This window comes from Duganella sp. BJB476 (assembly GCF_003416895.1).
Lineage (GTDB): Bacteria > Pseudomonadota > Gammaproteobacteria > Burkholderiales > Burkholderiaceae_D > Rugamonas.
Map to the genome: position 1 here is coordinate 1550516 of NZ_QVIO01000001.1, position 227699 is coordinate 1778214.

Annotated in this window: 216 protein-coding genes and 4 tRNA genes (2 of these 220 running past the window's edge); 105 read left to right on the forward strand and 115 right to left on the reverse strand. The window is 62.6% G+C overall.

Annotated features, from left to right (window positions below):
- Both D0T21_RS06790 and D0T21_RS06795 read left to right on the forward strand, forming a co-directional pair.
- On the forward strand, positions 1-1071 hold the 3' portion of the coding sequence (locus D0T21_RS06790; protein ID WP_116989279.1) for a thymidine phosphorylase family protein. It extends 474 nt beyond the left edge of the window; only the last 1071 of its 1545 coding nucleotides appear in the window; its start codon lies off the left edge, out of view; its stop codon occupies positions 1069-1071.
- Complete coding sequence (locus tag D0T21_RS06795; RefSeq protein WP_116989280.1) at positions 1071-1964, forward strand: ribose-phosphate pyrophosphokinase; 894 nt, start codon at positions 1071-1073, stop codon at positions 1962-1964. The genes D0T21_RS06790 and D0T21_RS06795 overlap by 1 nt, the downstream gene beginning before the upstream one ends.
- Here the strand turns inward: D0T21_RS06795 and D0T21_RS06800 are convergent.
- The 3 genes from D0T21_RS06800 to D0T21_RS06810 all read right to left on the reverse strand — a co-directional run bounded on the left by D0T21_RS06800 (position 1961) and on the right by D0T21_RS06810 (position 4908).
- Complete coding sequence (locus D0T21_RS06800) at positions 1961-2731, reverse strand: ABC transporter substrate-binding protein (protein ID WP_116989281.1); 771 nt, start codon at positions 2729-2731, stop codon at positions 1961-1963. The genes D0T21_RS06795 and D0T21_RS06800 overlap by 4 nt on opposite strands.
- A gap of 12 nt (positions 2732-2743) precedes the next feature.
- Positions 2744-3724 (reverse strand): porin, encoded by a 981-nt coding sequence (locus tag D0T21_RS06805; protein ID WP_116989282.1) that lies wholly within the window; start codon positions 3722-3724, stop codon positions 2744-2746.
- Positions 3725-3834: 110 nt separating this feature from the next.
- Positions 3835-4908 (reverse strand): ABC transporter substrate-binding protein, encoded by a 1074-nt coding sequence (locus tag D0T21_RS06810; protein ID WP_116989283.1) that lies wholly within the window; start codon positions 4906-4908, stop codon positions 3835-3837.
- A 108-nt stretch (positions 4909-5016) separates the two neighbouring features.
- Between D0T21_RS06810 and D0T21_RS06815 the strand changes: the two genes are divergently transcribed.
- The 5 genes from D0T21_RS06815 (at position 5017) to D0T21_RS06835 (ending at position 11959) form a co-directional block, all read left to right on the forward strand.
- Complete coding sequence (locus D0T21_RS06815) at positions 5017-6837, forward strand: glycoside hydrolase family 35 protein (RefSeq protein ID WP_158567969.1); 1821 nt, start codon at positions 5017-5019, stop codon at positions 6835-6837.
- A gap of 109 nt (positions 6838-6946) precedes the next feature.
- Positions 6947-7738, forward strand: a complete 792-nt coding sequence (locus D0T21_RS06820; RefSeq protein WP_116989285.1) for a hypothetical protein — start codon at positions 6947-6949, stop codon at positions 7736-7738.
- Positions 7731-11273 (forward strand): hypothetical protein, encoded by a 3543-nt coding sequence (locus tag D0T21_RS06825; RefSeq protein ID WP_147328033.1) that lies wholly within the window; start codon positions 7731-7733, stop codon positions 11271-11273. The genes D0T21_RS06820 and D0T21_RS06825 overlap by 8 nt, the downstream gene beginning before the upstream one ends.
- Positions 11274-11295: 22 nt before the next feature.
- A complete protein-coding gene (locus D0T21_RS06830; RefSeq protein ID WP_116989287.1) occupies positions 11296-11667 on the forward strand; it encodes a hypothetical protein in 372 nt (123 codons plus the stop codon).
- Positions 11657-11959: a hypothetical protein gene (locus tag D0T21_RS06835; RefSeq protein WP_116989288.1), complete on the forward strand. Its 303-nt coding sequence runs from the start codon at positions 11657-11659 to the stop codon at positions 11957-11959. The genes D0T21_RS06830 and D0T21_RS06835 overlap by 11 nt, the downstream gene beginning before the upstream one ends.
- A 78-nt stretch (positions 11960-12037) precedes the next feature.
- On the opposite strand, the gene D0T21_RS06840 is transcribed toward D0T21_RS06835, so the two are convergent.
- The gene (locus D0T21_RS06840; protein WP_116994290.1) at positions 12038-12352 is read right to left on the reverse strand and encodes a hypothetical protein; all 315 of its coding nucleotides are present in this window, start codon (positions 12350-12352) and stop codon (positions 12038-12040) included.
- A gap of 239 nt (positions 12353-12591) precedes the next feature.
- On the opposite strand from D0T21_RS06840, the gene D0T21_RS32705 reads away from it, so the two are divergent.
- The 23 genes from D0T21_RS32705 to D0T21_RS32715 all read left to right on the forward strand — a co-directional run bounded on the left by D0T21_RS32705 (position 12592) and on the right by D0T21_RS32715 (position 22843).
- The gene (locus D0T21_RS32705; protein WP_301546321.1) at positions 12592-12717 is read left to right on the forward strand and encodes a hypothetical protein; all 126 of its coding nucleotides are present in this window, start codon (positions 12592-12594) and stop codon (positions 12715-12717) included.
- A 2-nt stretch (positions 12718-12719) separates the two neighbouring features.
- Positions 12720-12896 carry a hypothetical protein gene (locus tag D0T21_RS31995; RefSeq protein WP_158567970.1) on the forward strand — a complete coding sequence of 59 codons (177 nt, stop codon included), beginning with the start codon at positions 12720-12722 and terminating at the stop codon, positions 12894-12896.
- A gap of 2 nt (positions 12897-12898) precedes the next feature.
- Complete coding sequence (locus tag D0T21_RS06845) at positions 12899-13165, forward strand: hypothetical protein (protein ID WP_116994291.1); 267 nt, start codon at positions 12899-12901, stop codon at positions 13163-13165.
- A gap of 1 nt (position 13166) precedes the next feature.
- Complete coding sequence (locus tag D0T21_RS06850; protein ID WP_116994292.1) at positions 13167-13457, forward strand: hypothetical protein; 291 nt, start codon at positions 13167-13169, stop codon at positions 13455-13457.
- Positions 13458-13570: 113 nt separating this feature from the next.
- Complete coding sequence (locus D0T21_RS06855) at positions 13571-15220, forward strand: replication endonuclease (protein ID WP_229211363.1); 1650 nt, start codon at positions 13571-13573, stop codon at positions 15218-15220.
- Entirely contained in the window at positions 15217-15387 is a 171-nt protein-coding gene (locus tag D0T21_RS32000; protein ID WP_158567971.1) for a hypothetical protein, read from the forward strand. The genes D0T21_RS06855 and D0T21_RS32000 overlap by 4 nt, the downstream gene beginning before the upstream one ends.
- Positions 15384-15695: a hypothetical protein gene (locus D0T21_RS06860; protein WP_116994294.1), complete on the forward strand. Its 312-nt coding sequence runs from the start codon at positions 15384-15386 to the stop codon at positions 15693-15695. Before D0T21_RS32000 ends, D0T21_RS06860 begins: the two co-directional genes overlap by 4 nt.
- Positions 15696-15750: 55 nt before the next feature.
- Positions 15751-16092, forward strand: a complete 342-nt coding sequence (locus tag D0T21_RS06865) for a hypothetical protein (protein WP_116994295.1) — start codon at positions 15751-15753, stop codon at positions 16090-16092.
- The gene (locus D0T21_RS06870) at positions 16089-16517 is read left to right on the forward strand and encodes a hypothetical protein (protein ID WP_116994296.1); all 429 of its coding nucleotides are present in this window, start codon (positions 16089-16091) and stop codon (positions 16515-16517) included. Before D0T21_RS06865 ends, D0T21_RS06870 begins: the two co-directional genes overlap by 4 nt.
- Entirely contained in the window at positions 16504-17214 is a 711-nt protein-coding gene (locus D0T21_RS06875; protein WP_229211364.1) for an ATP-binding protein, read from the forward strand. The genes D0T21_RS06870 and D0T21_RS06875 overlap by 14 nt, the downstream gene beginning before the upstream one ends.
- 80 nt (positions 17215-17294) lie before the next feature.
- On the forward strand, positions 17295-17426 hold the full coding sequence (locus D0T21_RS32710) for a hypothetical protein (RefSeq protein ID WP_301546322.1): 132 nt from the start codon (positions 17295-17297) through the stop codon (positions 17424-17426).
- A gap of 252 nt (positions 17427-17678) precedes the next feature.
- A complete protein-coding gene (locus D0T21_RS06880; protein WP_116994297.1) occupies positions 17679-18542 on the forward strand; it encodes a major capsid protein P2 in 864 nt (287 codons plus the stop codon).
- A 9-nt stretch (positions 18543-18551) separates the two neighbouring features.
- On the forward strand, positions 18552-18830 hold the full coding sequence (locus D0T21_RS06885) for a hypothetical protein (RefSeq protein ID WP_116994298.1): 279 nt from the start codon (positions 18552-18554) through the stop codon (positions 18828-18830).
- A gap of 77 nt (positions 18831-18907) precedes the next feature.
- Entirely contained in the window at positions 18908-19120 is a 213-nt protein-coding gene (locus tag D0T21_RS06890; protein WP_147328034.1) for a hypothetical protein, read from the forward strand.
- On the forward strand, positions 19117-19512 hold the full coding sequence (locus D0T21_RS06895; RefSeq protein WP_116994300.1) for a hypothetical protein: 396 nt from the start codon (positions 19117-19119) through the stop codon (positions 19510-19512). The genes D0T21_RS06890 and D0T21_RS06895 overlap by 4 nt, the downstream gene beginning before the upstream one ends.
- Entirely contained in the window at positions 19509-20258 is a 750-nt protein-coding gene (locus D0T21_RS06900) for a hypothetical protein (protein ID WP_116994301.1), read from the forward strand. The genes D0T21_RS06895 and D0T21_RS06900 overlap by 4 nt, the downstream gene beginning before the upstream one ends.
- Before the next feature lie 7 nt (positions 20259-20265).
- Complete coding sequence (locus tag D0T21_RS06905) at positions 20266-21072, forward strand: hypothetical protein (RefSeq protein ID WP_116994302.1); 807 nt, start codon at positions 20266-20268, stop codon at positions 21070-21072.
- On the forward strand, positions 21072-21635 hold the full coding sequence (locus tag D0T21_RS06910; RefSeq protein WP_116994303.1) for a lytic transglycosylase domain-containing protein: 564 nt from the start codon (positions 21072-21074) through the stop codon (positions 21633-21635). The genes D0T21_RS06905 and D0T21_RS06910 overlap by 1 nt, the downstream gene beginning before the upstream one ends.
- The gene (locus tag D0T21_RS06915) at positions 21632-21982 is read left to right on the forward strand and encodes a hypothetical protein (protein ID WP_116994304.1); all 351 of its coding nucleotides are present in this window, start codon (positions 21632-21634) and stop codon (positions 21980-21982) included. The genes D0T21_RS06910 and D0T21_RS06915 overlap by 4 nt, the downstream gene beginning before the upstream one ends.
- Complete coding sequence (locus D0T21_RS06920) at positions 21979-22293, forward strand: hypothetical protein (RefSeq protein WP_147328035.1); 315 nt, start codon at positions 21979-21981, stop codon at positions 22291-22293. Before D0T21_RS06915 ends, D0T21_RS06920 begins: the two co-directional genes overlap by 4 nt.
- Positions 22293-22523 (forward strand): hypothetical protein, encoded by a 231-nt coding sequence (locus D0T21_RS06925; RefSeq protein WP_116994306.1) that lies wholly within the window; start codon positions 22293-22295, stop codon positions 22521-22523. The genes D0T21_RS06920 and D0T21_RS06925 overlap by 1 nt, the downstream gene beginning before the upstream one ends.
- A 30-nt stretch (positions 22524-22553) precedes the next feature.
- Positions 22554-22712: a hypothetical protein gene (locus D0T21_RS32005; protein ID WP_158567972.1), complete on the forward strand. Its 159-nt coding sequence runs from the start codon at positions 22554-22556 to the stop codon at positions 22710-22712.
- A complete protein-coding gene (locus tag D0T21_RS32715) occupies positions 22712-22843 on the forward strand; it encodes a hypothetical protein (protein ID WP_301546323.1) in 132 nt (43 codons plus the stop codon). Before D0T21_RS32005 ends, D0T21_RS32715 begins: the two co-directional genes overlap by 1 nt.
- Before the next feature lie 85 nt (positions 22844-22928).
- Here the strand turns inward: D0T21_RS32715 and D0T21_RS06930 are convergent, their stop codons facing one another.
- Positions 22929-23264, reverse strand: coding sequence for a hypothetical protein (locus D0T21_RS06930; protein ID WP_116994307.1), 336 nt, complete (start codon positions 23262-23264; stop codon positions 22929-22931).
- 268 nt (positions 23265-23532) lie between these two features.
- Here D0T21_RS06930 and D0T21_RS32010 point away from each other — a divergent pair, with 268 nt between their 5' ends.
- Positions 23533-24318 (forward strand): hypothetical protein, encoded by a 786-nt coding sequence (locus D0T21_RS32010; protein WP_158567973.1) that lies wholly within the window; start codon positions 23533-23535, stop codon positions 24316-24318.
- On the forward strand, positions 24311-24862 hold the full coding sequence (locus D0T21_RS06935) for a DUF4123 domain-containing protein (protein WP_158567974.1): 552 nt from the start codon (positions 24311-24313) through the stop codon (positions 24860-24862). Before D0T21_RS32010 ends, D0T21_RS06935 begins: the two co-directional genes overlap by 8 nt.
- A gap of 19 nt (positions 24863-24881) precedes the next feature.
- On the opposite strand, the gene D0T21_RS06940 is transcribed toward D0T21_RS06935, so the two are convergent.
- A complete protein-coding gene (locus D0T21_RS06940) occupies positions 24882-27080 on the reverse strand; it encodes an OsmC domain/YcaO domain-containing protein (protein ID WP_116993919.1) in 2199 nt (732 codons plus the stop codon).
- Between the two features lie 258 nt (positions 27081-27338).
- On the opposite strand from D0T21_RS06940, the gene D0T21_RS06945 reads away from it, so the two are divergent.
- Positions 27339-28259, forward strand: coding sequence for a hypothetical protein (locus D0T21_RS06945; protein ID WP_158567975.1), 921 nt, complete (start codon positions 27339-27341; stop codon positions 28257-28259).
- 33 nt (positions 28260-28292) lie between these two features.
- The gene (locus D0T21_RS06950; RefSeq protein ID WP_116994308.1) at positions 28293-28784 is read left to right on the forward strand and encodes a hypothetical protein; all 492 of its coding nucleotides are present in this window, start codon (positions 28293-28295) and stop codon (positions 28782-28784) included.
- Positions 28785-28840: 56 nt separating this feature from the next.
- Here the strand turns inward: D0T21_RS06950 and D0T21_RS06955 are convergent, their stop codons facing one another.
- From D0T21_RS06955 to D0T21_RS06965, 3 genes are all read right to left on the reverse strand, one after another.
- Entirely contained in the window at positions 28841-29569 is a 729-nt protein-coding gene (locus tag D0T21_RS06955) for a hypothetical protein (protein ID WP_116993916.1), read from the reverse strand.
- A gap of 98 nt (positions 29570-29667) precedes the next feature.
- Positions 29668-30090, reverse strand: coding sequence for an SRPBCC domain-containing protein (locus D0T21_RS06960; RefSeq protein ID WP_116993915.1), 423 nt, complete (start codon positions 30088-30090; stop codon positions 29668-29670).
- Positions 30087-30410: a helix-turn-helix transcriptional regulator gene (locus tag D0T21_RS06965; RefSeq protein ID WP_116993914.1), complete on the reverse strand. Its 324-nt coding sequence runs from the start codon at positions 30408-30410 to the stop codon at positions 30087-30089. Before D0T21_RS06965 ends, D0T21_RS06960 begins: the two co-directional genes overlap by 4 nt.
- A gap of 181 nt (positions 30411-30591) precedes the next feature.
- Between D0T21_RS06965 and D0T21_RS06970 the strand changes: the two genes are divergently transcribed.
- Entirely contained in the window at positions 30592-31020 is a 429-nt protein-coding gene (locus D0T21_RS06970; protein ID WP_116993913.1) for a molybdopterin-binding protein, read from the forward strand.
- 15 nt (positions 31021-31035) lie between these two features.
- On the opposite strand, the gene D0T21_RS06975 is transcribed toward D0T21_RS06970, so the two are convergent.
- The 4 genes from D0T21_RS06975 to D0T21_RS06990 form a co-directional block, all read right to left on the reverse strand.
- On the reverse strand, positions 31036-32181 hold the full coding sequence (locus D0T21_RS06975) for an NAD(P)/FAD-dependent oxidoreductase (RefSeq protein ID WP_116993912.1): 1146 nt from the start codon (positions 32179-32181) through the stop codon (positions 31036-31038).
- 2 nt (positions 32182-32183) lie between these two features.
- Complete coding sequence (locus tag D0T21_RS06980; protein ID WP_116993911.1) at positions 32184-32369, reverse strand: rubredoxin; 186 nt, start codon at positions 32367-32369, stop codon at positions 32184-32186.
- 12 nt (positions 32370-32381) lie between these two features.
- Positions 32382-33428 carry an aromatic ring-hydroxylating dioxygenase subunit alpha gene (locus tag D0T21_RS06985; RefSeq protein ID WP_229211365.1) on the reverse strand — a complete coding sequence of 349 codons (1047 nt, stop codon included), beginning with the start codon at positions 33426-33428 and terminating at the stop codon, positions 32382-32384.
- Between the two features lie 100 nt (positions 33429-33528).
- On the reverse strand, positions 33529-34455 hold the full coding sequence (locus tag D0T21_RS06990) for a LysR family transcriptional regulator (protein ID WP_116994309.1): 927 nt from the start codon (positions 34453-34455) through the stop codon (positions 33529-33531).
- Positions 34456-34732: 277 nt separating this feature from the next.
- Here D0T21_RS06990 and D0T21_RS06995 point away from each other — a divergent pair, with 277 nt between their 5' ends.
- The 4 genes from D0T21_RS06995 to D0T21_RS07010 all read left to right on the forward strand — a co-directional run bounded on the left by D0T21_RS06995 (position 34733) and on the right by D0T21_RS07010 (position 40454).
- Complete coding sequence (locus D0T21_RS06995) at positions 34733-35086, forward strand: hypothetical protein (protein WP_147328036.1); 354 nt, start codon at positions 34733-34735, stop codon at positions 35084-35086.
- Between the two features lie 160 nt (positions 35087-35246).
- On the forward strand, positions 35247-35888 hold the full coding sequence (locus D0T21_RS07000; protein ID WP_158567976.1) for an iron-containing redox enzyme family protein: 642 nt from the start codon (positions 35247-35249) through the stop codon (positions 35886-35888).
- Between the two features lies 1 nt (position 35889).
- On the forward strand, positions 35890-36930 hold the full coding sequence (locus D0T21_RS07005) for a radical SAM protein (protein ID WP_116993906.1): 1041 nt from the start codon (positions 35890-35892) through the stop codon (positions 36928-36930).
- A gap of 329 nt (positions 36931-37259) precedes the next feature.
- Positions 37260-40454 (forward strand): di-heme oxidoredictase family protein, encoded by a 3195-nt coding sequence (locus tag D0T21_RS07010; RefSeq protein WP_116994310.1) that lies wholly within the window; start codon positions 37260-37262, stop codon positions 40452-40454.
- A gap of 55 nt (positions 40455-40509) precedes the next feature.
- On the opposite strand, the gene D0T21_RS07015 is transcribed toward D0T21_RS07010, so the two are convergent.
- Genes D0T21_RS07015 through D0T21_RS07030 form a run of 4 tightly spaced genes read right to left on the reverse strand, consistent with a single transcriptional unit; the run spans position 40510 to position 46728 of the window.
- Entirely contained in the window at positions 40510-40911 is a 402-nt protein-coding gene (locus D0T21_RS07015) for a hypothetical protein (protein WP_116993904.1), read from the reverse strand.
- Positions 40908-42452, reverse strand: a complete 1545-nt coding sequence (locus tag D0T21_RS07020) for an efflux transporter outer membrane subunit (RefSeq protein WP_229211366.1) — start codon at positions 42450-42452, stop codon at positions 40908-40910. Before D0T21_RS07020 ends, D0T21_RS07015 begins: the two co-directional genes overlap by 4 nt.
- Complete coding sequence (locus D0T21_RS07025; protein ID WP_116994311.1) at positions 42449-45562, reverse strand: efflux RND transporter permease subunit; 3114 nt, start codon at positions 45560-45562, stop codon at positions 42449-42451. The genes D0T21_RS07020 and D0T21_RS07025 overlap by 4 nt, the downstream gene beginning before the upstream one ends.
- Positions 45559-46728, reverse strand: coding sequence for an efflux RND transporter periplasmic adaptor subunit (locus D0T21_RS07030; protein WP_229211367.1), 1170 nt, complete (start codon positions 46726-46728; stop codon positions 45559-45561). Before D0T21_RS07030 ends, D0T21_RS07025 begins: the two co-directional genes overlap by 4 nt.
- Before the next feature lie 102 nt (positions 46729-46830).
- Here D0T21_RS07030 and D0T21_RS07035 point away from each other — a divergent pair, with 102 nt between their 5' ends.
- Together D0T21_RS07035 and D0T21_RS07040 are read left to right on the forward strand one after the other, a co-directional pair.
- On the forward strand, positions 46831-47508 hold the full coding sequence (locus D0T21_RS07035; RefSeq protein ID WP_116993902.1) for a response regulator transcription factor: 678 nt from the start codon (positions 46831-46833) through the stop codon (positions 47506-47508).
- Positions 47501-48886, forward strand: coding sequence for a sensor histidine kinase (locus D0T21_RS07040; protein WP_229211369.1), 1386 nt, complete (start codon positions 47501-47503; stop codon positions 48884-48886). The genes D0T21_RS07035 and D0T21_RS07040 overlap by 8 nt, the downstream gene beginning before the upstream one ends.
- A gap of 18 nt (positions 48887-48904) precedes the next feature.
- Here the strand turns inward: D0T21_RS07040 and D0T21_RS07045 are convergent, their stop codons facing one another.
- The 6 genes from D0T21_RS07045 to D0T21_RS07070 form a co-directional block, all read right to left on the reverse strand.
- Positions 48905-49804: a copper resistance D family protein gene (locus D0T21_RS07045; protein WP_116993901.1), complete on the reverse strand. Its 900-nt coding sequence runs from the start codon at positions 49802-49804 to the stop codon at positions 48905-48907.
- On the reverse strand, positions 49804-50187 hold the full coding sequence (locus D0T21_RS07050; protein ID WP_116993900.1) for a copper resistance protein CopC: 384 nt from the start codon (positions 50185-50187) through the stop codon (positions 49804-49806). The genes D0T21_RS07045 and D0T21_RS07050 overlap by 1 nt, the downstream gene beginning before the upstream one ends.
- A gap of 11 nt (positions 50188-50198) precedes the next feature.
- On the reverse strand, positions 50199-51590 hold the full coding sequence (locus tag D0T21_RS07055) for a multicopper oxidase family protein (RefSeq protein ID WP_116993899.1): 1392 nt from the start codon (positions 51588-51590) through the stop codon (positions 50199-50201).
- Positions 51587-52945 carry a TolC family protein gene (locus D0T21_RS07060; protein WP_116994312.1) on the reverse strand — a complete coding sequence of 453 codons (1359 nt, stop codon included), beginning with the start codon at positions 52943-52945 and terminating at the stop codon, positions 51587-51589. Before D0T21_RS07060 ends, D0T21_RS07055 begins: the two co-directional genes overlap by 4 nt.
- Before the next feature lie 53 nt (positions 52946-52998).
- Complete coding sequence (locus tag D0T21_RS07065; RefSeq protein ID WP_116993897.1) at positions 52999-53337, reverse strand: hypothetical protein; 339 nt, start codon at positions 53335-53337, stop codon at positions 52999-53001.
- Between the two features lie 83 nt (positions 53338-53420).
- A complete protein-coding gene (locus D0T21_RS07070) occupies positions 53421-54257 on the reverse strand; it encodes an endonuclease/exonuclease/phosphatase family protein (RefSeq protein ID WP_116993896.1) in 837 nt (278 codons plus the stop codon).
- A gap of 161 nt (positions 54258-54418) precedes the next feature.
- Here D0T21_RS07070 and D0T21_RS07075 point away from each other — a divergent pair, with 161 nt between their 5' ends.
- Positions 54419-56614: a patatin-like phospholipase family protein gene (locus D0T21_RS07075; RefSeq protein ID WP_116993895.1), complete on the forward strand. Its 2196-nt coding sequence runs from the start codon at positions 54419-54421 to the stop codon at positions 56612-56614.
- Here the strand turns inward: D0T21_RS07075 and D0T21_RS07080 are convergent.
- From D0T21_RS07080 to D0T21_RS07095, 4 genes are read right to left on the reverse strand one after another with little or no spacing between them, the layout of a single operon-like run.
- Complete coding sequence (locus D0T21_RS07080) at positions 56588-57061, reverse strand: GNAT family N-acetyltransferase (RefSeq protein WP_116993894.1); 474 nt, start codon at positions 57059-57061, stop codon at positions 56588-56590. The two genes, D0T21_RS07075 and D0T21_RS07080, sit on opposite strands and share 27 nt — an antisense overlap.
- A gap of 8 nt (positions 57062-57069) precedes the next feature.
- On the reverse strand, positions 57070-57846 hold the full coding sequence (fabI, locus tag D0T21_RS07085; protein ID WP_116993893.1) for an enoyl-ACP reductase FabI: 777 nt from the start codon (positions 57844-57846) through the stop codon (positions 57070-57072).
- Positions 57843-59036: an acetate/propionate family kinase gene (locus D0T21_RS07090; RefSeq protein WP_116993892.1), complete on the reverse strand. Its 1194-nt coding sequence runs from the start codon at positions 59034-59036 to the stop codon at positions 57843-57845. The genes fabI and D0T21_RS07090 overlap by 4 nt, the downstream gene beginning before the upstream one ends.
- Positions 59037-59040: 4 nt before the next feature.
- On the reverse strand, positions 59041-60021 hold the full coding sequence (locus D0T21_RS07095) for a phosphate acetyltransferase (protein ID WP_301546331.1): 981 nt from the start codon (positions 60019-60021) through the stop codon (positions 59041-59043).
- A gap of 106 nt (positions 60022-60127) precedes the next feature.
- Between D0T21_RS07095 and D0T21_RS07100 the strand changes: the two genes are divergently transcribed.
- The gene (locus tag D0T21_RS07100) at positions 60128-63043 is read left to right on the forward strand and encodes a VIT domain-containing protein (RefSeq protein ID WP_116993890.1); all 2916 of its coding nucleotides are present in this window, start codon (positions 60128-60130) and stop codon (positions 63041-63043) included.
- Here D0T21_RS07100 and D0T21_RS07105 read toward each other — a convergent pair.
- The 6 genes from D0T21_RS07105 to D0T21_RS07130 form a co-directional block, all read right to left on the reverse strand.
- The gene (locus tag D0T21_RS07105; protein WP_116993889.1) at positions 63036-63809 is read right to left on the reverse strand and encodes a hypothetical protein; all 774 of its coding nucleotides are present in this window, start codon (positions 63807-63809) and stop codon (positions 63036-63038) included. The genes D0T21_RS07100 and D0T21_RS07105 overlap by 8 nt on opposite strands.
- Positions 63806-64360, reverse strand: a complete 555-nt coding sequence (locus D0T21_RS07110; RefSeq protein ID WP_116993888.1) for a sigma-70 family RNA polymerase sigma factor — start codon at positions 64358-64360, stop codon at positions 63806-63808. Before D0T21_RS07110 ends, D0T21_RS07105 begins: the two co-directional genes overlap by 4 nt.
- A 107-nt stretch (positions 64361-64467) precedes the next feature.
- On the reverse strand, positions 64468-66330 hold the full coding sequence (locus tag D0T21_RS07115; protein WP_199538633.1) for a serine hydrolase: 1863 nt from the start codon (positions 66328-66330) through the stop codon (positions 64468-64470).
- Positions 66331-66425: 95 nt separating this feature from the next.
- A complete protein-coding gene (locus D0T21_RS07120) occupies positions 66426-67820 on the reverse strand; it encodes a DUF2799 domain-containing protein (RefSeq protein ID WP_116993886.1) in 1395 nt (464 codons plus the stop codon).
- A gap of 61 nt (positions 67821-67881) precedes the next feature.
- Positions 67882-69258, reverse strand: a complete 1377-nt coding sequence (locus D0T21_RS07125; RefSeq protein ID WP_116993885.1) for an ATP-binding protein — start codon at positions 69256-69258, stop codon at positions 67882-67884.
- Positions 69255-69911: a response regulator transcription factor gene (locus tag D0T21_RS07130; protein ID WP_116993884.1), complete on the reverse strand. Its 657-nt coding sequence runs from the start codon at positions 69909-69911 to the stop codon at positions 69255-69257. Before D0T21_RS07130 ends, D0T21_RS07125 begins: the two co-directional genes overlap by 4 nt.
- Positions 69912-70070: 159 nt before the next feature.
- Between D0T21_RS07130 and D0T21_RS07135 the strand changes: the two genes are divergently transcribed.
- From D0T21_RS07135 to D0T21_RS07160, 6 genes are all read left to right on the forward strand, one after another.
- On the forward strand, positions 70071-72812 hold the full coding sequence (locus tag D0T21_RS07135) for a TonB-dependent receptor (protein ID WP_116993883.1): 2742 nt from the start codon (positions 70071-70073) through the stop codon (positions 72810-72812).
- On the forward strand, positions 72799-73947 hold the full coding sequence (locus tag D0T21_RS07140; RefSeq protein WP_116993882.1) for a DUF5009 domain-containing protein: 1149 nt from the start codon (positions 72799-72801) through the stop codon (positions 73945-73947). Before D0T21_RS07135 ends, D0T21_RS07140 begins: the two co-directional genes overlap by 14 nt.
- Before the next feature lie 11 nt (positions 73948-73958).
- A complete protein-coding gene (locus tag D0T21_RS07145) occupies positions 73959-75020 on the forward strand; it encodes an acyltransferase family protein (protein ID WP_116993881.1) in 1062 nt (353 codons plus the stop codon).
- A 215-nt stretch (positions 75021-75235) separates the two neighbouring features.
- Positions 75236-75964, forward strand: a complete 729-nt coding sequence (locus D0T21_RS07150) for a PEPxxWA-CTERM sorting domain-containing protein (RefSeq protein ID WP_229211370.1) — start codon at positions 75236-75238, stop codon at positions 75962-75964.
- A 78-nt stretch (positions 75965-76042) separates the two neighbouring features.
- Complete coding sequence (locus D0T21_RS07155; RefSeq protein ID WP_116993934.1) at positions 76043-76852, forward strand: sterol desaturase family protein; 810 nt, start codon at positions 76043-76045, stop codon at positions 76850-76852.
- A 307-nt stretch (positions 76853-77159) separates the two neighbouring features.
- On the forward strand, positions 77160-77651 hold the full coding sequence (locus D0T21_RS07160; protein WP_116993879.1) for a hypothetical protein: 492 nt from the start codon (positions 77160-77162) through the stop codon (positions 77649-77651).
- Here the strand turns inward: D0T21_RS07160 and fusA are convergent, their stop codons facing one another.
- On the reverse strand, positions 77652-79763 hold the full coding sequence (gene fusA / locus D0T21_RS07165; protein ID WP_116993933.1) for an elongation factor G: 2112 nt from the start codon (positions 79761-79763) through the stop codon (positions 77652-77654).
- Positions 79764-79958: 195 nt separating this feature from the next.
- Here fusA and D0T21_RS07170 point away from each other — a divergent pair, with 195 nt between their 5' ends.
- Genes D0T21_RS07170 through D0T21_RS07185 form a run of 4 tightly spaced genes read left to right on the forward strand, consistent with a single transcriptional unit; the run spans position 79959 to position 82595 of the window.
- On the forward strand, positions 79959-81059 hold the full coding sequence (locus D0T21_RS07170) for a phospholipase A (protein ID WP_116993878.1): 1101 nt from the start codon (positions 79959-79961) through the stop codon (positions 81057-81059).
- A 50-nt stretch (positions 81060-81109) separates the two neighbouring features.
- Positions 81110-81466, forward strand: coding sequence for a helix-turn-helix transcriptional regulator (locus D0T21_RS07175; protein ID WP_116993877.1), 357 nt, complete (start codon positions 81110-81112; stop codon positions 81464-81466).
- Positions 81453-81911: an SRPBCC domain-containing protein gene (locus D0T21_RS07180; protein ID WP_116993876.1), complete on the forward strand. Its 459-nt coding sequence runs from the start codon at positions 81453-81455 to the stop codon at positions 81909-81911. The genes D0T21_RS07175 and D0T21_RS07180 overlap by 14 nt, the downstream gene beginning before the upstream one ends.
- A gap of 24 nt (positions 81912-81935) precedes the next feature.
- Complete coding sequence (locus D0T21_RS07185) at positions 81936-82595, forward strand: glutathione S-transferase family protein (RefSeq protein ID WP_116993875.1); 660 nt, start codon at positions 81936-81938, stop codon at positions 82593-82595.
- A gap of 12 nt (positions 82596-82607) precedes the next feature.
- On the opposite strand, the gene D0T21_RS07190 is transcribed toward D0T21_RS07185, so the two are convergent.
- From D0T21_RS07190 to D0T21_RS07210, 5 genes are all read right to left on the reverse strand, one after another.
- A complete protein-coding gene (locus D0T21_RS07190) occupies positions 82608-82808 on the reverse strand; it encodes a hypothetical protein (protein ID WP_020703231.1) in 201 nt (66 codons plus the stop codon).
- A 131-nt stretch (positions 82809-82939) separates the two neighbouring features.
- Positions 82940-83188: a hypothetical protein gene (locus D0T21_RS07195; RefSeq protein ID WP_116993874.1), complete on the reverse strand. Its 249-nt coding sequence runs from the start codon at positions 83186-83188 to the stop codon at positions 82940-82942.
- Positions 83189-83247: 59 nt separating this feature from the next.
- Complete coding sequence (locus tag D0T21_RS07200; protein WP_116993873.1) at positions 83248-84171, reverse strand: methyltransferase domain-containing protein; 924 nt, start codon at positions 84169-84171, stop codon at positions 83248-83250.
- A 135-nt stretch (positions 84172-84306) separates the two neighbouring features.
- Positions 84307-84978, reverse strand: coding sequence for an ankyrin repeat domain-containing protein (locus D0T21_RS07205; RefSeq protein WP_116993872.1), 672 nt, complete (start codon positions 84976-84978; stop codon positions 84307-84309).
- A 7-nt stretch (positions 84979-84985) separates the two neighbouring features.
- On the reverse strand, positions 84986-85765 hold the full coding sequence (locus D0T21_RS07210) for a TatD family hydrolase (RefSeq protein ID WP_116993871.1): 780 nt from the start codon (positions 85763-85765) through the stop codon (positions 84986-84988).
- A 68-nt stretch (positions 85766-85833) separates the two neighbouring features.
- Here D0T21_RS07210 and D0T21_RS07215 point away from each other — a divergent pair, with 68 nt between their 5' ends.
- Complete coding sequence (locus tag D0T21_RS07215) at positions 85834-86841, forward strand: alpha/beta hydrolase (RefSeq protein WP_116993870.1); 1008 nt, start codon at positions 85834-85836, stop codon at positions 86839-86841.
- 3 nt (positions 86842-86844) lie between these two features.
- Here D0T21_RS07215 and D0T21_RS07220 read toward each other — a convergent pair whose 3' ends face one another.
- From D0T21_RS07220 to mltG, 5 genes are read right to left on the reverse strand one after another with little or no spacing between them, the layout of a single operon-like run.
- The gene (locus D0T21_RS07220; protein ID WP_116993869.1) at positions 86845-87366 is read right to left on the reverse strand and encodes a GNAT family N-acetyltransferase; all 522 of its coding nucleotides are present in this window, start codon (positions 87364-87366) and stop codon (positions 86845-86847) included.
- A 19-nt stretch (positions 87367-87385) separates the two neighbouring features.
- A complete protein-coding gene (locus D0T21_RS07225) occupies positions 87386-87769 on the reverse strand; it encodes a PilZ domain-containing protein (protein ID WP_036622204.1) in 384 nt (127 codons plus the stop codon).
- 10 nt (positions 87770-87779) lie between these two features.
- Positions 87780-88814 (reverse strand): DNA polymerase III subunit delta', encoded by a 1035-nt coding sequence (locus D0T21_RS07230; protein ID WP_116993868.1) that lies wholly within the window; start codon positions 88812-88814, stop codon positions 87780-87782.
- Between the two features lie 42 nt (positions 88815-88856).
- Positions 88857-89480, reverse strand: coding sequence for a dTMP kinase (gene tmk / locus D0T21_RS07235; protein WP_116993867.1), 624 nt, complete (start codon positions 89478-89480; stop codon positions 88857-88859).
- Positions 89481-89485: 5 nt separating this feature from the next.
- Positions 89486-90475 carry an endolytic transglycosylase MltG gene (gene mltG, locus D0T21_RS07240; RefSeq protein ID WP_199538632.1) on the reverse strand — a complete coding sequence of 330 codons (990 nt, stop codon included), beginning with the start codon at positions 90473-90475 and terminating at the stop codon, positions 89486-89488.
- Positions 90476-90630: 155 nt separating this feature from the next.
- Between mltG and D0T21_RS07245 the strand changes: the two genes are divergently transcribed.
- The 5 genes from D0T21_RS07245 (at position 90631) to D0T21_RS07265 (ending at position 96591) form a co-directional block, all read left to right on the forward strand.
- On the forward strand, positions 90631-91647 hold the full coding sequence (locus tag D0T21_RS07245) for a folate-binding protein YgfZ (RefSeq protein ID WP_116993866.1): 1017 nt from the start codon (positions 90631-90633) through the stop codon (positions 91645-91647).
- Between the two features lies 1 nt (position 91648).
- Positions 91649-91936 (forward strand): DUF4936 family protein, encoded by a 288-nt coding sequence (locus D0T21_RS07250; protein ID WP_116993865.1) that lies wholly within the window; start codon positions 91649-91651, stop codon positions 91934-91936.
- Positions 91927-92670: an NRDE family protein gene (locus D0T21_RS07255; RefSeq protein WP_116993864.1), complete on the forward strand. Its 744-nt coding sequence runs from the start codon at positions 91927-91929 to the stop codon at positions 92668-92670. Before D0T21_RS07250 ends, D0T21_RS07255 begins: the two co-directional genes overlap by 10 nt.
- Before the next feature lie 64 nt (positions 92671-92734).
- A complete protein-coding gene (locus tag D0T21_RS07260) occupies positions 92735-93544 on the forward strand; it encodes a hypothetical protein (RefSeq protein ID WP_116993863.1) in 810 nt (269 codons plus the stop codon).
- A gap of 140 nt (positions 93545-93684) precedes the next feature.
- Entirely contained in the window at positions 93685-96591 is a 2907-nt protein-coding gene (locus D0T21_RS07265; protein WP_116993862.1) for a TonB-dependent receptor domain-containing protein, read from the forward strand.
- A gap of 287 nt (positions 96592-96878) precedes the next feature.
- Here the strand turns inward: D0T21_RS07265 and D0T21_RS07270 are convergent, their stop codons facing one another.
- The 7 genes from D0T21_RS07270 to D0T21_RS07290 all read right to left on the reverse strand — a co-directional run bounded on the left by D0T21_RS07270 (position 96879) and on the right by D0T21_RS07290 (position 101802).
- Positions 96879-97202 carry a hypothetical protein gene (locus D0T21_RS07270; RefSeq protein ID WP_116993861.1) on the reverse strand — a complete coding sequence of 108 codons (324 nt, stop codon included), beginning with the start codon at positions 97200-97202 and terminating at the stop codon, positions 96879-96881.
- Between the two features lie 271 nt (positions 97203-97473).
- Positions 97474-97890, reverse strand: a complete 417-nt coding sequence (locus tag D0T21_RS07275) for a hypothetical protein (protein WP_116994313.1) — start codon at positions 97888-97890, stop codon at positions 97474-97476.
- Between the two features lie 385 nt (positions 97891-98275).
- Entirely contained in the window at positions 98276-98632 is a 357-nt protein-coding gene (locus D0T21_RS31565; protein ID WP_147328037.1) for a hypothetical protein, read from the reverse strand.
- A gap of 985 nt (positions 98633-99617) precedes the next feature.
- Positions 99618-100061 (reverse strand): hypothetical protein, encoded by a 444-nt coding sequence (locus D0T21_RS07280; RefSeq protein ID WP_147328038.1) that lies wholly within the window; start codon positions 100059-100061, stop codon positions 99618-99620.
- 108 nt (positions 100062-100169) lie between these two features.
- Positions 100170-100694: a hypothetical protein gene (locus D0T21_RS31570; protein WP_147328039.1), complete on the reverse strand. Its 525-nt coding sequence runs from the start codon at positions 100692-100694 to the stop codon at positions 100170-100172.
- Between the two features lie 337 nt (positions 100695-101031).
- A complete protein-coding gene (locus D0T21_RS07285; RefSeq protein WP_199538631.1) occupies positions 101032-101361 on the reverse strand; it encodes a hypothetical protein in 330 nt (109 codons plus the stop codon).
- A 63-nt stretch (positions 101362-101424) separates the two neighbouring features.
- Positions 101425-101802: a DUF5071 domain-containing protein gene (locus D0T21_RS07290; RefSeq protein ID WP_116993858.1), complete on the reverse strand. Its 378-nt coding sequence runs from the start codon at positions 101800-101802 to the stop codon at positions 101425-101427.
- A gap of 192 nt (positions 101803-101994) precedes the next feature.
- Here D0T21_RS07290 and D0T21_RS07295 point away from each other — a divergent pair, with 192 nt between their 5' ends.
- On the forward strand, positions 101995-102420 hold the full coding sequence (locus D0T21_RS07295; protein ID WP_373995377.1) for a helix-turn-helix domain-containing protein: 426 nt from the start codon (positions 101995-101997) through the stop codon (positions 102418-102420).
- Here the strand turns inward: D0T21_RS07295 and D0T21_RS31575 are convergent.
- The 8 genes from D0T21_RS31575 to D0T21_RS07330 form a co-directional block, all read right to left on the reverse strand.
- Positions 102392-102943 (reverse strand): leucine-rich repeat domain-containing protein, encoded by a 552-nt coding sequence (locus tag D0T21_RS31575; RefSeq protein WP_147328040.1) that lies wholly within the window; start codon positions 102941-102943, stop codon positions 102392-102394. The two genes, D0T21_RS07295 and D0T21_RS31575, sit on opposite strands and share 29 nt — an antisense overlap.
- A 410-nt stretch (positions 102944-103353) precedes the next feature.
- A complete protein-coding gene (locus D0T21_RS32380; RefSeq protein WP_229211371.1) occupies positions 103354-103728 on the reverse strand; it encodes a hypothetical protein in 375 nt (124 codons plus the stop codon).
- A 799-nt stretch (positions 103729-104527) separates the two neighbouring features.
- The gene (locus D0T21_RS07310) at positions 104528-104716 is read right to left on the reverse strand and encodes a DUF1737 domain-containing protein (protein WP_116990685.1); all 189 of its coding nucleotides are present in this window, start codon (positions 104714-104716) and stop codon (positions 104528-104530) included.
- Between the two features lie 117 nt (positions 104717-104833).
- A complete protein-coding gene (locus D0T21_RS07315; protein WP_147328041.1) occupies positions 104834-105316 on the reverse strand; it encodes an STM3941 family protein in 483 nt (160 codons plus the stop codon).
- Positions 105317-105482: 166 nt separating this feature from the next.
- Positions 105483-105647, reverse strand: coding sequence for a hypothetical protein (locus D0T21_RS32015; protein WP_158567978.1), 165 nt, complete (start codon positions 105645-105647; stop codon positions 105483-105485).
- A gap of 86 nt (positions 105648-105733) precedes the next feature.
- Positions 105734-106216 (reverse strand): SRPBCC family protein, encoded by a 483-nt coding sequence (locus D0T21_RS07320; RefSeq protein WP_116990687.1) that lies wholly within the window; start codon positions 106214-106216, stop codon positions 105734-105736.
- Between the two features lie 11 nt (positions 106217-106227).
- Positions 106228-106662: a GNAT family N-acetyltransferase gene (locus D0T21_RS07325; protein WP_116990688.1), complete on the reverse strand. Its 435-nt coding sequence runs from the start codon at positions 106660-106662 to the stop codon at positions 106228-106230.
- 11 nt (positions 106663-106673) lie between these two features.
- Entirely contained in the window at positions 106674-107591 is a 918-nt protein-coding gene (locus tag D0T21_RS07330; RefSeq protein ID WP_116990689.1) for a LysR substrate-binding domain-containing protein, read from the reverse strand.
- Positions 107592-107672: 81 nt separating this feature from the next.
- Between D0T21_RS07330 and D0T21_RS07335 the strand changes: the two genes are divergently transcribed.
- A complete protein-coding gene (locus tag D0T21_RS07335) occupies positions 107673-108752 on the forward strand; it encodes a tartrate dehydrogenase (protein WP_116990690.1) in 1080 nt (359 codons plus the stop codon).
- On the opposite strand, the gene D0T21_RS07340 is transcribed toward D0T21_RS07335, so the two are convergent.
- The 7 genes from D0T21_RS07340 to D0T21_RS07370 form a co-directional block, all read right to left on the reverse strand.
- Positions 108739-109623, reverse strand: a complete 885-nt coding sequence (locus D0T21_RS07340; protein WP_116990691.1) for a hypothetical protein — start codon at positions 109621-109623, stop codon at positions 108739-108741. The genes D0T21_RS07335 and D0T21_RS07340 overlap by 14 nt on opposite strands.
- Before the next feature lie 72 nt (positions 109624-109695).
- Entirely contained in the window at positions 109696-110607 is a 912-nt protein-coding gene (locus D0T21_RS07345; RefSeq protein WP_116990692.1) for an SDR family oxidoreductase, read from the reverse strand.
- A gap of 2 nt (positions 110608-110609) precedes the next feature.
- Entirely contained in the window at positions 110610-111617 is a 1008-nt protein-coding gene (locus tag D0T21_RS07350; RefSeq protein WP_116990693.1) for an NADP-dependent oxidoreductase, read from the reverse strand.
- Between the two features lie 2 nt (positions 111618-111619).
- On the reverse strand, positions 111620-112402 hold the full coding sequence (locus tag D0T21_RS07355; protein WP_116990694.1) for an SDR family oxidoreductase: 783 nt from the start codon (positions 112400-112402) through the stop codon (positions 111620-111622).
- A 17-nt stretch (positions 112403-112419) separates the two neighbouring features.
- Positions 112420-112722 carry a Dabb family protein gene (locus D0T21_RS07360; protein WP_116990695.1) on the reverse strand — a complete coding sequence of 101 codons (303 nt, stop codon included), beginning with the start codon at positions 112720-112722 and terminating at the stop codon, positions 112420-112422.
- Positions 112723-112748: 26 nt separating this feature from the next.
- Complete coding sequence (locus D0T21_RS07365) at positions 112749-114641, reverse strand: acyl-CoA dehydrogenase (RefSeq protein WP_116990696.1); 1893 nt, start codon at positions 114639-114641, stop codon at positions 112749-112751.
- A 3-nt stretch (positions 114642-114644) separates the two neighbouring features.
- Positions 114645-115823 carry an acetyl-CoA C-acyltransferase gene (locus D0T21_RS07370; RefSeq protein ID WP_116990697.1) on the reverse strand — a complete coding sequence of 393 codons (1179 nt, stop codon included), beginning with the start codon at positions 115821-115823 and terminating at the stop codon, positions 114645-114647.
- A 198-nt stretch (positions 115824-116021) separates the two neighbouring features.
- Between D0T21_RS07370 and D0T21_RS07375 the strand changes: the two genes are divergently transcribed.
- Positions 116022-117719 (forward strand): MFS transporter, encoded by a 1698-nt coding sequence (locus tag D0T21_RS07375; protein ID WP_116990698.1) that lies wholly within the window; start codon positions 116022-116024, stop codon positions 117717-117719.
- A gap of 141 nt (positions 117720-117860) precedes the next feature.
- Positions 117861-119729 carry a LamG-like jellyroll fold domain-containing protein gene (locus D0T21_RS07380; protein WP_116990699.1) on the forward strand — a complete coding sequence of 623 codons (1869 nt, stop codon included), beginning with the start codon at positions 117861-117863 and terminating at the stop codon, positions 119727-119729.
- A 48-nt stretch (positions 119730-119777) separates the two neighbouring features.
- Here D0T21_RS07380 and D0T21_RS07385 read toward each other — a convergent pair whose 3' ends face one another.
- The 3 genes from D0T21_RS07385 to D0T21_RS07395 form a co-directional block, all read right to left on the reverse strand.
- Positions 119778-120047 (reverse strand): hypothetical protein, encoded by a 270-nt coding sequence (locus tag D0T21_RS07385; RefSeq protein ID WP_147328042.1) that lies wholly within the window; start codon positions 120045-120047, stop codon positions 119778-119780.
- Positions 120048-120210: 163 nt separating this feature from the next.
- Positions 120211-120861: a PEP-CTERM sorting domain-containing protein gene (locus D0T21_RS07390; RefSeq protein ID WP_116990701.1), complete on the reverse strand. Its 651-nt coding sequence runs from the start codon at positions 120859-120861 to the stop codon at positions 120211-120213.
- Between the two features lie 178 nt (positions 120862-121039).
- Positions 121040-123127 carry a 3-hydroxyacyl-CoA dehydrogenase NAD-binding domain-containing protein gene (locus tag D0T21_RS07395; protein ID WP_116990702.1) on the reverse strand — a complete coding sequence of 696 codons (2088 nt, stop codon included), beginning with the start codon at positions 123125-123127 and terminating at the stop codon, positions 121040-121042.
- Between the two features lie 365 nt (positions 123128-123492).
- Here D0T21_RS07395 and D0T21_RS07400 point away from each other — a divergent pair, with 365 nt between their 5' ends.
- The 7 genes from D0T21_RS07400 to D0T21_RS07430 all read left to right on the forward strand — a co-directional run bounded on the left by D0T21_RS07400 (position 123493) and on the right by D0T21_RS07430 (position 130796).
- Positions 123493-125190 carry a PAS domain-containing methyl-accepting chemotaxis protein gene (locus D0T21_RS07400; RefSeq protein ID WP_116990703.1) on the forward strand — a complete coding sequence of 566 codons (1698 nt, stop codon included), beginning with the start codon at positions 123493-123495 and terminating at the stop codon, positions 125188-125190.
- Between the two features lie 2 nt (positions 125191-125192).
- Entirely contained in the window at positions 125193-126008 is an 816-nt protein-coding gene (locus tag D0T21_RS07405) for a protein-glutamate O-methyltransferase CheR (RefSeq protein ID WP_116990704.1), read from the forward strand.
- Between the two features lies 1 nt (position 126009).
- Positions 126010-126546 (forward strand): chemotaxis protein CheD, encoded by a 537-nt coding sequence (locus tag D0T21_RS07410; protein WP_116990705.1) that lies wholly within the window; start codon positions 126010-126012, stop codon positions 126544-126546.
- Complete coding sequence (locus tag D0T21_RS07415) at positions 126533-128053, forward strand: chemotaxis protein CheW (protein ID WP_116990706.1); 1521 nt, start codon at positions 126533-126535, stop codon at positions 128051-128053. Before D0T21_RS07410 ends, D0T21_RS07415 begins: the two co-directional genes overlap by 14 nt.
- Positions 128054-128125: 72 nt before the next feature.
- Entirely contained in the window at positions 128126-128818 is a 693-nt protein-coding gene (locus tag D0T21_RS07420) for a DUF4197 domain-containing protein (RefSeq protein WP_199538499.1), read from the forward strand.
- A gap of 107 nt (positions 128819-128925) precedes the next feature.
- Entirely contained in the window at positions 128926-129375 is a 450-nt protein-coding gene (locus D0T21_RS07425; protein WP_116990708.1) for a MarR family winged helix-turn-helix transcriptional regulator, read from the forward strand.
- Positions 129372-130796, forward strand: a complete 1425-nt coding sequence (locus tag D0T21_RS07430; RefSeq protein ID WP_116990709.1) for an MDR family MFS transporter — start codon at positions 129372-129374, stop codon at positions 130794-130796. The genes D0T21_RS07425 and D0T21_RS07430 overlap by 4 nt, the downstream gene beginning before the upstream one ends.
- On the opposite strand, the gene D0T21_RS07435 is transcribed toward D0T21_RS07430, so the two are convergent.
- Positions 130775-132421, reverse strand: coding sequence for a 3-(methylthio)propionyl-CoA ligase (locus D0T21_RS07435; protein ID WP_116990710.1), 1647 nt, complete (start codon positions 132419-132421; stop codon positions 130775-130777). The two genes, D0T21_RS07430 and D0T21_RS07435, sit on opposite strands and share 22 nt — an antisense overlap.
- Positions 132422-132649: 228 nt before the next feature.
- On the opposite strand from D0T21_RS07435, the gene D0T21_RS07440 reads away from it, so the two are divergent.
- The 7 genes from D0T21_RS07440 (at position 132650) to D0T21_RS07470 (ending at position 137969) form a co-directional block, all read left to right on the forward strand.
- Positions 132650-134047 (forward strand): YdiU family protein, encoded by a 1398-nt coding sequence (locus D0T21_RS07440; RefSeq protein WP_373886677.1) that lies wholly within the window; start codon positions 132650-132652, stop codon positions 134045-134047.
- Between the two features lie 14 nt (positions 134048-134061).
- Positions 134062-134457, forward strand: coding sequence for a peptide-methionine (R)-S-oxide reductase MsrB (gene msrB / locus D0T21_RS07445; protein ID WP_116990711.1), 396 nt, complete (start codon positions 134062-134064; stop codon positions 134455-134457).
- Positions 134458-134470: 13 nt separating this feature from the next.
- Positions 134471-135100, forward strand: a complete 630-nt coding sequence (locus D0T21_RS07450) for a septation protein A (protein WP_116990712.1) — start codon at positions 134471-134473, stop codon at positions 135098-135100.
- Complete coding sequence (locus D0T21_RS07455) at positions 135097-135381, forward strand: BolA family transcriptional regulator (protein WP_116990713.1); 285 nt, start codon at positions 135097-135099, stop codon at positions 135379-135381. Before D0T21_RS07450 ends, D0T21_RS07455 begins: the two co-directional genes overlap by 4 nt.
- 122 nt (positions 135382-135503) lie before the next feature.
- The gene (locus D0T21_RS07460; protein ID WP_116990714.1) at positions 135504-136283 is read left to right on the forward strand and encodes a peptidyl-prolyl cis-trans isomerase; all 780 of its coding nucleotides are present in this window, start codon (positions 135504-135506) and stop codon (positions 136281-136283) included.
- A gap of 103 nt (positions 136284-136386) precedes the next feature.
- The gene (locus tag D0T21_RS07465; RefSeq protein WP_116990715.1) at positions 136387-137163 is read left to right on the forward strand and encodes a peptidylprolyl isomerase; all 777 of its coding nucleotides are present in this window, start codon (positions 136387-136389) and stop codon (positions 137161-137163) included.
- A 137-nt stretch (positions 137164-137300) separates the two neighbouring features.
- Entirely contained in the window at positions 137301-137969 is a 669-nt protein-coding gene (locus tag D0T21_RS07470) for a DNA alkylation repair protein (RefSeq protein ID WP_116990716.1), read from the forward strand.
- Here the strand turns inward: D0T21_RS07470 and D0T21_RS07475 are convergent.
- Positions 137922-138944: an AraC family transcriptional regulator gene (locus D0T21_RS07475; protein WP_147328043.1), complete on the reverse strand. Its 1023-nt coding sequence runs from the start codon at positions 138942-138944 to the stop codon at positions 137922-137924. The two genes, D0T21_RS07470 and D0T21_RS07475, sit on opposite strands and share 48 nt — an antisense overlap.
- A gap of 92 nt (positions 138945-139036) precedes the next feature.
- On the opposite strand from D0T21_RS07475, the gene D0T21_RS07480 reads away from it, so the two are divergent.
- A complete protein-coding gene (locus D0T21_RS07480) occupies positions 139037-139672 on the forward strand; it encodes a hypothetical protein (protein ID WP_116994316.1) in 636 nt (211 codons plus the stop codon).
- Between the two features lie 30 nt (positions 139673-139702).
- Here D0T21_RS07480 and purL read toward each other — a convergent pair whose 3' ends face one another.
- Entirely contained in the window at positions 139703-143752 is a 4050-nt protein-coding gene (purL, locus tag D0T21_RS07485) for a phosphoribosylformylglycinamidine synthase (RefSeq protein ID WP_116990719.1), read from the reverse strand.
- A 268-nt stretch (positions 143753-144020) separates the two neighbouring features.
- Between purL and D0T21_RS07490 the strand changes: the two genes are divergently transcribed.
- Positions 144021-145661 carry a tetratricopeptide repeat-containing response regulator gene (locus tag D0T21_RS07490; RefSeq protein ID WP_116990720.1) on the forward strand — a complete coding sequence of 547 codons (1641 nt, stop codon included), beginning with the start codon at positions 144021-144023 and terminating at the stop codon, positions 145659-145661.
- Here the strand turns inward: D0T21_RS07490 and D0T21_RS32180 are convergent, their stop codons facing one another.
- Together D0T21_RS32180 and D0T21_RS07500 are read right to left on the reverse strand one after the other, a co-directional pair.
- Positions 145662-145799, reverse strand: a complete 138-nt coding sequence (locus D0T21_RS32180) for a hypothetical protein (RefSeq protein ID WP_199538488.1) — start codon at positions 145797-145799, stop codon at positions 145662-145664. It lies immediately after the preceding gene.
- 214 nt (positions 145800-146013) lie between these two features.
- Positions 146014-149637 carry a hydantoinase B/oxoprolinase family protein gene (locus D0T21_RS07500; protein ID WP_116990721.1) on the reverse strand — a complete coding sequence of 1208 codons (3624 nt, stop codon included), beginning with the start codon at positions 149635-149637 and terminating at the stop codon, positions 146014-146016.
- Between the two features lie 97 nt (positions 149638-149734).
- On the opposite strand from D0T21_RS07500, the gene D0T21_RS07505 reads away from it, so the two are divergent.
- The gene (locus D0T21_RS07505) at positions 149735-151240 is read left to right on the forward strand and encodes an NAD(P)H-hydrate dehydratase (RefSeq protein ID WP_116990722.1); all 1506 of its coding nucleotides are present in this window, start codon (positions 149735-149737) and stop codon (positions 151238-151240) included.
- A 20-nt stretch (positions 151241-151260) separates the two neighbouring features.
- On the opposite strand, the gene D0T21_RS07510 is transcribed toward D0T21_RS07505, so the two are convergent.
- On the reverse strand, positions 151261-151980 hold the full coding sequence (locus D0T21_RS07510; protein WP_116990723.1) for an ABC transporter ATP-binding protein: 720 nt from the start codon (positions 151978-151980) through the stop codon (positions 151261-151263).
- Between the two features lie 31 nt (positions 151981-152011).
- Here D0T21_RS07510 and D0T21_RS07515 point away from each other — a divergent pair, with 31 nt between their 5' ends.
- Entirely contained in the window at positions 152012-152662 is a 651-nt protein-coding gene (locus D0T21_RS07515) for an arylesterase (protein ID WP_116990724.1), read from the forward strand.
- Positions 152659-153729, forward strand: a complete 1071-nt coding sequence (gene mnmH, locus D0T21_RS07520) for a tRNA 2-selenouridine(34) synthase MnmH (protein ID WP_116990725.1) — start codon at positions 152659-152661, stop codon at positions 153727-153729. The genes D0T21_RS07515 and mnmH overlap by 4 nt, the downstream gene beginning before the upstream one ends.
- Before the next feature lie 85 nt (positions 153730-153814).
- Here the strand turns inward: mnmH and D0T21_RS07525 are convergent, their stop codons facing one another.
- The 14 genes from D0T21_RS07525 to D0T21_RS07590 form a co-directional block, all read right to left on the reverse strand.
- Positions 153815-154324, reverse strand: coding sequence for an FxDxF family PEP-CTERM protein (locus D0T21_RS07525; RefSeq protein ID WP_116990726.1), 510 nt, complete (start codon positions 154322-154324; stop codon positions 153815-153817).
- A gap of 234 nt (positions 154325-154558) precedes the next feature.
- Positions 154559-156469: a SurA N-terminal domain-containing protein gene (locus D0T21_RS07530; protein ID WP_116990727.1), complete on the reverse strand. Its 1911-nt coding sequence runs from the start codon at positions 156467-156469 to the stop codon at positions 154559-154561.
- Between the two features lie 191 nt (positions 156470-156660).
- Positions 156661-157251 carry a PEP-CTERM sorting domain-containing protein gene (locus tag D0T21_RS07535; RefSeq protein WP_229211373.1) on the reverse strand — a complete coding sequence of 197 codons (591 nt, stop codon included), beginning with the start codon at positions 157249-157251 and terminating at the stop codon, positions 156661-156663.
- A 240-nt stretch (positions 157252-157491) separates the two neighbouring features.
- Positions 157492-157568 (reverse strand) — tRNA-Asp (locus tag D0T21_RS07540).
- A 25-nt stretch (positions 157569-157593) separates the two neighbouring features.
- A tRNA-Asp gene (locus D0T21_RS07545) sits at positions 157594-157670 on the reverse strand.
- A 40-nt stretch (positions 157671-157710) separates the two neighbouring features.
- A tRNA-Val gene (locus D0T21_RS07550) sits at positions 157711-157786 on the reverse strand.
- 49 nt (positions 157787-157835) lie between these two features.
- The gene (locus D0T21_RS07555) at positions 157836-158108 is read right to left on the reverse strand and encodes an HU family DNA-binding protein (protein ID WP_020703299.1); all 273 of its coding nucleotides are present in this window, start codon (positions 158106-158108) and stop codon (positions 157836-157838) included.
- A gap of 213 nt (positions 158109-158321) precedes the next feature.
- Positions 158322-160733, reverse strand: a complete 2412-nt coding sequence (lon, locus tag D0T21_RS07560) for an endopeptidase La (protein WP_116990728.1) — start codon at positions 160731-160733, stop codon at positions 158322-158324.
- 283 nt (positions 160734-161016) lie between these two features.
- On the reverse strand, positions 161017-162285 hold the full coding sequence (gene clpX, locus D0T21_RS07565) for an ATP-dependent Clp protease ATP-binding subunit ClpX (RefSeq protein WP_008448338.1): 1269 nt from the start codon (positions 162283-162285) through the stop codon (positions 161017-161019).
- Between the two features lie 173 nt (positions 162286-162458).
- A complete protein-coding gene (clpP, locus tag D0T21_RS07570) occupies positions 162459-163076 on the reverse strand; it encodes an ATP-dependent Clp endopeptidase proteolytic subunit ClpP (protein WP_020703301.1) in 618 nt (205 codons plus the stop codon).
- Positions 163077-163149: 73 nt separating this feature from the next.
- The gene (gene tig / locus D0T21_RS07575) at positions 163150-164490 is read right to left on the reverse strand and encodes a trigger factor (RefSeq protein WP_116991048.1); all 1341 of its coding nucleotides are present in this window, start codon (positions 164488-164490) and stop codon (positions 163150-163152) included.
- 32 nt (positions 164491-164522) lie between these two features.
- Positions 164523-164609: transfer RNA gene (locus tag D0T21_RS07580), tRNA-Leu, on the reverse strand.
- A gap of 162 nt (positions 164610-164771) precedes the next feature.
- On the reverse strand, positions 164772-167861 hold the full coding sequence (locus D0T21_RS07585; RefSeq protein ID WP_116990729.1) for an efflux RND transporter permease subunit: 3090 nt from the start codon (positions 167859-167861) through the stop codon (positions 164772-164774).
- On the reverse strand, positions 167858-169000 hold the full coding sequence (locus D0T21_RS07590; RefSeq protein ID WP_229211374.1) for an efflux RND transporter periplasmic adaptor subunit: 1143 nt from the start codon (positions 168998-169000) through the stop codon (positions 167858-167860). Before D0T21_RS07590 ends, D0T21_RS07585 begins: the two co-directional genes overlap by 4 nt.
- 156 nt (positions 169001-169156) lie before the next feature.
- Here D0T21_RS07590 and hpnC point away from each other — a divergent pair, with 156 nt between their 5' ends.
- Both hpnC and D0T21_RS32185 read left to right on the forward strand, forming a co-directional pair.
- Positions 169157-169999, forward strand: a complete 843-nt coding sequence (gene hpnC / locus D0T21_RS07595; RefSeq protein WP_116990730.1) for a squalene synthase HpnC — start codon at positions 169157-169159, stop codon at positions 169997-169999.
- A 149-nt stretch (positions 170000-170148) separates the two neighbouring features.
- Positions 170149-170313 (forward strand): hypothetical protein, encoded by a 165-nt coding sequence (locus D0T21_RS32185; RefSeq protein ID WP_229211375.1) that lies wholly within the window; start codon positions 170149-170151, stop codon positions 170311-170313.
- A 1-nt stretch (position 170314) separates the two neighbouring features.
- On the opposite strand, the gene D0T21_RS07600 is transcribed toward D0T21_RS32185, so the two are convergent.
- The gene (locus D0T21_RS07600; RefSeq protein ID WP_116990731.1) at positions 170315-170725 is read right to left on the reverse strand and encodes a VOC family protein; all 411 of its coding nucleotides are present in this window, start codon (positions 170723-170725) and stop codon (positions 170315-170317) included.
- A gap of 88 nt (positions 170726-170813) precedes the next feature.
- On the opposite strand from D0T21_RS07600, the gene hpnD reads away from it, so the two are divergent.
- The 5 genes from hpnD to D0T21_RS07620 all read left to right on the forward strand — a co-directional run bounded on the left by hpnD (position 170814) and on the right by D0T21_RS07620 (position 174927).
- On the forward strand, positions 170814-171647 hold the full coding sequence (hpnD, locus tag D0T21_RS07605; protein WP_116990732.1) for a presqualene diphosphate synthase HpnD: 834 nt from the start codon (positions 170814-170816) through the stop codon (positions 171645-171647).
- Complete coding sequence (gene hpnE, locus D0T21_RS07610) at positions 171640-173052, forward strand: hydroxysqualene dehydroxylase HpnE (protein WP_116990733.1); 1413 nt, start codon at positions 171640-171642, stop codon at positions 173050-173052. The genes hpnD and hpnE overlap by 8 nt, the downstream gene beginning before the upstream one ends.
- Before the next feature lie 116 nt (positions 173053-173168).
- Positions 173169-173306 (forward strand): hypothetical protein, encoded by a 138-nt coding sequence (locus D0T21_RS32020; protein ID WP_158567979.1) that lies wholly within the window; start codon positions 173169-173171, stop codon positions 173304-173306.
- Between the two features lie 4 nt (positions 173307-173310).
- Positions 173311-174108 carry a DUF1700 domain-containing protein gene (locus D0T21_RS07615; RefSeq protein ID WP_116990734.1) on the forward strand — a complete coding sequence of 266 codons (798 nt, stop codon included), beginning with the start codon at positions 173311-173313 and terminating at the stop codon, positions 174106-174108.
- A 12-nt stretch (positions 174109-174120) separates the two neighbouring features.
- Positions 174121-174927, forward strand: coding sequence for a head GIN domain-containing protein (locus D0T21_RS07620; RefSeq protein WP_116991050.1), 807 nt, complete (start codon positions 174121-174123; stop codon positions 174925-174927).
- A 4-nt stretch (positions 174928-174931) separates the two neighbouring features.
- On the opposite strand, the gene D0T21_RS07625 is transcribed toward D0T21_RS07620, so the two are convergent.
- Entirely contained in the window at positions 174932-176167 is a 1236-nt protein-coding gene (locus D0T21_RS07625) for a TIGR03862 family flavoprotein (RefSeq protein WP_116990735.1), read from the reverse strand.
- A gap of 38 nt (positions 176168-176205) precedes the next feature.
- Here D0T21_RS07625 and D0T21_RS07630 point away from each other — a divergent pair, with 38 nt between their 5' ends.
- Positions 176206-176454, forward strand: coding sequence for a hypothetical protein (locus tag D0T21_RS07630; protein ID WP_116990736.1), 249 nt, complete (start codon positions 176206-176208; stop codon positions 176452-176454).
- A 7-nt stretch (positions 176455-176461) separates the two neighbouring features.
- Here the strand turns inward: D0T21_RS07630 and moaD are convergent, their stop codons facing one another.
- From moaD to kbl, 6 genes are all read right to left on the reverse strand, one after another.
- Entirely contained in the window at positions 176462-176716 is a 255-nt protein-coding gene (gene moaD, locus D0T21_RS07635) for a molybdopterin converting factor subunit 1 (RefSeq protein ID WP_116990737.1), read from the reverse strand.
- Entirely contained in the window at positions 176716-177930 is a 1215-nt protein-coding gene (glp, locus tag D0T21_RS07640) for a gephyrin-like molybdotransferase Glp (RefSeq protein WP_116990738.1), read from the reverse strand. The genes moaD and glp overlap by 1 nt, the downstream gene beginning before the upstream one ends.
- 2 nt (positions 177931-177932) lie before the next feature.
- Positions 177933-179411 carry a threonine synthase gene (thrC, locus tag D0T21_RS07645; protein WP_116990739.1) on the reverse strand — a complete coding sequence of 493 codons (1479 nt, stop codon included), beginning with the start codon at positions 179409-179411 and terminating at the stop codon, positions 177933-177935.
- 212 nt (positions 179412-179623) lie between these two features.
- Positions 179624-181027 carry an L-serine ammonia-lyase gene (locus D0T21_RS07650; protein ID WP_116990740.1) on the reverse strand — a complete coding sequence of 468 codons (1404 nt, stop codon included), beginning with the start codon at positions 181025-181027 and terminating at the stop codon, positions 179624-179626.
- Positions 181028-181058: 31 nt separating this feature from the next.
- Positions 181059-182030 (reverse strand): NAD-dependent epimerase/dehydratase family protein, encoded by a 972-nt coding sequence (locus D0T21_RS07655; RefSeq protein WP_116991051.1) that lies wholly within the window; start codon positions 182028-182030, stop codon positions 181059-181061.
- A 26-nt stretch (positions 182031-182056) separates the two neighbouring features.
- Positions 182057-183262 (reverse strand): glycine C-acetyltransferase, encoded by a 1206-nt coding sequence (gene kbl / locus D0T21_RS07660; RefSeq protein WP_116990741.1) that lies wholly within the window; start codon positions 183260-183262, stop codon positions 182057-182059.
- Positions 183263-183433: 171 nt separating this feature from the next.
- On the opposite strand from kbl, the gene D0T21_RS07665 reads away from it, so the two are divergent.
- Positions 183434-184009: a helix-turn-helix domain-containing protein gene (locus D0T21_RS07665; RefSeq protein WP_116990742.1), complete on the forward strand. Its 576-nt coding sequence runs from the start codon at positions 183434-183436 to the stop codon at positions 184007-184009.
- Positions 184010-184012: 3 nt separating this feature from the next.
- Here D0T21_RS07665 and D0T21_RS07670 read toward each other — a convergent pair whose 3' ends face one another.
- The 8 genes from D0T21_RS07670 to D0T21_RS07705 form a co-directional block, all read right to left on the reverse strand.
- A complete protein-coding gene (locus D0T21_RS07670) occupies positions 184013-185215 on the reverse strand; it encodes an ammonium transporter (protein WP_116990743.1) in 1203 nt (400 codons plus the stop codon).
- Positions 185216-185370: 155 nt separating this feature from the next.
- The gene (locus D0T21_RS07675) at positions 185371-186024 is read right to left on the reverse strand and encodes a DJ-1/PfpI family protein (protein WP_116990744.1); all 654 of its coding nucleotides are present in this window, start codon (positions 186022-186024) and stop codon (positions 185371-185373) included.
- Positions 186025-186123: 99 nt separating this feature from the next.
- Positions 186124-188613 (reverse strand): zinc-dependent metalloprotease, encoded by a 2490-nt coding sequence (locus D0T21_RS07680; protein ID WP_229211376.1) that lies wholly within the window; start codon positions 188611-188613, stop codon positions 186124-186126.
- Entirely contained in the window at positions 188610-190781 is a 2172-nt protein-coding gene (locus D0T21_RS07685; protein WP_116990745.1) for a prolyl oligopeptidase family protein, read from the reverse strand. The genes D0T21_RS07680 and D0T21_RS07685 overlap by 4 nt, the downstream gene beginning before the upstream one ends.
- 157 nt (positions 190782-190938) lie before the next feature.
- Positions 190939-192021: a DUF5694 domain-containing protein gene (locus tag D0T21_RS07690; RefSeq protein WP_116990746.1), complete on the reverse strand. Its 1083-nt coding sequence runs from the start codon at positions 192019-192021 to the stop codon at positions 190939-190941.
- Positions 192022-192166: 145 nt separating this feature from the next.
- Positions 192167-194152: a BACON domain-containing protein gene (locus D0T21_RS07695; protein ID WP_147328045.1), complete on the reverse strand. Its 1986-nt coding sequence runs from the start codon at positions 194150-194152 to the stop codon at positions 192167-192169.
- A 77-nt stretch (positions 194153-194229) separates the two neighbouring features.
- Complete coding sequence (locus D0T21_RS07700; protein WP_116990748.1) at positions 194230-196647, reverse strand: bifunctional diguanylate cyclase/phosphodiesterase; 2418 nt, start codon at positions 196645-196647, stop codon at positions 194230-194232.
- 14 nt (positions 196648-196661) lie between these two features.
- Entirely contained in the window at positions 196662-197306 is a 645-nt protein-coding gene (locus tag D0T21_RS07705; protein WP_116990749.1) for a methylamine utilization protein, read from the reverse strand.
- Between the two features lie 166 nt (positions 197307-197472).
- Here D0T21_RS07705 and D0T21_RS07710 point away from each other — a divergent pair, with 166 nt between their 5' ends.
- Positions 197473-199293: a GGDEF domain-containing protein gene (locus tag D0T21_RS07710; RefSeq protein ID WP_229211377.1), complete on the forward strand. Its 1821-nt coding sequence runs from the start codon at positions 197473-197475 to the stop codon at positions 199291-199293.
- Between the two features lie 5 nt (positions 199294-199298).
- On the opposite strand, the gene D0T21_RS07715 is transcribed toward D0T21_RS07710, so the two are convergent.
- The 7 genes from D0T21_RS07715 to D0T21_RS07745 all read right to left on the reverse strand — a co-directional run bounded on the left by D0T21_RS07715 (position 199299) and on the right by D0T21_RS07745 (position 206320).
- Positions 199299-200684, reverse strand: a complete 1386-nt coding sequence (locus D0T21_RS07715; protein ID WP_116994317.1) for a tetratricopeptide repeat protein — start codon at positions 200682-200684, stop codon at positions 199299-199301.
- Between the two features lie 106 nt (positions 200685-200790).
- Positions 200791-201573 carry a metal ABC transporter permease gene (locus D0T21_RS07720; RefSeq protein WP_116990751.1) on the reverse strand — a complete coding sequence of 261 codons (783 nt, stop codon included), beginning with the start codon at positions 201571-201573 and terminating at the stop codon, positions 200791-200793.
- Complete coding sequence (locus D0T21_RS07725; RefSeq protein WP_116990752.1) at positions 201570-202475, reverse strand: metal ABC transporter solute-binding protein, Zn/Mn family; 906 nt, start codon at positions 202473-202475, stop codon at positions 201570-201572. Before D0T21_RS07725 ends, D0T21_RS07720 begins: the two co-directional genes overlap by 4 nt.
- Before the next feature lie 10 nt (positions 202476-202485).
- Positions 202486-203952 carry a hypothetical protein gene (locus D0T21_RS07730; protein ID WP_116990753.1) on the reverse strand — a complete coding sequence of 489 codons (1467 nt, stop codon included), beginning with the start codon at positions 203950-203952 and terminating at the stop codon, positions 202486-202488.
- A gap of 75 nt (positions 203953-204027) precedes the next feature.
- Positions 204028-204378, reverse strand: coding sequence for a hypothetical protein (locus tag D0T21_RS07735; protein ID WP_116990754.1), 351 nt, complete (start codon positions 204376-204378; stop codon positions 204028-204030).
- A 55-nt stretch (positions 204379-204433) separates the two neighbouring features.
- On the reverse strand, positions 204434-205054 hold the full coding sequence (locus D0T21_RS07740; RefSeq protein WP_116990755.1) for a PolC-type DNA polymerase III: 621 nt from the start codon (positions 205052-205054) through the stop codon (positions 204434-204436).
- A gap of 15 nt (positions 205055-205069) precedes the next feature.
- Entirely contained in the window at positions 205070-206320 is a 1251-nt protein-coding gene (locus D0T21_RS07745) for an Hsp70 family protein (RefSeq protein ID WP_116990756.1), read from the reverse strand.
- A 192-nt stretch (positions 206321-206512) separates the two neighbouring features.
- Between D0T21_RS07745 and D0T21_RS07750 the strand changes: the two genes are divergently transcribed.
- The 8 genes from D0T21_RS07750 to D0T21_RS07785 all read left to right on the forward strand — a co-directional run bounded on the left by D0T21_RS07750 (position 206513) and on the right by D0T21_RS07785 (position 217037).
- On the forward strand, positions 206513-207646 hold the full coding sequence (locus D0T21_RS07750) for a LacI family DNA-binding transcriptional regulator (protein WP_116990757.1): 1134 nt from the start codon (positions 206513-206515) through the stop codon (positions 207644-207646).
- A 3-nt stretch (positions 207647-207649) separates the two neighbouring features.
- A complete protein-coding gene (locus D0T21_RS07755; protein WP_116990758.1) occupies positions 207650-209824 on the forward strand; it encodes an ATP-dependent helicase in 2175 nt (724 codons plus the stop codon).
- Positions 209825-209932: 108 nt separating this feature from the next.
- Positions 209933-210457 carry an OmpA family protein gene (locus D0T21_RS07760; RefSeq protein ID WP_116990759.1) on the forward strand — a complete coding sequence of 175 codons (525 nt, stop codon included), beginning with the start codon at positions 209933-209935 and terminating at the stop codon, positions 210455-210457.
- Between the two features lie 60 nt (positions 210458-210517).
- Positions 210518-211843, forward strand: coding sequence for a chloride channel protein (locus D0T21_RS07765; protein ID WP_116994318.1), 1326 nt, complete (start codon positions 210518-210520; stop codon positions 211841-211843).
- Between the two features lie 76 nt (positions 211844-211919).
- Positions 211920-213359 (forward strand): catalase, encoded by a 1440-nt coding sequence (locus D0T21_RS07770; RefSeq protein ID WP_116994319.1) that lies wholly within the window; start codon positions 211920-211922, stop codon positions 213357-213359.
- Positions 213360-213420: 61 nt separating this feature from the next.
- Positions 213421-214152 carry a hypothetical protein gene (locus tag D0T21_RS07775; RefSeq protein WP_116990762.1) on the forward strand — a complete coding sequence of 244 codons (732 nt, stop codon included), beginning with the start codon at positions 213421-213423 and terminating at the stop codon, positions 214150-214152.
- A complete protein-coding gene (locus tag D0T21_RS07780; RefSeq protein ID WP_116990763.1) occupies positions 214149-216527 on the forward strand; it encodes a hypothetical protein in 2379 nt (792 codons plus the stop codon). The genes D0T21_RS07775 and D0T21_RS07780 overlap by 4 nt, the downstream gene beginning before the upstream one ends.
- Positions 216528-216584: 57 nt before the next feature.
- Entirely contained in the window at positions 216585-217037 is a 453-nt protein-coding gene (locus D0T21_RS07785) for a DUF29 domain-containing protein (protein ID WP_116990764.1), read from the forward strand.
- Here D0T21_RS07785 and D0T21_RS07790 read toward each other — a convergent pair.
- Positions 217027-218475: a SulP family inorganic anion transporter gene (locus D0T21_RS07790; protein WP_116990765.1), complete on the reverse strand. Its 1449-nt coding sequence runs from the start codon at positions 218473-218475 to the stop codon at positions 217027-217029. The two genes, D0T21_RS07785 and D0T21_RS07790, sit on opposite strands and share 11 nt — an antisense overlap.
- Before the next feature lie 169 nt (positions 218476-218644).
- Between D0T21_RS07790 and D0T21_RS07795 the strand changes: the two genes are divergently transcribed.
- Together D0T21_RS07795 and D0T21_RS07800 are read left to right on the forward strand one after the other, a co-directional pair.
- Positions 218645-218875, forward strand: a complete 231-nt coding sequence (locus D0T21_RS07795; protein WP_199538490.1) for a hypothetical protein — start codon at positions 218645-218647, stop codon at positions 218873-218875.
- 126 nt (positions 218876-219001) lie between these two features.
- Entirely contained in the window at positions 219002-219835 is an 834-nt protein-coding gene (locus tag D0T21_RS07800) for a transposase (RefSeq protein WP_116990767.1), read from the forward strand.
- 42 nt (positions 219836-219877) lie between these two features.
- On the opposite strand, the gene D0T21_RS07805 is transcribed toward D0T21_RS07800, so the two are convergent.
- Positions 219878-221947, reverse strand: coding sequence for a TonB-dependent siderophore receptor (locus tag D0T21_RS07805; protein WP_116991054.1), 2070 nt, complete (start codon positions 221945-221947; stop codon positions 219878-219880).
- An 88-nt stretch (positions 221948-222035) separates the two neighbouring features.
- Here D0T21_RS07805 and D0T21_RS07810 point away from each other — a divergent pair, with 88 nt between their 5' ends.
- The 3 genes from D0T21_RS07810 (at position 222036) to hmpA (ending at position 226030) form a co-directional block, all read left to right on the forward strand.
- Positions 222036-222392 (forward strand): DUF2946 domain-containing protein, encoded by a 357-nt coding sequence (locus tag D0T21_RS07810; RefSeq protein ID WP_116990768.1) that lies wholly within the window; start codon positions 222036-222038, stop codon positions 222390-222392.
- 80 nt (positions 222393-222472) lie between these two features.
- Complete coding sequence (locus D0T21_RS07815; protein WP_199538491.1) at positions 222473-224743, forward strand: TonB-dependent receptor; 2271 nt, start codon at positions 222473-222475, stop codon at positions 224741-224743.
- Between the two features lie 105 nt (positions 224744-224848).
- The gene (gene hmpA / locus D0T21_RS07820) at positions 224849-226030 is read left to right on the forward strand and encodes an NO-inducible flavohemoprotein (protein WP_116991056.1); all 1182 of its coding nucleotides are present in this window, start codon (positions 224849-224851) and stop codon (positions 226028-226030) included.
- On the opposite strand, the gene D0T21_RS07825 is transcribed toward hmpA, so the two are convergent.
- A protein-coding gene (locus D0T21_RS07825; protein WP_116990769.1) for a bifunctional diguanylate cyclase/phosphodiesterase crosses the window boundary here: on the reverse strand, positions 225994-227699 show its 3' portion. The gene runs 58 nt beyond the window's last position; only the last 1706 of its 1764 coding nucleotides appear in the window; its start codon lies off the right edge, out of view; its stop codon occupies positions 225994-225996. The genes hmpA and D0T21_RS07825 overlap by 37 nt on opposite strands.

Genomic DNA, 227699 nt, shown 5'->3' on the forward strand with positions numbered 1-227699 from the left:
GCCGAGACCATCGCGCTGACCCGCGCCATGGTGGCGGTGGGCCAGCGGCTGCACTGGAACAGCGAGCTGGTGGTCGACAAGCACTGCGTCGGCGGCCTGCCCGGCAATCGCACCACCTTGCTGGTGGTGCCCATCGTGGCCGCCTGCGGCCTGACCATTCCGAAGACTTCGTCGCGCGCGATCACCTCGCCGGCCGGCACCGCCGACACCATGGAAACGCTGGCCCCGGTGGCGCTGGACCTGCCGGCCATGCGGCGCGTGGTGGAACGGGAGGGCGGCTGCATCGCCTGGGGCGGGGCCGTCTCGCTGAGTCCGGCGGACGACATGCTGATCCGGGTCGAGCGGCCGCTGGGGCTCGACAGCGACGGCATGATGGTGGCATCGGTGCTGTCGAAGAAGATAGCGGCCGGCTCCACCCACGTGGTGATCGACATTCCGGTCGGGCGCACCGCCAAGGTCCGCTCGCGGCAGGCCGCGCACGCGCTGGCGCAGCGGCTGGACGCGGTGGGTGCGGCGCTCGGCATCAACGTCAGCGTGATGCTCAGCGACGGCAGCCAGCCGGTCGGCCATGGCGTCGGCCCGGCGCTGGAGGCCTGGGACGTGCTGGCGGTGCTGCAAAACCAGACCGGCGCACCGGACGATTTGCGCCAACGCGCCTTGCAGCTGGCGGGGCGGGTGCTGGAGCTGGGCCGCAAGGCGGCGCCCGGCGACGGTGTGGCGCTGGCGCGCAGCGTGCTCGACAGCGGCGCCGCCTGGAACAAGCTGCAAGCGATCTGCGAGGCGCAGGGCGGCATGCGCACGCCGCCGCGCGCGGCCTACACCCATGTGTTGACCGCGCTGCACCACGGGCGCCTGGTCGCGATCGACAACCGCCGCCTGGCGCGACTGGCCAAGCTGGCCGGCGCGCCGAAGTCGCCGGCGGCCGGGCTGGCGCTGCATGCGCCGCTGGGCGCCATGCTGAGCGCGGGCCAGCCGCTGCTGACGCTGCACGCCGAGTCGCCCGGCGAGCTGGCCTACGCGCTGGCGTATGCCGAGTCGCAGGACAGCATTTTTTCGATCCAGGAGGCGTGATGACTGCCATGTTGATGGCGCTGCCCGGCGCCGAACAATTCGCCGGGCACCTGCGTGGCCATCTGGGCTGCGAAGTGGGCGAGCTGCTGGTGCACCGCTTCCCCGACGGCGAATGCTGCCCGCAGCTGACGCCCGCCGTGGCCGGCTGCGATGTGATACTGGTCGCCGCGCTGAACCAGCCGGACCATCAAATCATGGCCGTCTACCTGAGCGCCTGCGTGGCGCGCGAGCTGGGCGCGCGCAGCGTCGGCTTGGTCGCGCCTTACCTGCCGTACATGCGCCAGGACGCCAGCTTTGCTCCTGGGCAGGGTGTCACGGCGCGCCATTTCGCACGGCTGCTATCGGGCTGCTTCGACTGGCTGGTGACGGTCGATCCGCATCTGCACCGGTTTCACCAGCTGTCCGAGGTGTATCAGATCGCCACCGAGGTGGTCCCGGCCGCGCCGGAGATCGCCGCCTGGATCGCGGCCCGGGTGGAGCGTCCGGTGCTGGTCGGGCCGGACGAGGAAAGCGAACAATGGGTGGGGCAGGTGGCCGCCGCCGCCGGCTGTCCCTACACCGTTTTGCGCAAGGTGCGCGGCGGCGACCGCGAGGTGAGCGTATCGCCGCCGCCCGCTGCGCTGCTGGCCGGCAGGACGCCGGTGCTGGTGGACGACATCATCTCGACCGCCCGCACCATGATCGCCGCCACACAGCAACTGAAGGCGGCCGGCTGCGCGCCGCCGGTCTGCATCGGGGTGCATGCGCTGTTCGCCGGCGCCGCCTACGCCGAGCTCGAAGCGGCCGGCGCGGGACAGATCCTCAGCTGCGACACCGTGCCCCATGCCAGCAACGCCATCGGCATGAGCGCGCCGATAGCGGCGGCGGTGGTCCGGGCATTGCAACGCTGCTAGCCGCCCTTGCCATCGCCCAGGTACTTTTGATAGATCGTATTGAAGCGCCCGCTGTCTTTCAGGTGCTTGAGGCCGGCGTTGAAATCGTCGCGCACTTTTTTGTCGCGGAACACGGCGCGGTAGTCCATCGGGTTGAACTTGACAAAGCTCTGCTCCACGACCGGCTTGGGATGGAAGGTTTTGTTCAGCTTGAGTTGCAGCGTGAAATACTTGAAGATATTGCGGTCGCTGAGCACGATGTCGTAGCGTCCGCGATCGAGGGTGAGGACTTGCAGCGCCTGGTCGTTCTGCTCAAAATAATGGCCCGCCTTCTTGACGTCGTCGAGCCATTCCGGATAGCGTTTGGCGGCGCCCGCGAACGAAATGACGGTCAGGCCGCGCAGGTCGTCGGGCGTCTTGATATCCAGATGGCGTTCCTTCAGGCTGATGAAGACGTTGTCATAGAAAACCGCCGGGTCGCCGTAATAGGCGCCCCATTTCTCCATGTCTTCGCCCAGATCGGTCATCGCGGCATCGACGTCGCCGGCCTTGAACGCGACCGGGATGCGGGCGAAGGGATAGTAGTGCGGCTTCATGACGTGGCCGCGATAGGCCAGCGCTTCGCGCAGTATTTCCACTTCTATGCCGGAATCGGTTTCGGGAAAACAGAACGGCGGTATCTTTTCGCCCATGGCCATGCGGACCGTGTCCGCGGCAGCCGGCGGACTCCATAGGCAAGCCAGCAGGGCGCTGAGCAGCACAGGGGCGATACGATGACGCGGACTCATGGCGTGCCCCGCTTAAAATTGATGCCGCATGCCAGCTGAGACCAGCCGGCGGGTGCCGCCTGGCAGCGCGGCCTGGTAGCTTGCGGCGCTGCCGTTGCGTAAATTCGAACTGACGACATACAAATTGGTCCGCTTTGAAAGTGTGTAGTAATAGCCCAGCGCCAGCTGGGTGGCATTCGCGTTGCGGATGATGCGGTCGGTCTTGTGGACCACATCGGCGGCGATCAGGCTGCGGCTAAACGGGATGCTGACGCCGACCAGCGTATCGCGGGTATCGAGGGTGGTGGCATTGCGGCTGCGCGCCAGCACCATCCAGCCCCGCAGCGGACCGAAGTCGTAATTGCCCGCCACCAGGGTGCTGCGCGCCGCCCGGACGCCGAGTGCATCGTTGGTGTCGTGATACGCCAGTTCGACATTCAACGGCCCCGCCGCATAGCCGGCATCGGCGCTGACCTGGCGATTCGCCGCGGCATTGCCGGCCACCTCGCCGGCGCCGTAGGCCAGGTCGGCATAGAAGCCTTGCAGATCCGGCAGCGAGTACTTTACCGTGTTGTCCATGCGCACACCGGAATCCTGGAACACCCGTGTCGACTCGCCCGGTCCCTTGGCATCGAAGGGATCGTTGGTGGCGATGGCGCCGAAGTAGGGCGTGAACATCCGGCCCAGCTTGATGCTGCCGAAATTGCCGGACAGTCCAACCCAGCTCTGGCTGCCAAACGTGCGTCCGGCGAAGGATGGATTGCCGGTGTCGGCTTCGATCTGGGACTCGACCACAAAGCTGGCGCGCATGCCGCCGCCGAGGTCTTCGTCGCCTTTGATGCCGAAGCGGGAGGCCGTTTGCTGGCCGCTATTGACCGCGGTGGTCGACTTGCCCGAGTCGCGGTCGGCGACGATGGCAAGGTCGACCACGCCATACAGGCTGACCGCGCTTTGGGCCGCAGCCTGCTGCATGACGCAGGCCAACGGAATTAGCATCGCACGCAACATTTTCATGTTTGGTCTCCGGCTAAGACGCAGGGAGCGGCTTTATTGGTTTTACGTTACACCGTGTAGTGATGGCGATCAAGTATTCAGCGAGGAAAGTGTTGCGCGCCTTCAGAATTTCACTTCGTGATCATGTCGGAGGGGACTGTGATGCCAAAGTGCTTGATCAGTTTGAAGTCGAAGGCTACGCCTATCCTGGCCGGCGTCTCGGCCGGAATCGCGGCTATGGGCTCGCCGGCGAGCAAGCGGGCGATCATTTTTCCCGCTTGTTGCCCCATGCCTGGCAGCGATGGGTAGATGCACATGGTCGCGCCCCAGCCCGCGCCGGCATCCGGTTCAATGATGCCGACCAGTGGTTTGTTCGCATGTTTTGCCATCGTGCGCGCAAACTCCGGATTGATCCCCATCTGATCGTTCGGTGCGAGAAACAGGTCGACCTGGCTGTTCAGCTCTTCGATCAGCGGCACGGATTGCATAGCCATGCGTTGCGTGCCGTTGTCCCCCCTGACGAACTTGACGCTCCGGTAGATGATCTTCAAATCCTTAAACTCCGGCTCACTGGCCAGCAGCTTTTCCAGCCATGCACGGTAGCTCACCGACTGCGGCATGTCGCCATGAATCAGGCCGATGGTACGGGCACGCGGCATGAGCCGCCGTACGAATCGCAAGCGATCCTTGACCGGCACTGGGAAAGAAACGCCGGTGATATTCCTGGTCGGCGCCATGCCGAAACCGTCGACCAATCCCAGGCCGACCGGATCGGTGACCGAAGCGAAGACGAAACGGCTGTTCGGGTGCTCGGCCGCAATTTTTACAAATGCCTGGGCCGCGATGGTGCCGGCGATATACACCACGTCAAAGCTCGCTCCATGCTTGAGTTCCCAGATGTGCGTGGCCGCGCCCTCGAACTGTGAGAGCGAATAGCGCTCGACTTCAAGGTTACGCCCGACGACGAAGCCGTAGCCGGCAAGCGAATCGAGCATGGCGCCCGTGATGGTGATATACGGCTCTGTCCTTTGTGTATCGACGACCAGCAGTCGCCGGACCGGCGCGGCGGAGGCGCCGAACGGCAAGCATGCCAATAACAGTGGTAATGCAATGATGGTACGGCGAGCGCTCATATACATTCCTCCGATCATTGCAATAATACTCTGTTCCGTGCGGCCTTCAAATCGTAAGAAAACTTTCGCCATACGTTTCGCTTTTCAGAAAATATATTTCGCTATTGACGCAATTGCTTTCGTTATGGTCTTATGTTTACGTTTCAATCCTTTCGGGAGACTGCATTGCAATACAAAAACATGAAACGACTTGCCGCACTGGGCATCATGATGACGGCACTGGGCGCTCAGGCGGCCGCGCCACATTTTTCCGTGGCGGGAGATCACTTCGAGCTGGACGGCAAGCCCTACGTCATCCGCGCCGGGGAAATGCACTATGCCCGCATTCCCCGCGCATTCTGGCGCGAGCGCTTGCAGCAGGTGCGGGCCATGGGCCTCAATACTGTCACCACCTACGTTTTCTGGAATTTGCATGAACCCGAACCGGGCCACTTTGACTTCAGCGACAACCTGGACCTCGCCGCCTTCATCCGCACCGCGCGCGAGGTCGGCTTGAATGTGGTGCTGCGACCCGGCCCCTATGTCTGCGCCGAGCTGGACTTCGGCGGCTTTCCCGCCTGGCTGCTGCGCACGCCGGGCTTGCGGGTGCGCAGCATGGATCCGCGCTTCCTCGAAGCGACGGCGCGCTACTTCAAGCGCGTGCAACAGGAAGTGGCGCCGCTGCTGTCCACGCGCGGCGGCCCGATCCTGATGACGCAGGTGGAGAACGAGTACGGCTCCTACGGCGAAGACCACGCCTACATGGCCACCATCCAGAAACAGCTGATCGACGCCGGTTTCGATCTGCCACTGTTCACGTCGGATGGCCCCGACCCAACGCTGCTCGACCGCGGCACTTTGCCTGGCCTGACGCCAGTGGTCAATTTCAACGGCACGGTGGATGAGGTGAAGGACGCCTTCGCGCAGTTGGCCGCCTTCCGCCCGAACACGCCGCGCATGGCCGGAGAATACTGGGCCGGCTGGTTCGACCATTGGGGCGAGCGCCGCCATCAGGTCAGCCCCAAGCTGGCCGGCGACGCGGTGGACTGGATGCTGGGGCAGGGCATCTCCTTCAATCTGTACATGGCGCACGGCGGCACCAGCTTCGGCTGGCAGCCCGGCGCCAACGGCCACGGCACGACTTATCAGCCGGATACCACCAGCTACGATTACGACGCCGCCATCGACGAAGCTGGCCGGCCCACGCCCAAGTTCTACGCCATTCGCGCCGCGATAGAACGCCATCTGGCGCCTGGCGAACGTCTGCCGGACCTGCCCACGCAGACCGCCACCATCGCCGTACCGCGCTTCACATTGGACGAATCCGTGGCGCTGGTCGATGCGCTGCCCAAGCCGATTGCATCCCATCTGGCCCGCAATATGGAAGCGTATGGACAGGGCTACGGCCTCATCGTCTACCGCAAGCGCTTTGCCGAGGGTGCGTCCGGCAAGCTGGATCTGGGTGCGGTCCGCGACTACGCCCATGTGCTGGCGGACGGCGCCACCTTCGCCACGCTGGATCGCCGGCGCGACGAGCATGTGACGGAGCTTGAGCTTGCGGCGGGCAGCACGCTGGATGTGGTGGTCGAGAACATGGGCCGCGTCAATTTTGGTCCGATGTTGGCGGACGAGCGCAAGGGTCTGACGCGCTCCGTGTCGCTGGGCGACAAGCCGCTGCTGGACTGGGAAGTGTTCCCCATGCCGCTGGCCGATGTGTCCGGACTGCGCTTTGCGCGTGGTGCGCCGGCGAAGCGCGGCCCCACTTTCTGGCGCGGTCATTTCAGCACCAGCGCGAGCGGCAGCACCTTCCTCGACACGCGCGCGCTCGGCAAAGGCCACGTCTGGGTCAACGGCCACCACCTCGGGCGCTATTGGCGCATCGGTCCGCAACAAAGCCTGTTCCTGCCTGCACCGTGGCTACGCCAGGGGGACAACGAAATCGTCATTCTCGACATGGACGGCGCAGCGGAAGCGCCAAGCGTGCAGGGCTTGCGCGATCCGGTGTTCGCCACGCCGGGCTGATGCGCCGCCCGCCTGGTGCGGGCTGTTCGTCAGCCTGCCTTGGACAGTGGTCGTGGCGTGCCGCGCAACACCAATTGTGCCGTGGGAGCTTTGCTGCAATAATGGGCACATGACAACCACCGCCCCCTCCACCGGCACAACGTCCGATTTCGCGGCGTTGAACGGGGACGACAGTCCCGGCGTGGCGGCGGACAGGCGCGAGAATGGACCGTTGCGACAGTTCGTGCCCAGGACCGCCGACGAGCATCTGGAACCCGCCCGAGGCGATGGCGACCAGGTGGTGACCAGCGGGATGTGCCTGGGGTCGATCGCTGAGGCGACCGGCCACTTCTGGGAAACCCTTCAAGAGCTACCGGCGAACAAGGACGTGTTGCAGGGACACCGCGACGCGCACGTGTTGCGGGAAGGCGACCGGATCACCGTGCCTCCGCTCAAGGCAAAGGAAGAGGCTTGCGCGGTGAACCGGCGCCACCGCTTTCGCCGAAAGGGCGTGCCGGAGAAGCTGCGGCTGCGCATGGTCGACATTTCCGAGGTCATGGCGAATCAGCCGTACATCCTTGTGGTGAACGGGGAGCGCCGGGACGGGACGACCGACCCGGACGGATTGCTTGATGAGTGGATTGCGCCGGGCGCACAAAGCGCGACTCTGTACATCGGTGACGACACATACGAGCTACAGTTGGGCGCCCTGCAACCCGCGTCGACCTTGCCCGGGGCTATGGCGCACCTGCTGAACCTCGGCTACCTGTCCGAGGCAACCGAGGTGGAAGAGCAGATCCGCACGGCAATCGGCGCGTTCCAGGTGGACCGCTTCCTGGAGCCGACCTTTGCGCTGGACGAGACGACCGTCGCCGCGATCGAGGCGCAATACACACATTGGAGTGCGACAGCGAATGCCTAAAGTGAAAACGAAACGAGGGAGTTTGCGCGAGAGTCTCTCGCCAATGTGGCGCGGGTTGACGCAGGAGGAGGCGAGGGCGGCGCTGGAGAAGCGGTTTCTGGAGGGTTTAGAGAAGCAAGCGAGGCGCGCGCCGAAGACGGTGCGAGTACGCCGCGGCTTGAACGAGAACACACTTGCCAAGTCGCCCAGGTTTTACGGTTTTTTGCAGAACATCGAAGGCGCGCCCATGAACGAGCGCACGCTGCAGGACCCGCATTCGTACTGGTACTTGCAGTTTGAGTGCGTGAATGCAGATTGGGTGGACGCCCGGGTGGCCGAGATGCAGCGCGACAGGCGGTTTGAGTGGGTCATCCAATTCCTGCAGGGCAGAGCGTTCAACGACGCATGGGCTGCGTCGACGCACCCGGGCCGGTATGCGCTGTCCGCGGTACACCAGCAGTTTGCCGCGGACCTGGTAAAGATGAACCCTGAGGAAGGCATTTATGAGTGCCTGGTGGACCCGGGCTACCTGCGGCAGGCGAAGATCGATAGCCCCAAGGAAGCGCAATGGTTTGAGCTGATCTTGGTAGGACGTCCCGACGATCCGGACGAAGAAACGCATGGGTTCTTTTTCTTCGACGACGCGGCCGAGGACGGAACTGCACGACTCGCTCAGGCGCAGCTGGGATGGTTGCGGCGAATGACGCCGGGAACTCACGAGTTTCTAACAGCTATCAATTTTCCGAATTTCGAGCCGCCGGAAGCCGGCGACCCGGCCATTGAGGTGAACCTGGACGCGCCAGAGGAACCGCCCGAAGTGGACATGGAGGATGCGCAGCCCGGGAGCGGGATGTCAGAGATGTTCCAAGGGCCGTACGCAATCAAAAGCCTGGAAAACCGCGCCCCGTTTTGCCGGGCGTTGAAGGGCGCGTGGGACGGTGCGCGGGAATGGCTGCGGGAGAAGTCCTCGAGCCGGATACGGCTTTGGGAAGCGGTGCAGATGCAGCCACATGTGGGTGTGGTGCGGGAGTGGCTCGCCGCCGCAACCGCGGAGCTGCGATCACTGACGGCTGGGCTGCAGCCGTACGGAGCAGCCGCGGGGCCGGGCGGCCTGCGGCTGCCGGTAGCGGACCGGCGCGAAAGGTGTGCCGCGCCGCTGGCCTACGGCGGACACCCGGGGCCGAACACTATGGCTGCCGCAGGCGGCCACCGGCCGTTTGTAGGCGTGGTAAACGTAGGGCAGGGCGGCCTGAACATGATTTCGGGCAGCGATGGCCGGATAGTAGCGTATTTCGATTTCGGATGGACCATTAATAACGCCTTTGCCCCGACCGTTTTGGGCGTTGAAACGCTGCCGGATCTATGTTTCTGCGACCGTCCGACGATCATCATCTCTTCGATGGACTCTGACCATGTGAACATGATTTCCAAGATGCCCGACAGCCGGGGCTTGCGCTGGATTCTGCCGCAGGAGCTGTCTTCAACACGCGCCACCAAGCGCATTGCGAAGATCACTGCGGCGGGAGGTATTGCATACCTGTTTCCACGAGGAGGGGCGCGGCGGCATCTGCGGTTCCCCTGGGGCTTTGTGGAGCGCTGTAACGGCGACGCATCGAACCGCGGTGGCCTGGCGGCGTTTGTCTGCGTGGAGGACGGCGGCATGGTCGGCGCAGCCGCGCCCGGCGCCGCAATCGCGGCAAGCGGCAGCATTTCGGCGGTGTGCAATCGTGGCCGCGCGGCGGTGGCTGCTGTAGCCGCGCTGCCAGCCCCCGTGCTCAATGCGGTGCAGATCGCAGTACTCAATGCAGTATGTGCCGCCCTTGGCCTGTGCAGGCATGCCAACACCATGAACCCGCTCGGCAATCTGTTTGCAGCTGCGGTGCGCGCTGCGGTAGTGCATGCGGTGGCGAACCCGTTGGCCGGCCAGGTCGCACTGACAGGCATGCTTGCACTGGCCCCGTTCAACATCTTGGCGGCGGCGCCGCGAGCCGCAACGCGCATAGCAACTGGGCACGCCATACACAACGCCGTGAATGCGGTTGCCGTAGCAGGTGTTGTTTCCCTGGCGAGGGCGCGGTCGAACGCGGCCGCCGCAGCATTTGACGCCCTGCGCGCCGCGGGAGTCGAACCAGCGGAATGGGAGGCGCTGGTGTGGACGGCGCAACACCCCGCGTGGGGAGCCGGAACCGCGCCGCAGCTGTTGGCGGGAGTTCCTCCCTACCACGCGAACGAGCGGTTTGTGATGCTTTGCGGCGATGCGTTCTGCTGGGACGTACCCTCGCTAAACGACATCCCGCCGCCGGCCGTGGTGGGAATGCAGGCCGGCCATCACGGGTCGATCCAGAGCGACGGCGGCTACCTGACGACCGACGCCATGCCGTGGGCACCGGGCAGTCCGCACAGCGCTGCGGCACAGGCGGCCGCCGGAGCCGCGGACGTGGTGAACCAGGCGGCATTGGCGGGGAACTCGCTGAACCCGGGGACGCCGGTCGGAACCTTAACGGCGCTGGCCGCTCCGGCAGTGACAGCGGTGGTGAATGGACTGCTGGACACCTATGGGGTTGCCGCCCACGCCATGCAGCTGGACGCGAACCAAGGCCTGCGCATGCGGGCGGCATTTACGGCAGCGGCGGCGGTCATCTCTCACACAGCGCTCGCAAGCTACCGGCGTCGAGGCGCCGGGGCCATTCTCGCAGGATGGGCGCATCCCGATGCGTGCAACCCGGGATCGTTTCTGCAGGCCGTTACGGTGCCGCTGGGACACGACGCGGCGATTACTGCGGCGGAACTGGCTGCGACAGGGTTGCTGCACGAGAATAGCTGCGTGCACGCGCAAGCCATTCTGAGCGGCTTGCCTGCGGTGGTAGCGGACAACATCGCCGAGGCGACTGCCACAGCAGCGAGCCTGATGGATCCTGGCAGGTTCGACGACACGCTGTGCGTGACTACGGTGACCAACTGCCTGACGCGCCGGCATGCCGCTGACGCGCCGGTCGACCCGGGCCAGCATGCGGCTGCGATCTTGGCCGGTTTCACCGGATATCCGGCGACGCGGGCGGACACGCTACGGCTTGCAGCACTGCACACGGCAGCAGGGGTGGTGGCGCACCACTTGAACGTTTCTGCTGAGATCATAGTGGCGGCGATGGAACCCATGAACACCCGAGCCGCTGCCGTAGCCGGAGCCCTGGCGGCTGCGGCGGGCGGCGGCGCGGTCAACTTAGGCCAGATAGCGTACTCGTACGGGGTGACGCGAGTCGCGCCTTATAAGCATGGGTATGCATCGACCAGTGCGCAGTTCGGACGGGTCGGACATGCGCATCCGGCAGCCGTGCGCCTGTATGAATCGCACGGATGGCGACACCGCTTCAACACCTCCCAGAATGCACACCTGAATGCGGTGCAGGGAGACCCCGCGAGTCCGCGTGGCAACGTGGCTTTGTGTTGGGATGCCGCCAACCACACGCGTTACGCTGGACACTACACCGGCGCGCCCGGCGCGACGCATATACGCGCCTGTCCAACGTGCAACAAGCAGATGACTTTTAACTATTGAGCGACAGAGCGGGGAACCGGCAATGTTCACTGTACGAAAAGACCAGATGATAGTGTTGGAGGCAATGGCGCTCGAGAATTTCATGGTGCGGTTGCGGACGCAGCTTGCGGGTACGGAGGACGGCGCTGCGACGGCCGGAAGGGCGAACGCCGACGCGCTGTTGCAGGAAGTGCAAGCGGGCGTGGCGCTGGCGCGGTCGTTTCACCTGAAAACAGAACGCGATGTGGCGGCACTGGTCACAATGCTGAAGAACCATTTGGGAAGTTGCGCCCCCGATCTTCCTCGGCCGGCGCTGTCGATCCTGACTACCTGGGGCGTGGCGCCGGAAGATAAGCTGCGACGTTTTGCGGAGTGGGCCAGCAGGCAGCCAAGGGTGGTGGCAGATGGCCAATGAGTTTAGCGACAAGCGGGTGGGTTCGGCGGTGCAGGAATGTCCGCTGCAGAAGCAGCCGGCGGCGCCCACCCACTGGATCGAGCTGGAGCTGCTGGGTGACGATGATTCGCCGATCCCGCATGCGGCGTATGAGGTGCGCATGCCGGACGGCAGCGTGGCCAAGGGCTTCCTGGACGACACGGGATTCATCCGTATCCAAAAGATTGCCGGGGAGGGAGCGTGCCTGGTGCTGTTCCCAGAACTGGACGCGGAGGCCTGGTCCACGATCGACGTTGTCGATGCGCGGGGCTGAAAAGAGCGACGGAAGCGACGGCTCATATTTTACATAATATAAATTATTAAGATCGTATAGCTAAAAAATTAACTGTTGCTACCAGACAGGGGAGAAGCCCTTGCCCGTTTTAGCGTGTGGCAACAGTGACAGAAAACCCTTATAGATTTCTTGCCAAATAGACTGCTCAGCAGGGGTCTTTGCGCGTGCGCGGTGCATGTCCAGCATCACCAATCCGGGATGCACTCCCAGAATTTCAGCCAGCCGGGTAGCCACGTCATCGTCCATCTGACCGCCACGGGCGCGGTAGCCTGCGATGGTCGATGCGCGCAAATTCAGCTTCTTGGCAAGGGCGTAGTCGCTCTCTATGCCTAGCTTCGCCTTGGCGGCGTCCAGATATTCCAGTGTGTTCATCTAAGCTCTCCTAGGGCTAGCCCCGCCTAGGCGTAGGCGGAGTAAACGGAATGTACATCACAACCCGTGAGGTATCAAGGGTCGCGACCTTTGATCGATCACTATCCTTGACATAGTTCACGACCCTCGATATATTCCGTCTTGTCGGGCGGAAACCACATCGCTCCCTAGGCAAATACCGTAGGCATACGGGTCCGCCCGACGTTTTTGCCTCAGGGAACAGACCTAGGGAGTCCGCCGTGCAAGTTACACAATCTTACAAAGAAAACCACGAATTCCGCGAAAACATGATCGCCGCCATCATCAGCGTCGCGCTGATCGCCTGCGGCCCGGTCCTGTCCGCCCTCGGCCTGCTCCGGGGCTGATCGTGGACGACGCGACCAAAAATGCCATCTGGTGGGCGATCCTGCGCGACATCAACCGCCTGAATGAGGAAATAGCCAACCTGCGCGCCGCCGACTGCAACGCCCACGCCGACAAGCTGGATTTGATCGTGCAGCGCTTGGTGGTCGCCCAGCCGCAATTCGTCGGCGGCGGATTCTGACCATGCGCCAGCCCGAAGACAACCTGACCGGCGAACTGCCGGGCATCAAAGCGCCACATGTGACGAAAAAGCGGGGCCGTCCACGCCTCCACGAAAACGCCGCCGCCCGCCAGCAAGCCTACCGCGACCGCCAAGGCGTCAAGCCGCTGACCGTGCTGCTGCCCGCTGAACTCCACGCCAAGTTCGAAGCGTGGCTTAAGTTCAAAGACCTGAAGAAAAGCGACGTGATCGAAAAGCTGATCAGCACGCAACTCCTGAGAAAGCGCTGACATGAAAAATGCCGCCCTGATGACGCCCTCGGCAGTCGCCGCCATGGTCAAGGCCGAAGACCGCGAAATGGAACGCGCCGCCTTCTGGCTGCTCGTGCCGCCTCCGGCCCGCGTCGTGGCGATGATGGTCGCCCGCCTGCCGCGTGATCGCGCCAATGAGCCGCTGACCGCCTTCAGCAAGGGGGAGAGGCACATGATCGCCATGGCGCTGACCATGCTGGAATCGCACATCGGCATGGCCCTGCGCTGCATGCGCGACGACGAGCCGGCCACCAAGGCACAGCTGCACTGATGCCAGTTATCCAGCAAGAGAACGGACGTAGAAGCGTCAAGGGACTGCCTCAAAGCTGGGGCGTCCGCGCCTACCGCGAACTGTCGGCGGCACAGGCCGGTGTAATCGGCCCCATGCCTGAGCGCTACAAGACGCTGGCCGCCATGCTGGACGGCCTCACGGACTCCGAGATTCCCCTCGACGCCACCGACGCACAAATCTGCATGCTGGCCGAGCGCTGGGCGAACGACTGCGCCAGCAATGCCGCCACGATCCACGATGCGACAACCCTGCGCCAGCGCATGGAATTTATCTGCGGCGTGCGCGGCATCGAACCGCCAGGCGAAGAGGACGACCAGCAGGTGATACGCCGCTGCACCGATCCGGCTTGGTGGCGTCGCAACCTGCGCAAGGTCTTCAATCGAAAGTTTGAACACGCCGCAATCCGGCTGGGCCGCGTGTCTGGTAGCGCCGGGGCGTACGTCAGTAACGAGACAGTGCAAAAGCGCATTTCGCAAAACCGGCGCAACCGCAAGGCGCTGGCCGCTGTCACGATGGAAAACGAAAACGGCCAGCGCTACCAGCTTGACGACTTGGCAGACAAGGGCATGGGCAACAAGAAGTTGCGCAAGGGCGAACTGATGCTGCGCTTCGCCGGGTGCGACGCCATCGCAAAAGAGCGCGCCGACGTGGGTTTGTTCGTCACGCTCACATGCCCGTCGAAGTTTCACGCGATCCTGTCGAAGTCGGACACGATCAACCCGAACTATCAGGGGGCGACGCCCCGTGATGCGCAGGACCACCTGACCGACGTGTGGGCGAGGACGCGGGCGCAAAACGACCGTGACGGAATTCAGCCTTATGGCCTGCGCGTGGTGGAGCCGCATCACGACGGCTGCGCGCACTGGCACATGGTCATGTTTATGGCGCCGGAACACGTCGAACAATTCACGAAGAATTTGAAGCGCCACGCGTTGGCCGTGGACGGTGATGAGCCGGGCGCTCACGCGCACCGCGTCGCAACTGAAGCCATCGACCCGGCCAAGGGTTCGGCCACGGGCTACCTCGCCAAGTACCTCAGCAAGAATTTCGATGATGAACACGTAGGGGAACACGTGGACGAGGACGGCACGATATCGAAGCCGAAGAGGGTAGGGCGCGAAGTGGTAACGCCTGCCCAGCGCGTAGAGGCGTGGGCCGCTGTGTGGGGCATCCGCCAGTTCCAGTTCGTGGGAACGCCTCCGGTGACGCCGTGGCGTGAAACACGCCGTATAGAGGCCGACAAGATCGCGGATGCCCCGGACCACGTCAAGGCCGCATGGCTGGCATGCCAGCGCGAAACGACGACGGACGAACACGGGGAGGTGGTCGTGACCAAGCCAGCCGACTATGCCGTCTACATACGGGCTCAAGGCGGCGTTTTGCAGGGTAGGGACTACCGCATACACGTGGCGGAACGTCTGAAGGCCGTAGAGGGCCGCTACGGCCTCGTGGATCGCCATGTACCGACCGGAATCTACTGCGCCAGCGCTCCGCACGTCCAGTACGCCAGCACTCGCTACGAGTGGCGGCGTGTGGGGTTGGCCGTTGGGGTTGGTCTTCGGGGTCCTTGGAGTCCTGTAAATAACTGTACGGCGGACGATGCGCCGTTCTGGGAGGCGGCGGCAGCGTACAGCGCGGAAGTGCCGCCATTTGACGATTCGGAGTGGTTCGGCTCCTTCGATTTCGACTGTTTCGACAAATTCGGGGACTACAACCCCGATCTATTCACACAAAGGGAATGACGATGCTCAAAAAAATGCTGGCGGCCATGGCTGCTATGAGCATGGTGCAGAAGGCGTACACGCCGCCTGCACTGAAAGAGGCTTTGCTGGACTTCGGCGCGGAGTTAGACCGCCTGCGCGACGAATTAACCGATCTGCGGTCAAAAATGGAAGAGGGAAAACAATGAACGAACGCTTGAAATGGCTGCTGGCAAAACTGACCGGGTGGGAGGACAACTACCGCATCCCGGACGCGCTGATGGCGGAATTCCGCGAGGTCCGCACCGAAGTGGCCGACATGGTGAAAACCACGGAGGTGGTGGCCGACGCGCCAGCGGCCCCGGCTTCCGACCCGGCCACCGCACCGGGTGCTGGCCAAGACCCAGCGCCAGCGGCGGCGACGCCGGACGACATGGCGCTGGCCGACCGCGTGACGGCGCTGGAACACATGGTTGAAGCGCTGGTCGCTCCGCATCTGGGCGACGCCGCCGCGTAACACAAAGCGCGCCGCCTCGACGCGGCGCGCATCCAAAACAGTAGGGAGAAAATACATGGCTTCGAAAACACTGGGGCGCGTCGTTTGCCCGATAGGCTGCGGCCACACTGCGGCACAGGTCAAGCTGAAAACCGACAAGGAAGCGGGCAAGACGGCCTACCCGTATGTGCATTGCGCGGGCTGCGGTATCCAGCTGCACACGCGGGGCGACGAACAAGCGGCCCATCTGCTGGGTATGACACGCCCTGAGGGCGCGCCGACCACGCCAGCGGGAGACCCGTTGCCGGTCATACCGCTGCCGGTCCCGATGACGCTGCCAGCGCCGCCGCCAGTACCGCCAGCGCCGAAGAAACAGGCCAAGGTGTTTGATGGCCTGCTGTTCGGGAGCGCGCCATGACAGAACAGGAAGCGCAGGCGCTCATAAACGCCGGGGGCGGCATCGACGCGGGCGAGGCGGCGCACGCCGAAGCGGCGGCAACGGGCATGCTCGACGGTCGCGGCCAGATCGTCGCGGAAGACCCGAACGCCAAGGCGATGGAATGGTTCCTCGTGCCGAAGACCGTAGCGTGGGCGATCACCACGATCTACCCGGAGGTGGCCGAACACTACACGGACGCCAAGTGTCTGGAACTGGCGGCGGCGATTGTCCCGGTCGCTGAGAAATACGGGCTGAACGGCATGGGGGCGTCGCCGGAGCTGATGCTGGTGATCGGCTGCATCGGCTTCGGGGCTCCGGCCTTCATTGCCCACAAGGCCCGCAAGAAAGCGGAAGAGGAAGCGGCAGCGAAGAAAGAAGCGGAGGGCGGCAATGGCGGTCGATAACGATGCCATGATCTGGGCCGTCATGGGCCAGTCGGGAACAGGGAAGGGGCTGTGGGTCAAGTCGGAACTGAAGCGCCTCAAGCCGCGCCGCATCCTGATCCTTGATCCCCAGGACGAGTACGGCGCATTCGCCACGCCTGTCACCAGCGCCAAGGCGATGGCGCAGGCCGTCACGGCGGCGGGCGACAACGGCTCGTTCAAGGTCCGGTATGTGTTCCCGAAGTCCTGCACCGCGGAACACTTCGCCCGCATCTTTGACCTTGCATGTCAACTGGCCTACGGCATGCGCAACTGCGTGTTCCTCGTTGAGGAACTTTCGAACTTCACGACGGCAAGCTGGGGGCCACCGCTGTGGCGGCGCATGTGCAACTCCGGTCGCCATGAGGGCGTGCACGTCATCGGCTGCTCCCAGTTCCCGGCGCAGGTGGACAAGTCGTTCATGTCCAATGCCACGATGGTGCACTGTGGTTGGCTGGGCGAGGAGCCGCACCGCAAGGCCATCGCCACGAAGATGAACATCAGCCCGGACGCCATCAACCAGCTTGAGGACTTGCACTACATCGAATGGCACCGCAAGGGCCGCAGGCTGCTGCGCGGCGATATCACCATCACCGGGCGGATACGCGAAGAACAAATCGCCACAAATGACGTAATGCCGTCGCAAAAGCGCAGCAGAAAAGCCACGGCCACCGCCTGATTTTCTGCCTAGGGATATGCGTATGCCTACAGACGGCGGCGCACCTAGTTTTCGTGGCGTCGGGCCGGTAAATTGGCTACATGAAATATCTGCCGACTCCCGAAAAAATCAGCCAAGAAACGCTTGCCACACTGGCGGCAATCATCATTTCGGCGCTGGTCATTTCCCGAATCCCGGCATTGAAAAAACTCGTCCGAGATTCGAACACTTAACCCGTAAAGGCTGAAATGAACGCATACGTAAAACAGGCGCTGTTCGTGCTGGCGGTGGTAGCCGTCGCCAAGTTCGTCAACAACAAAATGCCGAACAACCCGCTCGACCCCTTCCTGCCGAGCTAAGTCATGGACGACCTGAAAACAGCGGTGAAAACCGCCGTCATGACACTGGCCGTTATCTGGGCGCTGAATCAGGTACAGGCCACCCGCAACCTCGTGCAGACCGCACTCGCTTAATCGGAAAATCACATGCTGAACAAACCACTCCTGCAAGCCGTGGGCGTCGCTCCGGGCTCCATCGCCACCATCCGCATCCCTGCGGAGGACTTCACGCTGGTAGGCATCAAGCTGTCCCTGTCCGGCACCACTTTCGACAAGACCAAGATTGACCGCGTCCGCGTCAAGGTCGGCCCGAAAGTCATCTGGGACGTGCTGTACAACCAGATCAACGCGGTGAACAACTACAAGAACGGCCAGGACAACTTGAAGTACCTGCTGCTGGACTTCACCGAGCGCGATCAGGCCGTGTTCCCCATCAAGGAAGTCGGCGGCATCGACCTGATGGCGATGCTGCCCATCGGCGAAGTGTTCATCGAAATCTACGTCAACGCGGGTGCAGTGGCCCCGGCCATCGCGGCCACCGGCTATTTCGAACAGTCCCAGAAAAACCCGTGGGTGCTGAAGTACCTGCCGTACAGCTTCACCCAGTCGGCGGCGGGCAAGTTCACCTTGCCGCTGAACCTGCGCGGCGCGCTGTTGAAACGCCTGTGGCTGTTCTATAACGGCACCAACTTCACCGCCACCACGAACGGCAACATCAACCGTCTGGAATGCAAGAAAAACGGTCTGGTGTTCTTCGATCAAACCGATCTGGACAACCGTTTCGACCAAGGCCAGTTTAAGAAAGTGCCGCAGGCGAACACCTTCGTCGCGGACTTCTTGGTGGACAACAACCACGACGCGCACATCAAGACCCTGCGCGCCGTCGATCAAGGCGGCGGCAACGTGGTGCAAATCTACGACGCCTTCGAATTCAACGCCTATCTGGGCGACGTGGGCGGCGCAACGGTGAACGTCATCGCGGAAGTGCTGGACACGCCGACCAATCTGTAAGGGGCGGACATGAGCCAATACTCGGTTTCCGCGCTGTACGGCGACGACGCGAACACGTCGGAGATTCCCGCCGACATGATGAACCAGTTCGCCGCGTCCGGTGCGACGGACTGGAACGCGATCCTCGCCAATGGCATTCGTGGCGCGGCGCAGGCCGGTATCGCGGCATCCGTCAATGAGAAATTCAACGACGGCCAGCTGGTGCGCCCGCCTGTCGCCAACACCGCCACCAACAAGAACACCACCATGCTGCTGATGGTGGGGCTGGCCTACTTGGTACTGCGCTGATGGCTGGCATGCCACCACTGTCGTTTTCCGCTGGCGGCGGCGGGCCTTCGGGCTCGTCATCGAACGCGGGCGTCGAAGTGCCGATTGCGAACCCGTTCAACTTCGATCATTCGGGCTGGGTCGTCAACAACCGCAGCGACGGCAACAGCACGACGGCCACCGGCAACAAGGATGCGAACCAGACATCGCAGACCGGCCGGACGGCGGGCCTGCTGGACGGCCTTGGCCTGAGCCAGCCCATGCTGATCGCTGGTGCTGCCGTGGTCGCCTACGTCCTGCTGAAGCGATGATCAGCGCCGCCCAGTGCGCGCCGGCAGAGGTCATTCATCTGCTGGCCGCGATCAAGTCGCCAAAGACGGACAGTGAAGACCTGTTCCGCCTGGACAGCCTGATTGCGCAGGGGGCGACGTTCAAGATCATGGACGAGGGTGGGGCGGTCGTCGCGGCCTACGTTCTGGGCGCGTATGGCTCGTTGCTGTGGGTGCTGGCGGCGGCAGGCAAGGCGAAATTCGACCTGACCGCCGCCATCCTGAACCTGCTGGAACAGCAGGGCGCTGGGTTCGATGCCGTTGGGTTCAGGACCGAGCGCGGCGGGCTGGTGCGCAAAGCATTGCGGCACGGCTACCACGTCACGAAGAAGGAAAACCGTGCCTACTTTTTGAGAAAGAATTTACGCCCATGAGCATCTTCAAATTTTGGAAGGCGCTGTTCTGGTTCGCCATCGCGCCGATGTACTTCGGTGGCGACTCGGAAAGCGACTCAAGCACGTCCACCACAAACCACGTCACGAACAACGCCACCAGCGTCGATAAGCGGAATGTGGCGTCGGAACAGGCCGTGGCGCTATCCGGCGACAACAACGTCGTGGACCGGTCGCAGACCAGCAACACGTCGTTTGTGGACAGCAGCAACCGTTCGACCACCAGTCTCACGTCGTTCCTCGACAGCAGCACAAAAGACAGTTCGACGCACTTTTCGGACAGCAGCACGAAAGATAGTTCGACGCATTTTTCGGACAGTAGCGTGCGCAACACGGACAACTCCACCCAGTTCACGGACAACAGCAATCGTTCGGTGAGTTACAGCAGCACGGACTTCGGCAGCGTGGCGGCGGCGCTTGGTGGCATGACCACGCTGGGAAACAGCGCCTTTGCCTTCGGCGGCAGCGCAGTGAATGGCTCTGTGGACGCGCTGAAACAAATCTCTGCAGACAACCAGAAGTCCGTCGCCGCCGCCTTCAACATGGCGTCGCTGAGCGGCGCGAATTCTATGAAGTCGAGCGCGGACGTGCTGGGCTTCGCCAGCTCGGCCATCACCAAGACCGCAGACGCATTTGCCGCCGCGAAGGATGGTGGCGAGTCGAAAAACATCATGTACGCGCTGGTGGCGATTGCCGTCGTCGGCGTGGCCTTCGCATTCAAGACCTGAGGAACACATGCAAAGCTACGATTTCAAACTGGACCCTGTCGTATTGCGTACCCGCACGATCTTCAACGATGCGGATCTGTTCGTGTACGAGTCGGGCGCGACCACGCCGATCAACGGCGAGACCCGCATTCTGGTAACGCCGGAAAACGGTTCGCAGATCGTATTGCGGCCCGGCCAGCGCTTCCGCATCACCAAACAGGTGAACGCCTGGACGATCCAGCCATACGACCCTGCCGCGACGCTGACCGGCAGCATCATCATCGGCTCAGGTGAGTTTGACGACGCCAACACGCTGAACAAGGTCACGCTGGACGCCACTTTCGCGAACACCGTGACGGTCACGAATAGCCTAGCCGCGCCTGTCAATGTGGCGCTGAACCCCGCCACGCTGCTCAAGCTGGATACCTCTACGCCGCTCAACATTGCAGGGACGACTGTGCAATATACCAACTCATTTATTGACGCCACCATCGTTGCGGCAACCGCCACGCAAATTTTTTCGGCTGCACAGAACCCAAACGGTGCGTATATCGAATTTGCGGAGATTGCCATATCTACCCAAAGTGCGAACAGTGCCTGCGTGGTCACGTTGTTGGCGAAGGCTACGGCGCCAGCCAGTGGGACGGACGGCGATGCGGTCATGCTGGGCGTTTGTGGCGGCGGTGGCGGCGGCGGCATATCCGCGCAGAATCTGAATCAGATGCTGGGGCAACGAATCAAGATCGCGGCGGGTAAGGGCCTGTATCTGAATCAGCAAGTAAGCGCGAGTGCGGTAGACCGGTGTGTGAAGACCGTCTTATTCACGCTCCTGTAATGAAGCAAAGCACGATCATCGCCGCCGCTGTCGTCGCCGCCGTAGTGATCTACGCCGCAACACGGCCTGACGGCACGACGGCGGGCGACGACGACTCAAATATTATTCTCGATGGAATCGAAGACATGAACAGCATTGTAAGCGGGTGGCCGACAGGCTCCGGCCCGTATCAGGACACGATCAACGACGCCGCCGACCAGTTCGGCGTGCCTGCGCCGATCCTCGCATGGCTGCTGTGGAAGGAAAGCCGGTACAGCGACGCCATCATCACCGGGGCCAAGCGGTCCCGTGTCGGCGCGCTGGGAATCGCCCAGTTCATGCCAGCGACGGCGGCGCAAGAACTCGGCAGCATCGACGCGGCGCTGGACCCGGACACCGCCATTCCCGGCGCGGCGCGCTACCTCGCCAAGCTGTACCGCTCGGCGGGCTCGTGGGCCGGTGCGCTGGCCGCGTACAACTGGGGCATCGGTAACGTGACCCGCAAGGGCATCGACGCCGCGCCGCCTGAAACGGTCGACTACTTCACAACCATTTTGGCGAAAGCCGGGGGCAACTACGCATGAGCCAGGACAACCACAACACCTTGCTGCTCGTCGGCATTGCCGTCGGCGCGTACATGCTGATGAAACGCCCTGCATATGGCACGCCCGGCTACGCCAGCACCGCGCCACGCTCCGTTCCGGGCAACGTCGGCACGGGGGTAGCGCAAATTGCCTCCGGCGCGCTGGTGGGCTTCCTGCAAGGTATTTCGAAGAACCCGAATAACAGCGGCACCGGCTACGTGCAGCCTCGCTTGCCGCTGCCGGACAACGGCGCGATTCAGGACTCGGCGGATAGCTGGGGCACGGACATGGGCAGTAACGACTGGCCGAACCTGCCGGACGACTACAGCACGTCGCTGTTTGCATGATGGCGTCCGTCGTTAAATCCGAACTGGTGCTGGCGGCGCTGGGCGTCGTGGCCGTGGTGCTGGTGATGAAAAACATCGGCAGCATCGCGCAGACGGCCGCAACGGCAACCGTCGATGCCGTGAAGGATGCTGCAACCGGTGTCGTGCTGGGCGCGGGTGACGCCCTCGGCGTGCCGCGCACGGACGAGACCGAGTGCGAGAAGGCGATGCGCGAGGGCCGGACGTGGGATGCGAGCTTTGCATGCCCGGCCAGCACGTTTATCGATTACACGATCCACGGGTACATAGACCCGGCCAACAAGGGGCTGTGATGGCAATGAAGAACAACGAGTTGTACATGCTGGTGGCGCTGGCCTTGGCCGGGGTCTACCTGCTGATGAAACCGAAGGGCGCGAACGCTTCCACGACCACGCCCGGCGCGAAAGAAATTAACGTCAATGGTGACGCTAATGGCTGGCGGTATTTCGATGACGGCACCGCCATCGACCCGTACGGCACCTACTACAAAAACGGCGTCCAAATTTGGAACCCGATGATGTGAACCGGCGAAAGCCAAAACTAAGGGGAAGTGATGAAACGACTGAAAGAAGCGAGTACGTGGGCGGGCTTCGCCGCCATCCTGCAAGCGGCCAAGATGTTTGTGCCGCCGCAGTACCATATCCTGCTGGACGGCGCTACGGCCATCGCTGGCACCGTGGCGGGCATCGTGCCAGAAAAGGGCGTGCAGTAATGGGCGCGATGGACTTCGTGCAGATGCTGCTGGGGAGCGGTGTGCTGGTACAGGGCTGGGCGGCTGCGCGCTGGGTTGGCCGGATGGAATCCCGCGTGCAGGCGCTGGAAGCCAAGGCGGGTGCGGTATGAAGCGCCGCACGCCGCCGCGCCGGAAAGACGGCACGTTCCGCAAGCGTAAAAAGAAGTAACCAGACCCGGCCAAGCGCCGGGTTTTTTACATGATCGCCTGGAGTGCAAGCCGGGCGTGATATGGCGGCGGGCGGCGGGCCGTGATGGCGTCGAAGGTGCGCGCCAGCTTCGCCGCACGCACCTTGCCAGCCACGTCGTAGCGCTGCACGTAGAGCGCATAGCCGCGCTCATTGGTGTGCACCGGGGACACGGACGCCACCCAGTCGTAGAGGTCATCATCGGTGACGGGTACTTCACCGAACAGGTCGACGGCAGGCTGGTGCAGTTGGTAGGAGTGGTAATCCGCTGGCGGCGGCGGGGATTTTGGCTTACGGCGGGTTCGTGTTGTCATGTTGATATAATGCATGAACAGCGGAAACATCTAAACCAAGAGAAGCCGGTGATTGTTGCTCAGTAATCCACGGTTTCAGGGGCTTGACATAATACGTTGCAGGGCGGGGGAATTTTGAAGAAAACGAGGATAACGCTTTGATTTACAACAGTTTTAGCTATTTGACATAATATAAATTATGCGAAATTGTGAATCGGCCAGCGGTACCAAGCGGCTCTCCTCAGCGCTCTAAAGTAAAATTAAAATTCCTCGTTTTTGCACGACAATGATTTTAGGATATGATTAACAATGAACTAAGTTGCTCGAATCGATTTCAGTGTCGGGATTTCACCTTATGCAGCATCCGCTTGCCAGCCTCTGGCGCCACCCGACACGCGTGTTGTTCTACCAATCCCCGGGGCTACCCGAGCACACGGCTTTCGGCCCAGGCGGATGGAGCCGGTCACAGGCGATAAGCACCCGGCGCCGCTTCACTTCGGCCGGCGACGCTTTCGACTATTTGCGCTATTGGATGGGAGAGCCAGGTGCGCGCTCCGAACTCAAGTCGATTCTGCAACGCTCTGGCCCATCGTTGGCCGGCGCCCATTCGGGCGTGGACGGATGGCAGCACGCACTTGCGCGGCGTATGGCCACAGGCGCTGTGGTGGTGGTAGAAGAACACAGCCGGCTTGGTGCTCCTGGAAGGCTGGTCGGTCCATCGTCCGCCGGCGCGACCGATGCCGCTGTGGACGCCCTGCCGCTGCTCAGCGATATGTCGTCCCCAATTCCATCACCTGTGCAGGAACCGACGGCGACCGCGGTAACAACAGAGGCCAGTACTACGTCTCCAATCACGGAGTCGGAAGAGTCGGCATCTGCCGCTGACCAGATTGCGCAGGCGGAAGTTCTCGAGGAGGCCGCCAAGGATGGGACGCCATTTTGCGAAATCTGCGAAGCAGCACGCCAGGCTGCCGAGCAGTCGTCGGAATCCCCCGCCAATCAGATCGCGCAGGCTGAAACGTTGGAGCAGGCTGCGCGCAATGGAACGCCATTCTGCGAGATATGCGAGAAAATGCGAGCAACTCAGGAGTCATCAAATGAATGAGGCCACACTACAAAATACGCTTTGGGCGGATGACACCGAACTGGGAGACTGGCACGTGCACTGGCTACTCGATGGCGCACGCGATCCCGACATTGCGAACCTTGTCCGCTCCAGCGGCTTGGAGCATACCTGCTTGTTTTCGGGGCAGCTGCACCCTCGGCTACAGGCTGCAGCGCCCTATCTCGTGCATTTGCCGCTAGGCTCACCGGCGACCACCGAACTGTTGAAACGCGGCTGGGGTAAAGCATGGGGAATCTTCACCATTGCCAAGGCCGACATCACGCTAGCCGAACAGCGCCTTCATCTAAAGAAATTCCTGCGCGTTCAGACAGAAGACGGGAAACTGCTTGCCTTTCGCTATTACGACCCACGTGTACTCAATACCTATCTCCCCACGTGCACAAGCGAAGAGTTTCGTGATTTTCTTGGTCCGTTAGCCCGGTTCATCGCAGAAAGTGACGGAGGCAACAAGGCGCTGGAATTCACGCTGCATGACGATGCAATGCGCATCCAGGAACACCCTGTCGTACGCGAATCTCTTTGATTCGCGTACGACGGCTATCCTATGCGGCCTGCGCCTTGGCGCGCGCTACGTGCAGCTTTTTGTAGCTGTCGATCAGGCGCTGGTGCCGGTCGAGCCCTTCCAGTTTCATGCTGGTCGGCGTCAAGCCGAAGAAGCGCACGCTGCCATCCACTGAGCCGATCACCGCGTCCATGCGTGCATCGCCAAACATCCGGCGGAAATTGACTACGTAATCGTCCAGTTCCATGTCGTCATCCAGGACCACCTCCAGCACCGCATTCAAGGCCTGGTAGAACAATCCGCGATCGAGCGTGTTGTCGTTGTACTGCAGGAAGGCTTCCACCAACTCTTGCGCTGCTTCAAAGTCCTGCAGTACGAGTTGTATCAACAGCTTCAGCTCCAGCACCGTCAATTGGCCCCAGACCGTGTTCTCGTCAAACTCGATGCCGATCAGGGTGGCGATATCGGAGTACTCATCCAGCTCGCTGTTCTCCAAACGCTCAATCAGCGCTTCCAGGCTTGCATCATCCAGGCGATGCAAGTTCAGGATGTCGGAGCGGAACGACAGTGCCTTGTTGGTGTTATCCCAGATCAAATCTTCCACTGGATAGACTTCCGAATAGCCCGGCACCAGGATGCGGCAGGCAGCGGCGCCCAACTGGTCGTACACCGCTACGTACACTTCTTTACCCATGCCTTCGAGGATGCCGAACAGCGTCGCGGCTTCCTCGGCATTGGAGTTCTCACCGTGGCCGGAGAAATCCCATTCGACAAATTCGTAGTCAGCCTTGGCGCTGAAGAAGCGCCAAGAGACGATGCCGCTGGAATCGATGAAGTGCTCAACAAAATTGTTTGGCTCAGTGACGGCGTTGCTGACGAAGGTAGGCCGTGGCAAATCATTCAGGCCTTCAAAACTGCGGCCCTGCAGCAATTCCGTCAGACTGCGTTCCAGCGCCACTTCCAGGCTTGGGTGTGCGCCGAACGAGGCGAACACGCCGCCGGTGCGCGGATTCATCAAGGTCACGCACATTACCGGATACTCGCCGCCCAGCGACGCATCCTTTACCAGCACCGGGAAGCCCTGCTCTTCCAGCCCTTTGATGCCGGCCAGAATGCCAGGATATTTCGCCAACACTTCCTGCGGCACGTCCGGCAGTGCGATCTCGCCTTCCAGAATTTCGCGTTTGACCGCCCTCTCGAAAATCTCCGACAAGCACTGCACTTGGGCTTCGACCAGCGTATTGCCGGCGCTCATGCCGTTGCTGACGAAGAGGTTTTCTACCAGGTTGGACGGGAAATACACCACCTCGCCATCCGACTGCCGCACATACGGCAGCGAGCAGATGCCGCGCGCCACATTGCCGGAATTAGTGTCGTACAGATGCGAGCCACGCAGCTCGCCATCCGGATTGTAGATTTCCAGGCAGTACTCATCCAGAATTTCAGCAGGCAGTGCATCTTTGCGGCCCGGCTTGAACCAGCGCTCGTTCGGATAATGCACAAACGGCGCCTCGGCGATGTCTTCGCCCCAGAACGTACCGGCGTAGAAGTGATTGTTGCTCAGTCGTTCGATATATTCGCCCAGGGCGGACGCCAACGCGCTTTCCTTGGTCGCGCCCTTGCCGTTGGTGAAACACATTGGCGAGTGCGCATCGCGGATATGCAGCGACCACACATTGGGAACGATATTGCGCCATGAAGCGATTTCAATCTTGATGCCCAGTCCAGCCAGCAGACCGGACATATTGGCGATGGTCTGCTCCAACGGCAGATCCTTGCCGGCAATATAGGTGCTCGCTTCCGAAGCCGGATTCAGCATCAGCAAGGCCTGGGCGTCGGCGTCCAGGTTCTCCACCGATTCAATCACAAATTCGGGTCCTGCCTGGACCACTTTCTTCACCGTGCAACGGTCGATCGAACGCAAGATGCCTTCGCGGTCCTTGTCGGAGATATCGCTCGGCAACTCAACCTGGATCTTGAAGATCTGCTGGTAGCGGTTTTCTGGATCAACAATATTGTTCTGCGACAGGCGGATATTGTCGGTAGGGATATTGCGTGTCGAGCAGTACAACTTCACAAAATAAGCGGCGCACAAGGCCGACGAGGCCAGAAAATAGTCAAACGGACCAGGCGCCGAGCCATCGCCCTTGTAGCGGATGGGCTGGTCGGCGATGACCGTGAAATCATCGAATTTAGCTTCAAGACGCAGCTTATCGAGAAAGTTGACCTTAATTTCCATGGGTAAATTCCAATTTTTGCACAAAATAATCCGCCATTATCCGCCCTTCTCGCTTTGCAGCAAAGGCCGTTGACTGGGACGTGAACCTCGGCAAGATTGCATCAAATCTAATGTTTACAAAAAGATATGTTCATCCTATACTTTTTCGATGCAAACAATCCAGCCTAAAGCCAGCGATTAGGTGCATTAAGGAACGTAATGACCATGGCCGTATTTTTGGTGAAATGCAAATTCAACCCACAAAAAATAGGAAAAATAATGGCATCAACACTTTCTCTGCGCTTCAAACCGCTACATTTCGCGGCCGCTGTAGTTGCTTGCAGCGTCGCGCTGCAAGCCTCGGCAGCCCACAGTTACACGGACAAACTGGTTGCCGGCGAGACCCTGCAAGCCAATGAATTCATCAAGCCTGTCGACAACAACCTGGTCCGCCTGGTCATGCAGAGCGACGGCAACCTGGTCTTATACCGCCAGGCGGACAATGCGCCCTTGTGGCATACCAGCAGCTGGGGCCATCCCGGCGCCACCACCGTCATGCAAAGCGACGGCAACCTGGTGGTCTACGGCCCCAACGGCACCGAAGTCCTGTTCCATACCAGCACCTACAACAATCCCGGCGCCTATCTGCAACTGCTGTCGAGTGGCAACCTGGTCGTTAAATCGGCCAGCAATGCGCAACTGTGGGCCAGCAACACCTCGGTCCAGCCGCCGCCCATCTATTCGACGCCATCCTACCAGCCGACTTTCTGGAACGATGGCAGCACCGTCCAGCAGAATAACAACTGCTATAACTACGCCAACAACAAACGTACCAACACCTTCGCCCAGCCAGGCCGCGCGCACGGCGTGACGGGCTACGCGATGACCGGTCCGGCGGTCTACAACGCAGCCGTGGCGGACGGCCTGGTGCCGACCACCAGTACCGGCACTTCGCCGGAAGGCAAAACCAAAATCGCGCTGGTGGTAGCTCCCGGCATTGACTACCATTGGTATCGTCAGGACAGCGATGGCCGCTGGACCCACAAACCCGGACAGACGCGCGCGACCAATGTCGACAATAGCGGCGTGACGATCTCCAATCCGGAAACGGCCAATCGCGGCATGTACACCTTGTTCGTGGGCTATTTCTTCACGCCGTCGGACGCCGTCCAAGGCCAGGGCAAAGCGGACATCCGCTGATCCGAATACCCACTTAAAATAGGACATATCCAAATGAAGCAATCATTTATCAAGCACGCGCTATTGGTAGTCGGCTCATTCTGCGTTCTGGCTGGCGCACAAGCGGGGGAAATCGTGAAGTCGCTGAAAGTGGAACTGCTGGTCTTCTCCGGCCGCCCCAACCCGACTTTTGTCGTCACCGACCCGGTTCAGATCAAGGAGATCCTGGCGCTGGTGAAGAATCTGCCGCGGAAGAAAGGCGTTTCAGCCGCCGAGGAGGCCGAGCCGGAACCCAAGCTGGGCTACCAGGGCTTTATCGTGACTAACAATTCGGACATCTCTTCCGACGTCAAATCGTTCGTGGTGCACGGTTCGGATGTGCACCTTGCGTTGGTTGCCGGTAGCAAGGTGGCCGGCAAGTCTTCCATCGTGCAAACGGCCAGCGTCGATTCGGACGCCTCGCTGGAAAACAAGCTGCTTGCACACGTGAAGAACAACGGTCTCGTCGATGAGAACGTGCTGGAGTTTATTGAGAACTCCAAGTAAGTCCTGACCGTCAGCAGGAACGCAGCAGTTTGCGTTCCTGCTGACGGCCAATCAAGTCAGGCCGCGAGCGCCGCGCCGCCGGTGACATGAACAGTCGCAACGAACTTGTTGCGCACCAGCAGAAACGCGGCCGCCAGATTCCAGACCGCCTGCGCCACTAGGATGCTGAGGATGGCCGCAAGGTCCATATTGACGCCAACGACAACGACGGTGCCCACCACCAGCGCGCCGGACAACAGCCCGAGCAGCCCAATGCCGCGTTGCAGCCCACGACCACCCAGCAGCACCAACGACCACCCAATTCCAGCGATCGCTTGCAGCACCCAGCCCACCCGCGCCATCTCGGTCAAGGCCACGCCGGTGAAAGTGATCATGTTATAGCCCTGCTTGACGCCGTCGGGCGAGGCGCCGGCGAAGATCGCGGCCAGGTCGCCACTGACAAAACCGTCGAGCGTGGTCGCGCCTATCATCGCCACGCAGCCGATCAGATAGGTCGTCAAGCTGCCCAGCACCAGCGGCCGGCGCAGATCCAGCCGGGTCGCCAGGCTGGCGTAGCCGAAAGCGTAGGCCAGCACGCTGGCAATCGCCACCGTATGCACCAACGATTTCATCGCCCGCATCGCCACCATGCTGGTCATGATCTCCTGCGGCGTCGTGCCTGAAGCGCCCTGGTCCAGCGCGACAAAGATGGTCGACAATATCGTTGCGGCGGCGATCGCCAGCCCGGCGGCGCGGGCCGACGAACGTTGCTGCTGGTCAGTCAAAGTCAGTGCGGAGTGGTGCATGGTGTCCCCTTTTCCAGTCGATAGGGCATGCGGTTTATTCCGCATGCCGTTGACGACTTTAAGGGGACTGCGATGCTGGTTTATGTAGTTTTTGTAAATTAATGTGAAGCTGCGTCGTCCTTGTCCACCAGCTGTCCCAGTGAGTCGAAGAGATGCTGCCAGCCATATTGCGCCCCCTGGTAGGCCTGATCCTGGTCCGGCCGGAAGCCGGTTTGTTCCATCCGCAAATGGGTGCCGGTCGCGGTGGCGGCCAGTGTCCACGTCACCACGCTTTCCAGTCCCATCGCGTTCCAGGTGTAGGCCAGCGTCCGCTGGGGTTCGACTTCCATCACCTCGCAGTCGACCGAGCCCCAGTCCCCGTGAAAATTAAAGTGATGACCCGACACGGCCAGGAAATCATTCTTCATCAGCCAGGCCTCGATCAGGTGCGGCTGGGTCAGCGCCCGCCACAGTTTTTCCGGCGGATGTGCAAACTCCCGTTCGACGACGACGGTGCGGAGTTGGTGTGCGATATCGTTCATTGGTCCATCCTTTTCAGTAGGTCATCAAGATCGTCGAACTTGCCATCCCAGAAGCGGCTCATCTGGCTGGTCCAGTCCAACAGCGGGGTCAGCGCCTTCAGCTGCGCGCTATAGTGGGTTTGGCGGCCCTCATGCCGGTCCCGCACCAGGCCAGCCTGCTTCAGCACGGCCAGATGCTTGGACACGGCCGGTTGCGATACCTGCGCATGGGTGGTCAACACCCCTACGGTTTGTTCGCCGCCGGTGCATAGCTTTTCGAAGATCGCCCGCCGGGTGGGATCGGCCAGCGCGCGAAACAGCTCGTCATGGGAGTTTGTCATGTCAATCCATAGCCACTAAGTTATGGATTAAATCATAGCCATCCGGTTATGAATAGTCAAGAGAAAAATGCGGGGATACTATTTGGAACCTGGTATATCAAATACGCCCTTATCGCCATACAAAGGCAATGACGATCGGATAACATAGCTCCCCTGAACCAACCATAGTCAAGGAGTAACCATGTTTACAAGTGCCCGCAACCAGCTGAGCGGCAAAGTCTCTGCCATCCAACGCGGCGCCGTGAATGACGAAGTCGCCATCACGCTGCCCGACGGCCAGGCGATCGTCGCCATCCTGACCCACAGCAGCACCGAATCGCTGGGCCTGAAGGCCGGTTCGGACGCCTTCGCCCTGATCAAGGCTTCGTCCGTCATCCTGCTGACCGATACCGCCGGCATCCGCCTGTCGACCCGCAACCAGCTGACCGGCACCGTGACCGAAGTGGTCAAGGGCGCGGTCAACTCCGAAGTCATCCTGACCCTGGGCAGCGGCACGGTGATCACCGCCATCATCACCAACGACAGCGTGCAAAGCCTGGGCCTGGCCGTCGGCAAGTCCGCTACGGCGGCCTTCAAGGCATCGAGCGTCATCGTCGGCGTCAAGGTTTAAGCAGCACGAGGGCCGCTAGCCCATCTCTTGCAATAGCGCGCCCTTCCCTTTGATGGCTTCGCTGCCCATCAGCGAAAAGCCGGTGGTGCGGCCGCTGTCGCGGTCGCGGCAGACTGCGCGCAGCGACTGCAGCAGCGGCGGCTCCACCGTCCACACGCCCCGGCTATCCGGCGGCGCGACCACCACAGCGGGCAGCGCCGGCGTCTTGACGCTGACCGGCATGACCGGGAACGCCACCGGTGTCGGCGTGCCGCTCAGCGTGCGCGCCAGCGCCCGTGCCGCGTGCATAATGGGCAGCACATAGGGCTGGACCCGGCCGTCGATCTCCGCACAGTCGCCCAGCGCGTACACGCCTGGTGCGCTGGTGCGGCACATGTTGTCGGTGCGGATGCCGAAACCGGTCTCCATGCCGGCCGCCTTGGCCAATCCCATGCGCGGCATCAGGCCGATGGCCGACACCACCAGGTCGGCCTCGATCAGGCCGCCGTCCTCCAGCATGATCTGATACCCCTCCGTGCGCAGCTCCACCGCCACCGGCGTGCGGCCCAGGTGGAAACGCACGCCGTGCCGCCGCAGGCCGTCCGCAAAGGCCGCACCCATCTCTTGCGGGACCAGGCGCGACAGCGGCGAACCGGCGGGGTCGATCACCGCCACTGCGTAGCCTGCCACCGCCAGGTCGTTGGCGAACTCGCAGCCGATCAGGCCAGCGCCCAGGATGGCCACGCTGCGGCATCCTTCCAGTGCCGCGCGGAATCGGGCATAGTCACGCAGATCGTTGACCGACAGGATGTCCGCCGCGCCCGACCCGGCCAGTACCATGCGGCGCGGCTCGGCGCCGAGCGCCATCACCAGCTGGCTGTAGCGCAGCCTTTCGCTGCACACCGAGACCACGATCTCCGACCGCAACAGGTCGATCGACTCGACGCTGCGCTGGGTCAGTATCGTCGCGTTCAACTGCTTTTCCATCGCCAGCGCATCGAAGTTGACCAGCGCCGTGGCCGACTTCTTCATCGACAAGGCGTTCGACAGCATCGGCTTCGAATACGCGCAGCCATCGTCCTGGGTCACGAACAGCAGCGGCGTACTGCTGTCGTACTTCCTGAATTCCCGTGCCACGGTGTAGCCGGCCAGCCCGGTGCCGAGTATGATAATTGGGTCCATTTTCATCCTTGGTGGGCTGGGGCGCTGACCAGCTGCATGTCGAAATCGTGCTTGCCGGTGCCGCAGTCCGGGCAGATCCAGTCGTCGGGCACCTCGTCCCAGCGGGTGGCGGGGGCGATGCCGGCTTCCGGCAGCCCAGCCGCTTCGTCGTAGCGGAAGCCGCAGATGATGCATTCAAAAATACGCATGCCAGCCTCCCCTCAAGCGCCGAGGCCGATATCGGCCATGGCAACGCGATAGGCGCCCGACGAGCGGTCGGCCAGGATGGGGGCCTCCGCGCCGCGGTCGATCGGCAAGTCCTCCGGTCGCTGCCGTTCGACGATGGCGCGGTCTTCCTCGAATACCTGCAGGTTGAAGTCGTACACGTCCTGCAGCGGCATGTGCTGGTCGAAGTTGCGCACGATGGGCACGAACAGCCTGGTCTTGCGGGCCGAGACCGGACTGGCCGCGTTGAGGATGTGCAGCAGGCCGCCCTCCGGGAACTGCACTTGCAGGCGCGCGAAGAACGGCGCGTCGACTTCAAACCGGCGCCGCCAGACAAAGCCTTCCGGCGCACGGTGTTGCAGCGTTTTCGGGAAGTTGCTGACGGTGCTGGAATATTCGGCGACGAAGCCGCGCGGCTTGCGCGTCACCGTATATTGCGGCACCACCGGATTGGCGCGGTCGGCAAAGCTGTCGTGGTGTATCCAGGCGAAATGCGCGACGTCGATGAAGCCTTCGGTCTGGCGGCCGGCCGAGGCGTTGATGTCGATCGACGGCGGCAGTATCTGCTGGTAGCCGGCCTCGCTCCACGCGGGGAAATCCGGCAGCGCCTCGTGGCCACCGCCCAGCGATACCCAGATCAGGCCGTACGCTTCCCGGGTCGGATAGGTCAGCAGGCGCAGGCGGTCGGGAATCTTGCCCTCACCCTGAGAAGGAATGTGCTTGCAGCGGCCGTCCGCGCCGTATTGCAGGCCGTGGTAGGGGCAGACCAGATTGCCGCCCTCGACCCAGCCCAGGCTGAGCGGCGCGCCGCGATGCGGGCAGACGTCGCGCGCCGCCACCACGCCGTCTCCTGAGCGGAACAGCACCAGTTCCTCGTCCAGCAGCACGGCGGCAAACGGCTTGTCGACGGCGACATCGGTGCCGAAGGCGACCGGATACCAGTACTGGCTGAGCACCTGCCAATCGTGCGGATCGAAGGTGCAGTTGCGAGGCAAACAGGGCGAGGCCTGGAATTTGAGGGGACTGGTTGCAGCGGTACTCACGATGATCTCCTGTATTGTTGTGGGCTGCGGCCTGCGTGGACCGCTGCGAAAACAATATCGAAAACCGCCGGCCCCGCCCATGGCGCGGCCGACATCTAGTCTATGCGGCCTCCCGCATAGACTGGCGCGCCGCCTCCGCCACCAGCGCGCGCAGCCACTGGGATTCCAGCGCCCGATGGGTCCGCTCGTGCCACAGCTGGTAGTAGCGCAGCGGCTGGGCCGCGATCGGCAGCGACTCCACCCGCAGCGGCAGCAGCTCGGCATAGTGATGGGCGAAGGACAGCGTGGTCGTGAAGATCAGATCGGACTTGACCAGCACATACGGCGCGATGCAAAAATACGGCAGCGTGGTGACGACCTTGCGCCGCAGCCCGGCCTTTTGCAAGGCGATATCGATGGTGCCGGGACCGGTGCCGCTGTGCGTGGTGACGGCCAGGTGGCCCGCCTGCACGTAGGCCTCCTGGTCCAGCTTGCCCGCCTTGATGGGATGGCTTTCGCGCACCAGGCACACCAGCGTGTCGTCGCACAGCGGCTGCAGATGCAGGTGGTCGGGCGGCGTCTGCCAGTTGCCGATCGCCAGGTCGACCTGGCCGCTTTCCAGGCCCCGCTCGTAGCCGCCGCCGGCCAGCAGATGCGTGAACTCCAGCCTGGCGTTGGGCGCGGCGCGATGAAAACGCTCGACGATGGCCGGCACGAAGAACACGTCCAGATAATCGGGCGAGGCGATGCGGAAGGTGTGGGTGGCAAGCTTCGGATCGAAGCTGAGCGGTGGATGCAGGATCTCGTCGACGGCGCTGAGCACCTGCGCCGCCGGCGCCATCAAGGCCAGGCCGCGCGCCGTGGGCACCATGTGGCTGCCGCTGCGCACCAGCAGCGGATCGCCGGTCAGCTCGCGCAGCCGCCGCAGCGCCACGCTGATCGCCGGCTGCGTCTGGCCCAACAGGCTGGCGGTGCGGGAAACGCTGCCCTCTTCCAGCAAGGTGTGCAGGATGCGGATCAGGTGCGTATCGATGATTTCCTTGGACATGGTCCGAGGCTAGCAGAAGCTTGGCCGACGGCGATAGCAACGCAAACCCATACCAGCCATTACGCCGGACGGAAGGCTTGGGAACGAGCGTGTCAATTTACATGTCAAGTCACCGCGCAACGGCCGCGACTTTACACGACGCCCTCCCTGCTTCCTGCGGCGCGCAGAGGGGGCGCCGATTGCCCCAATGCTGGCACGGGAGTTGCTGAATACCGGATACGCACCGAACCATTCGGCCGGCGTAATTCCAACAACTTCAATATTTACAGGAGCAATCATGAGCCAACCACAAGTCCTTTCCGTCGTCACCGCCAATGCAGTTGCAGGCATGAGTTTTTGTAGTGTATGGCCGATGGCGCAAGGCATTCTCAACGGCGTACTGCCCAGCGTATCCAACCCGACCTTGAAGACCGCGATCATGGCCTTGATGGCTGCGGCAAACGCCGTCTGCAGCTCGTCCAGCACCAGCAGCGCCCGGCTGGCGCATTTCAACCTGGTCGCGCCTGCGGGACAGGAAGACTTTCTGGCGGGTCTGAGCGATAACCAGCTGCAAGTGCTGGCAGATGTGCAGCGTCAGGCCAGCCAGGGCGGCCACATCACCGCGGCCGACGTCGGCACCTACGTCTTCTAAGCTGCAGCGGCCTGAATATTGACGACCCCAGCCGCTCCGGCGGCTGACGGGTCGCCGAGATGAATGTTCTCCATATCTTGTCCCACAGGTGAAAAATATGAATGCCCCATGCAATTGCCACTCACACACGCCCCCCGCAGCGCCATCCGTACCTATGTCCGTGAGCGCCGCCATCCATCGCAAAATTCAACTTTGCGGCTACGGCCGTTCGCTCGATAACACTGAGCGGATGGGTGTTGAACAATACCGCGACTACCTGTGCCAGTTGCATCAGGTCGTGCGTGCCAGCATTCCGCTGATGGAGCTCGCTGTCCAGCGCTGCGATGCCAGCCATCCGGTCGAATCGCAGCTGATCGCCTACCTCACCGAACACATCGAGGAAGAGCGCGGACACGCCGAACTCCTGGTCCGGGATCTGGAAGCGGCCGGCATGCCCGAGGCGCAACTGCTGCTGCGCGTCCCGGACGCGGCCATCGCCGAACTGGTCGGCGCCCAATATTATTGGATAACGCACTACAGCCCTCTCGCTCTGCTGGGCTACATCTCCTTTCTGGAAGGCCGGCCGCCGACCGAACAGGCGATCGCGTTCTGGCAGACGGCGACCGGGCTGCCGGACGCTGCATTCCATTCCCTACGGTTGCACTCGGAGGCGGACCCCGGCCACTGGCAAGCATTGGACGACTTCCTGGACACGCTCGACCTGTCGGCGGCGGAGGTGGAGTTGATCGGCTTGAGCGCGATGCAATCGGCGCAGCGCGCGGGAGCGGCGTGGTCTGGCCTGGTCCAGCGCTGGAGCCACTGAGATGAAGACGTCCATACCATCGTATATCTCCTCGCTATACAGCCGGGAGCATGCACTGCTGAATATTTATTTGACCAATCAATGCAATCTGCAATGCCGCCACTGCGCCACCAACAGCGGTCCACTCGAAACGAGTTTTCTGAATGTGGACCAGGAGGCCGTGGCAGCCATGCGGTTAGCCATCACCCGCAACCATATTGAAGGAATGCATATCAGCGGCGGCGAGCCTTTTTTGCGCCGCGGCGATCTGCGCAACCTAGCGGCACTGGCGCGTGAGACGGGCATCCTGATGGCCATCAACAGCAATGGTTTTTGGGGGACATCGGTGCCGGCGGCCGTCTCGCTGCTCGACAGCATGAAGGGCATCACCGAGCTGATACTGAGCACGGATGAATATCACGCCGAGTTCCTGTCCTCAAGCAAGCTGATCGTGGCGGCGCGTGCAGGTCTCGAATGCGGCCTGCTCGTCAGCGTGGTGTCCACCACACCAGACCGCAATCCTACCGCGTATAGCGCCGGCATCGAAGAGGCCCTGTCCGCGGCAGGCCTCGCCGGCGCCGTGAAACATCATTATCAGGCCCTGGGGCCGAGCGCGCGCAAGGAGCCGATCAAGGAACATGTGCAGTTCATGTCGCCTGCGCTTCCGCGCGGCCGATGCAACAGGCTGAACCGCCCCACGGTCATTGAAAACGGCTCAGTGCTCGCATGTTGCAATACGACGATAGCAAAGAAATGCGAGCGCAGCCCGCTCAACCTGGGGCGTATGGATGAAGCGCCGCTGGGCGAACTGCTCGACCGCGCCAAGGGCAATCATCTATTGCAGGCATTGCGCACCCTAGGGCCGGCCATTCTTGCCGAAGCGCTGCCGGATGAACTGCGTAGCAGCCTGCCCAAGTTCTATCCCAAGGACGACATTTGCGCGCTTTGCTCGGAACTGATGGTGGACGAGCAGCTCGTCGCACACCTCGGTGGTGAGTTGCACACCGGCTCTTTGAAGAACCTGCTCACCGGCGCCTTAATGCTGCGTGCCGCCCCGGCGTGATTCCTCCCGGAGGCTCCGGCTGACCGGCCCGGAGCCGCGCCACGACTGACTCCCAGCAGACGGTCCGTTCGTTCTCGTCAATACCACTTTCCGCATCCCCTGCACAAGCCACCTCGCACAACCGTGCGCACGCGCACGCTTGACATGTCTGACGACACAAGATATCTTCACAACTATTGCCCCATCGAAAGTTTTCATAAAACTCAATCCGGGCAAGTCTCCACCTTAACTGAATCGCAGCACCCGTCTGGAAAGCCACGACCGGAGATGGAAACGCTTCCATGCACTCCGATTTTCGCCATCACGAACCAGGAACGAAGGAATGCACCATGAATAGTCGTTGCAGGAATCTACCGCTACAGGGCCTCCCCGTAGTCTTGTCGCTGCTGCTGGCCGCATGCGGCGGTGGTGGCGATCAGGCCGCCACGCCGCAGGCGGCGCGCATGCTCAGCGCAATGAAGGTCCAGGGCGGCGCCGCCGTCTCGGCCGAAACCGCGCTGACGCCAGTCAACGCCACGGCCAGCTCGTCCGAGCGTGGCGATTTGTCCGCCGCCGCCGCCATCGACCATAACGACGCTACCCGCTGGAGCAGCGGCTTCAGCGACGACCAGTACCTGACGCTGGACTTCGGCAGCAGCCAGGCCATCAGCCGCGTCCACATCGCTTGGGAAAACGCGCACGCCGCCCAATACCTGCTGCAAGTGTCCGACGACAACTCGACCTGGACTACGATCAAGACCGTCGACAACAGCCAGGGCGGCACTGAAGACTGGACCGGCCTCTCCGGCCAGGGCCGCTACCTGCGCATGAAAGGCGTCAAGCGCTCCAGCCAGTACGGCTATTCGATCTTCGAGATCCAGGCCTTCACCGGCACCCCGGGGACGACGCCGCCGGTGGACAACACGCCACCCGTGGTGATCGACCCGAGCAAGCCCGGCGTGACGATCAAACCGGTGGCGGCGACCTCGTCGGCGGTGGAAAACGGCGGCCTGTCGGCCAGCATGGCCATAGACGGCAAGACCACCACCCGCTGGGCCAGCACGGCCGAAGACGGCGCCTGGATCCAGTTCGACTTCGGCGCCAAGACCCAGGTCGGCTACATGAAGCTGCAATGGGAGAACGCCTACGGCAAGCAATACGCGCTGCGCGTGTCTGACGACGGCCAAACGTGGTCGCAGGTACGCTACGTCGGCGCCGGCCACGGCGGCACCGAGGAGTTCTACAACCTCGGCATCAATGCCCGCTACATCCGCCTGCAAGGCGTGGCCCGCGCCACCCAGTACGGCTACTCGCTGTACGAAGTGGAATTCAAGACGCCGGGCAGCGACAATACGCTAAGCAGCACCGCCACCTCGCCACTGAAATACCCGGCCAGCGGCGCCGGCTGGGCGCCCTTGCCCGCCGCCGCGCAGCCCTTGGAAACGCTGCAATTCACGCTGCCGGACGGTATGCTGGTCACCCGCTTCGGCGCGCGCGGCCTGGCGCGCCACGGCCGTGAGCGTGGCGAGGAATGGAATGAAATCGGCTACGGCCCGAACGAAACCGTCGATCCCGTCACCGGCCTGCCGGTCGACAAAGGTCCGGGCAATTACCTGACCTTCGTGTCCAACTACTTCAAGAACCGCACCTGGGGCGTCGAGATCATCGACAATAGCCGCGTGCCGGGCGTGACCAAGCCGGTGCTGATCGTCAACCAGTACACCACGGTGGACTTCCTGTCCGGCGGCATCGCCTTCTTCCGTGCCTTCGACCGTCCCGGCGTGACCGGCTACGGCTGGATGGCGCCGGGCGAGCTGGTGGACCGCAACGTGCCGGTCTGCAAACCGGTGGCCTTCCCCGCCGCCGGCAAGCTGGCCAGCGTCGACGGCATCAACGGCGCCTGCACGTTGCGCATCAAGGAATATCCGGGCCACGGCGACCTCGATGCCAACGGCATGCCGAATGGCGGGGATGTCAAGGCGCGCCCGCTGGTGGCCGGCGACATCATCGAGGTCTCGCCGTCGATGTTCTCCACCACCGAATCCATGACCGCCAACGGCGACACCGGCGGCATCCGCTACTACTCCTACGAGTGGACTTATGTGGTCGGCGCCGGCCTGAAGCCGTGGTATGGCGTGCAACCGCGTTTGAACTCGGTGCCGCTGCCGGAGGAAACGCTGTCCGGCGGCCAGGGCTCGGTGTCTTACAACTACTCGGACAACGGCCTGTTCATGTTTCAGCAGCCGCACAACAACATCGGCATGCAGAATATGCAGCGCTTCGTTGAAGGCCGTCGCCTGGTGAACACCAACTTCACCACCGGCGACCACAACGAACCGGGCAACGACCGTTACCTGCCGGCCGTGGGCTTGCAGGGACAGCGCTTCAACCAGTCCGCCTGTATCGCCTGCCACGTCAACAACGGCCGCAGCGCGGCGCCGACCGCCATCAACCAGAAGCTGGACAACATGGCCATCCGCGTGGCGACGACCAATGCGCAAGGCCAGCAACTGCCGCACGCACAGTACGGCACCGCGATCCAGATGAACGCGGTATCGGCCAGCGGCGCGCCTCAAAACTGGGGCAACACCGTCAGCGTGGGCGGCTTCGAAGCCCGCACCGTCAAGCTGGCCGACGGCACCGCCGTCGAACTGCGCAAGCCGACGCTGGCCTTCGAAGGTCCGGTGCCGGACACCTATTCGCTGCGCGCCGCCCAGCCGATGATAGGCGCCGGCCTGCTGGAAGCCATCCCGGAAGCGGACATCATCGCCCGCGCCCGCACGGCGCCGGACGCGGATGGCGTGGTCGGCGTGGCCAACTATGTCTACGAGCCGGAAACCGGCGCCGTGCGCCTGGGCCGCTTCGGCTGGAAGGCCGGCAAGTCCACGCTGCGCCACCAGGCTAGCGAGGCACTGCTGCTGGACATGGCCGTCACTTCGCCGGTCTATCCCAACCGCGCCTGCGCCACCGGCCCCACCGGTTGCGCCGCCGGCGGCACACAGAAAGGCATCTCGGAAGCCGACCTGCAATCGATCTCGCGTTATTTGTCGCTGGTGGCGGTACCGGCCCAGCGCAGCATCCCGAGCGGTTTCCCGAAAGGCGTGGCGCCGCTGGATGAGCACCGTGTCGATGCGCAGCAGGTCGCAGCCGGGGCCAAGCTGTTCCAGGGCATGCGCTGCGTGGCCTGCCACACTGCCGAGATGAAGACCGGTTCCGGCCATCTGTTCGCTGAGCTGCGCAACCAGACCATCCGTCCGTACTCCGACCTGCTGCTGCACGACATGGGCACCGGGCTGGCCGACAGGTTCGTCGAAGGCCAGGCCAAGGGCGGCATGTGGCGCACTTCGCCGCTGTGGGGCATCGGCTATACCGACAAGGTGATGGGCAACAGCAGCAAGGTCGGCTATCTGCACGACGGCCGCGCGCGCAACCTGACCGAGGCCGTCATGTGGCACGCCGGCGAGGCCGACAAATCGCGCCAGCGCTTCGAGAATCTGTCGAAGGCCGACCGCGACGCGCTGCTGGCGTTCCTGAAGTCTCTGTAACAGCAGCATCCATCGCCGCCGCCATCCCGGCGGAGGCGATGGCGTTTCGCTCGCCTCAGTTAAAGGCCTTGCCGATTCGCGAAAGCTTGCCGGCCGAGCAGGCCGCCGGCCACAATTCAATCTCATCCCCTGCCTTGAGCACCATGCCAGGCGGAACCTCGGCTATCTCGTGGTGCATCAGTTTGGCGTGGTGATATCTCACCTCGACGAAATGCCGGCTCGCGTAATCGGCGACGGATAAATTGGCCAGGCATGGCCGCGCCGCCGCAACCGACGCATCGGGGGCCAGCTCGCTGACCACCCAGGCCCGCTTGGCGCGCTGCTCCCAGTTCACCGCCCGGGTGTCGCTTTTACTTGCGCAAGCCGCAAGCAGCACGGCCGAAACCGCAATCGATAAAACGCCTGTCATGCGACGCATAATGCTTCCTTCGTTGATGGTGTGAATAAATATTTTCATGGCTTGTCATCCCTGCGGCCATCCGCGGCCCGATGCCACCAGCCGCCGCCCAGCGCCTGGAACAACGCCGCTGTATCGCCGAGCTGGCTCGCCTGCGCCTGCGCCCATTGCAACTCGGCCTGCCGCAGATTTTGCTCGGCCACGATCAGGGTCATGCGATCCAGCGCGCCGTGCGCGTGCTGTCGCTCGGTGATTGCGACGGCCGTCCGCGCGGCATCCCTGGCATCGGCCGCCGTTTGCAAAGCGCCGGCGTCGGCGTTAATAGAGTGCAGTACGTCCGCAACGTTTTGAAAAGCGGTGGCGACTGTCGACCTGTAGCTTGCAATAGCGCCCTTCAGCGACTCATGCGCGGCGGATTCGCGGTGCTTGAGCGTACCTGCATCGAACAACGACTGCGTGACGCTTGCCGTCAGGTCGAAGAATTTCCCGCTGCTCCAGAACATCTGCCCGAACTGGCTGGCCGCGCCGCCGGCCGAACCGGAGATGGAAAATTGCGGCAGGCGCGCCGCGCGTGCTATGCCGACCGCCGCGCTGGCAGAGCGCAACGTTTCCTCGGCCGCCCGCACATCGGGACGCTGCTCAACCAGGGATGAAGGCAAGGTCAAGGGTAATTCCTCGGGCAGATGGAAGGAATCCAAGGAAAAGCCAGGCACCTCCCCGTCTATCGGCACGCCCGCCAGCACCCGCAGCAGATCGCGGTTCTGTTCGAATTGCTTCTGCAGCACAGGCAACAGCTGCCTGGACTGGGCCAGCACGCCCTGCTGCGCCGCGAACTCCAGGCGCGAGATGTAGCCGGCCTTCAGCTGGCGCTGGGCCAGCGCCAGCGCGGCCTGATTCGCCTCGATAATCTCGTTGACCACAGTGATTTGCCGGCGCAGCAAGGCATCCTGGAATGCGGAAGCGACGATGTTGGACGCCAGCGTGATGTAGGCAGCCTCCAGTTCAAAGCGCTGCATCTGCTGCAGTGCTTGCAGCGACTCCAGCTGCCGGCGGTTGGCGCCGAACACGTCGGGCGTATAGGCGACAGTCAGCTGCGCGGTGTGGAAGTTGTAGATCACCGGTGCGTTGAACGGCGCGCTGCCGCCCTCGCTGGCGGGCGTGTTCTGTTTGGCGCTGATCACCGATCCATTGCCCTGGACGCCAGGCGAGTTACCACCCAGATTGCCCGCGACCTTGGTGCGGGCCGGTGTGTAGCCCGCCTGCACGGTCGGATAGAAATAGCCTTGTTGCGCGTAGACGTTCTCCTGCGCCGCGCGCAGCGCCGCTTCGGCCGCTTCAATGTTCGGATTCGCGGACCACGCCTGCTCGATCAGCGCATTCAGCTCGGCGGACTTGAACAGCGTCCACCAATTGTTCTGTATATCCTGCTGCATCACATATCGCTGGGCGGAGCTGACGGCAGGCCCCGCGCCATACGTCTGCGGCACGGACAACGCGGGCCGCTGATAATCCGGCCCGGCCGCGCACCCCGCGAGCTGTATCGCCAGCACGGCCGCGCAGATACGGCGATGGCGCAATTTCATCGGCAATAATAAGGTCATGGGTTCGTGGGGGCGGTGTCGCCCGGTTCAGAGAAATTGCCAAACAACCGCAGCGCAGCCGGCAGCACCAGCAGCGTGAACAGCGTGCCGCTGACGATGCCGCCGACGATCACGCAGGCAAACGGCCGCTGCGTCTCGCTGCCGATGCCATGCGACAGCGCTGCCGGCAGCAAGCCCATGCCGGCCATCAGGGCCGTCATCAGGATAGGCCTCAGGCGCATCGCGGCGCCGCCGACGATGGCATGCGCCACCGCCGCGCCCTCGCGCACGCGCTGCATGACTTCCTCGACCATGATGACACCGTTCTGCACCGAGATGCCCGCCACGGCGATGAACCCGACCGCCGCCGACACCGACAGGTGCAGCCCCGCCAAGCCCAGCGCCGCCAACCCGCCTATCATGGTGAACGGCACCATGCCGAGCACCAGCGCCGCCAGCCGCACCGAGCGAAACGCCCAGAACAGCAGGGAAAACATCAGCAGTATCGTCAGCGGAATGATGACCGCCAGGCGCTTGGCGGCGCGCTGGGAATTCTCGAACTGGCCGCCCCAGGTGATCTCATAGCCGGGCGGCAGCTTGACCTTTTCGCTCACGGCGCGCTGAGCCTCTTCGATGAAGCTGCCCTGGTCGCGCCCCAGCAAGTTCATCTTGACGATGACGCTGCGGGAGCCCGACTCGCGCTGGATGCGCGATACGCCTTGCCGCAATTCGATGGTGGCCACATCGTGCAGCGCCACCGTGCCCGAGCCATTGCCGACCTGCGTGCCCGGCACGGTCAGCCGCAGGTTGCCGATGGCATCGATGCCGCTGCGGTTTTGCTCATTTATTTTCAAGACCACGTCGAAGCGCTTGTCCTGCTCGAAGTAGCTGGTGACGGCCGCGCCGGACAGCGCCTGGTTGACCAGCGTGTTGACGTCGCCGATCGAGATCCCGTAGCGCGCCATGCGGCCACGGTCGGGCGTCACCACCACTTCGCTCTGGCCGCCGATGCGGGTCGCATCGACATCGGTGGCGCCGGGGACGGACTGGATCACGTCCATCAACTGCTGCGCCTTGCTGTCGAGGATAGCCAGGTCGCCGCCGCTGATCTTGGCGACGATCTCGCCGCGAAAGCCGGACAGCGATTCCTCGACGTTGTCCTGGATGACCTGCGAAAAATTCGTCGTCACGCCCGGAATGGCCGCCAGGCTGGCGGACATGTCGGCCACCAGCGCCTCCTTGTCGCGGAAGCGCCACTGGTTGCGCGGCTGCAGGTCGATCAGGCTTTCCAGGTTGTTCGGGCCCTTGGGGTCGGAGCCATCGTCCGGCCGGCCGGCCTGGCTGATCACGTGCGCGACCTCAGGATAGGCCAGCAGCTTCTGGCGCATCTGGCGTTCGACCGCCTTGGTGGTCTCCAGCGCCGCCGAAGTGGGCAAGGTAATGGTGAGCCAGATATTGCCCTCGTCCAGCTTGGGCATGAATTCGCTGCCCAGGCGCGGCGCCAGCGCAAACGCCAGCGCCAGCGGCAGCAGCGACACCCACAGCACGACCTTGGTCTTGCGCAGCGTGGCATCCAGCAGCGCGTGATAGCGCCGCTGCAGATTGGACAGCCAGGCCCGGTGCACCTCGACCAGCGGCCGGCGCTGGGTGGTCCAGGACAGCAAGGTAGGCAGCAGCGTGAACGTCAGCAGCACCGCGCCGGCCAGCGCGAACGACAGCGTCAGGGCCACCGGCGTGAAGATCTTGCCCTCGACCCGCTGGAAGGTGAAGATGGGCACAAAGGCCAGGATGATGATCGCCTTCGAGAACAGCACAGGATGGGCCATGTCGCTCATCGTCCGGTGCAGCACGTGCATGCGCGCTTCAATCGGATTCCCTTCATTAACCGGCATCAGCGCCATGCGCACCATCAGCGCTTCGACGATCACCACCGCGCTATCGATGATGATGCCGAAGTCCACCGCGCCCAGCGAAATCAGGTTGGCGGATACACCGCGCGCGTTCATCAACACAAAGGCAAACAGCAGCGCCAGCGGAATCACGGTGGCGACGATCAACGCCGCCCGCCAGCTGGACAGGAACACGACCAGGATGACGATCACCAGCAAGGCGCCGATCACCAGATTCTCCGCCACGGTCTTCACCGTATGGTGAACCAGCTCGGTGCGGTCGTAGATCGGGATGATCTTGACGCCGGCCGGCAGGCGCTTCTGCAGCTGCGCAATACGCTCCTTCAATTCCGTGTTGATCTTGGACGGATTGCCGCCCTTGGTCATCGAGACGATGCCCTCGACCACGCTGTCGCGCTGGTCCGCGGCGACGATGCCGAAGCGCGGCCGCTCGCCCGCCTGCACCGTGGCGACGTCGCCGACGGTGATCGCCCGTCCCTGGCGCGACGTCACGACGATCTGACGCATGTCGGCCAGGCTGGTGAACAGGCCGGCCGAGCGCACGACGAGCGATGCATCGCCCAGTTTGACCAGGCCGCCGCCTGCACTGCCCGTGCCATTGCCGATCGCCTGGCTTAGCTGGTCCAGCGTTACCTGGTACTTGGCCAGCAAAAAAGGATCGGCTTCGACCTGGTACTCGCGGATGGTGCCGCCAAAACTGACCACGTCGGCCACGCCCGGCGTCATGCGCAGCGCCGGCCGTATGGTCCAATCCTGCAAGGTGCGGATGTCCGCCTCGGACATGCGTGGCGCGTCGATCGCGTAGCGGTAGACTTCACCGACGGCGGTCGACAAGGGGGCAAGTTGCGGCTGCACGCCGGTCGGCAAGGTGACGGTCGACAGCTTCTCACTGACCTGCTGGCGCGCGAAATAGTTATCCGTCTCGTCGTCGAACGTCAGCGTGACGATGGACAGGCCGGTCATTGTCACGGAGCGCACGTTGATCAGGTGGGGAATGCCGGCCACCTCGCGCTCGATCGGCAGCGTGACGGTACGCTCCATGTCCTCCGGCGCCTGGCCCGAGAGCTGGGAAATCACGCGCACTTGCACATCCTGCACATCCGGGAACGCTTCGATCGGCAGGTTGGACAGCGCGTAGAAGCCGAATCCTGTCAAGGCAAAGACCAGCACCATCACAAACACCCGCTGGCGCAGTGCGAATACGATCAACCGGTCGATCATGGCGCCCCGCCTGTGCGTGCACCCATCTCAGCGTCCAGCAGCAGCGCGCCGGTGGTGACGATGTTTTCGCCGCCCGACACACCCGCGCCTATATAACTGGCCTCGTTCCCGCGCGTGAGCATCTTGACCTGGCGGCGCTGGAACTGCTGCGGCGCCGACTGCACGAACACATAGGTGTACACGCCGCGATTGACCAGCGCCGTATTGGGCACCTTGACGGCGTTGCCGCGCTCCTGCAGCAGCGTGCTGCGCACGTACATTTCGGGAAGCAGTTTGCCGGTCGGGTTGTCCAGGCGCGCACGTACCGTGACGCGCCGCGTGTTGGGGTCGACCACCTGTCCCGGCTGGGCGATGGTGGCCTTGAAATGCTCGTTCGGAAAGGCGTCGCTTTCAACGTCCACGCTTGCGCCCTGCCTGACGCTGGCCAGCATGGATTCGGGCACGTCGATCATCAACCATAGCCGCTTCGGATTGGTGAGTACAAACAGCGGCGCAGCCATACCCGGCGACACTTCCAGCGCCGGCGTCACGTTGCGCTCAGCGACGATGCCGTCGATCGGGCTGACCAGGCTGAAACGCTGCCCCTGCAGGCGGTCGCCATGAGGATTGATGCCGCGGACGCGCAGCAGCGCGCGCGATGTCTCCGCGTGCGCCTGGTCGAGATCCGATTGGGCCGATTCCGAGTCCTTGCCGGCGATGGCTTCGCCGGGCACCAGTTCCTTCGCGCGCTCCATGGCCTTGCGCTTGCGTTCTTCGTCGGCACGCGCCTTGTTCAGGTCCGCCAACGCCGCGCCAAAATCAGGGGAATCGATTTCGGCCAGCACCTGCCCCGCATGGACCGGAGAACCAGGCGCCGCCTTGATCGCCGCCACGCGGCCGTTGACGCCGACGCCTATCCTGGCCGTCACGTCTTCGTCATACACCACGCGGGCGCTGAGCGTGTCGCCGGCGGGCATGGCTACCGCAGGCAGTATTTGCGCCTGTATCATCGCCAGTTGCGGCGCTCCACGCGGGAACTCTATCCGGTCGGGATCCGGCGCCGGCGTCGCTGCCGCATTGGCGACAGGTGCGGCCGATGGCGGCTGGTGCAGCTGATATCCGGCGATGGAAGCGGATGCCAGTAACAAGAGAATGACAATGGCCGCCGACTTCTTTTTCATACCCATGGAGCTTCCTGTGTCAGTTAGAATGCGGTGACGTATCTCACCGCGATCGCTTTTGATGATACGGCGTCAACCTTGCCTGAACCTTGCCTACGATGAAACGCCATGCCACTTTTGCTTGTTGAGGATGACCGAGAACTCGCTCACGGCTTGAGCAGCTCGCTCGCGCAATCCGATTACATGACCGACGTCGTGTTCGACGGCAGTTCGGCACTGGAGGCGTGCGCGCAGACGACCTACGACCTGGTGGTGCTGGATCTCGGGCTTCCCGACATGGACGGCCTGGAAGTGCTGCGGCGCCTGCGTAAAGCGGGACTGACGGCGCCCGTGCTGATACTGACCGCGCGCTTCGATCTCGACGACCGCGTGCTGGGTCTCGATGCCGGCGGCGACGACTACCTTGCCAAGCCGTTTGCGCTGCCCGAGCTGGAAGCGAGGATACGCGCGCTACTGCGCCGCAGCGCACCGAACGAGTCGCAGCTGACCTTCTGCGACATCGTCTTTGAACCGGTCTCCAAACAAGCCAGTGTGCGTGGCCGCGAGCTGGCGCTGACCGCCGCCGAAGCATCGGTGCTGGGTTTGTTGATGCGCCGCCCACGGCGCGTGGTCAGCAAGTCGCAGTTCCTCGACGATATCTATGACCATGCCGAAGAAAAGAATTCAGCGATGATCGAAGTATTCGTCAGCAGGCTGCGGCGCAAGCTGGCCGACGCCCAGTCGCAGGTGCACATACGGGCATTGCGCGGCCTGGGATACCGCCTGGACGAACGTGCAGATGAATAAGCCGCAACCCAGCCTGCGCCGCCAGTTGCTGCTGCACCTGGCGATTCCCATCCTGGTGGTGCTGACGCTGGGCGCGGCGGGCGGCATGTTCATCGCCCGCCATGTCGGCTATCAAGTGCACGATCAGTGGTTGCTGGATTCGGCGATGACGCTGGCGGCCCAGGTCAAGGCCGAAGATGGACGCGTGCGGCTGGCCCTGCCCCCCGAGGCGGAGCAGATGTTCCAGTGGGACCGGCTGGACCGGATCTATTGGCAAACGTCGTCCACCAGGCAGGGCAACCTGCTGAGCAACGCAGTCATTCCGCCGCCCCCTGCGGCAGAGGCCACCGAACAACCGGCGTTTTACGACGCCATCCTGGACGGGCGGCCGATACGCGTGGTCTCGATGGACATGCCGGCGCCCTCGGGCGTCAACGACACCCTCCATATCCAGGTCGCGGAAACCATGCACAAGCGCGAACAAGTGGCTGGCAAGATTTTCTCGCAGTGGGCGCCGTTGCAGATCGCCGTGATGGTGATGGGCGGCGTTTTCATCTGGCTGGCGGTGACGCGTAATTTATCGAAGGTCGACAGCGTCGCGGCCCGGTTGGGGAGCTACGAAACCGCCAACCTGGTGCCCGTGGCCGACACGGAGAGCATGCCGGTGGAGATCAAGCCGCTCATCAACGCCATCAACCTGCTGATTGCAAAGCTCAGCGACGAGCAGGAATCGCAAAAACGGTTTATATCGAATGCCGCGCACCAGCTACGAACGCCGTTGGCGACGTTGCAGGTGCAAACCCAGCGCGCGTTGCGCGAGCGGGATGTGTCGAAGAAGGATCAAGCGCTGGATGACGTGCGGCGCGCAGTTACCAGGCTGCATCGCGTCGCGCATCAGCTGTTGACGCTGATGCGCTCCGAGCACCAGGCGGAAAAACATCTCAATCTCGCCGATGTCGACCTGGCCGATCTGGCGCGGGAAGAAGTGGAACGCTGGGCGGACAACGCCCTCGACAAGCAGATCGACCTAGGCTACGAAGGACCGGAACACGGCGTCGTCATTTACGGCAATGCCCATCTGCTGCGCGAGTTGATGGGCAATTTGATCGACAACGCCATTCGCTACAACCGGCCCGGAGGCGTCGTTACGCTGGCCTTGCACGCGGACCCGGTTCATCTTTCGGTCGAAGACGACGGGCCAGGCATTCCCGCTCATGAACGCAGCCTGGTGCTTGAACGCTTCTATCGCGGCAGCAGCAGCGATGTCGCGGGCGGATGCGGACTGGGTCTGCCCATCGCCTTCGAGATCGCCGCCCGCCACAACGCGCAACTCCGCATCGCTTCCCAAGCTGCCGAATGCGGCACGCGTGTGGAGGTGCTGTTCCTGCCCGCCAAATGACGGATAGCCGGCTGCCGGTCAGATGGCTGTCGGCGGCTGTTGCGATGTCAGGAGGGCGGCGGCAAGTATGGCGCCGAGCAGCAATACCGTCTCTATCCTCAACGCCAGCCGCACCACCGCGACACCAGCCGCCGATCGCGACGCGGCGGGCAAGCCGATAAATTTGTTGTACCCGCCGATGCCGATGGCAAGCAGCACCAACGCCACCTTGCTCAACAAGGTAAGGCCGTAAACGGTATAGATCAAATTCCCGGTGCTGCCGACGCGATGCCAGCCGCTGTAGATCCCCGTCATCGCAATGGCCGCCAGCGCTGCCGTTGCGGCATGCGACATCCAGCCCAGGTAGCGCTGCAGTGCGTCCGTCTCCCATCGCACCGGCAACACCAGGCAGCCCGATACCGCCACGATACCCGCCCACACGGAGATCGCCGACAGGTGGATGGACTCCGCCGCCATCGGCAACGACCAAAGCCCCTGCTCTCCCGCGTGGCCCATCGATGAGCGGGTGACGGCGAATATGCCCATGCACAGCAGGACCGCCAGTTCAACCGCCGACGGCAGGCGCCGGACACAGCGCAACGCCAACACCGCCGCCAGCGCCGCGACGGCGACGCAACCGGACCGGCCGTAGGCGGTACTTGTCGCCATCACCCAGAACATGGCGCAAGCCTCGCGCAGGCCGGTGCCACCCATGACGGCGGTGGCGGCCAGCAGCGACAACCCGCATGCCGCGATGGCGACTCCCGCCGCCAGCAAATCCAGCGTCCGTAGCCGCGCTTCGAAAGCTGCGGGTCGGACCGCGCCAGCCGGCAGCCAGCGCCGCGCCCACCAGGAGCCGGCCAGCCAGCTAAAGCCGCAGTTGAGCACAAAAGCCGAGCCGACCTGCAGCAGCCAGACGATGTCGACACCCTCCTCCACTATTTGACCGTGAAGGTGAACTCGCCCTTGCGGCGATGTCCGTCAGGGCCGGCGACCGCCCAGGCCACCGTGTACGCTCCGGCAGGCAACGGCGGCAAGACCAGCCGCAGGATGGCGGGATTGCCGGTATCCACGGTGGCCTTGACCTTGTCGGACACGGCGCCCGCAAGCACACGGCCAGCGGCGCCGGTCAGTACGATGCTGCTGAACGCCGGCTCGATCTTCTCATTGAACGTCAGCGCGACCTCTTTCGGCGCCACGTCCAGCACCGCGTTGGCCGCCGGGCTGGAACTCTTCAAGCTGGCGTGTGCGGCGGCGATGGGCGCCGACAGCGTCGCCACCGCGACGACGGCAGTGGCCACCAAAGTGTGCAAAGTCTTCATATGTGTTCTCCTTAATGGCCGCTATGGCCGGTGGGTTTGCGCACGGTGAGTTCCACGTCCGGCTGGTTCATGGCCGGCATGGACTGGCCGCCGGCGGTATATTTGCGTGCTGGTTCCGGCAAGGCGCCGGTCCATTCATAGGCCTGCGTGCCAGGTGGGTGCTGGTACCAGCCCGGGTCCGTGTAGTCGCCGCGCTTCTGTTCCTTGCGCACTTTGACCACGGTGAACATGCCGCCCATGTCCACGCCGCCGAACGGACCTTCGCCCGACATCATCGGCAGCGTGTTCTCCGGCAGCGGCATCTGCATGCCGCCCATCGCGCCGCCCTTGTCGCCCATGGTCATATAGTCCGGCACGATCTTGTTGATCTTTTCGGCGATGCCGCTATGGTCCACGCCTATCATGGTCGGCACGTTGTGGCCCATGGCGTTCATGGTGTGGTGCGACTTGTGGCAGTGGAAGGCCCAGTCGCCTGGATCGGTGGCGATGAATTCGATCGCCCGCATCTGGCCGACCGCGACATCGGTCGTCACTTCCGGCCAGCGCGAGGCCGGCGGCGTCCAGCCACCGTCGGTGCCGGTGACGTGGAACTCATGGCCGTGGATATGAATCGGATGATTGGTCATCGTCAGGTTGCCGACGCGGATGCGCACCTTGTCGCCCTGCCGCACCGGCATCGCATCGATGCCCGGGAAGACGCGGCTGTTGAAGGTCCACAGGTTAAAGTCCAGCATGGTGTTGGTCTTGGGCGTGTAGCTGCCGGGATCGATGTCGTAGGCGTTCAGCAGGAACACGAAGTCGCGGTCCACCGCATACTGCGTGTGGTCCTTGGGGTGCGTGACCCAGAAGCCCATCATTCCCATCGCCATCTGCGTCATCTCGTCGGCGTGCGGGTGGTACATAAAGGTGCCGGGACGCTTGGCGACAAATTCGTAGACGAAGGTCTTGCCAGGCTCGATGCCCGGCTGCGTCAGCCCCGTCACGCCATCCATGCCGTTCGGCAGGCGCTGGCCGTGCCAGTGCACGCTGGTGTGCTCCGGCAGCTTGTTGGTGACGAAGACGCGCACGCGGTCGCCCTCCACCACTTCGATGGTCGGGCCGGGCGACTGGCCGTTGTAGCCCCACAGGTGCGCCTTCATGCCGGGCGCCATTTCGCGCACCACCGGCTCGGCGATCAGGTGGAATTCCTTGACGCCGTTATTCATCCGCCACGGCAGCGACCAGCCGTTCAGCGTCACCACTGGGTTGAATGGGCGGCCGTTCGATGGCAGCGGCGGCACGTGGGTGTTTGCGTTATCCATCGTCATCGCTTCCGGCAGCGTGGCCGCGCCGGCCTTGCTGATGGCGGCCGCGCTGACCGCGATGGCGCCAGCGCCTTTGAAGAAGTCTCTACGTGAGGTCATGGGGTCATCCTTGTTTCGTTGGCGCTGCCGCCGTTGACGGCTGCTTGCAGGCGGGTATCGGCGATCCAGAAGTCGCGCTGTGTTTCGATGGCGGTGTTGACGCTGTTGAGCTGCTCTCGCGAGTCGGCCAGCAGTTCGAACACGCTGGCCAGCATGCCGTTGTAGCGCAGCAGCACCTCGTCGGAGATCTTTTTACGCAGCGGGACCACCTCGTCGCGGTAGTTGCGGGCGATCTCGTAGGTGGTGCGGTAGGACGAGTACGCCTCGCGCACTTCGGAGCGGGCGCGCACCGCAGTATCGGCTGCCCGATGCACGGACTGCATGTACTGCGCCTGCGCACGCGCCACCTTGGCGCTGCCCCAGTCGAAGATCGGCAGTTCAAACGTGACCTGATAGCCGTTCTCGCGCGGCAGGCCGGTGCTGCTCTTGTTGGCGTAGCCGGCGTCGAACACGTTGATGAAGCCCGTGGACCTGGTCAGGCCGAGGGCGTCGGCCGTGGCTTCGGTGTCGCGGCGTGCGGCCAGCATGTCCAGCCGCTGCGACAGCGCCTGGGCTTCCGCGTTGTTCATCTCCTGCGGCTGCGGCGGCAGGTCGGGTAAACGGTCCGGCAGCACGAAGCCCTGCTGCTCGCCCGACAAGCCCAGAAGCCGGATCAATTGTTCGCGCGTGGCCACCGCTTCGTGGCGGCTACGGGCCAGCTGCGTCAAGGCGTCCTGGTAGAAGGCACGCTCGCGCGCCTGATCCAGCTTGCTCCAGTTGCCGGCCTTGGACATTTTTTCCGCCAACTCGGACGACGCTTCAGTGGCGCCACGTACCTGTTCCGCAAACGAGGCCGATTGCGCCGCCGCCACGGCCATGAAGTAGGCGCGCCGGGTGTCGGCCGCCAGTTGGACGGCTTGCGCGGCGGCCCGCAGCTTGGCCTGCTCGAAGCGGCGCTGTTCGATGCGCGAGCGCGCCGGCAGCGTCAGCAGGCCGGCGATGTCGAACATCACGCTGCGATCGATCTCAGTCTCGCTGCCACCGCGTATGCGGCCGAAACCCAGGCTGGGATTGCGCATGCGGCCCGCCTGGACGAACTCGGACTCGGATACGCCCAGCTCCGCGAACGTGAATTTGAGCGCTGGGCTGTTGAGCAGTGCGATTTGCACGGCGGTTTCCGGGGTCAGCGTTTGCGCCAGCAGCGCGCTCACTTGCTGGTCATTGTTGGCGCCGCGGGAGAAGCCGGCCGGCTGGCCGATGCGCTCCTGCGTCAGCCGGGAGACGTCATTCAGCCCGCCGTCGCTGGACAGGCTGGCGCACCCCGTCAGCAGAACGAACGAAAGTCCTGCGGGCAGCAGTATAGGGTAGTGTTTCATAGGATTCCTGGAAAATTACGGATACGCGGGGCAAGCCCGCAGCGTCGGCAAGTTCAGGACAGGCGCGGCGGACGTTCCAGCGTTGCGGGAATATAGGCGGTCATCGACGGCTCGGCCGCAATAAAGCCGGCGCCGGAAAACGACGCGGGCAGCACCAGGGAAGGCACGGCGGGCGGCGCCGAAGCGCCCACGCAACTGGCGCAGTGGCTGCACTTGCCATGCGCGCCGGAGGTCTGCTGATCCGATTTCGCGGGTGCGCAATGCTCCGTCGGCTGACTTACCGACTGCACTGGCAGCGTCAGCGTCGCGCACGGAATCAGGACGACAGCCGTCCCTTGCAGTGGCAGGGCTGCTATCAAAATCCAGAGCAGGAAACGGATAAATGGGCGCATAAGTGGGCTGAATGGTACCGCAGTCTCTCCAGGAGAGGCAACTGTGCGTACCTTACACCTTCCCACTGCGGTAAGGTCAAGCCCTATTTGAGGTTGACGCGGGCAACGACCGGATGATGGTCGGATGGATAGCGCCGGTCCAGCGAGTCGCTCAGCACTGCATATTTTTGCACGTCGAAATGCCGGTCGACGAAGATATAGTCGATCCGTTCCGTCATTGCCGCGTCCAGGTGGAAGTCGTTGAAGGTGCCAACCGGGCCATATGGCGGCGCCGCGCTCACCTGGAAAGCGTCGCGCATCGCCTTGGCCATGGTCTGCATCTGCACCGTTTCCGGCGTCGAGTTGAAATCGCCGACGCAAATGGCCGGCTCGCCGTGGGCGATCTCGGCGATTTTGCGCAGCACCAGATCGGCCGATGCACGGCGGGCCTGTTCTCCCTGATGGTCGAAATGGACCGAAAAAACGAAGAACGACCGGCCGCTGGTACGGTCACGCAAGCGCGCCCACGACGCTAGCCGGTGGCAACAGGTGGCGTCCCAGCCGAACGAGGGGCGGTCCGGCGTTTCGCTCAGCCAGAAGTCGCCCTTGCCCAGCAAGGCGAAACGGCTCTTGCGAAAATAGATCGCTGAATGCTCGCCGGCGCTCTTGCCGTCGTCGCGGCCGACACCGACATGATCGAATTCCGCCATCTGGGCCAGGTCGGCGATTTGATCGGCCAATCCTTCCTGGGTGCCGAAGATATCGAACTCGTGGTAGCGGATCAGCGCCTTGACCATTTCCCTGCGGGCCGGCCAGGCGTTGGCGCCGTCTTCGGCATGGTTGTAGCGCAGGTTGTAGGTGGCGACGTTGATCGGCGCCGCCACAACTGGCGCGCAGGCCATGGCGAGCAGCACGGCAAACAGCGAAAACAGTATTCTCATAACGATCGGCTCCAGCAATATGACGGTTAATTTAACCACGACCTGCGGTCCATGGCGCGACAGCGGCCGAACGGCTCCCCAGTTTAACGGCCTTTACTAAACGGCTGCCCACGGGCGGACAGGAACGTTGTTTGAAAAATACCGCTGTGCTAAAGTCAGGCATGCGAATACTCCCTGCGCTGCTGCTCTGTTGCCTGCTTTATGCCGATCCCGTAGCGGCGGTCGGCGTCTCGCGCCCCAAGGTGGCGGTGGTGCTGTCCGGCGGCGGCGCGCGCGGCGGCGCCCACATCGGCGTGCTGAAGGTGCTGGAAGAGCTGCATGTGCCGATCGATATGATCGTCGGCACCAGCGCCGGAGCCATCGTCGGCGCGGCCTATGCCAGCGGCATGCCGCTGGCCGACATTGAGCGCGAGATGCAGACGCTCAGCACCGCCAACCTTTTCCACGACGTCGCCCGAGGCGACCTGTCGATCGCCCGCAAGAGCGACGACGCCGGCAGCTATATCGGACCGGAGATCGGCATCGGGCCGGGCGGCCTGGCGCTGCCCAAGGGCGCGGTGTCCGGCGTGGCGCTGGAGGCGCTGCTGCGGCGCCTGACCGTGCGCCAGGGCGATCCCGATTTCAACCGCCTGCCGATCCCCTTCCGCGCCATCGCCACGGACGTCAGCGACGGCGAGATGGTGGTGCTGGATCACGGCAACCTGGCGCAGGCGATACGGGCCAGCATGGCCATCCCCGCCGTCATCACTCCGGTGGAGATCGACGGCCGGCTGCTGGTCGATGGCGGCGTGGCGCGCAACCTGCCGGTTGACGTGGCGCGGCAAATGGGGGCGGAGGTCATCATCGCCATCAATATCGGCACGCCGCTGCTCAAGCGCGAGCAAATCAAGTCGGTGCTGTCGATGTCCGAGCAGATGATGCGCATGCTCAGCGCCAGCAACCTGCGCGCCTCGCTGACCCAGCTAGATCCACAGGTCGATGTGCTGATCACCCCCAACCTGGCCAGCGTCGATGCCGGCAGCTTCGATCTGCTGAAGGAGGCCGAGGGCTACGGCGAACAGGCGGGCCGTGATGCCGCCACCAGGCTGCAGCGCTATGCCGTGTCGCCGGAGGATTACGCGGTGCTGAGCGCGCGCCGCCATGGCGCGCAGGCGCCGCAGGGCGTGCTGCTGTCGGCGGTGCACATCGACGGCACGCAGCGGGTGCCGGAGGAATCCCTGCGCGGCACCATGGACACCAAGGCCGGCGATCTGTTCGACGCCCGCAGGGCGGAACGCGACATGCGCCGCTTGTACGGACGCGGCGACTTCGAACATGTCAGCTATACGCTCACGCCGCAGCAGGACGGCCGCCATGAAATGACCACTACCGTCAATGAAAAATCCTGGGGCCCGCAGTACCTGCGTCTGGGCCTGGGCGTTTCGACCGACTTCGAGGGCGATTCCTTCTTCACGTTGCGCGCCATGCATCGCTGGACCTGGCTCAACGCGCTGGGCGCGGAGTGGCGCAACGATCTCGAGATCGGCCACACGGACCGTCTCAGCACCGAATGGCTGCAACCCCTGACGCCGGCGCAGCGCCTGTTCGCCAGCGCCTACCTGTCCGGCGAACGCACACCGCTGGACATCTACTCCAAGGGCGAGCGGCTGGCGCGCTACCGCAACGAATCGATCACCACCGGCGTCGATCTCGGCGTGCCGATCGCGGAATGGGGCGAGGCGCGCATCGGGGTTTCGCGCGGCCACGTCAACCTGCTGGCCGACACCAGCTTTGTGCCGCCGTCCGAGCTGTTCCCCCGCGCGCGCACCGGCGGCGTGCAGATGCGCCTGCGGGCGGATACGCTGGACAACAGCGCCTTCCCGCGCTCCGGCGCCAAGGCCGACTTGCAAGTCTATTCGTCCCGCACGGCGCTGGGCGCGGACACCAACTACAACAAGCTCTCCTTCTCCGCGCTGACGGCGGCGGCCACCGGTCCGCACTCCCTACAAGGCGCGCTGGAAGTGCAGCACAAGCTGGGAGCGAACGAGCTGCCGGATCACGAGATCGTCTCGTTCGGCGGCTTCCTGCGCCTGTCCGGCATGCGCACCGGCGAATTGCTGGGCAATAGCCTGCACTTCGGCCGCCTGGTCTACAACTACCGCATTTCGGCACCGGGTTTGCTGGACGGCGCCTACATCGGCGCGTCGGCGGAACTTGGCCGCGTCGGCAACACCATCGACTCGCAGAACGGCGAGCAGACGGTGCGCAGCAACGCGCTGTACATCGCCATCGACACGCCTTTGGGACCGCTGTATTTCGGCGCCGGCCGCGCATCGGGCAACCAGACGGCCTTATATCTGCTGATCGGGAAGCCTTGACGGGATGATCTCGGCGATCATCTCGCCTTGCTCGTCGATGCCACATTCGCTGAAACCGAAGCTGCGATAGAACTCGCGCGCCACCGTGTTGCCCGGCTTGTAGTAGATGATGATGCGATGGACATCGGGTTTTGCGCGCAACTCTTCCAGCAACAGCGCCATCGCCTTGCGGCCTATGCCCTTGCCTTGCTGCGGATAGTCGACCATGAAGCGGTAGATGCCGTACAAGCCGGGGACATCGTCCGCTTGGCAGTCGTATAGCAGGAAGCCGGCCAGTTCGCCGTCGCAGTAGATCCCTCGCGTGAAAAAATCGGGATAGAACTTGGACTGCGCGATCGAATAGGCGTTGCTGTCCAAGAAATCGCGCTGGTGCTCCGGCAGTTCCATGTCCATGAAGCTCTCGAAATTGTCCTCGTTGATGTCTTGCAGTGTGACGTACGTTGTCATTAAAACCCTTAAGCAATGATATTCAGGCCGCCGTCGACATACACGGTGCTGCCGGTCAGGCGATGTGCATATTGCGAGGCCAGGTAGGCGCAGGTGTTGCCGACATCGAGGATGTCCACCAATTCGCCCAAAGGTGCGCGGGCCACGGCGTCGCGCAGCAGCAGTTCGAAGTCCTTCAGGCCAGACGCCGCCCGTGTTTGCAGCGGCCCAGGCGAGATGGCGTGAACGCGGATGCCTTTGGGACCCAGCTCATAGGCCAGATAGCGGCAGCACGATTCGAGCGCAGCCTTCACCGGGCCCATGACGTTGTAATTGGGGACGACCTTCTCGGCGCCGTGGTAGCTCATGGCGAACATGCTGCCGCCATCCGTCATCAGCGGCACCGCCAGTTTGGCCATGCGCACGAACGAATGGCAGGACACATCCATCGCCTGCAAAAAACCCTCCAGCGAACAGTCCAGCAAGCCGCCTTGCAGATCGGCCTTCGGCGCGAAGGCGATCGAATGCACCAGGATATCGAGCTTGCCTTGCTCCGCCAGCGTGGCGAACAACGCCTCCATTTCACCGGCCTTCGTCACATCGAGCGGCAGCAGTTGGGCGCCGATTTCCTCGGCCAGCGGCGCCACATGCGGCAACGCCTTCTCGTTCAGATAAGTGAGCACGACTTCCGCGCCCAGTTTGCGAAAGGCCAGCGCGCAGCCCCAGGCGATCGAATGTTCATTGGCGACGCCAACCACCAGCGCGCGCTTTCCGGCCAAAATTGGATAAATCGTTTCGGTGTTCATGTCGGCTCCAGTAGCGTCAGCGTGTGACGGGCTATCATCAATTCTTCATTGGCGGGCACCACCCACACCGCCACCTTGCTGTCGGCGGCGCTGATGCGCGCCACGCCGCGCGGATTGGCCGAATTGGCGGCGGCGTCCAGCTGCACGCCCAGCCAGGCGGCGTCGCGGCATACGGCGGCGCGCAGGGCGATGCTGTTCTCGCCTATGCCGCCGGAGAAGACCAGCGCATCGAGGCCGCCCAAAGCAGCCGCCAGCGAGCCGAGTTCGCGGCCGATGCGGTACACCATCAGCGCGATGGCAGCCTTGGCGCGCGGATCGTCGCTCTGCTCCAGCGTGCGCATGTCCGACGAAATGCCGGAGACGCCAAGCAGGCCCGATTCCTGGTACAGCAGCTTCTGCACCGCGCCCACGTCCATGCCCAGTTCATCGATCAGGTACAGCACCACGCCGGGGTCGAGCGCTCCGCAGCGGGTGCCCATCGGCAGGCCGTCGACGGCGGTGAAGCCCATCGTGCTGGCGACGTTGCGCCCAGCCGCCATCGCGCACATGCTGGCGCCGTTGCCCAGATGCGCCGCCACCACCTTGGCGCTGGCCAGCGATGGATCGGCTTCCGGCAGGCGGCTAGCGATATATTCGTAGGAAAGTCCGTGGAAGCCGTAGCGCCGCACGCCCTGCTCCGTGATCCGCGCCGGCAGCGCGAAGGCCTGCGCCTCCGCCGGCTGGCCGACGTGGAAGGCGGTGTCGAAGCAGCCGATCTGCGGCACGTCCGGCGCCATCGCCATCACGGCGCGCACCGGCGCCAGGTTGTGCGGCAGATGCAGTGGCGCCAGCGGTATCAGCTTCTCCAGCGCGGCCAGCACTTCAGGATCGAGGCGCTGCGGCCCGCTGTAGGCCACGCCGCCATGGACGATGCGATGGCCGACCGCCACCACGCGGCGGCCTTCGAGATGGGTTTGCGAGAAATCGATCAGGAAGCGCATGCCGGCTTCGTGGTTCAGCGGCGCGTCCGGCCAGCTGCGCTCTCCGATGGACCGGCCCTGCGCGTCCTGGGCGCTGAAGCGCGTGACGCCGCTGTACAGGTTCTCGATCTTGCCCTTGAAGGTCAACGCCAGCGCGGCGCCGCTGAACAGCGAGAACTTGATGCTCGACGAGCCGGCGTTGATGACGACGATGCTATCGTTTGGAGCCATCGGCTTATTCTCCGAGAACGCGGGCGCCAGCCAGCTTGCTGTGCGCCACCAGCACCGCCACCGCACAGGAAGCGAGGCGCGCGGTCACCGAATCGGCGCGGCTGGTCAGGATGACGGGCACGCGGGCGCCGAGCACAATGCCGGCCGCCGCTGCGCCGGCCATGAAGGTCAGGCTCTTGGCCAGCATATTGCCGGCCTCCAGATCGGGCGCCACCAGGATGTTCGCCTTGCCGGCGACCGGCGATACCAGATGCTTGATGGCCGCGGCCTCGGGATCGATGGCGTTGTCCATCGCCAGCGGACCGTCGAGGATGCCGCCGGTGATCTGGCCGCGGTCCGCCATTTTGCACAGCGCGGCCGCGTCGATCGTCGACGGCATCTTGGCGCTGACCGTCTCGACGGCCGCCAGGATCGCCACCTTGACGGGATCGAACTTCAACACGTGCGCCAGGTCGATGGCGTTCTGGATGATGTCGACCTTGTCGTCCAGCGTGGGGTTGATGTTGACGGCGGCGTCGGTGATGATCAACGGCTCGCTGCGGCCCGGCACGTCCATCACGAAGCAGTGGCTGAGACGGCGGCCGGTGCGCAGGCCGGTGTCGCCGGCGACCACGGCGCCCATCAATTCATCGGTATGCAGGCTGCCCTTCATCAGTACCGAGGCCTTGCCTTGGCGGACCAGCTCCACCGCGCGGAACGCCGACGCGTGGCTATGTTCGGTGTCGATCAAAGGCAACGCGGAGATATCCAGTCCCGCTTCCTCGGCGGCCTTGCGGATGCGCGCTTGCGGGCCGACCAGGATCGGGTTGATCAACCCCATGCGGGCGGCATCCAGCGCTGCTTCCAGCGCGTGGCGGTCGCACGGGTGCGCCACGGCCACCGTCACGGGGCCAACTTTGCGCGCCGCGGCGATCAGCATTTCGTAATTCGGGTGTGGCGTGTTCGGGGCATTCATTGACTCTCCTCGGCAGTAAGCCTGGGGAATGATAGCAACAACTGCAAATAAAGCAATATTTCGGATGGTTTAACCCCGTTTGCTCCGCTGCTCCGTTACATGCAGGACGCCGGGCTTTTCCGGTGAAGGAGACGTCATGTTACGCCCACTACTAGTCGTGTTTTTATTGATGGTGTCGACGCTGGCCCAGGCCATTGCGCCGCTGCCGCCCATCATGCCGCCCCGCCTGATCGTGCCGCGCGCGCAAACGCCAGTGCGCCTGCAAAGCCTGCGCATCAACGCGGAGATCAGCGGCGGCCTGGCGCAGACCACTGTGGAGATGGTGTTTTACAATCCCAATGCGGTTCAACTGGAAGGCGAACTGCAATTCCCGCTGCTGCCAGGTCAGCGCGTGACGGCCTTCGCGCTGGATATCGACGGCGCGCTGCGGCCGGCCGTGCCGGTCGAGAAGGCCAAGGGCCGCATGATCTTCGAAGAGGTGGAGCGCCGCCGCATCGATCCGGCGCTGCTGGAGGTCACGCAGGGGAACAACTTCAAGCTGCGCGTCTATCCGATACCGCCGCGCGGAACGCGCACCGTGCAGCTGAAATACGCCGAGCCGCTGGCGCGCAATGAAGCCCAGCGCCTGTATCGCCTGCCGCTGGCCTACGGCGACGCCATCCCCGAATTTGATCTGGAACTGAACGTGCTTGGCGCTAGCACGCCGCCGCAGCCGCGCGGTGCGCTGGGCGGCATGCAGTTCGAGCGGCAGCAGGACGGCTATCGCGCCCGCGTGACCAGAAGCGCCTACCGCGCCGACGGCACGCTGGAACTGGCGCTGGCCGCCTCCACGCAGCCGCAGACATTTGTGCAGGAATTCGACGGCGAGACCTTCTTCCTCAGCGAGATCGCCGTCGGCGGGGACAGCCCGCCTCAGGTGCGCATGCCGCCGGCCGTACTGGGACTGTTATGGGACAGCTCCGGATCAGGCGCTCAGCGCCAGACCGAAGCCGAACTGGCTGTGCTGGATCACTACTTCAAGGCCGTACCCAATGTGGAAGTACGCCTGATCCGCCTGCGCGACCGCGCCGAGGCCAGCCAGCGCTTCCGCGTCGTCAACGGCAATTGGAGCGCCTTGCGCGCGGCGCTGGCAAGCACCGCCTACGATGGCGCCAGTGCGCTCGGCGCCTGGAAGCCGGAAGCGGACATCAACGAATACCTGCTGGTCAGCGACGGGCTGTCCAATTATGGCGATGCGCCCTTCCCCACACTGGCCAAGACCCAGCGTTTGTATGCATTGAATTCGGCGCTGGTGTCGGACAGCGCACGCCTGGCCGCGCTGGCGGAGCGCAACGGCGGCCGCCTGGTGCAGCTGCAAGCGAACCACCCGGCGCAAGCCGCGCAGGCGCTGCTGGCGGATACGCTGCGATTGAGCGATATCAGCGCCAGCGGCGCCAAGGATATTTCGGTCGAATCGCATGAGCCGCAGGACGGCATCCTGCGCATCGCCGGACGCCTGACGCAGCCCTCGGCCGAACTGACACTGACCTTGACGCAGCAAGGCAAGAGCCGCATCGTGACCGTGCCGGTGAATGCCAACGCGCCATACCATCCGCTGGCCGCCGGCATGTGGGCCAGCTACCGCCTGCACGCGCTGGAGGCGGACTACGACCTGAAGCGCGGCGAAATCCGCCGCCTCGGCCAACGCTTCGGCATGCCCACGCGCGAGACTTCGCTGCTGGTGCTGGACCGGCTGGAGGACTACGTGCGCTATGAGATCGAGCCACCGCCAGCCTACAAGGAGGCCTACGCTCAGCTCAAACAAAATCGCCTGGTATCGCAACGCCGCATCACCGTACAGCACACCGATCAGATTGTGCGCGAGTTTGAACAAAAGGTCGCGTGGTGGGAAAAGAGCTATCCGAAATCGGGCTTGCCAAAGCTGGTCGACTTCAAGGCCACGGAAGAAGAGGCAGCCGACGCTGCGCCGGAGCCGATCAGGGCGGCACGCTCGGCGTACGCGCCATCAGCGGCAGCGGCCGTGCAAATGGCGCCGCCACCGCCGACAGCTCTGGCATCGCCCACGCTGTCCTATGGCCGTGCCGATGCGCGCCGCATGGAAGTCGCCGCCAAGCCAATGGCGGCGCCAGTCGGCGACACAATGAACGCCGGCATCCAGCTCAAGAAATGGTCACCCAACGAGCCGTATCGCGCTCGCATGAAGGCGGCCAAGGCGGCCGACCTGTATGCGATCTACCTGGACGAAAAGCCGAACTACACCAACAGCAGCGCCTTCTTCCTGGACAGCGCCGACATGCTGCTCGAACAAGGCCAGCGTGACCTGGCGCTGCGGGTACTGTCAAACCTGGCGGAGATGGACCTGGAAAATCGCCAGGTCTTGCGTATCCTCGGCTACCGCCTGCTGCAAGCCGGTGAGTCGGCGCTGGCGATCCCGGTCTTCCAGCAGGTACTGAGGCTGGCCGAGGAAGAGCCGCAATCGTATCGCGACCTCGGCCTCGCCTACGCCGCAGCAGGCCAGGTGCAGCCCGCGATCGACCAGCTTGCGGAGGTGTTGAGCCGCCCGTGGGACGGTCGCTTCGCCGAGATCGAACTGGTGACGCTGGCGGAGCTCAACGCCATTATCGCCAAAGCCACCGTCAAGCCTGATACCAGCCGCATCGACCGTCGCCTGCTGCGCAACCTGCCGCTGGCCTTGCGGGCAGTGCTGACCTGGGACGCCGACAACACCGACATCGACTTGTGGGTTACCGATCCGAACGGGGAGAAATGCTACTACGCCAACCGCTACACCTACCAGGGCGGCCGCATGTCGCGCGACTTCACCGGCGGCTACGGGCCGGAGGAATTTTCACTGCGGGTGGCCAAGCCGGGCAAGTACCGGGTGGAGGTCAACTCGTTCGGACATCGCCAGCAGATCGTCGCCGGCGCCACCACCGTGCAACTGCGCCTTAGCACCGGCTTCGGCACGCCGAAACAGCGCGACCAAATGGTGACGCTGCGCCTGCGCGACACCGGCAGCACGGTACTGGTGGGAGAGTTTGACGTTAATTGATCGCGTCGAGTTGCAGCCGTAGTTCCAGCGGCACCTCGGCATCAGGATAGCGCATGCGGAACTTCAGCCATTCCGCCTGCGCTTCTTTCGTTCGGCCAGCCTTTAGCATGTCGCTCATGCGCGCCAGCCAGGCCGGCGCGGACAACACTTCAACTGCCGGCGCGCTGCGCATCATCACCGACGGCGCGGCGGAATAGCCCAGCACCTTCTGTTCGGATGCTGGCGTCGCATCGATGGCGCTACCTGCAATGACGATGTCGGCGACCGGCGCCGGCTTTGCCGTCGGCCGAGCCACTGAGCGCTTCACCTGCGCCAACTTCGGCGCGGGCGGCGGCGGTGGCGCCGGTACGGTAGCGGATGGCGCCTCCGCCGCCGGGCTGGCGGCGGCGACTCGTGCATCCGGCGCTGCGGCTTCCCGCGAGACGACCTCCCGTTCAGCCACCGGCGCGAACGCTTGCGGCATCAATCCGCGCACCATAAACAACGCCAGCACCACGCTGGCGGCAAGACCGAGGGGAACCCGCGCCCGCCGCAGATAGTGGCGCGCCGGCGGTGCCGCAGGTACGCCATCGAGCACCGCATCGTTGGCCGATGCACCCGGCACGGCGGCGGCGCCGAGATCGGACGCCGCGCGCGCAAGGATGGCGGCGGACAAGGCCTTCGGCGGCTGCGGCTGTGGCAAGTCCCGCAGCTGACGCGCCAAATCCCCCTCGCCTTTGAGGAAGTCGTCGAACTCCGCGTCTTCAGTGTGATCGTGTGGATTCATGCTCTCGCCTCTACGGCCGCCGGCGCCAGTTCCTGCCGCAATTTGCGCATCGCGTAACGCAGGCGGCTCTTCACCGTCTCCACCGGCGCCGCCACCAACTCCGCGATTTCTTCCAGGCTCATGCTGTTGAACTGCTGTAGCACCAGCGCCTCGCGCTGGTCGACCGGCAGCAGCCGTATCATCGCATGCAAACGGCTGGTCTGCTGCTTGCGCTCCAGTTGGCCGTCGGGCGCGGGGCTGTCCTGTGCGGCATCTGCCACGTGATCGAACCAGTCGTCGTCGCCGCCGTCGCTGGCCAGCAGCACGCGTTCGTTCATGCGTATCAGGTCGATCAGGCGATTGCGGGCGATCTGGAAAAGATAGGTGCGGAAGCTGGCGCCAGGTTCGTAGCGCGCGCGGGCCTGGTGCAGATTGGCCCAGCTGTCCTGCATGATGTCGTTGACCCACTCCCGGCGCGGCGAACGCCATGCCAGGAACAGGTACAAGCCCTGGCTGTGGCGCCGATACAGTTCCGCGAACGCCGCCAGATCGCCATCGCGATAGCTGAGCATGAGGACTTCATCGGATCGTGGCGCGGACATGACGTCATGATAACGCAGGGATCCGCCGACCGAAGCCCGTGTATTGTTACCAAATATTGCCGGTCCAGAAGATCCCGTCACATCGTCCAGGTGCGCAGTCCGATCCAACCGATCGAGCACGCGTAAGCGGCGATGGCGAGGATCCCGGCGGATGTCAGTCCGGCATGCCAGCGCGCCGGCCGGCCGGCGCGCTGGTTGGTCAACGCCAGCCAAAGTCCGGCTACCGCCAGCAGCGGGAACGCCACGCTGCACAGCAGAATCGGCACCGAAAGCATGCTCGGCGCGGCCAGCATCGCCATGGTCGCTATGCCTCCGCTGATGCCGAACAGGGGCAATATGAACGTGGCGCACAGGCAGCCGAAGGCCAGCAGCGGCACGATCCGCACCTTCCAGCCGCCCTTGGCTTGCAGCGTCTTCCGATAGGCGGCCACGCCCCAGACCGGCAAAGCCAAAACACCGAATACGCCGCCAAGCAAGGTCAGCGCAGCGACAATTGCGTAGCCGGCGATGCGCCAGGTAGCTTCGCGCTTGCGGTCGCCCAAGCCGCCGGACAGGACGTAGGTTTCTCCATCTTGCACCGCAAAGGCCAGGCTTGCCGCTTCCCGATCGGCGCGGCGGAAGGTGTGCTTGCCGGTCGGCAGGTAAGGCTTGCCGCTAACCCGCAGGCCGCCATCGACCAGGGTGACCCGCGACATGCCCAACACTTCCGCATAAGGCCGCATCAAGTCCTTGGCCGGCGTCACATTGCGGTAGAAACCGGTCAGCGCTGCGAGTTCCGTCTGATCGACTGGGAACAAAGGCGCTGGCGCAAACGCGTGCTTGCGGCTCAGGTAAGCCTGGATCAGGCCGGTAACCGGCGTCCGGAAGTCGACGCCCTCACCGCCATTTGCCAACACCACGTAGCCACTGCCTTGCGCGGTGGAATAGCCGTAGACCGAGGTAAAGGAATCGATTTCACCGTTGTGGCCGCGAAAGCTCGCCCCGGTCTCACTCAGCGGGAAGTTGCCCAGGCCGTAGCCTGCGTCCAACCCTGCCCGCGCGGCCAGCGAGGATTCGCCGTGCTCGATGCGCTCGACTGCCTGCGGCGACAGGATCCGATGCCCATCGACGGTGCCCTTGCCGACAAAGAACAACACCAGGCGCGATAATTCCCGCACGCTGGTGGCCAGCGATCCGGACGGCGGCATGATGATGTGCTGGTACGGCGTCGGTGCGCCATCGGGCGCGTAGCTCTTGGCCAGCTTGGCGGCCAGTTCAGGCGTCAGCGTGAAATCGGCGCTGGCCATGCCCATCGGCCGCAGCACATGGTCGCGCTCGAAGGCCGCGAAATCCTGCCCTGCCACTTTTTCCAGCACATAACCCGCCACGGCCGGGCCGGCGTTCGCATAGACGGCAAACTGACCCGGCCGCCAACGGCTGACGTACTCCGGGCTGGCGAACTCGACGCCACGCCGCACCGACCAGTCGGGACCGTTCTGCAGCTCGACACGGGTACTGATGTCAGGCCAGCCCGTCGTATGTTCGAGCAGGTGAACGAGGCGCACGGGGTCGCTTTGTTCCCATGGATTGTTGAAGCGGATTTCGGGCGCGAGGTCGGCCAGTCGGGCGTCCAGCTTCAATTTGCCACTGTCGACCAGCTGCATGATGCCGATGCTGGTGAAGCTCTTGGAGATCGAGGCTGCGCGAAAAATCGTATCCGGCGTGACGCGTTCACCGCTGGCCTTGTCCGCTACGCCATACCCCTTGAGAAGGACAATCTTGCCGTCTTCCACCAGCGCCAGCGCGGCGCCTGGAATGCCTCGCTGTACGAACATCTTTTCCAGGCGCTGGTCCAGCTCTGCCAATGTGGACGGCGCGGGCTCAGCGGCAATCGCCGCCGTACCGCTGGTCATCACCAACAACAGCGCGCCGAGCAAACGGAAGGGTTTTAATGACGGCATCGGTGCTCCTTTGAGTGCGTTTAGTGTACTAGTGAAGTAACACAGTAATGCAATCATAGAGCATCTTGGTTGAAATGCAAGTCAATTTTTAAGGGTTAGTAGATCTCGCGGCGCAGGCGTTGCATTTGCTGTTCGTGACGTTCCACCCAGCGGCGGGCGTCGTCCAGCTGACGCTCCAGTTGCCGGATATAGTCGATCAGATCGCGGCGTTCCTGCTCGCGGCGGGCGTCCTGCCTCCTGGTGTCGTCGTTGACCACGCGGTCCTTGGCTTCCAGATTGGAGCGGATCTCGCGTTGCAGCCGGTCCAGCCGATGGCGGGCATCGTTCAGGCGCCCCGATATCTCGTTGGCGTCGTCGACCGCCTGGCGATATTTGGCCGCTGCCACTTCATAATCCTGCCCGCTGACATAGGCATGCTTTAACTGGTTGCGCAATTCACCGCGGCAGACCTCGACCGCCATGCCGCTGTTGGTGCGGCCTCGCTCGAAGGCATTCTCCGGCATGCAGTATCTGGCGTTCTGCTCATCCCAAGCGGCCGTGTACAGGTCGCGTGTCGCGGCGATCACGAACACCCCGTTGCGGCCCGCGTTGGCGATGCGATCGTCCAGCATGAAGGGCTTGCCGTAGCCGTCATCGGCTCCGGTCTGGCGCCAATAGTCGGTCAGGCGCGCTTCCCAGGCCTGGCGATATTCGGATTCGAAAATCTTCAGGCCCTTGGCGCGCGCCTCCTTGCTGCGCATGGCGAAGTCCTTGCCGCTGACGGCATCCTGTGTGCCGAGATTGCGCCAGTAGTTGACGATCTCGCCGTTCCACGCCGCGCGATAGGCTTCCTCCTGCACCTGCACGCCGGCGCTACGGGCGTTGGATGCACGGTCACGGAAGGCGCTGTCCGGCGTGCCGTTGCGCGCATCAGTGTAGCCGGCGTCCTGCCAGAAGGTGCGGTTGCCGATCTGCCAGCCGTCGGTATATGCGGCTTCGTCGAAGCGCAGTTGCATGCCGGCGGCCCTGGCGCGTGCGGCATCCTTCTGGGCCGACAGCGGCTGGCCGTCGGTGCCCGAGCGCTTGCCCAGCCCTTTCCAATATTCGGAATTGCCGATCGCCCAACCGGCATCGTAGGCGGGACGGTTCAATGGCGTCTTGTGCTTGCGGACGTCGTCGCTGGCGGCGTGCGCGTCATACTGCGGCTGGAGTCCCTTGCCGCCATCCTGTTGGCCCAGCTGTGACCACAGGTCCCAGTTACCCTGCGCCCAGCCGGCGATGTATTGCGCCTCGGCGCCGATGGCTGCGGGTTTCTTGTCGTCGGAGTGATCGTCGCAGAAGTCCTTGCGCTCGGCGTAGTCGGACGGCTCGCCCTGCACGCCGTCCTTATGCCCGATGGCGGTCCAGTCGCCGACCTTGCAATCGGCGATGCGCTGCATGGTGGATTGGCAGCCGGCCAGCAGCAGCGGCAAGGCGAGGATCAGTGGTCGAAAACGGGTCAGATAGTTCATGGCGGCTTATGAGAGTTTCAGCGGCCCGATTATATGGCATAAATAACAAAGAAAATATACGTCACTCCCTTACGTCGGCAAAGCTCACGACCACTTGCAATCCCGGCCCGTCATCGCGATTCGCCAGCTGGATGCGTCCCTGGTTGCGTGCCGCTGCCCGTTCGGCGATGGCCAGGCCAAGTCCGCTGCCCGGCTGGTCCTGGTCAGGCAAGCGGAAGAAGCGCTCGAACACCTTGCGCTGCATCTCCGGCGCAATGCCCGGCCCCTGGTCGGCGACCGAGAGCACGATATGTTCATCCGCCTGGGCGACGGCCACCGTCACGCGGCCGCCTTCCGGCGAATACTTGACCGCGTTGCTGACCAGGTTATCGATCAGCGACGCCATGCTTTCCAGGTGCATGGCCAGCATGCAGCGTTCCGGCGCCTGCAATTCGATTTCGACATGGCGCGTGGCGGCGATCTGCCCGGCCAGCGCCAGCCGGTCCGCCACCAGTTCGACCAGGTCGCGCGGCATCAGGCTGGCATGATCGCGGTCACCGCCGGAGCGGGCCAATGCCAGCAGCTGGTGCACCGTGTGCGTGGCGCGCTGCACGCCGGTGCGCAGGCCCTGCCCCGCCTCTTCCACCCGCTGCGCCGTGCGTGTGGTGGTCAGCGTATCGGCGTTGATCTGGATGATGGACAGCGGCGTCTTGAGCTCGTGCGCCGCGTCGACCAGGAATTCCTGCTCGCGCTCCAGCCTCTCGGTCAGCCGCTCCATCAGGCGATTGACCGATCCGACCAGCGGCGACAGCTCCAGGTAGGGCGACGGCGCCAGCGGCGACAAGTCGGTGGCCGAGCGCTCCTCGATCTCGCCGACGATGGACTTCAACGGCCGCAGCCCGACGCGGATGATGAACCACGCCGGCAGCAGCAGGAACGGTACGCTGAACAGCAGCGGCGCAAAATAGTAGCCGATGCTCGACACCTGCAGCATCCACTCGCCGATCACCTCCGTCGCCATGCGCACGGTGACGCCGGTGGCGGGATCGTCTTCAACCGACACCACCCAGCCGTCCTTGAGCGGCTGCGCATGCGGGCCGGCGGCTGCGTCGGTGGGTGGCAGACCCGCATCGGGCGACGCGTAGACCAGCTGCCCGTGCCGCCATACCTGCGTTTGCAGCGCCGGGATGTACCAGCCCAGCTCCGTGTAGAGCGCGTAATGCAGCTGCTCCATCTTGCGCACCAGCGGCCGGACCTGCTCCGGCGGCCGCTCGCCGACGGTTTGCATCAGCACGATGATGCGCAAGGCGCTGGCGCGCAGTTCGCGCTGCATGTCGCGCCGCTTGCTGGTGCGGGTTTCGTAGACGTCCAGCGCCAGATTCGCCAGCCAGATCAGCATCATCACCGAGATGAAGCCGAACAGCAGGCGCTTGAACAGCGAGCGATTGTGCATCGTCATTTGTCGACCACGTAGCCGACGCCGCGCACGGTGCGGATATAGCCCTCGCCAATTTTCTGCCGCAGGTGCGACATGTGCACGTCCAGCGCCGCGCCTTCGCTGTGCGGCAGCGCGCGCGATTCCAGCTCGCGCCGGGTCAGCACGCGGTCCGGGTAGCGCATCAGCGCGTGCAGCAAGGCGAATTCGGTTTTCGACAGCACCACGTTGGCGCCGGCGCGGGTCAGCAGCATGCGTTTATCGTCCAGCACCAGGTCCTTGACCTTCCACACCGGTTCACCGGATTCGCTCCAGCCGGTGGCGCGCCGCATCACCGCGCGCAGCCGCGCCAACAGCTCCGTGACGACGAATGGCTTGACCAGGTAATCGTCGGCGCCGCGATCGAGGCCGTTCAAGCGGTCCTCCAGGCTGTCGCGCGCGGTGATGACCAGGATGGGCAGCGTGTGGCCGCCCGCCCGCAGTTCGCGCAGCACGTCGATGCCGTTCCCATCGGGCAGGCCGAGGTCCAGCAGCACGGCGTCGAACGGTTCGTTTTCCACCCAATGACGCGCGTCGCTGGCGCGGCGCACCCAGATCACTTCCTGTCCCGCATCCTGCAAGGCCGCTTGCAAGGCCTTGCCCAATTCCAGGTCGTCCTCGACCAGGCAAATCTTCATATGTCGCCACCTTATTCGTGAAGCCCGTATCTACGCATCTTCTTGCCGGACTGTCAATCGCCTGCGCGCCACAACGTTAGGAAAACCTTAAGGTTCCTTTTGGATAGCGTTAAGGAAGACTAGGGACAATCTGCCCACACTTAAAACGAGGGAGACCAGATGGACAGCAACGCAGGGATCAAAACGACGCTCACGCCTATCGCTTCGGCCGTGGGATTGATGCTGGCATGCGCAGCGGCCGCGCCGGCCATGGCGCAACAGGCGGCCGGCGACAACGCCCAGCCGCTCGAACAGGTGGTGGTCACCGGCATCCGCGCTTCCCTGCAACAGGCCCTGGCACGCAAGCGCAATAGCGACACGCTGTCCGAAGTGGTATCGGCCGAGGACATCGGCAAAATGCCGGACAAGAACGTGGCCGACGCCATCCAGCGCGTACCGGGCGTGAACATCTCGTCCTCCGCCGGCGGTGAAGGCGGCTTCGCCGAGAATGACCGCGTCAGCATCCGCGGCACCAGCTCCAGCCTGACGCAGACGCAGGTCAACGGCCATGCGATCGGCACCGGCGACTGGTTCGTGCTGGACCAGGCCGGCGCCGTCGGGCGCAGCGTCAGCTACGCGCTGCTGCCGTCGGAAATCGTCGGCGCCGTCACGGTGCAGAAAAGCCAGCAGGCCGACATGGTCGAAGGCGGCGTGGCCGGCTCGGTCAACATCGAGACCCGCAAGCCGCTCGACTTCAAGAAGCAGCTGACGCTGGAAGCCTCGGCGCAAGCCATCTACGCCGACCTGCCAAGCAAGACCGATCCACAACTGAGTGCGCTGATCGGCTGGAAGAACGACGCCAAGACCTTCGGCGTGCTGGTGCAGCTATTCTCGGAAAAGCGCCACGAACGCCGCGACGGCCAGGAGTTCTACGGCTACACCCCCATCGCCGCCGACAGCAACGCCGCCAAGGCGCACCCGGAACTGGCGGGCATCCTGGCGCCGGCCGGCATCAGCGCCTCGCTGTTCGAGCAAACCCGCAAACGCACCGGCGGCGCCTTCGACCTGCAATTCAAGCCTAGCAAGGACCTGAGCTTCGACATCAACGGCTTCAGCTCGCAGCTGGATGCGGCCAACTACAACCGCAGCTTCTACAACAACATCGCCGCCAACATCAACGCCACCAATCCGGACACCGGCGCCTCGGTCGGCGTGATCCCTTCGGCCTACACCATCAAGAGCGGCACGCTGGTAGCGGCCACGATACCGGCCTCGCAGTTCCCGGCAGTCAGCGCTACCCAGACCTACAACTCCTCGCTGTACTCGGCCTTCGGCGACCAGATCTACCGTCCCGGCTCGTCGTCCTCGTCGGCCTACATAGACCTGGACGGCAGCTACAAGGTCAATCAGGACCTGCGCGTCAGCGGCAGCGTGGGCTACACGCGCGGCTCCGGCAAGACGCCGGCCGATATCGGCTACGAGGCCGGCCTGACCGGCGCCGGTTCCAGCTACACGCTGAACGGCATGTCGCCAGCCACCATGTCCTTCCCCGGCGCGGACACGTCCAAGTTCACCAACTACGTCACCGCTTCGGCCTGGGGTTCGCACGTCATCACCAAGGACAGCGAAAAATACGCGCAGGCCGACGGCGAATTGCGGCTCGATAGCGGCGTCATGGAATCGGCCAAGTTCGGCGTGCGTTTCGCCGAACACCATCGCAGCGTCAGCCAGCCGGAGAACCGCAGCTGCAAGGCCTGCGACGGCACCACCTCGGCGCCGCTGCCGGCGTGGAACGGCGCCACCTACCCGTCCAACTTCGGCAACGGCATCACCAACAGCGCCGACTTCCTGCGCAACGTATGGCAGATCAACCCCGGCGACATCGCCGCCTGGGCCGCCAAGTACGACCTGGCGGGCGGCCCGACCACCGAGAACTGGGCCGGCGAAATGGACGTCAAGGAGAAATCCAGCGCCATCTACGGCATGGTCAACCTGGCCGGCGACGGCTGGCGTGGCAACGTGGGCGTGCGCTATGTGCACACCAACCAGGCCACGATCACCAACATCCCCGGCGGCGACCATCCGATCGGCCAGGACAACGTGAACGGCGTCTACACGCCGACGCTGAACCAGGTCGGCTACAACGACGTGCTGCCTAGCGCGAACTTCAAGTTCGACCTGTCGCCCAACCTGGTGGCGCGCGCCGCCGTCGCCAAGACCATGGCGCGCCCCGACTTCAGCGCCATGGTCGGCGCGGTCACGCTGAACGACACCAACCTGACCGGCAGCAGCGGCAACCCGAACCTCAAGCCGGTACGCTCGACCAACTACGACGTCGCGCTGGAATGGTACTTCGCGCCGAAAGCGCTGCTGTCGGCCGGCGTGTTCTACATGGACATGTCGTCCTACGTCACCTACGGCACGGCCAACCTCACCTACTTCAACAACTCGTTCAAGCGCTTCGATAGCTACGCGATCTCGTCGCCGACCAATATCAGCGCCAAGAACAAGGGCGTGGAGCTGGCCTACCAGCAGCACCTGTTCGGCGGCGTCGGCGTGCTGGCCAACTACACCTACACCGACGGCAGCGCGGCCGATGGCAAGCCGGTGGTCGGCAATTCCAAAAACACCTACAATGCGGAGACCTACTACGAAGACGACAAGCTGAGCGCCCGCCTGGCCTATACCTATCGTTCCAGCTTCTCCGGCGGCTTGTACAACAGCTTCCCGCAGGTGATGGCGGGCACCGGCAACCTGGCGGCGTCGATCAACTACAAGATCAGCGAGAACCTGTCGATCACCTTCGATGCGCTGAACCTCAACAACGCCGTACTGCGCTACTACGGCGAGAACAAGGACCAGCCTATCGCCTCGTATTCGAACGGCCGCCAATACTACCTGGGTCTGCGTGGCAAACTCTAAACCCGCGCGGATACTGGCGATCGACGCCTTCCGCGGCATCACCATCCTGGTCATGATCTTCGTGAACACATTGGCCGGCATGCGCGGCATGCCGGCCTGGATGGAGCATGCCTCGGCGGATGCCGACGCCATGACCTTCCCGGACGTGGTGTTCCCGGCTTTCCTGTTCATCGTCGGCATGTCAATACCCTTCGCCATGGCGCAGCGGCAGGCGGCTGGTGACACGGCGGTGCAGCGCTGGCGGCATGTGCTGGCGCGCGCCGCCGGGCTGCTGGTGCTGGGCGTATTCATGGTCAACGCGGAGGACGGCTACAACGAGGCGGCGATGGGCATGTCCATCCATCAGTGGTCGCTGCTGTTCTACGGCTGCGCGATCCTGGTGTGGGCGGTCTATCGTTTTCAGAACAAGGCGCTCGCCATGGCCTTGCGTGCGGCCGGCGTCGCAGGTTTGCTGGTCTTGGCGCTGATATTCCGAGGCGGTCCGGATGGCAGCTTGCGCCTGACGCCGCAGTGGTGGGGGATACTGGGCTTGATAGGCTGGGCCTACCTGTCCAGTACCGTGGCATGGGCGCTGACGCGGGCCCGCTTGCTGCCGCTCGGCGCATTGCTGCTGGCTTGCACAGGCCTGTACTGCGCGGCCCATACGGCGGCAGGCGCGCTGGCCGAGAATGCGGTCCACACGTCGATCGCGCTGTGCGGCTTGCTGACGTCCATGATCTTCTTCGGCCAGGAACGCGGCAAGCCATTCCGCGACGCGTTGCTGCTGGCGCTGACGCTGGCCGTGCTGGCCTGCGTGCTGCGGCAGTACTTCGGGATCTCGAAGATCTATGCCACGCCAAGTTGGGCGCTGTACAGCTCCGCCATCTGCGTGCTGCTGTTCGCGGCGCTCCACTGGCTGGTCGACCTGAAGCGGCTGAGTGGCTGGACAGCGCTGGTCCGGCCGGCGGCGGCCAATCCGCTGCTGGTCTACCTCATTCCCTACATCGTCTACGCGCTGATGCAGGTCCTGCACCTGGCGTTGCCGGACGTGCTGGGCTCCGGCATGCCGGGACTCCTTTGGGCCCTCGCCTACGCCGCCATCGTCATGGCGCTGGCGGCTGGCCTCAACCGCATGCATATCAAATTGCAGCTCTAAACTTTAAAACTATGCGTATCAATTCTATCGACGCGGTGCGCGGCCTGACGGTGGCCGCCATGCTGCTGGTGAACGACGCCGGCGACTGGTCGCACGTCTACCCCTGGCTGGAACACGCCGAATGGCACGGCTGCACGCCGCCGGACTTCATCTTCCCCATCTTCATGCTGATCGTGGGTGTCTCTATCAACCTGGCGCTCAGCCCCCGCCTGGACGCGGGCGCGGACAAAGCGCCGCTGGCGCGCTCGGTGCTGTGGCGCGCCGCGCGCATCGTGCTGTTGGGGATAGCGCTGCACGTGGTGGCGATGCTGCTCTTGAACGGGCGCGGCTTCCGCCTGTTCGGCGTGCTGCAAAGGACCGGCATCTGTTTCGCGGCGGCGGGGCTGATGGCCATCTACCTGCGCAACGCCCGTGCCCAATGGACAGCTTTCGCGGCCATCCTGCTCGGCTACTGGGCGCTGCTGATGGCGGGCGGCTCGCTGGAGCCGGGCCTGAACCTGTCCGACCGCATCGACAGCGCGCTACTGGGCCACCTGGCCTACCAGTACGACGCCGCCACCGGCATCGGCCACGATCCCGAGGGCATCCTGGGCACCTTGCCGTCGCTGGCCACCGTCATCCTCGGCCTGCGCGCTGGCGACTGGTTGCGGCGCGGCCAGACCCGCACGCTGGCCCTGGCCGGCGCCGCAGCGATGCTGCTGGGCGGCCTGTGGTCGCTGTCGCTGCCGTTCAACAAGCAGCTGTGGACCTCGTCCTTCGTGCTGTGGACCGGCGGCTTCGGCATGCTGGCCGTCGCGCTGGCCCACCAGCTGATCGACGTGCGCGGCTGGCCGCCGCTGGGCCGGGCCATGGGCGTCAACGCGATCGCCGCCTACGCCGGTTCCTGGATCGCCACTTGCGTGATTGAAGGCAGCGGCCTGATGGGGCCGCTTTATGCGCACGTTTTCAGCGGCCCGCTGGGCCCTCTGTTTGGGCCGTGGACGACCTCGCTGGCGTTCGCCGCCACGTTCACGGCGCTGTTCTGGCTGGCTATGGCGGGCGCCGAAAGACGCGGCTGGCGCGTCACGATCTGAGGCACTGGCTTTTTTTTCGCAAGTTGCGGTAGCGCTTCCATTGCTAACACAGCTATTGCACTGTGCTCAACTTACTTTACAAATTAAAAATATTCCAATTTAAACATTGTTCATCCATAATGCATTTAGAGCAAGTTAATTGACTGAAATCAATCAACCTTCAACACCGCCGGCGGCCGGAAGCCCGCCTGAATTGCGTTTCCTGGAGTTTTTACATGCGTATTAAATCGATAATGATGGCCCTGTCCGCCGCTGCCGCCCTGTGCGCAGGCGTGGCAAACGCCGCCGTCCCTGGTGAACTGATCGTCAACGGTGGTTTCGAAGTCGGTGACTACGGCCAAATCGGCTACAACGGCCATCAGGTTCAGGGCTGGAGCAGCAACGGCTACAACTTCCTGTTCAACGGTACCAACGTGGACCACGGCGGCGTCAACGGCAGCTATGGCAACCTGCAACTGTGGGGCGCCGGCAATGGCTCCGCCAACGGCCTGGGCGCCAGCCCTGTCGGCGGCAACTTTGTCGCCGCCGATGGCGCGTTTGAAATCGCCCCGCTGAGCCAGACCGTCCACGGCCTGGTCGCTGGTCAGCAATACAATCTGAGTTTCTACTGGGCTGGCGCTCAACAACTCAACTTTAACGGCGCCACCACCGAACAGTGGAAAGTGTCCCTGGGCGGCCAGACCCTGTCGACCGAAGTGAAAAACAACGCCAACCACGGCTTCACCGGCTGGCAGAAAGAAACGTTCACCTTTACCGCCACCAGCGCCAGCGAAGTGCTGAGCTTCCTGGCCGTGGGTACGCCTACCGGCGTGCCGCCGTTCTCGCTGCTGGATGGCGTGTCGATGACCTCGGCCGTGCCTGAGCCGCAAACCTGGGGCATGCTGGGCCTGGGTCTGGGCCTGGTCGGCTACGCCGCGCGTCGCCGCAAAGCCAAGGCTGCCTAACTCGCCGCCTGTTTGAATCAATGCCGGACGTTCGCGTCCGGCATTGTCGTTTCCGCCCTTTACTACGCCATGACACTGATGAACCAACTGCTCGCCTACCTGCCTACTTTTGCCGTCAACGTGGGGCGGCTGTGCGTGTGGCTGGTGCTGCTGTCGCTGGTGTTCGTGCCGCTGGAGCGCTGGCTCGCGGTGCGCCAGGCCCGCCTGCCGCGCCGCGCGCTGGCGATCAACCTGGGCCTGTATTTCCTCAACAGCCTGCTGCCGGCCGCCATCCTGGGCGCGCTGATGTCGGTGGTCGCCGTGGCGGCGCAAGCGCTGCTGCCGGCCGCCGTGCCCGCCGCCGTGGGCGCCTTGCCGCTGGTGGTTAAACTGCCGCTGTCCTTGCTGATCGCGGAAATCGGCTTTTATTGGGGGCACCGCCTGAGCCACCAGTTGCCGTGGCTGTGGCATTTCCATTCGGTGCACCACCAGCCGGAGCACCTGTACTTCCTGATTAACACGCATGCGCATCCGGTCGACATGATCGTCACCCGGCTGTTCGGCATGACGCCGCTGTACGTGCTCGGCCTGGCCGGCGCCAGCGCGGGCGGTAGCGCCACGCCGGCGCTGGTGATCATCATCGGCACGGTGTGGGGCTTCTTCATCCATTCCAACCTGCGGGTCCGGCTCGGCCCGCTGGAATCACTCATCGCCACGCCGGCCTTCCATCACTGGCACCACACCAGCTTGGCGCCGCTGGATCGCAACTTCTCGTCGACCCTGCCCTTCCTCGACCGCGTATTCGGCACCTGGCACTTGCCGGCCGACTGGCCGATGGCCTACGGCCTGGCTGAAACCACCTCCACAGCAGCCGACGCCGGCCAGCGCCAGCCCACCACGCACAGCTAACGGCGCGCCGCTTCGTACAGCGGCGTGACCTTGGGCATCAACGCGCTCAGGTCGGCGATGCGGGTCTGGTGCGCCACCTCGTGCCCCATGATGACGGGCCGGGCTTGGTGGTGGAGGCGCAGGCGCCCAGCGCCAGCGCGATGGCCAGGGTGCAGGCCGGTGTACGTATGCGTTTCATGGAAATCCCCCTGTTGGACGTGGAGCTCTCATTTTCCACAAGGAAAATATTTCCCGTCTAATCCAGATCAAGGAGGACGCAATCCTTCGCTATAATCCAACGTCCTCACTATGACGAAGAAAGCTTCGGATGATCAAAAGTTTACGCATTGCCGGCGCGCTGCTGCTGGCCGGCCTGTCCGGCGCGGCCGTGGCCGACACCTTCGAAACCATCGAATCGGCACCGCTGAAGGAAGTGTGGCTGAACGGCGGTTTCTACTCCTACCATTTCCAGCGCGACAAAGGCCTGAACGATAGCAATCCCGGCCTGGGCGGCGAGTACCGTTTTTCGACGGTGGCGTCGGCGACGGCGGGCCGCTTCTACAACAGCGATCGCGGCTATTCAAATTATGTGGGCGTGTACTACCAGCCGTGGAAGATCGGCCCGGTGCGGCTGGGGGCGGTGGCGGGCGGCTTCAACGGCTACCCCAAGATGCGCGACGGCGGCTGGTTCCTGGCGGCCATCCCGACCGCCAGCTTCGAATACAAGAGCGTGGGCGTCAATGTCGCCATAGTGCCGACCTACAAAGATCGGCTCTATGGCGCCATTTCCGTTCAGCTCAAGCTGAAGGTCTTCGACTGATCAGTGGCGCGCCTTGGACGAGACGGCGATCTGATCCAGGATGTGCTTCGGCACGGCGGCGTAGTGCTTGAACTCCATCGTGTACGTCGCCCGGCCCTGCGTCAGCGAACGTAGCGTGGTGGAGTAGCCGAACATCTCGGCCAGCGGCACCAGCGCGCGGATGATCTTGCCTCCGCCGCCAGGGATCTCGTCCATGCCCTGCACCATGCCGCGCCGCGCCGTCAGGTCGCCCATGGCGTTGCCCATGAACTCTTCCGGCGTTTCCACTTCCACCTGCATCATCGGTTCCAGCAGCACAGGATCGGCGCGCTTCATGCCGTCCTTGAAGGCCATCGAACCGGCCATGCGGAAGGCGTTCTCGTTCGAATCGACGTCGTGGTAGGAGCCGAAGGTCAGCGTCACCTTGACGTCGACCACCGGATAGCCGGCCAGCACGCCGCTGCGCAGGGTTTCCTGCACGCCCTTGTCGACCGCAGGGATGAACTCGCGCGGCACCACGCCGCCCTTGATGGCGTCGACAAACAGATAGCCCTTGCCCGGCTCCATCGGCTCCAGCGTCAGCACCACGTGGCCGTACTGCCCGCGTCCGCCGGACTGCTTGACGAACTTGCCTTCGACATCGCTGGCCGTCTTCTGGATGGTTTCACGATACGCCACCTGCGGCTTGCCCACCGTCGCCTCGACGCTGAACTCGCGCCGCATGCGGTCCACCAGGATCTCCAGGTGCAGCTCGCCCATGCCGGACATGATGGTCTGGCCCGATTCCTCGTCGGTATGCACGCGGAACGACGGGTCTTCCTGCGCCAGCCGGTTCAGGGCGATGCCCATCTTTTCCTGGTCGGCCTTGGTCTTCGGCTCGACCGCCTGCGAGATCACCGGTTCCGGGAAGATCATCTTTTCCAGCACGATCACGTGGTCCGGCGAGCTCAGGGTATCGCCGGTGGTCACGCCCTTCAGGCCCACCGCCGCCGCGATGTCGCCGGCGTAGACTTCCTTGATCTCCTTGCGCTCGTTGGCGTGCATCTGCAGGATGCGGCCCAGGCGCTCCTTCTGGCTCTTGGTCGGGTTGTAGACCGTGTCGCCGGAATTGACCACGCCCGAATACACGCGGAAGAAGGTCAGCTGGCCGACGAACGGATCGGTCATGATCTTGAACGCCAGCGCCGAGAACGGATCGCTATCGCTCGGATGGCGCTCGATCGGATTGTCGTCCTCGTCATGACCGGCGATGGCCGGCACATCCAGCGGCGACGGCAGATACTCGACCACCGCGTCCAGCATGGCCTGCACGCCGCGGTTCTTGAAGGCGCTGCCGGCCAGCATGGGCACGATCTCGTTGCGGATGGTGCGCTGGCGCAGTCCGGCCTTGATCTCCTCTTCGCTCAGCACGCCGCCGTCCAGGTATTTCTCCAGCAGCTCGGGCGAACCTTCAGCGGCGGCCTCGACCATCTTGTCGTGCCACTCCTGCGCCAGCGCTTGCAGGTGCGCGGGGATGTCCTCGTAGGTGAACTTGACGCCCAGGCTCTCGTCGTCCCAGTTAATCGCGCGCATCTTGACCAGGTCCACCACGCCATGGAAGTTGTCCTCGGCGCCCAGCGGAATCTGGATCGGAATGGCGACACCCTTCAGCCGCGTGGCGATCTGCTCGCGCACGCGGAAGAAGTCGGCGCCGACGCGGTCCATCTTGTTGATGAAGGCGATGCGCGGCACGGCGTATTTGTTGGCCTGGCGCCAGACCGTCTCGGATTGCGGCTGCACGCCGCCCACCGCGTCGTACACCATGACGGCGCCGTCGAGCACGCGCATGGAACGCTCCACCTCGATGGTGAAATCGACGTGGCCCGGCGTATCGATGATGTTGATGCGGTGCTCGGCGAAATTGCCCGCCATGCCTTTCCAAAAGGCGGTGGTGGCGGCGGAGGTGATGGTGATCCCGCGTTCCTGCTCCTGCTCCATCCAGTCCATCGTCGCGGCGCCATTGTGCACCTCGCCGATTTTGTGATTGACGCCGGTATAAAACAGGATGCGCTCCGTGGTCGTGGTCTTGCCAGCGTCGATGTGGGCGCTGATGCCAATGTTGCGGTAACGCTCGATGGGGGTCTTGCGGGTCATCATTCTCTCCTTGATGCAATATGAATGCAGGAAGTCTCAAGTGTGGTGATTACTGCAAATTTCAAGTACGGATCTATTTCCTGTCGTGCGACATGACTAACGGCAATTAATATAGGCTGTAGAATAACTAGCAAGTTTAACTGAAAGTACGCCATGACTGTTCCATCGAAACGCGCCCTTCTTCTGTCCTTGGGCATGGCCCCGGCTCTGGCTTTAGCCCAGTCCGCAACACCGCCAGCGGCCACCGATCTGGAACTGCGCATCGAACGCTGCTCCGTGCTGGGCGACGCCAGCGCCCGCCTGGCTTGCTACGACGGCCTGGCCAAGTCCGGCCCGGCGTTGCAGGCCGTCGGCGGCGCCGCGGTCGGCGTGCCCGACCCTGGCAAGATCAGCAAACTGGCCACCGCCTTGACGCTGCCTTCCAGCACCCAGCCGGCCGATCCGCCCGCCGAGCCCGTGTTGCCGGCCAAGGTCGCCGCGATCACCACGATACCGCCGGAAGACACCGTCTCGCGCATGGTGCAGTGGTGGGAGCTGGACCGCTCGGCCAAGCGCGGCGTATTCAACTTCCGCCCGCACCGCGACACCTATCTGCTGCTGGCCAATTACAGCACCAGCTCCAATGATGCGCCTTTTGAGGATTTCACGCCGGCCGGCATCAAGTCGCAGCACACGGAGCTGACCTACCAGCTCAGTTTCAAGATGAAGATGATCGAGCAGGCGTTCAAGACGCCCATCGACCTGTGGTTCGGCTACACCCAGAACAGTTTCTGGCAGGCGTACAACCGCGCCGCCTCCAGTCCCTTCCGCGAGACCAACTACCAGCCCGAGCTGATGCTGACCACGCCGCTGAACCTGGACCTGGGCAGCGCGCTCGACGTCCGCTACCTGACCGTGGGCATGGTGCACCAGTCGAACGGCCAGACCTCGACCTTGTCGCGCAGCTGGAACCGGGTGTATGCGGAAGTGGGCGCCGAGCACGGCAAGCTGGCGGCGCAATTGCGCATCTGGAAGCGGCTAGATAACGCCCGTTCGGACAACGACAACATCGACATCGTCGATTTCCTGGGTCATGGCGACCTGAACCTCAGCTACCGCAACAACGGCCACGAGTTCTCGCTGCTGGCGCGCCGCAACTTCTCGACCCGCCACGGCGCCTTGCAGGCCGGCTGGTCGTTCCCCGTGCTTGCCAACCTGAAGGGCTATTTGCAAGCCTTCAGCGGCTACGGCCAAAGCCTGATCGACTACAACTACTCGCAAAAGTCGCTCGGCGCCGGTTTCCTGGTCGATTTCTAAACGCTACGCCTCCCATTGACAGGGAGGCTTTTACGGTCCAATATAACCAAATGGTTAAATACGAAAACCAGCTTGACGCGATCTTCACCGCCTTGGCCCACCCGGCCCGGCGGGCGATGTTGGCGCGTTTGTGCAAAGGCGAGGCCACGGTGGGCGAACTTGCCGAGCCGTTCGACATGTCGCAGCCGGCCATCACCAAGCACCTGAAGGTGCTGGAGCGGGCCAAGTTGATTAGTCGCGGCAAGAACGCCCAGTGGCGCCCCTGTCGTCTGGAACAGGCATCCTTGAATACGGCATCGGACTGGATAGAGGAGCAACGCAAGGTCTGGGAATCCCGCCTGGACCGCCTGGAAGGTTACCTGCATACATTGCAAATAGAACGAGGAGAAAGAGATGGCAACGAGTAACAGCGAACGCGAATTAGTCGTAGAGCGGGAAATACCGTTTCCCCGCGAATTGGTCTGGGAGGTCATGACCGAGACCAAGCATACCAACCAGTGGTGGGGCCCGGATGGCTTCCGCAACGAAGGCGTGACCATGGATTTCCGCGTCGGCGGCGCCTGGACCTTTGAGATGGTGGGGCCCGACGGCACCCGCTACCCCAACCACGCGGTATTCAAGGAAATCACGCCGCCCTCCAGGATGGTCTACGACCAGGGCGACGGCGAGCGCGTCTGGTTCGAGGCCTGCGTCACCCTGCAGGAAACCGGCAAGGGAACGCTGGTCACCATGCGTTCGCTGTTCCCCGACAAGGCATCGCGCGACGAGGTGGTCGAGAAATACGGCGCACTCGAGGGCGGCAAGCAGCACCTGGCGAATCTGGAAGCCTATCTCAGGCAAAACCTGGCTTGACTCACACGACTGGAGACTCTCGATATGTCACTCGCACTGTATGGACATCCATTTTCATCGTACACGCAGAAAGTGCTGATTGCGCTCTACGAAAATGACACTCCGTTTGAATTCCGCAGCATCGGGCCGGATACGCCGCAGCACACGGCCGAATGGCAACGGCGCTGGCCGCTGCGCAAATTTCCGCTGCTGGTGGATGGCGAGCGCAACGTCGCCGAGACCAGCATCATCATCGAGCACCTGCAACTCAGCCATCCTGGGCCGGTGCGCCTGCTCCCCATGGATGCGGCGGCCGCGCTGGAAACCCGTTTTCTCGACCGTTTTTTCGACCTGCATGTAATGAGCCCCGTGCAACACGCGGTGGGCGAAGCAATGTCAGGCGTAGAGGCGAAGAAGGAGGAAGGGCTGGCCTACGCGGCGGGCAAGCTGGACGCAGCGTATGCGTGGCTGGAAGGCCATCTCGCGGACCGGACTTGGGCCGCAGGTGCGGATTTCACGATGGCCGACTGTGCCGCAGCGCCGGCGCTGTTCTACGCGGACTGGACGGTTCAGATTGCCGAGCGATTTCCGCTGCTGCGGGCTTACCGTGCGCGCTTGCTTGCGCGCCCCTCGTTCGCCCGCGCGGTGGAAGAGGCGCGATGGTTCCGTCCCTACTTTCCACTGGGTGCGCCGGACCGCGACTGACGTCGGCAACTATCAGCGGCCAGGCGAGCCGCGCAGGATGCGCGCCGGCAGCATGACCACGGCGCGCAGCAGTTCGAACACACCTTCAACGCCGATGCCGATCAGGCGGAACGGCAAGGTGATCAGCCAGAACAGCGGATACAGCACCAGCGCCAGCAGGGCCAGCGGCCAGCACAGGAACAGCAAAACCAGCCACAGCAGAAATCCGAACATGAGATGCTCCCGATCCAGTTGATGCGTTGTCAATGCTGTCACTGTAGTGCGGCGCTCCCCTGCGGGCAATTGGCATGCGACCAACGGCAGAAAACCGCGATCAATCGCGCGAAACAGGGAATGAATGGGGATTATTGACCGACGCAGATGATCTTGGTGACGTACTCGTGGGCGTTCGGTTTCTTCTTGGCAGCCCATTCGATCGCCTGGTTGGCTTGTTCGATGGTCAATATCGAGGCTTTTTCCTTCGATTTGATGAAGGAAACGCCTTCAAACGCGCCGTCCTTGCTGCGCATGACTTTGGCAAATACGGGTGGTTTCTGGTCGCCGTCGGCGATCTTGTTCTGCTGGATGAGGTAGCGTTGGTCGTTCTGTTCCATATATTTCTTTCTGCAAAAGACGAAATATACGCTTCAGAACGACCCGCGTGAAGAGCTTTTTAAGCGTAGGCCGGCACGTAGCTGCCCGGTTGCAGCGCCGCTTCGTACAGGATTTCAGCGCGCAGCGAGGCTTGCAGCGACGGAATCGAGCCACCGGCGCGGTACTGGAAACTCACTTGCAGCACATCGCCTTCGCGCGCCTTGACCGGGCTGGCCAGCGGCAGCGTCATGTAGTGGTTGAGCCAGTCGATGGTGGTCGAGCGCTCGGACACCACGGCCAGGATGTTCTTGGTGACGAAACGCATGGCGTTGATCTCGCCGCTGCGCTCGACCACGAACTTGCCCTGCCACGCGTAGGTCAGGTCATTCGGCTGGTTGAAGTCGATGATGCTGTACACGGCAGGCTGCGCCACTTCCACGGTGCCCGGATAAATCACATTGGTTTCCTGGAATTGCACGATGGGCGCGTAAAAGCCTTCGAAATCGTATTCCTGCTGCAGGGGCTGCACCGCCATGATGACCGCTTCCGGCAGGAACACCGGCAGCGGGCCACCGAAGCGCTCGGTATAGCGGCGCTTGAACGATTCGATCACCTCCACCTGCTTCTCGCGCAGCATGCCGACGTGGATCATCTCGCAGATGACGACATCGACCGGCTCCGGCGGCAGGTATTCAAAGGCGTCGGCATGGACCACTTCGACCTTTTCGCCGTTAGGATTGAGCGCCAGCATCTTGCGCGCCTCCTTGACCATGTCGGGATTGAATTCGACGCAATACACCTTGTCCGCCTTGGCCGCCGCGAACCACGACAGCACGCCCGTGCCGCCACCAAGCTCCAAGACCTTGGCGCCCGGCTTGACCGCGTAGTCGATGGCCGATTTGAAGCCGTGCATACGGTTTTGATCCATCAGCATATTGTGATGGTAGTGGACTGGAATGAATTGCCCCAGATAGCAGCTTTCAATCTCGCGTTCGTTCAGCATGGATATCCTTGGTTAATGCGCATTGTGTCTGGAGGCAATGCACTGGATCCATTATCGTTAACAATCTTGACGAACCAAACCCGGAGATAAGCGCCAAAAGCCCGCCAATTCGGGCCTTGTCAATTCGGCACGCCCTTAGCGCTGGGCCTTCGCGGCCAGGTGGGCATTGATGGTTTTGGCGATCCATGGCTTGTCCGCGTGGGTCGCGAACTCGGCGGCGGTCTGGTGGAAGCCGCCATCTTTCAGGGTCGCGTCGGCGCCCTGCTCCAGCAACAGTTCCACGACTTTCTCCTGACCCTCGCGGGCGGCGATCATCAGCGGCGTCATGCCGGATGGCGATTCGGCGTCGATGTAGGCGTGGTGTTCCAGCAGGATGCTGGTGATGTCGGTGCTGCCGGCCGCTGCCGCGTAGTGCAAGGCGGCCCAACCCTTCTGGTTCACCTGAGCGCCGCGCTTGAGCATGTCCAATACGGTCGCCTTGTTTTGACGGAAGGCCGCCATCATCAGCGCGGTATTGCCGTTGGGCGCCTTCGCTTCCAGGTCGATGGTTGGTTGATCCATCAGCAAGGTGGCGACACGGTAGGCCTCGTAACGCATCGCGACGATCAGCGCGGTTTCACCGCCGGGCTCGCGCAGATTGGGGCTCAGTCCGCGTTCCAGCAATTTTTTAACGCCGGAGACGTTGTCCAACTGGGCGGCGCGGAACAGGTCGACTTCATCCTCGGTCTGCTCGGCTGCCAGCAGCGGCATCGTCAGGGTGGCGGCCAAGGTGGCCAACAGCAAGCGGCGTTTGGATAGATTCAGCATTAAAAGATTACGCTACAACGTTGAATAGTTTGAAGAAATTGGCAGTCGTCTGTTCGGCGACCTGTTCCAGCGGCACGCCCTTGAGCTTGGCGATGTACTCGCCGACATGGGCCACGAAACCCGGCTCATTCATCTTGCCGCGATGCGGCATAGGTGCAAGGTAAGGCGAATCGGTCTCGATCAGGATGCGTTCCAGCGGCACTTCCAGCGCCACCGCCTGCAGATCCTTGGCGCTCTTGAAGGTCACGATGCCGGAGAAGGAGATGTAGAAGCCCATCTCGATCGCCGCGCGCGCCACTTCCAGCGACTCGGTAAAGCAGTGCATGACGCCGGCCACGCCGCCCGCCTCCGTGCCTGCGCCCTCTTCGCGCATGATGCGTATGGTGTCCTCGCTGGCGTTGCGGGTGTGAATAATCAAAGGCTTGCGCGTGATTCTTGAAGCTTTGATGTGGGTACGGAAGCGCTCGCGCTGCCATTCCAGGTCGCCTTGCAGACGGAAGTAGTCCAGCCCGGTCTCGCCGATGGCGATGATCTTCGGATCGTTGGACAGCTCCACCAGTTGTTCGACGGTCGGTTCAGGCGTGTCCTCATAATCCGGGTGCACGCCAACCGAGGCGTAGATGTGCGGATACTCGTGGGCCAGCGCCAGCACTTGTGGGAAATCCGGCAAGTCGACCGACACGCACAGCGCATGGGTGACTTTGTTGTCGGCCATTTTGGCCAGGATCTCGGGCATGCGAGCAGCCAGCTCGGGGAAATTGATGTGGCAATGGGAATCGATAAACATGCCGTGATTGTAACCTAAGCACGCCTGGCCTAGAATCGGCGTTCCCATTCACTTCCGGAGTTTGCCTGATGTTCAGCCGCCTTCCGCCTGCCCTCGCACTTGCACTGCCGCTGGCCGCCAGCGCCGCCGATGCGCCGCCCCAGCAGTTTGCCGACCTCGGCGACGTCCGGCTCGAAAGCGGCGCCGTCATCAAGGATTGCAAGCTGGGCTACCGCACCGTCGGCACGCTGAACACGGCGCGCTCCAACGCCGTCGTCTTCCTGCCGTGGCACACCGGCAAGAGCAGCGAGGCGGTATCGCTGCTGGGCCCCAAGGGACTGTTCAACACCACCGGGCACTATGTGATCGTCATCGACGCGATCGGCAATGGCGTGGCTTGCTCGCCATCCAACAGCGCGACGCAGCACGGTACGGCCTTCCCGGCCTTCAATGTGCGGGACATGGTCGAGTCGGAATATCGGCTGCTGAGCGAGAAGCTGGGCCTCAAGCACGTCCACGCCATCGTCGGCTATTCGATGGGTGCGACGCAGGCCTTCCAGTGGATGGTCAGCCACCCCGGCTACATGGACGTGGCCGTGCCGATCGCCGGCACGCCGCGCCAGACCAGCTACGACCTGCTGTTCTGGCGCACCGAGGAAGCGGCCATGCTGGCCGACCCGGAATACGCCAACGGCGATTACAAGCAAAACCCCAAGCTGCCGCTGTATCACCAGATCTTTTCGCTGAATTTCGACACGCCGGCCTACCGCGCGGCCAAGACCAAGCCGGCCGAAGTGGATAAATTCATCGCGGAGACGGTCGCGGATGACCCGGACGCGGCCGATGCCAACGACACGCGCTGGCAAATGCGCGCCTTCCTGACGCAGGATATCGGCGACGATGCCGCCAAGAAGGTCAAAGCACGGGTCCACATCATCAACCCGCGCCAGGACTTGATCGTCAATCCGGCGCCGGCGCTGGCGTTCGCGCACCAGATCCGGGCAACGACCACGGTGCTGCAAGGCGATTGCGGCCACTCGGCGGTGGTCTGCGCAAGCGACCAGATCCGCGCGGCGGTGGACCGCGCGCTCAAATAACGGTCAGCCGACGCGCTTGCCCAGGATAATCAGGTCGCGCTCGACGCCGTCCAGATTGGCCACCTTGGGCAGGTTGGCCCAGGTCTCGAAACCGAATTTGGCGAACAGGCCCAGGCTGGGCTTGTTATGGCCGAAGATAAAGCCCAGCAAGGTGTGCACCTTGATCGCCGGCGCGTGAGCGATGGCCTGCGCGATGCAGTAGCCGCCCACGCCCTTGCCGCGCCAGGCCTCAGCCAGGTAGATCGAAATCTCCGACGTGCCCGAGTAGGCGGGACGGCCATAGAAATTCGAATACGACATCCAGCCCAGGATTTCCGGCTTGCTGGAGGTGTCGCCGGCCTGCTCGATGATCCACAGTGGGCGCTTCTCCGGCGTATGCTCGTGGAACCAGGCCAGGCGCGACTCCACCGACACCGGCTCGGTATCGGCCGTGACTTCGCGCGAGGCGATGGTGGTGTTGTAGATGGCGACGATGGTAGTCAAGTCGTCGAGCGTGGCGAGGCGATGGCGGAAAGCTGTGGTCATGTCGAAAAACAGTGAGGGATTAAAGCGTATGCGTGGCGCGCGAGGAACGCAGCGCCGCGCCGAGGATTTCTTCGATGCGCAGGCGGGCGCGCTGGCCGCTTTCGTCTTCCGGAAAGTGCACGCCTATGCCCTGCGCCTTGTTGTTGTGCGCGCCGGGCGGCGTGATCCAGGCGACTTTGCCGGCGATCGGGTATTTGTTGACGTCGTCCATCAGCGCCAGGATCAGGTAGATCTCGTCGCCGATCTTGTAGGGCTTCTGGGTCGGCACGAACATGCCGCCGTTCTTCAGGAAAGGCATATAGGCCGCGTACAGCGCGGCCTTCTCCTTGATGGCCAGCGACAATACCGTCGGCCGTGCGACGGCAGGCACGGTGTTCGGGTCGAGAGGGCTGGCAGCAGACATTAATTCCCTTTCAGGCGCAGCAGGCGGCGTAATCGAGCAACATATCCTCCAGGAACAGCTTGGGCGACAGCGGATGATCGGCCGTCGCGCGGCGCTCGTTGGCGCCCTTGATCGCGGCCAGCAACCGGCTGACGTGGATCTTGCCGGCCAGGCTGGCGAGTTCCTTCTGGTAACGCGGATAGTACCGGATGTTACCTGCCAGTTTGTAGGAAAACACATCATAAAGCCAGCGCTGCAACCATGAAACTTGTGCACTCAGCGGCACTTTTTGCAGTTTGTCGGCAACTTTCAACGCGCCTTCCACGCTGGGGTGGGCCAGCAGTTGCAGCAACACTTCCAGATCGTCACGATTGCCGACTTCGGCCTGCGCCATGGCCGCCAGCGGCGCGCCGCCCTGCTCGCGCAGCCAGCTGTCGGCGTCGGCCACGCCTTGCGACTTCAGCCAGGCCAGCGCTTCGGCGTGGCTCGGCATCGGCAGCGCGAACTTGCGGCAGCGCGACAGGATGGTCGGCAGCAACCGGTCCAGGCTGTTGGAGGCCAACAGGAACACCGTGCCCGGAGGCGGTTCCTCCAGCGTCTTCAGCAGCGCGTTGGAGGCCGGCATGTTCAGCGCTTCGGCCGGATACAGCACCACCACCCGCAGCCCCTGGCGGTGGGTGGAAATGTTCATGAAGTCCGCCAGATTGCGGATCTGCTCGATCTTGATCTCTTTGGACGGCGCCTTGGTCGACTTGGCGGTCTTCTTGGCTTCGCCTTCACCCTCCTCGCCCTCGGCGGCGGGTTCGTCTTCCAGCGCCTCCGGCCGCACGCGGCGGTAATCCGGGTGGTTTTGCTGGGAGAACCAGCCGCAGGACGCGCATTGGCCGCAGGCATGGCCGTCCGGCAACACTGCCTCGCACAGCAAGCCCTGGGCGAAGCGTTCGATGAAGTCGGATTTGCCTATCCCGGCGGCGCCATGAAACAGGATGGCGTGCGGCATGCGCTGGCGCAGCAGTTGCAGCTGCTGCCAGGACGCTTCCTGCCACGGATATATGGAATTACTCATTGTTTGGTATTCTGTTTTAAAACAAGCGCTTATGCAATACTTTTAAAGTGCAAGCATTTCATCGAGGATGGCGGCGATCTGGACCTGGATGTCCGCAATGGACTGGGTCGAGTCGATCACGCGGAAACGGCCGGCGAACTGGGTGGCGCGGCGCAGGTACTCGTTGCGGGTGGAGGCGAAGAAATCGGCCTTTTCCTGCTCGAACTTGTCCAGCGAGCGGGTGGCGTCCAGCCGCGCCCGCGCCACTTCCAGCGGCACGTCGAACAGCAGCGTCAGGTCTGGTTGCAGGTGCGGATGCACCCATTGCTCCAGCGCTTCCAGCTTGGCCAGGTCCATGCCACGGCCGCCACCCTGGTAGGCGAAGCTGGCGTCGGTGAAACGGTCGGAAATGGCCCAGGCGCCGCGATGCAGCGCCGGCTCGATCACTTGCGCGATGTGCTCGCGGCGGCTGGCGAACATCAGCAACGCTTCGGTTTCCAGGTGCATTTTTTCATGCAGCACCAGCTCGCGCAGCTTCTCGCCCAGCGGCGTGCCGCCCGGCTCGCGCGAACTGACCAGGTCGACGCCGCGCGCCTTCAGATAGTCGCCGACGAAGGCTATGTGGGTCGATTTTCCGGCGCCGTCTATGCCTTCGAACGTAATGAATTTACCGCGGTGTTGAGTCATAAAACTTATCTTTGAAACTTGTTCACTGCCCGATTGTGGTCGGTCAAATTATCGGAAAACTGGCTGGTGCCGTTGCCCTTGGAAACGAAATACAGCGCCTGCGTCTTGGCCGGCGCCAACGCCGCCGCCAGCGATTGCACGCCCGGCAAGGCGATCGGGGTCGGCGGCAAACCGGCGCGGGTATAGGTATTGTACGGGGTGTCCGTCTCCAGATCCGATTTGTGGATCTTGCCATCGTACTTGTTGCCCATGCCGTAGATCACGGTCGGGTCGGTTTGCAGCAGCATGCCCAGCTTCAGGCGGTTGACGAACACGCCGGCGATCATGCCGCGCTCGGACTTTTGCCCGGTTTCCTTTTCGACGATGGAGGCCATGGTCAGCGCTTCGTACGGCGTCTTGTACGGCAGCGCCGGATCGCGCTTGTCCCAGGCGTCGTTCAGGCGGGTCAGCAGCATGGCGTGCGCCTGCTTGTAGATCTGCAAATCGCTGGCGCCCTTGGCGAACAGATAAGTATCCGGGAAGAACAGCCCTTCCGGCAGCTTGTACTCGGAGCCGATGGCGCGCATCACTTCCTTGTCCGACATGGCGACCGTATCGTGCTTCATGCCCTTGTGGGCGGCGATGGCGGCCCGCATCTGGCGGAAGGTCCAGCCTTCGATGATGGTCAGCTGCTCCTGCGCGAACTCGCCGCGCACCAGCTGCTCGATCAGGCGCAGCGGCGTGGTGCCGGGCTTGAGTTCGTAGGCACCGGCCTTCAGCTTGCCGCTCTTGTTGGTCACGCGCGCCAGCAGGTTGAACAGCAAGGGCTCGATGGGCACGCCCGCTTCGGCGATCTGCTGGCCGGCGGCGTGGGCGCCGCTGCCGGGCGCGATGGTGAATTCAATGGCTTCGATCTCGTCGCCGATGATCGGGTGCTGGGACCAATACATAAAGTAGCCGCCGCCGACAATCGCCAGCATGATGCACAAAGTGATGATTTTTTTGATAAAAGCCATTGTTAAAGCCATAGGGTTGGAACAAGTCGCACAGCTTGCCACTTCTTGGCACAGTCCGCCAGTACGCGTTTTGCGCGGTATCCGACGCGATCCGTCCGACATCACTATAATGAGCCCGTAATGATAATGCTTTAATCGTCAAATTATTGGAAATTATGTCTTCTTGGAATGAACTTTTAGCTCAGCAAGCCCAGGCGCTGACCACCACCCAGCTCGCCGTGGGCTTTGTCGCGCCGATCAGCGACCAGGGCCTGATCGCGCTGGACGGCGAGGAATCGGCCAGTTTCCTGCACAATCAGCTGACCAACGACGTCGAGCACCTGGGCCTGGGCGAAGTCCGCCTGGCCGGCTACTGCTCGCCCAAGGGCCGGCTGCTGGCCTCGTTCCTGATGTGGCGTAACGCCAGCACCATCTTCCTGCAACTGCCGCGCGAGATCCAGGCGCCGGTGCAGAAGCGCCTGGCGATGTTCGTGCTGCGCGCCAAGACCAAACTCAGCGATGCGAGCGAACTGCCGGCCAACCAGGTTGTGCTGGGCTTGGGCGGCGGCATGGCCGAAACCGCGCTGCAAAACTGGTTCGACCCGCTGCCGGCGCAACCGTTCACCAAGGTCGACCATCCGCTGGGTACGCTGATCCGCGTGGCCGATGCGTTTGGCGCGCCGCGCTACCAGTGGCTGATGTCGGCCGAAGTCGCGCAGACGGTGGCGCCCGAGCTGGCCGCCAAGCTGTCGGTGGGCCGCACCGATGCCTGGCATTTGTCGGAAATCCACGCCGGCATTCCGCAAATTACCAAGGCTACGCAGGAACAGTTCGTTCCGCAGATGATTAATTTCGAGCTGCTGGGAGCAGTCAATTTCAAGAAGGGCTGCTATCCGGGCCAGGAAATCGTCGCCCGCAGCCAGTATCTGGGCAAGCTCAAGCGGCGCACCACGCTGGTCAGCATCGCCGACGCGGCCGCTGCGGCGGGTGTTGAAGTGTTCGCCACCGCCGATCCCGAGCAGCCATGCGGTATGGTCGTCAACGCCGCCCCCAACGGCAAAGGCGGCATCGACGCGCTGGTCGAAATGAAGCTGGCCGCCATCGAAGCGGCCTCGGTCCGTCTCGGCTCGGCCGGCGGCGCACCGCTGGTCTTCCTCGACATGCCATACGTGCTGGACCCACTCGACCTCTAGCATGGATCTCTACATTTACTATCAGGTCAAGGATGCCGACGCGGCGTCCTTGCTGGCGGCGGTCGTCCCGATGCAGGCGGCGCTGGGCGCGCGGCATGGCGTCGCATACCAGCTCAAACGCCGTCCGGAAACCAAGGATGGCAAACAGACGTGGATGGAAGTGTATGCCGCCACGCCGGCCGGCTTCGCGTCCGCGCTGGATGAAGCCGTCGAACTGGCCGGCTTGTCCGCCTGGACCGCCGGCCCGCGTCACACCGAATTGTTTATGGATTTAGTCACATGTGCCTGATCGTTTTTGCCTGGCGGGTCATCCCTGCGGTACCGCTGGTGGCAGCCGCCAACCGTGATGAGTTCTACCAGCGCGCCACCGCGCCGGCGGCCCCGTGGCCGGAACATCCGCAGATTTTCGCCGGCCGCGACTTGCAGGCCGGCGGCAGCTGGATGGGCATCACCCAGCCGGCGGCGGGCAGCAAGGCTTCGCGCTTTGCCGCCATCACCAACATCCGCGCACCGTCCGAACACCGCGACAACGCGCCCTCGCGCGGCCACCTGGTGGCCGACTACCTGGCCGGCAACATGACGCCGCAGGAATACGTCGACGCCATCCGCGCCGACGCCGGCGCCTACAACGGCTTCAACCTGGTGCTGAGCGACGGCGACACGCTGATCTGGTTCTCCAACCGCGGCGACGACGACCCGCGCAACGGCAAGCCCTTGGAACCAGGCGTGTACGGCCTGTCGAACGCGCTGCTGGACGCGCCGTGGCCCAAGGTGCTGAAGACCAAGGCCCAGTTCGCCAGCCTGCTGTGCCTGGGCGCGCCGGACGACGCCTACTTCGAAATGCTGGCCGACACCACGCCCGCGCCCGACCAGCGCCTGCCGGAAACCGGCGTGCCGCTGGACCTGGAACGCATGCTGTCGGCGGTGCGGATCGAAAGCCCGAGCTACGGCACCCGCACCTCCACCGTGGTCAAGCTCTACGCCGACGCACCTGCGACCTTGCAAGAGATGCTGATACACTAGCAAGCAGACCTGTTTGCGCAAGGCCAGCCCGGCCCGCCGCAGGCTTATCACTTGCCGAACGCCTATGCGTGTACCGCCGTTGTTGTCTGCGCTGTTGCCTGTTACTTTCCTGGCCCTGCTGGCCGGGCAAGCCGCTGCTGCCTGCGCGCCGCTGCGTTTCGGCTACACCGACCAGGCCGTGCCACCCTACTATCTGGGCGTCGGCCCGGACGAAAACAAGCCAGCCGCCGGTGCGCTGGCTGAACTGACCCGCGAAGCGGCCGCCAGCGCCGGCTGCACCACCGTGATGCTGCGCATGCCGCCGCCGCGCCTGCGCCTCAGCATGGAAAGCGGCAAGATCGACGCCACCTCGCTGTTCTCTCCCGATGTGGTCGGCCCCTCGCCGAATATCGTCTACCCGCTTAACAAGCACGGCAAACCTGATCCCACCCGCGGCATGGCCTTGTACAGCGTGGTGTTTGTGCGCACCAGCGATCACCTGGCCAAGAACGGCGACCCGGCGGTCGTCATGCGCGGCCGTATCATCGGCCTGTCGCATGGCGCGCCGCACATCAAGGTGCTGCGCGAACGCGGCGTCGAGGTCGACCAGGGCGCCGCCAATCCCGACACCAATTTCGAAAAGCTGCGGCGCCACCGCATCGACGGTTTCGCCGTGTCCCTGGCGTCGCAGGACGATATGGACGCCACCGTGGCGGCGCGCTATGGCAACGAATTCACCCGGCTCAACAAGCCCTTGTTCTCGACCACCGCCTGGCTGGCCCTCAACAAAACCTACTACGAACAAAACCGCCAGCAGGCCGAAGCCATCTGGCAATGGTATGGCACGCATGGCCCTGCCCGCCTGAGCGCCCTGCTCAAAAAGTACGACAACTAGCCGCCTCCGGCTGTGTTGCGTTTATGGCCGGCCCCGCCGTAAATTGTTTGCACCTTGCTATCTTGTTGCGTAAAGTGCTCTGTTAGAAACAAAACGCTAGCAACACGCAATCCTGTTTTCTGTCATTCAGGAGGGTTAGCATGAGCCTGTCGATCTCGCGCCGCAGCACATGGCACACTTTGGGGGCGTGTGGCATGGCGCTCGGCAGCCAGGCCGGCTGGGCGCAGGACGGCGCGCCAGCCATCCCGTCCGTGCAGATCACCGGCACCCGGCTGGCCTTGCCCGGCGCGGAATCGCCATCGCCGCTGCAAATCCTCAGCGCGGCCGACATTGCCGCCTCCGGCGCCACCAATCTACAAGAGCTGCTGCAAAAGAACCCGACGCTGGGCGCACCCGCCTTCAGCCGCGCCAACTCCAACTTCCTGCCGACCGGCGGCGGCATCGCCACCGTCAACCTGCGCAACCTGGGCGAGGCCCGCACGCTGGTGCTGGTCAACGGCCGCCGCTTCGTGGCGGGCGTGTCCGGCAGCAGCGCGGTGGACCTCAACGCCATCCCCACCGACTTCATCGAGCGCGTCGAGCTGATGACCGGCGGCGCCTCGGCCACCTACGGCTCGGATGCCGTGGCCGGCGTCATCAACATCATCCTCAAGCGCAACCTGAGCGGCCTGAGCTTCGACGCAGGCGGCGGCCGCAGCAGCCACGGTGACGACTTCAAGAAAAAGCTGGCGCTCAGCTACGGCTTGAACAGCGCCGACGGCCGCAGCAGCCTCATGGCCAACCTGGCCTACAGCCGCCAAGGCGCGGTGTACTCGCGCGACCGCGACATCTCGGCCGATGACCAGATTTCCAAAATACTCAGCAGCGGACAGGCGTCCGATGCGTTTGTGGCGGTGCGTAACTATTCGTCGGCCGCGCCGCAGGGCCGCTTCTTCTACAACAAGGATGCCGCCGGCAAGGCCGGCAACTACACCTACGACCGCAACGGCAACGTGATCCCCTGGTCGACCAATGGCGACGCCAGCCTCGGCCTGGCAGCGACCGGATTCAACCGCTCGGCCTACCGCACCATCGCCGTGCCGACCGAGCGCTACCTGCTGGCGCTGGACGGCGAACACGCTTTCACGCCGGCCGTCACCGGCTTCGTCGAAGCCAACTACAGCAGCACCAAGGTGCGCACCATCATCGAACCGCTGGCTTTGTCTTCGGCCGATTTCTACAAGAGCAGCAACGGCCAGGTGCCGGCCGAGACCATGGTCAACGGCATAGCGGTGCGCAATCCGCTGGTGCCGCAATACCTGTTCGACCGCATCACCGACACCACCGGCGATGGCCTGCGCGACTACAGCTTCAGCCGCCGCCTGGCCGAAGTGGGCAACCGCCAGGCCGGCATCGACCGCGACACTTCGCGCCTGGCCACCGGCCTGAAAGGCACGCTGGACGGCTGGCGCTACGACAGCTATCTGGTCTACGGCAAAACCCGCGAAAACCAGCGCGCCGACGGCCAAGTCGACCTCCAGAAATTCCGCAACGCGCTGCAAGCCATACCCGACGCCAGCGGCGCGGTGGTCTGCGCCGACGCGGCGGCGCGCACACAGGGTTGCGCGCCGCTCAACCTGTTCGGCTACAACACGATATCGCCAGCCGCGCTGGCCTATGTGACGGTACCCAGCACGCTGGCCGTGGAGATCACGCAGAAGCTGGCCGGCGCCTCGGTCAGCGGCGAACCCTTTGCGCTACCGGCCGGTAAAGTCGGACTGGCGGCGGGCTTCGAATGGCGCAAGGAAAGCTCGTCCAGCGTGCCGGACGCGCTGACCCAGGGAGGCCTCAACTCCGGCGCAGCCATCCCCGCCACTGCGGGCAGCTTCTCGGTGCGCGAGTTCTTTGCCGAGGCCCGGCTGCCGCTGCTCAAGGACTATGCATACGCGAAGGACGTGAGCTTCCTGGGAGCGTTCCGTTCCGGCCACTACTCCACCGTCGGCACCGCCAACAGCTGGAACGCCGGCTTTGAATGGCGGCCGGCCGACATGGTGAAGCTGCGCGCCACCCGGGCGCTGTCAACCCGCGCGCCGAATATCAACGAGCTGTTCCTGCCGCCCAGCCAAGTCTTCCCGACCGGCATCGTCGATCCGTGCAGCGGCGTCACGGCCAGCTCACAGGGCGCGCGCGACAGCGCCTGCCGCGCCGACGCCGGGGTGATGGCCAACATCGCCGCCAACGGCAAGTTCACGCTCAGCCAGACCGATATCCAGGCGCTGAGCGGCTTCAACCGGGGCAACCCGGACCTGAAGGCGGAGCAAGGCAGGTCCAGCACTGTCGGCGTGGTGCTCACGCCCGGCAAGTTCACCTTCACGGTCGATTACTTCGACATCAAGATCGCCGACGCCATCATCGCCACGCCGCGCCAATACGCACTGGACCAGTGCTACAACGCCGGCAACAGCAGCTTCTGCAAATTCATCACGCGCCGCGCCAGCAATGCCGGGGCATTCAGCGCCGGTGCGCTGACCTATGTGGACAGCGCCGTTTCCAACAGCGGCGGCACCGGCACTTCTGGCGTCGACCTCACCGGCGCCTGGGCCGGCCAGCTGGGACCGGGGCGGCTGGCGGTACGCCTGGCCTACACCTACTTGAAGGAGTTCTACGCCATCCCGCTGCGGGGCGCGCCCGCCGACCAGTCAGCCGGAGAAGTAGGCTTCCCCCGCAACAAGGCCATGCTCAACCTGGGCTACCAGTGGCAGCGCTGGACCGTCAGGTCAACTACCAGCTACATCGGCGCCTCGGCGCTGGACGACCAGTTGCTATCGCAGTTCAAGCTCGCGGCAGGCAGCGTCAAGGTTGGCGCCAAGACGGTCAACGACTTCCAGTTCAGTTACGCGCTAAAGAAGACCATCTCGCTCTACCTCGGCATCGACAACGCTTTCAACACCAAGCCCGCGCCGGTGATCAGCGGCCTGACCGGCGACACCATCGGCACCGAGACCAACGCCAGCGTCTACGATCCGATCGGCCGCCGCTACTACCTCGGCGTGCGCGGCAATCTTTAAATTGCAAGGAATGCTCATCTTTACTAGCTCAGACCTGAGCTGGCACAACGCGTCAGATGACAGGCGGCTTCCGCCTGTGGATTCAGTCTTACATTTTATTTCCAATGGATTTCCCATCCAGACTCGGCAATGAACTGAGACACAGCATCCAAAGTCTCGACCCACGAGTCAAAAGCTCCGTGTCGGTTTGGGCCATCACTACCGTCCCACCATTCATGGATAAGATAGCTGGCCGCGTGAAGGCGCGCGGTGGTCAATTCCATCCACTAAGCGGACGCCGAGATACCCTAAAGTAGAGAATAGATCGTCGATGCAATGAGACAGAGGAGAGCCACCGCGGTCATCGCCCCTAGAACCTTGGTTTCCGTGCTTCTCTCCTCGCCCTTTCTTTGCCTATTATTTGACAGCGCCGCGCTTGCATCGCTGCCGAGCATGGACGCAATTCGTGCGTTCGATTCCGAAATAATACCGGCCGTGCTGAGCAGGAGAAACAGCATGGACCAGTCGAAGCCGTGCGTCGCTAGCATCCAGGCCGAAATTAACAACCCGATGAAGCAAAGAATCTTGAATGAGATGGCGATAACTCTTAATTTCTTGGATGGATTATTCATTTGAGATCGGACTTTCAATTATTTGGCAAGGTTTTCGAAATGTAAACTTATCGTGTCAGAGCATCAAACAAACACACATCTTCTCGTTCCGCAAAATAGCTCGCATTGTATGCGAACGGTTCGATCTTGCGCGCAATATAATCGATATAGTATGTTGCATCGACCGGTTGAATCCGCACCCTACTGCGGACGGTCAGCGAGTGGTATGTTTGTGGCACTTTGGACCGAACTTTGTCAAAGTGCGCGCACTTAACTTTGTGAATATAAAGTATCAACCAAGATACCAATCGTCCTCACGAAAAATCGGGTCAAATATGAGCGTATCCCCACCGTGTCCATCCCAACCGTAAATCCTTGCGGCTTGCCCGAAGCATTGTTGAATCCATTTTCTATCCATTTCCAAGTTTGGAGGAAAATCGTAAAAACTGACTTCGAAGATATCCCTCCCACTGCTGCGGATATCGAACCAGTGCCGCATAAAATACAGTAAGTAATGATTAAGCATACCGGTATCTCGAGAGAGTGCGCCAGTTCGGAACATGAATGCGTTGCGCTGGCGGTCCTCGGCAAGTCGGAAATTATCGATGCTTATTCTGTCGACACGTTCGGCCACAGGGGTGTTTTTCGCTAAGGCCGATAATTCAGAAATTTCCCTAATAGTCGGATATCGGTTGATATGAAACGTCATCTATGAGCAGTTCCTAAAGAAGATAGATAGATAATATCCAGGCAATAGCAAGGGATGTTAACGGCAGCGTCCGCCAATGGCCGATTACCGACTAAAGCATGTGTTACTTTCGCTTCCAGGTCGGCAAAAAAAGAATAACAACCCCGAAAAATAGGCCGAAGAAAATGTTACGAGTCCAGTCGAATTCCCGATGCGATGTAACTGAGTAAATGAGTCCACCGATTTGACTCCCCATGAATCCCCAAAGAAAGTGTGATATAGGTTGTTTTATAATTTTCATACTTTTAAAAATTCAAAGAAATTCGGCACTGAACGAATTATGGTAAAACTTCAAAGAGCCACACAAGCTTGAGTCCGTCCGTTATTGGCCGAATTGTGACTGCCGCTAGAGTCCGACGCCCCAGCGTAATACCCTAGCCTTTTCAACGCGCTGTGTTTTCGAAATATCAACGACTATGGCAATGTCATATTCAGTCCAAAGGAATCGTCCTACTTTGTGCTCAAGCGCTAAGTGAGCATTGTCCATATCAGGGCCAGAGACAAAACAATGCAGGTCCAAACCGCGAGCGAAAAAGAATTGTTTGGCTTCTTCGAGACTTGCGCCGGACGGTAGATTCGTTTTGATTTCACCTTCCCAGTATGCCTGTCTTTCATCAACTCGAACCGTTGTACACCCACTGAAGCACAGCAGCATAAAGCTGGCACAACCTGCATAAAACAAGCGAATCGCTATTTTTTTCAAGGTAGTCTTCTTTCGTGCCGAGCGTCAAACGCACAACAAATTTAGTGGGGGCGCAACCGTCCGGCTTTGGCCGGTCCCGGCCCAAGTCAACAGGATACCAGCTTGCCGAAATGAAAATATCACACATTCCCACAATACGATGATGGTAGCGCCGCGAACACGCATAGTAGGACTCCGGCCAAAGGAGGTCTAACATCGATAGCGAAAGTGTCCGTCATGCTAAGGGAAGGCCACAGGCTATCGCTAGTTCGACTGAAGCAGTTTCCACCCCAGTTGTTCGCGGATGCGTTCGGGCGTGACATATGGCCTGGGATCGCCACTCGGCAATGGGACGAAGGTACTGGCGTCGCCTGATGGTGGGCTGGATGGTTTCGGTTCCATGATCGGTACTCCCATTGGCGGCAAGCGGCGCTCGCCTCGGATTCAATTTAGGCGACACGGGCCGGAAGCGGCATCAAGGAAACCCGCTACTTCGTGTCGGTCTTCCCCATATGAATTACCGTAGGGGTTCCCCTACTTTGCTGTACAGTCAATAAAAAGTGGCCGTTAGCCGTAAAACTATTGATTCGCAAACGGATTATGTCGACTGAGAAATATTCATTTTTCAGTCATAGATTTCACGCCAGCCATAACAGCCGAAATAATCATGTGAAGCAACGTGAAGAGGCAAAACAAGACACTGACGAGCAGGATGATGATGCGTGCTTGAGCTCCCTCATCTGTGAAATAAACAAGAGAAACCACACCAACTAATACAACGTTTATGCAAACGAAGCCGAGAAGTCTTTTTCCAGGTGAACAAGTTCGGCGAACGAAATAAGCTATACATGGAATGCACATCACGATAAATAGAACAATAATCTCAGAACCCATTTCATCCTAATTTGTGAGTTAAGGGGAAAATGTAAAGTTAGATTTTTTGGCCGAGTGCATTCCATCGCCGACTGACCGGAGGAATCCACAGCCGCCTACGGACTGTATCCATTTATCGGTTTGAGCACGCAAGCATTTTATACGGCTGCTTCGCGATTACACGAACCAGCTGCGCTGTATGCCACTTTCTCGCTGGACCTTCACCCATCTGCATGTTTGAGATTTGAATGGCCGCAGTGCCTTCTAGCCCGCAGAACCTTTTTAAGTCAATTTTCTTAATTGCCTCCTCGATTCCGAACTGTCGAACTGCACTATCTTCGTTGGAAAATCCTAGTGTTAACCGCTTTTTTTCTGGCCAAGAAATGCGCATGAACACTTCGCCCCCTTCATCAACCAAGTAGCGTCCCTCCACGTTGAATACATCCACACCACGTTCCTCTAATATTATTTTATCAATTTTCGGTTCGGTATCGTATCCGATTTCAGAGCCCAATGAAAAAGCGCAAGGAATCGCAAACGCTAGCCTGATCAAGTACGCGATGAGCCGTCGACGCATAATTAATATCATCTGCGCATCATTTCATTGTGTTATGAGCGACACCTTCTGGCCGCATTAACCCAGTCCTCAACTTCCAATTCTGGCCGGTTGCGCCAGGAGAAGCACTTATCTGCTAGCGAGCGCATATTTAATTTCGTTACTTATTAAGGCAACCTCTTTTCGGCTCAAAGACTGCCACCACATAAGTAGCAGACCGAGCGTGATAGTGGGAAGTGGCAGAAATAAAATACTTCCCAATGCATCAGACACCGCCACAGTTCGATTGATAAGGCCGATTAAGCCGGTAGAAATTGAAATCAATGCAAAAAGTAGCATGGCGCCTGAAAACAGTATCGTGATCATTGTGTTATATGTGGAAACACGAAACTCCCCAACAAGTCGCACCCGTTGACCATCATCCTGGAGTCGTCCGGAAAACATATCACCAGATGCGCGCTTGAACTCTTCCAATGGAGCTTTCAGCACAATACTTTCATCCTCTACATGCCCTAGCAATCCATCGGTAATCATGCCACAGTGGTGTGGAGACAATAAATTTCTCAGCCGCACTAATGACTGTTCTTTATTCCAGCAGCTTGGAAATTCGACAAGTATTCCTCGCCCCAATGATTCCAACAATCGTTCTCTCATTCATGTCCTATCAAGCGAATTTGCTGAGCCAAGATCTTCATCGAGGTGCTTACCCTACGTTAAACATCGTCTGTTAATGGCCGGTTACAGGCACAGGCAACTAGTCCTTCTTCGCCGAAAATAGAACCAAAGGCAGAGCAATAATAAACGCGACTATCACGGTAGTGATCACTCTATACCAATCGAGGTGCGAAAAGCCATTTAATAAGCCACTGTAGATAACAGCTCCAGCACCCGCGCCCGCAGGGGCGCTTATGAGAAATTTCTTGTTCATATACGCTTCTATTTAATAAAAATCGCCTACGATAAAGTCGGCTGTTGGCCGGTTTTCGTCATATCACGCTGGACGGAACTCAAGTAAAGATTTAAAGAACCGTAATGCACGATTAATGTCATCTTGCGTATCACCATCCCATTCAAGTGTTTCCGCAAGCTCGTTCTTCAGATTTTGAATCCTTCTTTCAATGTCTTGAAACTCTACCCGCCCACAATCGGCCGCGATAGCTTGCCACTGGGCTTCCGGAATCGGTTCCCAAGAACAGCTCGCTAGTTCGGCGATGCTAGAAGCTTCGCTCCCAGCTACTAACAAACCATCCGCCCAATCGATGTAATCATTCGTGGCAAGCATTCGGTCCAATCTTTTGAATGCGAGTTCGATGAAATCCATTGTGAATTACTCATTTCGAGAAAAAATTGAATGGCTGCTAGTGGCCGCAAACAGTCTAGGCATTTAGCTTGCCAAGATTTCCTGCGCCAGTTCTGAAACGCCTTCAAGTTGCTCGCCAGCCGATGGGTTACTACACAGGCGCTCAAGGTCCAAACGCAGTTCTGCGGCGAGTTCCGGCGACTGACTTACAACACTAACAAGAATACCGTATTTCCACACATTGTCGTCGGTCGCAAGTACGGCTTTTATGAACGGGGCGAGAGGCGCACCTACATCAATCAGGAATGGCCGGAAAACGCCCGCCACGGGCCAATTAATGTCCTGCAGCCATTCTAGAATATCGGGCATTACCGGCAAGACCTTTTCCCAGCCAAGCGAAACAAGCGTTTCTGCGCTTGCTATGTCGTACTTATCACATGGGAGGCCGAAATCTCTGCTCATTTATCGCCTAAAAGTCTTCAATGGTGTCCGTCTGGTTATGGCCGAAGTCAGCCCAATTAGCGATGTGATTGCTTTTCTGTTGATTTGCAGTGAAATCTGACCCAGTTTGCCGCATATTTTGCAAACCGAACTGACCCACGTTTAAGACACAATCCTGCTCATCACATTGAGCGGGGAATTGGAGTGATCGACGTGGCATTACTAGGCATTATCCGACGCTGGCACATTCGCGACCAGGTCCCATTGAGAGAGATCGCCAGGCGATTGGGCATCTCCAGAAACACCGTCCGGCGCCATCTGCGCAACGGAACCATAGAGCCAGCCTACGCTGAGCGGCGCTCCACCCGCGCCATCGACAAATACGCGTTCCAGCTTTCAGCACTCCTCAAGTCCGAGGCGGCCAAGTCACGCAAGCAGCGGCGCACGCTGAAACAGGTGCACGAGGACTTAAAGGAATTGGGGTTCGAGGGGTCTTACGACAGGGTCGCAGCGTTCGCGAGGACATGGAGAGAGGGTCAAACTGAGAGGGTCAATCCGGCCAGCAAACGAACATTCAACCCAGCAAACAGGAAAGGAGGTCACGCACAACTTAGCCCCCGCATAACCCCGAAGAAGTAAACTGAGAGAGGGTCAGTATTCGATGCAAATCGCGGGTCAGAATCAAACGCAAACTAACACCGCAAACGCTACATTTGACGGTTTCACCAAAATAGCGAACCGGATTCCCTTTCAGCGAAGGAAAGTGCAGCCGGTGCTTGTAATTCCCATACAAGGCGCGAGTGCTAACGCGGCTCTGAAAAAGGTTCTTGCAGCGCGTCAGCTCATTTGGAAACCACTGCAAACCGTACGATGTGTAAACGTCGAAGTGCGTTAAAGCGACCATTTCTCCTATTTCGGGAGGAATACGCTTGAGTTTGCTTCCGTAGAGCGAGACTTTCCTGACTTGCTTCAGTCTGGCGATTGATTCAGGTAATGTCTGGATACCGGCGTATAGTTCAGGGCCGAGTACTTCAAGAGGTGAAAACTCTTCTGCCCCGCTCTCTTCAAGGTGATCGATATAGCGGCAAAGAGCTTTCCAAGCATCGCTGGTACGATCTTGGACTTCATTTTCGATCGGGGAGACATGTCGGTTAAATTTCATTGCATCGTGATCGGTGATTGCACTTTTCTTGTCATTATTTTTTGCCTGACCTGTGTGATGGGCCGCTAGTGGCCGACATGAGACTATTTGAGGACAACAGTTCGAAAAATCTCATACGCAACAAGAGCGAAAAACAAGTACGCAAACCAAGGAACCAAAAAATATGGAACCATCGGAATGCGAATTACCTTATCCAATATCATATATACTGTGGAAAAAGCAAAAGCGGTAGCGAGCAACCAGTTCTTTTGTTTAATGAAGAGACCTACGCATGTTACCGTTCCTGCCAAACCAATAATCGTTGAAATCTGCATTTTAATTAATTGATGGAAATATATTTTCCTCAGAATACCACGATGGAAAATGGCCGTCGATACATTGCTTACCTCAGCAATGTCTGTACTTGGCCGCTACACGTCATAGCTAAATGCCGTCACCTGCCAGCTAGGCTCTAACCGGAGGCGGAAGCCATAAGGGGCCGGGCGGGTAATATCGTAACGCCCAGCGAATAAATTGGCCGCCGCGAATTCGATGAATTTTCCATCCTTACCGGCGACCACTCTCGCACCCGGACTACCTAAGAGATTCAAGAATATCACTGGCTCGATGACTCCCTCACATCGAATAGTTAGCTCCACGTCACCCGCCATCGGCCAAATGGTGAGAGCTAAATTTAACGGACGACGTTCGACTGAATAGCTATAGGAAATGCCATACTCCTCACCTACAGGCACGACGCCTAATGCATCAAGAAAATCTAACGGTTCCCAAGAAAATTCTGGCATTCAAATTCCGATAAACTGTTGAAGGTCCGTTGTTGGCCGATTGTACTCGGTCACGTCGTTGACGCAGCCGCCGCGTTGCTGACATTGGTTCTGTCATTGATAACATGGTCGCGCCAGCCGTGGTCCCAGCTCACTTCGCCGCGCTGCGCCTAACAAGCTCATCTCGATGCTCGAAGAAGCGCATGTTTTTCATTGCAAAAGTAGTTCCACACTTTGTACACGTACAAGCCTTTGTGTCGGTAAAGGTACTCTCCTCGCCAACCGCACCGCATTCCTGACATTGCCAGACCCATGGGAATTTTTCGGAGAGAGGTAAAGTGCAAAGGGCGATGAACTGCTGCGCGACCGTGCGTATACAGTCATCGGATTTCTTAAGGTCCAGTTTCAGTCTCCGTGGCTAGATGTGCAGGTCAGCTACCCGCTGTCTGCAACTGGCCAATTTCAGCCAACCCAAGCGTGCTTACGAATTTCGTTTAAACATTGAGCATATCGACTTCATTAACGGTCCAAACGAAGGCCATGGTGGGCCAGCGCCTTTCGTAGGCTCCCAGAATTCCTCCGGCCGAACCACCACCGGAGAGCTATCGGGTGGATCAATCAATAAGTAGAATACTGGCCCTGCAATAGGAACAAGAGTCAAAATCAGATATGCAACTCGAGCGCCCCTTGAGTAGCGCTGCGTTAAGATGCGCCTCCAGGCGAAGCCTGTAGTTAGCAAAGAGGCGGCAGCAAGAAAGAAATAGCCCATATATTTCTTAGATATCGAGTTGAACATCCGCTGCTGGTTGGTTAAAGCCGCCTAAGCGTCAATCGCAGGCCAGATGACGGCTTGGGCTACGATAACGCTTTTCCCATTAAACGTCACCGATGGCGAGCCGTAAAGCACGTAACCTAGCGCAAGCGCCTCGCTAACGCGCCCGCAAAATTTTGCATCGTCAGGCCCCGTTAGCACTCGATAAATCGGCAAATTGTCTGGTGGTACTTTCATCGTTTCCTTTCGCTTGCTGAAGCGGCTGCTTGTGGCCGTGAGGCGTCCACGAACTGCCTCACCGGGTTAAACCCATTACCGACAGTCACTCTAGCCCAGGCGTTTGTGTTTGCGTCGTTATATCGGCTGCGACCATCGCCGCTTCGCATCATTCAACAACGCGCACAGTTCTTCCGCCGATTTGCTGAAGTGATTAGGCAACGCGCCCTCCATTCCAGTCAACGATGATGAAAATTGCCTACCTGCGCGCGCCTTATTGTAGGTCGATGAGTATTTTATTCCGATGAGCTTGGTGGTGGAGAGTCCGGTCCTTATCCCTCCTACATAAAAGGTCTCGACATCGCTCCAAGCCAGCTTTATCGGCTTGAACAACGTTTTCATCTCGACGCCATTTTTGTCGATCTTCAGTCGGATGGCATTGGGCATCAGCATGTAAAGCGACACCAACAGGCACAGGCCAAAAAACACCACTGCACCCCAGCCGTCATTGTCCCCGCTTCTAATCATCGCTACGCCGATGGCGACAAACGCGGTGGACCCAAGGAACACCAGCGCTGCCTTCATCTTGTTGCCCGAAACGACAATTACGTCTGAATCCACACGCGTCTCCAAATTTGGTTTTCATGCTGCGTCTTATTGGTCGAGCATTACGAATGCCCGAATGTGGCCGAACTCGGCCGGCGGCGTTCAGGATAGCAGCTTGCTTATCTGCAAAACTCACAAATTCCCACTTCGGCTGAAGCCGCCCCAATTCGGACATTCAATTTCATTTTGCACCCGCGCGCAGGACATTCCCGCTGACGTCCGCGCCAAACACCAAACCGGAGCAACACAAGCCGGCCAGCACGGCGCTCCACCAGTTCAAATAGCCCAGGCGCCGACACAGCCAAAAGATCAGCCCTGCAATCAGCGCCACTTCGATCAGACTCAACGGCAAGACCTAGATCGCACCCGCGCCGAAGGCTAGGCTAATCACGATGCAAGCGAGGAAATAGGCCGTGAAGGCGCGCGCTATTGTTACTGCTGCTTCATGTAGGCAACCAGCTGGTCGAGGGCCTTGCCCCACCCCTCCTGGAAGCCCATCTGCTTGTGCGCTTCGACGGTGGCTTCGTCCTTGTGGCGGGCGCAGGCGATGTAGCGGGTGCCGCCGTTGGGCAGCGGCTCCATCGTCACCACACCGGTGATGAAGGCGTTGCCGGTCGGACGAAAGCCGGGTCCCAGTGCATCGGTCCAGGTCAGGCGGCGGTTTTCCACCACTTCCAGATAGCAGCCGCGGTTGTCGTGGCGCTCGCCGTTCGGGCCGGCCATCACGGAACTGAACAAACCGCCGGGACGCAGGTCGCAATGCGCTTCCAAGGTCTTCCACGGCGACGGCGTGAACCAGTTCACCAGATGCTCCGGCTTGGTCCAGGCGGCCCACACCAGTTCCGGTGCGATGTCGATGTCGCGCTCAAATACCAGGTCCAGCTTGGGATCGAAATTCTCTACGATGTGCGTCATGGCTGTGCTCCTTAAAAGGTGAACTGCATGTTAATGTGGGCAATGCCGGCCTCGAAGAATTCGTCGCCGTCGATGGCGAAACCGTGGCGCTCGTAAAACGGCGCGGCGTGCGATTGCGCGCTCAGCACTACCTGCTTGTCGCCACGGGCGCGCGCCTGCGTCATCAGCACTTGCAGCAAGGCGCCGCCAACGCCGCTGCCGCGCGCGACCTGGCGCACCGCCATGCGGCCGATGTGGCCGTCCGGCAGCAGGCGGCCGGTGCCGACCGGCGTGCCGGCGGCATCGTAGGCCACCGCGTGCAGGCAGACCGCGTCCATGTGGTCCATTTCCAGTTCGGCGGGAACCTTCTGTTCTTCGACGAAGACTTCAAAGCGTATCAGCTTGGCGTCGGCATTGAGGGCGGTCCAGTCTCCGGTACGGATGTCGTGCTTGGCGGTGTTGGTCATCGGCGTGCAGGCTAGTTGGGGGAAGCAGGATTGTCGCATGCAAGGTGCCGCTCAAGGAAGTCCACGCACACGCGCACCTTGGCCGAACTCGCCAGCCGTTGCGGATACACCGCCCAGACGTTGGCGTCCTGCGTGTACTCGGGCAGCACCTGCACCAGGTCGCCACGGTCCAGGTGCGGCTGCGCATCCCAGCGCGAACGCAGCACGATGCCGGCGCCCGCCACCGCCCATTGCAGCGCGATCTCGCCGTGGTTGGACGACAGCGGCCCTGTCACCTTCACCGCGATCTCGTCCTGCGCGCCGCTGCGCAAGCGCCACACGCCGAACGGCATGTCGCGCTCCTTGATCGCAAGGCAGTCATGGCCGGCCAATTCCTGAAGCGTGCGCGGCGTTCCGCGCCGTTCCAGATACGACGGCGCGGCGCACAGGATGCGGTGGTTGTCCATCAGCCGGCGCGCGATCAGGTTCGGCGCGATGTCGTCGCCAACGCGGATGTCCAGGTCGAAGCCCTCGGTGACGATATCGACCAGCCGGTCGAACACCTCCAGCCTGACCTCCAGCGATGGATGGGCCTTGAGAAGTCCGGCAATCGCCGGCGCAACCACGTTGCGGCCGAAGCCGAAGCTGCTGCTGACGCGCAGCAGTCCGCGCGGCACGCCCTTGCGTTCGGCGACATCGTCGAACAGGCTGTCGAGGCTTTCCAGTATCGTCAGCGCGCGGGCGTAGACCTGCTCGCCATCCTCGCTGAGCACGACCCGGCGCGTGGTCCGGTGGAACAGCCGCACACCCAGTGCGTCCTCCAGTATGCCGATACGCTTGCTGACATAGGCCGGCGACATGCCCAGTGTCTCCGCAGCGCCGGCAAAGCTGGACTTGCGCACCACCGCCACCAGCACCCGCAGATCATCATTTTCTATCTTATTGTTCACGGTACGTGTTTTATTGGCTCACATTTCAACACATTCTAAACGAAGCGGATCGCGCTATCCTTCTCTTCAAGGAGAACGTCCATGAAAACACACAAAATCGCAGTCATCGCCGGAGACGGCATCGGCAAGGAAGTCGTGCCTGAGGGCATACGCGTGGTGGAAGCCGCGGCGCGCCGCTTCAACATCAATATCGAATGGACCACCTTCGAGTGGGCCAGCTGCGACTACTACGCAGCGCACGGCAAGATGATGCCCGACGACTGGTTCGAGCAGCTGAAAGGCTACGAAGCCATCTTCTTCGGCGCGGTCGGCTGGCCGGCGCTGGTGCCCGACCATATTTCGCTGTGGGGCTCGTTGCTGAAGTTCCGCCGCCAGTTCGACCAGTACGTCAACCTGCGGCCAGTGCGCCTGATGCCAGGTGTGCCCTGCCCGCTGGCCAACAAGCAGCCCGGCGACATCGACTTCTACATCGTGCGCGAAAACACCGAGGGCGAATATTCGTCCGTCGGCGGCCGCATGTTTGAAGGGACGGAGCGCGAATTCGTGCTGCAAGAAGCCGTCTTCACCCGCACCGGCGTGGACCGCGTGCTGCAATACGCCTTCGACCTGGCGCAGAGCCGGCCGCGCAAGCACCTGACCTCGGCCACCAAGTCGAACGGCATCTCGATCAGCATGCCGTACTGGGACGAACGCGTGGCCGAGATGGCCAAGGACTACCCGGACGTGAGCTGGGACCAGTACCACATCGACATCCTGGCCGCGCGTTTCGTGCTGTCGCCGGAACGGTTTGATGTGGTGGTGGCGTCCAACCTGTTCGGCGACATCCTGTCCGACCTCGGCCCGGCCTGCACCGGCACCATCGGCATCGCGCCGTCGGCCAACTTGAATCCGAGCCGGCAGTGGCCGTCGCTGTTCGAGCCGGTGCACGGCTCGGCGCCCGACATCTACGGCAAGAACATCGCCAATCCGGTCGCGATGATCTGGTCTGGCGCGATGATGCTGGACTTCCTCGGCAACGGCGACGCCAACTACCGCGCGGCCCACGACGCCATCGTCACCGCCATTGAAGCCTGGCTATTGGACGGCAACCGCACGCCGGACATGGGCGGCACGGCCAGCACCACGGAAGCCGGTCAGGCTATTGCCGCTAAGCTGGCTTGACCACCGGGTGTTGTGAGCGCTGCTTCCACGCCAGGAAGATGCGTTCGGCCTGCGCCTCAGCATCGCTGCGTTGCTGTGCGTTTAAAGACTGGGCCCAGCCATCCAGCAGCGCTTTCGGGTAGACACCGTCGTTGGAATTGATCGCGCCGAGCACTTTGTTGGCGGCCAGATGTTCCATGTAGAGGTCCGCCACGGTTTGCTGCCTGCCTAACGCCGGGTAAGCGGAGCTACTAAGCAGCAAGGCATCGGGATATCCCGACGCGATTCGATCATCCAAGAGCTTGAGCGCATCGGTACGCCATTCGCTCACAGCCGGATCGGCCGGCCGTTCCTCCAAGGCGCTACGATCACCCTGCGGACCGGCGAAGATATACACCCCGAGTGCCCCGCCGACGTGTTGATCGACGGCGTAGCTCAGCAGCTGAAAGCGATCCAGCCGGGTCCTGCCGGTCAAGCCCGCGCACGTCTTGCGAAGTACTTGCAATGCCTGTTCATCTACCTTGTGTTCCAGGACCTGGACTTGAAAACCCGTCTCCTGCTTGGTGACCTTGACATCGACATCATCGACGACTTCCTTGTATTTTTCCAAGGTCAGGCATTCCTGGATCTTCTGAAACGCTATAAACGATTTCTCTGGATCGCCCGCAGCGGCACGTACCATGTCTTCGACGACAGCATTCGCGACGGTTTTTCCTGCCTGAAGCCGCTTGGGCTCGGAGGCGCGGCGCGATGGCAAGCTTGCCGGCGACGGCGCGCCGAAAGCCGGGGCCGATGCGACCGGTGGCCGCGTCAGCAAATCGACGCCCTCCCAGATCGCACCGGCGCCTATGACAACGGACAATAATAAAAGCAGTTTTTTGGTGGCGATCATGAGACAAGGCGGAGTGGTATCGCGACCAGCTTAGCATGGCGCCGTTACGTCAAAATACGCACTTTGTTGCCTCTATCGCTCACCCAGCTTCATCTTGGCCCGCAGCGCTTCGCGCACATGCGGCGTGGCGGCATATGCATCGCCGGGATTGGTGCCGGCGACGATGTGCTGCATGCGCTCCTGCACGCCGGCCAGCGCGCCCGGATGCGAGTAGATATAGAAGTCGCCGTTGGCGATGGCCTTGAAGGTGATCTCCGCAACGTCCTGCGCCGACACTTTGCCGGACGATACCGCCTTGTCCGTCATGGCTTGCGAGGCCAGCTGGCTGGCGGTCGGGCCTTGCGTCATGCGTACGTCCTCGGGACGGTTGCGGTGCGATTGGCTGATCCCGGTCGGCACAAAATACGGGCACAGCACCGACGCCCCGATCGGCGCACCGACCAGTTGCAGATCCTGATACAAGGTCTCCGACAGCGATACCACCGCATGCTTGGAGACGTTGTACACGCCCATCGCCGGCGCATTCAGCAAACCCGCCATCGATGCCGTGTTGACGATGTGGCCTTCGAACGATGGATCGCTCTTGGCCGTTTCCAGCATCAGCTTGGTGAAAATGCGCACGCCGTGGATCACGCCCCACACGTTCACGCCCATCACCCATTCCCAATCGGCCTCGGTGCTTTCCCAGATCAGCCCGCCAGAACCTACGCCGGCGTTGTTGAACAGCAGATGCACGGCGCCGAATTCGGCCACGGCCGCATCGGCCAGCGCCTGCACTTGCTCGCCCTTGCGCACATCGCACAGGCGCGAGATCACGCTGGCGCCTTGCGCCGTCAGCTCCTCGACCGCGCGTTGCAACGCATCGACCTGTACATCGGCCAGCACCAGCTTCATGCCCTCACGCGCCGCCACGTTGGCGAATTCGCGGCCCAAACCACTTGCGCCGCCAGTGATGACGACGACCTTGTCTCTGAATGTTTTCATTATTAGATAAGCTTCACCAGTTGTTTGCCGAAGTTTTGCCCTTGTAGCAGGCCCATGAACGCTTGCGGTGCGGCCGCGAGGCCGTCCGCTACCGTTTCGCGGTATTTGATCTGATGGTTGGCGACCAGCACGGCCAGCTCCTGCAAGCCCTGCTGCCAGAATTCCATATGTTCGGTGACGATGAAACCGCGCAGCATCAGGCGGTTGATCAGCAGCAGGCGCGAATTCTTGATCGGCATTTCCTGGCCATTGAAGCCGGCGATCAGGCCGCACAGCGCCACGCGGGCGAAGGGATTGGTGCGTGCCAGCGCCGCGTCGAGGCAGGCGCCGCCGACATTTTCAAAAATCGCATCGACGCCGTCCGGCGTGACGGCGGCCAGGTCGGCCTCCAGGTTGCCAGCCTTGTAGTCGACACAGGCATCGAAGCCCAGCTGCTTGACGACATACTCGCACTTCTCCGGCCCGCCGGCGATGCCGACCACGTGGCAACCACGCAACCGGGCCAGTTGCCCGACCACGCTGCCGACCGCGCCGCTGGCCGCCGACACCACCACCGTATCGCCGGCGCCCGCTTCCAGAATTTGATGAAAGCCATACCACGCCGCCATGCCCGGCATGCCGACCACGCCGAGGTAGGCCGACAGTGGAATGCGCGTGGTGTCGAGTTTGCGCAGCAATACGCCGTCGGACACGCCCATCTCTGCCCATCCCAGCATGCCGCCGACGAAGTCCCCGACTTTGTAGTAATCGTTACGCGACGCCAGCACCTGGCCCACGGTGCCGCCTATCATGGTCTGATCCAGTGCTTGCGAGGTGGCGTAGCTCTTGGCCGCGCTCATGCGTCCGCGCATGTACGGATCCAGCGACAGATAGTGATTGCGGACCAGCACTTCGCCGTCGGCCAGTTCGGGCACGTCCACCGTCTCCAGCCGGAAGTTCTCCGCCGCCACCGGGCCGCGCGGACGCGCCGCCAGCACGATGCGCTGGTAGGTCTTGGGTATCGCAGTCATTGTCAGACCGCCGATACGCCGCCGTCCACCGCCAGGATCTGGCCGGTGATGTGCTTGCCGGCGTCGGAGGCGAACAGCACCGCCGCGCCTTTCAAGTCTTCGTCGTCGCCCAAGCGGCCCAGCGGCGCATCCTTGGAGATCTCGTCCGGTCCCAGCTTCTCCAGCAAGCCTTTGGTCATCTTCGACGGGAAGAAGCCCGGCGCCAGCGCGTTGACGGTGATGCCATGACGGCCCCACTCGCCCGCCAGCGTGCGCGTGAAGTTGACCAGCGCGCCTTTAGACGTGTTGTAGGCGATGGTCTGCATGGTGCCGGGCGGATTGCCGGCCAGGCCGGCGATCGAGGCGATGTTGATGATGCGGCCGTAGCCACGCGGAATCATCGAGCGCTTGCCCACCAGCTGCGACACCACGAAGATGCTGCGGATGTTCAGGTTCATCACCTTGTCCCACGCTTCGACCGGATGGTCTTCGGCGGGCGCGCCCCAGCTGGCGCCGGCGTTGTTGATCAGGATATCGATGTGGCCGAGGTGGGCCAGCGCGGCCGTCACCAGCGCGTCCGCATGCGCATCCTGCGACAGGTCGGCGGCGATGGCGTGGGCGCTGATGCCGTGGCCGGTCAGGAAGGCCACCGCTTCATCCAGGTCCGCCTGCTTGCGCGAGGAGATGACCACCTTGGCGCCCTGCTCGCCCAGCGCCAGCGCCATTTGCAGGCCCAGTCCGCGCGAACCGCCGGTGATCAGCGCGGTCTTGCCGGCCAGGGAAAACAATTCTTGAGTTGTACGCATTGCGGGTGTCCTTAACTTTAGATTTCGTAGTCCATGCACTGGCGCGCATCGCGCACCGCGCCGAAGAAGGGTTTCATGGCGACGTGGTCGGGATGGTTCTGGTATTCGTCCAGCGCGGCCTTGTCGGTGAATTCGGAGTACAGCATCACGTCATACGTCGCTTCCAGTCCGGGCTGGGCCACGACGGCTTCCAGCTTCAGCAGGCCGGGCACCAGGCCGATGCAGCCGTCCAGCAGCGCTTTCATCTTGGCCGCGTTGGTGGCGCGGTCGGCGCCTTCGGCATGGTCTTTCAGTTTCCACATTACGATGTGCTTGATCATCTTGTCTCCCTTTAGTTATCGCTTGTTTAGAACCACGCGTCGCGCATGTCGAGCGTGGTGGTGTCTATGCTGGCCAGCAGTTCCAGCTGCTGTTCGACTTTCGGCAATTCCCAGTGGAAGAAGTAGCGGCAGGCTTGCAGCTTGCCGCGATAGAAATCGGCATCGCCGGTTTCCAGCGCAGCAGCGGCCAGCAGAGCCTGCTGCAACCAGATCCAGGCGACCACCACATGTCCCACCGCTTCCAGGTACAGGCTGGCGTTGGCCAGGGTTTTATTCAGGTCGCCGGCAGCATACAGCTTTTGCGTGACGAGTTCCACTGCCTGCCACGCACCATCAAGCGCATCGGCGTGCGCCAGCAGCTCCTTGCTGATGCCGGCCAGCTCGGACGATACCGCATCCGGCGCGCCGACGCTGCCGCGCACCTTGCGTACCGTCTTGCGCAGCTCGGCGCCGAAGGCTTTGAACAGTGCGCCATCCTGCACGGTGGCCTTGCGGCCCAGCAGGTCGAGGCCGTGGATGCCATGCGTGCCTTCGTGGATGGCGTTCAGGCGGTTGTCGCGGTAGAACTGCTCGACGTTGTATTCCCGCGTGTAGCCGTAGCCGCCGTGCACCTGGATCGCCAGGCTGTTGGCCTCCACGCACCATTGCGACGGCCAGGATTTGGTGATCGGCGTCAGGAAATCCAGCAGGCGCGCCGCATGTTCGCGGGCTTCCGGCGTTTCGGCGCTGTGCTGCTCGTCGACCAGGCGCGCGCTGTACAGCACCAGGCCGAGGCCGCCTTCAACATAAGCCTTCTGGGCCAGCAGCATGCGCCGCACGTCGGTGTGCTCGATGATCGGCAATTGCGGCTGGGCCGGATCTTTTTGCGCGGGATGCCGGCCTTGCGGACGGTTGCGCGCGTAGTCCAAAGCATGCAGGTAGCCGGTGTAGCCCAGCACCGCAGCGCCCAGGCCGACGCTGATGCGCGCCTCGTTCATCATGTGGAACATATTGGCCAGGCCCTGGTGCGGATTGCCGACCAGGTAGCCGATGGCGCCGCCCTTGCCCTGCGGCTGGAACTTGCCTTCGCCGAAGTTGAGCAGGCAGTTGCTGGTGCCACGGTTGCCCATCTTGTGGTTCAGGCCGGCCAGCACGACGTCGTTGCGCTCGCCGAGGCTGCCGTCTTCGTTGACCAGGAACTTGGGCACGATGAACAGCGAGATGCCTTTGACGCCGGGGATCAGCTTGCCGTCCGGGCCGGGGATCTTGGCCAGCACCAGGTGCACGATGTTGTCCGACAGCTCATGCTCGCCGGCCGAGATCCACATCTTGTTGCCACTCAGGCGGAACTGGCGCTCGCCATCGACGCCGGCTTGCGGATCGGGCACGGCGCGGCTGGTGATGTCGGACAGGCTGGAACCGGCCTGCGGCTCCGACAGGCACATGGTGCCAAAGAAACGGCCGGCGAACATCGGATCGACATAGCGCCGCACCTGTTCCGGCGTGCCGCACTTGAGCAAGGTATTGGCGCTGCTCATGGTCAGGAAAGTGTAGGCGCTGGTGGCCACGTTGGCCGCCGTGAAGTACGAGGCCAGCACCTTCTCCACCACCACCGGCAGCTGCATGCCGCCGCGCTCGAAGTCCTGCCCGGCCGCCATCAGGCCGGCGGCGGAGAAGGCGTCGAGCGCCGTCTTCACCTCGGGAATGATTTTGACGCTCAGGCAGCGCTCGCCGACAACGGCATGCGGCTCCTCGCTGTCGCTCTTCTTGTTATGCGGCGCGAACAGCTCGGTGGCGAGCTGCTCGGCCGTATCGATGGCGGCATCGAAGGTTTCGCGGTTGTGGTCCTGGAAGCGGGCGCGCCGGGTCAGCGCCTCCGCATCCAGCCATTCGTACAGCATGAAGGCGATGTCGCGGCGCGACAGCAGGAGGGACGGCATGGCTTACACCACTTCGAACAGGCCCGCCGCTCCCTGGCCGCCACCGATGCACATGGTGACGACCACATATTTAACGCCACGGCGCTTGCCTTCCAGCAGCGCATGGCCGGTCAGGCGCGCGCCCGACACGCCGTACGGGTGGCCGACGGCGATCGCGCCGCCGTTCACGTTGAGGCGATCCATCGGGATGCCCAGCGTGTCGGCGCAGTACAGCACCTGCACGGCAAAGGCTTCGTTCAATTCCCACAGGCCGATGTCCTCGACCTTCAGGCCGGCCTTCTTCAGCAGTTTTGGAATCGCGAACACCGGGCCGATGCCCATCTCGTCCGGTTCGCAACCGGCGATGGCGAAGCCACGGAAGATGCCCAGCGGCGTCAAACCCTTGGCAGCCGCGGTCTGCGCGCTCATGACGATGGATATCGAGGCGCCGTCCGAGAACTGGCTGGCATTGCCGGCGCTGATGACGCCGCCCGGCACCGCGCTGCGGATTTTCGATACCGCTTCATAAGTCGTATCGGCGCGGATGCCCTCGTCGGCCGAGATCGTCACCTCGCGGGTCAGCAGCATGCCGCTGGCCTTGTCGGCCACGCCCATGATGGTGGTCATCGGCGCGATTTCGGCGTCGAAGCGGCCGGCGGCCTGGGCTGCGGCGGCGCGCTGCTGGCTCTGCACGCCGTATTCGTCCTGGCGCTCGCGGCTGATGTTGTAGCGCTTGGCCACGGTTTCCGCCGTCTGCAGCATCGGCCAGTAGATTTCCGGCTTGTGCTGCGACAGCCAGACTTCCTTGTACATGTGCATATTCATTTCCTGCTGCACGCAGGAGATCGATTCCACGCCGCCGGCGGCGTAGATGTCGCCTTCGCCGGCGATGATGCGCTGGGCGGCGGTGGCGATGGTCTGCAGGCCGGACGAGCAGAAACGGTTGATGGTCATGCCGGCGGTGGTCACCGGGCAGCCGCCGCGGATGGCGATCTGGCGCGCGATATTGCCGCCGGTGGCGCCCTCGGGGTTGGCGCAGCCGATCAGCACGTCTTCCACCTCGCCCGCTTCGATGCCGGCGCGGCCGATCGCCGCTTGCAGTGCATGGCCGCCCAGGGTGGCGCCATGCGTCATGTTGAACGCGCCTTTCCACGACTTGGCCAAACCTGTACGGGCGGTTGAAACAATGACGGCGTCGATCATGAAAGTCTCCTATGAGTGGGTGTTTTTTAGTGAAACCAGAATAGCATATTTTAGTACGGTCGTTCGCAAATTATTTATGTAAGTTTCGCGTAAGTTTGGAGCAAGCTTTGCGTAAGGTTCACGGTACACACTGCGCTCAAGCTGACGAAAATGTAACTATCTCGGCTGGGGAAATCCAAAAAATTACAGGAGACAATAATGACGACATCATCAGGCACTGCCGATCCGCGCAACCTGCCCAAGTCCACGGCCATCACGCCGGAAGAACGCAAGGTGATCTTTGCTTCCTCGCTGGGGACGGTTTTCGAATGGTACGATTTCTATCTGTACGGTTCGCTCGCTCCTATCATCGCCAAGCAGTTCTTCATCGGCGAACCGACCACCACCTTCATTTTCGCACTGCTGGCGTTTGCCGCCGGTTTCATTGTGCGTCCGTTCGGCGCGCTGGTGTTCGGCCGTCTCGGCGACATGATCGGCCGTAAATATACCTTCCTGATCACCATCCTGATCATGGGCGCCTCCACCTTCATTGTCGGCCTCTTGCCCGGATACGCTGCGATAGGCATCGCGGCGCCCATCATCCTGGTCTCGCTGCGCATTCTGCAGGGCCTGGCGCTGGGCGGCGAGTACGGCGGCGCGGCCACCTACGTGGCCGAGCATGCGCCGCACGGCAAGCGCGGCTCGTTCACCTCGTGGATCCAGACCACCGCGACGCTGGGCCTGTTCCTGTCGCTGCTGGTGATTCTGGGTACCCGCACCGCCGTCGGCGAGGAAGAGTTCGCCGCTTGGGGCTGGCGCGTGCCGTTCCTGGTATCGGTGCTGCTGCTGGGTGTTTCGGTGTGGATCCGCCTGTCGATGAATGAGTCGCCGGCCTTCGCCAAGATGAAAGCCGAAGGCAAGACCTCGAAAGCACCGCTGAGCGAAGCCTTCGGCCAGTGGCGCAACCTGAAAGTCGTGATCCTGGCGCTGCTGGGCCTGACCATGGGCCAGGCGGTGGTGTGGTACACCGGCCAGTTCTACGCGCTGTTCTTCATGACCCAGGTGCTGAAGATCGACGGCGCCAGCGCCAACATCATGACCGCCCTGTCGCTGGCACTGGCGACGCCGTTCTTCATCTTCTTCGGCATCCTGTCGGACAAGATCGGCCGCAAGTGGATTATCCTGGGCGGCTGCGTGCTGGCCGCGGCGACCTACTTCCCGCTGTTCGGCGCGCTGACCCACTACGGCAATCCGGCGCTGGAAACAGCACTGAAGAACTCGCCTGTGGTGGTGGTCGCCGATCCGGCATCGTGCCACTTCCTGTTCAACCCGACAGCGACCAAGAAATTCCCTTCGTCGTGCGACATCGCCGCCGGCATGCTGTCCAACGCCTCGGTGAACTACACCACGCAAGAGGCGCCGTCCGGCAGCGTCGCCAAGATCAAGGTGGGCGACAAGGAAATCACTTCCTTCAACGCCACCATGACGGTTGACGGTCTGAACTTCGACAAGGCCAGCAAGGATGCCGAAGCCGCGCTGAAGAAGGAAGTCGGCGGAGCCATCAAGGCGGCAGGCTATCCCGCCAAGGCTGACGACACGCAGATCAACAAGCCGATGGTGGTGGCGGTGCTGTTCATCCTGGTGCTGTATGTGACCATGGTGTACGGCCCGATCGCCGCCATGCTGGTGGAGATGTTCCCTACCCGCATCCGCTACACCTCGATGTCCCTGCCTTACCACATCGGTAACGGCTGGTTCGGCGGCCTGCTGCCGACCATCTCGTTCGCGCTGGTGGCGTTCAAGGGCGACATCTACTACGGCCTGTGGTATCCGATCATCGTCGCCCTGATCACGGCTGTGATCGGCGCGCTGTTCGTCGGTGAAACCAAGGACAACAACATCTACGCCAACGACTAAGCCGCTACGCTTAGCCCGAAATAGCCGCCAGCGATGGCGGCTATTTTTTTTACGTCGCCAGAAAACTTTGTCCTACAGTCATTAAATTATTGATAAACTTAAGCTTTTAATACCGCGCCACAATTCACAGCTAGGGACGTCATGCCATATATCAAGATCGAAAACGGAGTCATGCAGGAGTACAACAATGACGGACTCAACACCGGACCTGTTGCCACTATCGGCTTGAATGCATACAGCTACCTTGAGCGACGGGCCTGGTCGGCGACGAGCAAAGGCGTAACTGGACCGAGCAATCCCGACTACCCTGAAGACTTCGTCTTTCTTCAGTCGAAAGGCATTAAATACCTGCAGGTAATGATTGCGCCATTTTCAGGCCTGGGCAGTAGTTTGGCCTGGGGTCCCGTGGTGGGCCAGCCCAGCTTCAACGGCAATTCCGTCAGCGACCTCAAAATCAATCAATCCTATTGGGATGCCGTCCAGAACTTCCTCGATGCCGCCAAGGCGCACAACATCGGCATCATCGCCTGCCCGTTCTGGAACATCCTGGCCATTCCCCAATTGGTCGGCGAGGACAAAAGCGCATTGCTGCAAAGCGATTCCAAATCCAGAAACTACCTGCGCGCTTTTGCCGCGGCCTTCGTCGCCAGGTACAAAGACCATACGGGTATCGCCGCCTGGATGGCGGGCCAGGAAATCACACTGAACACGGGCCTGGACTACAACACGGCGCCAGCTGTGCTGAAGGAAATTGCTGAAGCCATACGGGGGCAGGACGTACTGCAGCGCATGATCTCCTCCGGCAATGAGGCGCGGCCGCACTTCGATCCACGGAAATATACGATCGACGAACATGTCGAGATCGTCCGCGCGATGAATCCAAGCCCGATCGATACGCTCTGCGAAAACCTGTTCCTCAATAGCGAGTACTTCAGCAGTGGCGTAGCGCCGGTATCCGGCCAGAACAGTGCATTGCGGGCGGATTTCACTTCTTGCTCGTTGCCTTACCTGAAGGTGATGCAAAAACTGGCCAGCGATTTGGGCAAGCCATATTATGTGGGCAGCTTCGGCATGACCACAAATGACGAAGCGGCGCTGCAGGACACCACGCAGCACAATCTGTCGACTTTGCTGCAAAACTTCTATCGCACCGGCGTGCAGCTTGCGTGCTATTGGGTATGGAACAGCGGCAGCGTGTCGGATTTGAAGCCGTGGAATGTGCTGGTCACCGATGCCGGCGACAACAACCTGCGTGCGGACGTATTCGCGGCCATCACCGCCGTGCTCGACCGCTCACGGGTAGCGCCGCCAGACGCCCTGGTCAACCGTAAATTGAACAGCATTTTCTTTGCCAGTTCGGCCACGTTCACCAATACCTCGTCACAGTGGTGCTACTTCACCATCGCACCCAAAGCGGCGCTCTGTCCGTCGACAAATTTTTCCATCTCTTTCAGCATCAATCAGAGCGCCACGTCACTGGCGACCGAAGGCCCCCTCATCCGCCGGGTCTCGGGCGCGGTCAACGCCGATGCACGCGGCTGGGTCATCTATAAAAACGGACTCTCCGTCGACGCCAACGCCTTCATACAGTTATTTGACGGGAAATCGGTGGGCATCGACGCCGGTAATAAAGGTCGAACAGATGTCCTCGATACCTGGACGCGCATCACTTTCACTGTGGACGCCAATTCGCGCATTGCGCTCTATGTCAACGACTTCCTGATGGGATATACGCAGCCTGCGCTTCCATGGTCCAATGTCGACGGTCTGGGCGCCATTCAGATCGGGCGAACGAGCCTGACTTCGAACGGGGCTATCGTAAGCTGGAAAGTCTCAGACATCGTTTTGTATGACCGCGTGCTGTCCCCGCAGGAAGTCTTCGACTACGGGGTGAGCGGACAGGTAGTCAATGCTGCGGGGCGGTGGCGCCTGAACGGCGACTTCAAGGATGTCATTAATGCTAACGACGGGACTTTCGCGCCGGACAGGAACCTGATTTCCTTCAGCTAAATCCGGCAAAACTGACGGACGACATGCAGCTTGCTGCATGTCGCGCCGTTACGCAGCCCCGGTCAGTTTCAGGAAATGAGCGAAATTCTCGGGTGAAGAAAAGAACTGCTCGACCGGAACAGACTGACCGCTGCGCACCAGTGCGCTCAAGTCCTGCGCAGGCGTGCCCTGGTTAATCGCCTGGTCCGACGCCAAGAGCGATTTCGCGTGCCTCGACGCAATCAGGCCGCAGCTAGCAGTCGCTACGGCGAACGCCGCGCCTTGCATGAGAAGACGGCGTCGCTGCTGTGCAGACGGCGACAGATTGGCTGGTTTCATATCTACCCTCGGTGGATGTCAAAATGAGAACGTATCACAACAATGCAATTATTGCAATTGCGCCTGGTGGAATTTAGCGCGCGATATAGCTTGGTCGTTAATCCGAGCAAAAAAAGGCCGCCATGAAAGGCGGCCGAAGCGCTTAAACGGGAAAGCGGCAATTTTATCGAACTTGTATACGACGGCGAGCGACCACGCCCAACAGGAGAGCCCCTGTCAACAACATGGCGCAGCTCGATGGTTCAGGGACGGCGGCAACATTGGAGGACAAGAACTCGACGCGCAGGCCGGTCGGATTGCCGCCGTTTAGCGCCCAGTTGCCGACGACGAATTGCATGGTGTTGACGCCGGACTGGAAACCGCTGCCGGCGCCAAAGGCGGTCCAGCCGGTGAAGCCGGCGCCGCTGGCGATGACCTGGTTGTTCAGCTTGACCACGGCGTCGTTGTCGGCGGCGAAGCGGCCGCTGAAGGCCGCAGTGCTGGCGTTATAGCCGGTCAGGTCGAACGACAGCGTGTAGGTATAAGTGCCGGCACTGTAGGCGTCAAAGCTCTGGCCTTGCGTCGCGGTTGGCGTAATCCATTTCGATACGCCGTCATTGGCCAGCCATGGGCTGATCGGCCAGACATTGTCGAGCGTGATCACCGGCGTGGTGTTGCCGATGACGGTATCGCTGCTGGCTGCGTTCAAGGTGTAGTGCGTGTCGCCGCTGCCGTTCGCACCGGTGCCGGTGTTGAACAGGCCATTGATGCTGGCTGCGTGTGCGGAGGAAATTGCTGCGAATGCCACTGCTGCGGCAATGATGGTGCGTTTCATGAAGGCCTCTAAAATTTAAGTTTGGGTTGTAACGTGTACTTCACGCTGCGACTCGAACCGTTTTTTAGGGCTTCGAAGATGGTTTGCTGCTTTGAAGGAAGTATAGCAACAATTGGAGAGAAATGCTCACATGCAACGGAAATTTTTTGTGCATGTGAGCTTTTTCAGACAACGTGTATCAGCTATTGAAACCCTTGCCCTCTTCGGCCAGCTTGACCAGCAGCGGCGCCGGCTTCCAGGCGCCGCCCTGGTGGCCCTGGGCGTACTTGTTGATCGCCGCCAGCACGTTCGGCAAGCCCACCGTGTCGGCGTAGAACATCGGGCCGCCGCGGAACAGCGGGAAGCCGTAGCCGGTCAGGTAGACCATGTCGATGTCCGAGGCGCGCAGGGCGATGCCCTCTTCCAGGATATGGGCCGCCTCGTTGACCATCGAATACACCAGGCGTTCGACGATCTCCTGGTCGCTGATCTTGCGGCGCGCCACGCCGATATCGGCCGAGTGCTGCACGATCATGGCGTTGACCTGCTCGTTCGGGTAGGCCTTGCGGTCACCCGCCTTGTAGTCGTACCAGCCGGCGCCGGTCTTCTGGCCATAGCGGCCCATCTCGCACAGCAGGTCGGCGGTCTTGGAGTAGCTGATTTCCGGCTTCTCCACATAGCGGCGCTTGCGGATGGCCCAGCCGATGTCGTTGCCGGCCAGGTCGCCCATGCGGAACGGTCCCATGGCGAAGCCGAACTTCTCGACCGCCTTGTCGACCTGCTCCGGCAAGGCGCCCTCTTCCAGCAGGAAGCCGGCCTGGCGGCTGTACTGCTCGATCATGCGGTTGCCGATGAAGCCGTCGCACACGCCCGACACCACGCCGGTCTTCTTGAGTTTTTTCGACAGCGCCAGCGCGGTGGCCAGCACATCCTTGCCGGTCTGCGCGCCGCGCACGATTTCCAGCAGCTTCATCACGTTGGCGGGGCTGAAGAAGTGCGTACCGATCACGTCCTGCGGACGCTTGGTGAAGCTGGCGATCTGGTTCAGGTCCAGGGTCGAGGTGTTGGAGGCCAGGATGGCGCCCGGCTTCATCACTTCGTCCAGCTTGCGGAACACGGCTTCCTTGACGCCCATCTCCTCGAACACGGCTTCGACCACGATGTCGGCCTGGCCGATGTCTTCATACGCCAGCGTGCCGCTGACCAGGGCCATGCGCTGGTCGAACTTCTCCTGCGTCAGCTTGCCCTTCTTCATGGTGTTTTCGTAGTTCTTGCGGATCGTCGCCAAGCCCTTGTCCAGCGCTTCCTGGCGGGTTTCCAGCATGACCACCGGGATGCCGGCGTTCAGGAAGTTCATGGCGATGCCGCCGCCCATGGTGCCGGCGCCGATCACGGCGGCCTGCTTGATGGCGCGCACCGGCGTATCGGCCGGCACGTCAGGCACCTTGCTGGCGACGCGCTCGGCGAAGAAGGCGTGGCGCAGCGCTTTCGATTCGGTGGTCTGGATCAGGTGCAGGAAGCGTTCGCGCTCGAACTTCATGCCGTCCTCGAATTTCATCGTGACCGAGGCGGCCACGGTTTCCACGCACTCCAGCGGCGCCGGGAACGGGCCGGACATGGCCTTCACCGTGTTGCGCGAGAATTGCAGGAAGGCTTCGTGGTTCGGGTAGTCGACTTTGCGGTCGCGCACTTTCGGCAGCGGACGCGCATCGGCGATGGTTTCGGCAAAGGCCACGGCCGAGCTGACCAGGTCGGCGTCGGCGGCGAACACGGCGTCGAACAGCGCGGTGTTGGCGAGCTTGTCGGACAGCACCGGGGTGCCGGAGACGATCATGTTCAACGCCATTTCCAGGCCCAGCACGCGCGGCAGGCGCTGCGTGCCGCCGGCGCCCGGCAGCAGGCCCAGCTTGACTTCCGGCAGCGCGATCTGCGCGCCCGGCATCGCCACGCGGTAGTGGCAGCCCAGCGACAGCTCCAGCCCGCCGCCCATGCAGACGCTGTGGATGGCGGCGACCACCGGCTTGGTCGAGCTTTCGGCGGTGGCGATCAGCGTGTGCAGGCTGGGCTCGGCCAGCGCTTTCGGCGAATTGAATTCCTTGATGTCGGCGCCGCCCGAGAAGGCCTTGCCGGCGCCGGTGATGACGATGGCCTTGACGGCGTCGTCCGCCAGCGCCTGCTGGATGCCCTTGACCGCCGCCGTGCGGGTGGCCAGGCCCAGGCCGTTGACCGGCGGATTGTTCAGCGTGATGACGGCAACCGTGCCGCGGACTTGATATTCAGCAGTCATGTCTCTTCCTTATGTTTTAGTGGGAACCTCAGCCCACTCACTATACCGCATAAAAGAACGGTCGTATTATTTTTTTTATTGACCTCACAACATGGTACAGGATGGCCCGGCGGGCAGCCAAGCAAACTTGCCGTTTTTGCCAGCGCTTTTGATTGCCGAGAAAATACTTTTTAAATATGCGAAATTCTCGCCATAGGATATCCCTATGTTAATTCCACGTGGAAAATTAAATACACGTGCATCAAAAAATTAAAATAGGTTCTTGTTTTGGCTCAAATTCGGATTAATAATAAGTTCAGCTGAATCCACCAGTACCTCAAATATTTCACGCCTATTAATTCTCTCCAAATATAACAGGACTCTATATGGACGCGCATAGCCAGGTAATCAAATCACAAGATCTTGATATTCAAGCTATTAATACGGCGCTGAACCGGGTACAGGCGCTGATCGAGTTCGACCTCGACGGCACCATCCTGCACGCCAACGAAAACTTCCTGAAAACGGTCGACTACACGCTGGAGGAAGTCCAGGGCAAGCACCACTCGATCTTCTGCGATCCCGAGTACGCCAAGACCCCGGAATACAAGGACTTGTGGGCCCGCCTGGGGCGCGGCGAATACGACCGCGGCGACTACAAGCGCATGGCCAAGGGCGGCCGCGAAGTGTGGATCAATGCCTCCTACAACCCGATCATCGATGCCGACGGCAAGGCCTACAAGGTGATCAAGTTCGCCACTGTCATCACCGACAGCAAGATCAAGAGCGCCGAGTACGAAAGCAAGGTCGCCGCCATCTCCAAGGCCCAGGCGGTGATTGAGTTCGACATGAGCGGCCATGTATTGAATGCCAATGAAAATTTCCTCAATACCATGGGTTATGTCCTGGACGATATTAAGGGCGAACACCACCGCATGTTCTGCGAAACCGAATATGCGAATAGTTCGGAATACAAGAGATTCTGGCAAAAGCTGAATCGTGGCGAGTTCGATAGCGGTCGCTATAAACGAATTGGCAATAATGGTAAAACCATATGGATACAGGCGACTTATAATCCTGTGCTGGACCTGAATGGCAAGCCGTATAAAGTGGTGAAGTTCGCCAGCGATATCACCGACCAGGTCAACCTGGAGAATTCGGTGGCGGCCAAGGCCGAATCGGACGGCGCCAAGATCAAGCGCCTGCTGGACTCGGTGGGTCGCGCCGCCTCCGGCGACCTGACCAGCAAGATCGTCATCGACGGCGACGAACCGCTGGACCACCTGGCCGAAGGCATCAGCAAGATGATCACCGACCTGCGCAAGGTCATCAGCGACGTGGTGGCCTCGGCCAACGGCCTGGCGGACGCCTCGACCACCATCGCCGAGCGCTCCAACGGCGTGGCCGTGGGCACCCAGGCGCTGGGCGCCACCGTGGAGGAAATGAACGCCTCCATCGACGGCCTGACCAATTCCATCAACACCATCGCCCAGAACACCAACGACGCCGACACCCTGGCCAAGGCCACCCAGCAGGAAGCCCAGGCCGGCGCCAAGGCCGTGGCCAAGTCGATCGAGGCGATGGACCTGATCAACCGCTCGTCGGAAGACATCGGCGAGATCGTCAAGGTGATCAGCGAGATCGCCAACCAGACCAATATGCTGGCCTTCAACGCCGCCATCGAAGCGGCCCGCGCCGGCGAGCACGGCCTGGGCTTCTCGGTGGTCGCCGACGAGGTGCGCAAGCTGGCCGAGCGCTCGTCGCAGGCCACCAAGGAAATTTCCAAGCTGATCAACGAGTCGGTCAAGCGGGTCTCGGCCGGCAGCGAGATTTCGCGCCAGGCCAGCGACGCCTTCGACAAGATCGTCGCCGGCGTGGCCAAGACCACGGTGGCGATCTCCGACATCTCCAGCGCCACCAACGAGCAGCTGCTGACGGCGCGCGAAGTGAGTACGGCGGTGCAGTACATCGCCGAGGAGGCCGAGAAATCGGCCGCCGCCTGCGACAGCATCGCCCGCTCAACGGAAGGCTTGAACCAGCGCGCCGGCGATTTGAACAAGACCGTGGCCGGCTTCGTGGTGTAGGCGTGAGCATCGGCGCGGGACTCCCTCCGGCAACGCTGACCGCGCTCATCGCGCTGGTGCGCAAGCACACCGGCATCGCGATGACCGAGCGCAAAAGCATCTTGCTGGAACGGCGCCTGCGCCCGCGCATGCAGGCGCTGGAGATCGTCAGCTACCAGGCCTACCTGGACAAGGTGGAGCAGGACCGGGGCGAGATTCCGCACTTTATCGACCTGGTCACCACCAACGACACGCTGTTCTTCCGCACGCAGCAGGTGTGGGACTACGTCGAGCAGGAGTTCCTGCCCGCGTGGTGGGCGGCGCACCGGGGACGGCGGCTGCATATCTGGTCCGCCGCCGCATCCAGCGGCGAAGAGCTGTATTCGATGGCGATACTGTGCGAGGAATTCCAGGCCGCCCATCCCGGCTTCAGCTACCGCATCCACGCCACCGATATCTCGCAACAGATCCTGGAACTGGCCCGCGCCGGCGAGTACAGCGGCCGTTCGGTGGAACGCATCCTGCTGTCGCACCCGGAATGGGTGAAAAAATACTTCAAGCCCGGCGGCAAGGGCCTGCGCGTGGTCGACGCGCTGAAACAGCATGTGGAACTGGCGCAGCACAACCTGCTGGTGCCGCTCAAGCCGCACAAGCAGTTCGACCTGGTGTTCCTGCGTAACGTGCTGATCTACTTCGACCAGGAACACCAGGAGACCGTCCTGAAACAAGCCCGCCACAGCATGGCGCCCCACTCCCGGTTGATCCTGGGGGAATCCGAATCGATTGGCGGGCTCGACACGGCCTACCAGTACGAGCGGCCTATGATTTATACGGTGTGACATGGAAACCAACGCCCTCGACTTCATCAACCAGCTCAGCGCGCCGGCCGCGCCCGGCTGCTTGCAAGTACCAATGGGAAAACTGGAGATCGGCGCCCACAGCGGCCAGTTGCAAGCGCTGCTGGGTTCCTGCGTCGGCATCGCCTTCCTGTGGAAAAAGCGCGGCTGCTGCGGCCTGGCCCACTGCCTGCTGCCGGAAGCGCCGGACCGCCAGTGCGAAACCGGGGCGCGCTATGTCAGCCAGGCCGTGCCGTCGTTGCTGCGCCTGATGGGCGCGACCGAGGCCGATTATCCCGACATCGAGGTGGTGGTGGCCGGCGGCGCCAATATGTTCAAGCGCCAGGCGCCCAGGCTGCATGTCGGCCAGCAAAATGCCGCCGCCGCCCACAAATACCTGCGCGAATGCGGGCTCAACGTCAGCTATTGCCGGCTGGGCGGCAGATGCGGCCGCACCTTGACCGTCGATTGCGCCACCCAGAGTTTTGCCGTCACCGAAATCGTCGCCACACCACAGGACAGCATCTATGCACGCCACTAACAGCGCCGCAGCACCCGCCACCGAACTGTTCGGCTCCTTCGTGCTGGAGGGCGACGAGTTCGCCCTGCCGGCGATCTGCATCCGCGAAGTGGTCAATTATCCCGCCAAGATCAGCGTGCTGCCGCTGTCGCCGGCCTTCCTCGAAGGCGTGTTCACCTTGCGCGGCGTGGTGATCCCGGTGGTCAACCTGGGCCGGGTGTTCCGGCCGGAGGCGCGCGCCGCCGAGGCCAGCGACAAGATCGCCATCCTCGATTTCCAAGGTGTGCTGGTGGGCATACTGTTCCATGAAACCGGCGAAATCCTGCGCGTGCGGCCAGAGCAGCGCAGCAACCTGAGCTACGCCAACGGCGACGTGCACGGCGTGGTGGCCGGCACCATCCTGCTCGACGACGGCGCGCGCCTGGTGCAGGTGCTGGACCCGGCCGCGCTGGTGCGCATCGAAAACGTGCCGCAGGTGCTGGCGCTGCAAGGCGCGCAGCGCCAGACCGCGCGCCGCAACCAGGGCGAGCGGCGCCAGTGCGTCAGCTTCCGCGTCGGCACGTCGTCGTTCGCTTTCGAGATGAGCGCGATCCAGGAAATCATCCGCGTGCCGGAATTGCAGGCCTCGGTGCTGAACAGCGCGCTGTGCCTGGGGCGCATCAACTTTCGCGGCAGTCAGGTGGCCGTGGTCGACTTCAGCACGCTGCTGAACTCGAACTCCGCGCCGGCGCCGGCGCAGCGCGAGTTCCTGCCCGACCAGCGCATCGTCATCGCCCGCATTGACGACGCCACCATCGGCTTCCTGGTCGATTCGGTCGACAACATCGTCAACTTCTACAGCGAGGAAGTGATGGCGATTCCGCTGCTGAGCAAGGCCCGCGCCGGCATGTTCGGCGGCTGCATCTCCAAGCCCGAGCTGGGCGACATCATCTTCCTCAACCACCACGAAATCTTCAGCAGCAACGAGATCAAGGAGATGCGCGCCGGCCACGCCAGCCTGTATCCGAAGGACGAAGCCGCCAAGACCGACCGCGATCCGCGCCGCAGCCAGCGCCAGGTCTACATCACCTTCGCGCTGGAGAACACCTACGCGGTGGAGATCAAGCAGGTGCGCGAGATCATCGACTTCTCCGGCGACATCACGCGCCCGCCCGGCATGCCGGCCTTCATGCGCGGCATGCTGAACCTGCGCCAGCAGATGATCAGCGTGATCGACCTGCGCAGCTTGTACCACATGCCGCAGCTCGACAACGCCGACCAGGCCAAGATCCTGATCGTCGAACGCGGCGAAGACCTGTATGGCCTGATGGTGGACGCGGTCGAGAACATCATGACCATCAGCGACAGCCGCCGTTTTGCGGCGCCCAAGATCCTGCGTAACCCCGGCGTGCAAGGCGATCCGCGCAGCGAGATGGACGAGGTGATCGACATCGAAGGCGAAGGCGACAGCCACAAGACGCTCAGCGTGTTCGAATGCGACCGCCTGCTGCAACGGCTGGCGCGCGAGCTGCCGGCGCTGGCGGCGTAGGCGGCGCTGCGGTAAAGTAGCGGCATGCTGGCAACCGCCGGCCTGGCCAACTTTTGAGGTTTTACCATGTCCATGACTTTGTCCCGCCGTGCCATCGCCCTGCTGCTTCCACTGACCCTGGCCGCGGCCAGCGCCTATGCGCTCTCGCTGGCCGATCTGAGCAACCAGGACGCCACCGGCGGACTCAAGGCGGCGCTGGACAAAGGCTCGTCGATGGCGGTTGCCAAGCTGGGCGCGGAGAACGGCTTCCTCAACAATGAGAAAGTGCGCATCCCGTTGCCGAAGATCCTGGAGCAGGCGCGTCCGCTGCTGAAGATGACCGGCAAGGGCCAGCAGCTCGACGACCTGGTGGTGCAGATGAACCACGCGGCCGAGGCGGCGGTGCCGATGGCCAAGCCGCTGCTGGTGGACGCCGTCAAGTCCATGAGCATCACCGACGCCAAGAATATCCTGACCGGCGGCGACACCTCGGTGACTGATTTCTTCCGCGAGAAGACCTCGCCGAAACTGGCGGTGCAGTTCCTGCCGATCGTGAAAAAGGTCACCGACCGCTCCGACCTGGCCAACAAGTACAACACCGCGATGGCGATGGCGCCCAAGCTGGGCGTGCTGGCCAAGGAACAGACCACGGTCGAAGGCTACGTGACCCAGCGCGCGCTGGACGGCCTGTACACGATGATAGGCGAAGAAGAAAAAGCCATCCGCGCCGATCCGCTCGGCGCCGGTAGCAAGCTGATCGGCAAGGTGTTCGGCGCCCTCAAGTAAAAGCAAGTCTCCTCCCCCTCAGCCCGGTTCGCCGGGCTTTTTTTTTGGCTTGATGTCCGGCCCGCCATGGCTTAATATAGATAGGTAGCCTACCTATATTGAATGCCATGACCAAAGAACCCGCCATCCCCAAGGACGCCATCGCGCTGGCCGACGAGCTGAGGAGCGCCCTGCACCACGTGTTCCGCCGCATCCGCCAGGAGGGCGACAGCGATCCGCACGGCCTGACTTTGCAGCACAAGCTGCTGCTGTCGACCATCAGCCAGACGCCCGGCATCGGCGTGGCCGAGCTGGCGCGCATGGAAAAGCTGCGCGGCCCGACCATGAGCGGCCATATCAAGGCGCTGGAAAACGCCGGCCTGGTGCGGCGCGACGCGCCCAATCCCGAGGACCGCCGCCGCGTCGGCCTGCTGCTGACGCCGCAGGGTGCCGCAGTGCTGGAAGACATTCGCAGCCGCCGCCTCGACTGGCTGGCCCGCAAGCTGGCGCAACTGCAACCGGAAGGCGCGCAGGCGCTGCGCGATGCGATTAAATACCTCAACGAGATCGGCGAATGACGATGCATACAGATACCGCGCCGGTCACGGCCAAAGAAATCCGCGCCATCTACATGGGCCTGGTCATCATGATCGGCCTGGCCTCGCTCGACCAGAGCATCGTCGCCACCGCGCTGCCGCGCATCGTCTCCGAGCTGGGCGGCATGGCCCACCTGTCGTGGGTGGTGACGGCCTACATGCTGGCGTCCACCGCCACCATGCCGCTGTACGGCAAACTGAGCGACCAGTACGGCCGCAAACCCTTGCTGTATACCGCGATCATCACTTTCCTGATCGGCTCGGCCCTGTGCGGGCTGGCGCAGAATATGACCGAACTGATCGTCTTCCGCGCGATCCAGGGCATGGGCGCGGGCGGCTTCCTGCCACTGGCGCAGATCGTCATCGGCGACCTGATACCGCCCGCCGAGCGCGGCAAGCGCCAGGGCAGCATCGCCGCCGTGTACGCCGTCACCAGCGTGCTCGGACCGGTGGTGGGCGGCTTGCTGACCAGTTGGCTGTCGTGGCACTGGATCTTCTACGTCAACCTGCCGATGGGCGCGCTGGCGCTGTATGTGATCTCGAAATCTCTGCACCACACCAGCCCGCACCGCGAGCACAAGATCGACTACCTGGGCTCGGTGCTGCTGACCGGCGGCGTCACGGCGGCGCTGCTGGTGCTGGCCTTGGGCGGCACGCAGTGGCCGTGGGATTCCAGCGAAGTGAAATACCTGAGCTTGCTAGCGCTGGCGTTGACGGCCGCCCTGCTGTGGCACGTGCGGCGCGTGCCGGAGCCGGTGCTGCCACCCGACCTGTTCCACAGCCGCGTGTTCAACGTCGCCAGCGTGGTGCTGGCGCTGACCTTCGTCGGCATGATGGGTTCGAGCGTGTTCTTCCCGCTGCTGTTCCAGATGGTGATGGGCGTCAGCCCGGCCCATTCCGGCCTGCTCACCATGCCGATGATGGTCGGTCTGGTGATTGCATCGTCCTTCAACGGCCGCGTGCTGGCCAAGTCCGGCGGCCGCTACAAGCCGGCGCAGACCATGGGCCTGAGCCTGGCGACCTTGGCGTTCGCGGTGCTGGCCTGGGGCATCGCGCACTCGGCGGGCTACCTGGTGCTGGAGCCGGCTATCTTCGTGCTGGGCGCCGGCCTCGGCCTGGTGATGCCCAACATGACGATGGCGGTGCAGAACGCCCTGCCCGCCACGCGGCGCGGCGTCGGCACGGCGATGCTGGCTTTCTTCCGTTCACTTGGCGGACTCATCGGTGTGACCGGTTCCGGCGCGATCCTGGCGCAGCGCCTGCACGGACAAGCCGCGACGGCCGACATCTATCGCGACGCCATCGCCAGCATCTTCACCACCGGCACGGTGCTGGTCGGCCTGGGCTTGCTGATGCTGACGTTCCTGCCCGAACTACCAATTCAAACAGTCGGCAAGCGATAGTCCCGGTACTGTTCGCGCAGCTTGTTTTTCTGGATCTTGCCGGTGCCGCCGACCGGCAGCGCATCGGCAAACACCACGTCGTCGGGCAGCCACCACTTGGCGACCTTGCCCTGGAAGTGGGCCAGCAGGTCCTCACGGTTGAGGTCCTGCCCCGGCCGCAGTACCACCACCAGCAAAGGCCGTTCATCCCACTTCGGATGGGCGACGCCGATGCAGGCAGCCTGCATCACCGCCGGGTGCGACATGGCGACATTCTCCAGGTCGATGGTGCCTATCCATTCGCCGCCGGACTTGATGACGTCCTTGCTGCGGTCGGTGATCTGCATGAAGCCGTCGGGATCGATGGTGGCCACGTCGCCGGTCGGGAACCAGCCGTCTTCCAGCACGTCGCCGCCTTCGTCCTTGAAGTAGCGCGAGATGATCCACGGCCCCTTGACCATCAGGTGTCCGTAGCTGACGCCATCCCACGGCAATTCCTTGCCATCGTCGTCGGCGATCTTCATGTCGACGCCGTAGATCGCGTGGCCCTGTTTCTGCAGGATCTTGCGCTGCTCTTCCTTGCTCATTGCCAGGTGTTTGGTCAACAGGCCGCCGGCGGTTCCCAGCGGCGACATTTCCGTCATGCCCCAAGCATGGATCACCTCGACGTCGAACTCTTCGATCAGCGTGCTCATCATCGCCGGCGGACAGGCCGAGCCGCCGATCACGGTGCGGCGGAAGGTCGAGAACTTCAGCTTGTTCTGCATCGCGTAGTTGATCAGTCCCAGCCACACGGTCGGCACGCCGGCCGAGAACGTGACCTTTTCTTTTTCCATCAATTCGTAGACCGACTTGCCGTCCAGCGCCGGACCGGGGAACACCATCTTGGCGCCCGACAGCGGCACCGAGTACGGCAAGCCCCAGGCATTCACATGGAACATCGGCACCACCGGCATCACCGTATCGCGCGAGGAGACGTTGAGCGCATTCGGCATCGCGGAGCCGTAAGCGTGCAGCACGGTCGAGCGGTGCGAGTACAGCGCGCCCTTGGGATTGCCGGTGGTGCCGGAGGTGTAGCACAGCGTGCAGGCTGAATTCTCGTCGAACAGCGGCCATTCGTATTCGTCCGAATGGGAGTTGATCAAGTCTTCGTAGCACAGCAGATTGGGGATCTTGGTCTCGGCCGGCATGCGGTCGGCGGCGCCGAACAGGATGAAGCCCTTGACGCCCTTGCACAACGGCGCGAACGCTTCCACCAGCGGCAGGAAGCAGAAATCGAACATCAGGTACTGGTCTTCCGCGTGATTGCAGATGTAGGCCAGCTGGTCGGGATGCAGGCGCGGGTTCAGCGTGTGCAGCACGGCGCCCGAGCCGGATACGCCGTAGTAGGCTTCCAGATGGCGGTAGCCGTTCCAGGCCAGCGTGGCGACGCGATCGCCCATGCGCACGCCCAGTCCGTGCAAGGCGTTGGCCAGACGCTTGGCGCGCCGCTGGCAATCGCGGAAGGTGTAGCGGTGCAGGTCGCCTTCAACCCGCTGCGAAACGATCTCGCTGTTGGCATAGTGCCGCGCCGCGAAGTCCAGGATGCTGGACACGAGCAGCGGCTGATTCATCATCTGGCCCATCAGCGGACTCTGTGGATACATGTATGCGGGCTCCTGGAAAAGTTGGTTTTATATGAACGAGTTTGGAATGCCCGTGCGCAGACCGTCAATGCATTTCGATGCTGCACCGCAGCACTCGCTTGCTGCGGTAAAATCGCAAGCTCACGCCCTGCGGGGCCTTACTGCGAAACGGGAACTGCTATTACTGCCTCTAAACTGCCGCTGGACAATTCCTTCGCGTCCCTGCCGCCCGCTTTTTACACCCGCCTGATGCCTACCCCGCTGCCGGCGCCTTATCTGGTCGCCGTCAGCGCGCCAGCCGCTGCGCTGGTCGGGCTGACGCCTGAACAGGTCGCCGACAGCCTCGACGTCCTGGCCGGCAATGCCGCGCCGGAACGCGCGCTGCCGTTGGCCGCCGTGTATTCCGGCCACCAGTTCGGCGTGTGGGCCGGCCAGCTGGGCGACGGCCGCGCCATGTTGTTCGGCGACGTCGCCACTGCCGAAGGTCCGATGGAACTGCAATGGAAAGGCGCCGGCCTGACTCCCTACTCGCGCATGGGCGACGGCCGCGCCGTGCTGCGCTCGTCGATTCGCGAGTTCCTGTGCTCGGAAGCGATGCACGGCCTGGGCATCCCGACCTCGCGCGCGCTGTCGGTGGCCGGTTCGGACCAGGGCGTGATGCGCGAGACCGTGGAAACCTCGGCCGTGGTGGTGCGCATGGCGCCCAGCTTCGTGCGCTTCGGTTCGTTCGAGCACTGGTTCTACCGTAACAAGAACGACGAGCTGAAACAGCTTGCCGACTACGTCATCGACCGTTTTTATCCGGAGTTGCGCGCGGAAGCCAATTCTTACAAGGCATTCCTGGCCGAAGTCACGCGCCGCACCGCGCACATGATCGCCCATTGGCAAGCGGTGGGCTTCATGCACGGCGTAATGAACACTGACAACATGTCCATCCTCGGCCTGACGCTGGATTACGGCCCGTTCGGCTTCATGGAAGCCTTCGATTCCGACCACATCTGCAACCACACCGACCAGCAGGGGCGCTATTCCTACGCCAACCAGCCGCAGGTAGGCCATTGGAATTGCTACGCGCTGGGCCAGGCGCTGCTGCCGCTGATCGGCGAAGTGGACGAAACCCAGGCCGCGCTGGACGTCTACCAGCCGGAGTTCGCCGCCAAGATGGACGAACTGCTGCACGCCAAGCTGGGCTTGACCTTGCTGGCTAAGCACACCGATGCCGATCGCACGCTATTTGACGCCATGTTCGCGCTGATGCAAGCCAACAGCGTCGATTTCACCCTCTTCTTCCGGCGACTGAGCGGCCTGAAGTCGGCCGATGCCAGCGGCGACGAGCCACTGCGCGACCTGTTCATCGACCGCCCGGCCTTCGACGCCTGGGCCATGCAGTACCGCGCCCGCCTGCAAGCCGAGGCCAGCGACGACGCCGCGCGCAAGCTTGCGATGGACCAGGTCAACCCCAAATACGTGCTGCGTAATTACCTGGCTCAAGTTGCCATTGAAAAAGCACAAAATAAGGACTTTACTGAAGTGGAGCGTTTGCTGTCAGTTTTGCAGCGCCCATACGACGAACAGCCTGAGCACGATCAATACGCCGCCTTGCCCCCTGACTGGGCAAGCCATCTTGAAGTAAGCTGTTCTTCTTAAGCGAGCACTAAGCCATGAGCAATAAAGTTAGCAAATCCGACGCCGAATGGCGCGCCATGCTGGACCCTATGGAATATCAAGTCACGCGGCACGCCGCCACCGAGCGGGCTTTTACCGGCAAGTTCTGGGATCACCACGAACACGGCATCTACACCTGCGTTTGCTGCGACACGCCCCTGTTCCGCTCTGACGCCAAATTCGATTCCGGCTGCGGCTGGCCGAGCTACTTTGAAGCGCTCGATCCCGCCAATGTCATCGAAAAAACCGACCGCACCCATGGTATGCTGCGCACCGAAATCATTTGCGCGGTGTGCGACGCCCATCTGGGCCATGTGTTCCCGGACGGACCTCCGCCAACCGGATTGCGCTATTGCATCAATTCGGCCTCACTGCGCTTCGACCCACAATAACGTTTGAGACACCATGAAATTTCTGTTCGACCTGATCCCGGTGCTGCTGTTCTTCGCGTCCTACAAGCTGTCGGGCTGGAACGCCGAAGCCTCCCAGCACTTCATCAACACCTACCTGAGCGGCATCGTCTCCGGCGGCACGGTGACGCCGGACCAGGCGCCGATCGTGATCGCCACGCTGATCGGCATCCTGGCGACGATGGCGCAGATCGCGTACATCAAGCTGCGCGGGCGCAAGGTCGACTTCCTGCTGTGGTTCTCGCTGACCATGTTTGTATTCTTCGGCGGCCTGACCATTTACCTGCATGATGAGGATTTCATCAAATGGAAATTGAGCATTGTCTATTGGTTCTTTGCATCCGGCCTGCTGATAAGCGAGTTCGTCTTTAAAAAGAATCTGATGCGCAAGTCGATGGAAGAAATCATCCAATTGCCGGACCTGATATGGAGCCGCCTCAACCTGGCATGGATCAGTTTCTTTGTCGCAATGGGCTTCCTCAACTGGTATCTGGCCTTCGTATTGTTTAAAGGCGACACCAGTTCGTGGGTCAGTTTTAAAGCGTTTGGTTCGACCGCGATCATGTTTGTCTTTATCATCGGTCAAACCATCTATCTGTCGCGCCACATGAAGGATGAAGCATGAGCGGAATCGATAAAGACAGCCGCATGGAGCGCATGCGCAGCCGCTTCCAGGCCGCCCTGGCGCCGCTGGAACTGACGCTGGACGACGACTCGGCGTTGCACGCCGGCCATGCCGGAGCCGCCTCGGGTGGGGGTCATTACAACGTTAGAATTGTTTCGTTACAATTCGAGGGGCTCAAACTCGTCACAAGACATCGACTCGTGTATGATTCCGTGCACGATATGATGCATAAAGAAATTCATGCATTGGCCATTACCGCATTGGCTCCGTCCGAAGTATGATGTAGCGCTTGGACTGGGAACGGTCGCTATCGGTTTCAAAATAATTGAGCACAAAGACTGATAGCTGATCCAACTCCTGCCCAGGCAATTTCGCTAAAACTTTCCCCTTACAGGAATTAATAATGACTTTCAAGCCAGCCAGTTTGCTGATTGCACTTCTCGCCGTTGCCGCCGTACCTGCTTTCGCACAAAACGTTGCCGTAGTTAATGGCAAAGCCATCCCAACCTCGCGCGTGGACGCTGTGGTCAAGCAAGTTGTTGCCCAAGGCCAGCAGCCTGATTCGCCACAACTGCGCGATCTGATCAAGAAAGACCTGATCGGCCGTGAAGTGATGATGCAGGAAGCGGAAAAACAAGGTTTCGGTAAAGATGCAACGGTCAAGACGCAAATCGAAAACGCTCGCCAGGCCATCATCGTCAACGCACTGGTCGGCGACTACATGAAGAAGAACCCGGTTTCGGATGCCGACATCAAGGCAGAATACGACCGCTTCGTGGCCCAGAACGGCGACAAGGAATACCACGTACGCCACATCATGATGGCTACCGAAGCTGAAGCGAACGACGTGATCGCCAAGATCAAAGGCGGCGCCAAATTCGAAGAACTGGCAAAAGCATCGAAAGACACCGGTTCCGCAGCCAACGGCGGCGATCTGGATTGGGCAGTACCATCGTCCTTCCCACCAGCGTTCTCGGCTGCTTTCGTTGGCCTGCAAAAAGGCCAGGTTACCGAGAAGCCAGTTCAAACCCCGAACGGCTTCCACGTAATCAAAGTGGACGACATCCGCGCAGCCAAGCTGCCTACCCTGGAAGAAGTGAAGCCGCAAGTTGCGGAAGCACTGGCCCAGAAGAAACTGCAAGCCTACCAGGAAGAACTGGTCAAGAAAGCAAAAGTGCAGTAATGTTATAGATGAAGGCGGCGCCCTGCGGGGCGCCGTTTTTAATTCTGCGTCGGTACAATGCACCGCCCGAGTGCGATTTCTTGTTTTTTTATAGGATTTAATAATGATGTTGAAGCCAGCCCACCTGTTGTTAGCACTGATCGCTGCCGTTGCAGCACCGGCATACGCGCAAAACGTCGCGACCGTGAATGGCAAAGCTATTCCAGCCGCCAAAGTAGATCAAATGGTCAAGCAAGTGGTCTCGCAAGGCCAGCAGCCTGATAGCCCGCAGCTGCGCGAAATGGTCAAGAAAGAATTGATCGGCCGTGAAGTAATGATCCAGGAAGCGGATAAACAAGGTTTCGGCACCAAGGCTGAAGTCAAGGCGGCAATTGAAAACGCCCGTCAAAGCATTATCATCAACGCGATGCTGGCTGACTACGTTAAAAAAAATCCGGTTAAAGATACCGAAATCAAAGCTGAATACGACAAGTATAAAGCTGCCATGGGCGAGAAAGAATATCACTCGCGTCATATCCTGGTAGCGACCGAACAGGAAGCCAAAGATATTATCGCCAAGCTGAAAGCCGGCGGTAAATTCGAAGAACTGGCTAAAGTATCGAAAGACGGTTCGGCCAATAACGGCGGCGATCTGGGCTGGATGACTCCAGGCAAACTGGTCAAGCCTTTCGCTGATGCGATGGTTGCCCTGAAAAACGGCGAGATTACCCAGACTCCGGTTAAAACCGAATTCGGCTTCCATGTCATCAAACTGGAAGAATCCCGCGCCACCAAACTGCCTTCGCTGGAAGAAGTTAAAGGCCAGGTAGCAGAAGCCCTGCAACAACGTAAAATCGCCGCCTTCCGCGACGAGCTGACCAAGAAAGCCAAGATCCAGTAATCTGGTTTTTCGGTTGTTCAAAAAGCGCCTCATTGAGGCGCTTTTTTTATTTGGGTCACAAAAGGCTTTGAAGCCAGAATCTGGCTGGAACGCGCCAAGTTCTGGCTTGATTACGGGGCTTCATCTATACTTACCGCATGAATTCCGAATTCCGCACCGCTCTCGACACGGCCCTCGCCTCTGCCGCCACACCGGGCCGCACCCTTGCCATGCGCGCCTACATGCGCGACCAGTTTGATTTCTTGGGCGTGGGAACGCCGCAGCGCCGGTTGGCTGCAAAGCCCTTGTTAAAGCAATTAAAAGGCAGCGGAGCGGATAATCTCCTCCATTACGCCTTCGAATTATGGGCGTTGCCGCAAAGGGAATATCAGTATGTGGCGATCGACCTGCTAGACATGCACAGCAAGGAATTGGAACTCGCACATATTCCCAAGCTGCTCGAATTGGTGCAGCATAAATCATGGTGGGATACGGTTGACGCGTTGGCTTCGATCATAGGCGATGTTTTGCGCTTCCGCCACGATGGCATGGACCAAGCCGTAAAACACGAGAATATGTGGGTACGCCGGATCGCTTTATTGCATCAGCTGGGGTGGCGCGATAAAGTCGATACAGATCGACTTTTCAATTACGCCCTCTCGCTTGCGCAGGAAAAGGAATTCTTCATACAAAAAGCAATCGGTTGGGCATTGCGGGATTATGCACGGCACGATCCGGAAGCAATTCGCGTATTCACGCTAAAAGAAAAACAACAGCTTTCAGCGCTGAGTTATCGCGAGGCCAATAAACATCTTCTGGCGAAATAGGCGCGGCGTATCACCTGTCCAACGCATAAAGGCCCGATTAAAAGCGCTTTGTTCGGAATAGCCTAATAACAATGCGACCTCGGGCAATACCAGGCGTTTATCCCGGAAGTATTCGTGCGCCATTTGAAGGCGGGTATCGTCCAATAGAGCCCTGAATGTCCACCCGCCCTGCTCCAGCTTCCTGCGCAGCGTGCGGCCTGACATATGCATTTCAACGGCGATATTATCCAGCAGTGGTTCACCCTTGATCAACCAGGCTGCGATACAGCTGCGGACCTGCTGGGCAAGGTCATCTCTTTGCGGTAATTCAGCCACGCGGATTTGAACCTGCCGCTCCAATATGGCCACCAAACCCGGATCAGGCTGCCGCAGCGGCAATGCCAGCAAAGCGGCCGCGTAGTCGACTCTGGTGGTTTCGGCGCCAAATACCAGCGGGCAACGGAAGAACGCGGAGTACGGCGCAACGTCGGCCGGTTGAGCCTCCACGAAGTGCACTGCCAACGGCGACACGCCGGTGCCGGTGATGTCGCGGGCAAACTGCACCAGCGCCGCCATGCCGCACTGATTGACCAGCAAACCCACGTTGCGCGACTCCGCGCTCCACTCCAGCACCAGCACGTCGCCGTCCAGGCGCCAGCCGACCGGGCTGACGTCGTGCACCAGGCGCTGGTAGCGCACGTAACGCTCCAATGCTGCCGGAACGCCGCTGGATGCCAGCAGAACGTAGCCTAATGGCCCCAGATGCGCGGGCGTGATGGTTGCACCGACCCGCAAACCGATCGCTGGCTCATCCAGATGCCGCGCGGCACGCTCCAGCAGCATCCGCCAGTGCTGCGCGGAATAGGACAGCTCGCCGCCATCCGCCACCGGCGCCGGCTCCGCCAGGACCTCGTCCGCAGCATGGCCTTGCCCTTCGAGGTAATCGAACAGCATGCGGACGTAAGTGCCTGGAATGGCGTGGGTAGTTTTGCTCATGGCCTGAATTGTCAAAAATTATGACCTGCATTGTCAAGCCAGCAATGCCAGTCTTGCCTAACATCGTTCCATTTCAACCACGGGAGGAACCCATGATCGCAGCATCCGCCGCCCAGGCGCAGGAACTGGTACGCAACTCATCGCATTTTCAGTGGTACGTCATTCCCCTGCTTTTGCTGGTGATCCACGCCTACGGCGAACAAGCCGCCGCCAGACGCTGGAATGTGGTGCTGGCGGGCCTGGCGTTCTGGCTGATGGATTGGGTCAATGAAATCTGGAACGGCCTGCTATTCCACTTCTCCGGCTTCGCACCGGCCTGGAGCACGCCGAACGGCTCGGCCTATGTGCTGCTGATCGGCCTGAACATCGAAATCAGCTTCATGTTCGCCATCATGGGCCTGTACGCGGTGCGCACGCTGCCCGCCGACCGCAAGCTGAAGATCGCAGGCATCAACAACCGCTGGCTGCTGGTGGCCGTCAATTCAGTGCTGTGCGTGTGCGTGGAGGTCTGGCTGAACCACATCGGCGCGCTAGTGTGGGAGTGGCCGGCATGGAACCTGGGGGCGCCGTGGTTGATCTGGCTGATCGGCTACCTGCCGTTCTTCGTCGTCGCCTACTGCGTCCACGACATGACGTCGCTGAAGCGCCAGATCGGCGTGGTGGCGACGCTGGCTGGCGGCGTAACGGTGGCGCTGGCGGTCTTCAGCGGCCTGCTGGGCTGGATATGAAAAAAGGCCGGATCACTCCGGCCTTTCTATTTAACCTACGAACTTGCGCGCGTTGCGGAACATCCGCATCCAAGGCGAATCCTCGCCCCACGATTCAGGATGCCACGACTGCTGCACCGAGCGGAACACGCGCTCGGCGTGCGGCATCATCACGGTGAAGCGGCCGTCGGCCGTGGTCACCGAGGTCAGGCCTTGCGGCGAGCCGTTCGGGTTGTACGGATAGGCTTCGGTAGCCGCGCCGCGGTTGTCGACGAAGCGCATCGCTGCCACGGCTTCGTTGATGTTGCCGGTCTGCGTGAAGTCCGCATAGCCTTCGCCGTGGGCGATGGCGATAGCGGTCTGCGTGCCGGCCATGCCATTGAAGAAGATCGACGGCGAGTCCAGTACTTCCACCATCGCGAAGCGAGCTTCGAATTTCTCCGATTTGTTGGTGGTGAACTTAGGCCACGCATGCGCGCCTGGGATGATGGACTTCAGGTTGCTCATCATCTGGCAGCCGTTGCACACGCCGAGGCCGAAGCTGTCGGTGCGCGCGAAGAAGCGGGCGAACTGCTCGGCCAGCGCGGCGTTGAACAGAATCGTCTTGGCCCAGCCTTCGCCGGCGCCCAGCACGTCGCCGTACGAGAAGCCGCCGACGGCGATGATGCCCTGGAAGTCATCCAGCTTGACGCGGCCGGCAATCAGGTCGCTCATGTGCACGTCGACGGCGTTGAAGCCTGCCTGGTGCATCACGTACGCGGTCTCGATGTGCGAGTTGACGCCCTGCTCGCGCAGGATCGCAACGCGCGGGCGCACGCCGGTTGCCAGGAACGGCGCGGCCACATTCTCGGTCAGGTCGAAGCTGATCTTAGGCGTGATGCCAGGATCGGTTTCGTCCAGGATGCGGTCGTATTCGGCATCGGCGCAGGCAGGATTGTCGCGCAGGCGGGCGATACGCCAGCTGGTCTCGCTCCACAGGCGGTGCAGTTCCGAGCGCTGCTTGTTGTAGATGATCTTGGCGTCGCGGGTGAACTCGATCACGCCACGGTCGTTCGGCTTGCCGATGATATGGCTGCATGCGCCCAGGTTGAAGGTGCGCAGCACGTCCATCACCAGCGACTTCTCTTCAGCGCGAACCTGGATCACAGCGCCCAGCTCTTCGGAGAACAGCGCGCGCAGGGTTTGCTCGTTGCGGCGCTCGGCGATCTGGCCTGCCCAGTTCTTCGCATCGCCCTGATCGGCGCCATGGCCTTGTTCCAGCGTCAGGATGTCGAGGTTGATCGACAGGCCTGCACGGCCGGCGAAGGCCATCTCGGTCAGCGTGCCATACAGGCCGCCGTCGGAACGGTCGTGGTAAGCCAGCAGCTTGCCGTCGTTGTTCAGTTGCTGGATCGCGGTGAAGAAGCCCTTCAGGTCTTCCGCGCTATCCACGTCCGGCGTCTCGTTGCCCAACTGGCCCATGACCAGCGACAGCGCCGACGCGCCCATACGGTTCTTGCCGCGACCCAGATCGATCAGGATGATGGCGGTGTCGCCGGCATCGGTCTTGATCTGTGGCGTCAGCGATTTGCGCACGTCGTGCACCGGCGCGAAGGCCGAGACGATCAGCGAAACTGGCGAGGTGACAGCCTTGGCGTCGCCCTCGTCTTTCCACGTGGTGCGCATCGACAGCGAATCCTTGCCGACCGGGATGCTGATGCCCAGCGCCGGGCACAGCTCCATGCCGACTGCCTTGACGGTGTCGAACAGCGCCGCGTCCTGGCCTGGCTGGCCGCAGGCGGCCATCCAGTTGGCGGACAGTTTGATGTCGGAGATATCCTTGATCGGCGCGGCGGCGATGTTGGTGATCGCCTCGGCAACCGCCATGCGGCCCGACGCGGCGGCGTTGATGACGGCCAGCGGCGTACGCTCGCCCATCGCCATCGCTTCGCCCAGGTAGCCTTCGAAGCTCATCGCGGTGACGGCGCAATCGGCCACCGGCACCTGCCATGGACCGACCATCTGGTCGCGCACGGACATGCCGCCCACGCTACGGTCGCCGATGGTGATCAGGAAGGACTTGTCGCCAACGGTAGGCAGCAACAGCACGCGCTTGGCGGCTTCTTCCAGGTCGATGCCGGTCAGGTCGATGGCCGGGAATTCGTTCTGCACGTGGTGCACGTCGCGTTGCATCTTCGGCGGTTTGCCCAGCAGGACATCCATCGGCATGTCGACCGGCTCGTTGCCCAGTTCTGGATCGATCAGCTTCAGTTGACGCTCTTCGGTCGCGGTGCCGACCACGGCGAACAGGCAGCGCTCACGCTCGCACAGCGCCTTGAACATCGGCAGGCTGTCCGGCGCGATCGCCAGCACATAGCGCTCTTGCGATTCGTTGGACCAGATTTCTTTCGGCGCCATGCCGCTTTCTTCCAGCGGGATCTTGCGCAGGTCGAAGATCGCGCCGCGCTTGGCGTCGTTGGTGATCTCCGGGAAGGCGTTCGACAGGCCGCCGGCGCCGACGTCGTGGATCGAGATGATCGGATTGTTGACGCCCAGCTGCCAGCAACCGTTGATCACTTCCTGCGCACGGCGTTCCATCTCTGGATTGCCGCGCTGGACCGAATCGAAGTCCAGGTCCGCAGTGTTGGTGCCGGTGGCCATCGACGAAGCGGCCGAGCCGCCCATGCCGATGCGCATGCCGGGACCGCCCAACTGCACCAGCAGGCTGCCGACCGGGATGTCGTTCTTGTGCGTGTGCTGGCCGGAGATGTTACCGATACCGCCCGCGATCATGATCGGCTTGTGGTAGCCGAACACTGTGTCGTGCGCGCCGGCGAACTGCTTGCCGATATTCTGTTCGTAGGTACGGAAGTAACCGCCCAGTACCGGACGGCCGAATTCATTGCTGAACGCAGCGCCGCCCAGCGGGCCTTCGATCATGATCTGCAGCGCCGAAGCGATGCGGTCTGGCTTGCCGTAGGCTTTGCCGCTGTTGCGATAATCGGCCACCGGTGCGGTGACGTCGGCATCGTTTTCCCATGCTTGCACAGCGCCCGGCAGCATCAGGTTCGACACGGTGAAGCCGGTCAGGCCAGCCTTCGGCTTGGCGCCACGGCCGGTCGCGCCTTCATCGCGGATCTCGCCGCCAGCGCCGGTGGAGGCGCCAGGGAATGGGGAGATCGCGGTCGGGTGATTGTGGGTTTCCACTTTCATCAGCGTGTGCGTCAACTCGGTCATCGGCGCGTACTGGTGCGCGTCGCCTTGCGGGAAGAAGCGCATCACTTCGGCGCCTTCCATGATCGACGAGTTGTCGCTGTAGGCGACGATGGTGCCCTTAGGCTGCAACTGGTGCGTGTTCTTGATCATGCCGAACAGCGATTTGGTCTGCGCCTCGCCGTCGATGGTCCAATCGGCGTTGAAGATCTTGTGGCGACAGTGCTCCGAGTTCGCCTGGGCGAACATCATCAGCTCGACGTCGGTCGGATTGCGGCCGGCCTTGGTGAAGGCGGCATCCAGGTATTCGATCTCGTCGTCCGACATCGCCAGGCCCAGGTCCGTGTTGGCCTTTTCCAGCGCGGCCTTGCCCATGCCGATCACGTCCACCGATTCCAGCGGCTTCGCTTCCAGCGTGCGGAACAAGCCGGCCGCTTCGTCCGGATGACGCAGCACCGATTCCGTCATGCGGTCGTGCAGCAATGCGGCCACGGCCTGCACTTCTTCGTCGGACAGCTTCTTGGCGGCGCCGATGCTGCTGCCCAGGATGCCGGTCTTCAGATTGATGCGGAAGGCAATGCCGCGCTCGACGCGCTTGATGTGCGCCATGCCGCAGTTGTGGACGATGTCGGTGGCCTTGGAGGCCCACGGCGAGATCGTGCCGAAGCGCGGAATGACGAAGAACTCTTCGACGGCGCCATCGGTGTTGTCGGCATGAGCCGGCTCACCGTAGGTCAGCAGCGCGCCGAGGCGGCTGGTGTCGTCGGCCGACAGCGGTTCGGCGGCATCGATGAAGTGGACATAGCGCGCCTGGACGGCGGCGACGGCAGGCAGCGCGGCTTGCAGTTGAGTTAACAGGCGTTGGCTACGGAATGCGGACAGGGCGTTGGAGCCCGGCAGAATCAACATGGTTGGAGGATGGTTGATGCAGCGTGGCTGCGGATTAAAGGTAGATGGAGCACGAGATACTTGTAATGCAGAATTTCCTTTGCGCGCATTATACCTCTTACCACGCTGTCTATACAGCGCCAATTCGGGCCAAAAAGTGCCACTGAAGCAACATTCTCAGCCATTTTGAGGGCGAATATGCCCTTGCCCGGGGCAAACCAGCCGGTTTTCATAACATTTTGACTTGCCATGGAGTATGCTAGATTTAACTTTAGCTAGGAAGCGTAACATGGCGGAATATAGTGAATTGTCGGTGCTGATCGTCGACCCCAATCCGGGGATGCGCGGCAGCCTGCACAACATGCTTAACCAATCCGGCATCACCAAGATCGATTACGCGGTCAGTTCCGGCACGGCCATCCGTCAGCTGGGCAAGAAACCGTTCGACATCGTCCTGTGCGAGTACGACCTGGGCAACGGCAGCGGCGAGAACAACGGCCAGGACGGCCAGCAACTGCTGGAAGACCTGCGCCACCACAAGCTGATCGCGCCGTCGACGATCTTCATCATGCTCACCTCCGAAGGCGTCTACAGCAAGGTGATCGGCGCGGCCGAGCTGACCCCGACCGATTACGTGCTCAAGCCCTTCACCGTGGACGCGCTGCTGCAACGCATGCGCAAGGCGGTCGAACGGCGCGACGTGTTCCTGCCGATCCACCAGCTGGTTGAAGTGGGCAGTATCCGCAAGGCCATCGGCGAGTGCGGCATCGCCGAAGAGAAGCATCCGCGCTACGCGATTGAATTTGCCCGGCTGCGCGCCGAGCTGCTGGTGTCGCTGGAGGAGCTGGCCGACGCCGAAGTGGTCTACCAGGTCATCCTGATGAACCGCCCGGTCGCCTGGGCGCATCTGGGCATGGCGCGCTGCCAGTTCGGCCAGCAGAAGTACATCGAGGCGCAGGAGACCTTGCAGGAACTGCTGATCCAGAATCCCAAGTTCATGGCGGCCTACGATCTGCTGGCGCGCACGCACGAGGCGCTGGGCCAGCAGGAATCAGCCAAGAAGATACTGGAGGACGCGGTGGCGATCTCGCCCAATATGGTGCACCGTCTGCGGCATCTGGGCGAGGTGGCCTTCGAGGCGGGTGACGTCGGCGCCGCCGAGAAGGCATTCAAGCAGGTGGTGGCCAAGGCCAAGTACTCCGAATTCCGCGACCCGGAAGACCACGTCAAGCTGGTCAAGACCCTGGTCAAGAAAGGCGACGCCAACCAGGCCAGCGGCGTGATACGCGACATGGAGCGTTCATTGCGCAGCAGTGCCAACGTCGACGCCTGCCGCGCAATCGCCGCCGGCCTGCTGCAGGAAATGACGGGCAATATCACCGGCGCGGCGACCGAGTTGGCCAACGCCGTTACCGCCATCGGCGCTAGCCGCGGCCTGTCCACCGGACTGAAAATCGGCCTGGTGCACAGCTGCCTGAACGTCAAGCTGGACCAGCAGGCGTCCGAGTTGATGCTGAACCTGATGAACGATACCGAAAGCGGCGTCTCGATGGACGATGCGGTGCAGGTGTTTGAAAAGGCCGGCCGCCACGACCTGGCCGAAGGCATGGGCGAGCAGATCAAGCATCATGTGGAGGAGCTGATCGCCCACGCGTCCGAACAGCGCAGCCAGGGCGATTTGCGGGCGGCGGTCGATACGCTCAACGCGGCCTTGCGCAAGGCGCCGGCCAATATGTCGCTGCTGCCGGCGGCGACATCGGCGATATTGAAGCAACTGGACGATCTGGGTTGGGAAGTGCCGCTGGCCGAACAATGCTCCTTCCTGCTGGAGCGCATGCGCAAGATCGATCCTGCCCATCCTTCGCTGGAGGCGCTGCAGGCGCAGTATTCGCACACCCAGCGCAAGTACGGTATCGCGACGGTGGCGTAACTACAAAATCAGCGAGCCGGGGAAGTTGGACAGGTGGGAGATCAGGTACCACGTCACGAAATACATGGCGCACAGCAGGAAGGCCGACCAGATCGCGCGGTTCGCCGAGCTACGTCCGCGCAGGAGCTTGAGTAGCATACGCACTGAGTCCTCCCTTCCATCTATTCATCGAACCAAAACTGTACGCCGCCTCCCTGTGCTGGACAAGCCGGGAATCGCTGGTACCGTCAGCTGATGCCAACGGTATCGGATGGTGCGTCGTTAGTCCGGTATCAACGAAAAGACGTGGGCATCCACGGACAGGCCGCGCAGCTTGAGCCGGTTGCAGGCCAGACATTCATGCGTGGCGCCGTCATCGACCACCAACCGGGCCGTAGCCGCCGCCGCCCGGCGTGTCGATCACGAACAGGTCGCCGGGCTGCATGTCGGTCTTGCCGATGTGCGGCAGTTCCTCGATACCGCCGTCCGCCCGCACCACGGTATTGCGGCCCAGCGCACCCGGCTCGCCGCCGGCCATGCCGAACGGTGCGTGGATGCGGTTGTTGGACAGGATGGCCGCCGTCATCGCTTCGAGGAAGCGCACCTTGCGCGTGCCGCCGTTCCCGCCATGCCACTGCCCCGCCCCGCCGCTGCCTTCGCGGATCGCGTAGCTCTCCAGCCGCACCGGGAAGCGGAACTCCAGGATTTCCGGATCGGTCAGGCGCGAGTTGGTCATATTGGTCTGCACGACGCTGGTGCCGTCGAAGCCGGGACCGGCGCCGGAGCCGCCGCTGATGGTTTCGTAGTACTGGTACTGCGCGTTACCGAAGGTGAAATTGTTCATCGTGCCCTGCGCCGCCGCCATCACGCCCAATGCGCCATACAGCGCGTTGGTGATGCAGGTCGACGTCTCCACATTCCCCGACACCACCGATGCAGGATAGTGCGGATTAAGCATGGAGCCCGGCGGTATCAGCACCTTCAGCGGTTTGAGGCAGCCGGCGTTCAGAGGAATCTCATCATCGACCAGCGTACGGAACACGTACAGCACCGCCGCCATGCACACGGCCGACGGCGCGTTGAAGTTATTCTCCAGCTGAGGCGAGGTGCCGGTGAAATCGATCTCCGCGCTGCGGCCGGCCTGGTCGACCCGCACCGCCACCTGTATCTGCGCGCCGTTATCCAGTTGCAGCGTGTAGCTGCCGTCCTTCAGCGCGCTGATCACGCGCCGCACCGCTTCCTCGGCGTTGTCCTGCACGTGGCCCATATAGGCCTGCACCACCTCCAGGCCGAAGTGCGCCACCATCTTGCGCAGCTCGTCCACACCCTTCTGGTTGGCCGCCACCTGCGCCCGCAGGTCCGCCATGTTCTGGTCGGGATTGCGCGCCGGGTAGCGCGCGCCTGCCAGCAAGGCCCGCGTCTCGGCCTCGCGCAGCTGGCCGCCGGCGGCGCCGGTCGCGGCGCCATCGACCAGCTTGAAGTTATTGATCAACACGCCCTCTTCCTCGATCGTGCGCGAATCCGGCGGCATCGATCCCGGCGTGGTGCCGCCGATGTCCGCATGATGGCCGCGCGAGCCGACGTAGAACAGGATGTCCGCGCCCGCCTCGTCGAACACCGGCGAGATCACCGTCACATCCGGCAGATGGGTGCCGCCGTTGTACGGATCGTTGAGCATGAAGACGTCGCCGGCGCGCATCTGGCCGGCGTTTTCGCGCATCACGGTCTTGATGCTCTCGCCCATGGAGCCCAGGTGCACCGGCATGTGCGGTGCGTTGGCGATCAGGTTGCCGTCGGCGTCGAAGATGGCGCAGCTGAAGTCCAGACGCTCCTTGATGTTGACCGAGTACGCGGTGTTCTGCAGGCGCAGCCCCATCTGCTCGGCGATCGACATGAACAGGTTGTTGAAGATCTCCAGCATCACCGGATCGGCGTTGGTGCCGATGGCGCGGCGTTCCGGCAACGCCACCACGCGCTTGAGCACCAGGTGGTCGTGCAGCGTCACCTCCGCCTGCCAGCCCGGTTCGACGATGGTGGTCGCATTCGCCTCGGCGATGATGGCAGGGCCTTTGACGATATCGCCGATGCGCGTGGCGCCGCGCTGATACAGGCTGGTCTGGCGCCATTTGCCGTCGGCGTACATCGGCACCACCGCATGCGGCATCAAACCGGACACGCGGCGCGGCGCCGGCTCCACCGATTCGGACGGCGCGTCGGACTTGCCGATCGCCTCCACCGACACTGCCTCCACGATCAGGGCCTTGGACGGCATCAGGAAGGAATAGCGCTTGCGGTAGGCCGCTTCGAACTGCTCCTGCATGCTGTCGGCGGTATCGAACAGCACGATCAGCGCCGAATCGGTGCCCTCGTAGCGCAGATGCACGCGGCGTATCAGTACGATGCGCTCGTCCTCCACGCCCTGGTGCTGCAGGTCGGCGCGCGCCTGGCGGCCCAGCGCATGCAGGCGCGCCTCGAGTTCTTCCAGCCCTTCCACGTTCAGGCGCTTTTCCACCGCGGCCTCGCGCATCGCGGTCTGGTCGGCCAGGCCCATGCCGTAGGCCGACATCACGCCGGCCAGCGAATGCACGAACACCGTCGTCATGCCCAAGGCATCGGCCACCAGGCAGGCATGCTGTCCGCCGGCGCCGCCAAAGCTGGTCAGCGTGTATTCGGTGACGTCGTGCCCGCGCTGCACCGAGATCTGCTTGATCGCGTTGGCCATATTGCCGACGGCGATTTCGATGTAGCCCTCGGCCACCTGTTCGGGCGTGGTCTCCTTGCCGGTGGCGACCTGGATCTGCGCCGCCAGTTCGGCGAATTTCGCGCGCACGGCGTGGGCGTCGAGCGCCTGCCGGCCCTCCGCGCCGAACAGCTGCGGGAAGTGATTGGGCTGGATCTTGCCCAGCATGACATTGCAGTCGGTGACCGCCAGCGGGCCACCGCGCCGATAGCTGGCCGGTCCCGGATTGGCCCCCGCGCTGTCCGGGCCGACGCGATAGCGGCTGCCGTCGAAGTGCAGGATGGAGCCACCGCCCGCCGCCACCGTGTGGATGCTCATCATCGGCGCGCGCATGCGCACGCCGGCCACCTGGGTTTCGAACACGCGCTCGAACTCGCCGGAGAAGTGCGACACGTCGGTCGAGGTGCCGCCCATGTCGAAGCCGATCACCTTGTCGAAGCCGGCCAGCTTGCTGGCGCGGACCATGCCGACGATGCCGCCGGCCGGGCCGCTCAGGATGCTGTCCTTTCCGTGGAAGGCGCGCGCGTCGGTCAGGCCGCCGCTGGACTGCATGAATTGCAGGTTCACGCCCGGCATTTCCTTCGCCACCTGGTCGACATAGCGGCGCAGGATGGGCGACAGATAGGCGTCGACCACGGTGGTGTCGCCGCGCGCCACCAGCTTCATCATCGGACTGACTTCGTGCGATACCGAGACCTGTGTGTAACCCATCATGCGCGCCATCTCGGCCACCTTGACTTCGTGCGCATGATAGCGATAGCCGTGCATGAAGACGATGGCCAGCGAACGCAGGCCCATGTCGTAGGCCTCGGCCAGGCCGGCGCGGGCGGTTTCCATGTCGATGTCGACGATGGTGTCGCCATGCGCGCCCATGCGCTCGTCGATTTCGATGACATGGCTGTACAGCAGCTCGGGCAGCAGGATGTGGCGGTCGAACAGGCGCGGACGGTTCTGGTAGGCGATGCGCAGCGCATCGCGGAAGCCGCGCGTGATCGCCAGCGCGGTCGGCTCGCCTTTGCGCTCCAGCAGCGCGTTGGTGGCGACCGTGGTGCCCATCTTGACGGCGCCGATCTGCGCCACCGGAATCGGCTTGCCCTTGGCCACGCCCATCATCTGGCGGATGCCGGCGATGGCCGCGTCGGCGTACTGTTCGGGATTCTCGGACAGCAGCTTGAGCGTGCGTAGACGGCCATCAGGCGGACGCGCCACGATGTCGGTAAACGTACCACCCCGGTCTATCCAGAATTGCCAATCCATGCATGCCTCATTACGGTGACTGAAGCGTATATTGTAGTGGCTCGGCCGCGCACGGGACAGCGGCCTTACAACATAAATTAGATGCTAAAATTGCACCATGAACCCACTCTACTCCTGCGCGGAGATACGCGCCATCGAAGACGCAGCCGCCGCTGCCCTGCCGGAAGGTGTGCTGATGCAGCGGGCCGGCCAGGCCGGCGCCAACGCCGCGCTGGACCTGCTGCCGTTCTCCACCGCCAAGGCCAGGGTGCTGGTGCTGGCCGGCCCCGGCAACAACGGCGGCGACGCGCTGGAAACGGCGGCCCACCTGGCCTATGCCGGCGCGCAGGTGAGTATCCTGCATTTTCCGCCGCAATCGGGATCGTCCACCGAGCGCGCGGTGGCATTGCAGCGCGCCCAGACCAGCGACGCCCGCTTTGCCGAGCTTGACCTGGCGGCGGTGGCCAGCACCGACTGGACGCTGGTGGTCGACGGCTTGTTCGGCCTCGGCCTGCATCGCCCGCTGGCCGGCGAGTTGCGCGAGCTGGCGGAAGCGGTCAACGGCCTCAAATGCTCGGTGCTGGCGCTGGACCTGCCCAGCGGCCTGGATGCCGACACCGGCGCCATCGTCGGCCCGGACGGCGTGGCCATCCACGCCACCCACACGGTCACCTTCATCGGCAACAAGCCAGGCCTGCACACCTGCGACGGCCGCGACTACGCCGGCCTGGTGGATGTATCGCGCCTTGACATCGACATCGGCCATTTCGCGCCGGCGCGGCTGCACCTTAACGACGTCAAGTTCTTCTCGCGCCATTTGCGCTCGCGGGTCCACAACTCGCACAAGGGCAGCTACGGCAACGTAGCGGTGATCGGCGGCGCGCGCGGCATGAGCGGCGCCCCGCTGCTGGCCGCGCGCACCGCGTTGAACAGCGGCGCCGGCCGCGTCTACGCGCTGTTCGTGGAAGACCCGCTGCCGTGCGACAGCGGCCAACCGGAACTCATGTGCCGGCTCGCCGACGATTTCGACATGCGCTCGTCGACGCTGGTGATCGGCCCCGGCCTGGGCGCCTCGCGCCTGGCCTCCGCCCTGCTGGCGCGCGCCATCGCCAGCGACAGCGCGCTGCTAGCCGATGCCGACGCCCTCAACCTGCTGGCGGCGGAACCGGCGCTGCAGGCGGCGCTGGCGCAGCGGCCCGGCGGCTGCGTGCTGACGCCGCATCCGCTGGAGGCGGCACGCCTGCTGGGGACCACCATCGCCGAGGTCCAGTCCGACCGCGTGGGCGCGGCCCGCAAGCTCGCGGCCAAGCTGAACGCCAATGTGGTGCTGAAGGGCTCCGGCACGGTGATCGCGGCGCCGAACGGCGACGCCGTCATCAACACCACCGGCAATCCGGCGCTGGCCAGCGCCGGCACCGGCGACGTGCTGTCCGGCCTGTGCGGCAGCCTGCTGGCGCAGGGCTGGCCTTTGTGGGAGGCCGCGCTGGCCGGGGTCTGGCTGCACGGCATGGCGGCCGATGTGCTGGTCACCGAAGGCACCGGCCCGATCGGCCTGACCGCCGGCGAACTGGTGCCGGCCATCCGGGTGGCGCTGAACCGCATGGTCCAGCACCACGGCCGCTGACCGCGCTGCGGCTTAGCGGCTCAGACCAGGCGGCCCGCCGCGATGGTGATGGTGCGGCTGCAACGCGCCGCCATGGCCTGGTCGTGCGTGACCAGCACCAGCGTCGAGCCGTGCTGGCGGTTCAGTTCGAACATCAGTTTGATGACGGCTTCGCCGGTGGCGGCGTCCAGGCTGCCGGTCGGCTCGTCGGCGAACAACAATGGTGGTTCGGTCACGAAGGCGCGCGCCAGCGCCACTCGCTGCTGCTCGCCGCCGGACAGGTACTTGGGATAATGCTTCAGCCGGCTGGACAGCCCCACCCGCTCCAGCATCATTTCCGCACTCTCGCGCGCATGGTTGGCGCCGCGCAGCTCCAGCGGCAACATGACGTTTTCCAGCGCCGTCAGGTGCGGCAGCAGCTGGAAGGACTGGAACACAAAACCCAGCTTTTCCTTGCGCAGCGCGGCGCGGCCGTCCTCGTCCAGCGCGTAGATATCGACGCCGTCCAGCACCACCTTGCCGGCGCTGGGCGTGTCCAGGCCCGCCAGCAGGCCAAGCAAAGTCGACTTGCCGGAGCCGGAAGCGCCTACAATGGCGAGCGTCTCGGCTTTTTGCACGGTAAAATCCACCTCGTGCAAAATCGTCAGTTCGCCGCTGGCGTCGGCCACGCGCTTGGCCAGGCCGCTGACGGCGATGGCCGGCTGCACTCCGGACGCCGGCGCCGCCGCGACGCTGGCCGCCAAGCCGGGTCCATCCGGCATGAAATTGGAAGACGCTTTAGGGAAATCAGGCATGCTGAATGTGTTAAATAATTTATCAAGAAAACTGAGTGCTCAGGCTTTGGCCGCCCTGCTGCTGGCATCGGCGGCGGCGAGCGCCTATTCTGCACCAAAAACCGTGCTGGTGCTCGGCGATAGTTTATCGGCCGAATACGGCCTGGCGCGCGGCGCCGGCTGGGTCGCGCTGGCCGAACAAAAAATCAAGGACCAGAAACTCGACGCCACCGTGGTCAACGCCAGCGTCAGCGGCGAGACCACCAGCGGCGGCCGCTCGCGCCTGCCGGCGCTGCTGCAAAAGTACAAGCCGGCGCTGGTGGTCATCGAGCTGGGCGCCAACGATGGCTTGCGCGGCCTGCCGGTGGCCGCCGCCGAAACCAATCTGCGCGAGATGGCCAATGCCGCCGCCAAGGCCGATGCCAGGGTCATGTTGATCGGCATGCGCATGCCGCCCAACTACGGGCGCGACTACGCCGACAAGTTTTACGCGATGTACGGCACCCTGAGCAAGGAGATCAAGGCGCCGCTGGTGCCGTTCATGCTCGACGGGATCGCCGACCAGCCGCAGATGTTCCAGCCGGACCGCCTGCATCCCCTGGCCACGGCCCACCCTACCATCCTGGCCAATATCTGGCCGGTTCTACAAAAAAGCATCAAGGCAAAATGAAGTATCCAGAAATTATCGGCTTCGACGACGCGCTCCAGCAGCTGGACCAATTCGACGCCATCATCGACGTCCGCAGCCCGGCCGAATTCGCGCTCGACCACCTGCCCGGCGCCATCAACGCGCCGGTGCTGGACGACGAGCAGCGCATCCGCGTCGGCACCATGTACAAGCAGGTCAATTCGTTCGAGGCCAAGAAGGTCGGCGCCGCGCTGGTGGCGAAGAATATCGCCGCCCACATCGAGGCGCTGTGGCTGGACCAGCCGCGCGAATGGCGGCCGCTGATCTACTGCTGGCGCGGCGGCAACCGCAGCGGCTCGATGGCACACATCCTGGCCAAGATAGGCTGGCCGGTGGCGCAGCTGGACGGCGGCTACAAGGCCTTCCGCGCCCACGTCAACGCCGCGCTGGAGCAGGCGCCGGCATTGAACTTCAAGGTGATCTGCGGCACCACGGGCAGCGGCAAGAGCCGCCTGCTGGAAGTGCTGCATGCGCACGGCGCGCAGGTGCTGGACCTGGAGCAGCTGGCCGCGCATCGCGGCTCGGTGCTGGGCAACCTGCCCAGCCAGCCGCAGCCCAGCCAGAAAGCCTTCGAGACCGCCATCTGGAACGCGCTGCGCCGCTTCGATCCGGCGTTGCCGGTGTTCGTCGAATCGGAAAGCAAGAAGGTCGGCAACCTGCGCGTGCCGGCCGCGCTGATGGACACCATGCGCGCCTCGGACTGCATCGCGCTGACGCTGTCGCGCGAGCATCGCGTGCGCCTGCTGATGGAGGATTACGCGCACTTCACCGACAGCCCGGCCTCGCTCAACGAACAGCTGGAACACCTGGTGGCGCTGCACGGCCGCGAGACGATCAAGCGCTGGCAAGCCATGGCGGTCGCCGGCGCCATGCCGGCGCTGGTGGAAGAGCTGCTGGCCAACCACTACGATCCGGCCTACCTGCGCTCGATCGACCGCAACTTCGTCAAATTCGCCCAGGCGCTGCCGCTGGAACTGGAAGATATCGACGCCGCGGCCTTCCGCAACGCCGCCCTGAGCCTGATGGCAGCTACCGGCCAGCCATCCTGAGCCGGTCGCCAGACAACACAAAACCCCGAGGTTGGCTTCCAACAATCGGGGTTTTTTTATGCCGCCCTTGGCTGCGCAGCTCGCCTTAGCTGGTTTTCCGGCGGCGTCCGATATAGGACAGGATCGCCAGGCCACCCAACATCATCACGTAGGTTTCAGGCTCAGGCACCGGGTCGAGATTCATCGTCGCGGAATAACTGGCGGAGACGTTCTTCGACGTGCCGTACACCGTCAAGACCAGCGGACCACTGACCCACGTCGGCCCGAGCGAGCCGTCTTCGCTGGCGCCGTTGGGCGAAAACGTCAAGGCGTGGCCATTCAGGTCGGCGTGATCGAAATCGATGTCATGATTGCCGCCCAGATTCAAGGTATGCACCCAGACATTCAACAAACTGGGGCCCACTGACGGGCTGAAGGTAAAGATGTCGGTGAAGTCGCCGACCATCGAATGGTCCGCCCCGAAGAATTTGGAATAGCCTGTTGCAGGGGTGCCGTTCAAAACGACATTCACATTTTGACTATCGCCGGTGGCGGCAAAACTTGTCATCGAGGTGGCCGCCAGCACAGTCCCGATTAAGAGCGATTTTAGTTTCATGTTTTTCCCGGAAAGAAAGTGGAAACCGAACGTGCGCCTGATGAGTCTGGTGCGCCACTCAAAATTACACCCGCGAATTTTCGATGTCAATTAATTATTTCAAAAAGATAACTAACTTGCAAAAACAAAGGCGGAGCACTGCAGGGAGGGAGGTTGCGGCGGCGGTGCGGAGGCACCAATCGGGAGAGGAGACAGCGGGGCCGGGAAGCGCGCTGCGCTTCCCGGAGAACTACTTTACTTCACTTCTGCTACTGTGGTTTTTACGATCGGCTTCAGGATCTTGACCTTGGCCTTTTGCTTCAGCAGTTCGATGTAGTCATGCATCTCTTGCTGGGCAACGATGTTGCTGATCTGCTCGGCTTCCGACTTGCGGCGCTCCTCGTCCTGCACGGCAGGCTGCTGCACCTTGCCGATGCGGTAGATGCCGTAGCCCATGCCAGGCACATCGACGCCGACGTAGGCCGGCAGCTTGGCGGTGTCGGCTTTCATCACTTCCTGCATCGCCAGGCCGTTCACGCCTTCCGGCTTGGAACGGGAAACCAGCTTGGCCGCGCCGAAGCCGGTGGCGTCGCCGGATTTCTTGAAGGCGGCCAGTTTCTCGGCGCCGGTCTTGGCGGCCAGCTTGGCGGCTTCTTCCATCGACACGCGTTGACGGATGGCGGCGTCGACTTCGGCCAGCGGACGCTTGCTGGCTGGCTTGAATTCGACGATACGGCCGGCCACCAGGGTGCTAGGCGCGGTCTCGACGGCTTCGGTGTTGCGCTTGCTGCTGATCGATTCGTTGGAGAACAGCGCGGCCAGGAACTTGGCGTTGTTGTACGGCGCAGTAGCGGCCATCGGCGACGGCGTGCGCGAGACATTGGCAGCCGTTTCGATCTTCAGGCCCAGCTTGTCGGCGACCGGCTTCAGGCTGTCCGATTGCTCGTAAACGGTATTGGTGAAGGCTTCCGCCATTTCCGAATACTTCTTCGCGGCCTTCTGCTTTTTCAGCGCTTCGGCGACATCGTTCTTCACTTCGTCCAGCGGCTTGACCACGGCTGGCTTCAGCGCGGTCACGGTCAGCACGTGGAAACCGAATTCCGATTGCACCGGATCGCTGATCTCGCCCTGCTTCAGCTTGAGCACGGCGGCTTCGACCGGCGCCGGCAGCGAACCCTTGGTGACGATGTCCAGATCGCCGCCAAGCTCGCCCGATGCCGGATCTTCCGACTTGGCCTTGGCGACCTTGGCGAAGTCGCCAGGCGTCTTGCGCAGCTCGGCCACGATGGCGTCGGCCTTGGCCTTGGCGGCGGCGGTTTCAGCGGCGTTGGCGCCCTTCTTCAGCGCGATCAGGATGTGCGCGGCGCGGCGGCTTTCGGCCGTCGTGAAGCCGGCCTGGTTGGCGGCGTAATACGCGGCCACTTCGGCGTCGGTCACGGCGACCTGGCTCATGACGGCGCTGCTGTTGAAGACCACGTATTCGATCTTGGCCTGCTCCGGCACTTCGAAGAACTTGGAGTTCTTGTCGTAGAACGCCTTGACCATGTCGTCGGTGATCTTCACTTGCGGCACGAAGTCGGCCACCGGCAGCAGCAGTTCCTGCACTTCGCGCTCCTGCGCGCCGATATCGGACAAGGTCTTGGCCACGGTGTGTGGCGCAAAACCGGTGGCCTGGATGGCGTTGCCCAGTTGTTGCAGGGTCATGTCGTGACGGATGCGCTGGTCATACATGGTCGGCGTCATGCCTTGCGCGGCCAGGATGGTCTTGTAGCGCTCCATGTCGAACGCGCCCTCGCCACCGAACTGCTCCTTGATGACTTTTTGCAGCTGGGCGTCGCTGACGCTCAGGTGCGAACGCACCACTTCGGCAGCCACGGCGCGCTCGGCGATCAGCTGGTCGAGGATGTTTTGCTTGAATTCCGGGGTGTCGAACACCTTCTGGTCGAACTGCGCGCCCAGACGCTGGCGGTAGCTGTCCAGCTGGTTGCGCACGGCATTGTCGAACTCTTGCTGGCTCAGGGGTTTGCCGTCGATTTTGGCGATCGTATTGGCGTCGTCGCCGAAGCTCTTGTAACTGCCGATGCCGACGAATGCAAACGACGGGACGATGATAATCGCCAGGAGTATCTGCATCAAACGTTGATGGGTACGAATAAATTCAAACATGGTCTGCCAATTCGGATTGAGTGGAACTTGCACATACAAAAAAGGCGAACTCGCGTTCGCCAATTCCGGTTGGCGGATTTTACAGCGCGCCCCCCTCTATAGCAAGAGTAAATCATTGGCAAAACAGTCACGCCGCCACACCGGACAACAAAAAGCCCGCCGAGGCGGGCTTGGTGTTACAAGGCCGGCAATCAGCCCTGGCGGCGACGACGCGCGACCACGCCCAACAGGGCCAGGCCACCCAGCAGCATGCCGTAGGTTTCAGGTTCCGGCACGGCGGCGATCGTCACGTTGTCCAGCAAGGCGCCCTGGCTGTCGCGACCCTGGTCGGCGAAGCTGAAGCCCACCAGGCCGGTGGAGGTTGCGGTGTAGATCAGGCTGAAGGTCTGGAAGCCATCGCTGGCCGAGCGGGTGAAGACCTGGCTGCCGCTACCGAAACCGACTTCCACGGTGTCCTTGCCCGCGTTGCGGTTGTTACCGGCCAGGTCGAACGACAGCTTGTAGGTGACGCCGCTGGTCAGGGCCACCGAGTTGAACAGCAGGCCGGCGCGGTTGGTCGAGCCATCCAGGTCCACATAGCGGCCGTTGCCCGGCAGCAGGTCGTAGAAGCCTGGCGCGCCGATGACGTCCACGGTGCCGCCGGCGACTGCCCAGCCGCCATGGAAGTTGGTGGCGTTCAGCGCCAGCGTATCGGTGTCAAAATTATCGGCAAAAACCGGCGCCGCCTGGGCCGCCGATGCGCACAGCAACGCTGCGGCAATAACAAATTTCTTAAAAACCATAATGTATCCCCTTGGTAAATTGCCCATCAAATAACTAAATTAATATAGTTTCAGCACTACGAGGATGCATCCTACTATTGATGGGCCAGGCACTCGCGCACGATACCAACGGTAAATATTTGTTTCTAAAGCGGATATTGATGACAAAGAGCGGGATATTCAAACGAAGGGAATTGAATTAATACGGGCCGGAAAAAGAAAAACCCCGCAGCTAATAATAGCTGCGGGGTATCTTGTTCTTGGCGGAGCGGACGGGACTCGAACCCGCGACCCCCGGCGTGACAGGCCGGTATTCTAACCAACTGAACTACCGCTCCTTGGTCAAACTTATTAGCATTTTGTTGGCGGAGCGGACGGGACTCGAACCCGCGACCCCCGGCGTGACAGGCCGGTATTCTAACCAACTGAACTACCGCTCCAACAAAACACTGGGTACTGCTTTTTTACAACCTGCAAAACTGGTGGGCGGTGAGAGGCTCGAACTCCCGACCTAAGCCTTGTAAGGGCTCCGCTCTACCAACTGAGCTAACCGCCCGTTTTGCCTTTAGTGAGCAACTTTACCGCTTGCTGCTCACTGAAGTCCGTTAGTTTACAGCATCTTTCAAAGCTTTACCAGCTTTAAATTTAGGAACTTTCGCTGCCTCGATGATGATCTCTTCTTTGGTGCGCGGATTGCGGCCGGTACGGGCAGCGCGTTCGCTCACGGAGAAGGTACCAAAGCCGACCAGGGTGACGCTGTCGTTCTTTTGCAGGGTGGTGGTTACACCGTCGATCACCGCGTCGAGTGCGCGTGCAGCAGCCGCTTTCGAGATATCAGCGGTAGTAGCAATATGGTCGATCAATTCAGTCTTATTCAAAGCAATTCCCCGTCACAAAGGTTATATCGTTTTAGCCCGCAGATAACGGTATTTGAATACCGTTGTCAGGCCGAGAAAAATCTCAGGCCGTATTAAACAAGCCAGCCCGCCCCTGTGTCAAGCGCTGCACCATAGAAAAATGGGGTCAAATAACAAACAGGCGCTATAAAAGCGCCTGTTTGTGTATCACCAGTTACTAAACACTAGTAAAAGTTAATGTTTTACCACTTCCGTTTGGCCGTCGGCCTTGGCTGCCGCAGCGGCCACGGCTTCCACCGGAACCGTCTCCGTCAGCGCCTCAGGCATGCGTTCCAGCGCGATTTCCAGCACTTTGTCGATCCAACGCACCGGCACGATTTCCAGTTTGTTTTTGACATTGTCCGGGATGTCGGCCAGGTCCTTGACGTTCTGCTCAGGGATCAGCACGGTCTTGATGCCGCCGCGCTGGGCCGCCAGCAGTTTCTCTTTCAGGCCGCCGATCGGCAGCACTTCGCCGCGCAGCGTGATTTCGCCCGTCATCGCCACGTCGGCGCGGACCGGAATGCCCGTGAATACCGACACCATCGCCACCGTCATCGCCGCGCCGGCCGAAGGACCGTCTTTCGGCGTTGCGCCTTCCGGCACGTGGATGTGGATGTCGCTCTTCTCAAACACTTCGTTCTTGATGCCCAGGCGGTTGGCGCGGCTGCGCACCACCGTGCGGGCTGCCTCGATCGATTCCTTCATCACGTCGCCCAAGGTGCCGGTGCGGATCACCCCGCCCTTGCCCGGCATCTGCACGGCTTCGATGGTCAGCAGATCGCCGCCCACTTCGGTCCATGCCAGACCCACGACCTGGCCGATCTGGTTTTCCTTCTCGGCCACGCCGAAGTCGTAGCGACGCACACCCAGGAACTTGTCCAGGTTCTTGTTGGTGACGGCGACCTTCTTCTCGGTCTTCTTCAACAACAGCATCTTCACGACCTTGCGGCAGATCTTGGACACTTCGCGTTCCAGCGAACGCACGCCGGCTTCGCGGGTGTAGTAGCGGATGATGTCGCGCAATGCCGACTCGGCCACCGAGATCTCGTCTTCCTTCAGACCGTTGTTCTTGATTTGTTTAGGCAGCAGGTAGCGCTGGGCGATGCTGGTCTTCTCGTCTTCCGTGTAACCGGACAGGCGAATGACTTCCATGCGGTCCAGCAGCGCCGGCGGGATGTTGTACGAGTTCGACGTCGCCACGAACATCACATCGGACAGGTCGAAATCGACTTCGATGTAGTGATCGGAGAACGTGTGGTTCTGTTCAGGATCCAGCACCTCCAGCAGGGCCGACGACGGATCGCCGCGGAAGTCCGCGCCCATCTTGTCGATCTCGTCCAGGAGGAACAGCGGATTGCGCACGCCGACTTTCGCCAGCGACTGCAGCACCTTGCCCGGCATCGAACCGATGTAGGTACGACGGTGGCCGCGGATCTCGGCTTCGTCGCGCACGCCGCCCAGCGCCATGCGCACGAACTTGCGGTTCGTGGCGCGGGCGATGGACTGGCCCAGCGAGGTTTTACCCACGCCCGGAGGACCGACGAAGCACAGGATAGGCGCTTTCAGCTTGTCGACGCGCTGTTGCACCGCGAGGTATTCCAGGATGCGTTCTTTAACCTTGTCCAGGCCGTAGTGATCGCCTTCCAGCACTTTCTCGGCGTTGGACAGGTCGTTGTTGACCTTGGATTTTTTCTTCCACGGCAGGCTGACCAGCGTGTCGATGTAGTTGCGCACGACGGTGGCTTCGGCCGACATCGGCGACATCAGCTTGAGTTTTTTCAGCTCGGCGGTTGCTTTGTCCAGAGCCTCTTTCGGCATCTTGGCCAGCGCGACTTTTTTCTCCAGCTCGTCCAGATCGGCGCCGTCCTCGCCCTCGCCCAGTTCCTTCTGGATGGCCTTGACTTGCTCGTTCAGGTAGTACTCGCGCTGCGACTTTTCCATCTGGCGCTTGACGCGGCCACGGATGCGCTTCTCGACTTGCAGAATGTCGAGTTCGCCTTCCAGCTGGCCCAGCAGGTGCTCCAGGCGCTTGGCCACGCTGAAGATTTCCAGGATCACCTGTTTCTGCTCAAGCTTCAGCGGCAGGTGCGCGGCGACGGTGTCGGCCAGGCGGCCGGCGTCGTCGATGCCCGACAGCGAAGCGAGGATCTCAGGCGGGATCTTTTTGTTCAACTTGACGTACTGGTCGAACTGCTGAACGATGGCGCGGCGCATCGCTTCGATCTCCGAATCGTCGCCCAGCTCGGAATCGAGCGGCGTCAGATCGGCGATGAAGTGCGTCGGCGCATCGGTGATGCGGTTGATGCGTGCACGCTGAGCGCCCTCGACCAGCACCTTGACGGTGCCGTCCGGCAGTTTCAGCATTTGCAGAATATTGGCCACGCAGCCGATTTCATAGATATCGGAAGCAGAAGGTTCGTCCTTGGCAGCGGCTTTTTGCGCGGCAAGCATGATGCTCTTGCCCTGCTCCATAGCGGCTTCCAGCGCCTTGATCGATTTTGGGCGCCCTACGAACAGCGGTATCACCATATGCGGGAAAACTACAACATCCCGCAGCGGCAATAACGGCAGTTGAGTTTGCTCAGTTAATTTGGAAGTTGTCATGGCGTACCTTATGTGAAAGCGTGATTATGATGTGGGCGCTGTTCTGCCGAATCACAAGACCGACCTGCAAGAAATAATTCTCCTAAAAAAGAGTATTTTCAAAGAAGCCAATCATGTTCTAAAAAAACGCGTCAAATAAAAAAGCCACGCGTGACAAACGATGCTGTCACGAGTGGCTTTCCGAATGAAGCCTGCATTCTTTTATTGATTTAAATTGTACCGCCTTGCCCCACGGATGCGAAATGAATTTTTCTGCTGAGTGGGGTAAGTGTGCACAAGTTATTTAATTCTCACCAGACGCTTTGGCCTGATCTTGGTAGATCAATAAAGGTTTGGCGCCACTGGTGATCGTATTTTCATCGATAACCACTTTAGTGACGTTGGTTTCATTTGGCAGCTCGTACATGGTATCGAGCAGCGCGTGTTCCAGGATCGAACGCAGGCCGCGCGCGCCGGTCTTGCGGGCCAGCGCTTTCTTGGCGATGGCATGCAGGGCGGCCGGACGGATTTCCAGTTCGGCGCCTTCCATGTCCAGCAGCTTGGCGTACTGTTTGACCAGTGCGTTCTTCGGCTCGACCAGGATCTGGATCAGCGCTTCCTCGGTCAGTTCCGACAGCGTGGCGACCACCGGCAGGCGGCCCACCAGCTCGGGAATCAGGCCGAACTTGATCAGATCTTCCGGTTCCGCTTCCAGCAGCACGTCGCTGGCGCTGCGTTCCTTCTTGCTCTTCACGCTGGCCGAGAAACCGATGCCGGATTTTTCCGAGCGGTTGGAAATCACCTTGGCCAGGCCGTCGAACGCGCCGCCGCAGATGAACATGATGTTGGTGGTGTCGATCTGCACGAAATCCTGGTTAGGATGCTTGCGGCCGCCTTGTGGCGGCACCGACGCCATCGTGCCTTCGATCAGTTTCAGCAGCGCCTGTTGCACGCCCTCGCCCGACACGTCGCGGGTGATCGATGGGTTGTCCGATTTGCGCGAGATCTTGTCGATCTCATCGATGTAGACGATGCCGCGTTGGGCTTTTTCCACATCGTAGTTGCAGCTCTGCAACAGTTTCTGGATGATATTCTCAACATCCTCGCCCACATAACCGGCTTCGGTCAGCGTGGTGGCGTCGGCGATGACGAACGGCACGTTCAGCATGCGGGCCAGGGTCTGGGCCAGCAGGGTCTTGCCCGAGCCGGTAGGACCGACCAGCAAGATGTTGCTCTTGGCCAGTTCGATGTCGTCTTTCTTACCCAGGTGCTTGAGGCGCTTGTAGTGGTTGTACACCGCCACCGACAGGATGCGCTTGGCCGTTTGCTGGCCAATGACGTACTGGTCCAGCAAGTCCTTGATTTCATGCGGGGTCGGCAGGTCCGACTTGGCGCCCGTGACCGACTCGATGGCCGAGGTTTCATCGCGGATGATGTCATTGCACAGGTCGATGCATTCGTCGCAGATGAAGACCGATGGGCCGGCGATGAGTTTCTTTACCTCGTGCTGGCTCTTGCCGCAAAACGAGCAGTACAGTAATTTTTCGCCGCTGGAGGATTTTTTGTCTGACATGGGGCAGTTTTCTTTGGGTTACAGAATGGCTTAGCTGTTGCCAGGAAGCAGGTAATCGACCGAATTGGCGTCTGGAAAAGCCCGCCTATGACTACATGCTACCCGAAATAAAAACGAAACGCCCGAACGATTAATCGCCCGGGCGTTTTTTTAGCAATGCTGCGAAGGAAGCATCAAGCCCGGTTGGACAACATTTTGTCGATCAAACCGTACTCTACAGCCTCTTCCGCCGACATGAAACGATCACGATCGGTGTCTTTGGCGATCTGCTCGACGGTTTGACCCGTGCGTTCAGCCATGATCGAGTTCAGACGGTGGCGCAGATACAGGATTTCCTTGGCCTGGATTTCGATATCCGAAGCCATGCCCTGCGAGCCGCCGGACGGCTGGTGGATCATGATGCGCGAGTTCGGCAGCGAGAAACGCTTGCCCTTGGCGCCGGCTGCCAGCAGGAAGGCGCCCATCGAGGCGGCCATACCGGTGCACAGCGTCGACACGTCAGGCTTGATGAACTGCATCGTATCGAAGATCGCCAGACCGGCCGAAACCGAGCCGCCTGGGGAGTTGATGTACAGCGAGATATCCTTGTCCGGATTTTCGCTCTCGAGGAACAGCAACTGGGCGACGATCAGGTTCGCCATCTGGTCGTTGACGGGGCCGACCATGAAGATTACGCGTTCCTTCAACAGGCGCGAGTAAATATCATAGGAGCGCTCGCCGCGGCCGCTTTGTTCGACCACCATCGGCACCAGGCCGAGCATTTCAGTGTCCAGCGCCGGATTACGGTTCATACCAGTCATTCCATTTCCTTGTGAAGCAGCTAGAGGCCGGAGACTTAATCTTACATCATCCGGCCGCGCTGGATTACGCTTGTGCGTTGCTTCCCATCAGTTCGTCGAAGGCCACAACCTTGGACGAAGTTTTCGACAGGCCCAGGACGTAGTTAACGACGTTTTCTTCCAATACAAGGGCTTCGACTTCAGCCAGACGACGACGATCGCTGTAGTAGTACTTCAGCACTTCGCGTGGATCTTCGTAGCTCTGTGCGAAGTCTTCAACTTGTGCTTTGACTTGTTCAGGCTGGGCTTGCAGCTTGTTCTCGCCGACCAGTTGCGACAGGATCAGGCCCAGGCGTACGCGACGCTCGGCTTTTTCTGCGAACAGTTCTGGTGGGAACGGGATGTCCTTGACGTTCATGCCGCGCTGAGCCATGTCTTGACGGGTCATTTCGGCCAGGCGCTCGGTGTCTTGGGCGATCAGGGCTTGTGGCACGTCCAGGGTGGCGGTTTTCACCAGCGCATCCATCACGGCTTCCTTGTTGCGGGCTTTAACACGGCCGGCAACTTCGCGTTCCAGGTTGACTTTGATGTCTTCGCGCATTTTAGCGACGTCGCCATCGGCCACGCCCAGCGACTTGGCGAATTCGCCGTCGACTTCCGGCAGGTGTGCCCATTCCAGTTTCTTCAGGGTGATGGTGAACGATGCGGTTTTGCCGGCAACGTCTTTACCATGGTAGTCCTCTGGGAAAGCCAGTGGGAAGGTCTTGGCTTCGCCGACTTTCAGGCCTACGGTGGCTGCTTCGAATTCTGGCAGCATGCGGCCTTCGCCCAGCACGAAAGCGTAGTCTTCAGCTTTGCCGCCTGGGAATTCAACGCCGTCGATCGAGCCGACGAAGTCGACGGTCACGCGGTCGCCGTTGGCAGCAATCGCTGCGCCGCCGTCGCCGTGTTCGCCAGCTTCACCCTTGGTGTGGAAATGCACGCGCTGTTTGCGCAGGATTTCGATGGTTTTGTCGATTTCGGTTTCCGAAACGTCAGCCTTGACGGTTTCGATTTCCACGGTGGTCAGGTCGCCAACGACGACTTCCGGGTAGATTTCGAAGGTTGCGTCGAAGGCCAGTACGCCTTCTGCCGACTCTTCCTTAGGCTCGATGCGTGGGTAGCCTGCTACGCGCAGTTCGGCGGAATTGGCGGCGTCGTTGAAAGCACGGCCAACTTTATCGTTCAGCACTTCGGTCTCGATCTGATAACCGTATTGTGCTGCGACCATTTTCATAGGAACTTTACCCGGACGGAAGCCTGGTGCCTTAGCCGATTTGGCTTGCACTTTCAGACGCTTCTCAACTTCAGCGCGGACCTCGGTCAGCGGGAAGGAGATCGTGATACGACGTTCGAGTTTGCCTAAGGTTTCGACTGCAGTTGCCATGTAAAAATCGTCCAAAAAAATAGTAATACAGTTGGTGCGAGGAGGGGGACTCGAACCCCCACACCATTGCTGGCGTCAGGACCTAAACCTGGTGCGTCTACCAATTTCGCCATCCTCGCGGCATGTTTGCACAAAAGCAAAGGGCGACCCGTAAGTGAAAACGGTCGCCCTATTCCCGCTGAACTCTGCGGGAGCTTTCAACTTCAACGCGGTATTTTAACGGGTTTTTCAGCGAAATGTGACGATTTTTAATATGTCGCCAACATTCCGCTGATTTTTCCTTATTTCACCGGCTTTTTCACTCTAAACCACGCCGCATACAACGCTGGCAGGAATAATAAAGTCAATGCTGTCGCTAATATCAGACCGCCCATGATGGCCACCGCCATCGGCCCCCAGAATACCGAGCGCGACAACGGGATCATCGCCAGCGCCGCCGCCGCGGCCGTCAGGATGATAGGACGGCAACGGCGCACCGCAGATTCGACGATCGCGGTCCACGGATCGTGGCCGGCCTTGATATCCTGCTCGATCTGGTCGACCAGGATCACCGAGTTACGGATGATCATGCCGAACAGCGCGATGATGCCCAGGTTGGCCACAAAGCCCAGCGGACGCCCCAGCACCAGCAGCGCCATCGCCGCCCCCGCCACACCCAATGGGCCGGTCAGGAACACCAGCAGCGCCCGCGAGAAGCTGTGCAGTTGCAGCATCAGCAGCGTGAAGATGATGAAGATCGCCAGCGGCAGGTTGGCCGCGATCGACGCTTCCGCCGTGCCGCTGTCGGCCGCCGCACCCTTGACGGTGATGGCATAGCCGGCCGGCAGGTTGGCGCGCAGCTCCTTCAGCTTCGGCTCGATCTGGCCGGAGACGGTCGGGCCCTGGATGTTGTCGGCCACGTCGGACTGCACGGTGATTGCCCATTCACGCCCTTCCCGCCACACCACGCCCGGCTCCCACACGAAGTGCGCGCGGGCCAGCTGGCTGATCGGCACCGACTTGCCGCTGGCGGTCGGAATATTCGTATCGTTCAGGATCGAGATGGTGTTGCGCTCCTCGATCGGCTGGCGGATCTGGATGTCGATCAGCTTGATGTCCTCGCGGAACTGGCCGATGGTGGTGCCCGACAGGATGGTGTTCGCGGCCCGCATCACGGTCTGCGAAGTCACGCCCAGCGCACGCATCTTGTCCTGATCCAGGTCCAGACGCAGCACCTTGATCGATTCATTCCAGTTGTCGTTGACGCCCAGCGTGTTCGGATTGGCGCGCATGATGTCCTTCACCTGGTCGGCGATGGCGCGCACCTTCTCCACTTCGCCGCCGGTCACGCGGAACTGCACCGGATACGGCACCGGCGGCCCGTTCGGCAGCAACTTGACGCGGCCGCGCACTTCCGGGAAATCGTGCTTGAAGATGTCGACGATCTTGTCGCGCAGCGCGCTGCGGGCCTTCAGGTCCTTCGGCAGCACGACGATCTGCGACACGTTAGTCTGCGGGAAGATCTGGTCCAGCGGCAGGTAGAAGCGCGGCGAACCGGTGCCGACGTAGCTGGTCACGCTGACCACGCCTTCCTGCTTGCGAATAAAGGCTTCGAATTTCTTCACCTGCGCCTCGTTGGCGGAGAAGGTCGTGCCTTCCGGCGTCCACAGCTCGACCATCAGCTCGGGGCGGCTGGAATCCGGGAAGAACTGCTTCTCGATGAACTTGAAGCCGTACACGCCCAGCGCGAACACCACCAGCGTTGCGACAATGGTGGTCTTGCGATACTCGACGCACCAGTTGACCACCGCGCGGAACTTGCGGAAGCCCGGCGTGTCGAACAGGTCGTGCTCGCTGCCGCCGTCGGCGTGTGGCTTAACCTTCAGCAGCACGTAGCCGATGTAAGGCGTGAACACCACCGCCACCACCCACGAAATCACCAGCGCCAAGGCGTTGACCGAGAACAGCGAGAAGGTGTACTCGCCGGCCGCCGACTTGGCCAGGCCGATCGGCAGGAAGCCCGCCACCGTGATCAGGGTGCCAGTCAACATCGGGATCGCGGTCGAGGTGTAGGCGAAGGTGGCGGCATCGAAGCGCGACATGCCCTCCTCCATCTTGCGCACCATCATTTCAACGGCGATGATGGCGTCGTCCACCAGCAGGCCCAGCGCGATGATCAGCGCGCCCAGCGAAATCTTGTGCAGGTCGATGTCCAGCATGCGCATGCACAGGAAGGTAACCGACAGCACCAGCGGAATGGTCAGCGCCACCACCAGGCCGGGACGCACGTCCAGCCGCAGCTTGGGCTTGGTATGCAGGCCCAGCGCGACAAAGCTGACGGCCAGCACGATCAGCACCGCTTCGATCAGCGTGTGCACGAACTCGCCCACCGAGGCCTTGACGGCTTCAGGCTGGTCGGACACGCGCTCGAGCTCGATACCGACCGGCAGCTTGGCCTTCATCGCGGCGACGGTCTTCTCCATGTGCTTGCCGAGCTGGATGATGTTGCCGCCCTTTTCCATCGACACGCCCAGGCCGATCACTTCCTTGCCGTTGAAGCGCATCTTGTTACCCGGCGGGTCCTGGTACTGGCGCTTGATGGTGGCGAAGTCGCCCAGGCGGAAGGTGGTGCCGTTGGCGCGCAGTTCCAGCTCTTCCAGGTCCTTGACGGTTTTCAGCGCGCCGGTCACGCGCACTTGCAGATTGTCGGTCGGTGTGACCAGCACGCCGGTCGCCTCCACCGTGTTCTGGGTGGCGATCTGGTTGGCGATGGCTTCGATCGGTATGCCCAGCTGGGCGAACTTCTTGTGCGAGAACTCGATATTGATCTTCTCGTCCTGCACGCCGAACAGCTCGACCTTGGACACCAGCGGCACGCCCAGCAGCTGCTGGCGCACGAAGTCGGCGTAGTCCTTCATCTCGGCATAGGTGAAGCCGTCGCCGGACAGCGCGAAGATCGAGCCGTAGGTATCACCGAACTCATCGTTGAAGAACGGACCCTGCACGCCCGGCGGCAAGGTGCCGCGGATGTCGCCGATCTTCTTGCGCACCTGGTACCACGATTGCGCCACTTCCTTGGGCGGCGCCGATTCGCGCAGCTTCAGGATGATGGTGGTCTCGCCAGGTTTGGAGTAGCTGCTGATCTCGTCGATATCCGGCGTCTCCTGCAGCTTCTTCTCAAGCTTGTCGGTGACCTGCTCGGCCATTTGCAGCGAGGTCGCGCCCGGCCAGTTGGCCCGCACCACCATCGCGCGGAAGGTGAATGGCGGATCTTCATCCTGGCCCAGGTTGGAATAGCTGAGCATGCCGCCTATCAGCAGCACCGTGATCAGGTAGCGCGTCAGCGGGATGTGCTCCAGCGCCCAGCGTGAGAGATTGAAGCCGCCCATCATTTGGCGGTCCCCGCCACGACCGGGGCTGGGGCTGGAGTCGAGGTCGCAGGCAAGTCGTTACCGAGGATCTTGACCTTCTGGCCCGGCTTGAGCAGGTTGACACCTGCCGTGACCACCGTCTGGCCAACCTTGACGCCGCTGGCCAGCACGATATCGTTGCCGGCCGCGCCGGCGATGGTCACCGGCACCAGCTTGACGACGCCGCCCTCGACCACCCACACCGACGAGGCCGATTTTTCATAGTACAGCGCCGTCAGCGGCACCTTGATCTGCGGCGTGGCGGTCTTGGAGGCGAACTGCACCACGGCGGTCATGCCCAGCTTGGCTTCGGCCAGCGAGTCCGGAATCGAGACCTTGACGGTGTAAGTACGGGTCGATGGATCGGCCACCGGCGAAATTTCGCGGATCTTGCCGGCCACGGCGTTTTTCGGATCGGCCCACAGCCGCACCTGCACGTCCGGCACACGGCGCAAGGTCTCGACCTTGTCTTCCGGCAGGCCGATGACGATTTCCTTCTCGCCCTGTCTGGCGACGCGCACCACGGGCGTGCCCGGCTGCACCACCTGGCCGACTTCGGCATCGACCGCTGTCACCACACCGTCAACATCGGACACTAAACTGGCATAGCCGGCCTGGTTGGACTGGCCGCGATAAGCCGCCTGCGAGGCGTCCACATTGGCTTGCGCCGCCTTGAAGGTGGAATCCTTGGCGTCCAGCACGGCCTGGCTGACGAAGTTCTTGCTGCGCAGCTCCTGATAGCGCTTGAGTTCGGACTTGGCCAGGTCGCGGTTGGTCTCGGCGGCGCGCAGGCCGGCCAGCGCCTGGGCCTGCGACAACTGCAAGTCCTGCGGATCGAGCTGCATCAGCACCTGGCCATGCTTGACCAGGGTGCCGACGTCGACCTTGCGGGTGACGATCTTGCCGCCGACGCGGAAGGCCAGCCGCGATTCCACGCGGGCGCGCACCTCGCCGGAAAACTCGGCGTTGACGTCGACATCGCTGCTGGTGAGCACGATGGCGCGCACCGGGCGGATGTCTTCGGTTTTCTCGGCGGGCTTGGAGCAACCGGCCAGGACGGCGGCGGTTAAAACGCTCAGTATGAGGGGGTAAATCTGACGCTGTTTTTTAAAGGCGACCACGGTGTATTCCTTTAGCTTGCTCTGGAGTGTAGATGGCACTACTATTACGGCTCGGAAATTAATGACTTTCCGTTAATTTATTATATGCCGAGCGTATCCGTTTGCAAATGACTTTCGCGTCATTAATTTTAACTATGCTTTTTAGCAATACAATTTATGCCGGTTGAACACTACGAAAATTTCCCTGTTGCATCATTTTTGCTGCCGAGCCGCTTGCGTCCGGCGGTGGAAGCGATCTACGCCTTCGCCCGCAGCGCCGACGACCTGGCCGACGAGGGCGACGCCACGCCGGAACAGCGGCTGGCCGCACTGAACTCCTACGAGGCGGCGTTGGCGCACATCGAGGCGGGCGGCACGGGCCATGAACCGATGTTCGAACGGCTGGCGCAGGTGATCCGCGAATACGAGTTGCCGGTCAAGCCGCTGTACGAGTTGCTGTCGGCCTTCAAGCAGGACGTGCTGGTGAGCCGCTACGCGACCTACGACGCGCTGCTGGACTATTGCGCCCGCTCGGCCAACCCGGTCGGCTTCCTGATGCTGCACCTGTACGGCCAGGCCGACGAGGAAAACATCCGCGATTCCGACGCCATCTGCACGGCGCTGCAACTGATCAACTTCCTGCAAGATGTGGCGATCGACATCCATAAAGAGCGCATCTACATCCCGCTGGAGGATTTGAACCGCTACGCGATCTCGCCGGCGGCGCTCGACCACTCCAGCGCCCGGCCGCGCTGGCGCTCGATGATGAAGTTTGAAGTGGACCGCGCCCGCGCACTGATGCTGAGCGGCGCGCCGCTGGCCTTGCGCCTGAACGGCCGCATCGGTTTCGAGCTGCGCATGGTGGTGCAAGGCGGTTTGCGCATCCTGGACGCCATCGAGGCGGCCGAATACGACGTCTTCCTGCACCGCCCCAAGCTGGCCAAGCGCGACTGGCTGGGCATCTTCTGGGCCGCCGTGCGGATGAAAAAGCAGATGAAAGCCGTGTTCAAACCCGCATGAGGCGCGCCGGGCGGCGCCTGGCTCATCCGCTGAAATAGCCGCGCACGATTAAATCGTTGCCTCTGCACAATTTCCCGTCTCCATGCTACCTTGACGGCAAATGGAGAGGTGGCATCATGCGTACGGAAGATCGGTCGTCGCGACCGGATATGGCAACATCTAAAGTGGTGGAATTGGGCGTCAACCTGCTGCAAAGCCGTGGGCGGGCGTTTGCGTCGGAGTTTTTGGTGCGCAGGAATATTCCGTTCAGCGTCATCGTGCGGGTGCTGTCCGATCCGCCGGCGCGCCGGCGCGCCGGCAGCCTGCGGCGCTAGCTTACCGCTGAGTCGGCGGCCCCTTCAGCTCGACCACATTACCCTCAGGGTCGGTCAGATAGATCGACGGCCCCTCGCCTTCCGCGCCATAGCGCGACTCGACCTGCCCGGCCGTCACGCCATGCGCCTGCAAGTGCGCGCGGATCGCCGCATCGTCGAAAGGCTCCACCCGCAGGCAGAAGTGATCCATGTTGCGCCCCTCGGCGCCCGGCGGCGCGCCGCCCATGCGCCCCAGCTTGCCGTCAACCGGCACCAGGTCGATCAGCGAACTGCCGGCGCGCAGCTGCACCAGGCCGATTTCATCCTGCCGGCGCTCGACCGGGCAACCCAGCGCACCACAGTAAAACTCCAGCATGCGCTCCAGGCTGACCACGCGCAGCACCAGATGATCGATTTCACGAATACGTATCATGCGTCCTACCTCCATGGCGACAGAAGCCCACATTGTGACACTTAAGCTATAGAATAGCGGCTTCGATGTCATCCTTGCTTTTTTATTCATGTCTCCCGACGACTACTGCCAGCAAAAGACCGCCCAGAGCGGCTCCAGTTTCTACTACAGCTTCCTGTTCCTGCCGCCGGAGCGTCGCCGCGCCATCACCGCCCTGTATGCGTTTTGCCGCGAAGTGGATGACACCGTCGATGAATGCACCGACGAGTCGATCGCCCGCATCAAGCTGTCCTGGTGGCGCAAGGAAATCGCCAATATGTACGAGGGCCAGCAGACCCACCCGGTCACGCAGGCGCTGCATCCGCATCTGACGACCTACAATCTGCAGCAGCAACACCTGCAAGCCATCATCGACGGCATGGAGATGGACCTCAACCAGACCCGCTACCTCGACTACACGGCGCTGACCAAATACTGCTGGCACGTCGCCAGCGTGGTGGGCATCCTGTCGGCCAGCATCTTCGGCGCGACCAGGCCGGAGACGCTGCAATACGCGGAAAAACTGGGCCACGCCTTCCAGCTGACCAACATCATCCGCGACGTCGGCGAAGATGCGCGCAAAGGCCGCATCTACCTGCCGGTCAATGAGCTGCAACAGTTCAACGTCACCGCCGCCGACCTGCTCAACGCCCGCCACAGTGAGAACTTCGAGAAGCTGATGGCGTTCCAGGCCGCCCGCGCGCAAAAGGTCTACGACGAAGCGTTCGCGCTGCTGCCGAAGGAAGACCGCCGCGCCCAGCGCCCCGGCCTGATGATGTCCGCCATCTACCGCACGCTGCTGACCGAAGTGGAAGCCGACGGCTACCACGTGCTCAGCCAGCGCATCTCGCTGACGCCTATCCGCAAGCTCTGGCTGGCGTGGAAGACCTACATTCGTGGCTAACGAAGGCGTGGACAAGCGCGCCGGCAAGGTCGAGCCGGGGCTGACCTCGCGTTCGGTGGCTGTGATCGGTGGCGGCTGGGCCGGTTGCGCCGCCGCCGTCGAAATGGCGCGCGCCGGCTACAAGGTCACGCTGTTCGAGGCGGCCCGCACCCTGGGCGGCCGCGCCCGCCGCATCGAGACCGACCATCGCCACCTGGACAACGGCCAGCACATCCTGCTGGGCGCCTACAGCGCAACGCTGCAGCTGATGAAGCGGACCGGCGTCGACAGCGATAAGGCCTTGCTGTCGCTGCCGCTGCAAATGCGCTACCCGGCCGGCAGCGGCGGCATGGATTTCGTCGCGCCCAGCCTGCCTTTGCCTGCGCCGCTGCACCTGGCGCTGGCGCTGCTGCGCGCCAAGGGCCTGGAACGGGCCGACAAACTCAGCCTGGCGCGCTTTTCCACCACCGCGCGCTGGATGGGCTGGACCCTGCACGCCGATTGCAGCGTGACCGAGCTGCTGGAACGCTTCGATCAAACCCCGCGCCTGATCCAGCTGATGTGGCGTCCGCTGTGCCTGGCCGCGCTGAACACGCCGCCGGAGCGCGCCTCCGCCCAGGTCTTCCTCAACGTGCTGCGCGACAGCCTGGGCGCCAAACGCAGCGCCTCGGACATGCTGCTGCCGCGCGCCGACCTGTCCGCCCTGCTGCCCGAGGCGGCGGCGGCCTACGTCGAAGCGCATGGCGGCTCGGTGCGCACCGGCGCCAAGGTGCAGGCGCTGCGCTCCATCGAAGGCCGTTTGTGGCAGCTCGATATCAGCGGCGCGGCCGTCGGCGGCAACTGGAGCACCTATTTCAGCGGCGTGGTGCTGGCCACCGGGCCCAGCCAGGCCGCCACCCTGCTGCACGGCATCCCCGATTGCGACACCTCGGCCCTGTGCAGCCAGCTGACCGCCTTCGAGCCGGAAGCCATCACCACCTGCTACCTGCAATACGACCCGTCCACGCGGCTGGAACTGCCCTTTTTCGCCCTGCTGGACGACCCGGAACAGTACCAATGGGGCCAGTTCGTGTTCGACCGCGGGCAGCTGGACACCAAACAGGCCGGCTTGCTGGCGGTGGTCATCAGCGCCTCGGGCAGCGCCGCCGCCCAGAGCCAGGACCTGCTGGCCGAAGCCGTCGCGGTCCAGCTGGCGGCGGTATTCCAGCGTCCGGAGCTGGGGCGGCCGACCTGGTTCAAGGTCATCACCGAGAAGCGCGCCACCTACGCCTGCACGCCCGGCCTGGTCCGGCCGGACAACGCCAGCGGCCTGCCAGGCCTGGTCATCGCCGGCGACTACACCGCCGGCGACTACCCGGCCACGCTGGAATCGGCGGTCCGCAGCGGCGTCGCCGCCGCAGGGCTGCTCAAGGGGACTACCATCTAGTCCCCCGTTTTTGTCGCCTGCCCCGCTATTTATGCAGCCTGTCACATGCCGATGGCATCCGGGCGAGCGCTTGCGTACAGTAGCACCATCGACAAAAGACATATATTGGAATCAACATGAACATCTCTCTCAGCTTGAAAATCCTTGCCTTGATCGCCTTCGTCGCGGCCAGCACGGTATCCATCGTGCAGAGCGCACCGGTGGCGAGCAGCGCGATGGCCATGGCACACAACAGCGCAACATTGGGTATCTGACATCATGAACAAGCAGGCATACCTCGACGCGCTCAAACAGGCCATGCAGGGCCTGCCGCCGGAAACGGTGGCCAAGACCCTGGCCTACTACGAGCAACGCTTCATCGACGGCCTGGTGGCCGGCCGCAGCGAAGAAGAGGTCTACAAAGAGCTCGACGAGCCGCGCAAGGTCGCCATGACGCTGCGCGCCAATGTGCACCTGAGCGCCTTCGAGCAAAAGAAAACCCCGGTCAACCTGGCCCGCGTGGTGGTGTCCTTCATCGGCCTGGCGATCTTCAACCTGTTCATGGTGATCCCGGCGATGGTGTATGCCTCGCTGCTGGGCGCCGTCTACGTCTCCGCCTTCGCCTTCTACATCGCCGGCATCGCGCTGGTGTCCAGCGGCCTGTCGGGCCAGAACGAGCTGGCGCTGGAAGGCCCGCTGCGCCACGTGATGGAGTTCACCAACTCGCACTTCGACCAGAACGAAGAAGAGGACATCCAGGGCTGGCGCATGGCCATCAACAACATGGGCGTGCAGGTCAGCAAGGATCCGGACAGCACCGACAACAGCAACAGCGGCGACGAGAACCTGAGCCGCAGCGGCCGCCTGCTGAACCGCGCCGAAGCGGTCGCCACCGGCGACCTGCGCATCACCACCGATTTCGACAGCGGCGCCCGCACCAGCCAGTCGCTGATCGGCTTCGGCCTGATATTGGGCGGGATCGGGCTGTGCCTGATCAGCATCGTCGTCACCCGCTACACCATGATCGGCCTGAAACGGTATGTAGCAATGAATGTGTCCCTGCTTCGCGGACGCTAAGGAGTCATGACCATGCGCGCATTATTGAAAATCGGTACCAGCCTGCTGCTGCTGTCCTTCGTCCTGATCGGCATCAGCTACAGCATGCTGAAGGCCTACGGCAGCACCAGCCCGACCAGTTCGGCCGGCCGCGCCCTCGGCAGCGAAACCCGCAAGATCGACGCCATGGCGGCCGCCGTCGAACTGAGCGGCCCGATCGACCTGATACTGATCCAGGGTCCGGTGGCGTCGCTGAAGGTGCGCGGCGAACAGCGCTCGCTGGCGAATATCGAAACCATCCAGGACGGCCGCGACCTGCACATCGGCACCAAGGGCATGCTGCTCAACCCGCGCCATCCCTTGCAGGTGGAGCTGGTGCTGCCGCAACTGGAAGAGCTGGTGGTGCGCAGCAGCGGCGAGACCAAGGTTACAGGCTTCAGCGGCGACAAGCTGGAGTTGCAGTTGCACGGTGCCGGCAACGTCAACTTCACCGGCCGCTATCGCGAACTGACCGCAAGCGCCCATGGCAGCGGCCACCTGAACCTGAATGCAGGCAGCAGCGAAGATGTGGATCTGGAGATGGTGGGTTCGGGCCAGATCACGTCGTCCGGTAGTTGCAAGACGCTGAACGCGGAACTGACCGGCTCCGGCGACCTGGATGCGCGCCACCTGTCCTCGGATAAGGTGACGGTCAATCTGAAGGGTTCCGGCACCAGCCATGTCTTCGCCAAGCAGTCGGCTGACCTGACCTTGCGCGGCAGCGGCGACATCCGCGTGCTGGGTAATCCGGACAACCGCAACGTCAGCCGCACCGGTTCCGGCGACGTTACCTGGGAATAGTCGTCTAGCTTCGGTTCAGCCAGGCCAGGACATCGCGTCCCGCCGCCTGGCCGCCGGCCAGGCAGGCTGTCAGCAGATAGCCGCCGGTCGGCGCTTCCCAGTCGACCATCTCGCCCGCCACGAACACGCCCGGCGCGGCCTTCAGCATCGTTCCTTCCAATGCATCCCAACGCACGCCGCCGGCGCTGCTGATCGCTTCGTCGATCGGACGGGCGCGCGCCAGGCGCACCGGCAAGCGCTTGATCGCCTGCGCCAGCTGGTCCTCGTCCGCGTATTGGTCCTTGCTCAAACACTCGCGCAGCAAGCCTGCCTTGACGCCTTTGATGCCCAACCGGCTTTGCAGATGACTGGCCATCGAACGCGCGCCGCGCGGCCGCGCCACCTCGTCGGCCACCCGCTGCGCCGGCAGGTCCGGCAGCAGGTCCAGGTAGATCGTGGCGCTGCCGTCAGCGGCGATCTGGTCGCGCAAGGCGGCCGACAGCGCATAAATCAAGCTGCCCTCGACGCCACCCTGGGTGACGACGAACTGCCCCTGCTTGCGGAATTCCTTGCCGTCCGCGCCGGTGGAGATGATGGCGACGGTGGTCAGCGGTTCGCCCGCGTGGCGGCTGCTGAAATGCTCGCTCCAGTCGACGTCGAAGCCGCAGTTGGCCGGTACCAGCGGCGCCACGCCGACACCGCGATCCGCCAGCAAAGGCATCCACGCGCCGTCCGAACCCAATCGCGCCCAACTGCCGCCGCCCAGTGCCAGCACCACCGCGTCGGCATGCACCAGCAGCTCGCCGTCGGGCGTGTTCAGCACCAGCGCGTCGTCGCGCCAGCCCAGCCAGCGGTGGCGCATGTGGAACTGCACGCCGCTCTCGCGCAGGCGGTGCAGCCATGCGCGCAGCAGCGGCGCGGCCTTCATATCGGTCGGGAACACGCGGCCCGAGGTACCGACGAAGGTATCGACGCCCAAGCCATGCACCCAGTCGCGCACGTCCTGCGGGCCGAAGGCGTCGAGCATGGCGCGCAGCGGCGCCGCGCCCTGGCCGTAGCGCGTGACGAAATCCGCATACGGCTCGGCGTGGGTGATGTTCATGCCGCCGCGCCCGGCCAGCAGGAACTTGCGGCCAACCGAAGGCATCGCGTCATACACGTCGACTTGCGCCCCGCCCTGCGCCAGGATTTGGGCGGCCATCAGGCCGGCGGGACCGCCACCGATGACGGCAACGCGAAAAGGTGTCAAACTAGACTGCATGAATTCGGTCCGATAGAAGCATTGTTACAGGAGACAAGATGGGCGCGATTTTTTGGATAAAACGCTATTTGCAGGCAGCCGTTCCTTTGTTCGTGATACTGGCGGCCGTGGAATGGATCAAGGGCTCGACCGCGCGCGAGGACTATCTGAGCGCCGCCGCCTGGGCATTAGCGGCGGCAGCCATCTTTACCTACGCGGCCTGGCGCCGCTACCGCAGCGCCAAGGCCTGCGGCATGTGCGACGATCTGGACGCCGCCCGCAACGCCGCCAAGGGCAAGAAGCCTTAGCTTAGCGTTAGCCGCCCGTCACCGGCGGGAAGAACGCCACCTCGGCGCCATCGGCCAGCGCCGCGTCGGCGCCGCACATCACCTGGTTGCAAGCCATGCGCAAGGCCGGGCTGCCCAAGGCCTGCTGCCAGACATCGCCGCGCGCGGCCAGGTGGGCGCGCAGCGCGCCGACCGTATCCACGCCTACCGGCAATTCCAGCGTCTCGGACGACGTACCCAGCGACTCGCGCACGCTGGCGAAAAATTTTACGGTAACAGCCATCAGTGCATTAACTCGCTAAACGGTATAAATCGAACCGTGTCGCCGGCCGCGATGGTCTGGCCGGGCGGATTGTCGATCACGCCATCGCCCCACACGGTCGACGTCAACACGCCCGAACTCTGATTGTTGAACAATTCCAGCCCGCCGGCGGCATTGATGCGCGCGCGCAGGAACTCGTTGCGCTTGTCGGCCTTGGGCCAGTTGAAGTCGGCGCGCATCATGAACGCGCGCGGCACCAGCGCCTCGGTCACACCTTGCAGGCGCAGGATGAACGGACGCACAAACATCAGGAAGGTGATGAAGCTCGACACCGGATTACCCGGCAAGCCGACAAAGAACGCCTGTCCCACTTCGCCAAACGCCAGCGGCTTGCCCGGCTTGACGGCGATCTGCCACATATTCAGCTTGCCCTCGGCCTCGACGGCCGGCTTGATGTGATCTTCCTCGCCGACCGAGACGCCGCCGGAAGTGATGATCAGGTCATGCCCTTGCGCGCACTCGCGCAGCACGGACCGGGTGGCCTCAAGTGAATCAGGCACGATGCCGAAATCGGTGATTTCGCAGCCCAGGTTTTCCAGCAGCGCGCGCAGCGTGAAGCGGTTGGAGTTGTAAATGGCGCCGGGCGCCAGCGGCTCGCCCGGCATCGTCAGCTCGTCGCCGGTGAAGAACACGGCCACGTGCAGCCGGTGCTTGACCGGCAGCTCGGCCAGGCCGACCGAAGCGGCCAGGCCCAGTTCCTGGCTGCGCAGGCGTGTGCCAGCCGGCAGGATGATGCTGCCGTTGGTGATGTCCTCGCCGGCGCGGCGTATCCATTCGCCGGACTTCGGCGCGTGGCGAACCGTGACCACATTGCCCGCCAGCTCGCACTGCTCCTGCATCACGACGGCGTCGGCGCCTTCCGGGATCAGCGCGCCGGTAAAGATGCGCGCAGCGGTCCCCGGCAGCAAGGGCTGGCCGACGTGGCCGGCCGGTATGCGCTGCGACACCGTCAGCGCAGCATTGCCGCTGACGCAATCGGCGGCGCGCACCGCGTAGCCATCCATCTGCGTGTTGTCCATGCCCGGCACGTTCATGCCGGATACCTGCGCCTTCGCCAGCACGCGGCCGTTGGCCGTCAGCGTCGGCACGGTTTCCACATCGGTTACCGGCCGCACGGCGGCGGCCATCAGGGCCAGCGCTTCGCTGACGGGCAGCAGGGGCTTGTGTGCGTTCATCGTTACAGGCCGGTGTTCGCTGCGATGTAGGCCTTCATCTTCTCCACGTCCGGCGGCATGACGACGAACTTCTGCGGCAGGTCCTCGATGTTCTCGAAGCCTTCCGGACGTTCGGCGTCCTCGCCCAGCGCATCGAGGATAGTCTCGTTGAACTTGGCGGCCAGCGCGGTTTCCAGCACGATCATCGTCACGCCAGGCTCCAGGTTCTCGCGCGCGACCTTGATGCCATCGGCGGTGTGGGTGTCGATGACGATGCCGTAGTCGTCGGCCACGTCGCGGATGGTGTTCAGGCGGTCTTCGTGGGTGGACTTGCCGGACTTGAAGCCGTACTTGGCCACCTGCTTGAATTCGTCGCCGTCGGCGCCCGGCTTGCCGGACAGGTCGAAGCCGCCGTGGGTTTCCACTTTCTGGAACAGCGCGCGGGTGCGGTCGCCGTCGCGGCCAACCAGGTCGTAGATGAAGCGCTCGAAGTTGGACGCCTTGGAGATGTCCATCGACGGGCTGCTGGTGTGGTAGGTCTCGGCGGACTTGCGCACGCGGTACACGCCGGTGCGGAAGAACTCATCGAGCACGTCGTTTTCATTGGTGGCGGCGACCAGCTTGGCGATCGGCAGGCCCATCATGCGGGCGATGTGGCCGGCGCAGATATTGCCGAAGTTCCCCGACGGGACGGTGAACGACACCTTCTGGTCGTTGGAAGTGGTCGCCGACAGGTAGCCGCGGAAGTAGTACACCACCTGCGCCACCACGCGTGCCCAGTTGATCGAGTTGACGGTGCCGATCTTCTGCTTGGCCTTGAACGGCAGGTCGTTGGAGACCGCCTTGACCATGTCCTGGGCGTCGTCGAACACGCCTTCGATGGCGATGTTGAAGATGTTCGGGTCCTGCAGCGAGAACATCTGAGCGGTCTGGAAGGCGCTCATTTTTTTGTGCGGCGACAGCATGAACACGCGGATGCCCTTCTTGCCGCGCATCGCGTATTCGGCAGCGCTGCCGGTATCGCCGGAGGTGGCGCCGAAGATGTTCAGTTGCGCGTTCTGCTTGGTCAGCGTGTATTCGAACAGATTGCCCAGCAATTGCATCGCCATGTCCTTGAAGGCCAGGGTCGGGCCGTTGGACAGCGCCTGCAACATCAGTTTGGTGCCGTTCTCGCCCTCTTCCAGCATGCGCAGCGGCGTGATCTGGCTGGCTTTTTCGCCTTTGCGGGCGTTTTTGTAGACTTCCTTGGTATAGGTCTTGGCGGTCAGCGCGCGCAGGTCGGCATCGGGAATATCGGTCGCGAACTTCTTCAGAATCTCGTAGGCCAGGTCGGCGTAGGACAGCTGGCGCCATGCATCGAGCTCGGCGCCGGTCACTTGCGGATAGGCGGCCGGCAGGAACAGGCCGCCGTCGACGGCCAGGCCACCCAGGAGGATGTCGGAGAATTGTTGGGAAGACGAGGCGGCGGCCGAGGCGGCGGCGCGAGTAGACACGTATTGCATAGATTAGAAAGTCCGGTTGAGCTAACGGCTAAAGGGCAGAACGGTACGAAGCGAGCGGATATTATAGTGCGCCCGGCCGATTCCCGTAAAATCCTGTTGTTTTGCCATCACTCAACTCCGGGGTCAGGTCTGACATTCGGACACGAGCTCTGCCGTAGCGGCCGCTTACGGCAGAGCTCGTGTCCGAATGTCAGACCTGACCCCGGAGGTAATCAGCAAGCCGCGTGGTTCACCGTGATCACGTGGATCGCCAGGCCGCCCAGCGAGGTTTCCTTGTACTTGGCCTGCATGTCGGCGCCGGTCTGGCGCATGGTTTCGATCACTTCGTCCAGGCTGACGAAGTGGGTGCCGTCGCCCTTCAAAGCCAGCGAGGCGGCGGTGATCGCCTTGACCGCACCCATGCCGTTACGCTCGATGCAGGGAATCTGCACCAGGCCGCCGATCGGGTCGCAGGTCATGCCGAGGTGGTGCTCGATGCCGATTTCGGCCGCGTTTTCGATCTGGGCGTTGCTGCCGCCCAGCGCCGCCACCAGTCCGGCCGCCGCCATCGCGCAGGCCACGCCCACTTCGCCCTGGCAGCCGATTTCCGCGCCGGAGATCGACGCGTTACGCTTGCACAGCATGCCGATGGCCGCTGCCGTCAGCATGAAATTGCGCACGCCGGTGACCGGATCGCTCGGTTTGCAGTCTTCCGCGTAGTAGCGCAGCACCGCCGGGATGATGCCGGCCGCGCCGTTGGTCGGCGCCGTGACGACACGGCCGCCGGCGGCGTTTTCCTCGTTGACCGCCATCGCGTACAGGCTGACCTGGTGCAGCGCGTCGTGCGGCAGGTCGTTGGCGCGGTTGTCGGATGCCTTGGCGTCGCTGGCCTGCTTCCACAGGTTGGCGGCGCGGCGCTTGACGTTCAAGCCGCCCGGCAGCTGGCCCGGCGTATCGAGGCCGTGGGCGATACAGTCGCGCATGACCTGCCAGATCTTGTCGATGCCGGCGTTGACTTCTTCATCCGTGCGCTTGACGTTTTCGTTCGTGCGCAGCATTTGCGGGATGGTCAGGCCGGCGCGCTCGCCGTGGGCCAGCAACTGGTCCATGGTGTCGAAGGCGAAGGGGATCGCGGCGGCGGGCGCGCTGCCCACCGTCGGCGCGGCCTGGTGGGCCTCGCCCTCCTCTTTAATGAAGCCGCCGCCCACCGAGTAGTACACCTTGCTGAAGGTGCTGCCGTCGGCGCGGGTCAGCGTGAAGCGCATGCCGTTCGGGTGTTCGGCCAGCGATTCGGCCATGTGGAACACCAGGTTGACGCCCCGCTTGAACGGCACCTTGCGGGTGCCGAGCAGGCGCAGTTCGCCCGCCGCTTCGGCTTGCGCCAATTGAGAGTCGACGCTGGTCGGCACCACGTCCTGCGGGGTTTCGCCCATCAGGCCGAGGATCACCGCCTTGTCGGTGGCGTGGCCGATGCCGGTCAGCGCCAGCGAGCCATACAGCTCGGCGGTGACGCCGGTGACGTCGTCCAGCGGAGCGCTATCGAGCAGAAAACGGCGAGCCGCCACCATCGGTCCCACGGTGTGGGAACTCGACGGCCCGATGCCGATTTTAAACAGGTCGAATACGCTCATGTCCATCAGTTGTCTCTCTTTTTTATAGTGTGTTGAGTTACGCGGCTTTGCCCAGATGGACATCGACGTTGGCCAGCATGTCGGCGACCATCTCGTCGACGCCGATACGGGCTTTCCAGCCCCAGTCGACGGTGGCGGTGGCGTCGTCCAGGCTTTGCGGCCAGGTGTCGGCGATGGCCTGGCGGCTGTCCGGTTTATAGCCGATCTTGAAGTCCGGCAGCGCGCGCGTGATCGCGGTCGCCAGCTGCTCCGGGTTGAACGATACGCCGGCCACGTTGTAAGCCGAACGCACCTTCACTTGTGCCGCCGGCGCGTCCATCAGTTCGATGGTGGCGCGGATCGCATCGGGCATGTAGATCATCGGCAGCGTGGTCTGCGGGCCGAGGAAGCATTCATAGCGCTCGCCGCGCAGCGCCGAGTGGAAGATGGCGATGGCGTAGTCGGTGGTGCCGCCGCCCGGAGGCGACTTGAAGCTGATGATGCCTGGGTAGCGAATCGAACGCACATCGACGCCGTACTTGATGAAGTAGTACTCGCACAGGCGTTCGCCGGCCAGCTTGCTGATGCCGTAGACCGTGGTCGGGTCCATCACCGTGGTTTGCGGCGTGTTGACGGCCGGGGTGTTCGGGCCGAAGGCGGCGATCGACGAAGGCCAGAAGATGCGCAGCGGCTTGCCGACCACGCCGCGCTCGCGCGCCACTTCCAGGATATTCAGCAGGCCGTCCATGTTCAGCGTCCAGGCTTTCAGCGGCGCCGCTTCGCCGGTGGCCGACAGCATCGCCGCCAGCTGATAGACCTGGGTGATGCCCTCGTCGGTGACCAGCGCCGCCAGCGCGACCTTATCCAGCACGTTGAGCGTGGTGTAGCGCGCCGCGTTGTACAGATTGGTCGGGCTGATGTCGGCGGCGATGACGTTCTGCGCGCCGTGTTGGGCGGCCAGCGCCTCTACCAGCTCGCTGCCGATTTGACCATTGGCGCCGATGACGAGGATGCGTTCTTGAGTGTTCATATTATTGTTCCTGACGATATTCATGTTTAGTTCTTCAGCAGGCCGAGCTCACGGCCTGCCTGTTCGAATGCTTTGAGCACGGTTTCCAGCTGTTCGCGGGTGTGGGCCGCGGACAGTTGGACACGCACACGCGCCTGGCCCATCGGGACCACGGGGTAGAAGAAGCCGCTGAGCAGAACGCCCAGCTCATACATTCGTGCCGCGAATTTCTGCGCGACGGGCGCGTCGAACAACATGACAGGAACTACAGGGTGCGTACCCGGCTTGATGGTGAAGCCGATACGCTCGATCTCCTTGCGGAAGAAGGCGGTGTTTTCGTGCAGGCGGTCGCGCAGCTCGGTCGATTCCGACAGCTTTTGCAGCACGGCCAGCGAAGCACCGGCGATCGATGGCGCCAGCGTGTTCGAGAACAGGTAAGGACGCGATTTCTGGCGCAGCATGTCGATCACTTCCTTGCGCGCCGAGGTGAAGCCGCCCATCGCGCCGCCCAGGGCCTTGCCCAGGGTGCCGGTGATGATGTCGATGCGGCCCATGACGTTGTGGTGCTCGTGCGTGCCGCGGCCGGTCGCGCCCATGAAGCCGGAGGCGTGGCATTCGTCGATCATCACCAGTGCGCCGTACTTGTCGGCCAGGTCGCAGATCTTGTCCAGCTGGGCGATGGTGCCGTCCATCGAGAACACGCCGTCGGTGACGATGACTTTATGGCGCTTGTCGGCGGCCGCTTGCAGCTGCACTTCCAGGTCGGCCATGTCGTTGTGGGCGTAGCGGAAGCGCGCGGCCTTGCACAGGCGGATGCCGTCGATGATCGAGGCGTGGTTCAGCGCGTCCGAGATGATGGCGTCGTTCTCGTCGAACAGCGGCTCGAACACGCCGCCGTTGGCGTCGAAGGCGGCCGCGTACAGGATCGTGTCTTCGGTGCCGAGGAACTTGGAGATCGCCTGCTCCAGCTGCTTGTGCACGGTCTGGGTGCCGCAGATGAAACGTACCGACGACAGGCCGTAACCATACTTCTCGGTCGCCTCGATGGAGGCCTGCGCCACCCACTCCTGGCCGGACAGGCCCAGGTAGTTGTTGGCGCACATATTGATCAGCATTCGACCATCTTCGCTCGTCACTTCCGCGCCCTGGCGCGAAGCCAGAACGCGCTCTGGCTTGTAGAGGCCCTGCTCGCGCAATTGGTCGAGGTTTTGCTGCAGGCCGCTGAAGAAGGTGGTTTTAGCTGGAATGGTCATGATGGGTCCCTGTGTGTGGTACGATTTCACCGCAATTACACTGCCTTATGCGAAATCCGTTATGTCGAACTCAAATTCAATATATCGAATTTTACAGAACAGCTGTGCACTGCGCAAGCCATGCGCGCGCAGCGATTCACTTGAAATTTAGCCTATCTGCCGAATAAAACAATGAAAACACCCGTTTCGACGAATGCACCTCCAGAAGTCGGCGCCGCCCTCCAGCGGTTGCGCCTGGCCCGCGGCCTGACACTGGAAGATCTGTCCCGCATCGCCGGCGTCTCCAAATCGATGCTGTCGCAGATCGAGCGTGAAAAGGCGAATCCGACCATCGCCATCACGTGGAGGCTGGCCAATGCGCTGGGCGTGCAGATCGGCGAATTGCTGGCGACGGCCGAACGGCAGACGGAAACCGTCCGCGTGATCGAGGCGCACGAAATCCCCACCCTGCCCGGCCATCACGCCGGGTATGTGCTGCGCATCCTGGGGCCGCTGGAACTGGCGAGTAAATATGAGTGGTATGAACTGACGCTGGTGCCGGGTGGCGAACTGGCCTCGCAAGGCCATGATCCCGGCGCGCAGGAGCACCTGACGCTGCTGCACGGTTCGGTGGAGGTGGAGGTTGGGCCGGACAAGAAGAAGGTGAAGCTGGGCAGCACGGCGCGCTACCCGGGCGACCAGCAGCACGTCATCCGCAACGTCGGCAAGACCGAGGCGAAGGCGCTGCTGGTGGTGATACACCGTTAAGTATTACCAGTTCGATTCCCGCTCCGGCGTGGAGCTAATGCGGTGAATCGACAGGTCGGCGCCCTGGAACTCTTCTTCCGGGTCCAGGCGCAGGCCCAGCGTGGCCTTCAGCACGCCGTAGATGGCGAAGCCGCCCGCCAGCGCGATCGCCACGCCCAGTGCGGTGCCGCCCAGCTGCGCGGCGAACGATACGCCGCCGATGCCGCCCAGTGCCTTCTGGCCGAAGATCCCCGCCGCGATGCCGCCCCAGGCGCCGCACAGGCCATGCAGCGGCCATACGCCCAGCACGTCATCGATCTTCCATTTGTTTTGCGCCAACGTGAACATCCAGACAAACACTGCGCCCGCTATGCAGCCGGTGGCCAGTGCGCCCAGCGGGTGCATCAGGTCGGAGCCGGCGCAGACGGCTACCAGGCCGGCCAATGGGCCGTTGTAGGCGAAGCCGGGATCGTTCTTCCCCATCAGCAGCGCGACCAGCGTGCCGCCGACCATCGCCATCAGCGAATTGACGGCGACCAGGCCGTTCATCTTGTCCAGCGCCTGCGCGCTCATGACGTTGAAGCCGAACCAGCCCACCGTCAGGATCCATGCGCCAAGCGCCAGGAAGGGAATCGACGATGGCGGATGGGCGGCGATGGCGCCGTTCTTCATGTAACGGCCACGGCGCGCGCCCAGCAGCAGCACCGCCGGCAGCGCGATCCAGCCGCCGACCGCGTGCACCACCACCGAGCCGGCGAAGTCGTGAAACTCGGCGCCGAATGCGGACGCCAACCATTCCTGCACACCGAAGCGATGGTTCCAGACGATGCCCTCAAAGAAGGGATAGACCAGGCCGACCAGCAGCGCGGTGGCGATCAGCTGCGGGTGGAAGCGCGCGCGTTCGGCGATGCCGCCCGAGATGATCGCCGGGATGGCGGCGGCAAACGTCAGCAGGAAGAAGAATTTGACCAGCTCATAGCCGTTCTTGGCGGCCAGCACCTCGGCCGAGGAGAAGAAATTGACGCCATACGCAATGCTGTAGCCGACGAAAAAGTAGGCGATCGTCGATACCGCGAAATCCACCAGGATCTTGACCAGCGCATTGACCTGGTTTTTCTTGCGCACCGTGCCCAACTCCAGGAACGCGAAGCCGGCATGCATGGCCAAAATCATGATGGCGCCAAGCAATATGAACAATGCATCGGCGCCGTCTTTGTATCCACCCATCAAAATCTCTCCCCAAAATAATGCAAAAATTAGTTACGAGTATCGATAAAAGCAATAATCGTTCCAATTTGGTGCAAATTTTAAGTGCTTGATTTCAAGGTGTTTTTATTTTGTGCATGGACATGCACCAAGGCCGTGCGCACCGAAATAAGGCGTCATTTTGGTGCAGGCTTTAAATCGTATTCCATGTACTCGGCGGCGGACTCGGCCCGCTTGCGGCCCGACTGGCGTTCCACCACATACAGCGCGCCATCGATGCCGGCGGTAAGGCCGGCAGTGGTAACGACTTTTCCAGCATCGACGAAGCGCTTGTCGCGGACCTTCGTCGCCGGGAAGAGCTTGGCAAGTTGAGGACGCATGGACACGGTAGTGGTAGCCGCGATGCCGTCGAGCAGGCCCACTTTACCCAGGATGAAGGCGCCCGAGCAAACCGACATGACAACCTTCACCTTGGCGCTGCGCGCCTTGATCGACGCCAGCAAGGCAGCGTTTTTCAAGGCGTTCTGTATTCCGCCGCCCGGCACCAGCAAGACATCAACTTCCGGCAGATCGGCAAAATCGTAGTCGGGCGTCACCTTGAGCCCCCAGATCGATTCGACGGTCGATTTTGTCTGTCCGACGGTGTACACCGTCGCGCCGCTCGCACCGAACACTTCCATCGGGCCGGCATAGTCGATTTCCTCCACGCCTTCGAACAGCACGATCGCCACCCGCAGCCCGCTGGAAGACATATCGTGCGCGGAAACGGCGAAACACGCCGCAAGGCATAGCATTCCAACAAACAGTCGCAGTGCGCGCAAAGTTTTCATCGATATCCCTATTTGGAAAAACCCAAGTCTAGCAGCGGGTCGACGTACCCACGCTGACAAACTTAGGGCAAATTCCGCCAATGGCGAAGGGCTCTTAGCTCAAATCGGCGCGCCCGGCGGGATAACTGGCATGGCGCGCAGTTTGACGCTGCGCGGATCGGCCAGGTAGGCGGCAATCAGCCCCGCCGCCTGCTTGCGGCTGTCGGCGGTGACGCCTTTGCCCGGGTTCTTTTGCAGCCACTGCGCCAGCTCGCGCGCGGACTGGCGCACTTCCGCGTCGACCTGCGGATGCAGCTTGCCGCCGTCGAGCAGATTCAGGGTGGCGTCGATCACCACCCAGTTGGCCGCCAATTGCACTGCCTCGCCGCCCGCAACGGAGGCCGGCACCGGCTCGCGCTTCCACGTCTTTTGCAGCAGCAGCGACAGCACTTCCTGCACGCCCGGCTGCTGCGCATCGCGCGCGTGCTGCCAGGCGACGCGGTTGATGCGGGCCGGGTCGAGCAGGAAGCCGGCAGTCTGCGCGGCGCCCGCTTCGGCGATCGAGAAGGCGTCGAACACCGATTCCATACGGGTGGTGAAGTATTCGCGGCTGCGTTCATGGCCCATCGCCGGTGGCGTCAGGATATCGAGCACGCCGGCCGGCAGCGCCAGGTACTCGGCGCGCAGGCTGTCGGCCAGACGGTTCAGGGCCTGGCGCTGCACCGCCGCCGGCGTGGCCTTGATGCCCGCCTTGGCCAGACCGGCCTTGACGTCGCCGCTGCTGGCGTAATCGAAATCGCCGCCGCCGACCAGGCGCGCCAGCGCTTCGCCCTGATAGCGCTGCAGCAGATAGACCGGCACCAGCCGCGCTTCCAGCTCGCCGATCTGGCGTGCATCCGGCAGCACGTCGACCGAGAAGGTCTGCAGCGCGCGTTGGCGCACGGCGCCCAGCTGGTCCCAGGTCTTGATCGAGTCCGGACCGAAGTCCCACAGCAAGCCATCGGGGTGGCTGGAACCGGGCGAGCGGTCGTCCTGGTCGCTGGAGTACAGCATGCCGGCCGCGCGCGCGTCGGCGCGCAGCTTGGCCAGCGCGGCCTGTTCCTGCGCACCGCTGCCGAAATCGCCGTAGATGTACTTGACGATGTAGTCGTCCCACGGACCAACGCCGACACCGTAGGCGTCGGCGATATCGACGTTGCCCTTGGCGTCCAGCTTGAGGATGGGGTGCGGATAATCCATCACCGAGCCATTGCCCATGCGGCTGGCCGCGAAGTTGTGGGCGAAGCCCAGCGTATGGCCGACTTCATGCGCGGCCAATTGGCGCAGCCGCGCCAGCGCCATGGCCTCGGCCAGTTTCTGCTTGTCGGCCGGCGCGTTCTTGCCGTACGGTGCGAGCAGGCTTTCGGCGATCAGGATGTCCTGCCGCACCCGCTGCGAGCCTAGCGTGACGGCGCCACGGATAATCTCGCCGGTGCGCGGATCGGCCAGCGCGTTCCCGTAGGACCAGCCGCGCGTGGCGCGGTGCACCCAGTGGATCACGTTGTAGCGGATGTCCATCGCATCCACGCCTTCGGGCAGCAGCTCGACGCGATAAGCATCTTTGAAGCCGGCCTTCTCGAAGGCGCTGGCCCACCATGAAGCGCCGGCGATCAAGGCCGAGCGCACCGGCTCCGGCGCGCCACGGTCGACGTAGTAGACGATGGGTTTCTTGACGGTGCTGACCGCGGCCGACGGATCGGTTTTCTCAAGGCGGTGCCGCACCTGCCAGTGCACGTCGATGCTGCTGGCGAGCGGCGTGGCGAAGTCGTAATAGCTGGCGTCGAAGCCGCCGGAATATGGATGGTAGCTGCGCGGCTGCCAGCCCGTCGCGGTCGCGGGCAGGCGCACCATGCTGATGCGCTGGCGCAGCGACAGGCTGCTGGCATCGGCCGCGACCTGACGCACGTACTCCGCTTGTCCGGGGCCGGCAAAGGTCAGCAGCGCTTCCAGTTCGACGTTGTCAGGGAAAGCCTTGGCCTGCTCCGCCAGCACCGCGCTGCGTGCCGCGTCGATCTGGTAGGCGCCCTGCTTGGCGGCATTCAGCCGCGCGCCGACGCCGTGCCGGTCCGCCAGCAGGAAGCCGGAGAAGTCGATCAGATGGCGCTCGCCTTCACTGGCGAGGATATCGCCCGACCACAGCACGCCGCTGGCGAACGATTCGGTGACAGCGGCGCGTTCGTCCTTGTCCGCCGAGGCGGCGATGAAGTTGGTATTTTCCTGCACCAGGAACAGGCGCGCGCCGTGCTTCTCAAAATGCACCATGCGCATCTCGCCCGGCTGGCCGCGATCCAGGCCAACGTCGTTCGAGCCCAGCGCATAAGGCAAGGAACTCAATAGCAGAAAGGGCTGCTCCAGCGTCGATACGGACAGCAGCACCCTGCCCTTGTCCGTATCACGCCAAAGGTCGATGAAGCCCGGCTGCGATTGCAGGCCGCGCGTGACATCGGCGATCTTCTTGACCGAAGGCGCGGGCGCACCTTCGGCGGTTGCCGCCAGCGCCGGCGCCACCGGCGCCATGCCCAGCATCAGGATGGCGCACAGCAGCGGCCCGGCGACTGGCGCGGCCCTCACTGCTGGCCTGCCGCTTTGACGGCCTCCGTAGCGCCATCCATCTTCAGCGCGCGGCTCAGGAAGCCCCAGCGGTCCGCCACTTCCTCGATCTGCTTGGTGGTCGGCTTGCCGGCGCCGTGGCCTGCCTTGCTGTCGATGCGGATCAGGATAGGCGCGGCGCCGGCCTGGTCGGCCTGCGCGGTCGCGGCGAACTTGAAGCTATGCGCCGGCACCACGCGGTCGTCATGGTCGGCGGTGGTGATCATGGTCGCCGGGTAGCAAGTGCCCTTCTTCAGGTTGTGCAGCGGCGAGTACTTGACCAGCGCCTTGAACTCGTCGGCGTTGTCGGACGAGCCGTAGTCCGAGGTCCACGCCCAGCCGATGGTGAATTTATGGAAGCGCAGCATATCGAGCACGCCCACCTGCGGAATCGCCGCCGCGAACAATTCGGGACGCTGCGTCATCGCCGCGCCGACCAGCAAGCCGCCATTGCTGCCGCCGCCGATGGACAGCTTGGCAGGCGACGTCACCTTGCTTGCGACCAGCCATTCGGCCGCGCCGATGAAGTCGTCGAACACGTTCTGCTTTTGCAGCTTGGTGCCGGCCGCGTGCCAGGATTCGCCATACTCGCCGCCGCCGCGCAGATTGGCCATCACGTAGACGCCGCCCATTTCCAGCCACGCCAGGTTGGCGACCGAGAACGACGGCGTCAGCGAGATATTGAAGCCGCCGTAGCCATACAGGTAGGTCGGATTGCTGCCATCGAGCTTCAGGCCTTTTTTCGACACGATGAACATCGGCACCTTGGTGCCATCGCGGCTGGTGAAAAACTCCTGGCGGGTTTCAAACGCGGCCGGGTCGAAGTCCACTTTCGGCTGGCGATACACGCTGCTCTTGTTGGCCTTCAGGTCGTAGCGGTAGATGGTGGTTGGCGTGGTGAAGCTGGTGTACGAATAGAAGGTCTCCGCATCTCCGCGCTTGCCGCCGAAGCCGCCCGCCGAACCCAGGCCTGGCAGTTCGAGATCGTGCAGCGGCTTGCCTTTCAGGTCGAACACCTTGACCAGGCTGTGGGCGTCGCTCAGGTAGTCCACCAACAGCTGGTTGTTGACGATCGACGCCGACACCATGGTGTTGGCGGTTTCCGGCACGATCTGCTTCCAGTTCAGCACACCCGACTTGCGGGTGTCGATGGCGACGATGCGCCCGCGCGGCGCATTGCGCTCGGTGCGGAACCAGAACACCATGCCGTCATTGCCGATGAAGTTATACGCGGCGTCGAAATCCTCCAGCAGCGGCACCACCTTGGCGTCCTTGCGCGACAGGTCCTTGTAGTAGACGCGGTTCTTGTTCTCCGTGCCTTGCGACGCGGTGATGATGAGGAAGCGGCCATCTTCGGTCACTTCGCCGCCGAAGCCCCAGTCCTTGTGGTCGGGACGGTCGTAGACCAGCGTGTCCGCGCTTTGCGGCGTGCCGATTTTGTGGAAGTACAGCTTCTGGAAGTAGTTCACATCGGCCAGCTTGGTCGCTTCCTTCGGCTCGTCGTAGCGGCTGTAGAAGAAGCCGGAACCGTCGTGCAGCCATGCGGTGCTGGAGAACTTGACCCACTTGATGTGGTCCTCGATGTCCTTGCCGCTGTCGATGTCGCGCACCTTGATTTCGTTCCAGTCGGAGCCGGAAGCGGCGGTGCTGTAGGCCAGGTATTTGCCGTTCGGGCTCACCGCCAGGCCGGCCAGTGCGACGGTGCCGTCGGCGGCCAGGGTGTTCGGATCGAGCAGCATGCGCGGCACGTCGGCCAGCGTCTTCATCGTGTACAGCACGGACTGATTTTGCAGGCCGTCGTTACGGCTGTAGAAATAGCGGCCGCCTTCCTTGAACGGCACGCTGAAGCGCTCGAAGTTCCACAGCTTGGTCAGGCGGGTCTTGATGGCGTCGCGGCCGGGGATCTGCGACAGGTAGTCCTGCGTCAGTTTATTCTGCGCGACGACCCAGGCGTGGGTCTCGTCGCTGTTGGCGTCTTCCAGCCAGCGGTAGGGATCGGCCACTTTGACGCCGTGATAGTCGTCGGTCTGGTCGACGGTGCGGGTGACGGGATAGTTCACGCCAGGGCCGGAGGCGGCGCAGGTTTGGGCGGAGGCGCTGTGCGCCATCAGGACGGCGGCGGCCAGTGCCGCGCATTTCAGATGCTTCATGCGAAAGCCCATAAAGTCGAAGAATATTCGGAAGCGGCAAACCGGGATACGGCGCCGCCGGGGCTCAATGACACCAGTAACCACCACGCGTCACGCGGTCGATCATAGCTTGATTTGTGACAAATAAGCAATGATAGGAATGCGTTATCGGCGTGTTTTATTCGGCGCGCAAAATGCTGTCCGTGCTGACGACGCGCACGTCATGCATCTGGTTCAGGTAGGCTTCCAGATAGCCTTTGTGCGACGCGCCGACGACGACCAGGGTGCGGCGGCCCGCCACCAAGCCGGACGCTTCGCGGATATTGGAGGCCATCCGCAAGTTGCGCGTCTCCCAGTAGCTGACATAACCGCGCCCGAAATGCTGGGGCGACGGTTCTTCCAGCGCGGCGCCGAAGTCGCCGCGGAAGGTCAGCTCGGCGGCGCCGGCGGCGTTGAACGCGCGGTACATCGCCAGCACGCCGGCTGGTGTCGCCAACCCGGCGTACAGTGCATCGTCCTGGAGCTTGCGCGTCGCATTGAACGGGTTGTCCCACGCTTTCATGATCGCCGCGCCGTAGGCTTTTTCATCGGCTTCGTTGGAGTCGGCCGTGTGGTCATCCATCGGATACACCCGCTCATGCCCGCAGCGGGCTGCGAGCGACGCCGCAATCAGATAATCTTCACCGCGCTTTAGACGCAGCTTGTCCAGGATCTCCACCAGCTTGTCATTCAGGCCGTCACCGGCGTGCCTTTCGTCGGCCGGCAGGCGTAGCCATTGCACCGTTGCGGAAGCGGGTTCACCGGCAGCCAGGAACAGCGACGCCAGCTTGCGCCGCTGGCCTGCCATCGGCGCCGCCGGCCATGCGGCCAGCGTGCGATCCACCTGCGCGGTGGCGGCGGGGACGTCAAGGCCGGTGGCACTGGCGGCCGGCGCGGGGTCCCAGCAATAGGACTTGACCGTATCGTCGTAGCGCTCAGGGTAGCTGCGCAGGAAAGCGCACTGCGACCCGGACAGCGCCTCGATGGCGATGGCCTTGGGCTGCCAAGCCGCGAGGCGTTCCATCAGCAAGCTCAGATTGGCGGGGTCGAAGGACTTCGGCAATTGCGACAGATGGGCGGAGCCAAGCACCATCAGCTCGTTCGGCTGCCCCCGCTGCAACTTGAATGCGCCGGGAGAAAAATCCAGGGCGCCGGATTCGGCGGCGCGCACCTGGCCTTGAACTGCGAAAACGACAACGATACCGGCAAGCAGACGATGCATGGGACCTCCTGAGGTAAATGGAATCGCGACAGCTTAAAGCTGCCGCGCCATCGTTGGAGCAGCCATGCGACGTATTGCAGATTAGGCTAGACGAAATGCAAATGCGCCGGATACGTCGCGGGTGGAACAACGGCTACAGCACACGTCAGGGGCCGACCGGTGCGATGTTGAGCGTGCCGCTGACGCCCTGGTCTATTTGCGAACCGCTCACCGTCACCACCAGCAAGCCGTCACCGGAAATCATCAAGTTGCCGGCGGAAGCCGGAATGTTATACATCGTTTTCAGCAGCGTCCCACTGGTATCGTAGACCAGGATATCGGTCGGCTCGTAATAGCTATCGAAGCCGCAGTAGATGCGACCGTCGCTGCCGACCTGGACATTGTTCTGGTAAGCGACATTCGCATCCAGGCCGACCAAGCCGCCCCCCGTCCCCACCGCCGTCCACGAACACTGGTATCGGGTACCGTCGGTGACGTACAGGCGCTGCCCGTCGGCGCTTAACGCAATTTGCCGGCCCGAATAGTAAACCGGTATGGGAAGCGCCCTCAACGTACCTCCGGCTGTGTCGGTATAGTCGAGATTTGCGGTGTACAGCGGCCGCAACTTACTTTCGTCTTGCGCCGCCAGCACACGGCCGTCCGCGCTGACCGTCATCTTGCCAAAACCGATACCGCTGTCGGGCAAGCGCTTGCCTGTCGCCGCGACAAATACGCTGCCGTCGCTGCCCAACACCAGCTCTACCCCATTGATACGCATGGCCTTGACGTAAGTATCCCAACCGTTGGTTGGCTGGCCTGCCTTCAGCATAGGCCAGGTTCCGGTCTGCTTGCGGCTGGCCAAGTCAATCACCACGATGTTCGCGCTGCCTTCGAGCACGTACAAGCGGTCGCCATTGGGGCTGACCGACATCTGCCCCAACTGCGCCGGCAGCCCGGTGACGCTGCCTTCCAACTGGCCGGTGTACAGATTATAAATATCGACCGTTGCGCCGCCATTGTGCGCATACACCCACGGCCGGACCGGATCGCTCACCATTTTTTGATAAACCCGGCTGGACGTCACCGTTGCAGAAGGGGTGCTGCTGCCTTTCCAGACCGCCACTTTGACTGGTTCGGGCGCGCTGGCGCCGTTGTCCCCGCCAAGTGTCACCGTGGCATAGCTAATCGCGTCGGCCGGCAGTGCCGCTGGATTGACGGTCAAGGTCAATTTATTGTCGCCGGCGGTCTGCCCAGCGGAGGTCACGCTCAGCCATGCCTGGTCGGAATGGGCGCTCCAGCGGGTGTTTTTACCCAGGTTGTCGCTGACGGTCAATGTACGGCTCAGGCGGGACCACCCTGGCACCGAAGTGAAAGCAACGCCCGCTTCCGAAGCCAAAACTTTGTGCTCGAAGGCGTCGATGGTCAGCGTAACGGGGAAGGTGCTGGTGACCGCGTCGACCGACGTCAAGGTCACGTTCGCCGTGTAAGTACCGGCCGCCAGGCCCTTGGCGTCGACACTGACATTTAACTTGGTGGAGCCGCTGCCGCTGGCGGTGTCCAGCTTGATCCATGCGGCGCCGGCAGCAGCACGCCAGGTGCGGCCTTCGGCCCGCACATCGACCGGGATGGCCGCCGGCACGTCGCCGTCCAGGTGCATGCGGATCGCCACCGGTTGCGCAGGGACCGCGGCAAACGTCGGGTAGCCCGGCGGAGCGACATGCAATTCATATGGCAGGCTCATAGGCGAGCCGGGGAACTGGCTGTTGCATGCCTCATCACGGCAAAGCTTGAGCTGCAAATTGCCCGTATAGCTGCCAACCGCCAGATTCGAAGACGGATGCAAAGAGCCGTAGAACGAATAGTCGGCAGACACGGAAACCCAGGCATCGGGCGATATGACGCCGGCAGTGTCGACGATCAAGGCATACACCTTGGTGACGTTAGCGAAATCGGCGGGTTTGGCGACATGTCCCGATACCGTCAACGGAATCTGGTCCGCCGTGGAAAACGTTGCTTTGATGACCGGCTGGTCCAGCACCAATGCCGGTGCCGCCTCCGGTGCCGCAGACGCCGGCGACGAGGAGCCACCTCCGCCGCAACCGCCCAGCAAAGCCAATAAAAAAACTGCACAATATCGCGCGCGGACTTCCATGATCAACCTTGTCAATTTACAAACTTCTAATTGTAAATTAACGCTGCATTTTTAGCAATTCAACCAAGGGCTGCGGCTTAATCGCCAACCTCGATTTCGCGGTGTTCCGGTGCGGCGACGGCTATCGGCGCCTGCCACTTTTCCAGCCAGGCGATCAACTGGTCGCCGGGGATGGGACGGCTCATGAAGTAACCCTGCCCCTGGTCGCATCCCAACGCGGCCAACAGGCGCCATACGGCTTCGCTCTCGATGCCCTCGGCCACCACGCGCAAGCCCATGTTGTGGCCAAGGTCGATGGTGGAGCGGACGATCTTGGTATCGCCGACGTCGTTCTCCATGTTCAGCACGAAGGACTTGTCGATCTTTAGCTCATTCACCGGCAGGCGCTTGAGGTAGGCCAGCGACGAATAGCCGGTGCCGAAATCGTCGATCGACAAATCGACACCCATGGCGCTCAGGCGCTCCAGCGTGTGCTGGGCGCGCACCGGATCGTCCATGATGGCGCTCTCGGTGATCTCAAGGCAGAACGAGCCGGGAGCCAGCTTGTAGCGCGCCAGCGTTTCGGCGAACTTGGCCGGCAGGTCCTGGTCCAGCAGGTCGCGCGTGGACAGGTTGACCGACACCTTGAGCGGATAGCCTTTGGCCGCCAGCTCCTGGCACAGCTCCGCCGACTTGTCCATCACCCAGCGGGTCAGCACGCGGATAAAGCCGGTCTGCTCGGCGAAGGGAATGAACTCGTCGGGGAACACGTTGCCGCGCTCCGGATGCGCCCAGCGCACCAGCGACTCCATGCCCACCACCTTGCCGGTATCGAGCATGATCTTCGGCTGCACGTGCAGGCGGAACTCGTTGCGTTCGATGGCGTTGCGCAGCTCCGTCAACAGCGACAGGCTCTTCTCGCTGGACTTGTCCATCGCCGCGTCGTACACCACGGCGCCGTCGTTGCGCTGCTTGGCCGCGTACATCGCCACCTCGGCCATGCTCAGTAAAGCCTCGCCGTCGTTGCCGTGCTCCGGGTAGCCGGCGATGCCCAGGCCTGCGCCGATGTCCACCGTCTGGTCTTCCAGCGACAGCGGCGTCTCCAGCGCCTGCAGGATCTCGGCCGCCACGCGCTGCGCGGAATCGAGGTCGGAAGCCGGCAGCAGCACCGCGAATTCGTCGCCGCCCAGGCGCGCCACCTGCGCCGACGACTGCCGTCGATTGGCCAGCAGCAGCTGCAGGCGGCCGGCCACCTGGCGCAGCAAGGCGTCGCCGAAGCTGTGGCCCATCACGTCGTTGACGTGCTTGAAGCGGTCCAGGTCCATCATCAGCACGAACACGGTTTCCTCGCGCCTGGCGGCGTTGGCCAGCGCGTCGTTCAGCAGCAGCACGAACTGCGCGCGGTTCGGCAGGTTGGTCAGCGTGTCCCAGTAAGCCAGGCGGCGGATCTCCTGTTCGCGCTTGGCGATCCCCTCGCGCATCGCGTCGAAGGCATGCGCCAGCGCGCCGATTTCGTCTTCGCGGCTGGTGTCGATCTGGCCTTTGTAATCGCCCTGCTCCAGGCGTTTGGCGGTGACGGCCAGCTCGCTGATCGGCTGCGCGATGCGCTTGGCGGTAAATACGATGGCCAGCGCCGAGATCACGATGCCGCCCAGCGTCAGGCCGATCAGCCAGCGCTCAAGACGGCTGTATTCCGCGGTCGCCTCGTCGATCGAGCGGGCCAGCATGACGTTGGCGGTCTGGCCGCCATCCCTGCCGATGGCCAGCAGGCGCGCGCTGTACTGGCCGGCGGACAGTGTCAGGTCGAATGGGCCGACCGGCGTGCCCGGCAGGGTTTGCAGTTGGTCGACCACGCTCTGCGTCACCGGGACGGAGAAGGTCGAGCCCACGGCCAGCCATTTGCCTTGCGCGTCGCGGGTCAGCACGGCGGTATCGAGCGCGCTGATTTCGCGCATGTCGCTGGCCAATTGGCGGTCGATCGGAAAGGTCATGACGATCCAGCCGATGGTCCTCGGCGCCAGGATGGGCATGACGACGATCTGGTAGGGCCGGTGTTCAACGATGGCGATACCGCTGGCGCCCACCGACGATTCGGCGGCATCAAGCATGCCGGCGACCTGCTTCTCCAGCGCGGCCGCCTGGCTGTTGTTGGTGGCGACGCTGATCTTGCGGTCGGCGTTGATCAGCATCGACAGCGAGGCCTTGATGCGTTTGCCGCTGTTGTCCAGCGCGGAGAGGATGGTACCGCGATCGTTCTCGTCGTTGTTGCCGATGGTGGCCACGAAGGCGGTGTCGCGCGCCAGCAGGCGGGCGCCGAAGCGCAGGTTTTGCGCGTTCTGGTCCAACAGGCGGCGGAACACCTTGGAGCCGTTGCCCAATTCACTGCTGATGGACAGGCGCGCATTGTTGTCGATGCCGCGCTGGATCACCAGCAGGCCGATGACCTGCACAGCCACGATCAACACCAGGAACAGTGTGACGATACGGCTCTCCAAGCTGCGGAAGCGCATGCGCATGCTAGGGCTGTCCCTTAAAGAGTGGTGGACGACGGGTCGTCGGCCACGATCGGTTTCATCGGCAGCTTGAAGGTGACGCTGGCCGGCGCGTCGCCCGCCTTCACCGTCACCACCTGCTCCGGCGTGGCGCCGCCGACCGTGTTGTAGTGCCAGGCCTTGACCACGTACTTGCCGCCGGCCGGCAGCTCGATGCGGGCGGCGCCGGCGGCGTCGGTCTTGGCGAAATACGGCGTGTCGACCACTTTGACATAGGCCAGCATCTTGTCATGGATATTACAACCGAGCACCACCGTGCCCGCCTTGTCGAAGACCTGCGGCGAGGCCGACTGGCCGGAGTACAGCTTCTGGTCGAACTTGTGGGCCGGCGAGAACGAATAGATGTGATGCCTGACCTTGTCGTTATTCGGGAAAAATATCTTGGCGCCGGTCTGTACCACGCTCACCAGCGGCGCGAACTTCAGGCCCTTCTGCTCGATTTCCGCCGTGGCTGGTGCGCGCCCGCTGGCCGTGCCGCTTTCCGGCTCGACATAGACCACGGTGTCGGCCAGGGCCTTGCCGCCGGCGTCCTGCACCTGCACCGTGACGCCGGTGGCGCCTGCGCTTGCCGTGCTCAGCAATAACAAGGTCGACAGGGTCTGGCGGAGGGCGTGACGGTGCATGGGAAGCCTGGTCTCGATAGTTGTACAGCTTAGATTGTAGCGCGTGGGCAATAATCTACGGCACGGTTTTTCACAGTTTGCCGCAGATTATTTCCACACGTCATCATACGGTCACATAAGCACACTAAGATCGTACAGTTAAACCGACTTTTGGCAAGCATTCACCGTGAATTCCGTACTCAGCCCCAACATCATCTATCTTCCGCCCAAGGCCGAGGACGAGGAGGCGGTATTGCGCGCTCATCTGTACGACATCCTGGCGCGCCGACAGCTGAGCGCGCTGTTCCAGCCGATTGTACACATGCAGAGCGGCGACATCATCGCCTACGAAGGCTTGATACGGGGGCCGTCCGACAGCCCGCTGCATGCGCCGATGAATCTGTTCAAGGTGGCGCGCGCCAACGGCCTCACGGTCGAGGTCGAGCACCTGTGCCGGCGCGTGGTGCTGGAGCGCTTTGCCGAGCTCCAGCTGCCCGGCAAGCTGTTCCTCAACGTCAGCCCGGAATGCCTGATGCAGCGCGACGCGCCGCACGGCGAGACGCTGGAATACATCCACCAGATCGGCATCAACCCGGACCGCGTCATCATCGAGCTGACCGAGAACCAGCCGACCTACGACTACGAGCTGATGCGCGAAGCGGTGCTGCACTACCGTAACATGGGCTTCCAGATCGCCATCGACGACCTCGGCGAAGGCTTCTCCAGCCTGCGGCTGTGGTCGGAGCTGCGGCCCGAGTATGTCAAGATCGACATGCATTTCATTCAGGGCATCAACCACGATCCGGTCAAGCTGCAGTTTGTGCGTTCGATCCAGGAGATCGCCGACAAGTCCGACACGCTGGTGATCGCCGAGGGCATCGAGACCCAGGCCGAGCTGCTGGTGCTGCGCGATGTCGGCGTCGCCTTCGGCCAGGGCTACCACCTGGGCCGGCCGCACGCCCAGCCGGCCCGCGCCGCGCCGGCCGAGGTGGTCAAGGCGCTGGCGCGCAATGGCGTGGCGGTCTATCCGCAGCGCGGCGCGGAAAAGAACGGCGCCAGCATCTACAAGCTGCTGCACCAGACCGACTCGGTGCCGTCCAGCATGAACAACAACGAGCTGTACGAAATCTTCGTGCGCCATCCCAAGCTGCTGATCATCCCGGTGGTGGACGACGGCGTGCCGCTGGGCCTGGTCAGCCGCTTCGACATGATCGAGCACTTCGCCCGCCCCTACCAGCGCGAACTGTACGGTAAGAAGTCCTGCAAGCAGTTCATGGACAGCAATGCGCTGATCGCCGACAAGGACACCAGTCTGCAAGACCTGAGCTTCCGCATGGTGCAGGCCGACGCGCAGCAGCTGTTCAACGGCTTCATCATCACCGACCAGGGACGCTACCTGGGCATGGGCACAGGCCACGACCTGATGCGCGAGATCACGCAGATGCAGATCAACGCGGCGCGCTACGCCAATCCGCTGACCCAGCTGCCGGGCAATGTGCCGATCAACGAGCATATCGACCGTCTGCTGGAAAGCGGCACGCGGTTCTGGGTCTGCTATTTCGACCTCGACCATTTCAAGCCGTTCAACGATGTCTACGGCTACCGCAGGGGCGACGACGTGATCCAGCTGACCGGACGCCTGCTCAGCGAGCGCACCGACGCCAACCGCGACTTCGTCGGCCATATCGGCGGCGACGATTTCATGATCCTGTTCCAGAGCGAAGACTGGGAAGCCCGCTGCAACGCCATCCTGCAAGAGTTCGAACGGAACGTGCAGGACTTCTACAGCATTGAGGACCGCGAGCGCGGCGGCTACATCAGCGAAGACCGGCAAGGCAAGAAAGTGTTTTACTCGCTGATGAGCTTGTCGATCGGCGCGATCCGCGTCGAGCCGCACCAGTACTACACCCACCACCAGATCGCCACCGCTGCGGCGGAATCGAAGAAACAAGCCAAGAAAATCCACGGCAACAGCCTGTTCGTGGATCGCCGCCAACAGCCCAGCTGAACGGCTCAGGCCGGACGAGCCTGCGTCGCATGGGCGGCCCGCCAGCGGCGCGCCTGTTCGGTGGCCGCCTCCATCGCCTGTGGCGTCAGGTCCAGGTCGGACTTCTTGCGGTTGCTGGCCACCGCCAGTTCGCTGGCCTCGGCGGCCAGCGTCAGCCACATGCAGGATTTTTCATCGTCGCGCACCACGCCGCGCCCGCTGCCGTACATGCCGCCCAGGTTGAACTGCGCCAATGCATGGCCCTGCTCGGCCGCCTTGCCATACCAGCTGACGGCCAGCTCCTCGTCACGCGCCACGCCTAGGCCGTTGGCGTACATCACACCTAGATTGTTCTGCGCGCTGGCGTCGCCCTGTTCGGCCGCGCAGCGATACCAGGCCACCGCCCGCGCCTCGTCCTTGGCCACGCCGTGGCCGTTGGCATACATCACGCCGACATTGAACTGGGCGTTCGGCGCGCCCTGCTCGGCCGCCATGCGGTACCACTCCAGCGCCCGCTGCTCGTCGCGCGCCACGCCACGCCCGCGCGCGTACATGCCGCCGAGGTTGTACTGGGCCAGCACATGGCCGGACTCGGCGGCGCGGCGGTACCAGGTGAAGGCCAGCTCGTCGTCGCGGTCCACGCCCTTGCCGTTGGCCAGCATGATGCCGAGATTGAATTGCGCGTCCGCGTCTTCCTGTTCCGCCGCCCGCAGCAGCCAGGCGTAGGCGCGCAGCTGGTCGGCCACCACGCCCTGCCCCTCGGCATAGGCCACGCCCACCAGCCGCTGGGCGACGGCGCAACCCTGCGCCGCGGCTTGCCGGAACCAGGCCAGCGCCTGTCCATCGCTGCGCGCCACGCCGTGGCCGTGCTTGTACATAAAACCGAGATTGAGCTGGGCGCTGGCATCGTTCTGCAGCGCCGCCTTGCGGAACCAGGCCAAGGCCAGCGGATAGTTGCGGCGCACGCCCAGGCCGTGCACATAGGCTTCGCCGAGCAAAGTCTGCGCGCTGGCCACTCCCTGCTCGGAGGCGCGGTAAAACCACGACAAGGCGGTTTCGTCATTGCGCGCCACGCCCCGGCCCTTCTTGTACATCTGTCCGAGATTTTGCTGGGCCGAGACTTCGCCCTGCAGCGCGGCCGCGCGAAACCAGCGCACGGCTTCCTTGTCGCTATGGGCGACGCCACGGCCGTTGAAGTACATCACGCCCAGGTGATTCTGCGCGAACGCCAGCCCCTGCTGGGCCGCCTTGGACATCCAGTAGAAGGCGCGGACCTCGTCGCGCGCCACATCCTGCCCCTTTTTATAGACCAGGCCCAGATTGAACTGGGCGTAAGGATTGCCGCGTTCGGCCGCCTCCCGGTACCATAGAAAAGTGTCGTAACCTGCCCTCGCCGAGCTTTGATTCTTCATGGTACACCTCTGGCCAACACCACAACATTGTTGGTTAAAGTGTAAAACGCGGCCCCGGCGCGGGTTTGACCGCGCTCAAACGAGTGATGATGAAATGTTATCGTTTCTAGTGATGGGCAACGCGAGGCGCACCGTCAGGCTTGGGGCCAAATGCATAGACGGCAATGGCTATTATCGTCAGGCACCAGACGATCAAAGCACCCGACGGCAAATCGTAGAGCGTCGACAACACCAGTCCGCTTGCGTAGCCGGCGGCGCCGATCAGGTAGGCCAGTACCAGGCGTTTCTTGCCGACATAGTGACGCACTGCCAGGCCCGGCACGATCAGGCTGGTGAACACCAGGTACACCCCCACCAGCTGCACCGACGCCGTGACGGCCAGCGCGAAGATCAGGTAGAAACCCAGCCGGCTCAAGCGTTCGCGCAGGAAGTACAGCAGCCCGCAGATCACCACCGTGCCGACGGCCGGCAACAACAGCTGTTCGTAGCGCACCCACAAAATCTGGCCAGCCAACAAGTCCTGCAAATGCTCGCCGCCGTGCGGGTTGTGCGCCACCAGCAGCAAGCCAGCCGTGGCGGCCAGGATGAACATCACGCCGATCTGCGCTTCCTGCACTTCCGGCCAGCGTTTTTCAGTCCACGTCAGCAGCAGCGCGCCGAGCACGGCGGCAGCGGCGGCGGCAGCCTGCACCGCCCAGCTTTGCGGATCGAGCTCGGCGGCGCCGGCGATGATCACGCCCAGCGCCGCGATCTGCGCGATCGCCAGGTCGATAAAGACGATGCCGCGTTTCAGCACCTGCGCACCCAGCGGCACGTGGGTCAACAGCACCAACAGGCCGGCGAGCAAGGCCGGCAGAATGATCATCAGATCGAGCGCTTCAGCGTTCATTTATTTGCATCCATCAAGCGTTGCACAGTCGAATCGAACAGGCCGAACAAGTCTTTGCTCTTGTCGTCGCCGCCGACGGAGAACGGCAGCACCACCGCCGGAATCTTGGCGTGTTCGGACAGCCATTGCGAGGCGCGGCCATCCTGGTAGGCGGCGCGTATCACCATCTTGGCCGGCGCGCGCTGCAATTGCGACAGCAGCTCGGCCAAATGGGCCGCGCTCGGCTCCACGCCCGGCTTGGGTTCCAGCGTGCCGACCTGGTGCAAGCCCAGCCAGCCCATCAGGTACTCCATGTTCTTGTGGTGCTCGACCACGGCCACGCCTTTCAGCGGCGCCGCCTGCTTCTCCCACTTGAGCATGGCCGCATCCCAGCGCGCCGCGAAGTCCTTCTGCCGCGCCTGGTAGTAGGCGGCGTTGGCAGGGTCCAGCTCGGCCAGGCGCTTGGCCAGCGCCACAGCGACCAGCGCGATATTGTGCGGGTTCTGCTGGATGTGCGGATTGCCGGCGGCGTGCACGTCGCCCTCGCTGCGGTCGACCTTGTTCGGCACGTCGAGGCGCGGCACGAAGGCGCCCGCCTCGAAGTTGCCCGGCTGGCCGGCGGCGATCTTGCTGTTGCCCGATTGCTGGACCAGCACCGGCAGCCAGCCCACTTCCAGCTCCAGTCCGGTGCACACCAGCAGGTTGGCGTTGCGCGTGCGCGCGATCAGGCTCGGCCGCGCTTCGATGCGGTGCGGGTCTTGCAGCGCGTTGGTGGCGCTGGAGACCTTGACCTTGTCGCCGCCGAGTTCGTTGGTCAGCGCTTCCCATTCCGGCTCGCAGGCCAGGACGTTGATGGCGGCGTGCGCCGACGTGGCCGCCACGCAGGCCGCGGCGACCAGCAGATGTTTGAGTGTGCGTTTCATGCCTGCTCCTTTAGAACGAGTGGGCAGCGTGCGTGCCCAGGCTCATGATGTATTGAAGGAAAATCTGGTTGTCGGTGACACCCGGACGGGACTGGTCGCGCGCCAGCTGCAAGCGCAGGCGCGAGAATTCGGACGGGCTGTAGTCGATCATGAAACTGCTGCGCGACGGGTTGTACGCTTCGAGGATGGGCAGGTTGGCCCAGGCCAGCGCGCCGCTGTCGATCAGGCCGATCCGCTGCGAGCCGGACGACAGCCGGTCATAACGCAGGCCCGCGCGCCAGGTTGGCATGAACTGGTAGACGCCTTGCAGATACCAGCCCGACTGCACGCTGCGGTAGTTGCCGCTGGCCGCCGCGTCGGTCTCGACCGCGTAGTTCAGCGTGCCGCTTTCCTTGCGGCGGAAGTACTCGCCCTGCAGCTTGAAGTTGGTGTTGGTCGGATTGCCGTTCGGCGCCCATTTGTAGATGGCGTCGGCGATCCACATATTCGACTTGCCGCTGAAGCTATTGGTCAGGCCCTGGTCTTCGTAGGCGCGTTGCTCTGCGCCAGTGTGCAGGTAGGACACGCCCGCGCGGTAGCTGGCCGAATCGCCGATGTCGTCGCCAAGGTGGGCGAACACGCTGACGGCGCCGGCGCCGTTCTTGTTGCGGTCGTTGCCCGGGAAGGCCGTGCCGTTGCCGGCCTCCACGCCGACTTCCAGGAACTGGTCGAGCGGCGCCAGCCACTTGGCTTGCACGCCGTCCGGCTTGTACTGGCCGCCGAGGAAGGCTTGATACGCCAGCGGCGCATCGACGAAGTCCCAGGTGTGGGCGTGCTGGCTGTTCAGGTAGCCGATAGCCGACAGGAAGCGGCCGGCCTTGATGTTCAGGCCGTTCTCCATGCCGCGCGTCTGCACGAAGGCTTCTTCAACGCTGACTTCATTCGCGCCGCTCAGCGAGAAGGTCAGCTGGCCGGCGAACTGCGGGTCGATGTTGGCAGCCATGGTCAGCTCGGATTCGCCGAGGTTGAAGCCGCGCTTGCCCGGGCCGACCTCGCCGCCGCTCGGCGCGAAGCCTTGCAGGCGGTACTGGGTCGGGTCCTGTTTCAGGTTTTGCAGCGTGCCGCCTAGGATCATCGAGATGTTCGGGTTGAACAGATTGCTGGCCGGGTTGGCGCCGCCGGTCGGCGCTGGCGCTGCCGCTGGCGGTGTTTCGACATAGGCGGCGACCGCAGGCGCGGCGCCAGCGGCCGGAGCCGGCACAGCCGGCGCGCCCGCACCGATCGCCGCGATCTGCGCCTTGGCGGCGGCGTTGTCCGCTTGCGCCTGTTGCAAGCGCTGCTCCATCGCCTGCAAGCGCGCTTCATAGACCTCCTTCATCTGGCGGATCTCCGCGCGGATTTCGGCCAGTTCCTTCTGTTCTTTTTTGTCTGCGGCGTAGGCCTGCGGGGCCGCCACGGCCACGCTCAAGGCGGCCATCATCACTTTGTGTTTCAACATGTCAAATCCTGTAGATAGCTACGATAAGCCGCACCTCTGCGCAAGCGGCAGCGGTGACGGATCAAGGGTGTGCGATCAGGACAGGACGGGCGGCGCTCGCGATCGGAAGCCGCAGACGGTACGCCGGCAATCGAGCGGCGCAGGCGTGTGGGTGACGGCTACCGAAGTATTGGCAGCCAGCGGGAAGGAATGGAAATGCGTATCGGCGGCCGAGGCGATCTGCGCGAACGCCAGGCATTGCGCGCAATTGTGATCCAGCCCCAGCTTGGTGATACTGCTGCTGGCATCTTCGTCCTGCTGCGCGGCGGCCTGCACCACGCCGGTCGCGGCCGAAGCGTGCGACAGCGCGTGCGAGTACCCCATCTGCTGGGAGAACACCAGCAGAAGCGACAGCAGCACATAAAAGAAGTTGCGGCGTATGTTCACAAAATACCAACTATCGATACATCAGTGCCGGTATTGTAATGCGAGCCACCGGTTTTCAGCGACCTTTTTGTTTTTCGAGGAATTGGTGCACTTTGGCGGCCGCCAGTTTGTTGATCGCCACCAGCAAGCCCGGATCGACGCCGGCGATGCCGTAAGTCGAACCGATGTGCTTGCCGATATGGATCAGCACCTCGGCCGCCACTTCCGCATCGGACTCGGCCCGGTGGGCCGCGCTCTTGAAGCGGATGCCCAGCTCGCCGGACAGATTGCCCAGCTTGTAGCTCGACAATTTGGGAAACACGCGGCGCGACAATTTCAGCGAACACACCAGCGATTGATAGCCGGGCGTCAGGCCCAGCCGGGCCGCTTCGGCGCGCAGGAATTTATCGTCGAAGCTGGCGTTGTGGGCGGACAGCGCGTCGCTGCCGATAAAGTCCAGCAGCTCCGGCACCACCTGCGACACCGGCGGCGCGCCGTCGACCATGGCCTGCGTGATGCCGGTCAGGCCGGTGATGAAGGACGGTATCCGCACATTGCAGTTAATCAGCGACACATAGCGGTCGACCACCTTGCCGCCGACGATGCGCAACGCCGCCACCTCGGTGATGCGGTCGCCCATGTCGGGCGACAGGCCGGTGGTCTCGAAGTCGAGCATGACGATGGGTTGGTCGAGCATGGTGTTCCTTTTAAATTAGCCGAACTTGCGCACGGCATCCAGCGCCAAGCCGGCGCCGATACTACCGAACAGGTCGCCTTCGACCTTGCGCGCCGACGGCACCAGCGCGCCGATGCGCTCGCGCAGCATGCGCACGCCGCTGGAGCCGCCGGTGAAGAATACCGTATCGACATCGGCAGGCGCCACACCGGCGTCGCGCAGCAGGCTCAGCACGGTGTTCTCGACCGAGCCGACCAGGTGGCCGATGGCGTCGTCGAACTGCGCGCGGTCCAGCTCCAGGGTCACCGGCGGCGACAGGCGGTCCAGCTCCAGCTGCACCTTGGCGGCGTCGGACAGGGCGATCTTGCCCTCCTCCGCCTTCATCGCCAGCCAGTGGCCGGCGCGCTGGTCGATCAGCTTTTGCAGGCGGCCCAGCTTTTCCTGCTCGGCCGAATCGCGCAGCAGGTCGGACAGCTGGGTCCACATTTTCTTGGTGTACGCCTGGTTGATGGTGTGCCAGGTCGCCAGGTTGAAGAAGTAACTGGACGGCACTTCGCTGTTGTTGCGCAGGCGGCTGCCGTAGCCCAGCAGCGGCATCACGGACGACAGGCTCAGGTATTTATCGAAATCGGTACCGCCGATGTGCACGCCGCCATTGGCCAGGATGTCGTCGCGGCGCTCGGTCTTGGTGGCGCGCTCGGGCGACAGGCGTACCAGCGAAAAGTCCGAGGTACCGCCGCCGATGTCGGCGATCAGCACCAACTCTTCACGGGTGATCTGCGACTCGTAATCGAACGCGGCGGCGATCGGCTCGAACTGGAAGGCGATGTCCTTGAAGCCGACGGAACGGGCCACCTCGGCTAGGGTATCCTCGGCCAGCTGGTCGTTTTCCTTGCTGTCGTCGATGAAATGGACAGGACGGCCGAACACGGCCGACGTGAACTGGCGCCCGGCCGACTGCTCGGCGCGGCGTTTCACTTCGCCGATGAATTGCGCCAGGAGCGAACGGAACGGCAGCGCGCGGCCACCCACCTCGGTCTGACCGTCGATCAGACTGGTCCCGAGCAAACTCTTCATGGAGCGCATCAGGCGCCCCTCGTAGCCGGCAAGATATTCGGCCAGCGCTGCACGTCCGAAGGTAACTTCTTCGTCCTCGGCGTTGAAGAAAACCACCGACGGCAAGGTGGTCTTGCCGTCTTCCAGTCCCAACATCACCGGGTGTCCGGGACGCACCCAGCCCACCGTGGAATTTGACGTGCCAAAATCGACGCCGCAAGCAATGGCCATGTCGACCCTTCACGTGAATAAAGGGGCGTTATCTTATCAGAAAACCCCGTCTTTCAGGAAAAATTGCAGCGGGACCACACCCGACCAAATATTTCTTGAAAGAAAATCGATTATTATTGCTATCGAGTAAGATTTTGATTATGCTCGTTTAACTAACGAAGATGCAAGCAGCACCACGCACGTAACGAGACGATGACCAAATCCAAGCCGACAATCGAAGTCTGCGCGACTGAACACAAAGCCAGCATTGCCCGTGAAGCCCGCCGCGTCACCTCGTATGACGTGGCGCTGGTGGCGGGCGTGTCGCAATCGGCGGTATCGCGCTGCTTCAAGCCCGGCGCCAGCGTGTCCAAGTCCACCCATGCGCGGGTGATGAAGGCCGCCGCGCTGCTGGACTACATCCCCAACGCCGCCGCGCGCAGCCTGATCACGCGCCGCTCCAACATGGTGGCGGTGCTGATCACCAACCAGGCCAACCTCTACTACCCGGAACTGCTGGCCGAACTGAGCCAGCAACTGACCACGCTGGGCAAGCGCGTGCTGCTGTTCCCGCTGGCGCGCGAGTCCGATGTCGACCGCGTGCTGGCCGATGTCTGGCAATTCCAGGTCGACGGCGTGATCGCCGCCGCCCGCCTGTCCGATGAACACCTGGCCGAATTCGAACGCCGCCACATGCCGCTGGTGCTGTTCAACCGCACGCAGCGCGACCAGTCGGTCAACACCGTCACCTGCGACCACCTGGAAGCGGGCCGCATGCTGGTCTCGCGGCTGGCTGCCGCCGGTCACCGCCGTTTCGGCATCATCGGCGGCACCGCCGATTCCAGCGTCGCCAGCGAGCGCCACCGTGGCGCCTGCGAACGGCTGGCCGAACTGGGCCTGCCGCCGCCGGTCGTGGTGCCGGGCGAGTACGATTACAAGAGCGGCGCCGCCGGCCTGAAAGCGCTGATCGCGCAAATGGGCGGCGTGCCCGACGCCATCATCTGCGGCAGCGACGTCATGGCCATCGGCTGCCTCGACTGCGCCCGCCACGAGCTGGGCATCGACGTGCCGGGCCAGTTGTCGGTGGCCGGCTTCGACGCGGTCGAGCCGTCCAACTGGCTGAGCTACAACCTGACCACGCTGCGCCAGCCCATGCCCAAGATGGCCAGCGCGGCCGCCAGCCTGCTGTGCGCCGTCATCGACAGCCGCGAATCCCAGGTCGAACGGCGCGTGTTCAGCGCCCAGTTCATCGAAGGCGCCACCGCGCGCCTGCGCCCCAAGCCAGCCGCGCCGTCCGCGACGCCGGCGCCCGCCACCGGCATCCGCGTGCCGGCCGCTATAATGTAGCGCATGACCGATGCAAATCCTCCCCGCTTCACCCCGCAAGGCCTGATCCCGACTCCCGAGCAGACCGCCATTCAGCTGGCGCAGCACAAGGTGGTGCTGGTGGACGCCAACGCCGGCGCCGCCAAGACCACCACGCTGGCGATCCGCATCGGCGAGGCGCTGGCGCGCAAGCTGGCGCCGGAACAGATCCTGGCGCTGACCTTCACGCCGGAAGCGCGCGACGTCATGCGCCAGCGCCTGCTCGACGTCGGCGTGCCGCATGCGCTGGCCAGCCGGGTCGCCGTGCTGACCTTCGAGGATTTCGCCGGCCTGCAACTGGACCGCATCGACGGCGACTACCTGCGCCAGTGCGCCGAGGCGCGCCAGCTGAAGGACTACGCGCTGGCCGCGATCGACCGCGTCAGCGAACGCTATGCCGGCCGCCTGGACGGCCTGAACCTGCAAACCCACAGCATCGCGCTGGCCCAGTTCCTCGACGTGCAGCTGCAACTGAAGGCGACGATGGCGCTGGCCGCCGACGTCGAATACATGGGCACCGAGGAAATCGCCGAGTTGATGGGCGTGCCGATGACCGACTACGTGACCACGGTGGAATACGAAACGCTGCGCCTGGACGGCGGCGCCGGCGCGGTGTTCCGCGGCCCGTTCGACGCCACCTACGACCTGGCCAGCAACCTGCAAGGGGGGGCGCGCCTGGCCGAGCACTTCCCCGACTACCGGCTGGTGCTGTGCGACGAGCTGCACGACCTGAACGAAGCGGCCTTCCTGATCCTCGACGCGCTGATCGCCAAGCCGCAATGCTTCTTCGTCGGCGCCGGCGACAAGGACCAGGTGATCCACGCCAAACTGGGCGCCAGCGACGAGTACCTGAACCGCCGCTTCGCCCAGAACTACCCGAAGCTGGTGCGCTACCCGCTGACCTACAGCTACCGCCACGGCCCGCACCTGGCCTACGCGATGGCCGAGTTCAAGCAAAAGGCGGTGGAGTCCAGCCTGCCGCTGCACACGCAGATCCGCCACGCGCACTACGACAACAGCGCCGGCTGCGCGCAGCAGGCCGTCGCCGCGATCCAGCAATGGAAGGCGGACGGCCATCCGCTCGACGGCTGCGCCATCCTGATACGCGACCGCCATCAATCGATGGCCATCGAGAACGCCCTGATCGAAGCCGACATCGACTACCGCACGCCTGCCATGGCCGGCTATCTGCAGCGCGACGAAATCCTGTTCCTGCGCGGCCTGCTGGCGATCGCGCTCAAGGACTTCGGCGCCGTCAAGACGGAACAGGTGCGCACCGCCATCGTCGACGCCATGACCGCGTTCAGCGAAATGCGCTTCTCGGCGCGCCGCATGGACAACTTCAAGGCGCAGATCATCAAGGACCCGGCCCTGCTGGGCGAATTGTTCCTGATCGAAGACGAGCGGCGCGACGGCGATGAGCCGAACTACCGCGACGTCGCCAGCCAGGCCACCAAGAAGGCCGTCATCGACACCATCGCCTGGCTGTCCGGGGTCGACCCGGCCACGCCGGCGGCGGCGGTGCTGGCGGAAGTGTGCGAGCGCGTCAAGCTGGTGGCGACCGCGCGCCGCATCTTCGTGCGGCCCTACGAAGCGGGCGTGGTCAACAAATCCGTGGCCGGCCTGCTGGAATCGGCGGCCGCCTCCGGCCACACGCTGGCCGAGTTCTGGGCCGCGCTCAACGCCCGCGAAGCCTTCGTGCGCCGCAAGCGCGAACGCAAGGCGGTGCTGATCGAATGCGTGGCCAACGCCAAGGGCAAGGAATTCGACCACGTGATCCTGCCCTTCCTGCAAGCGGACGAATTCCCGCATCCGACGCAGCCCAAGGCCGAGGAGGAAAACCTGTTCTACGTCGGCGCCACCCGCGCCCGCGCACGCCTGACGCTGCTCTCGCCCACCGACGCGGCGCTGCGCAGCGGCTTCATCGCGCAAATGCGCCTGCCGAAATCGGCCGCCGCAGCCGACGCCGCCATCGCCCGCAACCAGGCCACAGCCGCGGCTTCGGTCTCGGCGCCGCCGGCGCGCCAGTACCTTACCGCCACCTACCACGAGAAGGACCAGGTCAAGGCGCTGGGCGCGCAATTCGACATCACCCGCCGCGCCTGGTTTGTCGAAGCGGGCAAGGATCTGGCCCCGTTTGCACCTTGGATAAAAAAATAATGCAGTATGTTAATTCTTCTGAGGGAAACCCTTATATAATGTCGCTCGCGGCTGGTGTCCAAGCCTCACACCCCATGCATGTCCAAAAACCAATTCGGGAGCATTTCCATGAAAGCACAACAAAAATTCTTGCTGGCATCCTGCGCACTGGCTGTTCTGAGCGCTTGCAGCACCCCAGCCCCAGTCGTCGCCCCGGCACCGGCTGAGCCAGTCAAAGTGGCGCCGGCGCCAGCACCGGCTCCAGCAGTGACCAAGCCAGTCGCCGTGTCCCTGCCAGCCTACCTGGACCCAAACAGCTCGATCTACAAGAACCGCAGCGTTTTCTTCGACTTCGACAAGTACACCGTCAAGCCTGAATTCAACGCCCTGGTTGCCGATCACGGCAAATTCCTGTCGTCCAATCCTAACGTCTCGATCAAAGTCGAAGGCAACACCGATGAACGCGGCGGCGCCGAATACAACCTGGCCCTGGGCCAGAAGCGCGCTCAAGCCGTGATCACCGCCCTGAAAGTACAAGGCGTGAAAGACGGCCAGATGGAAGCCATCAGCTACGGCAAAGAAAAAGCCACCGGCAGCGACGACGCAGCCCGCGCACAGAACCGTCGCGCAGACATCGTCTACCCAAGCAAGTAATCGCTCCTCAAACGCCCGGCCGCAAGCCGGGCGTTTTTCATTGGGCATCGGGTTTTACATATGCAGTCCAAACACAATATCCGCCGGGCCTTCCGCAAGGAATTCAGCGACTGGCGCGTCTGGGGTTCACGCAGCCTCGTGGTCGCGTTCGCCGCTGCGGCCGGTCTGGTGGTGGTCGGTTTTACCTGGCTGTCCGAGCATGCCTTCGACCAGTTCCTCGCGCTGTGCGGCCACTACTGGTGGGCACCCCTGCTATGGACGCCGTTGGCAACCGCCGCCATCGTCTGGCTGACGCGGCGCTACGCAGCCGGCGCCGGCGGCTCCGGCATCCCGCAGGTGATGGCCGCGCTGGAACCGGCCGTCGCCCCCAAACAGCTGGGATTTTTTGTCTCGCTGCGGCTGAGCGCGGCCAAGGTGGCGCTGACGGCGGCCGGCTTCCTGGCCGGACTATCGCTGGGCCGTGAAGGTCCGTCGGTGCAAGTGGCTGCCGGCGTCATGCTGGCGGCGCGCCGCTGGCTGCCCGAGCGCAGCGCCGTCACCGCACATGGCCTGCTGGTGGCCGGCGGCGCGGCCGGCATCGCCGCCGCCTTCAACACGCCGCTGGCCGGTGTCATGTTCGCCATCGAAGAACTGTCGCGCACGCCCGAACAGCGCAGCAGCGGACTGCTGATGGCGGCCATCGTGCTGGCCGGGTTGATGGCGGTCTCCGTCAACGGCAACGCCACTTACTTCGGCATCATCCATGCTGCGGGCATCGACCTGTCGCTGGTGCTGCCCGGCTTGCTTGTGACGCTGTTGAGCGGCCTGGCGGGCGGCCTGTTCTCGCGCCTGCTGCTGGCCTCGTTGAGCGGCAGCTCGCGGGATTGGTTCAGCCGGGTGCGGCTGCGCCGGCCAGTGCTGTTTGCCGCCGCTTGCGGCCTGGCGGTGGCGGGCATCGGCCTGCTGTCCGGCGGCGCCGTGTTCGGCAGCGGCTACAGCCATACGCGCGACATGCTGGCCGGCTCCGACCACTCGCCCGCGATTTTCTTCTTTTTCAAATTCATCGCCACCTGGCTGACGGCCTGGTCCGGCGCGCCGGCCGGCATCTTCGCGCCGTCGCTGGCGATCGGCGCGGCCTTGGGCAACGATGTCGCGCAGTTGCTCAACTATCCGCAGGCGAGCGCGCTGATCGCGCTGGGCATGGTAGGCTTTCTTGCGGCAGCCACGCAAGCGCCGCTGACCTCCTTTATCATCGTCATGGAAATGGTCGACGGTCATGCGATGGTGCTCAGTCTGATGGCTTGCGCGATGGTGGCGCGCACCATTTCTCACGTTTTAAGTCCACCGTTGTACGCGAACCTGGCCCAGGTGCAGATACAACGTTTGCCCCCGGCGCACTCTCCCTAATGGGAGCTGTGCGAGCTGCCGTAGTTCGTTAAGCTGCAAGTTTCCATACACTCCCAACAACTGTTGAAGGAACCTCATGAAGAACTTGACCACGGCAGCCGGCGCACCGGTCGTTGACAACCAGAACACCCAGACCGCCGGCCCGCACGGCCCGGTGTTGCTGCAAGACGTGTGGCACCTGGAAAAGCTGGCCCACTTCGCGCGCGAGGTGATCCCGGAACGCCGCATGCACGCCAAAGGCTCCGGCGCTTTCGGCACCTTCACCGTCACCCACGACATCAGCAAGTACACCCGCGCGGCGCTGTTCTCCGAGATCGGCAAGAAGACCGATATCTTCATGCGCTTCTCCACCGTGGCCGGCGAGCGCGGCGCCGCCGATGCGGAACGCGACATCCGCGGCTTCGCCGTCAAGTTCTACACCGAGCAAGGCAACTGGGACGTGGTCGGCAACAACACGCCGGTGTTCTTCTTCCGCGATCCGCTCAAGTTCCCGGACCTGAACCACGCCGTCAAGCGCGATCCCAAGACCAACCTGCGCAGCGCCGAAAACAACTGGGACTTCTGGACCTTGCTGCCGGAAGCCCTGCACCAGATCACCATCGTCATGAGCGACCGCGGCATCCCCAAGGGCTACCGCAACATGCACGGCTTCGGCAGCCACACCTTCAGCTTCATCAGCCCGGCCAACGAGCGCTTCTGGGTCAAGTTCCACTTCGTCTGCCAGCAGGGCATCGCCAACTTCAGCGACGCCGACGCCACCGAGGTGGTGGGCCGCGACCGCGAAAGCTCGCAGCGCGACCTGTTCGACGCCATCGAACGCAAGGACTTCCCGCGCTGGAATCTGGCGGTGCAGATCATGCCGGAAGCCGAAGCATCCAAGGTGCCGTACAACCCGTTTGACCTGACCAAGATCTGGCCGCACAAGGACTACCCGCTGATCGACGTCGGCGTGCTGGAACTGAACCGCAATCCTGAAAACTATTTCGCGGAGGTCGAGCAGTCGGCCTTCTCGCCGGCCAACGTGGTCCCGGGCGTCAGCTTCTCGCCGGACAAGATGCTGCAATCGCGCCTGTTCTCGTATGGCGACGCGGCCCGCTACCGCCTGGGCGTGAACCATCACGCGATTCCGGTCAACGCGCCGAAGTGCCCGTTCCACAGCTACCACCGCGACGGCGCCATGCGCACCGACGGCAATCACGGCGCCGCCGCCTCGTTTGAGCCGAACAGCCGCGGCGAATGGGTGCAACAGCCGCAGTTCGCCGAACCGCCGCTGTCGCTGGAAGGCGCGGCGGGCCATTGGGACCACCGCGTCGACACCGACTACTACTCGCAGCCAGGCAATCTGTTCCGCCTGCTGACGGCCGAGAAGAAGCAGCTGCTGTTCGAGAACACGGCACGCGCCATCCACGGCGTATCGAAGCCGGTGCAGGAGCGTCACATCCACCACTGCACCCAGGCCGATCCGGCCTACGGCGCCGGCGTGGCGGCGGCGATCGCCGCGCTTGAAAGCAAATAAAACAATCTTGCGGAAATAATAAACATCGGTAAAATGGGGCACCTTGTCGCCTCGTTTTCCGATGCCCTCCCCTCTACTCCGCCTGGCCATGTGCGCCCTGCTGCTATGCCACTGCGCCGCCCGCGCGCAGGCCGTCGCCTGGCTGTGGGACGAAGCCCTGCTGCCCGCATGGTCGACGCCCGAAGCGGCAGTCCTGCAACGCCATATCCTGCTGACCGGCGACACCGCCCGCACCCGTCCGCGCATGCGCCAGCCCGCGATGCCGGCCGCCACGCGGGTGACGCCGGTGTTGCATGTGGAAGTCAGCACCGTCAATCCGCCGCAGGATATTGAGGCCAGCCGCGCGATGATCGTGCGGGCGCTGCTCGATGCGGCCGCCGTCAGCACCTCCGGCTGGGTGCAGCTGGATATGGAGGCCAAGCCCTCGCAGCGCGAGTTCTATCGTTCGCTGGTCAAGCAGCTGCGCGGCGCGCTGCCGCCGCAGATCAAACTGAGTGTGACCGCGCTGGCATGGTGGTGCCGCTCGCCGGCCTGGCTGGACGGACTGGCCGCCGACGAGGTGGTGCCGATGTTCTTCCGCATGGGCCGGGACAGCGCCAGCATGCGCGCCATCGTCGAACAATCGCCCGCCACGCTGCACGCCAGCTGTCGCGCGGACAGCGCGGGATTCTCTCCGCAAGAACCGTTCACGCCGCAAGTCGCGGCCCGCTATCGCAAAACCTATTGGTTCGACCGCCACGCGTGGAAGCGCGCCGGCGCGGACCTGTCGCCGCTTTCAAGGAGCTCTCCATGACCACACTACTTCGTCCACTCACCATCGCTGCGGCACTGCTGGCCTGCGCCAACGCCGGCGCCAGCGGCGGCGGCGCCTGGGATTCCTACGTCAACCGCAGCGGCCCCGATATCGCGTTGAACCGCTACCAGGGCGGTGAGCTGGGCATCGTGATGCCGAGCTATGAACGGATGTACATGTACACCGCCTGGCGCAGCGTGCTGCTCGGCGCCGACGGCTTGAAAGCGGCGCCGAATCCGCAAGGCGGCCTGCTGCGCGCCATCGGCAGCCGTAACGGCGGTTGGGTCGATGCGTCGGAGGGCAAGAAGGTCTACGGCGCATGGCAGGCGGCCGTCAACGGCGCGTTGAAGCAGGCGCCGGTCCCGCCCAAGGACGACGACAGCATGGCCAATGGTTATCTGACTTGTCCGCTGGGCAGCTACACCTTCGCCACCGCCACGCTGAACGACCTGGCGCGCCGCAGCGACGCCACGCCGGCCCGCCTGAACGCGTGGGTGACGACGCAGCGCCAGGTCTTCAAATTCTGCGGTGACGATGCGGAAGCGCAGCGCAATCGCTTCGATGGGACCAAGCGCGTGATTCCACCGCCTGTGGAACTGCCGGCCACGGAAGCGCTGTACTGGCGCCAGATGCAGCAGTACCAGCTGGCGTCGGCCGCTTTCTACGGCGAGAACTACACGCTGAGCGGCAGCCTGTTCGCCAAAATCGGCGCCACCGACAAGCATCCGCTGCGCCATTGGGGCGAGTATCTGAGCCTGCGCTCGCAGGCGCGCGCCGCCGTGTTTGTGCCCGGGCCGAATCCGGAACAGGCGATCTGGCAGGAGCGGCTCGACGCAAAGCGTGAAGGCCCGGCCGCCGCTGCGGCACGTTTGGCGGCGGCGCAGAAGAAGCTGGCCGGCATCCAGGCCAGCGCCGATCATATCCTCGCCAATCCTGAGCTGTCGTCGCTGCATGAAGCCAGCCGCGCCATCGTGCGCAGCATGCAGGCACGATTGACGCCATCGCTGCGCTTTGCGGAACTGAGCAAACTATTGGACGACCCGCGCACCAATCCCTACCTGGACGATCACCTGGGCGATTGGCGCGTGCTGGCCAACGATATGCTGCAAGCGCCGGTCGCCGAGCAGGCCGACGCCCGCCCCGCCCTGCGCGGCAGCGCAGGCTTTATCGACTGGATGCAAACCATCCAGCAATGCCAGGAGTACCAGGCCAAGCCCGGCTGCGAGGTGGAGCGCGCGCACGCGGTCGAACTGTGGAACCGCTACGCCAAGGAAGGCAACAAGGCGCAGGCGCGCGTGTGGCTGCTGGCGGCCGTCCTGCTGTCCGAGAAGATGACGCCGGAGCTGGAGAAGGCCGCGCTGCAGGCGCCAGCCACCACGCCCGAGTACCTGACCATGCGTTACGCGCTGACCCGCCACTACCGCTTGAGCAAGCAGGCCGACAAGGCGCGCTCGATCGCCGATGGCGTGTTGACCGGCCCCGCGCTGGCCACCAACAACTCCACCAGCGTGCGCAACCAGTTCCTGCAAGAGCGCTTTGCGGTGGCATCGTCGCCGGCGGACGCCGCCAACTATCTGCTGCGCGCATCGAGCCGCGATCTCGATCCCGATACCGGCGAGCTGTCCAAGGCCAGCGAGGAAGCCGGCGCGAACTCGGCCGCCGCCCGCACAGACATCGCCGCCGACGGCGTCCGTTGGCTCAACAGCGGCCTGTCCACCGCCGACCTGTCCGCGCTGGCCGCGAATACCAAGCTGCCCAAAGCCTTGCGCGTGCAGATCGCCGTCTCCACATGGATGCGCGCCGACCTGCTGGGCCAGGACGAAGCAGCGTTGAGCGCAGCCCTGCAGGTCGAACAGAACGCGCCGGTGCTGACGGCGGTGATGCAAAAATACCGCAAGCTGGCGGGCACGCCCGAGCACCATTCCTGGATGCTGGTGAACGCCTTGAAATACGGCTTGTCGCCGATGTACAGCTACTCCAGCGCCGACATCGCCGCGCGCGCGCCGGACGACACCCTGGCCGACATGTGGTGCAAGGTGCCGGCCAAAGCAGGCGAAAGCTACGGCGAAAACACCGAGGCCGAACACTCGCCGCCAATGCCGGACCTCGGCAACGCCGGCGCTCGCGACCAGGAACTGGCGCAGTTGTCCCGTCTGAAAACCGCTACCGGCTACCTCGGCGATTTCGTCATGCAACGCGCCACCGCCGTGCCGAACGATCCGGAACTGCCGTGGCTGCTGTACGTAACGGTGCAATCGACGCGCGGCGGCTGCCTGGACGCCGATTCCAAGACCCTGTCGAAGAGCGCCTTCACGCTGCTGCACAAGCGTTACAAGAACAACGAATGGGCGCGCAAGACACCGTATTTCTATTGAGTGGGATCAAACGCGGGAACGGGCATAGGATTAGCCTGACGAATCTGGAGGCGCGCCATGCAAACCCTGGTCCAATCCCGCAAACACCCGAGCTACGACGACGATCTGGCGCTGTGGATAGACGCACAAGTCCAACTGCTGCTGGATCGCAGGTTCTCCGAACTGGACATGGAGAACCTGATCGCGGAGCTCGACGCTATGAAAAAGAGAGAAATAAGAGCGCTGAAGAATCGCCTGCGCGTGCTGATCATGCACCTGCTCAAATGCAGATACCAGCCTGAGCATCCGCAAAACAAATGGCGCGCCACATTGATCGAACAGCGAGAGCGTTTGGCAATGCTGCTGGAAGACAGCCCGAGCTTGCGTGCATCACTGCCCGAATATGCGCAACAGGCGTACCCGATCGCCGTCAAATTAGCGTCTGCCGAAACCGGCCTGCCGGCCCTTGCCTTTCCGACAGAAAATCCGTTTTCCATCGATCAGATACTCGATCAGTATTTCACGCCGTAATCGCGACACCTGCTCGGTGCAGCAGTTGCTCGCAGCGCTGCGACAGGTGCTGGACCTGCAAGACCTTGCCCGCCTTCGCATACCGCTCATGCAGCGTGGACACCGCCACCACCGCCGAATGATCGACCAGCCGCAGATGACGGCAATCCAGCACCACCGCTGGCGGATCGTCCTGCACGTCGAACAGGTCATTGAAGTGCGTGATCGAGGCAAAGAACAAGGTGCCATGCGGGGTATAGCGACGGATACCATCGGCGCCCAGGACGACGTCGGCGCGGATGTCGCGCGCGTGGCGCCAGGCGAAGCTGAGCGCCGCGATGACGATCCCGCACAACACCGCCACCGCCAGATCTGTCGCTACGGTGATGGCGGTAACCAGCACAATCAGCAAGGCGTCATGGCGCGGCACCTTGCCCAACACCCGCAGCGAACCCCAGGCGAAGGTCTGCTGCGCCACCACGAACATCACGCCCACCAGCGCCGCCAGCGGAATGCGCTCGATCAGCGGCGACAGAAACAATATAAACAGTAAAATCATTATCCCGGCGACGGTGCCGGACACCCGCGTACGGCCGCCGGAACTCAGGTTGATCATGGTCTGGCCGATCATCGCGCATCCACCCATGCCGCCGAACAGGCCGGACACCACATTGGCCGCGCCCAAGGCCACGCATTCACGATCCGGCAAACCGCGCGTCTCCGTGATTTCGTCGGTCAGGTTAAACGTCAGCAGGGTTTCCAGCAGGCCGACCAGCGCCATCAGCACGGCATACGGCAGCACGATGTGCAGGGTTTCCATCGTCATCGACACGACGGGGATCTGCCACGCCGGCAGGCCACCGGCGATATGCGCCATGTCGCCCAGCGTGCGCGCCGGCAGATGCAGCAACTGCGCCACCAGGCCCACGCCGACGATGGCGACCAGCGCCGGCGGCAGCGCCTTGGTCACGCGCGGCAGCAGGTAGACGATCAACATGGTCAGCGCCACCAGGCCGCACATCCACAACAGCGCATCGCCATGCATCCACTGCCCGCTTATCTTAAAGTGCTGCAACTGCGACCAGGCGATCACGATCGCCAGGCCGTTGACGAAGCCCAGCATCACCGGATGCGGCACGAGGCTGACCAGCTTGCCCAGCCGCAGCAGGCCAAACAACAGCATGATGAGCCCACTCAACACGACCGTCGCCAGAAAATACTGCACGCCATGCCGGGCGACCAGCGCCACGATCACCACCGCCATCGATCCGGCAGCGCCGGAAATCATGCCGGGCCGGCCACCGAACACCGCCGTGATCGTGCAAATGAAAAAAGCCCCGTACAGTCCAACCAGCGGATTCAGCTGCGCAACCAGGGCGAAAGCGATGCATTCCGGCACAAGCGCGAACGACGTGGTCAAGCCCGCCAACACGTTCCTGGAAAGATTAGTTGTCCACATGGAAAGAAAATAAGACTATAAGTGATGCGAAAACGCAACAGAGCGCGCATTTTACACGTCCATATTTGATTTCTCGTCGTTATGGGTGAAATGGCGCACATTCAATCGTCGGCGAGCCGGGCAGAATGGCATGGCATACTATTTAACCCTAGCCAGCGTCACAGCCACCATGACTACTCTGATATCTGCCACCTACGCCCTGCAAAGACAGAAAATCGCCGTGGAGCGAACGCTGTATGCGCGTTCGGCGGAGGAATCCCAGCTGGCGGCCCGCTGGGCGCGGGCCTGGCATAAATTGGTCCAGCGCAAACTGGACCAGGCCGAAGCCATCTCGCCAGCATTGCGCATGGACTACACGGGCTTCAGCATGCAACCCGCACCGCCGCGAGTACTGCACTAATCAACCCGGGGTCAGGTCCCCCATTTGCGCACGAGCCCAACCGTATGCGAAGACTTGGGTCAGTTAAATTGCTGCGATTTGATGCTGCTCAATCGCCGCGCGCGATAGCTGGTTATCTTCGGAAGAATGACCAGACCGCTCAGAATTGAATTTCCCGGCGCGCTCTACCACATCACCACACGTGGCAACCGCAAGGCCGCTATCTACCGAGACGACACGGACCGCCTCGTATGGCAGCAAACCCTCAGCGAAGTGTGCAGACAATTTAACTTTGTTGTCTATGCATTCTGCCAAATGGGCAACCATTTCCACCTGTTGCTAGAGGCAGTGGATGGAAATCTGTCGCAAGGCATGCGGCAATTGAATGGTGTCTACTCCCAGTATTTCAATCGCCGGCATGATTTGGTCGGGCATGTGTTTCAGGGGCGATATAGCGCAATCCTGGTACAGCGGGAAACGTATTTATTAGAGGTTGCACGCTACATCGTTCTCAATCCGGTCCGAGCAAAACTGGTCACCACAGCGCAAGACTGGCCGTGGAGTAGCTACCGCCAAACTCTGACCTTAGCTACGGCTCCAACATGGCTCTGCGTCGATCGTCTCCTGGCCCACTTTGACACCACATTCACCAGCGCGGCGGACTCTTATCGAAAATTCGTCGACGCAGGAATTGATTGCCCCAATCCCGCTAGTCAGATTCACAAACAGCTGCTGCTTGGCGATGGCGAGTTTATTGAGCAATTCAAAACACCCGATACATTGGCAGAAATGATCGGCATTTCGAGAACCCAGCGCAGCCTCCTGGCACCGTCGCTATCGGCGTTTCAGGAGAAATACACCGACCGCAATGAGGCAATGGCCCGCGCCTATGCCAGCAACGCCTACACGCTGACAGCGATCGCGCGCCACTTCGCAGTCTCCGTTTCGACGGTACGCCGCGCCATCGCTCTGGTCAAGTGATGCGACCGAGCCCATGCACAAATGGGGGACCTGACCCCGGATTTAGAAGGTGGCGCGCAATTGCAGGTATGCCATGCGCGGCGAACCCACCATGCGGCCGGCGTTGCCGTCGACGTTGCGCGTGTAATAGCGCTTGTCGGCGATATTGTTGATACCGGCCATCACCTCATAGCCCGGCTTGCCCGGCATCTTCCAGCTTAACTGCGCATTCCACAGACGGAAGCCCGGCACCATGCCGTTGCTGCCGTTCGCCGCTTCCGGCACGGTGTTGGCCGTGTCCGAATACTGCTTGCTTTGATGCGTGGTCGACAGATTGGTCGACCATGCCCCGACTTGGTAGCGCGCGCCCAGCGTGTCGGTGTTGCGCGAATAAAACGGCACGTCCAGCCCCGCCGTGTCGCCCGAATCCTGGATCGCCTTGGTGTAGGTGTAGTTCGCGTAGACGTTCAGGCCGGCCAGCGCGCCGCCGTCGGCGAAGGTATAGTCGGCCGCCGTCTCGATGCCGTCGTGGTTGGTCGCGCCCAGGTTGCGGAACACGGCGGGCGTCGTGCCCGGCACTTGCAGGATCTGGTTGTCAAACTTGAGCTTGAAGGCGGTGACTTCGGCGTTGACCGCGCCAGTCTTCCAGCGCGCGCCCAGCTCCGCCGTCTTGGCCAGTTCCGGCTTGAGCGGATTGGTGGGTGTCTGCGAGTTGAGCTGGGTGTTCTGCACCGGCCCGAACGACGTCGTGTAGTTGGCGAACACGGTCAACGCGCGGTTCACCAGATACGCCACGTTCAGCGACGGCAGCGCCTTGTTGTTGTCGGTCTCGAAGACCGATTTGGCGCTCACGTCCTGGCGCTCCGACTTGATGTGCTCATAACGCAAGCCAGGCGTGATGCGCCATGCGCCCAGGGCGATGCGGTCGTCGACATACACGGCGTGCGCGTCGGTGCTGTTGACGAAGGTAGTCGTCGCACCGTTGACGCCGGTCTTCACGGTCTGGATGTAGTTGTTGTCGTCGCCACGCTCGCGCAGGTAGCGGTAGCCGGCCGTGACGTCGTGCGTCAGGCCACCGGTGGCGAAGCGCTGCGTGTAGCGCGGCTCGATGCCCAGCACTTCATAGTTGCGCGGCTGCCTGGTCAGCTGCGTCTTGGCCGCGTTGATCAACGCGCTTTGACGGAAGCTGTCGCTGTAGTACGCCTTGACCTCGAATTCCTGCGTGGCCGACAAGGTGTTCAGGTAGCCGACGTCGGCACTGCGGCGGTCTCCACTCCAATAGTCGGTAGGCCGCGTGTTCTGGAACGGATCGGCGTCGTACTGCGCCACCGTCAGCCCGCCCGGCGTGCGCGAATTCACTTCGTAGTAGGACAGCTTGGCGTTCAGCTCGCTGTGCGGATTCAGCTGATAGCGGAACTTCAGCGCCAGGTCGTTGACCTTTTCATCGCTGCCCGCGCGCCACTCGGTGCCGGCCATGCCCGAATACAGCACCGCCACGCCCAGCCCATTCTCCTGCTGGCTGCCGACGAAGGCGCTGTACTGGCGGTTCTGGCCGCCGTTGTTGAAGTCGTTGTAGCGGAACGACGCATCGCCGCTGACGCCCGGCGTATCGGGTATCGAACGGCTGCGGAAGTTGATGATGCCGCCGACGTTCTGCGGACCGTAGCGCACCGCGCCGCCGCCGCGCACCACGTCGATCGATTCGATGTTGTTCAGGCTGACCGGCGCGAACGACAGCTGCGGCTGGCCGTATGGCGCCACCGCCAGCGGGATACCGTCCAGCAGCACCGTCGAGCGCGGCGAGTAGCGCCCCGTCAGGCCGCGCACGCCGATGTTGAGCGAGATGGCGCTGCCGGCGGTGCCGGAATTGTCGGTGGACTGCACGCCCGGAATGCGGCGCATCACATCGCCGATGTCGGCGGCGCCGCTGTTGTCGATGTCCTCCTTCTTCAGCACGGTGCGGGCGCCGGCGAAGTTCTTGACGCTATTCTGCAAGCCCGAGCCCAGCCAGCTGCCTGCCACCTGGATCGACTCTATCGGTGCTGCAGCCTCCTGCGCGTGGGTGGGCATGGCCAGCAAGGAGGCGGCAACGGCGATCAGGGTAGGTTTAAACGGGATGGTGGTCAGCGGCATGGTGTAGGTGCGGTGGTGTATCAACAAGGTAAATGATAACACTTCTCATTCTCAAATGTAAGCGAGAGTATTTGTTATAATTGCCGCCATGTTCAAACTTGCGAAACGTCGAACGCTGCACATCTGGATCGCCATGCTGGCCATCCTGTTCAGTGCGCTTGCGCCGACGGTTTCGCGCGCGCTGACGCCGGCCTCGCCGTATGGCTACGCCGAAATCTGCTCGGTCGACACCGCCAAGAAGTCCCCCTCCCCGGCCAGCAAGGTCATGGAGCACTGTGCGTATTGTGTCACGCACGGCGGCAGTTTCGCATTGCTGCCGCAAACCGTGGCCAGTTTCGCCGTCGTCGGCGGCCATGACTACTACCCGCCGCTGTTCTACAGTGCACCAAGGCCCCTGCATAGCTGGAGCGCCGCCAAACCGCGCGGACCGCCCGCACGTTCCTGATCGTCTGTCGTACCCGCTGCCGCCAGCCGCGCCCCCGTGCGCGCGCAGGCGGCGGTCATCATCCCAACATCAGGAACACCATGAAACCGACCATGTCCCCACTGGCGCTGGCGCTGTTTGCCGCCTTCTCCACCTTCGCCTGCGCGCAGGACGCGCCCGTCCATCAACTGGGCACCGTGACCATCACCGGCAACCGTCCGACGTCGCTGCCGACCCAGATCCCGACCACGATCGAAGGCATCACCCAGGCCGAAATCGAACGCACCATCAACGCCACCGATGCCGAAGACGCGTTGAAATACCTCCCCAGCCTGTTGGTGCGCAAGCGCTACATCGGCGACTACAACCACGCCGTGCTGTCCACCCGCGCCTCCGGCACCGGCAACAGCGCGCGCTCGATGGTGTACGCCGACGGCATCCTGCTGTCCAACTACCTGGGCAACGGCGCCACTTTCGCGCCGCGCTGGGGCATGGTCAGCCCGGAGCAGATCGAACGCGTCGATGTGCTGTATGGCCCCTTCTCCGCAGCCTACGGCGGCAACTCGGTCGGCGCGGTGGTCGATTACGTGACCCGCATGCCGACCAAGTTCGAAGCCCACGCCAAGCTGACGCTGACGCACCAGCCCTTCGAGCTGTATAACACCAGCACCAGTTACCAGGGCAAGCAGGCCAGCATCTCGCTGGGCGACCGCCAGGGCGGCTGGTCGTGGTTTGTGGACGTCAACCGCACCGACAGCGAAGGCCAGCCGCTGACCTTCCCGACCAGGGCGCCGAGCGCCGGCAAGCCTGGCAACGCGGGCATCGCCGTCACCGGCGCAGTGGCGGGACTGGACCGCAGCAACAAGGACTGGTTCATCCTCGGCACAGCCACCCAGTACCACACGGTGCAGGACCAGTTCAAAGGCAAGCTGGCCTATGATATCTCGCCGACGCTGCGCGCCACCTACACCTTCGGCGTCTGGCGCAACGACTCCGAGGGACGCCCTGACACTTACCTGCGCGACGCTGCGGGCCGCCCCGTCTACAGCGGCACAGTCAACTTCGCCGGCCGCAGCTACACGCTGGCGCCGACGGACTTCAACCTGTCGAACGAAAATATCCAGCACGTGATGCACGGCCTGACCCTCAAGTCCAACACCAAGGGCGTGTTCGACTGGGAAGTGGCGGCCAGCCTGTACGACTACGACAAGGACCAGCTGCGCGCCGCCACCGTCGAAATGCCGGCCGCGCTGGCGGGCGGTGCGGGCCGCATCGTCAACCAGGGCGGCACCGGCTGGAACACCTTGTCCGCCAGGGGCGTATGGCGTCCGGACCCGGCGCACGTGGCGGAATTCGGCTACCAGCGCGAGGCCTATAAATTGTCCAGCATCGAGAACGCCGCCAGCAACTGGATAGACGGCGCAGCCGGCGACCGCAATTCCGCCTTCACCGGCAAGACCGAAACCAACAGCCTGTACGCGCAAGACAGCTGGAAGTTCGCGCCGCGCTGGAAGACGGTGCTGGGCATGCGCTACGAGCGCTGGAACGCGCACGACGGCGCCACCTCCAACCGCAGCGTGACGGCGCGGCATCCGGAGCGCAGCGAGAACTACCTGTCGCCAAAAGCCGCGCTGGCATACCAGGCCAGCGACGACTGGGTATTGAAAGCCTCGCTGGGCCGCGCCGTGCGCATGCCGACGGTGTCCGAGCTTTACCAGGGCGGCATCAACGCCGCCGGCGACTTGATCAACAACGATCCAAACCTGAAGCCGGAAAAATCCTGGACCACCGAACTGACGGCGGAGCGCAGGCTGGCCAACGGCCTGCTGCGCCTGACCGCTTTCGGCGAACGCACCAAGGATGCGCTGTACTCGCAGACCAACGTACTGGCCGGATCGTCGGTCAGCACCATCCAGAACATCGACCGCATCAACACCAAAGGGCTGGAAGCGGCCTACACGGCGGACGACGTCTGGGTGCGCGGACTGGCGTTGAGCTCCAGCGTCACCTGGACCGATTCGAAGATCGCCCGCAACGACAAGTTCCCCGCCAGCGTGGGCAAGTGGCAGCCGCGCATTCCGGAATGGCGCGCCAGCGGCGTGGCCAGCTACGCCGTGAACGACCGGCTCTCGCTGACGCTGGCCGCGCGCTACAGCGGCAACCAGTATTCAACGCTCGACAACACAGACGTCAACGGCTTCGCCTACATGGGCGGCAGCAAATACTTCACGACCGACGTGCGCGCGCGCTACCGCATCAACCGCCAGTGGAGCGCGGCGATCGGCATCGATAACCTGAACAACTACAAATACTGGAACTTCCACCCGTATCCGCAACGGACCTACGTGGCTGAATTGAAGTTCGATCTCTAAGCTAGTCCACCGCAAGCGCAATCGTTTTTTCGATTGCGCTTGCTCTGACATTTAAACATTCATGTGATATACTTGTTTACGTCGAAACCACACATGGACCGCAAAATGCTCAGCACCGAACAAAAAGCCATCATCAGCGCCACCGTCCCTATCCTGGAACAAGGCGGCGAAGCCCTGACCCGCCATTTCTACATGACGCTGTTCCGCGACTTCCCGCAGGTGAAGCCGATCTTCAACCAGGCCAACCAGGCGGACGGCAACCAGCAACGCGCGCTGGCCAATGCGGTGCTGATGTACGCGAAGAACATCGACCGGCTGGAGCAACTGGGCCCGCTGGTATCGACCATCATCAACAAGCATGTGTCGCTGCAAATCCAGCGCGAGCACTATCCGATGGTCGGCGTATCGCTGCTGAAGGCGATCCGTGAAGTACTGGGCGCCGACGTCGCCACCGATGCGGTCCTCGATGCATGGGGCGCGGCTTACGGACAGCTGGCCGACATACTGGCCGGCGCCGAGCAAGGCATCTACGAAAAGAACGAGGCGGCGGAAGGCGGCTGGAGCGGCGCGCGCGAATTCAAGGTAGTCTCGAAGACCGCCGAAAGCGACGAAGTCACCTCCTTCGTCATGCAGCCGGCCGATGGCGGCAAAGTGGTGGCGCATGCGCCGGGCCAGTACATCGGTTTGCTGATCGACGTGTACGGCGAAGAGCAACGCCGCCAGTACTCGCTGTCCGCCGCCAGCAACGGCAGCAGCTACCGCATCAGCGTCAAGCGCGAGCCGGGCGGCGCGGTGTCCAACTTCCTGCACGACCACGTCAACGTTGGCGACAGTTTGAACCTGGTGCCGCCGTCGGGCGACTTCACTCTGGCCGACAGCGACAAGCCGCTGGTGCTGATCAGCGGCGGCGTCGGCATCACGCCGACGCTGGCGATGCTGACGGCGGCGCTGACCACCGGTCGCCGCATCCACTTCATCCACGCGGCGCGCCACGCCAGCGTGCACGCCTTCCGCGACCACATCGACACGCTGGCGGCGCAGCACCCGCAGCTGCAACGCTTCTACTGCTACGAAGCGGCCAACGACAGCGGCCCGCAGCCGCACGCCACCGGCTACATCGGCCAGCAGCAGCTGAACGCCTGGCTTCCGGAGACGCGCGACGTCGACGCCTACTTCCTCGGCCCCACGCCGTTCATGAAGGCGATCAAGTCGCACCTGCTGGAACTGGGCGTGCCGCAATCGCAAACCTACTACGAGTTCTTCGGTCCCGCCGAAGCACTCGGCTGATCGGACCATCCGGTAATCAAAGCGCGCAGCTGCGGCTCCGGCACCGGACGGCTATACAGATAGCCCTGATAACGCCGGCAGCCCAGTTCCTCCAGCAGCGCGCGCTGCGCCTGCGTCTCGACGCCTTCTGCGATCACGTCCAGTTGCAGGCTGCGCGCCATCGCAATGATGGTTCGCACGATGACCTGGTCGCTACTGTCGCTGGCCAGGTCGCGCACAAAGGACTGGTCTATCTTCAGTTGGCTCAACGGCAGGCGCTTCAGGTATTGCAGTGAAGAGTAGCCGGTGCCGAAATCGTCGAGCGAAAAACGCACACCGATCGCCTTGAGCTCCTGCATGCAAGCGATGGTGTCCTCGATCTTATCCAGCAGCACACCCTCGGTCAATTCCAGCTTCAGCAAACGCGGATCGATGCCATGCCGGTCTACCGCCATGCGCACCTCCCTGCCAAAGTCCGGCTGATGGAATTGCTGCGCGCTGACGTTGATCGCCAGGACCAGGTGCGCCATCCCGGGCGCCGCTTGCCACGCCGCGAGCTGCGCACATGCCGTCTCCAGCACCCAGCTGCCTATCGACAGTATCAACCCCGTTTCTTCAGCCAGAGAAATGAAACTGGCCGGCGAAACCGTCGCGCCATCGCTGCGTATCCAGCGTATCAGCGCCTCGGCGCCGCGCGCCTTGCCGTGCTGGTCGACCTGTACCTGGTAATACAACGCGAATTGACGGCATTCGATCGCGTGCCGCAAATCGCTTTCCAATTGCGCCCGTTCGCTGATGCGGTCCTGCATCCGCCGGTCGAAGAAACGCATGCCGTTGCGGCCAGCCTGCTTGGCTTGATACATGGCGATATCGGCCTGCATCAACAGGTCGTCCGGCTGCGGCGGCTCGCCGTTGTGGAACAGGGTCGCACCGATACTCGGCGTGCTGCGGCAGTGATGCGTTCCCAGTTCGTAAGGCCGGTTCAACGCGGCCAGTATCTTGGCTCCCAGCGACTCCACTTCGGCGGCCGCCTCCAGCGCGCCGCTGCTCAGCCCCTCCACCAGCACCACGAATTCATCGCCGCCGAGACGAGCAACGGTGTCGCCTTTGCGCAGGCTCGATTGCAAGCGCTCCGCCACCTGTGACAGCAGCAGGTCGCCGACGTTATGACCCAGCGTGTCGTTCAGGGTCTTGAAGTTATCCAGGTCGATGAACATCAGCGCGCAGTAGCGGTCATGCTGGCTGCTGGCGGCCAGCACTTGCCGCAGCCGGTCCAGCAGCAGGCGGCGGTTGGGCAGGCGTGTCAGCGGATCGTAGAACGCCAGGCTACGGATTTCGTCGTTGGCGGCCTTGCTGAGCGTGATGTCGGTCAGCGCGGCGACGTAGTTGGTGATCTCGCCGTCGTCATCGCGCACGGCGGTGATGCTCAGGTGCTCGGGATAGACCTCGCCGTTCTTGCGGCGGTTCCAGATCTCCCCTTCCCAGATCCCGTCACGCGCGATGGCGGCCCACATCACGGCATAGAAGTCCGGCACGTGGCGCCCGGAACTCAATAGCCTGGGCGTTTGTCCCACCACCTCCTCGCTGCTGTAGCCGGTGATGCGGACGAAGGCCTGGTTGACGCGCACGATGCGGCCGCGCGCGTCGGTCACCATCATGCCCTGCGCGGCTTCGAATACGGTGGCTGCCA

Excerpts from the sequence above, each read along its gene's own strand:
- D0T21_RS06795 (WP_116989280.1), top strand. The coding sequence starts at position 1,071 with ATGACTGCCATGTTGATGGCGCTGCCCGGCGCCGAACAATTCGCCGGG.
- D0T21_RS06800 (WP_116989281.1), bottom strand. The coding sequence starts at position 2,731 with ATGAGTCCGCGTCATCGTATCGCCCCTGTGCTGCTCAGCGCCCTGCTG.
- D0T21_RS06805 (WP_116989282.1), bottom strand. The coding sequence starts at position 3,724 with ATGAAAATGTTGCGTGCGATGCTAATTCCGTTGGCCTGCGTCATGCAG.
- D0T21_RS06810 (WP_116989283.1), bottom strand. The coding sequence starts at position 4,908 with ATGGCGAAAGTTTTCTTACGATTTGAAGGCCGCACGGAACAGAGTATT.
- D0T21_RS06815 (WP_158567969.1), top strand. The coding sequence starts at position 5,017 with ATGAAACGACTTGCCGCACTGGGCATCATGATGACGGCACTGGGCGCT.
- D0T21_RS06820 (WP_116989285.1), top strand. The coding sequence starts at position 6,947 with ATGACAACCACCGCCCCCTCCACCGGCACAACGTCCGATTTCGCGGCG.
- D0T21_RS06825 (WP_147328033.1), top strand. The coding sequence starts at position 7,731 with ATGCCTAAAGTGAAAACGAAACGAGGGAGTTTGCGCGAGAGTCTCTCG.
- D0T21_RS06830 (WP_116989287.1), top strand. The coding sequence starts at position 11,296 with ATGTTCACTGTACGAAAAGACCAGATGATAGTGTTGGAGGCAATGGCG.
- D0T21_RS06835 (WP_116989288.1), top strand. The coding sequence starts at position 11,657 with ATGGCCAATGAGTTTAGCGACAAGCGGGTGGGTTCGGCGGTGCAGGAA.
- D0T21_RS06840 (WP_116994290.1), bottom strand. The coding sequence starts at position 12,352 with ATGAACACACTGGAATATCTGGACGCCGCCAAGGCGAAGCTAGGCATA.
- D0T21_RS06845 (WP_116994291.1), top strand. The coding sequence starts at position 12,899 with ATGCGCCAGCCCGAAGACAACCTGACCGGCGAACTGCCGGGCATCAAA.
- D0T21_RS06850 (WP_116994292.1), top strand. The coding sequence starts at position 13,167 with ATGAAAAATGCCGCCCTGATGACGCCCTCGGCAGTCGCCGCCATGGTC.
- D0T21_RS06855 (WP_229211363.1), top strand. The coding sequence starts at position 13,571 with ATGCCTGAGCGCTACAAGACGCTGGCCGCCATGCTGGACGGCCTCACG.
- D0T21_RS32000 (WP_158567971.1), top strand. The coding sequence starts at position 15,217 with ATGACGATGCTCAAAAAAATGCTGGCGGCCATGGCTGCTATGAGCATG.
- D0T21_RS06860 (WP_116994294.1), top strand. The coding sequence starts at position 15,384 with ATGAACGAACGCTTGAAATGGCTGCTGGCAAAACTGACCGGGTGGGAG.
- D0T21_RS06865 (WP_116994295.1), top strand. The coding sequence starts at position 15,751 with ATGGCTTCGAAAACACTGGGGCGCGTCGTTTGCCCGATAGGCTGCGGC.
- D0T21_RS06870 (WP_116994296.1), top strand. The coding sequence starts at position 16,089 with ATGACAGAACAGGAAGCGCAGGCGCTCATAAACGCCGGGGGCGGCATC.
- D0T21_RS06875 (WP_229211364.1), top strand. The coding sequence starts at position 16,504 with ATGGCGGTCGATAACGATGCCATGATCTGGGCCGTCATGGGCCAGTCG.
- D0T21_RS32710 (WP_301546322.1), top strand. The coding sequence starts at position 17,295 with ATGAAATATCTGCCGACTCCCGAAAAAATCAGCCAAGAAACGCTTGCC.
- D0T21_RS06880 (WP_116994297.1), top strand. The coding sequence starts at position 17,679 with ATGCTGAACAAACCACTCCTGCAAGCCGTGGGCGTCGCTCCGGGCTCC.
- D0T21_RS06885 (WP_116994298.1), top strand. The coding sequence starts at position 18,552 with ATGAGCCAATACTCGGTTTCCGCGCTGTACGGCGACGACGCGAACACG.
- D0T21_RS06895 (WP_116994300.1), top strand. The coding sequence starts at position 19,117 with ATGATCAGCGCCGCCCAGTGCGCGCCGGCAGAGGTCATTCATCTGCTG.
- D0T21_RS06900 (WP_116994301.1), top strand. The coding sequence starts at position 19,509 with ATGAGCATCTTCAAATTTTGGAAGGCGCTGTTCTGGTTCGCCATCGCG.
- D0T21_RS06905 (WP_116994302.1), top strand. The coding sequence starts at position 20,266 with ATGCAAAGCTACGATTTCAAACTGGACCCTGTCGTATTGCGTACCCGC.
- D0T21_RS06910 (WP_116994303.1), top strand. The coding sequence starts at position 21,072 with ATGAAGCAAAGCACGATCATCGCCGCCGCTGTCGTCGCCGCCGTAGTG.
- D0T21_RS06915 (WP_116994304.1), top strand. The coding sequence starts at position 21,632 with ATGAGCCAGGACAACCACAACACCTTGCTGCTCGTCGGCATTGCCGTC.
- D0T21_RS06920 (WP_147328035.1), top strand. The coding sequence starts at position 21,979 with ATGATGGCGTCCGTCGTTAAATCCGAACTGGTGCTGGCGGCGCTGGGC.
- D0T21_RS06925 (WP_116994306.1), top strand. The coding sequence starts at position 22,293 with ATGGCAATGAAGAACAACGAGTTGTACATGCTGGTGGCGCTGGCCTTG.
- D0T21_RS32005 (WP_158567972.1), top strand. The coding sequence starts at position 22,554 with ATGAAACGACTGAAAGAAGCGAGTACGTGGGCGGGCTTCGCCGCCATC.
- D0T21_RS32715 (WP_301546323.1), top strand. The coding sequence starts at position 22,712 with ATGGGCGCGATGGACTTCGTGCAGATGCTGCTGGGGAGCGGTGTGCTG.
- D0T21_RS06930 (WP_116994307.1), bottom strand. The coding sequence starts at position 23,264 with ATGTTTCCGCTGTTCATGCATTATATCAACATGACAACACGAACCCGC.
- D0T21_RS06935 (WP_158567974.1), top strand. The coding sequence starts at position 24,311 with ATGAATGAGGCCACACTACAAAATACGCTTTGGGCGGATGACACCGAA.
- D0T21_RS06940 (WP_116993919.1), bottom strand. The coding sequence starts at position 27,080 with ATGGAAATTAAGGTCAACTTTCTCGATAAGCTGCGTCTTGAAGCTAAA.
- D0T21_RS06945 (WP_158567975.1), top strand. The coding sequence starts at position 27,339 with ATGGCATCAACACTTTCTCTGCGCTTCAAACCGCTACATTTCGCGGCC.
- D0T21_RS06950 (WP_116994308.1), top strand. The coding sequence starts at position 28,293 with ATGAAGCAATCATTTATCAAGCACGCGCTATTGGTAGTCGGCTCATTC.
- D0T21_RS06955 (WP_116993916.1), bottom strand. The coding sequence starts at position 29,569 with ATGCACCACTCCGCACTGACTTTGACTGACCAGCAGCAACGTTCGTCG.
- D0T21_RS06960 (WP_116993915.1), bottom strand. The coding sequence starts at position 30,090 with ATGAACGATATCGCACACCAACTCCGCACCGTCGTCGTCGAACGGGAG.
- D0T21_RS06965 (WP_116993914.1), bottom strand. The coding sequence starts at position 30,410 with ATGACAAACTCCCATGACGAGCTGTTTCGCGCGCTGGCCGATCCCACC.
- D0T21_RS06970 (WP_116993913.1), top strand. The coding sequence starts at position 30,592 with ATGTTTACAAGTGCCCGCAACCAGCTGAGCGGCAAAGTCTCTGCCATC.
- D0T21_RS06975 (WP_116993912.1), bottom strand. The coding sequence starts at position 32,181 with ATGGACCCAATTATCATACTCGGCACCGGGCTGGCCGGCTACACCGTG.
- D0T21_RS06980 (WP_116993911.1), bottom strand. The coding sequence starts at position 32,369 with ATGCGTATTTTTGAATGCATCATCTGCGGCTTCCGCTACGACGAAGCG.
- D0T21_RS06990 (WP_116994309.1), bottom strand. The coding sequence starts at position 34,455 with ATGTCCAAGGAAATCATCGATACGCACCTGATCCGCATCCTGCACACC.
- D0T21_RS06995 (WP_147328036.1), top strand. The coding sequence starts at position 34,733 with ATGAGCCAACCACAAGTCCTTTCCGTCGTCACCGCCAATGCAGTTGCA.
- D0T21_RS07005 (WP_116993906.1), top strand. The coding sequence starts at position 35,890 with ATGAAGACGTCCATACCATCGTATATCTCCTCGCTATACAGCCGGGAG.
- D0T21_RS07010 (WP_116994310.1), top strand. The coding sequence starts at position 37,260 with ATGAATAGTCGTTGCAGGAATCTACCGCTACAGGGCCTCCCCGTAGTC.
- D0T21_RS07015 (WP_116993904.1), bottom strand. The coding sequence starts at position 40,911 with ATGAAAATATTTATTCACACCATCAACGAAGGAAGCATTATGCGTCGC.
- D0T21_RS07020 (WP_229211366.1), bottom strand. The coding sequence starts at position 42,452 with ATGACCTTATTATTGCCGATGAAATTGCGCCATCGCCGTATCTGCGCG.
- D0T21_RS07025 (WP_116994311.1), bottom strand. The coding sequence starts at position 45,562 with ATGATCGACCGGTTGATCGTATTCGCACTGCGCCAGCGGGTGTTTGTG.
- D0T21_RS07030 (WP_229211367.1), bottom strand. The coding sequence starts at position 46,728 with ATGGGTATGAAAAAGAAGTCGGCGGCCATTGTCATTCTCTTGTTACTG.
- D0T21_RS07035 (WP_116993902.1), top strand. The coding sequence starts at position 46,831 with ATGCCACTTTTGCTTGTTGAGGATGACCGAGAACTCGCTCACGGCTTG.
- D0T21_RS07040 (WP_229211369.1), top strand. The coding sequence starts at position 47,501 with ATGAATAAGCCGCAACCCAGCCTGCGCCGCCAGTTGCTGCTGCACCTG.
- D0T21_RS07050 (WP_116993900.1), bottom strand. The coding sequence starts at position 50,187 with ATGAAGACTTTGCACACTTTGGTGGCCACTGCCGTCGTCGCGGTGGCG.
- D0T21_RS07055 (WP_116993899.1), bottom strand. The coding sequence starts at position 51,590 with ATGACCTCACGTAGAGACTTCTTCAAAGGCGCTGGCGCCATCGCGGTC.
- D0T21_RS07060 (WP_116994312.1), bottom strand. The coding sequence starts at position 52,945 with ATGAAACACTACCCTATACTGCTGCCCGCAGGACTTTCGTTCGTTCTG.
- D0T21_RS07065 (WP_116993897.1), bottom strand. The coding sequence starts at position 53,337 with ATGCGCCCATTTATCCGTTTCCTGCTCTGGATTTTGATAGCAGCCCTG.
- D0T21_RS07070 (WP_116993896.1), bottom strand. The coding sequence starts at position 54,257 with ATGAGAATACTGTTTTCGCTGTTTGCCGTGCTGCTCGCCATGGCCTGC.
- D0T21_RS07075 (WP_116993895.1), top strand. The coding sequence starts at position 54,419 with ATGCGAATACTCCCTGCGCTGCTGCTCTGTTGCCTGCTTTATGCCGAT.
- D0T21_RS07080 (WP_116993894.1), bottom strand. The coding sequence starts at position 57,061 with ATGACAACGTACGTCACACTGCAAGACATCAACGAGGACAATTTCGAG.
- fabI (WP_116993893.1), bottom strand. The coding sequence starts at position 57,846 with ATGAACACCGAAACGATTTATCCAATTTTGGCCGGAAAGCGCGCGCTG.
- D0T21_RS07090 (WP_116993892.1), bottom strand. The coding sequence starts at position 59,036 with ATGGCTCCAAACGATAGCATCGTCGTCATCAACGCCGGCTCGTCGAGC.
- D0T21_RS07100 (WP_116993890.1), top strand. The coding sequence starts at position 60,128 with ATGTTACGCCCACTACTAGTCGTGTTTTTATTGATGGTGTCGACGCTG.
- D0T21_RS07105 (WP_116993889.1), bottom strand. The coding sequence starts at position 63,809 with ATGAATCCACACGATCACACTGAAGACGCGGAGTTCGACGACTTCCTC.
- D0T21_RS07110 (WP_116993888.1), bottom strand. The coding sequence starts at position 64,360 with ATGCTCAGCTATCGCGATGGCGATCTGGCGGCGTTCGCGGAACTGTAT.
- D0T21_RS07115 (WP_199538633.1), bottom strand. The coding sequence starts at position 66,330 with ATGCCGTCATTAAAACCCTTCCGTTTGCTCGGCGCGCTGTTGTTGGTG.
- D0T21_RS07120 (WP_116993886.1), bottom strand. The coding sequence starts at position 67,820 with ATGAACTATCTGACCCGTTTTCGACCACTGATCCTCGCCTTGCCGCTG.
- D0T21_RS07125 (WP_116993885.1), bottom strand. The coding sequence starts at position 69,258 with ATGACGATGCACAATCGCTCGCTGTTCAAGCGCCTGCTGTTCGGCTTC.
- D0T21_RS07130 (WP_116993884.1), bottom strand. The coding sequence starts at position 69,911 with ATGAAGATTTGCCTGGTCGAGGACGACCTGGAATTGGGCAAGGCCTTG.
- D0T21_RS07135 (WP_116993883.1), top strand. The coding sequence starts at position 70,071 with ATGGACAGCAACGCAGGGATCAAAACGACGCTCACGCCTATCGCTTCG.
- D0T21_RS07145 (WP_116993881.1), top strand. The coding sequence starts at position 73,959 with ATGCGTATCAATTCTATCGACGCGGTGCGCGGCCTGACGGTGGCCGCC.
- D0T21_RS07150 (WP_229211370.1), top strand. The coding sequence starts at position 75,236 with ATGCGTATTAAATCGATAATGATGGCCCTGTCCGCCGCTGCCGCCCTG.
- D0T21_RS07155 (WP_116993934.1), top strand. The coding sequence starts at position 76,043 with ATGAACCAACTGCTCGCCTACCTGCCTACTTTTGCCGTCAACGTGGGG.
- D0T21_RS07160 (WP_116993879.1), top strand. The coding sequence starts at position 77,160 with ATGATCAAAAGTTTACGCATTGCCGGCGCGCTGCTGCTGGCCGGCCTG.
- fusA (WP_116993933.1), bottom strand. The coding sequence starts at position 79,763 with ATGACCCGCAAGACCCCCATCGAGCGTTACCGCAACATTGGCATCAGC.
- D0T21_RS07170 (WP_116993878.1), top strand. The coding sequence starts at position 79,959 with ATGGCCCCGGCTCTGGCTTTAGCCCAGTCCGCAACACCGCCAGCGGCC.
- D0T21_RS07175 (WP_116993877.1), top strand. The coding sequence starts at position 81,110 with ATGGTTAAATACGAAAACCAGCTTGACGCGATCTTCACCGCCTTGGCC.
- D0T21_RS07180 (WP_116993876.1), top strand. The coding sequence starts at position 81,453 with ATGGCAACGAGTAACAGCGAACGCGAATTAGTCGTAGAGCGGGAAATA.
- D0T21_RS07185 (WP_116993875.1), top strand. The coding sequence starts at position 81,936 with ATGTCACTCGCACTGTATGGACATCCATTTTCATCGTACACGCAGAAA.
- D0T21_RS07190 (WP_020703231.1), bottom strand. The coding sequence starts at position 82,808 with ATGTTCGGATTTCTGCTGTGGCTGGTTTTGCTGTTCCTGTGCTGGCCG.
- D0T21_RS07195 (WP_116993874.1), bottom strand. The coding sequence starts at position 83,188 with ATGGAACAGAACGACCAACGCTACCTCATCCAGCAGAACAAGATCGCC.
- D0T21_RS07200 (WP_116993873.1), bottom strand. The coding sequence starts at position 84,171 with ATGCTGAACGAACGCGAGATTGAAAGCTGCTATCTGGGGCAATTCATT.
- D0T21_RS07205 (WP_116993872.1), bottom strand. The coding sequence starts at position 84,978 with ATGCTGAATCTATCCAAACGCCGCTTGCTGTTGGCCACCTTGGCCGCC.
- D0T21_RS07210 (WP_116993871.1), bottom strand. The coding sequence starts at position 85,765 with ATGTTTATCGATTCCCATTGCCACATCAATTTCCCCGAGCTGGCTGCT.
- D0T21_RS07215 (WP_116993870.1), top strand. The coding sequence starts at position 85,834 with ATGTTCAGCCGCCTTCCGCCTGCCCTCGCACTTGCACTGCCGCTGGCC.
- D0T21_RS07220 (WP_116993869.1), bottom strand. The coding sequence starts at position 87,366 with ATGACCACAGCTTTCCGCCATCGCCTCGCCACGCTCGACGACTTGACT.
- D0T21_RS07225 (WP_036622204.1), bottom strand. The coding sequence starts at position 87,769 with ATGTCTGCTGCCAGCCCTCTCGACCCGAACACCGTGCCTGCCGTCGCA.
- D0T21_RS07230 (WP_116993868.1), bottom strand. The coding sequence starts at position 88,814 with ATGAGTAATTCCATATATCCGTGGCAGGAAGCGTCCTGGCAGCAGCTG.
- tmk (WP_116993867.1), bottom strand. The coding sequence starts at position 89,480 with ATGACTCAACACCGCGGTAAATTCATTACGTTCGAAGGCATAGACGGC.
- mltG (WP_199538632.1), bottom strand. The coding sequence starts at position 90,475 with ATGGCTTTTATCAAAAAAATCATCACTTTGTGCATCATGCTGGCGATT.
- D0T21_RS07245 (WP_116993866.1), top strand. The coding sequence starts at position 90,631 with ATGTCTTCTTGGAATGAACTTTTAGCTCAGCAAGCCCAGGCGCTGACC.
- D0T21_RS07250 (WP_116993865.1), top strand. The coding sequence starts at position 91,649 with ATGGATCTCTACATTTACTATCAGGTCAAGGATGCCGACGCGGCGTCC.
- D0T21_RS07255 (WP_116993864.1), top strand. The coding sequence starts at position 91,927 with ATGTGCCTGATCGTTTTTGCCTGGCGGGTCATCCCTGCGGTACCGCTG.
- D0T21_RS07260 (WP_116993863.1), top strand. The coding sequence starts at position 92,735 with ATGCGTGTACCGCCGTTGTTGTCTGCGCTGTTGCCTGTTACTTTCCTG.
- D0T21_RS07265 (WP_116993862.1), top strand. The coding sequence starts at position 93,685 with ATGAGCCTGTCGATCTCGCGCCGCAGCACATGGCACACTTTGGGGGCG.
- D0T21_RS07270 (WP_116993861.1), bottom strand. The coding sequence starts at position 97,202 with ATGAATAATCCATCCAAGAAATTAAGAGTTATCGCCATCTCATTCAAG.
- D0T21_RS07275 (WP_116994313.1), bottom strand. The coding sequence starts at position 97,890 with ATGACGTTTCATATCAACCGATATCCGACTATTAGGGAAATTTCTGAA.
- D0T21_RS07280 (WP_147328038.1), bottom strand. The coding sequence starts at position 100,061 with ATGCGTCGACGGCTCATCGCGTACTTGATCAGGCTAGCGTTTGCGATT.
- D0T21_RS31570 (WP_147328039.1), bottom strand. The coding sequence starts at position 100,694 with ATGAGAGAACGATTGTTGGAATCATTGGGGCGAGGAATACTTGTCGAA.
- D0T21_RS07285 (WP_199538631.1), bottom strand. The coding sequence starts at position 101,361 with ATGGATTTCATCGAACTCGCATTCAAAAGATTGGACCGAATGCTTGCC.
- D0T21_RS07290 (WP_116993858.1), bottom strand. The coding sequence starts at position 101,802 with ATGAGCAGAGATTTCGGCCTCCCATGTGATAAGTACGACATAGCAAGC.
- D0T21_RS31575 (WP_147328040.1), bottom strand. The coding sequence starts at position 102,943 with ATGAAATTTAACCGACATGTCTCCCCGATCGAAAATGAAGTCCAAGAT.
- D0T21_RS32380 (WP_229211371.1), bottom strand. The coding sequence starts at position 103,728 with ATGCCAGAATTTTCTTGGGAACCGTTAGATTTTCTTGATGCATTAGGC.
- D0T21_RS07310 (WP_116990685.1), bottom strand. The coding sequence starts at position 104,716 with ATGAAAGTACCACCAGACAATTTGCCGATTTATCGAGTGCTAACGGGG.
- D0T21_RS07320 (WP_116990687.1), bottom strand. The coding sequence starts at position 106,216 with ATGACGCACATCGTAGAGAATTTCGATCCCAAGCTGGACCTGGTATTT.
- D0T21_RS07325 (WP_116990688.1), bottom strand. The coding sequence starts at position 106,662 with ATGACCAACACCGCCAAGCACGACATCCGTACCGGAGACTGGACCGCC.
- D0T21_RS07335 (WP_116990690.1), top strand. The coding sequence starts at position 107,673 with ATGAAAACACACAAAATCGCAGTCATCGCCGGAGACGGCATCGGCAAG.
- D0T21_RS07340 (WP_116990691.1), bottom strand. The coding sequence starts at position 109,623 with ATGATCGCCACCAAAAAACTGCTTTTATTATTGTCCGTTGTCATAGGC.
- D0T21_RS07345 (WP_116990692.1), bottom strand. The coding sequence starts at position 110,607 with ATGAAAACATTCAGAGACAAGGTCGTCGTCATCACTGGCGGCGCAAGT.
- D0T21_RS07350 (WP_116990693.1), bottom strand. The coding sequence starts at position 111,617 with ATGACTGCGATACCCAAGACCTACCAGCGCATCGTGCTGGCGGCGCGT.
- D0T21_RS07355 (WP_116990694.1), bottom strand. The coding sequence starts at position 112,402 with ATGCGTACAACTCAAGAATTGTTTTCCCTGGCCGGCAAGACCGCGCTG.
- D0T21_RS07360 (WP_116990695.1), bottom strand. The coding sequence starts at position 112,722 with ATGATCAAGCACATCGTAATGTGGAAACTGAAAGACCATGCCGAAGGC.
- D0T21_RS07365 (WP_116990696.1), bottom strand. The coding sequence starts at position 114,641 with ATGCCGTCCCTCCTGCTGTCGCGCCGCGACATCGCCTTCATGCTGTAC.
- D0T21_RS07370 (WP_116990697.1), bottom strand. The coding sequence starts at position 115,823 with ATGATCGACGCCGTCATTGTTTCAACCGCCCGTACAGGTTTGGCCAAG.
- D0T21_RS07375 (WP_116990698.1), top strand. The coding sequence starts at position 116,022 with ATGACGACATCATCAGGCACTGCCGATCCGCGCAACCTGCCCAAGTCC.
- D0T21_RS07380 (WP_116990699.1), top strand. The coding sequence starts at position 117,861 with ATGCCATATATCAAGATCGAAAACGGAGTCATGCAGGAGTACAACAAT.
- D0T21_RS07385 (WP_147328042.1), bottom strand. The coding sequence starts at position 120,047 with ATGAAACCAGCCAATCTGTCGCCGTCTGCACAGCAGCGACGCCGTCTT.
- D0T21_RS07390 (WP_116990701.1), bottom strand. The coding sequence starts at position 120,861 with ATGAAACGCACCATCATTGCCGCAGCAGTGGCATTCGCAGCAATTTCC.
- D0T21_RS07395 (WP_116990702.1), bottom strand. The coding sequence starts at position 123,127 with ATGACTGCTGAATATCAAGTCCGCGGCACGGTTGCCGTCATCACGCTG.
- D0T21_RS07400 (WP_116990703.1), top strand. The coding sequence starts at position 123,493 with ATGGACGCGCATAGCCAGGTAATCAAATCACAAGATCTTGATATTCAA.
- D0T21_RS07410 (WP_116990705.1), top strand. The coding sequence starts at position 126,010 with ATGGAAACCAACGCCCTCGACTTCATCAACCAGCTCAGCGCGCCGGCC.
- D0T21_RS07415 (WP_116990706.1), top strand. The coding sequence starts at position 126,533 with ATGCACGCCACTAACAGCGCCGCAGCACCCGCCACCGAACTGTTCGGC.
- D0T21_RS07420 (WP_199538499.1), top strand. The coding sequence starts at position 128,126 with ATGACTTTGTCCCGCCGTGCCATCGCCCTGCTGCTTCCACTGACCCTG.
- D0T21_RS07425 (WP_116990708.1), top strand. The coding sequence starts at position 128,926 with ATGACCAAAGAACCCGCCATCCCCAAGGACGCCATCGCGCTGGCCGAC.
- D0T21_RS07430 (WP_116990709.1), top strand. The coding sequence starts at position 129,372 with ATGACGATGCATACAGATACCGCGCCGGTCACGGCCAAAGAAATCCGC.
- D0T21_RS07435 (WP_116990710.1), bottom strand. The coding sequence starts at position 132,421 with ATGTATCCACAGAGTCCGCTGATGGGCCAGATGATGAATCAGCCGCTG.
- D0T21_RS07440 (WP_373886677.1), top strand. The coding sequence starts at position 132,650 with ATGCCTACCCCGCTGCCGGCGCCTTATCTGGTCGCCGTCAGCGCGCCA.
- msrB (WP_116990711.1), top strand. The coding sequence starts at position 134,062 with ATGAGCAATAAAGTTAGCAAATCCGACGCCGAATGGCGCGCCATGCTG.
- D0T21_RS07450 (WP_116990712.1), top strand. The coding sequence starts at position 134,471 with ATGAAATTTCTGTTCGACCTGATCCCGGTGCTGCTGTTCTTCGCGTCC.
- D0T21_RS07455 (WP_116990713.1), top strand. The coding sequence starts at position 135,097 with ATGAGCGGAATCGATAAAGACAGCCGCATGGAGCGCATGCGCAGCCGC.
- D0T21_RS07460 (WP_116990714.1), top strand. The coding sequence starts at position 135,504 with ATGACTTTCAAGCCAGCCAGTTTGCTGATTGCACTTCTCGCCGTTGCC.
- D0T21_RS07465 (WP_116990715.1), top strand. The coding sequence starts at position 136,387 with ATGATGTTGAAGCCAGCCCACCTGTTGTTAGCACTGATCGCTGCCGTT.
- D0T21_RS07470 (WP_116990716.1), top strand. The coding sequence starts at position 137,301 with ATGAATTCCGAATTCCGCACCGCTCTCGACACGGCCCTCGCCTCTGCC.
- D0T21_RS07475 (WP_147328043.1), bottom strand. The coding sequence starts at position 138,944 with ATGAGCAAAACTACCCACGCCATTCCAGGCACTTACGTCCGCATGCTG.
- D0T21_RS07480 (WP_116994316.1), top strand. The coding sequence starts at position 139,037 with ATGATCGCAGCATCCGCCGCCCAGGCGCAGGAACTGGTACGCAACTCA.
- purL (WP_116990719.1), bottom strand. The coding sequence starts at position 143,752 with ATGTTGATTCTGCCGGGCTCCAACGCCCTGTCCGCATTCCGTAGCCAA.
- D0T21_RS07490 (WP_116990720.1), top strand. The coding sequence starts at position 144,021 with ATGGCGGAATATAGTGAATTGTCGGTGCTGATCGTCGACCCCAATCCG.
- D0T21_RS32180 (WP_199538488.1), bottom strand. The coding sequence starts at position 145,799 with ATGCTACTCAAGCTCCTGCGCGGACGTAGCTCGGCGAACCGCGCGATC.
- D0T21_RS07500 (WP_116990721.1), bottom strand. The coding sequence starts at position 149,637 with ATGGATTGGCAATTCTGGATAGACCGGGGTGGTACGTTTACCGACATC.
- D0T21_RS07505 (WP_116990722.1), top strand. The coding sequence starts at position 149,735 with ATGAACCCACTCTACTCCTGCGCGGAGATACGCGCCATCGAAGACGCA.
- D0T21_RS07510 (WP_116990723.1), bottom strand. The coding sequence starts at position 151,980 with ATGCCGGATGGACCCGGCTTGGCGGCCAGCGTCGCGGCGGCGCCGGCG.
- D0T21_RS07515 (WP_116990724.1), top strand. The coding sequence starts at position 152,012 with ATGCTGAATGTGTTAAATAATTTATCAAGAAAACTGAGTGCTCAGGCT.
- mnmH (WP_116990725.1), top strand. The coding sequence starts at position 152,659 with ATGAAGTATCCAGAAATTATCGGCTTCGACGACGCGCTCCAGCAGCTG.
- D0T21_RS07525 (WP_116990726.1), bottom strand. The coding sequence starts at position 154,324 with ATGAAACTAAAATCGCTCTTAATCGGGACTGTGCTGGCGGCCACCTCG.
- D0T21_RS07530 (WP_116990727.1), bottom strand. The coding sequence starts at position 156,469 with ATGTTTGAATTTATTCGTACCCATCAACGTTTGATGCAGATACTCCTG.
- D0T21_RS07535 (WP_229211373.1), bottom strand. The coding sequence starts at position 157,251 with ATGGTTTTTAAGAAATTTGTTATTGCCGCAGCGTTGCTGTGCGCATCG.
- lon (WP_116990728.1), bottom strand. The coding sequence starts at position 160,733 with ATGACAACTTCCAAATTAACTGAGCAAACTCAACTGCCGTTATTGCCG.
- clpX (WP_008448338.1), bottom strand. The coding sequence starts at position 162,285 with ATGTCAGACAAAAAATCCTCCAGCGGCGAAAAATTACTGTACTGCTCG.
- clpP (WP_020703301.1), bottom strand. The coding sequence starts at position 163,076 with ATGAACCGTAATCCGGCGCTGGACACTGAAATGCTCGGCCTGGTGCCG.
- tig (WP_116991048.1), bottom strand. The coding sequence starts at position 164,490 with ATGGCAACTGCAGTCGAAACCTTAGGCAAACTCGAACGTCGTATCACG.
- D0T21_RS07585 (WP_116990729.1), bottom strand. The coding sequence starts at position 167,861 with ATGATGGGCGGCTTCAATCTCTCACGCTGGGCGCTGGAGCACATCCCG.
- hpnC (WP_116990730.1), top strand. The coding sequence starts at position 169,157 with ATGCCGGTTGAACACTACGAAAATTTCCCTGTTGCATCATTTTTGCTG.
- D0T21_RS32185 (WP_229211375.1), top strand. The coding sequence starts at position 170,149 with ATGGCAACATCTAAAGTGGTGGAATTGGGCGTCAACCTGCTGCAAAGC.
- D0T21_RS07600 (WP_116990731.1), bottom strand. The coding sequence starts at position 170,725 with ATGATACGTATTCGTGAAATCGATCATCTGGTGCTGCGCGTGGTCAGC.
- hpnD (WP_116990732.1), top strand. The coding sequence starts at position 170,814 with ATGTCTCCCGACGACTACTGCCAGCAAAAGACCGCCCAGAGCGGCTCC.
- D0T21_RS32020 (WP_158567979.1), top strand. The coding sequence starts at position 173,169 with ATGAACATCTCTCTCAGCTTGAAAATCCTTGCCTTGATCGCCTTCGTC.
- D0T21_RS07615 (WP_116990734.1), top strand. The coding sequence starts at position 173,311 with ATGAACAAGCAGGCATACCTCGACGCGCTCAAACAGGCCATGCAGGGC.
- D0T21_RS07620 (WP_116991050.1), top strand. The coding sequence starts at position 174,121 with ATGCGCGCATTATTGAAAATCGGTACCAGCCTGCTGCTGCTGTCCTTC.
- D0T21_RS07625 (WP_116990735.1), bottom strand. The coding sequence starts at position 176,167 with ATGCAGTCTAGTTTGACACCTTTTCGCGTTGCCGTCATCGGTGGCGGT.
- D0T21_RS07630 (WP_116990736.1), top strand. The coding sequence starts at position 176,206 with ATGGGCGCGATTTTTTGGATAAAACGCTATTTGCAGGCAGCCGTTCCT.
- moaD (WP_116990737.1), bottom strand. The coding sequence starts at position 176,716 with ATGGCTGTTACCGTAAAATTTTTCGCCAGCGTGCGCGAGTCGCTGGGT.
- glp (WP_116990738.1), bottom strand. The coding sequence starts at position 177,930 with ATGAACGCACACAAGCCCCTGCTGCCCGTCAGCGAAGCGCTGGCCCTG.
- thrC (WP_116990739.1), bottom strand. The coding sequence starts at position 179,411 with ATGCAATACGTGTCTACTCGCGCCGCCGCCTCGGCCGCCGCCTCGTCT.
- D0T21_RS07650 (WP_116990740.1), bottom strand. The coding sequence starts at position 181,027 with ATGGACATGAGCGTATTCGACCTGTTTAAAATCGGCATCGGGCCGTCG.
- D0T21_RS07655 (WP_116991051.1), bottom strand. The coding sequence starts at position 182,030 with ATGAACACTCAAGAACGCATCCTCGTCATCGGCGCCAATGGTCAAATC.
- kbl (WP_116990741.1), bottom strand. The coding sequence starts at position 183,262 with ATGACCATTCCAGCTAAAACCACCTTCTTCAGCGGCCTGCAGCAAAAC.
- D0T21_RS07665 (WP_116990742.1), top strand. The coding sequence starts at position 183,434 with ATGAAAACACCCGTTTCGACGAATGCACCTCCAGAAGTCGGCGCCGCC.
- D0T21_RS07670 (WP_116990743.1), bottom strand. The coding sequence starts at position 185,215 with ATGGGTGGATACAAAGACGGCGCCGATGCATTGTTCATATTGCTTGGC.
- D0T21_RS07675 (WP_116990744.1), bottom strand. The coding sequence starts at position 186,024 with ATGAAAACTTTGCGCGCACTGCGACTGTTTGTTGGAATGCTATGCCTT.
- D0T21_RS07685 (WP_116990745.1), bottom strand. The coding sequence starts at position 190,781 with ATGAAGCATCTGAAATGCGCGGCACTGGCCGCCGCCGTCCTGATGGCG.
- D0T21_RS07690 (WP_116990746.1), bottom strand. The coding sequence starts at position 192,021 with ATGCATCGTCTGCTTGCCGGTATCGTTGTCGTTTTCGCAGTTCAAGGC.
- D0T21_RS07695 (WP_147328045.1), bottom strand. The coding sequence starts at position 194,152 with ATGGAAGTCCGCGCGCGATATTGTGCAGTTTTTTTATTGGCTTTGCTG.
- D0T21_RS07700 (WP_116990748.1), bottom strand. The coding sequence starts at position 196,647 with ATGCGCATGCGCTTCCGCAGCTTGGAGAGCCGTATCGTCACACTGTTC.
- D0T21_RS07705 (WP_116990749.1), bottom strand. The coding sequence starts at position 197,306 with ATGCACCGTCACGCCCTCCGCCAGACCCTGTCGACCTTGTTATTGCTG.
- D0T21_RS07715 (WP_116994317.1), bottom strand. The coding sequence starts at position 200,684 with ATGAAGAATCAAAGCTCGGCGAGGGCAGGTTACGACACTTTTCTATGG.
- D0T21_RS07720 (WP_116990751.1), bottom strand. The coding sequence starts at position 201,573 with ATGAACGCTGAAGCGCTCGATCTGATGATCATTCTGCCGGCCTTGCTC.
- D0T21_RS07725 (WP_116990752.1), bottom strand. The coding sequence starts at position 202,475 with ATGAAACGCACACTCAAACATCTGCTGGTCGCCGCGGCCTGCGTGGCG.
- D0T21_RS07730 (WP_116990753.1), bottom strand. The coding sequence starts at position 203,952 with ATGTTGAAACACAAAGTGATGATGGCCGCCTTGAGCGTGGCCGTGGCG.
- D0T21_RS07740 (WP_116990755.1), bottom strand. The coding sequence starts at position 205,054 with ATGCTCGACCAACCCATCGTCATGCTCGACTTCGAGACCACCGGCCTG.
- D0T21_RS07745 (WP_116990756.1), bottom strand. The coding sequence starts at position 206,320 with ATGGCCATTGCTTGCGGCGTCGATTTTGGCACGTCAAATTCCACGGTG.
- D0T21_RS07750 (WP_116990757.1), top strand. The coding sequence starts at position 206,513 with ATGACCAAATCCAAGCCGACAATCGAAGTCTGCGCGACTGAACACAAA.
- D0T21_RS07755 (WP_116990758.1), top strand. The coding sequence starts at position 207,650 with ATGACCGATGCAAATCCTCCCCGCTTCACCCCGCAAGGCCTGATCCCG.
- D0T21_RS07760 (WP_116990759.1), top strand. The coding sequence starts at position 209,933 with ATGAAAGCACAACAAAAATTCTTGCTGGCATCCTGCGCACTGGCTGTT.
- D0T21_RS07765 (WP_116994318.1), top strand. The coding sequence starts at position 210,518 with ATGCAGTCCAAACACAATATCCGCCGGGCCTTCCGCAAGGAATTCAGC.
- D0T21_RS07770 (WP_116994319.1), top strand. The coding sequence starts at position 211,920 with ATGAAGAACTTGACCACGGCAGCCGGCGCACCGGTCGTTGACAACCAG.
- D0T21_RS07775 (WP_116990762.1), top strand. The coding sequence starts at position 213,421 with ATGCCCTCCCCTCTACTCCGCCTGGCCATGTGCGCCCTGCTGCTATGC.
- D0T21_RS07780 (WP_116990763.1), top strand. The coding sequence starts at position 214,149 with ATGACCACACTACTTCGTCCACTCACCATCGCTGCGGCACTGCTGGCC.
- D0T21_RS07785 (WP_116990764.1), top strand. The coding sequence starts at position 216,585 with ATGCAAACCCTGGTCCAATCCCGCAAACACCCGAGCTACGACGACGAT.
- D0T21_RS07790 (WP_116990765.1), bottom strand. The coding sequence starts at position 218,475 with ATGTGGACAACTAATCTTTCCAGGAACGTGTTGGCGGGCTTGACCACG.
- D0T21_RS07795 (WP_199538490.1), top strand. The coding sequence starts at position 218,645 with ATGACTACTCTGATATCTGCCACCTACGCCCTGCAAAGACAGAAAATC.
- D0T21_RS07800 (WP_116990767.1), top strand. The coding sequence starts at position 219,002 with ATGACCAGACCGCTCAGAATTGAATTTCCCGGCGCGCTCTACCACATC.
- D0T21_RS07805 (WP_116991054.1), bottom strand. The coding sequence starts at position 221,947 with ATGCCGCTGACCACCATCCCGTTTAAACCTACCCTGATCGCCGTTGCC.
- D0T21_RS07810 (WP_116990768.1), top strand. The coding sequence starts at position 222,036 with ATGTTCAAACTTGCGAAACGTCGAACGCTGCACATCTGGATCGCCATG.
- D0T21_RS07815 (WP_199538491.1), top strand. The coding sequence starts at position 222,473 with ATGAAACCGACCATGTCCCCACTGGCGCTGGCGCTGTTTGCCGCCTTC.
- hmpA (WP_116991056.1), top strand. The coding sequence starts at position 224,849 with ATGCTCAGCACCGAACAAAAAGCCATCATCAGCGCCACCGTCCCTATC.